The following is a 225,440-nucleotide window of genomic DNA, read 5'->3' as shown; positions in this document are numbered from 1 at the left end:
AAAATCGTCGCTGAATTCAACGAAGAAGACGCTCAGCGCATCAAAACCATCGAGCGCACCACCAACCACGACGTGAAAGCGGTCGAGTATTTCCTGAAGGAAAAAGTGGCGGCGGTGCCTGCGCTGCACGCGGTGTCCGAGTTCATCCACTTCGCCTGCACCTCCGAAGACATTAACAACCTGTCGCACGCGCTGATGCTGCAAAGCGCTCGTCAGGACGTGGTGCTGCCTTACTGGCGTAAAATCATCGATGCGCTGAAAGGGCTGGCGCTGGAATACCGCGATATCCCGCTGCTGTCGCGCACCCACGGCCAGCCGGCTACGCCGTCGACCGTCGGCAAAGAGTTCGCCAACGTGGCTTACCGCATGGAGCGCCAGTACCGCCAGCTGGAGCGCGTGGAGATCATGGGTAAAATCAACGGCGCGGTCGGCAACTACAACGCCCACATCGTCGCCTACCCGGAAGTGGACTGGCATCAGTTCAGCGAAGCGTTCGTGACCTCGCTCGGCATCACCTGGAACCCGTACACCACCCAGATCGAACCACACGACTACATCGCCGAGCTGTTCGACTGCGTAGCGCGTTTCAACACCATTCTGATCGACTTCGACCGCGACATCTGGGGCTACATCGCCCTGAACCACTTCAAGCAGAAGACCATCGCCGGGGAAATCGGCTCCTCCACCATGCCGCACAAGGTCAACCCGATCGACTTCGAAAACTCCGAAGGCAACCTGGGCCTGGCCAACGCCGTGCTGGGCCACCTGGCGGGCAAACTGCCGGTGTCCCGCTGGCAGCGCGACCTGACCGACTCCACCGTGCTGCGTAACCTGGGCGTGGGCCTAGGCTATGCGCTGATCGCCTATCAGGCCACCCTGAAGGGCATCAGCAAGCTGGAAGTGAACCAGGCGCACCTGCTGGACGAACTGGATCACAACTGGGAAGTGCTGGCCGAACCGATCCAGACCGTGATGCGCCGTTACGGCATCGAGAAGCCTTACGAGAAGCTGAAAGAGCTGACCCGCGGCAAGCGCGTGGATGCTGCCGGCATGCAGGCGTTCATCGACGGTCTGGCGCTGCCGGAAGAAGAGAAAACCCGTCTGAAGGCGATGACCCCGGCCAACTACATCGGCCGCGCCACCACCCTGGTCGACGAGCTGAAGTAAGCGCGTTAGACCCACAACGACAAGGCGGCCCGCGGGCCGCCTTGTTGCTTATTATTCGCCGCGCAACACCTGCAGCCGGGCTATCTGCCGCCCCTGCGCATCGAAGTTCTCGGCACTCAGCCAACGCGCCAGCGCCTGCCGCACCGTCGGCCAACGGTCAGCGGTGATGGCGAACCAGTCGGTATCCCGGCTGCGCCCCTTGACGATCACCGCAAAGCGGAAGTTGCCCTCGTAACGGAAACCAAAGCGCAGCGCGGCCTGGCGCGACGGCGCGTTGTGGCTGTCGCACTTCCATTCGCAGCGGCGGTAGCCCAGCGTATCAAAGGCGTAGCGCAGCAGCAGCGCGATGGCTTCGGTGGCGCTGGAGCGCTGTTTCATCAACGGCGACCAGCTGACGTGGCCGATCTCCAGCACGCCGTTGGCCTCGTCGATGCGCATCAGCGCCACCGTCCCCACCGGCGCGTCACTGGCGGCGTCGAACACCGTCAGATTGACCAGCCCCGGGTTGGCCTGCAGCGTCTCGAGATGCTGCAGCATCGCCGCCGGCGTATCGGGCCGTTCGATAGACAGATAGGTCCAGTCGCGGCCGTCCGGCGCCAGCTGGAAAGCATCGTACAGCGCGGCGTAATCCCGCTGCGGCTCGAGCGGCGCCAGTGAACAGAAACGCCCGCCGAGCGTTGCGCCGCCCGGGCGGCGAGCCGGCTGCCAATCCGGCATCGGTTCGCCAATCGGCTGACCATAACGATTCATTGCCATACGCGCCTCCTGCGGTTAACGGGTATAAACGATAAACGAGCTTCTTCTGCCGATTTTGTCGTACAGCGAACGCGCCGGCGCGTTGTACTCCTGAGTCATCCAATAGACCCGATCGCTGCCGCGCGCCTCCGCCAGCCGATACGCCTGTTCGAACAGTTTTTCCGACACTTTATGGCCGCGCGCCTGCGGCGACACATAAAGATCTTCGATATAACAATAGCCCACCGCGCTCCAGGTGGACGGATGGAATACCAGGTTCATCAGCCCCAGCAGCCGGCCGTCGGCATCCTCCGCCACCAGCCCGTACACCTGTTCATCCTGCCCCAACCGTTCGAAGGTGCGATCGGTCACCTGCGGCGCCACGTCGGCGCGGTAGAAGTCGAGATAGCCCTGCCACAACGCCAGCCATTGCGCTCTGTCGTCGCCATTGATTCTGCGGATAGTCACTTTAGGGTTTGATGGGTTCATAGCGCCTCACGGAGTAAGATATTATTTCCATTAGGGAAATAACCGAATGACGGCAGGATACACCGCGCGGCGACGGCGCAATACGGACCAATTAAAAACGCCGAGCAGACCAATTTTAGCCGTCGCTCTCCGCCGGCAGCGCGTTGAACACCTGCGCCAGCGTGGCGATAAAGCGCACGATCTCGTCCGGCGCATAGGCCGAGAAACCGAGCACCAGCGCCCCACGCTGCGGCGCGCCGGTGTAGAAATCCGTCAGGCCGTACAGCCGTATCCCCCTTTCGGCGGCGGCCGCCACCAGCCGCCGTTCCGTTGCCGCATCCGCCAACGGGCACACCAGCTGCAGCCCGCCCTGCGGCAACGCCGGGCGCGTCCAGGCCGCAAGGTGACGATGCACCGCGTCGTACAGCACGTCCAGCCGCGCCTTGTACAGCGTGCGCATATTGCGCAGATGCTCGGCGTATCCGCCCTCGTGCAGGAAGTGGAACAGCGTCATCTGCGCCAGCGCCGACGTGTAGCCGTCCTGAAACTGCCGGGCGGCGACCAATGGCCGCACCAGCTGCGGCGGCGCGATCATGAAACCGATGCGCAACCCCGGAAACAGCGTCTTGCTGAAGGTGCCGATGTACAGCGTGCGCCCGCTGCTGTCCAGCCCCTGCAACGCCGCCTTGGTTTGCCGGTCGTAGTTGAACTCGGCGTCGTAATCGTCTTCGATGATCCAGGCCCGCCGACGCTGGGCCCACTGCAACAGCGCCAGCCGCCGCTCGAGGCTCAGCGAATATCCCAGCGGGTAGTGATGAGACGGCGTGATGTAAACGCCCCGTCCGCTGCCCGAAGCCTGCATCAGTTGCCCGACGTCCAGCCCTTGCTCGTCGATGCCGATCGGCCGCGCCTGCAGCCCCGCCGACTGCACCAGCTTTTTTGCCCCCTGGTAGCCCGGCTCTTCGACGAAGACCGCATCGCCGGGATCGAACAGCACCTGCGTACACAGCGCCAGCGCCTGCTGAGAGCTGGTCACCACGATCACATGTTCCGCCGTCGCCTTGACGCCCCGCTCCCGCTGTAGATAATGCGCGATCTCCGCGCGCAGCTCCGGCAGCCCTTGCGGATCGGCATACCCCAACAATCGTTCGCCGTGCCGCCGCAGCGCCTGCTTTTCCTGCTGCAGCCATTGCTCGATGGGGAACGCCCGCAGGTCCGCCAGCGAAGGCGTCAGCGACGCCTGACGGCTGGTGTGCGGCGTATGGCTGACCGCCAGCAGCGCCCGGCCGCGATCGCTCAGCTCGCGCTCCGCCAGCCGCGCCTCTTGCCCCGTCGCCGCCGTCAGTAGTTCACGGCCGAGCAGCGTGTCACTGCGATAACGCACAAAGCTGCCGCGCCCCACCGTTCGACTGATGAATCCCTCAGCCTCCAGCCGCGCGTAGGTCTGTTCCACCGTGTCGCGCGCCACCGTCAGCCGGGCCGCCAACGCACGGCTCGGCGGCAGCTTCGTCCGCCAGGGCAGTTCTCCGGCGGCGATCAGTTGCAACAGGGCCTGGTGCAGCGCCGAACGCCGGGTCAGACCTTGCCGGCGCTGCTGCGCGAAGGCGGTCAGGATAGCTGCATCGTCCGCGTAGGATGGGTGAACACTCATGGGCAGTCTGTTTCTCCGAACTTAGGGCGATTGCACACTACTCTACTCCATTTCTCCCCTTGGCGGCGGCAGTTGCGCTGCCCGGCGAAATCCCCTTAAATAAGCCATCGCATTGCGGCTACAGGACTTCCGTCGGCTATGAGCAAGGAGACCAACCAGCGTCTGCTGGACAAACTGCAGCAGGATCTGGCCAGCGCGGGCGCGATGCCGCTGTATTTGCGCTTCAACGCCTCGGTGCGCCAGGCTATCGATCAAGGAGTGTTGAATGCGGGGGATTTTTTGCCCAGCGAGCGCCTGTTCACCGAACAACTCGGCATCTCGCGCATCACGGTGCGCAAAGCGCTGGCCTGCCTTGAGCAAGACGGCATCATCGGCCGTTCGCGCGGCTACGGCACCTTTATCCAGGCGCAACGGCCCGCGCCGAAGCTGCGCTATTCATTAGCGGACGTCAAAGGGTTCTCGCGCGAGGTGATGCAACAAGGGCGCCGGCCGGACACGCAATGGCTCAGCCGTGAACGGGTACCGGCCAGCGCCGAACTGGCGGAAAAGCTCCAGCTGGCGATCGGAACGCCGATCTATCAACTCAAACGTATCCACTTTCTCGATCGGCAGCCGATGTCGGTGGCGGTGTCCTACGTGGTGGCGGCGGCGATTGCCAACGTCGACGAGATTGGCATCTCGCTCTATGACTACTTCCGCCGAAATAACGTGGAGATGGGATCGCTGCGCAGCCAGGTCAGCGCGGCCATGGCCGATGACGACATCCGCCGGGCGCTGCAATTATCAGAACCGATGCCGCTGCTGATCGTGCGCCAGACGCTGTTCGACCACCGCAAGAAACCTATCGAATACAGCGAAAGCTTCTGCCGCAGCGACATGTACGAATTTACCAGCGAAAGCTGATCCGTTACGCCTCGCCCTGCCGACGGCGGCGAAAACGCACGAACGCCTGGGCATACGCCTCGACGTCCAGTGGATTCACCCGCTGCAACTGCGCCAGCAGCGCAGGATCCATCGCTTCGGCGCCGTGCAGCGCGCCGCAGACAGCGGTGGCCATCGCGCCGATGGTGTCGGTATCGCCCCCCAGGTTGGCGCACAGCACGGCGCAACGGGTAGGATCGGTTTGCGCCAGCTGCACCATCGCCAGCGCCGCCGGCACCGACTCGATGGTGCTCACCCCGGCGCCAATCAGTTGATATATCCGCTCGGATGCCTGTTCGGGATCGGCCGCCTCATCCACCACCTGAAACGCCAACTCGATGCGCGCCGCCAGCGAAGGGCTGAACGTCGTCACCTGACGGCGCTGGGCATACTCCGCCACGCCCGGCAACGCCAGACGAATCGAGGCCCAGTCCGCCCCCTCCACCGCACGCGAAACCGCCCAGGCGATCGCCACGGCACCGGCGACGGCGATGTCGGATTTGTGCGTCGGGCTGGAGGCCAGCCACACCTGCTGACAGAACCCCTCCAGCGGCGCAGACGGCAGCACGCAACCCAAAGGCGAAATGCGCATCGCCGCGCCGTTGGTGATGCCGTTGTTTTCCAACGCGGCGATCGGCGTGCCCGCTTTCTGCTCGCTCAACGCCAGTTTGGAACTGGGGCCGAGAATGTTCTTGTTGAAGGCGTCAAAACTGTCCACCCAGCGGATCACGTTGCGGGCGATCAGTTCTGGCACCACCTCGCCTTCCGCTTCCAGCAGCGCATCGGCCAGCGCCAACGCCATCGAGGTATCGTCGGTATATTGCCCGGCCTTGAAGTAACAGGCGGCTGAGTTCTCCGCCGGCCCATCGAGGAAGCCGTCTATCCAGCCGAAGTGGCGCTTAACCCGCTCGCGCGGCCACAGCTCGGAAGGCATGCCGAGCGCGTCGCCCAGCATCTGTCCGTAAAATACGCCCGCTATGCGTTCTGCCTGGGTTAATTGCTTCATCCATCGCTCCTGAGAAAATATGCCGATACCTCAATAATACCTTATTAGTACCTTTAAAGCTTATCAAGCGCTCCGGTTCACACTTTCCTTTCGCGGCAATGCCCGACGCGTTTAAGTTGCGTTTAACGTTGCCCCGCCGCTGTTTATCCGACGTTTATCAGAGCTTGTCGATAATGTCGGCGAACAAATTGATAACGCTTATTTTAATACATTGCTTCGGCTCTCTTGCGGGCCGGGCGGGTTATACCTACCATAACCTCAGCATTTTTTGCCAAAATGGTTCAGGTGGCCGCGTTATCCCCTGACACGCCGCAGAGCGTGTTCCCTTTTATCGCGTGGGTGACAGGACATTCACCCGCACAGTCACAGGAGTTCGCCATGCGAGTACTGGTTGTTGAAGATAATGGTTTGCTGCGCCACCACCTTTCCGTTCAGATGCGCGAGATGGGCCATCAGGTCGATGCGGCTGAAGACGCCAAGGAAGCCGATTATTTCCTGCAGGAGCATGCGCCGGATATCGCCATCGTCGATCTCGGCCTGCCGGGCGAAGACGGCCTGAGCCTGATCCGCCGTTGGCGCGCGCACCAGACCAAGCTGCCGATCCTGGTGCTGACCGCCCGCGAAAGCTGGCAGGACAAAGTGGCGGTGCTGGAAGCCGGCGCCGACGACTATGTCACCAAGCCGTTCCACCTGGAAGAAGTGATCGCCCGCATGCAGGCTTTGATGCGCCGCAACAGCGGCCTGGCATCGCAGGTGATCGTGCTGCCGCCGTTCCAGATCGATCTGTCGCGCCGCGAACTGAGCGTCAACGATCAACAGATCAAGTTGACCGCCTTTGAATACACCATCATCGAGACCCTGATCCGCAACGCCGGCAAGGTGGTGAGCAAGGATTCGTTGATGCTGCAGCTTTACCCGGACGCCGAACTGCGCGAAAGCCACACCATCGACGTGCTGATGGGCCGCTTGCGCAAGAAGGTGCAGGCGGAATACCCGCATGAAGTGATCACCACGGTACGTGGCCAGGGCTATCGTTTTGACGCGAAGTGAACATGATGTTCAACAAGAATAAAAAACCGTTTTCGCTGCGCGCCCGCTTCCTGATGGCGACCGCCGGGGTGATCCTGGCGCTGTCGCTCTCTTACGGTTTGGTGGCGGTCGTCGGCTACATCGTCAGCTTCGACAAGACCGCCTTCCGCCTGCTGCGCGGCGAAAGCAACCTGTTCTTCAGCCTGGCGCAGTGGAAAGACAACAAGCTCACCATCGCCATTCCTCCCGATATCGATCTCAATTTTCCCACGCTGGTGTTTATCTACGACGATAAAGGCAACCTGCTGTGGAGCCAGCGCAAGGTGCCGGAGCTGGAGAAGCTGATCAACAAGGAATGGCTGGAGGAGTCCGGCTTCTACGAAATTGACACCGATACCCGCATCAGTAGCGAAGTGCTGGGGGACAACCCCAAAGCGCAGGATCAGCTGAAGAATTATGACGATACCGATCAGAACGCGCTGACGCACTCGGTGGCGGTCAATACCTATGCCGCCACGGCGCGGCTGCCGGCGTTGACCATCGTGGTGGTCGACAGCATTCCGCAGGAGCTGCAGCGCTCAGACGTAGTGTGGGAGTGGTTCAGCTACGTGCTGCTGGCCAACCTGCTGCTGGTGGTGCCGCTGCTGTGGCTGGCGGCCTACTGGAGCCTGCGGCCGATCAAGGCGCTGGTCAATCAGGTGGGCGAGCTGGAGAACGGCGAACGCGATCAGTTGGATGAGAACCCGCCCAGCGAACTGCGCGGCCTGGTGCGCAATTTGAACATTCTGGTGCGCAACGAACGCCAGCGCTACACCAAATACCGCACCACCCTGTCGGATCTGACCCACAGCCTGAAAACGCCGCTGGCGGTGCTGCAAAGCACCCTGCGCTCGCTGCGCAGCGGCAAGCAGACCACTATCGAAGAAGCCGAGCCGATCATGCTGGATCAGATCGGGCGCATCTCTCAGCAGATCGGTTACTACCTGCATCGGGCCAGCATCAACTCCGGCCAGACGGTGCTGACGCGCGAGATCCACTCGGTGCCGGCGCTGCTCGACAGCCTGGTGGTGGCGCTGAACAAGGTTTATCAGCGCAAAGGGGTGGTGATCACGCTGGACATCTCGCCGGAAGTGACCTTTATGGGCGAGAAGAACGACTTTATGGAAGTGATGGGCAACGTGTTGGAAAACGCCTGCAAATACTGCCTCGAGTTCGTGGAAATCACCTCGCTGCACTCCGATAAAAACCTCATCCTCGTCATCGACGACGACGGCCCGGGCATCCCGGAAAGCAAGCGCCAGCTGATCTTCCAGCGCGGCCAGCGGGTGGATACCCTGCGTCCCGGTCAGGGCCTTGGCCTGTCGGTGGCGGCGGAGATCATCGAGCAATACGACGGCGAAATCGTCATCAGCGACAGCCCGCTCGGCGGCGCGCGCATGCAGGTCACCTTCGCCCGCCAGCACGATACCCACCACAACGAGTAAATTATGCCTCTGCGGCCCCGATCCACGGGGCCAAACTTCCGTTATAATCGCACTCAGGCTCACTCCTCTATCCTGGAATAGAACATGGATTATCAATTAGACCTGGACTGGAACGATTTTTTGCAACGTTATTGGCAAAAACGTCCGGTGATTCTGAAGCGCGGCTTCAAAAACTTTATCGATCCGATCTCCCCGGATGAGCTGGCCGGGCTGGCGATGGAAAACGAAGTGGACAGCCGCCTGGTCAGCCACCAGGACGGCCGTTGGCAGGTCGCGCACGGCCCCTTCGAGAGCTTCGATCACCTGAGCGAAAACAACTGGTCGCTGCTGGTGCAGGCGGTGGACCACTGGCATGAGCCTTCCGCAGCGCTGATGCGCCCGTTCCGCCAACTGCCGGACTGGCGGATGGATGACCTGATGATCTCCTTCTCGGTGCCGGGCGGCGGCGTCGGCCCGCACCTCGATCAGTACGACGTGTTCATCATTCAGGGCACTGGCCGCCGCCGCTGGCGAGTCGGGGAAAAAACGCCGCTGAAACAGCACTGCCCGCATCCGGATCTGCTGCAGGTAGAGCCGTTCGACGCCATCATCGACGAAGAGATGGAGCCGGGCGACATTCTCTACATTCCGCCGGGCTTCCCGCACGAAGGCTACGCGCTGGAAAACGCGCTCAACTACTCGGTGGGCTTCCGCGCGCCGAACGGCCGCGAGCTGGTGAGCGGCTTCGCCGATTACGTGCTGGCGCGCGAGCTGGGCAGCAAACGCTACGGCGATCCGGACGTTAAACTGCGCGAACACCCGGCGGAGATCCTGCCGCAGGAAGTGGACGCCTTACGGCAGATGATGCTGGATCTGGTGCAACAGCCGGAACACTTCCAGCACTGGTTCGGCGAGTTTATCTCCCAATCGCGCCACGAGCTGGATCTGGCGCCGCCGGAGCCGCCGTATCAGGCCGGGGAAATCTACGAACTGCTGCAACAGGGTGAAGCGCTGCAGCGCCTGGGCGGGTTGCGCGTGCTGCGCGTCGGCGATCGCTGCTTCGTCAACGGCGAACTGATCGACACCGACCAGCTGCAGGCCGCAGACGCCCTGTGCCAGCACTTCAGCGTCGACGCTGCCCTGCTCGGCGACGCGGTGGACGATCCGTCATTCCTGGCGCTGCTGACCGCGCTGGTCAACAGCGGCTATTGGTACTTTAACGACTGATTGCGAGTACGCGAACAAGCCACCCTATCGGGTGGCTTTTTTTATGCCTGCCGCGCCTGCGCGCGAAAACCGGCCAGCGCTTCATTCGCCATGCCCGCCTGCTCCGCCGCCGTGCAAATCTGCCGCCAGGTATTGGCGTCTATCGGTATGCCCTGCTCCAGCCGCGCCGCGCGGTTGGCCTCTTCCCATTCTCCCGGCACCGCGATCGGTTGTTCGCCGCTCGGCGGCGACGCCTTCACCCAGCCGATAAACGCTTCGGCCTCGGCCTGCATTTGCGGGGCGTCGAAGGCCTGAGGATCGAGGATCAGGGTCGTCATGCAGTTGAAGATGGCGTCGCTGTCGGCTTTCAGCGTGGCGTCGTGGGTGGTGCGGCCACCGGAGAGCGCGCCGCCGAGGATCTCGCACATCGCCGCCAGCGCATAGCCTTTGTGCAAGCCGAACGGCAACAGTGACCCGAACGGCGCTTCGTGCATCACCTTCGGTTCGGTGGTGGGTTGCCCGTGTTCGTCGATCAGATAGCCCGGCGCCACCGACAAGCCTTTGTTATAGGCCACCCGAGTCTTGCCGAAGGCGATGCCGCTGGTGGCGAAATCCAACAGCAGCGGCGTGCGGCCCGGCCGCGGGAAAATGGCGCAGAACGGGTTGGTGCCGAAGCGGCGATCGCTGCCGCCGAACGGCGCCACCATCGGATCACCTACCACGTTGACGAAGTGAATCGAGATAAAACCGGCGCGGGCGCACTGTTCCGCCCAATGGCCGATGCGGCCGATATGGTGCGCGTTGTGCAGCGCCACCGCCGCCAGGCCCAGTTTGCCGGCGCGCTCAATGCCCAGCGCCATCGCTTCGCTGGCCACCACCTGGCCGAAGCCGCGCGCACCGTCGAGCGTCAGCACCGCGCCGGCGTCGCGCACCACCTCGGCATGTTGATTAAGCTGCAATTGCCCTTGCGCCAACGATGCCATGTAACTGGGGATCATGCCGACGCCGTGCGAATCGTGCCCGGCCAGATTAGCCTGCACCAGGTGATCGGCCACCAGCTCGGCTTCGCGCGCCGTGCTGCCGGCCTGGCGCCAAATCGCCTGAACGAACTGCGTCAAATGCGAGCCGGCGATGCGGAATTCGGTGCTCATCATGCGGTCCTTATGCGTGGGGAATGGACTTCCACACTATGAGCAACGCCTTGTTGCGGCAAGCGATTATGATAATCGCAAGCGTCCCGTTTTACCGCGCCCGCTCGGCGGTCAGCGCCGCGATGCGCATGATCACCGCCACCGCTTGCTCCATGCCTTCCAGCGTCACGAATTCGTGCTTGCCGTGGTAGTTGTAGCCGCCGGTGAACAGGTTCGGGCACGGCAGGCCGCGGAACGACAGCTGCGCGCCGTCGGTGCCGCCGCGGATCGGTTTCATCACCGGTTCAATGTCGCAGTCGCGCATTGCCTGCTGCGCCAGCGCGATCGCGTGCGGATGCTCCGCCACCTGTTCGCGCATGTTGTAATAACTGTCTTCGATGCTGACTTCAATATAACAATCGCGCGGCAGGCCTTTGCCGACCTCGCGGGCGATGTCCACCATCTTGCGTTTGCGCGCCTCGAATCCCTCGCGCTCGAAGTCGCGCAGGATGTAGTGCATTTCGGCGCGTTCCACGCTGCCCTTGATGCTGCTGAGGTGGTAAAAGCCCTGGTAACCCTCGGTGGTCTCCGGCGTTTCGTCCGCCGGCAGCGCCTGATGAATGCGGGTAGCCAGCGACAGCGCGTTGACCATCACGCCCTTGGCGCTGCCGGGGTGCACGCTGTTGCCGAGGATTTTGATCGTCACCGAGGCGGCATTGAAGTTTTCGCACTCCAGCTCACCGACGCCGCCGCCGTCCACCGTGTAAGCCCATTCGGCATTGAAGGCCGCCACGTCGAACAGCTGTGCCCCCTTGCCCACCTCTTCATCCGGGGTGAAGGCCACGCGGATGTCGCCGTGCGGGATTTTGCGCGCGCGCAGGCGCGCCATGGCGGTGAGGATCTCGGCGATGCCGGCCTTGTCGTCGGCGCCCAGCAGCGTTTTGCCGTCGGTGGTGATCAGGGTCTGCCCCAACATCTGGTGCAGGATCGGGAACATCACCGGCGACAGCACTTCATCGCCAATGCCGAGCGCAATATCGCCGCCGCGATAGTTCTCGACGATCTGCGGATTGACGTGTTTGCCGCTGAAATCCGGCGAAGTATCCAGATGGGCGATAAAACCGACCGCCGGCACCGGCCAGGCGACGTTACCCGGCCAGGTGCCCATCACGCAGCCGTGCTCGCTGAGCGACACCCGCTCGAAGCCGAGCGCGATCATTTCCTGCTGCAACGCACGCGCCAGCTTCAACTGCCCGTCGGTACTCGGCACATGCTTTACGTTCGCTTTGGACTGGGTGTCAAAAGAGACGTAGTTGAAAAAGCGGTCAAGTAATTTATCCATGGTAGCGGCCCCTCAGAATATCGCGTTTCATTATGCTGAACCGATCAGGATCAAATATTGCGTCAGGTCATTTTTAACCAGAATTCGCCAATATCATTAATCTTTGTGATGATTTCAGAGGGAAATAACGCTGTCATCACAGGGTCATTTGTCGCTATCATGATGAAAAACGCGGCATCTGGGCCGGATCGGCTTTCAATTCCGGCATTCAGCGTCTATCATGCGCGCTCGAAAAATTTCCATTGGCGCAACTGGTTTGAGCTTCTTTTGAATCGCGGGCATGCCCGCAAGCTCCGGCAGTCTTTTCCAGTTGCGGTTCTATCTGCATTAGCCCACGGGATAGAGTAAGACGATAAATGACTGAGACATCCTCTCGAGCCCCCCTTGTTGAACTGCATGCCCTGAGCAAAGCGTTCGATGGCAAAACCATCATTGCCGATCTGGATCTGACGATTAATCACGGCGAATTCCTCACCATTCTTGGCCCCTCCGGCTGTGGCAAAACCACGGTGCTGCGCCTGATTGCCGGTCTGGAAGACGCCGATCGGGGCCGCATCGCGCTCGACGGCCAGGACATCACCGCCATTGCGGCCGAGCATCGCCACGTCAACACCGTGTTTCAGAGCTATGCCCTGTTTCCGCACATGTCGGTGTTCGACAACGTCGCTTTCGGCCTGCGCATGCAAAAGGTGCCGGCGGCCGAACTGACGCCGCGCGTCGAAGAGGCGCTGCGCATGGTGCAGTTGGATGCCTTCGCCAAGCGGCGGCCGGGCCAGCTCTCCGGTGGCCAACAGCAGCGTGTGGCCATCGCCCGCGCGGTGGTCAACAAGCCGAAAGTGCTGCTGCTGGACGAATCGCTGTCGGCGCTGGACTACAAGTTGCGCAAGCAGATGCAGAACGAACTGAAAGCGCTGCAGCGCAAGCTGGGCATCACCTTCGTGTTCGTCACCCACGATCAGGAAGAAGCGTTGACCATGTCGGATCGCATCGTGGTGATGCGCGAAGGCCGCATCGAGCAAGACGGCACGCCGCGTGAGATCTATGAAGAGCCGAAAAACCTGTTCGTCGCCAGCTTCATCGGCGAGATCAACATCTTCGACGCGGTGGTCCTGCAACGCCTCGATCCGCAGCGGGTGCGCGCCAATGTGGAAGGCCGCGAGTGCGACATCTATGCCGATCTGCCGGTAGAACCGGGCCAAAAGCTCAAGGTGCTGCTGCGCCCGGAGGATCTGCGGGTGGAAGAAGTGAACGACAGCGCGCAGCACGACGGGCTGATCGGTTACGTGCGTGAGCGCAACTACAAAGGCATGACGCTGGAATCGGTGGTCGAGCTGGAGAACGGCAAAACGGTGATGGTCAGCGAGTTCTTCAACGAAGACGATCCGGACGTCGATCACTCGCTCAATCAGAAGATGGCGGTGACCTGGGTCGAAAGCTGGGAGGTGGTGCTGGCCGATGAAGAAATCGCGTAAAGTCTTCCAGAATGTGGTGATCGTCGGCGTCGTCGCCTGGCTGTTGCTGTTCGTGTTCATGCCGAACCTGATGATCATCGGCGCCAGCTTCCTGACCCGTGATGACGCCAACCTGGTGCAGATGGTGTTCACGCTGGATAACTACCGGCGCTTGTTCGATCCGCTGTATGCCCAGGTGCTGCTGCACTCGCTGAACATGGCGCTGATCGCCACCCTGTGCTGCCTGGTGATCGGCTATCCGTTCGCCTTTATTCTGGCGCGCTTGCCGCAGAAGGTGCGGCCGCTGCTGCTGTTTCTGCTGATCGTGCCCTTCTGGACCAACTCGCTGATCCGCATCTACGGCCTGAAGCTGTTTCTCAGCACCCGCGGCTATCTCAACGACGCGCTGCTGTGGATCGGCGTTATCGACAAGCCGCTGCGCATCATGTACACCTCGGAAGCGGTGATCCTCGGCCTGGTATATATCCTGCTGCCGTTTATGGTGATGCCGCTCTACTCCAGCATCGAAAAGCTCGATAAATCCTGCCTGGAGGCGGCGCGCGATCTCGGCGCCAGCAAGCTCCAAACCTTTATCCGCATCATCGTGCCGCTGACCATGCCGGGCATTATCGCCGGCTGCCTGCTGGTGGTGCTGCCGGCGATGGGGCTGTTCTTCGTCGCCGATCTGATGGGCGGAGCCAAAAACCTGCTGATCGGCAACGTGATTAAAAGCCAGTTCCTCAATATCCGCGACTGGCCGTTCGGCGCGGCCACCAGCATCTGCCTGACGCTGGTGATGGGGCTGTTGCTGCTGGTCTATTACCGGGCCGCCCGCCTGCTGAACAAGAAAGAGGATCTGGCATGATCGGACGTCTGCTGCGCGGCGGCTTTATGACGCTGGTATACGCCTATCTGTATATCCCGATCGTCATCCTGATCGTCAACTCCTTCAACGCCTCGCGCTTCGGCATCAACTGGCAAGGGTTCACCACCAAGTGGTACAGCACGCTGCTCAACAACGACAGCCTGTTGCAGGCGGCGGGCCACTCGCTGACCATGGCGGTGCTCTCCGCCACCTTCGCCACGCTGATCGGCTCGCTGACCGCGGTGGCGCTGTACCGCTACCGCTTCCGCGGCAAACCGTTCGTCGGCGGCATGCTGTTTGTGGTGATGATGTCGCCGGACATCGTGATGGCCATCTCGCTGCTGGTGCTGTTCATGTTGCTGGGCATTTCGCTCGGCTTCTGGTCGCTGCTGTTCTCGCACATCACCTTCTGCCTGCCGTTCGTGGTCGTGACCGTCTACGCGCGCCTGAAAGGCTTCGACGTGAAGATGCTGGAAGCCGCGCGCGATCTCGGCGCAAGCGAGTTCACCATCCTGCGCAAAATCATTCTGCCGCTGGCGATGCCGGCGGTGGCGGCCGGTTGGCTGCTGAGCTTCACCCTGTCGATGGACGACGTGGTCGTCTCCTCCTTCGTCACCGGGCCGAGCTACGAGATTTTGCCGCTGAAGATCTATTCGATGGTGAAAGTCGGCGTCTCGCCTGAGGTTAACGCGCTGGCCACCATTTTGCTGCTGCTGTCGCTGACGCTGGTGATCGCCAGCCAGTGGGTGATGCGCGATCGCTCGCCCAAGGCCGAGTAATCCTTCCCGCCGGGCGCTGCGGCGCCCGTCTCTTTCATTGACCACAATGATATGAAAGCGGCCTTTGGTGATGGCCCTGACTCGGTTAACCCGCTGATTTGCCGCTGGGATAACCGCCTTTACCCACCCCGCCCCGGCCCCTATAATGGCCCCTTTCTGGGGTATGGCGCGGCCGAAAACGGCGGCTCATACGGGTTCGGCTCACTACTGCTGAAGGATACGCTGCATGAAAAAGTGGTCACATCTGCTCGCAGCCGGGATGATGGCGCTGAGTTTCTGCTCTGCAAACGCCTCTGACGGCAAAACGCTGTATTTCTATAACTGGACTGAATACGTCCCGCCGGGGCTGCTGGAGCAGTTCACCAAAGAAACCGGCATCAAGGTGATTTATTCCACCTATGAATCCAACGAAAGCATGTACGCCAAGCTGAAGACCTACAAGGACGGCGCGTACGATCTGGTGGTGCCTTCCACTTACTTCATCGCCAAGATGAGCAAGGAAGGCATGCTGCAAAAAATCGACAAGAGCAAGCTCAGCCACTTCAAGGATCTCGATCCTACCCTGCTGAACAAGCCGTTCGATCCCAACAACGACTACTCCATCCCTTACATCTGGGGCGCCACCGCCATCGGCGTTAACAGCGACGCGCAGGATCCGTCCACCGTCACCTCCTGGGCCGATCTGTGGCAGCCGCAGTACAAAGGCCGTCTGCTGCTGACCGACGATGCGCGCGAAGTGTTCCAGATGGCGCTGCTCAAGCTGGGCTATTCGGGCAACACCACCGATCCGAAAGAGATCGAAGCCGCCTACCGCGAACTGCAAAAATTGATGCCGAACGTGCTGGCCTTCAACTCCGACAACCCGGGCAACCCGTTTATGGAAGGGGAAGTCAACGTCGGCATGGTGTGGAACGGTTCGGCCTTCGTGGCGCGCCAGGCCGGCACGCCGCTGGAGATCGTCTGGCCGAAGGAAGGCGGGATCTTCTGGATGGACAGCCTGGCCATTCCGGCCAACGCGCGCAACGTCGAGGGGGCGCTGAAGCTGATCGACTTCCTGCTGCGGCCGGAAATCGCGGTGCAGGTGGCGGAAACCATCGGTTACCCGACGCCGAACCTGGCGGCGAAGAAGCTGCTGTCGCCGGAGATCGCCAACGATCCGTCTCTCTACCCGGATAAAACTGTGATTGAGCACGGCGAGTGGCAAAACGACGTCGGCGACGCCAGCACGCTGTACGAAAGCTACTTCCAAAAGCTGAAAGCCGGGCGCTAACACGCCCGCCATCCCATCAGGGCGCGCATTGCGCCCTGATGTCTTTAGGGCTTATCGGCCCGCGCCACCTTGCCCACCAGGAATTTGTGCACAAAACGCGGCACCACTTCGCTGGCCAGGCCGTAGTGTTTCTCGTCGAACTGGCTTTCCACCTGACTCGGCTCCAGGTTCAGCTCCATCGCGTAGGCGCCGCCCAGCCGCGCCTCATGCACGAACCCGGCCGCCGGATAGACATGGCCGGAGGTGCCGATGGCGACGAAGAAATCGGCCTTGCTCAGCGCCTGGTAGATGTCGTCCATGCCCAGCGGCATCTCGCCGAACCACACCACGTGCGGCCGCAACGGCGCCGGGAACTGGCAGCAGTGGCAACGCTCATCGACGCTGAGATCGCCGGGCCACTCGAACACCTGGCCCGACTGGGTGCAGCGCACCTTCAGCAATTCGCCGTGCATGTGCAGCACCCGCTTGCTGCCGGCGCGCTCATGCAGGTTATCGATGTTTTGCGTGACCAGCAGGAAGTTGTCCCCCAGCCACTCTTCCAGATCCGCCAGCGCGCGGTGCGCGGCGTTCGGGGCGATGTCCTCGGTCTGCAGCTGGCGGCGACGTTCATTGTAAAACGCCTGCACCAGCGCCGGATCGCGCTGAAAACCTTCCGGCGTGGCGACGTCCTCCACCCGGTGCTCTTCCCACAGCCCATCCGCGGCGCGGAAGGTGCGAATGCCCGACTCGGCCGAAATGCCGGCCCCGGTCAACACCACCACAAACGGCTTTTTCAGCTCGGCCGCCGCCATGGTGTCACGGTGAAAAATGCGTGAACGAAAGCGCTGATGCAGCACATGCTTACTCTTGCGAAACTGACACAGCCGATGGCGAGTGTGCATTAACTCTCTCCTTACTTTTCCCTGTTTACCCTTCTTACTGAACGTTGCGGCGTTGTTGGCTGTATACATTCACGCCTGGCCGCAACGCCCATTACGTTGGGCGAGTCAAATTGAGAAACGCTGCGCCGCGCACGCCGCCGGCGTCGCCATAGCGCGCCTTCTCGATGCGCGGCAGCCGAGCCACCCGCAGCAGGTGCGCCGGTAGCCGCTGCGGCAACGCCTGGTAAATGGCGTCGAAGTTCGACAGCCCGCCGCCGATCACCACCAGGTGCGGATCCAGCACCGTCAGCAGGTTACCCAGGCAGATCGCCAGCACGTCCATAAAGCGATCGACATGCGCCACGGCCTGCGGCTCACCCGCCTGATAATGCGCAATGATCTCGGTGGCAGGCAAGCGCCGGCCATAAAAATGGGCGTACATCCATTCGAAACCGCGGCCCGATATGTAATTTTCAATGCAACCCTGATGGCCGCACCCGCAGGCGACGCGAGGCACATCACGCCCCAGCACCTCGAGCGCGTCCACCGGCAGGCGCAAATGGCCGAACTCGCCGGCGATATAGTTGCGCCCGGGCACCGTCTTGCCCTCGACGATCAGGCCGCCGCCTACGCCGGTGCCGAGGATGATGCCCAGCACCGTCGGGTAGCGGCGGAACTCGTCGTCCCAGGCCTCCGACAGCGCAAAGCAGTTGGCGTCGTTATCGACCCGCACCTCGCGCCCGATCAGCGCCGCCAGATCGCGCGGCAGCGGCCGCCCCATCGCCGCCGGCACATTGGCGGTAAACAGCGTGCCGTCATCGTCGTTGGGCAGGCCCGGAATGCCGATGCCGACGCTGCCGCGCCGGCCGCAAAACGCATCCGCCTCAAGGGTCAGCTCGCACAGCGTAGCCAGCAGTTGCCGATAATCGTCGCGCGGCGTCGGCATCCGCTTTTGCCAAATGCGCTGCAGGCTGTCGTCGAACACCCCCAGCTCAATCTTGGTGCCGCCCATATCGAAACCGTAGTACATAACCCATCCCCAGGCTAAAAAAACGGGGCGGCATCGCTGCCTCCCCGTGGGTTTTATTGTCCGCTCAGCACCCGCGCCGGATCGATGCGGCTGGCGCGCCTCGCCGGATACCAACTGGCCAACAGACTCAGCACGATAGCGGTCGCCAGCACGATCAGCACGTCCAGCCAGTGCAGCTCGGAAGGCAGGAAGTCGATGAAGTAGATATCGCCCGACAGGAAGGAGTGGCCGACCAGTTTCTCGATGCCCCGGATGATGTTGGTCAGCTGCAGCGAGGCGATCACCCCGATCACCACGCCGCTCAGGCTGCCCAGCAGCCCGGCCAGCAGCCCATACCAGATGAAAATGGCGCGGATAAAGCCGTCTTTGGCGCCCAGGGTGCGCAGCACCGCGATGTCGGCGCTTTTGTCTTTCACCGCCATCACCAGCGTGGAAACGATGTTGAAGCAGGCCACGCCGATCACCAGCACCATCGCCAGGTACATGATGGCGCGGATCATCTGGATGTCGCGGTACATGTAGCCGTACTTGCCGATCCAGCTCTTGATATAGATGTAAGCGTTGGTCACTTCGCCGGCGTCGCGCACCAGCTTGTTGGCGGCGAACACGTCGTTCATCTTGAGAGCGATACCCGTGACGCTGTCACCCATGTCGAGATACTGCTGCGCATCGGCCAGCGGCACCAGCGCCAGGCTGTGATCGAGCTGGCCGCTGAGCTGCAAAATGCCGGTCACGTGCAGGCGAATACGCTTCGGCTGCAGCAGCTTCATCTCAGGGTCGCTGTTGGGGATCATCACCGTGACATAGGCGCCCTGCTTGACGCCCAGCGCGTCGGCCACGCCCTTGCCGAGGATCACCTGCTGCTCGCCGGGCTTGAAGTTGGCCCAGGCGTCGCCCTGCACATACTGCGGCAACGCGCTCAGTCGGCTCTCCTGCTGCGGATCCACACCTTTGACTTCCACCGCGCGCAGCTGAGCACCGTTTTCCATCAGGCCGGTAAAGTTGATGTACGGCGCGGCGGCCACAATGCCCGGCACCTTTTCCACCCGCTGCAGAATCGACGGCCAGCCGCTGAACGGCTGATTGACCGGCTCGAGCTCGCCGTGCGGCACCACCGCCAGAATGCGGTTCTTCAGCTCGCGCTCAAAGCCGTTCATCGCGCTCAGACCGACGATCAGCACCGCCACCCCCAGCGCGATGCCAATGGTGGAGATGACCGAGATCAGCGACACCATGCCGCCGCGTTTACGGCCGCGGCTGAAACGCAGGGCCGTCAGGAAGGACAGTGAGGCTCCCGCCATTACTCGGCCCCCATCAGGGTCAGCTGCGCCTGCAGGTGACCGTCGGCCATTTCCAACTGGCGGCTCAAGCGCTTGGCCAGCTGCAGATCGTGCGTTACCACCAGGAAAGCGGTGCCCTGACGCACGTTCAGCTCACCGAGCAGATCGAAGATGCTGTCCGCGGTGCGCTTGTCGAGGTTGCCGGTCGGTTCGTCCGCCAGCACCAGCGCCGGGTTATTAACCAGCGCGCGCGCGATCGCCACGCGCTGACGCTCGCCGCCGGAAAGCTCGGACGGACGGTGTTTGCTGCGCTTTTCCAGCCCGACCGCCGCCAGCATCTCCCGCGCTTTCTCCTGCGCCTGAGCCGGTTTGGCGCCACCGATCAAGAGCGGCATGGCGGCGTTTTCCAGCGCGGTGAAGTCCGGCAACAGGTGGTGGAACTGATAGATGAAGCCCAGCTGGCGGTTGCGCAGCTCAGCCTTGGCCGCCGAAGACATGGCGTTCAGCGATTCGCCCTTGAAAATCACCTCGCCGGAGGTCGGCGAGTCCAGCCCGCCCAGCAGGTGCAGCAGGGTGCTCTTGCCGGAACCCGAGCTGCCGACGATCGCCATCATCTCGCCCTGCTGCATGGCAAAGCTGACGTTGCGCAGCACGTCGGTGTGCAGGTTGCCTTCCTGATAGGTCTTGCACAGGTTGTCACACTGCAGCAAAAGATGGTTACTCATAACGTAAAGCCTCAGCGGGTTGTACGGCGGCAGCGCGCCATGAAGGATAGAGCGTGGACAACAGGGAAACCGCCATCGCCACCACGGCGATGATCGTCACCTGCAGCGGATCGACCGCCACCGGCAGCGAAGCGCCGTCGATCAATGCGCCGAGGATCGGCATCAGGTTATTCAGGTTGGTGGCCAGCAGCACGCCGAGCAGCGTGCCGAGCAGCGAACCGATGATACCGGCGCTGGCGCCCTGCACCATAAACACCGACATGATCTGGCGGCGAGTCAGCCCCTGGGTCTGCAGAATGGCGACCTCGCCCTGCTTTTCCATCACCAGCAGGCCGAGCGACGTAATGATGTTAAACGCCGCCACCGCCACGATCAGGCTGAGCAGCAGCCCCATCATGTTTTTCTCCATGCGCACCGCCTGGAACAGCTCGCCCTTGCGATCGCGCCAGTCTTTCCAGACCGTGCCCGCCGGTAGCGCCTGTTGGCTGAGGGTATCGACCGCCAGCGGCTGCTGCAGGAACAGGCGCCAGCCGGTGATGTTGCCGGCCGGGTAGCGCATCAGGCGCGAAGCGTCCTGTTGGTTGACCAGCAGTTGATAGCCGTCCACCTCGCTGTTGGCGTGGAAGGTGCCGATAAGGGTGAACAGGCGCTGGCTGGGAATGCGGCCCATCGGTGTGAACTGGCTGGCGCTCGGCACCATCACGCGCAGCGAATCGCCGCGCTTGACGCCGAGTTGCCCCGCCAGCTGTTCGCCGATGATGATGTTGTATTGGCCCGGCTGCAGCTGTTGCTGCTTGACGTTGACCAGATACGGGGTCAGCGGATCGGCTTCGTCGGGATTGACGCCGAGCATCACCCCGACCGCCACGCTGCGGGCGCTTTGCAGCACCACGTCACCGGTGGTCAGCGGTGCGACGCGCGTGACGCCCTGCAGCTTCTGCACCTCGGAGGCCGGCAGCTGCTGCGGGTTGACCGATCCTTGCGGACTGGTAACCAACGCCTGCGGCATCAGGCCGAGGATGTTGTTCTCCAGATCCTTTTCGAAACCGTTCATCACCGACAGCACGGTGACCAACGCCATCACCCCCAGCGTAATGCCGATGGTGGAAAGCCAGGAAACAAACCGCCCGAAGCGGTCTGAGGCTCGCCCGCGCATGTAGCGCAGGCCAATGAATAACGCGACAGGTTGATACATGAAATCCGTTTGATAGCCGTGGCTTAAGCAAAGTGATCATGGATAATAAAGGCTCTCCCTCGTTTAGGGAACACCCGAGGGCCTTTTATTGCGTGGCGGCGAAGAGGGAGACGGCGGCAGCTTCGCGCGTTATTTATCCTCAGCCGCAAAAAACAGACGACATTAACCGGTTAAATAACCGGCAGAAAATTGATGGGCAGCGCTTTTTGCTGTGTCAGTTTGCCGGCCGCTGGGCTACTATAAACAGCATAAAGGCGCTGGGTTATCCGTGCCGGAACGCCCTCTAACACATTGATTAAAGATACCTGAATGAGCACTTCCGATAGCCGTAACCGTTCCTCATCCCCCCGTTATTCTCTGCCCGATCGCGCGGGCGATCTGCGCCAGCTGGGGCAACTGACCGGCGCGGCCTGCGCCGTGGAGTGCGCCGAGATCGTCGAACGCCACCCTGGCCCGGTGATGCTGATCGCGCCGGACATGCAAAACGCCCTGCGGCTGCGCGACGAGATCCAGCAGTTCACCGATCAGATGGTGACCACGCTGTCCGACTGGGAAACCCTGCCGTACGACAGCTTCTCGCCGCATCAGGAAATCATCTCGGATCGTTTGTCGAGCCTGTATCACCTGCCGACCATGGCGCGCGGCGTGATTATTCTGCCGGTCAACACCCTGATGCAGCGCGTCTGCCCGCACGAGTTCCTGCACGGACACGCGCTGGTGATGAAGAAAGGCCAGCGCCTGTCGCGCGACAAGCTGCGCGCGCAGCTGGAACAGGCCGGTTACCGCAGCGTCGATCAGGTGATGGAGCACGGCGAATTCGCCACCCGCGGCGCGTTGCTCGACCTGTATCCAATGGGCAGCGATGAGCCTTACCGCATCGACTTCTTCGATGACGAAATCGACAGCCTGCGCATCTTCGACGTCGACACCCAGCGCACGCTGAGCGAAGTCGAGGCCATCAATCTGTTGCCGGCCCACGAGTTCCCTACCGACAAAAACGCCATCGAGCTGTTCCGCAGCCAGTGGCGCGAGCAGTTTGAGGTGCGTCGCGACGCCGAGCACATCTATCAGCAGGTCAGCAAAAGCGCCTGGCCCGCCGGCATCGAATACTGGCAGCCGCTGTTCTTCAGCCAGCCGCTGCCGTCGCTGTTCAGCTACCTGCCGGCCAATACGCTGATCGTCAACACCGGCGATCTGGAGGGCGCCGCCGAGCGCTTTTGGCAGGACGTCAACCAGCGTTTCGAAAGCCGCCGCGTCGATCCGATGCGCCCGCTGCTGGCGCCGGATACGCTGTGGCTGCGCGTTGACGCACTGTTCGGCGAGCTGAAAGCCTGGCCGCGCATCGCGCTGAAAACCGATGAGCTGCCGGCCAAAGCGGGCAATACCAATCTGGACTACCATGCCCTGCCCGATCTGGCGGTGCAGGCGCAGCATAAATCCCCGCTGGATAATCTGCGCCGCTTTATTGAAAGTTTTGACGGCAGCGTGATCTTCTCCGTCGAGAGCGAGGGGCGGCGTGAAACGCTGCAGGATCTGCTCGGCCGCATCAAGCTGGCGCCTGCCTTGATCCAACGACTAGATCAGGCGGAAACCGCGGGCCGTTACATGATGGTCGGCGCCGCCGAACACGGCTTCCTCGACGGCCTGCGCCGGCGGGCGCTGATCTGCGAAAGCGATCTGCTCGGCGAGCGCGTCAGCCGTCGCCGGCAGGACAACCGGCGCACCATCAATACCGATACCCTGATCCGCAACCTGGCGGAGCTGCATCCCGGCCAGCCGGTGGTGCACCTGGAGCACGGTGTGGGCCGCTATGTCGGCCTGACCACGCTGGAGGCCGGCGGCATCAAGGCCGAATACCTGATCCTCTCCTACGCCGGTGAGGACAAGCTGTACGTGCCGGTGTCATCGCTGCACCTGATCAGCCGCTACGCCGGCGGCGCGGACGAAAACGCTCCGCTGCACAAACTGGGCGGCGACGCCTGGACGCGCGCGCGGCAGAAAGCGGCCGAGCGGGTGCGCGACGTAGCGGCCGAGCTGCTGGATATCTACGCCCAGCGCGCCGCCAAGGCCGGTTTCGCCTTCAAACACAACCGCGAGCAGTACCAGCTGTTCTGCCAGAGCTTCCCGTTCGAAACCACGCCGGATCAGGAACAGGCGATCAACGCGGTGCTGAGCGACATGTGCCAGCCGCTGGCGATGGACCGCCTGGTCTGCGGCGACGTCGGCTTCGGCAAAACCGAAGTGGCGATGCGCGCCGCCTTCCTGGCGGTGGAAAACGGCAAGCAGGTGGCAGTATTGGTGCCGACGACGCTGCTGGCGCAGCAGCACTTCGACAACTTCCGCGATCGCTTCGCCACCTGGCCGATCCGCATCGAGATGATGTCGCGCTTCCGCAGCGCCAAAGAGCAGCAACAGGTACTGGACGACGCGGCCGAAGGCAAAGTGGACATCATCATCGGCACCCACAAACTGCTGCAAAGCGATCTGCGCTGGAAGGATTTGGGGCTGCTGATCGTCGATGAAGAGCACCGCTTTGGCGTGCGCCACAAGGAGCGCATCAAGGCGATGCGCGCCGATGTCGATATCCTGACGCTGACCGCCACGCCAATCCCGCGGACGCTGAACATGGCGATGAGCGGCATGCGCGATCTGTCTATCATTGCCACCCCACCGGCGCGCCGGCTGGCGGTGAAGACCTTCGTGCGCGAATACGACAGCCTGGTGGTGCGCGAGGCGATCCTGCGCGAAGTGCTGCGCGGCGGCCAGGTTTACTACCTTTACAACGACGTGGAAAACATCGAGAAAGCGGCGCAGCGTCTGGCTGAGCTGGTGCCGGAAGCGCGCATCGCCATCGGCCACGGCCAGATGCGCGAACGCGATCTGGAACGGGTGATGAACGATTTCCACCACCAGCGCTTCAACGTACTGGTGTGCACCACCATCATTGAAACCGGCATCGATATCCCCAGCGCCAACACCATCATCATCGAGCGGGCCGATCGCTTCGGCCTGGCGCAGCTGCATCAATTGCGCGGCCGCGTCGGGCGTTCGCACCACCAGGCTTACGCCTATCTGCTGACGCCAAACCCGAAAGCCATGGGCACCGACGCCCATAAACGGCTCGAGGCCATCGCCTCGCTGGAAGACCTCGGCGCCGGTTTTGCGCTGGCGACCCACGATCTGGAGATCCGCGGCGCCGGTGAGCTGCTGGGCGAAGACCAGAGCGGCCAGATGACCACCGTCGGCTTCTCGCTCTACATGGAACTGCTGGAAAGCGCCGTCGACGCGTTGAAAAACGGCCGCGAACCGTCGCTGGAAGATCTCACCAACAGCCAGACCGAGGTGGAGCTGCGCATGCCGGCGCTGCTGCCGGAAGATTTCATTCCCGACGTCAATACCCGCCTGTCGCTGTATAAGCGCATCGCCAGCGCGAAGAACGACGGTGAATTGGATGAGCTGAAGGTCGAACTGATCGACCGCTTCGGTCAACTGCCGGACGCGGCGCGTAACCTGTTGCAGTGCGCAGCGCTGCGGCTACATGCGCAGAAGCTGGGGATCAAACGCATCGAGAGCAACGAGCGCGGCGGCTTTATCGAGTTCGGCGACAATAACCGCGTCGACCCGGGTTATCTGATCGGCCTGTTGCAGGGCAATCCGCAGGTTTACCGCCTGGATGGCCCGAGCAAGCTGAAGTTCACGCTCGATCTGGCCGATCGCCAGAAACGCCTGACGTTCACCGAAGAGCTGCTGAACGCGTTCCGCGAACACACGCTGGCGGCCTGAGCCAACGCCCCCGCCGTGGCGGCGGGGGCGGCTTACTCGCGCGGAAAACCGGCCCCCAGCGGCGCCAGCTGCATCACGCGGCTGGTCACCACCCGGTTTTTGCCGCTGCGCTTCGCCTCATACAACGCTTCGTCGGTCATGGCGATCGCCTTGTCCAGCGTCATGCCGGGCAGATACAGCGACACGCCGATCGACAGCGTGATGTGCGCTTCGTCGTGCGCATTCAGCAAAAACGTCGAGCTTTCCACCGCGCTGCGAATGCGCTCCGCCACTCCGCCGATGATCTGCGGATCGTAGCTGGCGGTGATCACCATAAACTCCTCGCCACCGTAGCGCCCGACGAAGTCCTCGTTACGCACGCTGTTTTGCAGCAGCCGCCCCACGCTGGCCAGCAGCACGTCACCGGCCGGGTGACCGTAAGTGTCGTTGATGTTTTTGAAGTTATCCAAATCGAGGATCATCAGCCCGCACGGGCGACGTTCGGCGCGCTGCAGCATCAGGTGATAATCGACGCTGGCGCGGTTGTTGATATGGGTCACGCTGTCGGTCGTGGCGCGCGCGCGCATCGCGAAATAGGCGTAGATGTGGCGCTCTTTGAAATTCAGCGCATGATAGCAAATCGCCAGACAGAGCGCCGAAGCCGCCTGGTACAGCAACACATCCGGCCACAGCCCGCTCAGGTCCACCAACAGCCACACCACAACGATGCGATACAGCGCGATGACGCCGATCGTCAGGTAAAACACCCGATGGGATTTCTTCAGCCACACCCGCGACAGCAGCAGCGGCGCGACAATCGAGGCGATGAACAGGTTATCGACGGTGAAGCCACCGGTCAGTGCCATAGCGAACAGAAAGCTCACCAGCCCACTGACGCCGCCGCCGAAGAACGTCACCAAAATCATCGGGATCATCGCAAAGCTGTAGTGAACCTTATCGGTCAGCTCCAGGCGGTCCTGGCTTAAGTACAGCGCTGCCACGCCGGCCAGCAGGCCGAAAACGATGCGCTTCCACCGTGCGGATTGATAAGAAAACGGGGCATTCTTGCTGAGCAGGAAATAGCTTATCGACAGCGTGGCGTAGGTGATGCAGGCGTCGCTGTAAAGGGTGGAAATGGACGCAATGTAAGTCATAAATAGTCAGCGCGCTCCTCGGGATCGCCAGGGGTAATGTAAAGACGTTGAATAACGCATCCCTGTCGTCTCCGCTTCGGCGGCGGCCATTTTACACAGTCTATTAATAGAGTAGCAGTTCTATCTTATCGCCAAGCCGTCTATCTCACGATGCTCGCTTCAGGCTACTCTGTCCTTTGTATATCGGGGGAGAAACGCATGAATATCGACGATGAACTGCAGGCGCTCAGCGAACAGGAAGCGACGCTGGCCTTTACCCATTTTGACGCCACCACCGCCTGGGAGCTGGGCGCGGCGCTGAAAACCGCCGCCGAGCGACGCGGCCTGAGCATCGCCATCGAAATCCAACTGGCCGGGCAGACGCTGTTTTATTACGCCATGCCGGGCGCCACGCCGGACATCGCCGACTGGGTGCGGCGCAAGCGCAATCTGGTAAACCATTTTCACAAAAGTTCTTACGCCATCGGCCTGCGTCTGCAGCAGCGGCAAACGTCGCTGGAGGAGCGCTACGGGCTGAGCGTACGCGACTATTCGGTGCACGGCGGCGCCTTCCCGCTCACCCTGACCGGCCTCGGCTGCGTCGGCAGCATCAGCATTTCCGGCGCGCCGCAGAAGGAAGATCACCAGCTGTTGGTAAGCACTTTAGCCCACTTTCTCGGCTTATCCCTACCCGCTCTGCACTAACCGCCAAAACCTTGATTATTCCTTTCTTTTTCAGCCGCAGAATCTGCGGCTTACTTACCTGTTAACGGCATTTAGCGCCGGATAAAACGACGACACTCTGATTTCCTGTGCCAAATTGACGCAGGTCTGGTAATCCGCTGAACAAAAGGCGTATGGTATCTGTCACGTGACAAGACGGACCTCATCGGGCCCGCCATTCCTTTCACTTTTGAAGATTTGGTACGCACCGTAGATGAAAACCCATGAAATAAACAAAATTCGCCCCTTCAGCGCGCTGATAGACGCCTGCTGGCGGGAACCTTATAGCCTGGCGCGGTTGCTGAAAGACGCCATCGCCGGGGTGACGGTCGGCATTATCGCCATTCCGCTGGCGATGGCGCTGGCGATCGCCAGCGGCGTGCCGCCGCAGTATGGCCTGTATACCGCCGCCATCGCCGGCATCGTCATCGCCGTCAGCGGCGGTTCGCGCTACAGCGTCTCCGGCCCCACCGCCGCCTTCGTGGTGATCCTCTATCCGGTCTCGCAGCAGTTCGGCCTGGCCGGCCTGCTGGTCGCCACGTTGATCTCCGGGGTATTTCTGCTGCTGATGGGGCTGGCGCGCTTTGGCCGGCTGATCGAGTACATTCCGCTGCCGGTGACGCTCGGTTTTACCTCCGGTATCGCCATCACCATCGCCACCATGCAGATTAAGGACTTTTTCGGTCTGCAGCTGACGCACACGCCGGAAAACTACGTCGGCAAGCTGTACGCCCTGCTGCAGGCGCTGCCGACGTTGGATCTCGGCGATACCCTGATCGGCGCGGTGACGCTCTTGATCCTGATCTTCTGGCCCAAACTCGGCCTGCGCGTGCCCGGCCACCTGCCGGCGCTGCTGGCAGGCACTGCGCTGATGGGGCTGCTGACGCTGTTTGACCACCCGGTGGCGACCATCGGCTCTCGTTTCAGCTACCTGCTGGCCGACGGCAGCAGCGGCCAGGGCATCCCGCCTATCTTGCCGCAGCTGCTGCTGCCCTGGGATCTGCCGGGCGGCGGCGGGCAGCCGTTCAGCCTCAGTTGGCAAACCGTCTCCGCCCTGCTGCCGGCGGCGTTTTCGATGGCGATGCTCGGGGCGATCGAATCGCTGCTGTGCGCGGTGGTGCTCGACGGCATGACCGGCAAGAAGCATAACTCGAACAGCGAACTGATCGGCCAGGGCGCGGGCAACATCATCGCGCCGTTCTTCGGCGGCATCACCGCGACCGCCGCGATTGCCCGTTCGGCCGCCAACGTGCGCGCCGGCGCCACCTCGCCGGTATCCGCCATCATCCACGCGCTGCTGGTGCTGCTGGCGCTGCTGGTCCTGGCGCCGTGGCTCTCTTATCTGCCGCTGGCGGCGATGGCGGCGCTGCTGTTGATGGTCGCCTGGAACATGAGTGAGGCCCACAAGGTGGTTTACCTGCTGCGCCGGGCGCCGAAGGACGATATTTTGGTGCTGCTGCTGTGCATGTCGCTGACGGTGCTGTTCGACATGGTGATCGCCATTACCGTGGGCATCGTGCTGGCGTCGCTGCTGTTTATGCGCCGTATCGCCCGCATGACGCGGCTGAGCGAACTGAGCGCCGACGATGGCCGCCTGGTGCTGCGAGTGAACGGCCCGCTGTTCTTCGCCGCCGCCGAGCGCATCTTTACCGAACTGTTGGCGCGCAGCGAGGGCTATCGGACGATCGTGCTGCAATGGGATGCGGTGCCGGTGCTCGACGCCGGCGGCCTGAGCGCCCTGCGTCGCTTTATCGACGTGCTGCCGGCGGATAAAAAGCTGGTGATCACCGACGTGCCGTTCCAGCCGCTGAAAACCCTGGCGCGCGCGCGGGTGCAGCCGATCGAGGGCCGGCTGCAGTTCTACCCGACGCTGCCGGAAGCGCTGGCGGACACCGGCGCCTAAACGTAAAAAAGCCCGACGAGTCGGGCTTTTTTTTTGGCGATGAGCGCTTAGTTGCTGGTATCCAGCTCCGGGAAGCTCTTCACCAGGTCGTCGATGGCTTTCATCTGCGCCAGGAACGGCTCCAGCTTGTCCAGCGGCAGCGCGGACGGGCCGTCGCACTTGGCGTTGTTCGGATCCGGGTGCGCTTCGAGGAACAGCCCTGCCAGGCCAACCGCCATGCCGGCGCGCGCCAGCTCGGCCACCTGAGCGCGACGGCCGCCGGACGCGGCGCCGAACGGATCGCGGGTCTGCAGCGCGTGGGTCACGTCGAAGATTACCGGATGGCCGCCGGTCACGTTCTTCATCACGTTGATGCCCAGCATGTCGACCACCAGGTTGTCATAACCAAAGTTGCTGCCGCGATCGCACAGGATCACCTGGTCGTTGCCACCTTCTTTGAATTTGTCGACGATGTTGCCCATCTGTCCCGGGCTGACGAACTGTGGCTTCTTGACGTTGATTACCGCGCCGGTTTTCGCCATCGCTTCCACCAGATCGGTCTGACGCGCCAGGAAGGCCGGCAGTTGGATCACGTCAACCACTTCGGAAACCGGCTGCGCCTGCGCCGCTTCGTGAACGTCGGTGATGATTTTCACGCCGAAGGTTTTCTTCAGCTCTTCGAAGATCTTCATCCCTTCTTCCAGGCCCGGACCGCGGTACGAGTGGATGGAAGAACGGTTGGCTTTGTCGAAAGAGGCTTTGAAAACGTAAGGAATGCCCAGTTTTTGCGTCACGGTGACGTAGTGCTCGCAGATGCTCATCGCCAGATCGCGCGATTCCAGCACGTTCATACCGCCAAACAGCACAAACGGCAGGTCGTTTGCTACGTCGATGTCGCCAATGCTAACCACTTTCTGTTTCATGCTTTCGCCTTTGTTAAGGTTGTAACCGTCGCCTTGCAAACTGCACGGAGTCATTGAATTAATGCAGCGTCACCTGTTTCGGCTCAATCGAATGGATCTGTACTTTGATCACTTCGCTGACCGGGTCTTCAGGACACTGCTCGACAAAATAGTTGAGATCGGAAATCGCGATATGGTTGCACTCCAGCTGGGCGTAAATCAGCCCACGATCGCGGATCTCGTACGGATCTTCCGGATCGAAGCACAGCACCGTCTCGCTGGTGCGCAGCGCCATTTCCAGCTGCTTTTCTTCCATCAGGGCGGCCTTCAGCGTATCCAGCATCTTGCGCACCACCATGATGTTCTCGGATTCGTCGAGATCGTCGTCTTCCAGCTCGGCGCCCAGCCCCAGGTTGCCCTTGATCCACACTTCCAGCTGGTGTTCGCTCAGGGTTTCGCCGTTCAGCGGGTTGATCAGCCACAGCTCTTCATCCAGCCAATCGGCGCGCAGGATCAGCTGAGTGGGGAAAATCACCGGCAGCAGCGGCAAATCCAGCGCGTTGGCGATATGCAGGAAGATGGTGCCGAGCGAAACCGGCGTGCCCTGCCGCCCCTCCAGCACCTTATCCAGCCAGATGGCGTCCGACAGGCGATAGACGCCGCTGGCGCCGCCGAATCCCCAGGTTTTGTAGAACAGTTCGATGAGCGCATCCAGTTGCTGCTCCTGTGTGATGTCGGCCGGCACCGCCGCGCGCGCTTCGTCCACCAGCTGTTGCAGCTTGCGCTCCACGTCGGCGGCGGGGAAATCACGCCTTACCGACTGCGACACCAGGATCACCCCTTCGCTCAGCGGCGAGGTGTTAAATTCAAAATCAGCAATGCTACTCATAGGTATCCCATCAGAAACGGTATTTTCGTCGTGGCAAGTTTAATTATCAGATACAGACAGCCCAACGCCAGCACGAACGCCACGGTTCGCAGCCGCTGACTTTTGGTCTTCTTGCCCAATGCGACGTAGCCAAGCAGGATATAGATAATAACGCCAAACAGCTTCTCGGTCAGCCATGAGTCCATACCCAGCAGCGGATAAAACCCGAACGTCACCACCAGCGCGATGCCGCTGACGAACAGCAGCGTGTCGTTCAGGTGCGGCGCTATCTTGACCCAGCGGCGCCCCACGATCGGCGAGCGGCGCCACTGCCAGTAAAAACGCAGCACAAACAAGGTAATACTGATGGCGACCGTCAGCAAATGGAAATGTTTCAACGCGGTGTATGCAGTCATGATGCTCCCTTAGATGGCCCGGACGTCGTTATTATGAGGGGCGCTTATCCCGGCCATTGGCCGAGCGTCACACGATCGTTGTCGCCGTAATCACGGTGGGTGGCGACAGCGGAAAATCCGGCGGCCTGCAGCAGCGCGCGCACGCTCTCACCCTGCTGCCAGCCATGTTCCAACAGCAGCCAGCCCTGTGGCTGCAGATAGTGCGGCGCCTGGCGCACGATGGCGGCCAGATCGGCCAGCCCGTGCTCGGCGGCCACCAGCGCGCTGCCCGGCTCGAAGCGCACGTCGCCCTGCGACAAATGCGGATCGGCGGCGTCGATATAGGGCGGATTGCTGGCGATCAGCGCAAAGCGTTGCCCGGCCACGGGCGCAAACCAGCTGCCCTGTAAAAATCGAACGTTGTCGATCTTCAGCTTGTGCGCATTGTGCTGCGCCAGCGCGACCGCGTCCGGCTGCACATCGACGCCGATTGCCGAACAATCCGGGCGCTCGCTGGCCAGCGCCAGCGCGATGGCGCCGGTGCCGGTGCCGAGATCGAGGAAGTGGCAGGGTTGCGGCGGCAGGCGCGCCAGCGCCAGTTCCACCAGGCATTCGGTATCCGGGCGTGGGATCAGCGTCGCGGGCGAAACCGACAGCGGCAGCGACCAAAACTCGCGCTCGCCCACCAGATAGGCCACCGGTTCACCGCGTTCGCGGCGCGCCAGCAGCGTCTCCAGCTGCTGTTGCTGCGGCGGCGTCAGCGTGGTTTCGCCGAACGCCATCAGGAAGGTTCTGGCCTTGCCGGTCACGAAACCCAACAGGATTTCCGCGTCGCGCCGGGCGCTGTCGCTGTGGGTCAAACGCGCGGCGGCGGCTTTCAGCCAGTGTTGATAATCCATCACTCTTGCTCGGCGGACAGCGCAGCCAGCTGATCGGCCTGATACTCCTGCACGATCGGCTGGATCAGCATGTCCAGTTTGCCTTCCATCACTTCGTCCAGGCGGTAAAGCGTCAGGTTGATGCGGTGGTCGGTCACCCGCCCCTGCGGGAAGTTGTAGGTGCGGTTGCGATCGGAACGATCGCCGCTGCCAAGCAGGTTGCGGCGAGTGGACGCCTCGGCCTGCTGGCGCTTGGCCATCTCGGCGGCGCGAATGCGCGCGCCCAGCACCGACATCGCCTTGGCTTTGTTTTTGTGCTGTGAACGTTCGTCCTGACACTCCACCACGATGCCGGTCGGCAGGTGGGTAATGCGGATCGCCGAGTCGGTGGTGTTAACGTGCTGGCCGCCGGCGCCGGAAGAGCGGAAGGTGTCGATTTTCAGATCGCCCGGGTTGATGTCCGGCAGCTCGGCTTCCGGCACTTCCGGCATCACCGCCACGGTGCAGGCGGAGGTGTGGATGCGCCCCTGGGATTCGGTTTCCGGCACGCGCTGCACGCGATGGCCGCCGGATTCAAACTTCAGCTGGCCGTACACGCCGTCGCCGGAAACTTTGGCGATCACTTCTTTGAAGCCGCCGTGCTCGCCTTCGTTGGCGCTCATCACCTCGACGCGCCAGCGGCGGCTTTCGGCGTAACGGCTGTACATGCGGAACAGATCGCCGGCGAAGATCGCCGCCTCATCGCCGCCGGTGCCGGCGCGCACTTCGAGGAAGCAGCTGCGCTCATCGTCCGGATCTTTCGGCAGCAACAACACCTGCAGTTGCTGTTCCAGCTCTTCGCTGGTCGCCCGCGCCTGTTTCAGCTCTTCCTGCGCCATCTCGCGCATTTCCGGATCGTCCAGCATCATTTCCGCCGTCTCCAGATCCTCCTGCACCTGACGCCATTCCAGGAAGCAGCGGCTGACGTCGGTCAGCTGCGCGTATTCTCGCGACAGCGCGCGGAACCGGTCTTGCTCGGCGATGACGCCGGCATCACCGAGCAGCGCCTGCACTTCTTCATGGCGCTCTTGTAACGCTTCCAGTTTGGCAACAATAGAAGGCTTCATGCGTGGTAATAAACCCTGTTAATAGAGAAAACTAATGCTGATCCAGCCCGAGGCTGTCGCGTAATAACTGCAACCGCTCCACGTCGCCGTCGCCGGCGGCCTGCTGGAGGGATTTGGTAGGGGCATGAATAAGACGGTTGGTCAGTTTATGGGCCAGCTCGTGAATAACCTGCTCCACGTTGGCGCCCTGCGCGATGGCGGCCAGCGCTTTGGCCTCCATCTCTGCGCGAATTTGGTCGGCCTGCGAACGGTAGTCGCGGATGGTTTCCACCGCGCCCTGCGAGCGCAGCCAGGCCATAAAGTTGGTGCTTTCCTGCTGCACGATCGACTCCGCCTGCACCGCCGCCGCTTTGCGCTGCGCCAGGTTGCTTTGAATGATGGCGTGCAGATCGTCCACGCTGTACAAATAGGCGTTGGCCAGTTTGCCGACCTCCGGCTCGATATCGCGCGGTACGGCGATATCCACCAGCAGCATCGGCTGGTTGCGGCGCGCCTTCAGCGCGCGCTCCACCATCCCCTTGCCGATGATCGGCAGCGGGCTGGCGGTGGAACTGATGATAATGTCGGCGTCCGCCAGGCGTTCGTCGATCTCCGGCAGGGTGATCACTTCCGCACCCACCTCGTCCGCCAGCAGCTGCGCGCGCTCGCGGGTGCGGTTGGCGATGATCATGTGCCGCACTTTGTGTTCGCGCAGGTGGCGCGCCACCAGCTCGATGGTTTCACCGGCGCCCACCAGCAAGACGTTGAGATCGGCCAGCGATTCGAAGATCTGCCGCGCCAGCGTACAGGCGGCGAAAGCCACGGAGACCGCGCTGGCGCCGATTTCGGTTTCGGTGCGCACGCGCTTGGCGACGGAGAAGGATTTCTGGAACAGCCGCTCCAGCTCGCCGGACAGCGACTGGCCGCGTTGCGACTCGGCGAAGGCCTTTTTCACCTGGCCGAGGATCTGCGGTTCGCCCAGCACCAGAGAGTCCAACCCGCTGGCCACCCGCATCAGATGGCTGACCGCGTCGTTGCCCTGATGCCAGTACAGGCTTTTCTTCACCTCTTCCGGGCGCAGGTTGTGATACGCGCACAGCCAGGCGACCAGCTGCTCGTGCATGTGTTCCTGTTGCTCTACGCTGAGGTACAGCTCGGTGCGGTTGCAGGTGGACAACACGACGCCGCCCTGCACCAACGGTTGTTGGAGCAAGCTGGTTAGCGCCTCATCGATGGACTCTGGCGAGAAGGTCACCCTTTCACGCAGAGAAACCGGAGCGGTTTTGTGATTTATACCTAACGCCAGCAGGGTCATTGCTTCGAGTAATACTTATCTTGGTACGGGTTCTCGTTGAACGGCATTCTACTTGATGCGCGGGATCAATAAAAGTAACAACCGCATCTTCCGTTCAATCGCTGTCATAGATGACATCAATCGATGAAAATCAATAAATTCATAATGTTGTCAAAATAGTGAACGCTTTACCTTCGCTGCTCGCTGGTGACGCCACGCGAATCGCAGACAGAACGGCATGCCATAGCAAAATTATGAGCTAAAAACCCGCTATGCGGGCTTAAAAATACGTTCTACCAGGCGGTAGTCGAGCCCTCCGCAGAGCGGCCCGACGCACGTCGTGGATTACTCAATTCTCCTGACCATCCGCAGCCCAGTGATTTTATTGTACACGCGCTTCGAGAAGTTGATGGAAAAATCATCCACCGGTACCACAAAGCGCGCTAACAATACGGTACCTACCAGAGAAATGGCCGATACGGTCAACATGCTGGCAACCGACGTCGTAGCCAAATCACGAGTTAAATAGATTGTAAGCATGATCACCGGAATATGAATGACATAGATAGGGAAAGAAAGTTTCCCCAGATAAACCAACAGATTATTCTCCAAAGCCCGACTAATTAAATTACTGGTAAGTACACCATAAACAATCATTATACCAGAAATAAAATTGAAGAGTAGATATGAACGTCCTTTAACCAAATTGGTTAACCAACGATAACTTTCACTATCGTTATGAACCCCAGCCAAATACAACCCAATAATAACCAACATAATACCCAGCAGATTATTTTTGTAATTTATATTAAATGCTGAATAAATAAACCCGCAAAAGAAACAAACCATACTTAAAGCAATGAGAGTACTAAACGGTAAGATTGCCATTGATAAAACAAAAAAAACAGCAAGCGATAAAATTTTACTTCTTTTAAAAAGCACACAGGCGACATAGACAAATAATGAACCAATCAACTCAATTTTCATAGTCCATAACACAGGATTATATATGTGCCCACTCCAAACAGGTGGGCCTATAAAGGCACCCACCGCACCATACGAAAAGGCATCAATCAAAGATGGATACTTAATAAAGAATGGTTCAAGCCAGCCTGAAATCCCAGGAATGTGCTGATCACTAGCAGAAATAAAAAACAATACAACAAACATCAACAAACATGAAAAAGTGGCGGGTATAGCCAATCTGAAATACCGTGTAAATGATGTTATGAAGTAATATTCATCACTTCTTTTTTCAATCCCCCGGGATAAAACGATCCCACTCATGACAAAAAAGACAAAAACGGCAGATGTTCCAGAGTAGAGAAAACCAAAAATAGAGTGATGAAGAAACTTTTGGACAGGAAAGTCTTCAGGTATATCTTCCCCAATAAAGTTATGCAGATAGACAAAGTAAATCAATGACAAATGGGAAAGCACAACAGCCACACTGGCAAGGCCTCTGACAGAATCAAGACATTTAAGCTTTGTAGTTTTCTGAGTGGGTAAAGTATTCACAGAAAAATCTCTATTAATGCGCTAAAGATTGAAAATAGTAGCATTTTTTTAGTGTTTTGCAATAAGTTAACCAATACCCGCATCGAGTTCAAAAGATATTTTTTACAAAAACTATGCAATTACTGCCACTTAGCGTTTTAGAAAGACACCGCTACAAACCTTGGCAAATGTTGCCTTCATAACATTCTTCCTTTTTAATCATATCGCAGTAGGCTTCGTCGGAAACATTGAGAGTATGTTTTTCAGAATTCCCCTAACGTTCACGTTCTTCTCTTACCATCGCAAGGAAAAAGCCTTTTTAATGAACAACAACATCAAAGTTAAACAACAGGTCTGGCGTTATCCCACCAGCATTACGTATTCTTAGTAGACATTGACGCGTCGCCGCCGCCCCGTTAGCGTGAGCGCTGAATCCGGGTTTCGTCGCGCATGCCCGCAAGGACAAAAGGACAAGAGAAAGTTATGCCAATACGCAAAGTTAGTTTGCTCCGTCTGATCCCGCTGGCCAGCCTGGTGCTGGCCGCCTGTACCACCACCAAGCCGACCGGCCCGGCCACCAGCCCAACCTCACCGCAGTGGCGCGCCCATGAGCAGGCGGTGCAACAGCTCAGCACCTATCAGACCCGCGGCTCCTTCGCCTACTTGTCTGATCAGAAAAAAGTCTACGCCCGCTTCTTCTGGCAGCAGTTCTCGCCGGAGCGCTACCGCCTGCTGCTGACCAACCCGCTGGGCAGCACGGAAATGGATCTCAACGTGCAGAAAAACGTGGTGCAGCTGACCGACAACCAGGGCAAACGCTACGTCAGCGACAACCCGGAAGAGATGATCCGCAAGCTGACCGGCATGGCGATCCCGCTGAACAACCTGCGCCAGTGGATGCTCGGCCTGCCGGGCGAAGCCAGCGATTTTGCGCTGGATGACCAATATCGTCTGAGCAAACTGACCTACCAGCAAGGCGGCCAGACCTGGAAAGTGGATTACCAGGGCTACAGCAACGAAGTGCAGCCGACGCTGCCGAACCGCCTGGAGCTGCAGCAGGGCGACCAGCGCATCAAGCTGAAGATGGATAACTGGACGCTCAAATGATCCGCCAGTGGCCCTCCCCCGCGAAACTCAACCTGTTTCTGTACATCACCGGCCGTCGTGAAGACGGCTATCACCTACTGCAAACGCTGTTCCAGTTTTTGGACTACGGCGACACCCTGACCATCGACCCACGCCAGGACGACCGCATTCACCTGCTGACGCCGGTCGAGGGCGTGCCGGACGAGCAGAACCTGATCGTGCGCGCCGCCCGCATGCTGCAACGCTATTGCAATGAACGCGGCCTGCAGACCGCGCCGCGTGGCGCCGACATCAGCATCGACAAACGCCTGCCGATGGGCGGCGGTTTGGGCGGCGGTTCCTCCAACGCCGCCACCGTGCTGGTGGCGCTGAACGAATTGTGGCGCTGCGGTCTTGGCGACGACCAACTGGCAGAGCTGGGGCTCAGCCTCGGCGCCGACGTGCCGGTGTTCGTGCGCGGCCACGCCGCCTTCGCCGAAGGCATCGGCGAGCGCCTGCAGCCGGCCGAGCCGCAGGAAAAATGGTATCTGGTGGCGCATCCCGGCGTCGGCATCCCGACGCCGGTTATCTTCGGCGACGCCGAATTGAAAAGAAACACCCCGGTTCGCTCCTTAAGTGAGCTGTTGCAGGCGCCGTACGCAAATGATTGCGAACCGATCGCAAGAAAACGTTTTCGCGAGGTTGAACAGCTTCTTTCATGGCTGTTAGAATACGCCCCGTCACGCCTGACTGGCACAGGTGCTTGTGTGTTTGCTGAATTCGACACAGAAATCGCCGCCCGTCAGGTGTTAAATCAAGCCCCGGAGTGGTTGTGTGGTTTTGTAGCGCGCGGCGTTAACGTCTCCCCACTACATCGCATCCGTTCCGGGCGGTTTGAGTCGTAGCTCAACGTTTCGCTGCGCAGGGTCATGCACACCTGGCCCTGTTATCCCTGCGCTGCCTGCGGTCTCAATTTTAGTTTTACATACCCGTATGTATATTGCGCCGGCGTCGCCGACTGCCCCTTGGCGATGTCGCATGACAATATCTTCTCTGGACGCAAGCCTGAGGTTCTTCTCGTGCCTGATATGAAGCTTTTTGCTGGTAACGCCACCCCGGAACTAGCACAACGTATTGCCAACCGTTTGTACACCAGCCTTGGTGACGCCGCTGTAGGTCGTTTTAGCGACGGCGAAGTGAGCGTGCAAATCAACGAAAATGTACGCGGCGGTGATATTTTCATCATCCAGTCCACCTGTGCCCCGACCAACGACAACCTGATGGAACTGGTTGTGATGGTCGACGCCCTGCGTCGCGCCTCCGCAGGTCGTATTACCGCCGTTATCCCTTACTTCGGCTATGCCCGCCAGGATCGCCGCGTGCGTTCCGCGCGTGTGCCAATCACCGCCAAGGTTGTCGCCGATTTCCTCTCCAGCGTAGGGGTTGACCGCGTTCTGACGGTGGATCTGCATGCTGAGCAGATTCAAGGCTTCTTCGACGTACCGGTAGACAACGTGTTCGGCAGCCCGATCCTGCTGGAAGACATGCTGCAGCAAAATCTGGAAAACCCGATCGTGGTTTCTCCGGATATCGGCGGCGTGGTGCGTGCCCGCGCTATCGCCAAACTGCTGAACGACACCGACATGGCCATCATCGACAAACGTCGCCCGCGCGCGAACGTTTCTCAGGTGATGCACATCATCGGTGACGTGGCAGGCCGCGATTGCGTGCTGGTCGACGACATGATCGACACCGGCGGCACCTTGTGTAAAGCGGCTGAAGCGTTGAAAGAACGCGGTGCCAAGCGCGTATTCGCCTACGCGACGCACCCGATCTTCTCCGGCAACGCCGTGGACAACATCAAGAACTCGGTGATTGATGAAGTGATCGTCTGCGACACCATTCCGCTGTCGCCGGAAATCAAGGCACTGAAAAACGTTCGCACTCTGACCCTGTCCGGCATGCTGGCTGAAGCCATCCGCCGCATCAGCAACGAAGAGTCGATCTCTGCGATGTTCGAGCATTGATTCGTCGTCTTTCCGGTGCGGCGCCCACTGCGCCGGAAAGATAGCGAGCCCGACAGCAGAAAAAGAAAAACCCGTTGGTGCGCGAGCAACAACGGGTTTTCTACTTGTAGTCCGACATGACCTCAAACCTTAATGCACGGCAGATGTTCCCTTGCCCTGCTCTTGCTTCCCTTCTGCTTTTTTAATCAATGCGACGAACGATGTTGATCGTTGCGGCACCGTTTATCAAAGTGTTTTACCCACCAGTAACGATCCGCCACCTGCTCGCGGCCGCCGATACGCGCGCCCACCAGCCACAACAGCGCGCCGACGAAGATGCTCATGATGGCGCCGTGGGCGAAAAATTGCGGTAAATTGAACTGCGATACTTCAGCAAGAATGGAGTATCCGACGCCGCCGATCATCACGACCAGGCCCAGCCCCATAAAAAAGTTGCCCATTCTGTCCGCGTTTCTACGTTTCATATGCCACCTCCATGATTGCCATGTGCCAACCGGGATAACGCTGCAACTTGTTAACCCACTTTGATAAGTTAAGTATAGCCCTTGCTGCGGCAAGGGGATTGCGGAGGCGATCACAAATGGTAAAGAATTATTGACACTTCTTAACACACGGCTGAAAATTAGCGGACAAATTGAATTATTCAGCTAATGAATCATTCGTCTTTGTTACCTGCGACGACGGCGGAGATCGGATTTTGTCATTCGCCGCCCCGACAGGTAGACTAACTCCCTTTCCATTACCCTGATCATAGCGAATCACTCAGTGAGCAGTATTAAATTGATAGTCGGCCTGGCTAACCCGGGCGCGGAATACGCCCAGACGCGCCACAACGCCGGCGCCTGGTACGTCGATCTGCTGGCCCAGCGCCACAATCAGCAGCTGAAAGAAGAGAGCAAGTTCTTCGGTTATACCGCCCGTTTGAACCTGGCGGGCAACGACGTGCGCCTGCTGGTGCCGACCACCTTCATGAACCTGAGCGGCAAAGCGGTGCTGGCGATGGCCAACTTCTATCGCATCGAACCAAGCGAGATCCTGGTGGCGCACGACGAGCTGGATCTGCCGCCCGGCGTAGCCAAAATCAAGCTCGGCGGCGGCAACGGCGGCCACAACGGCCTGAAAGACATCCAAAACAAGTTCGGCAACAACCCGAACTTCTATCGCCTGCGCATCGGCATCGGCCATCCGGGCGACAAGAACAAGGTGGTGGGCTTCGTGCTCGGCAAGCCGCCGGCCGGCGAGCAGAAGATGATCGACGAAGCGATCGACGAATCGCTGCGCTGCACCGAGATGCTGATGAAGGACGGGCTGGAAAAAACCGTTCAGCGCCTGCACAGCTTCAAGGCGCAAGCCTGAACCTTGCCGCAGCGGGCGCCCTGCCCGCTGCCGGCTTTTAGCCACGCGGGTGGAAGGTCTCCTCGCCCACGCGGCGGTCATCGGCGGCGAATCCCTCTTCCGCCACGTAATACTGCGGATCGTCCAGCTCATGGCTGCAAAACGGCCCGGCGCGCTTGAGCAGGCGCACGCAGTCACCGCTCAGGTGGCGCAGCCGAATGCTTTTTCCCGCCGCCAGATAACGCGCCGTCAGCTTATCGATAGCCTCTACGCCGCTGGAATCCATCACCCGGGTGCCGGCAAAATCCAGCACCACGTTCTGCGGATCGCTTTGCGGCTCGAACAGCTCGGCGAAAGCCGCGGCAGAGCCGAAGAACAGCGGGCCATCCAGTTGATACACCGCCACGTCGCCCGTCACCTGCCGCTGGCGCACGCGGATGCGCGCCTGCTGCCAGGCGAACACCAGCGCCGAGATAATCACCCCGCTAATCACCGCCACCGCCAGATCGGTAAAGATGGTGATCAACGTGACGGCGACCATCACCAGCGCGTCTGCCTTCGGCATACGGCGCAAACGGCGCAGCGAACTCCATTCGAAGGTGTTGTAACACACCACCAGCATGACCCCGGCCAGCGCCGCCACCGGCAGCAGGCCGATATAGCGCGACAGGCTGACCACGAACAAAATCAGCAGGATGGCGCCCACCGTGCCGGAGAGGCGCCCGCGCCCACCCGAGGTAAAGTTGATGATCGACTGGCCGATCATCGCGCAGCCGGCGAAACAGCCGAACAGGCCGCACACCGCGTTACCGGCGCCCTGCGCGATGCTTTCGCGGTTACCGTTCCCCTTCTTGCCGCCCATTTCATCCAGCACCGTCATGGTCAACAGCGATTCGATCAAACCGACCAAGGCAATCACCACCGCATAGGGCAACACCACCCGCACCATCTCCAGGGTAAACGGCGCCGTCGGCAAACTGAAGTGCGGCAGCGCGCCGGAAATGTCCGCCAGATCGCCCACCCGCAGCGTGTGCAGGTTGAGGCCGATCGCCAATGCCGAGACCACCAGCAGCGCCGCCAGCGAAGACGGAATGGCTTTGGTCAGGCGCGGGAACAGCACCACCACCGCAATCGCCAGCGCTACCAGGCCGTACATCAGCGGCCCCTGCCCGGCGATCATCTTCAGCTGCGCCAGCATGATGACGATCGCCAGGCCGTTGACGAAGCCGTGGATCGCCGGCAGCGGCACCAGACGAATGAACTTGCCCAGCCGGAAGGCGCCGATCAGGATTTGGATCCCCCCGGCAAACAGCGTGGCCCACAGCACGTAACCCATGCCGTACTGCGCCGCCAGGCTCATCAGCACCACCACAATGGAACCTGCGGCGCCGGAAACCATGCCCGGCTTGCCGCCGAACAGCGCCGTGACCAGGCCGATAATAAACGCGGTATGCAAACCGACGATCGGCGAAAGACCGGCGACCAGCGAAAAGCCGACCGCCTCGGGGATCATCGAAACCGCCACCACAAAGCCCGCCAGGACTTCATTTTTAACGTCCGCGATCCTGACGTTACTCAGGTTAAACATGCATTATTCACTTATGACAGATGACATCATCTCCCCGCGTAGCGGGTATGGGGTACCGCAAGGCGCGGCAGACTGCAGGCGGGCACAGCTCAGGGTGGCGTAGGCAAGAAATACATCCGGCGCGTTTCCTGTCGGTTAATCGGAACGGCCAGTATGGGTAAATGTGATCCAAATCTCAATCAAAAACCGGTCGCCCGCACGGCACTCGCCCCGGCCAAGCAAGTCTGATCGAGATAAACGCCCATTACGTGTATAATGGCGGCATTATTTTGCCCTTTATGCAGCCGGTTAAACCTAACCAGCTGATAGTTAAGATATTTAAGGTGATTACAACATGGGATTCAAATGCGGTATCGTCGGCCTGCCTAACGTAGGCAAATCCACCCTGTTCAACGCGTTGACCAAAGCGGGCATTGAAGCAGCCAACTTCCCGTTCTGCACCATTGAACCGAACACCGGTGTGGTGCCGATGCCCGATCCGCGTCTGGATAAGCTGGCCGAGATCGTCAAGCCGCAACGCATTCTGCCGACCACTATGGAATTCGTCGACATCGCCGGCCTGGTGAAAGGCGCGTCCAAGGGTGAAGGCCTGGGCAACCAGTTCCTGACCAACATCCGTGAAACCGAAGCCATCGGCCACGTAGTGCGCTGCTTTGAAAACGACAACATCATCCACGTCAACAACAAGGTCGATCCGGCCGAAGACATCGACGTGATCAACACCGAGCTGGCGCTGTCCGACCTGGACACCTGCGAGCGCGCTATCCACCGCGTGCAGAAGAAAGCCAAAGGCGGTGACAAAGACGCCAAGGCCGAGCTGGCGGCGCTGGAGAAATGCCTGCCGCACCTGGAAAACGCCGGCATGCTGCGCGCACTGGATCTGACCGATGAAGACAAGGCGGCGATCAAATACCTGAGCTTCCTGACGCTGAAGCCGACCATGTACATCGCCAACGTCAACGAAGACGGCTTCGAGAACAACCCGTACCTGGACACCGTGCGTAAAATCGCCGACGCCGAAGGCTCCGTGGTGGTTGCCGTGTGCGCCGCCGTGGAATCCGACATCGCCGAGCTGGAAGACGAAGAGCGCGACGAGTTCATGGCCGAACTGGGCCTGGAAGAGCCGGGTCTGAACCGCGTGATCCGCGCCGGTTATGAACTGCTGAACCTGCAAACCTACTTCACCGCCGGCGTGAAAGAAGTGCGCGCCTGGACCATCCCGGTGGGTGCCACCGCCCCGCAGGCGGCCGGCAAGATCCACACCGACTTCGAGAAAGGCTTTATCCGCGCCCAAACCATCTCCTATGACGACTTCATCACCTACAAAGGTGAGCAAGGCGCCAAAGAAGCCGGCAAAATGCGCTCCGAAGGTAAAGACTACATCGTCAAAGACGGCGACGTAATGAACTTCTTGTTCAACGTCTAAGCCTCTCTCCGCAGCGCTTTTCTCCGCTGCCGGAAACGGAAAAATCCACGCTTCGGCGTGGATTTTTTTGTCCTGAGTATCCCCAGTCTCACCCTATTTCCCCCTCCCACGCCGAAGGCCGGTTCTCGCTGCGCCACTTCTCGCCCGCCGCCGTCCCCGGCGCCGGCGGTTTCAATCCGTCAATCGTCCACAGCGAGAACGGCGTTTCGTCGACGTGCAGTTCCCAGCGCTGCCCGCGGGCGGCGATGTAGGGGTGCAAGATGCGGGTGCAGGCCGCCAGGAATTGCTGCTGCTCTGCGTCGTTGTCCATGGCGCGCGCGATATGGTCGATGGTCACCCGCACGAAATCATCGGCCGGTTCGCCGCCGAGATAGGCCGAACCTGGCGGCAGCGCGTGGAAGAACACGTTGACGTAAAAGCGCGGCAAAAAGTCCTGGTACAGGGCGGTGACCTTCTGCGCAATCGCGCGTTTATCGGCGGCGCTGAAGGCCGGCTCAGGGTGGTAAATCTGCCACAGTGGCATCGCGTTGTCTCCTAGGGTTTCCGGCCGGCGTTCAGGCCATCAGCCGCTGTTAATGATAAACTCCAATAATAAGAGTAATAACTCCAATTATTGAAGTTATCAAGCCGAGGCGATAACATTCTCGGCAATCAGGCGGCAAGCGGAGGTAAAGCAACGTGAAAGCAAAAGGGTTTGAAGGCATGACGTGCTCGGTGGCGCACGTGCTGTCGGCATTGGGCGATCGCTGGGGCGCTATTCTCATGCGCGATCTGCTGCTGGGGCTCTCGCGCTATGACGATCTGCGCCACTCGACCGGCATCACCAACAATACGCTGGCCGACCGGCTCAAGGCCCTGGAAAGCCACGGCCTTATCGAAAAGCGGCAATACCAAACGCGCCCCGCTCGTTATGAGTATCTGCCGACGGAGAAAGGAAAAGATCTCGGGCTGCTGGTGATGGCGATGATTCAGATTGGCGACAAATGGAATCTGTCCGAGCTGGCCGGGCCGCCGCTGCGCGTGGTTGACCGCGTAACCGGCCACCCTGCCACCCTGCGCGCGGTGGATGCCGTGACCGGCGAATCGCTGCCGGCGCAAAACCTCGCGCTGGCGGCCGGGCCGGGCGCCGACGAAATGACGCAATGGCGGCTGGCCGTCGGCCAAGCCCGTTCGTTGTGATCTACAGCAGCGCAATCATCTTCAGCAATTCCACCCGATTGCGGATGCCGAACTTCTTGCCTGCATTGTTGAGGTGCGAATAAACGGTTTTCGGGTGCAAATTCAGCCGCCGCGCGGTCAGGCGGATATCTTCCGTACGGGCCGTTTCACACAGCACCGCCGCCTCACCGGGCGTGATCGCCGCCGCCCGATGCCTGTTCAGCGCGCGCCGTTCGCCCGCCTTTTCCCGGCGACTCAGCGCCGCGCAGGTCTCCCGCACCACCTGTAGCGCTTCCCGTTTGTGCAAAATCGCATCCGGCTGCGCCGCCGCGATAAACGCCAGGATCAGCGGCGAAGTCTTATCGACGAAGAACAGTATCCGGACGCCTTCATATTCAGCACGTGAGGCGTGAATAAATCGCAAATACGCTTCGAACCGATAAATTTCATGGGGAAAATCCATGATAATTAAATCAGGCGCAGGGCTTATATTTTTAATAATATTAATATTAGGCGAGGATAAGGTTATCACTCCTTCTCCCAATAATGTTTTCATCCCCAAACGGCACAGCGGTGAACCGTCGATATAAATCACTCTCACTTTAATTCTCCTTATCAGCGTAAAAGTATGCTTCCACACCTCAGGCGGCTTGTCGCTGCTCTTTTTTGGGGTAATTCGCCTGCAAAGCACACCGATATAAAACATCTTGATAACATGTTTTTCAAATAATCACGCAACAGCCAGCGCTTTGATTAATACGCAAAAAAGGCATGAATGTTTCAAATTATTTCATTCACAAAAACTGACAATTCAATAAAAATGCAACGCAATGATATAGATCTATTTTCTATTTTGTATGATATAAGCGAAAATGAAAGAAAATGTAACAACAGGAGCCATCGCCTTATTGCCTTATTCAAAATATCTATAGGGAAAATTCTTAGTTTGTTAGGATGAAAATCCATGTTTGCCGACGCGTTTAAAAAACAATTGCGCAACATGATTAATCAACAACCGCACGTCAGTAAATTATTACTGTCAGGAAAGCTTTTCTCTAAAGTAAATTAAAGGGCATTTCACATGAATGTTAAATTAGTCGCATTATCCATGCTGGCTCTCTCCGGCGCCTGTGCGGCCGCCTCGTCCAATACGGTGCAATTTAAAGGCGAAGTCAGCACGCAAACCTGTTCGGTGAATATTAACGGCAACCAATCCAACCCGGTTGTTCTGCTGCCGACCGTCGCCGCCAGCCAGCTCGCCACCAAAGGCGCCACCGCCGGCGACACCACCTTTACCGTTAACGTCACGGGCTGTGCGGCGGCAACCAGCGATACGGCGATCAAAACCGTGCTGGCGGGCAACAACCCGACAGTTAACGGCAACCTGGGCAACGCGGGCGATGCGGCCAAGGTTTCCATTCAACTGCTGGACAGCGACGCCACTACGCCGTTGTCATTCGCCAGCGGCTCTACCGTCACCACGTCGGCGATGACGCTGGCGAAAGACGCCACGTCCACCTCGCAGAACCTGGTGGCTCGCTACTACGCGGAAGATACCGGCGTAGCGGCCGGTTCGGTGATCGCCACCGCACAGTTCGCCATTACCTACAGATAAGCCGGCGTCAGGCGCCATACCTGTTGATGACAGCGCCGTTCCTTAGCGGACGGCGCTGAATGACTCGCTCCCTTTATCGGTTCACGTTTATGCAGCAGATAACCCGTTACGCCCGCCGTTGGGCCGCCCTATCGTTTTGCCTGATGAGTTTTGCCGCCAGCTACGCGTCGGCCAGCGTCACGCTGCTCGGCAATCGCGTGATCTACCCCGCCGAGGCGCGGGAAAAAACGCTGCAATTCACCAATGACGACGGCGCCCCGGCGCTGATGCAGATCTGGCTCGATATCAATAACCCCAAGTCCACGCCGGAAAACGCCGACGCGCCTTTTGTCGCCTCGCCGCAAATCTTCCGCATGAATCCGCACAGCGGGCAGATGGTGCGGCTGTCGTTCGTCGGCCAGCCGCTGCCGCGCGATCGCGAATCGCTGTTCTACCTCAACTTCCTGCAGGTGCCCGCCGTGCGTCAGACGGACAGCGACAAGAACAAACTGCTGCTGGTGGTCACCAATCGCCTGAAAGTGTTCTATCGCCCGGCCGGGCTGGCCGGCGACGCCAATCACGTCATCGATAAGCTCAGCCTGCGCCAGGTCGGCAACGCGCTGCGCGTCGACAACCCGACCGGCTACTACGCCAACGTCAGCCAGGCCGCGATCCTCAGCGGCGCAAAACGCACCGCGATCCCGCAGGCGGACCTGATCCCGCCGTTTTCGCAGGCCAGCTGGCCGGTGAACGGTGAGGTGCAGCAGATCGCGCTGCGCGTCATCAATGACTATGGGGTGGAAATCACACGCACCCTGAACGTCGCGCGCTGAAACCAGACAGGGAGGTTTTCATGTTCGATGCTCGCAAGGCGACGCCGCTTCCCGCACGCTGGTGTTGCGCGCTGCTGGCGCTGCCGCTGGGCTGCGCCGCCGCCGATGGCTACACCTTCGATCCCGCGCTGCTGCGCGGCAGCGTGCTGAGCAACAGTGCCCTGAGTCAATTCAACCAACAGGACGCCGTCGCCCCCGGCAGCTATCAGATCGATCTGTACCTCAACGGCCAGTTTCTCGAGCGCGATCAAATTCGTTTCGTGCGCGATGGCAAGCAGGTACTGCCCTGTTTCGATCGCGCGCAGCTGACGCGCTTCGGGCTGAAAAATCCGCCGGCGGCCGAAACGGCATGCCTGCTGCCCGGCCGGGATCTGAAGGACATCACGGTGAACGCCGATATCTCGCGGCTGCGCCTGGATCTGAGCATTCCGCAGGCGCTGTTGAACGGCCAGCCGCGCGGCAGCGTCAATCCCGCCAGCCTGGACGGCGGCGAATCGATGGTCTTCGTCAATTACAACCTCAACCAGTACCACGTCAGCTACCGACAGGGGCAAACCCGCGACCTCGACTCGACCTACGCCAACCTGAACGGCGGGTTCAACCTCGGGCTCTGGCGCTACCGCCAGCAATCCAGCTACCGCTACGATCGGGAGTTCGGCGGCCACCTGGACACCAGCCGCCGCTACGTGCAGCGCGCGATCTTGCCCTGGCGCAGCGAAATGCTGCTGGGCGAAGGCTTTACCGACGGGCACTTCTTTTCCGGCCTGGGCTTTCGCGGCATTCAGCTCAGCTCGGACGATCGCATGCTGCCGGATTCACAGCGCGGCTATGCGCCGGTGGTGCGCGGCGTGGCGAAAAGCAACGCGCGCGTGACGGTGCTGCAGGGTAAAAGCACGCTGTACGAAACCACCGTGGCGCCGGGGCCGTTCGCCATCAACGATCTGTACGCCACCAACTACGCCGGCGATCTGACCGTGGTGGTGACCGAGGCCGACGGCAGCGTCAGCACCTTCACCGTGCCGTTCGCCGCGGTGCCGGAATCCATCCGCCCCGGCCAGTCGCGCTACTCCGCCATCGTCGGCCGTTCCCGCTACGTCGGCGATAACGACCTGTTCAGCGAACTGACCTGGCAACACGGCCTGACCAACGCCCTGACCTTCAACGTCGGCAACCAGCTGGCGGACGGCTATCAGGCGATGATGCTGGGCGGCGTGTACAGCAGCGAACTGGGCGCCTTCGGCATGGACACCACCTATTCCCACGCCAGCCTGCCGGACGGCGGCGCCTCAGGCTGGATGCTGCATCTCTCTTACAGCCGAACCTTCAGCCCGACGGACACCACCTTATCCATCGCCGGCTACCGTTACTCCACCGAAGGCTTCCGCGATCTCAGCGACGTGCTCGGCGTGCGGCGCGCCGCCGTCACCGGCCAACGCTGGCAGTCCGATTCCTACCGCCAGCGTTCGCGTTTCGAGGTGGCCGTCAATCAGGGCATGGGCGCGTTCGGCAGCTTGACGATGTCCGGCTCGACCCAGGACTACCGCGATCAGCGCGGCCGCGACAATCAGCTCCAGCTGGGCTGGGGGAAAACCTTCGGCAACGGCGTGGCGCTTAACCTCTCCGTCACCCGCACCCGCAGTCTGGGCTACAGCAACGGCGACTATCGCGGCTACGGGCCGTTGGATAACGTCTACAGCGCGCCGCTGGCGCAGAACACGCAAACCGTCACTGCCCTGTCGCTCAGCTTCCCGCTCGGGCGTTCGTCATCCGCCCCCAGCGTCTCGCTGCTGGCCAACCACAGCCAGGGTCAGGGCGGCAACTATCAGGCTGCGCTGTCGGGCAGCGTCGGCGACGAACAGCCGGTCAGCTACGGTCTGAACTTCACCACCGACGACGATCGCCAACAAAGCATCTGGGGCGGCAACCTGCAAACCCGCCTGCCTTACGCCAACGTCACCGGCTCGTTCTCCACCGCGCGCCAGTATCGACAAGGCTCACTGTCGCTGCAGGGCGCGGTGGTGGCGCACCGCGGCGGCGTGACATTAGGGCCGTATGTCGGTGATACCTTCGCCCTGATAGAGGCGCCCGGCGCCAACGGCGCGCAGGTGATGGGCGGCCAAGGCGCGCGCGTCGATCGCTTCGGCTATGCGCTGGCACCGGCGCTGGTGCCCTATCACTACAACACCGTCGCGCTGAACCCCGAGGGCATGAATGATAAAGCGGAACTGGAGGACGGCCAGCAACGCGTCGCCCCGTACGCCGGCGCCACGGTGCGCCTGCGCTTCAACACCGTGCGCGGCCAGGCGCTGCTGATTACCGCACAGCGTCCCGACAACGCGCCGATCCCGATGGGCGCCAACGTGTTGGACAACGCGGGCAACAGCGTAGGCATGGTTGGCCAGGCCAATCAGGTGTATCTGCGCAGCGACCGGAATGCCGGCACGCTGACGCTGAACTGGGGCGACGCGCCCGGCCAGCAGTGCACGCTGCACTATCGCCTGCCCGCCGCGGAAGACAGCCCGATTCAGCGGCTCAGCGCTCCGTGCCGCTAACCCGTTTAACTTATCTCAGGAGAGACGATGAAACGCATTTCTTATCTGGTCGCCGCCCCGGCGCTGTTCGCCATGTCGCTGTTCGGCGCGCCCGCGGCGCTGGCGCAATGCACGCGCGTCGCCCCCTGGATCGACTCCGGCTGCGATCCTTGCGGGGTGGGCACGGCGCTGGGTCGGGTCAACCTGACCAGCACCTATCTGCAGCCCGTCGGCACGCCGCTGGGCACCAGCGTGTTCGATCTGACCTCCGGCACCCGCTATCCCGACCCAAACAAGGTGCTGTATGAATGCGATGCCGGCGATGTTGGGCAAATTTATGAAGTCTTCGCAACCAACGGCGACGATCGCGTCGGCGGCTATTACGATCTGGGCGCCAGGGACGGCAACCCCAACTATTACGCCACCTACTTCCCTTACGTCGGCATTCGTTTGACCCATCTGGATTCCGGCAAGGTTTTTACCCGTTACTGGCAGTCGGCGCCGATTACCCGCTACGCCACCGTCGGCAACAAAATCCAGATCCGGGTGAAAGACTTCAGCGCCATCCGCGCCGATCTGATCCGCATCAGCTCGCTGCCGGGCGCGGGCGCCAGCAACTACTGCGGCTACAGCGCCGGCAACCCGCTGGTGGGCATGGCGTCGACCACCGGCAATTCGAACTATACCTGCACGCAGCCGAACGGCTATGTCACCTTTCAGGGGCCCGGCATCGCCTCGGATCCTATCGGCAGCGACTCCGCCACCAACTACGCCACCTGGGGCACCGGGCGCTGGAACGCGATGGGCATGGGCACCGCACCGATCTCCTCCTTGACCTATACCGCCACCTGCGTGGCGCGCAACGTCACGCCGCTGGTGATCCTGCCGACCCTCTCCGTCAGCCAGTTGACCGCCGGGCAAACCTCGCAGGCGCAGTTCACCCTCAATATCGAATGCGACAACGCCGCCGTGTCCGGCGTCAGCAGCAACAATACCGCCCTCGGCCTGCAGGTGCCGTATGAAAGCTATGTCGCGGCGCAGCGGCTCGGGTTGGTCAGCGCCAACGGCGGCGTAAGTTACCTGCTCTCCAGCGGCTACGGCACCGACAGCAGCGTCGCCACCGGCGTGGGCATCGCGCTCGCCAACGCCGGCAACGGCGCGCCGATGAACTTCGTCGGCTGGGCGCGCTGCAGCGCCGGGCAATGCCCGCAGGGTAGCGACGCCGGCTGGTATCCGGTGCTCAACGGCGCCAGCGGCGGCGGCAGCACCGCAGCGGGGTTTACCCACTACACCACCCAGCTCACCGCCACGCTCGCCCGGCTGCCTGGCCAGACCGTCACCGCCGGCAAGGTGGATGCCAGGGCCTACGTCTGGGTTAAGGTGCAATGATGAGAAAGAAATACCTGATTATGGGATGCGCCCTGCTGCTGGCGCTGACCTCCATCGGCGCGCAGGCGGGCATCATCGCCTCCGCCACGCGGGTGATCTTTCACGAGGGCGAGACGGAAAAAACCCTGATGCTGCTCAACACCAACGGCTACCCGATCGTGGCGCAAACCTGGGTCGATAACGGTGACGTCAACGCCGCCCCCGAACTGTCTCGCGCGCCGTTTGTCGCCCTGCCCAGCGTATTCGCGCTGCAGCCTTCGGCGCTGAAAGGGCTGCGGATCCTGTTTGCCGGCGCGAACCTGCCCGCCGACAGAGAGTCGGTGTTCTGGCTTAACCTGTATGAGATCCCGCCCACCCGGCCGGCCACGCCGCCGCTGGTGTCGCGCGTAACGCTGGCGATGAACACCCAGATGAAAATCTTCTACCGGCCCAGGGCGCTGAAGGGAAAAGCCGAAAACGCGGCCGAGGCCGTCTCATTCACGCTGCAAAAATCGCCGGACGGTTATCTGCTGCGCTGTCAAAACCGATCGGCGTTTTATCTCTCGTTCGCGCGCATCGCCGTGCACGCCGACAGGCGCGATTACCCGGTGCGGCAAGAAAGCGACATGATGACCGCGCCATTCAGCTCGCGGGATTATCACCTCGACGGCGTTTCGGCATCCGCGCTCCCCTCTCGGGCCACCGTTCAGGCCACCCTCATCAACGACCAGGGCCAGCAGATCGTCAAGCCATACACAGCAAACCCATAACGATAAAAAGCAGCGCATTTTTTTAAGTACAGGAAATAGGGAAAATGAGTCTAAGCAGATTCCAGCTACAGTTTCATCTGGAGAAACAGGCCAACAACATCAGGCAGTCAGCGGCGTTTCACACCGCCATCGTCAAACACGGGGAATTATTGAGGGAGACCTACAAGAAGCATCCGCTGTTTTACAAAATCATTTTCAGGAACAGCCGGTTCATCATCTGCTCCACCATCCTGTCCATTTATTACCACCAGCCCGCCGCCGCGCTGAAAGACATCAAAGCCTTTTTCAAAGGGAAGAATATGATCAGCGAGAACTCCCTGGATTCCTTTCTGTTCTTTTTACGGGTCGGGCGCCGGCTGGAGGTCAAACCCTGCGAGCATGACAAACGCCAGTTGCGCTATAAGCCTACGCCGCACGCGCTGGCGGAAACCCAGGCGCTGATCGCCTCAATGGCGCGGCCTTATCAGGCGCTGGCGCCACAGATGCCCATCGCGGCGCTGCTGGCGGCGCCCGACTTTCTGCCCACCTTTTTCGCCGCCTACGGGCAACTGATGCTCAAGGAGATCTACCTGATCGACCTGGTGCCACAGTCCGGGCTGTTTATCAGCAAAGACGCCGGCCACATGGTGTTGTTGATGCTGTTTATCGAAAGCATCCGACAGGACTCCCCCTTTCTGCTGCTCTCCTCGGCGAAAATCGCCAAGTCGTGTTCCGTCTCTCGCGCTCACGTGAACCGCATTCTGCAGGCGGCGGAAAAATCCGGCCTGCTGGCCACCACCAATAATGTGGTGATCGAACTCAACAGTTCGTTTTTCATCATGGCGGAGCGTTATTTCAGTCTCTATTTCGCGATGGTCGAATTCGGGCTTGAACACGTTTGGCAAAACTGGCAAGAAGGCCAGACAGCAAAACCGTAAGTTGACGCCAAGACTAAATCGTCACATGCCCAGAGGTGAAATACTCACAAGACAGGCAATACGGTGTAAAAATCATCCTATAGAGAAATAGCGGTTCTACCCGATAAGAACCGCTATAAAGCCTCAATATGCTCTTATTCTCAAAGCATCGGCAGTTTCAATCCAAACCTTTTCGCGGCAGCAACGGCTTGCTCATAGCCAGCATCGGCATGGCGCATCACGCCGGAACCGCAGTCGTTGACCAACACCCGAGCAAGCCGCCGGTCAGCCTCCTCACTGCCATCGCACACGATCACCATTCCCGAATGCTGCGAATATCCCATCCCCACACCGCCACCATGATGCAAACTCACCCAGGTAGCGCCGCCCGCAGTATTGAGCAATGCATTCAGCAACGGCCAATCGGAAACGGCATCGGTTCCATCCTTCATGCTTTCGGTTTCACGATTGGGGCTGGCGACAGAGCCAGTATCCAGATGATCTCGGCCGATAACAACCGGTGCGCTAAGCTCCCCTCTACGCACCATCTCGTTGAAAGCCAGGCCTGCCAGATGACGCTCGCCCAACCCCAACCAACAGATACGCGCCGGCAATCCCTGGAAAGCAATGCGCTCACGCGCCATATCCAGCCAACGATGGATATGCTGGTTTTCAGGAAACAGCGCTTTAACCTTGGCGTCCGTTTTGTAGATATCTTCCGGATCGCCAGATAACGCCACCCAGCGAAACGGCCCTTTGCCCTCGCAAAACAGGGGGCGAATATAAGCCGGCACGAAGCCAGGAAAATCGAAAGCATTTTCCACGCCCATATCGCGTGCGACCTGGCGAATATTGTTACCGTAATCAACAGCCGGCACACCCATGTCAACGAAATCAAGCATTGCCTGCACATGAATGGCGCAGCTAGCAGCTGCGGCGTCAGCCAACCTGGCATGCTGCCCCGGATCGCGTTGCGCTGCTTTCCACTGCGCCACGCTCCATCCCACCGGCAAATAACCGTGGATCAGGTCGTGCGCAGACGTCTGATCGGTAACCAGATCGGGTCGGATACCGCCTGCATGCGCGCGTTTAACCAGTTCAGGCAACACCTCTGCGGCATTGCCCAGCAGGCCTATAGAAACCGCCTGTCCGGCCGCCGTGTGCTCCTTGATCAAGGCGATAGCTTCATCCAGATCTTTTGCCTGTTTATCGAGATAGCGCGTACGCAAACGAAAATCCAGGCTACTCTGCTGACACTCTATATTCAACGAAACCGCGCCGGCCAATGTCGCCGCTAACGGCTGCGCCCCGCCCATCCCCCCCAGCCCGGCGGTGAGGATCCAGCGTCCGGTCAGATCCCCGCCATAGTGCTGGCGGCCTGCTTCGGCAAATGTTTCAAACGTACCCTGCACAATGCCCTGACTGCCGATGTAGATCCAACTACCGGCAGTCATCTGCCCGTACATGAACAATCCCTTGCGATCAAGCTCGCTGAAATGTTCCCAATTGGCCCACTGTGGAACCAAATTAGAATTGGCGATTAACACTCGGGGAGCATCGGTATGGGTGCGGAATACACCAACCGGTTTTCCGGATTGAACCAACAGAGTTTCGTCTTCATTGAGCGCTTTAAGTGAGGCCAAAATCTGATCGTAACATTGCCAATTGCGCGCAGCGCGACCGATACCGCCATACACAACCAACCCTTGCGGGTTTTCGGCGACGTCGGGATCCAGATTATTTTGAATCATGCGATAGGCCGCCTCGGTCAGCCAATTTTTGCAGGTCAATTGATTGCCCCTGGGAGCACAAATAGTCCGGGTGGAATCGAAACGAGGATCGAGAGTATTCGTCATGGCTTGTCTCCTTCAACATGACAGACATCATGGTTCGCCAGCCTGGTCAGGCAGGCTACAGAAAGGCGTACCGCACATTAAAACGCCCGTTGAAAACGCCGCCGAGAGCTAAAAGGAACCGTACAATCAACGACGCATTTATTGACGAGCCCATTCGCATCACTCCCGCCATAGAGCGGCAATTGCGAGGGATCAAGGGAAGTGCCGGGCAGCAAAGCGCTGACATGAATATCGCGTTCAAGTCGGGCGCGCGTACTCATAGCCCAGAGGACATCACGCTCCGAATAAGGGTCAACATCCTCATCCACCAGTAACACATTTTTGAGTGACGGCACCTCACCGAGCAATCTCTTGGCTGCGTCGATAACGCGCAGGTCATCACTGCAAGCGCGTTTAACGACTTGCAATACGGTAAGCAAGTGACCGCCGCCGGAAGGCAGAGCCGCGACGCGACAAAACAGCCTCTCAAGCCCCTCTGTTTTTAGTCGGGCGAGCAGCGAACACTCTTGGCCTAAACCAAGCAGAATGGATTGCTCCACACCAGGACCCGACAGCGTCTGATATATCGCCCCGGCGCGGTGGCTTACCGCCTGAATCTGCAGTGTTGTGGCCATACCACATGGCGAGCGATAACCGAGATACTCAGGTAAGGAAAAACCGGCCACCTCCGCTGTCTCCGGTTCTTTTTCCGCCCCCAACATCCCTTCTATAACGATCTCGGCATGGGCGATATATCGCCCCGTATTGGCGTGACATGGCGCAATCTCCATCGCATTGCCGCGCAGGGCCCCCGCAACGCCTAACTCGTCGCTACCGTAAGAAAGACAAGGCCGAGTCAATGTCGAAGCCAGATAAATGGCCGGATCAAGCCCGATATTGACGGAAATCGGCAGTAGCTCTCCGCGCGCCAGATGTGTCGAAAGCATGTGTTGTAAGTGACCACGAGAGTCAATCGCCACCACCGCCGAATCCTCTTTGAAGGTAATTCGGTGGTAAGAACAATTCGCGGCTCCGGTTCGATTATCGTGCGCATAGATCAACCCCAACGTCACCGTCGGCCCAGGATCATCTTGCAGATAACGTAGAATCGGCAACAAAGCCAGGATTTCAGCAGGCTTACGCACGTTGTGAAAGTTGCGTTCCTCCCCGCCCAGTAATCTGGGCGCTATCGGCCTATTCGCCGCCTGCAACAACAACTGAGCATTTGATATGTCTGCGGAGTAACGTCCGAAGGGATCCAAAAACAGCCTGCAACGACGGCGATTACCAAACATCCCCATCAAAACGGGAAACTCGCCCCGCGTTGGTCGTCGATAAAGCCGTAACGGTTGCTCATCGGCAAACCAGGAACCGCCAGGCTGGCGATAGGCATCGAGAAAATCTTCAATCATCTCCACCTCGGGAGAAATCGATCTCTCCACCGGGGTAATCTCATCCCCTGCTTGCCGCAACAACGCCAAGGCAGAGCGCAAGTCATTAGGCAATAGCATTTGACTCCTCCCTCATCCCATCCGGGAAGTACAGCGAGAAGCCAAGACGATCCCCAACGCAGACAACAGCGCCGCCATGCCGGCCAACGCAATAGACAACGTGTAACTCTGATACAGGTCATACAGCCAACCGGCGGCGCTGCCCCCGCCAACGGCGGCGATCCCCACGGCGATATACAATGCCCCCAGAATGGCGCCCAGATTGGCGGTGCCGAACCATGTACTGGCCACTGCCGGGTACAGCGCAATACAGCCGCCGTTGGCCGCGCCGAACAACAGCGCGAAAATCGCCAGCGCGGTAAAGCTGTGCGCCACACTCCAAAAACCGCATAACAGGGCCAAACTCAACGTGACGATAACCAAAAAACGCCGCGCGCCCAGACGGTCGCCTATTCGTCCCAAAACCAGACGGCCGCCGATATTGCCCACGCCGATCAAACCGATGAGCAGATTGGCTTGTGTTACATGCAGCCCCTGTTGCTGCGCATAAGGATTGATATGAACCAACGCCAGGAACAGTCCGATAGAGCCGAAAAATATCGCGATAAAAAACCACCAAAATTGAGCTCGGCCAGCGGCCTCTCGCAGCGTGACGCTACCGCTGAAGCCTGGACGCTGCATTGAGGTCACCTCAACGGGACGAAGCCCATCGGGATATTCGCCCACGTCCTCTGGCCGGCCTCGTAAAATGAAGGCGGCAGCCAACCCCAACACGGCGATAGCGACGGCATACACTTGCAGAGTGCTTTGCCAGGACAAATGTCGCATCAGCCCACCGGCCACCATCGGCCCCACCAGCGTTCCCAAGCCGGTGCCAGCCAGCGCCAGGCCGGAAGCCGAGCTGCGATGAACGACGAACCAACGTTGGATGGTTGAAACAGCCGGCACGTAAACCAATCCGACGCCAACCCCTACCAACAGGCAAAACGTGAGCAAAAACGCCGTCAGTGACGACGCCAGCAGGCTACTGCCGAAGAATCCCAGCGAAAGCAGTAAAATACCAATGCCGGTTACCGTCCTTACCGAAGTACGATCGCTCCAGGCACCGGAAAATACCCCAACGGCATAGTAAATTAACGCCGTCAGCGAGAAGATTGAGGCGGTAGAAAAACGCCCTGCGTCAAAGTTCGTCTGTAATGCAGTAAAAAATGCCCCGAATGAGTAAGCAGCGCCAAAAATAACCGCCAGTAAAAGATGAACGGCACCGACCATGTACCAACCGCGGAATTTTCTTTCCTTGACCATCACAGCCTCCTTTTTATTTAATAATTAACGCCGACAACGACCGAATGCTCGCCGCTCACATCCACTTCAATAAGCGATTGCACCGAGATCCCCGTCGCCTCGAACACGCGCCTGGCTCCACCATAATTGCGTTTTTCCACCACACATAAGATGCCTGATACATCAGCCCCTGCTTTCCGCACTGCACAAACCAACCCCACCAATGTTCCGCCAGTGCTGATGAGATCGTCCACGATATAAACGTTATCGCCGGGCTCCACGCCGTTCAAAAAGAGGCTGCCGCCGGTATATTCGCAATCGAAATCAACCTTAACCTGTCCTTCAAGACCGGATGGGTACCAGCGGGCAATGCCGTATGACAGGCCTGAAAGCAGCGAAACGGCAGCCAATAAACCGCCTCCTTTGTCTTCCTCCCCCACCAGCTTGGTTCCCGGCGGAAATTGCGCCGCATCGCAGACTCGCCTGGCTGCTTCACGCAAGAGTTCAGCCGGGGTTGCCGGGATCTGTTCCGTCAGAGCATTCAACAAAAACCGCCGCCCCTGAATCTCCACCAAAGGCTGCCGATCAAAAGACGCCTTGAGGATGTCCTCTTGCCCACTCTCAGCCGGCGCCTGCACGCGAAGGCGATCGGCATAGGCGACAGCGTCAAAAAAGGTTTGGAGTCGCACAGGGTCCTTACGGCGCGCGGACCGAGAGACGCCAGAACAGACATCAATGGCCGTGGGGAAACAATGCTGAATCAGATGGCTGACATTGCCGGCATGCAGTCCACCCGCAACAATTACCGGCCGCGCAAATGTTTTGTTTTTCAACAAACTCCAATCGAATGGCTTTCCAGAACCGCCGCTCAGCCCCTCGACCTGTGTGTCCAATAGGTATGCACTAACCTGATAGTCGTTTATCCTGTCCAGAGCCAAAGTGCTTTCGAGATGGAAACTTTTAATGACCGGGACATCAAATGCCTGGCAATACTCATTCGTTTCGTCACCCTGAAGCTGAATCGCTGCCAGGCCGCAATAACATATAATGTTTTGCACCCATTCCCTGGGTTCATTGACAAACACGCCGACCACCTGAGTAAAAGGCGGCAATCGTTCAATGATCGAACGGGCTTCGTCGGGCGAAACCTGACGTGGACTTTGTGAAAAAATGAACCCCAATGCATTGGCCCCCGCGTTTAATGCCGCCAGAGCATCCTCAAGGTGCGTGATGCCGCAGACTTTCACTCTCGTTCTCATTCATCGTCTCCTTGAATCGTTTAAGAACCTGATACGCCCGCCCGTTATCCAATACTTGCCGCACGAGTTTCGCCGCCTCGCCAAAGGAGCGCGTCTTGCCGGCCAACACCAGCGCCGTCGCGGCGCTCACTATAGTCGCGTTGCGATAGGTCCCCCGCTCGCCGTTAAGCACTGCCAGGCAGATTTTCGCGTTACGCTCCGCAGCCCCCCCTCGCAGCGCCCGTAATTCACAGGCAGGGACCTCAAAATCATCCGGCTGCACGGAAAACCGACCTATACAGCCATCACTTACACACAGGACCTGGGTTTCTCCCAGGCAACTGACTTCATCCAAATCTCCGGCACCATGTACGATAAAAGCCGTCACCTTGCCCAACCTCACCAGCGCCTCAGCCATGGGATACAAAAGCGAAGCATGCGCAACGCCTATCAGTTGGTGCGTCACGTTAGTGGGATGAACCAACGGCCCACTCAGATTAAACAGGCTACGAACACCCAAAGCGCGCCGTACAGCAGTCAGCCGTTCAGGAAACGCATACCAAGACGAAGTAGAGAGAAACGCGAAGTTGCTCGTTGCCAACGATCGCCGCAGCCACGCTTCATCACCCTTGCGCGAAACATCAATGCCCAACGCCGACATCATGTCGCTGCTGCCGCTGACGCTGGTCACGCGACTATTGCCATGCTTGATCACTGGCACGCCAGCTGCGGCCACAACCAAGGCTGCCGTGGTGGAAATATTGAAGGTCCCGCTCCGGTCTCCTCCAGTACCACCGATATTCAACGTAAGCGGTAAACCGCTTACCAATGGCCGGCAACGTGCCGCTATTGCGTCAACCGCACCGGCGATCTCATCAGCGGACTCGCCCTTTTGTGCCATAGCGACGAGCAACGCGCCGATCTGCATATCATCCAATTGCTGTCCCAGCATGGCCTGGACCAGATCTCGGGTCTGTTCCCGGCTCAAGCTAAGCCGTTTTTCAACCAAGATTTGCAAGACGTTTCTGAATCGCTCTTCCAGCGGTTTTATCGACAGCGTTGCGTTCATGTTTCCTCCAATCCCACCCGCAAGAGATTCATAACCTCAGTCAAACTCTGAATACTGCCAAATACATAACCGATGTTCTCAAGCGCCGCCTCATGTCGCACTTGACGCGTCCCCGCGACGCACTCGCGCGGCACTATGACGCGATAATCTAATTGCATGGCGTCCTGAGCAGTCGCACGAACACAAACATCCGTGGCAACACCGGTCAGAACGACGGTATCTACTCCCATCCCACGCAGCAGAAGATCCAGGTCGGTGGCGAAGAACGCACTGTAACGGCGTTTGATTAATACCTGATCGCCAACCTGTGGAGATAAGTCTGCGATGATCTCAACGCCACGACTCCCTTCGAGGCAATGAAGTGTCTCGCCGTAGTCAAGCTCCCGGCCGAAGTCCACACGGTTGACGCGGTGACTTTCCTGGGTATAGATCACCGGGATGCCCGCACCGCGCGCAAAGCTCAACAAAACTTGAAGCGACGCGATAATCTCCCGCCCTCCTTCGCAAGGAACAGGACCATCTTCATCCAGAAAGTCGTATTGCATGTCGATCACCAAAACGGCAAATCGACGTGTCCGATTGGGGGGCTGAGTTGTTTTTTGACGTTGCATCTTTCTCTCCATGAATGACCGCACGGTGCCGATATTCGGTCTGGGTCAGGCGAAATACGTCGTGACGAGCTCTTGCAATGCGCGATGGCTTTCACGTACGGGTTTCAATTCATCCAAATGATCGAACCCCATGACATGCAACACACCGAATCCGCCAGACAGCGATTGCATTTCTTCTATGCGTTCACGTACCGTCTCCGGCGATCCAAGGAGCCAGCAATGCTTGGCGCAATACTCGACGGTGACTTCACTGTCGGGTACATCCGGGTGATGTTTGAACAAACCAAGCGCCTTGTTGCCGGCGTTCATCGGCAAGTAATCCTCACGAAAGTAACGTCCCATTTCGCCTTCGACAGCAAGCCGCCATGCTTGCGCATCTGTGTCGGCGATCAGAATAGGACGACTGACACGCCATGTATCCCTGGCCGGAGGAACCCTTCCATTCAATGCGGCGCCCTCTTCAACAACTTGCCAATGGGTATGGAGATACTGCGGCGTAAAACAAAAGCTGATAGGGATCCAGCCATTACGACCGGCAATCTTTAACGTCGAGGATGAAGGTGAAAGGCCGGTCACGCCTACTGGCGGATGGGGTGATTGATAGGGCTTGAGGTGATAACCGGAGGTTTTATCCCACTGATCCGCCGGCCGACGCGCTGTCCAATACTTACCTTTAAATTCGAATGGCCCATCGCTATTCCAAAATCGCATCATGATCGCTATCGATTCTGCCGTCATCTCCCGATGCACACCCGACTTATGATCTATGTCGAACATGTCGAGATCCAACGTGGTACCGCTGGCGCCAATTCCCACCATTAATCGCCCCTTCGATATATGATCCAGCCAACAAATGCGATGAGCCAACTCGGCTGGATGATGAAACGGCAGCATAAAGGCGCCCGGCGCCAATTTTATGCGCTCAGTCTGCAAAATGGCTTGAGCGATGAGCAAATCTGGAGAAGGGCACGGTTAAGCCGGCATCGTATAATGCTCGCCAATCCAAGCCTCATCAAAACCGATTTTGTCCAAAAACCTCAAGGTATCAAGATCGTGGTAATGCCCATCGTGCAACGAGCGATAACGCGGATGTGCCGGCATTAAAAATGCGCCAAGTTTCATGTTCGATTATCTCCTTGAAGCGTAAAATCCCGATTAGCACGTGATATACGGCAAATTGACATTCAACCCATCAATTTCATTCAAATTAAAAATGAATTAATGCTTAGACATTATTAAGTCGTAAAATTAAACACCTAAAAAAGTTAACCACGAAAAGTTAAGATGATTATTGAACATTACTTTCCCCTTAAGTATATAGTTGTATAGACAAGGCAATGGCAACACGAAATTGCTTAATTTGTGATCAATAACAAATTCATAACAATTAGCCATGAAGAAAAAAAGACATTACTGGTTCAAAAAAAGAGGCAACGTGAAGTGTGCAAAAGTGAGACAAAAAATGGCTAACCTTACTGTTAAATAAAGAAAAAATAAACATCCCCGCGTGAATGATTGTGAGAAAGATGAAACATTTCTCCCAACTTGGTTTATTAACATAAGGAAACAACCAAATACAATAATTAGAATGACACGCATTTGTAGTTATATTCCAAGTGAATAATTAAACATAAATGCATTTTTAAATATGATGGATTATATTTTCATTTACGCTTTACCCATTTTATTGAGAAAGGTATATTTACCAAACATCAATATAATAAATATCTCTGGAGAAATATCTTGCAAAATAAACTCACCATCCTCGCGGGCATAGCCACCATTATCGGCACCCTCTTCGCTGGTTATTCTGCCTTTTCATCTTCAACGGAAACACGCAGTCAGTTCGTTAATGGCAGCGCGAATACGACGATTGGTAGTAATAGCGGAAATATCACCATCACTAACACACCGGGTGAAAAGGCGCCTCAGCTAGTGCTGAAGCGGCCGATGCCTTTAATTGCTCAACCCAATATGGGTAACTTGTTGGAACCCACCAAACATATTTGCCAGCTCATCGCCGGCACACAGGTCGCATTGACAGGTAAAAGCGCTGCAATGGACATCGGCAATGCGGAATGGAAAGAAATCTCCATCATTACCGGCGAATGTGCCGGTCAGCGTGGCTGGATCACCTCAACGGCGCTCACCTACCAATAATCGAGTGATATTGCCCCCTTCATTCCGCTATCGGAGCCGACACTCACCGCGCCCGCAATACCCGATCGATCAATCCCCAGGCCGCCGCTTCGTCGGCGGTCATAAAGCGATCGCGATCCAACACCCGCTCCACTTCCTCTTCGTTCAGGCCGCAATGTTGGGCATACAGCCGGATCACCCGGTCTTTGGTGCGTTTCATTTCCTCTGCCTGGATCAGAATGTCGGACGCCTGCCCCTGAAAGCCGCCCAGCGGTTGGTGCACATGCAGGCTGGCGTTGGGCAGCGCCATGCGGTGCCCCGGTTCACCGGCCATCAGCAGGAACGACCCCATCGAGCGCGCGGTGCCCATGCACAGCGTATGCACCGGGGCGCGGATATACTGCATGGTGTCGTAAATCGCCAGCCCGCTGGTGATCGCCCCGCCCGGCGAGTTGATGTACAGGTGGACCGGTTTTTCCGGGTTTTCCGCTTCCAGAAACAGCAGCTGGGCGCACAGCATTTCGGCCACGTCGTCGTTGACTTCGCCGTTGAGGAACACGATCCGATCGCGCAGCAGGCGCGAGTAAATGTCAAAGGAACGTTCTCCCCGGCTGGTCTGCTCCACCACCATCGGGACGAGCATCATCTTCTCACGCATCGGTGAACTCCTGGGTTGGCAACAAAGAGAAAGGTGTTTAACGCGTCAGGCGGCGCGCATTACCGTCGTCGGGCCATCGTTGGCGGCGTCGAGCTGGTGGATAATCCGCAGCAGGCTGCCGCCGCCGGCGTCCGGCACGATCTGCAGGGTGACGACGCTTTCGATAAACGGCGGTTGGTCGTCGCGCAGGCGATAGCTCACCTCTTCGCCCGGCGTGGCGGCCAACGGTTCTGCCTGCGCCAGATCTCCCGTCGGCAGCCACTGCTCGCGCAATTCGGGCACGCTGAGCGCTCGCCACACTTTTTCCGGCGGCGCATCAAGCGAATATTCCAACACCAGCCGTTCATGCGGCGGCGGCTCGGCCTGTTTGTTCATTGATCCATGTCCTTCAGCAAGGTTTGCAGCGCGTCGATGCGCGCCGGCCAGTAAGCACGGTACTTCGCCAGCCACTGCGCGATCTGCGCCAGCCCCTCCGGGTCGACCTGGTAATTGACGAAGCGCCCCTGTTTCGCCTCGCGCACCAGTCCGGCATTGCGCAGCACCGCCAGGTGTTGCGACATCGCCGACTGGCTGATGGTCAGCCCTTCGCGCAGCGCGCTGGCGTTCATGCTGCCGGCGGCGAGTTTGTCGAAGATGCAGCGGCGGGTCGGATCGGCCAACGCCTTGAAGATGTCATTTTCGTTCATACAAACACATTAGTATTCACTTATGTATTATGCAACCGAGCAAGGCATTTTTTGCTGCAAAAGAAACTCCGCGCCGCAGCGCGGAGTGAATGGACGAGGCATGATCGCGCTTATGAACGGATCGGGATCACCAGCACGTCGATATTCAACTGGTTGATGGCGTTGCGGGTGGAAGAAAACAGATTGCTCCACAGATCGTGGTGATGGCCGAACACCAGCAGATCGATGTCTTTATCCACGATCGCCGTGCGCAGTTCGTCAACGAAGCCGCCGCGCCCGATAATCACTTCCGCGATCGGGTAATTGACGTTTTGCGTGGTGGGTTCCAGCTCTTTGCGGATCTTCTCTTCGAACGGCACGCCGTCGTCGCTGCGCTCAGAAAAGCCGATCGCCGCGTGGTAGGTGTCGTAATGAACGTCCACATAGATCAGCGAGAGTTTGGCCTTCAGCGCTTCCGCCAGCAGCGCCCCCTTTTCGACCAGCCGTTTGCCGTCATCGCTCAGATCGGTGGCGATGACAATATGGTGGTAACACATAGCGCCTCCTGTCATGGACTCGGTAGAGCCGAGGCTCCGATATCACGCCGGGGTCATATCGTTATGGTTAATTTTAGTTCAGAAATGGCGCTCGTGGCGGGAGGTGATGCGGTGGGAAAGCCCCGTTGCCGGGGCTGAAAGCAGAAATTACTTCTCGCGCTGCGCCTCAAACCAGACGTTGCACAACGACAGGATCAGCGTGTTGGCGTCTTTCACCAGCACGTTGTCGCCGGGCACCCCTTCGGTGCCTTGATCGGTGATGCCTTTGATGGCGGTATCGGCATGCTGAATGGCCACGCGCTCGACCGACGGCGTGCTGATGCCCAGCATCAGGAAATCGATGTAGGAACTGCTGCCGGCGTTGTCCTCGACAAACTCCTGCGCCTCTACGGTGCTGACGGTAGCCCCCTCGCTTTTCAGCGCCGTGCCGTTCCAGCTGAACGCATCCGCTTTATAGCTGATCTTGCCGCCGATCAGGCTCTGCGCCTGCTGCTGATCCCAGCAGCCGGTGGTTTGGGTCGGCACGATTTTGCTGACGCGCCAGTTGCCCAGCAGCTGTTTAGGGATCGGCCCGGTATCGCTCTCCGCCGCCCGAACCTGAGTCGCCGAGACGCAGGCCAACACCACCAGCGGCAGCAGCGCCTTGCTCCAAGTGTTCAATCGCATTGTCTTTTCCTTCGTTTCAGTACCCAGTCTGCCCTCGCGGGCCAGCGGCTATCATAATAAGCCCGCCGATTCGCCGTCAAAGCAATCCGCATCGCGCCGGGCGGCGGCTACTCATAGCCAATCGCTATTAGTCATAGTGAATCAGTATTTTGTTTTAGCTCAGCGATTACCTACAGTCACTGCCACTATTCTGCCCGCCTAAATTAGCAGGCAATGTTGACAAGGACCCTGGGAAAATGACATTTACGCTGAAAAACCTCACGCTGGCGCTGGCCGCCGCCGGCACGCTGTTGCTGACCGCCTGCGGCCCGACCGCACAGGACGATCACCACATCAAGGTCGGCATCAGCGCCGGCATCGATCAGTCGCTGTGGGCGGTGGTGCAGAAAGTGGCCAAGCAGAAATACGATCTGGACGTGGAGGTGGTGACCTTCAACGATTACGTGCTGCCGAACGAAGCGCTGAACAACGGCGATCTGGACGTCAACGCCTTCCAACACAAGCCGTATCTGGACAAACAGATGCAGGAGCGCGGCTACAAACTGGCGGCGGTAGGCAACACCTTCGTCTACCCGATCGCCGGCTATTCGAAGAAAATCACCGCGCTCAGCCAACTGCCGGACGGCGCGCAGGTGGCGGTGCCGAACGATCCGACCAACCTGGGCCGCTCGCTGCTGCTGTTGCAAAAACAGGGGCTGATTACGCTGAAAGACGGCGTCGGCCTGCTGCCGACCGCGCTGGACATCGTCAGCAACCCGAAAAAGCTGAAAATCGTCGAGATTGAAGCGCCGCAGCTGCCGCGCGCGCTGGACGACCAGCAGGTGACGCTGGCGATCATCAACACCAACTATTCCAGCCAGATCGGTCTGTCGCCGGCGAAGGACGGGCTGTTTGTCGAGGACAAAAACTCGCCTTACGTCAACATCTTCGCCAGCCGCATCGACAACAAAGACAGCGAGAAAGTGAAGGATCTGGTCAAGGCCTATCAGACCGATGAAGTGGCGGCCAGCGCCGCCGAAATCTACAAGGGCGACGCCGTCAAAGGCTGGTAACACCGCGCGTAGGGCCCGTGGCGCCTGGCCACGGGCGATGACAGCCTCAGCCGCGCTGGATGGAAACGCCGCCGTCCACCAGCATTGCGGTGCCGGTGACGAACGAGGAAGCGTCAGACGCCAAATACAGCGCCGCCTGCGCGATCTCCTCCGGCATCGCCAACCGCTTCAGCGCGTGCAGCTGGGCCACCTGCGCCAATGCTTCCGGGGTATTGCTCATCTGCCGCCCCATCGCCGTGTCGGTGCCCCCCGGCAGCAGCGCGTTCACCCGAATGCCGTGTCCGCCAAATTCCACCGCCAGCGCCTGCGTCAGGCCGATCAGCCCCGATTTGCTGGCCGCATAGGCCGCCGTACCGGGAAACGCCGCGGTGTGGCCGACGAACGTAGAGGTGAAGATCACCGAGCCCGCGCCGCGCGCCTGCATGGCGGGGATTTGATATTTGGCGCTGTAGTAAGCGCTGGACAGGTTGGTTTCCAGCACGTCGCGCCATTCTGACGCGCTGAGCGCCAGCGACGGCCCCAGCGGCCCCAACGTGCCGGCGTTGTTGAAGGCGATATCCAGCCCGCCGAATTCATCGATGGCCGTCGCGGTCAACCGTTCGGCGAAGGCTTCATCGCGCACGTCACCGGCTACCGCCAACGCCCGGCCGCCCTCGCGCCGAATGTCCCCCACCAGTTCAGCCAGTAGCCGCTCGCGCCGGGCGCCCAGCACCAGCGTCGCCCCCTGCCGGGCGAACAACAGCGCCGCCGCCCGCCCGATCCCCGAACTGGCGCCGCCAATCACCGCCACCTTACCGTTCAATGCGTTCATCTCTTATCCTCACACCGTAAAAGAGCCTCAGTGTGAGGCAAGATCCCGCGCCGCGCTGGCCGCAAGCGGACATGCAATTGGCGCCATGAAAAAGGCGCTGCAAGCAGCGCCCCGGCAACGCGGATCCGACGGCGAACTCACGGTTTGGCCGCGTATTTCTCCTGATTGGCCGGCGTCACCAACTCGAACGGGATCCAGTAATACGGCTCAAGCTTTTCGCCGTTGATCATGCGCTGCGCCACATCGACCGACGCCTTGCCCTGGCCGACCGCATCCTGGAACACCGTGACCTGCATCTTGCCGGAGGCCAGCGCCTTGAGGCCGTCGGGCGTGGCGTCGATGCCGCCGATCAGCACGTTCTTGTCCGCTTTGCCGGCCTGCTGCAGCGCCATGATCGCGCCGATCGCCATCTCGTCATTGTTGGCGGCGACGATGTCGATCGTTTCGCCGTTGGTCAGCCAGTTCATCATCAGGTCCATACCTTCACTGCGTGAATAGTTGGCGCTCTGTTTCTGCACCACCTTCATCTTCGGGTATTTGGCCACCACCTGCTCCACGTCTTTGGTGCGCTGCAGCGCGCCGGCGTCGGTCAGGTTGCCGATCATCACCGCCACATTGCCCTGATAGTTAGCCAGCCGCGCCAGTTCTTCCATCTGCAGCGTGCCGGACTCCCGCTCGTCGGAGCCGACGAACACCACCCCCTGCGGCAGCCTGGCGTCGCCCGGCGTGCGGTTCACGTATACCAGCGGCACGCCGGCGGCCTGCACCATTTTGGTCATCACCGGCGTGCTGGCCGAGTTGACCGGATCGACGATAATCGCGTCCACCCCGGCGCTGATAAAGCTCTGCACCTGATCGGTCTGGCGGCCGACGTCGCCGCGCGCGTCCTCAAACTGCACGGTAATGCCGCGCGCTTTGGCCTCCTTGTCGATCGCCTGGCGGATAATGGTGAGGAAGTTCTGGTCGAAATAGGCCATCGATACGCCGATGGTTTGCGCCCATGCCGGCGCGGAAGCGCACAGCGCCGCCGCCAGCCACAGCCCTTTCAGAAAGTTCATGATGTGTCCCCCCCGGGTAAAAAAACGCCGCCGGCCAACCTTGGCGCCGGCGGCAATTCACGGCAATCAGTGTTTTTTGCGGTTGCGACGCATGTCGATCGACACGGCGGCGACGATAATCACGCCTTTGATGATGTCCTGAATGTAAGAATCGACGCCGATAAAGGTGAAGCCGCTTTTGATAAGGCCGAGGATCACCGCGCCGATCAGCGTGCCGGTAATGCGCCCGACGCCGCCCATCAGGCTGCTGCCGCCGATCACCGCCGCGGCGATGGCGTCCAGCTCATAGGACATGCCCATGCTCGACTGGCCGCTGCTGACGCGCGCCGCCAGCACCACGCCCGCCAACCCCGCCAGGCCGCCGGCGATGGTGTAAACCGTCACCAGGTACTTATTGACGTTGATGCCGGAAACCCGCGCCGAGGTCATGTTGCCGCCGATGGCGTAGATGTATTTGCCGTAGCGGGTGTGCTTGAGTGCGATATGGAAGATCACCGCAATCACCAGGAAGATGATCACCGGCATCGCGCCCTGGCCGATTGACGTGAAGCCGTCCGACAGGAAGCTGACCGGGTTGCCCTTGGTGTAGTACTGCGCCAGGCCGCGCGCCGACACCATCATCCCCAGCGTAGCGATGAACGGTGGAATGCCGGTGCGGGTGATCAGGAAGCCGTTGATAAAGCCGCAGACGATGCCCACCCCGATCCCCGCGCCGATCGGGATCGCCGCCGGCAGATCGAGCAGCCCCGGATACATCGGCGAGATGCTGTCCGAGGTCTGCGCCAGGCTGGCCGCCACCACCGCAGTCAGCGCAATCAGCGAGCCTGAGGAGAGATCGATGCCGGTGGTGATGATCACCTGGGTGACGCCCACTGCGATGATGCCGATGATCGCCACCTGCAGCACGATCAGCAGCAGGCGGTTCGGGTTCAGCAGGAACGACTGATCGCGCATGTACCAGCCGAGGATTTCGAAGATCAGCGCGATGCCGATCATCACGATGAAGATGCCGGTATCCTTCGGCATTTTGCCGCTCAGCCCGGAGAACAGCGTTCCCTTGCCCGTTGAATCGGCGGAGAGCGGCTTCTCAATCTTTACGTTACTCATGATGTTCACCCTTCGTTATTCTGAGGCCAGCGCCAGGATCTTCTCCTGGTCCGCGTCGTCTTTGTCCAAAATGCCGGTGATGCGGCCGCCGTGCATCACCATCACCCGGTCGCTCATGCCGAGGATCTCCGGCAGCTCGGAGGAGACCAGAATGATGGCGACCCCGCGGTTGGCCAGCTCGCTGATCAGGCGGTAGATTTCCGCTTTCGCCCCCACGTCGATGCCGCGCGTCGGTTCGTCGAGGATCAGGATTTTCGGCTGCGCCAGCAGCCAGCGCGCGATCAGCACCTTCTGCTGGTTGCCGCCGCTGAGGTTATTGATGATCTGATCCATGGTCGGCGTTTTGATGTTGAGCTTTTTAATCTGATCCATGCAGTCTTTGGCCATCTGCACGTGGCTGACGAAACCGTTCTTGCCGATGTATTCCGACAGGTTGACGATGCTCATGTTCTCAACCACCGACAGCACCAGAAACAGGCCGGATTTCTTGCGGTCTTCGGTGAGGAACGCCAGCCCGCTCTCGATCGCCTTCGCCGGGGAATCCACTTTTACCGCCTGGCCTTCGATAAAGATCTCGCCGCCGTCCGCCGGGTGCATGCCGAACAGGCTCTCCATCACTTCGCTGCGCCCGGCGCCCACCAGCCCGGCAACGCCGAGGATCTCGCCGCGCTTGACGCTAAACGATACGTCATGGAACCAGCCGCTGCGGCGCAGCCCCGCCACCCGCAGCACTTCCTCGCCGATATTGTTGTTGAATTTGGGGAACATCTGCGTCAGTTCTCGCCCCACCATCATGGTGATCAGCGACTGTTTGGTCAGGTTTTCGGTTTTGTCGCAGGCGATGAAGGTGCCGTCGCGGAAAATGCTCACTTCATCGGTGATGGCGAAGATCTCGTCCATCTTGTGGCTGATATAGATGATGCCTTTGCCCTGCTCGCGCAGTTCGCGGATGATGGCGAACAGGTGCACCACTTCGCCTTCGGTCAGCGCCGAGGTCGGTTCGTCCATGATCAGCACGTCGGCGTTGTAGGATACCGCCTTGGCAATCTCCACCATCTGTTGGTTGGCGATGCTCAGCTCACCCACCAGCGTCTCCGGCTGCAGTTTGATGTTCAGCCGCGCCAGCAGTTCGCGGGTCTGTTCGTTCAGCTGTTCGTGGTTGACGAACCCCAGCCGCGCCGGCTCGCGCCCCAGCCAGATGTTTTCCGCCACCGTCATGTAGGGCACCAGGTTCAGCTCCTGGTGGATCATGGAAATGCCCGAATGCAGCGCCTGCAGCGTGTCGCTGAAGGTGACCGGCCGACCTTTGATTTTGATCGAGCCTTCGTCCGGGTGGTAGATGCCGATCAGGCATTTCATCAGCGTCGATTTACCCGCGCCGTTTTCCCCCATCAGCGCGTGCACGCTGCCGGGTTTGATTTTAATCGAGACCTTATCCAGCGCTTTGACGCCGGGGAACTGCTTGCTGATGCCTTCGGCCTCAAGAACATAAGGGTACATACCGCTTACCTCCGCACTGACCCACGTTTTCCGCCGCGCTCGCCCCACACCGGCGCCCGCGGCGGGCTTCACGGCTTATTTCTTGTTTTTATCGGCGAATTGCTGGTAATTGGCCTGGGTGATCAGCTGGTAAGGGATCAACACGTTGCTCTCCACTTTCTCGCCTTTCACCAGTTGAACGGCGGTTTGCACCGCGCCTTCGCCCTGGCCTTTGGCGTCCTGGAACACGCTCAACGCCAGATCGCCCTTCTTGATGAACTCCAGCGCGTCCGGCGTGCCGTCAACGCCGGCCACCAGCACGCCGGATTTCTTGGCCTGCTTCAGCGCCAAAATAGCGCCGATGGCCATTTCGTCGTTGTTGGAGGCGATGGCGTCTATCTGCTGGCCGGACAAAATCCAGTCGGTGGTAACGTCCACCGCCTCTTTGCGGAAGAACTTGGCGGTTTGCTTATCGACTATTTTGATGCCGGGATAGTTGGCCGCCACCTCTTCCACGCCGCGGGTGCGGTCGCGCGTGGCTTCACTCGACAGCTCGCCCATCAGGATCATCACGTTGCCCTTGCCGTTCATCAGCTTGGCCAGCGCTTCCATCTGCAGCTTGCCGGCCAGCTTGGAGTCGGAGCCGACGTAGGCCATGCCGGCCGGCAGCGCCACTTCCGGCTTGCGGTTGACGAACACCAGCGGGATCTTGGCCTTCTCGGCCAGCTTAATCATCGGCTTGACGCCCTGGGTATCCACCGGGTTGAGGATGATGGCGTCGACGCCCTGGCTGACGAAGTTTTCGATTTGTTGAATTTGCTGCGCGATGTCGCCCTTGGCGTCTTCGAACTGGCCGCTGACGTTGCCGTCGGCTTTCATTTTGTTTTGCATCGACTGGCGCAGAATAGTGAGGAAGTTGTCATCGAAGTAAGCCATGGAAACGCCGATCTTGATGTCTTTCGCCAACACGCTGGCCGGCAGCATGCACATCAGTACGGAGGCGGCGATCAGTTTCTTCAGCTTCATGTTCGTTACCCTTTAATCGTTAGAATGAAGTGGTCTGTTGATTGACAGCTAATGAAAGATATTTTTTACATTCAAACAACATTACGGTCGGTGTTATCCCTTTGATACGGCGAAATTACCGCGTTATCACCGTATTAAGGCCGTGAACAAAATGGTGATCGATATCTCAAAACAGATTAAAAACAATCAATTGAAATAAACCCCTGGCAGAGCAAGCCGCGTCTTCGCCGCTTTTTTAAATGTTTATTTCATAATTGAGATTATTGAAACTTTTTAACCCAAACAAGCGAAACATGCGTTTTGGAATGGCTTATTAACAAAAACATGACACGGATCTAACAAATGCAGTGAAAGCCATCGGGTAACGCGCCCCGCGCGTGCGCCACGCCGGGCGTCGGCAAAAACTGCGAGCGGGCGCGCAGTTTGCGGTTTCCGCGTTTCCCGACCATCCTTACTCGGCAATAATGGACATATCCCTATCTCAGGAGGACCTGACATGCAGCTCAGCAGTAAGGTGCGGATGAACCGCCTGTTCAATAACGGCAAGTGCCTGGATGTGGCGATCGATCACGGCATCGCCAACGAACCGGATTTCTTAATCGGTCTGGAAGATATCGAACGGGTGATGGGCAACCTGATCGCCGCGCGCCCCGACGCCATTCAGGTCAACTACGGCCAGGCGGAGCTGCTGCAGCGCGCGCCGCAGCGCGAAAAGCCGGCGCTGGTGATGCGCACCGACGTCGGCAACGCCTATAACGCAGCACGCCACCGTGAGATGTGGGCGGTGTTGCACAACCCGGAAGCGCCGATCCTCGCCGCGCTGCAAATGGACGCCGCCGCGGTGGTGGTCAATCTGTATATGATCCCGGATGAACCCGGCATTTTCCGTCAGTGCGTAGAGAACATCGGCCGCCTGCGCCACGCCTGCGATCGCTACGCCATGCCGCTGATGATCGAACCGCTGGTGATGGCCCCGGCCGGCCAGGGCGCCGCCTACGGGTCGCTCGGCGACGTGGAAAAGATCGTGCCGCTGGTGCGGCTGGCGCGCGAACTGGGTGCCGACATCATCAAGGCCGACCCGACCGAACGGGTGGAAGATTTCCACCGCGTGGTGGAAGCGGCGCGCTGCCCGACGCTGGTGCGCGGCGGCGGCAAGGGGGAGCTGGGCCCGGTGCTGGAGAAATCCGCGGCGTTGATGGCCCAGGGCGCGTCCGGCATGGTCTATGGCCGCAACGTGTATCAACACAGCAATCCGTCGCAGGTGGTGCGCGCCCTGATGGCGATCATCCATCAAGGCGCCAGCGGCCAACAGGCGCTGGAGATCTACCACCAGCAGTGACCCGCTTTTGTAACTAAAATAACCCCTTCGCGACCCGGCAGCATGCTATAACCTGCTGCCGGTAACTGCAGCTTGCCTCATTCCTCGCTAGAATACGCCGTGATATCGCCATTCGGAGAACCGCCATGCCAAAACAACGGGTGCCGCTCAAGCTGAGCACCTCCATCACGCTGATGGTGTCCGCCATCATCGCTTCGGTGCTGCTGGTGGTGTTCGCGCTGTTTTTCGTGCAGATGAGCCGCGAAGGGCAAGATCAGCTGCAGCAAAAAGCCATCGCTATCGCCAACACGCTGGCGCTCTCGAGCACCGTGATAGACGGCCTGCAGCGACGCGATCAAAGCGGCGCCGTGCAGCGCTTCGCCGAGCAGGTGCGCTATCAAAACGAGCTGCTGTTCGTGGTGGTGGTGGATATGCAGGGCATCCGCTATTCGCATCCCAAACCCTGGCTGATCGGCAAACATTTCATCGGCGAAGATCTGACGCCGGCGCTGCAGGGCAACGTCAACAGCGCCATCAACCGCGGCACGCTGGCCCCGGCGCTGCGGGTGTTCGTGCCGGTGTATGACGAGCAGCGGCGGCAAATCGGCGTGGTGGCGCTCGGCATCGCGCTGGACACCGTGCAGCGGGTGGTGGCGGAAAGCCGCTGGATCATCTATTGGACCATCGCCTTCGCCGCGCTGGTCGGCAGCCTGGGCACTTTTTTCCTGGTCTCCGCGCTCAAACGCATCATGCTGGGTTTCGAGCCTTACGAAATATCCAACCTGTTCGAGCAGCGCAACGCCATGCTGCAGTCGATTAAAGAAGGCGTGATCGCGGTCGATAATGATTCCCGCATCACCATCGTCAACGACGAGGCCAAGCGCCTGCTGCGCCAGAGCGGCCCGGTGGAAAACCTGCTGCTGGACGCCGCCAGCAAGCATTGGCCGGCACAGCTGCATCTGGCGGAAGTGCTGGCCAGCGGCAAGCCGCTGCGCGATCGACAGATCAGCTTCAACGGCAGCGAACTGCTGACCAATACCGTGCCGGTGATCGTCAACGGCCAGGTGACCGGCGCCATCGCCACCTTCCGCGACAAGACCGAGGTCAGCCGGCTGCTGCAGCGCCTGAGCGGCATGGCGCACTACGCCGATGCCCTGCGGGTGCAGTCGCACGAATTTATGAACAAGCTGCACGTGATACTCGGCATGCTGCACATGAAGGCTTATCAGCAGTTGGAAAACTACATCATCAATACCGCCAGCAACTACCAGGAAGAGATCGGCGCGCTGCTGCGCAAGATCCACTCGCCGGAAGTGGCGGGCTTCTTCATCGGCAAGATCAGCCGCGCCCACGAAGCCGGCATCGAACTGACCATCGAGGAAACCAGCCTGCTGCCGGAAACCGACGACGCGGAAACCACGCACGTGCTGATCAGCGTGCTCGGTAACCTGATCGAAAACGCCATCGACGCCATCGACGGCGTTGAAGGCCACGAGATCGGCCTGAGCTTCCATCACCACGACGATCAATTACACTGTATCGTCAGCGACGACGGCCCCGGCATCGATCCGGCGATCGCCGCGCACATCTTTGAACACGGATTTTCCACCAAGGGAACGGGACGCGGCATCGGCCTGGCGCTGATCCGCAGCCATCTGGAGAAACTGGGCGGCGGCATCGATGTCGAGTCCGAACCGGGCGAGCTGACCCAATTTTTCGTGCACCTTCCCTATCAGGCCAAGAGCGAAACCCATGATTAACGTACTGATTGTCGACGACGACCCGATGGTGGCGGAGCTGAACAAATATTACCTGAGCCAGATCGGCGGTTTTCACTGCCAGGCGACGGTCGCCACCCTGGGCCAGGCGCGCGCCCTGCTGGCCGACGCCAGCGTCAGCATCGATCTGGTGCTGCTGGATATCTACATGCAGCAGGAGAACGGGCTGGATCTGCTGCCCGGCCTGCGCGAGCTCGGCGAGAAGACCGATGTGATCATCATCTCTTCCGCCAGCGATGTAAACACAGTGCAAAAGGCGCTGCACTACGGCGTGGTGGATTACCTGATCAAGCCGTTCCAGTTCAGCCGCTTCAAAGAGGCGCTCAGCCACTATCGACAACAGTCGCAGCTGCTGGCGCAGCGCGAGTTTTCACAAGCCGACGTCGACAGCCTGCTGCGCCGCCAGCCCGGCGGCCAGGAGAGCAAAAAGCTGCCGAAGGGCCTGACCAGCATCACCCTGAGCACGGTCTGCGAGTGGATAGAACAGCAGCACGACAGCGAATTCTCCACCGACAACCTGGCCAACGCCATCGGCATTTCGCGGGTGTCCTGCCGCAAGTACCTCATCTATCTGGCGGAAAGCGGCATTCTCGGTACCCGCATTCTGTACGGCGCGACGGGCCGCCCAGTCTATCTGTATCAGCTGAAGCCGGATGCGATCGCCATGCTGAAAGAGCATTGCCGCCCGGCATAAACGACGCCGGGCGCTGCAAGCGCCCGGACGTTGAAAGCTAGAAGTTGTACATGTAACACCTCGCCTCGCGGTGAGGATCTTTCGAGTGTATCCGCAGGCAGCGCCGCTTTTTCTGCTGTTGCTCCAACTGACGCTGCTGCCGCTTGGCGGCTTCTGCGGCCTCGCGCTGCTGTTCGCGTGCAATCGCCTGCTCATTGGCCTGCGTCAGGCTGTCGACATTCCACACCTTGTGGCGCAGCGCGCTGCGTTTTTTCTGGTACTCCTCGGGGACTTTATTGTCCTTCGGCGGCGCCGCGTGGTATTCCAAATCCACCCGCGCCTGCGCAAAGCAGGCGCAACACAGGGCCACGCCGACCAACACTAGCCTTTTCATCGATAAACTCCTGACAAATCCCTGTTCTCATCTTTAGCAATTCAGCGGCCGGCCATTCAGCCAGGCGCGGCAATAAACGCCGACAAACGGTCGATGCGGCCCCGTCAGAGACGTCCGCCGCAGACGCAGCGACAGGCAACGGACGATATCGGCACCCTGCTCACAGGCCGATCGGGCGTTCTGATGCCCCTGCGCGGAAGGTCTCGCCGCTTCCTGCGTTTGCAACCGGATTTCCAACGCTTCCCGCTCCGCACGCAGCAGTGCCAGCTGCATGCGCTCCGCCTGAATCTGTTCAGCCAACCAAATATGCTGCAACAAGCCATCCAGCCGCGCCGGACACCCCGCCGCAGAGGGGCTTTCCGTCGAGGCGCCGGGCGAGGAATGGCGATCGATGAACGCCTGACTGCAAAATGAGGCCAGCAGCGCCAGCGCCGCAGCGATTAACGAAGGTAGTTTCAATACACAAGCTCCATGAATAAGCCGACTGGGGCGCGCCGCGAAAAACGACGCAGAGAACCGTTCAACAGCCGTTGAGTGAAGACACCTGAGGCTCCGCGGAATCGGGCGCATGTTGCCCTCCCGTCGCCGGCGCTTTCGCGTTTTCGGCATCGCATTCCGCCAGACGCGCCAAGGTTTCGGCCTCATTCTCCGTGGGCGGGGTCGGCTCAGCCATCTCTTGTCGCAGGCCATGCGCCAGCTCTTTCAATTTCTTCTGAAACAGCACGGGATAAATTCCCTCGCATTGCCGATCGTAACGGGCCGCATTTGCTTGCAGACTCAACAACGACATTATCAACATGGCGACAATACGCTTTGCCATTGAAAACTCCTGTAAGGATGTCTGGGTATGTTGATATATATTCAACAAGCAGAGATTCATCGTTTAAAGATAAATAACGCATCGGAAAAACAGAGTAGCGAATTAATAATAAACCGTTCCACAATATCTTTGAGATAACGTCTGCCGCCCCGCCGAATAAAGAGCGGCGGTTAGCGCCCCCCTATTTTCGACCAGTCCAGCGTACCGCCGATACCGACCCGGCCTTCATTCAGCACGGCAGCGGCGGATTCGCCGGCGATAATGCGCTGTTTCTGTTCTCGCGTTGCGGGCTGCGGTGTCCCCCAATTCCCCCAGTGAGTGGAGGAGGATGAGGATGAAACAGTGGGGTGAATGGCACTGCATCCGTTTAATACAAGACACAATGCCAGAAGAGAATTACGCCATGTCATACTATTTCCCTTAAAATAACGCTATTGGTAGTGACGGTAAATGAAAAACGAGTTTATTTAGTTTAATAACTTTCGCCGCATGCAATCGCCTGCGACAAAAAGAATACGCAAGTGTTAATCACCCGTTATTTTAATTAACCTGAATCAAACAAATATCGTTCAATAAGACAACGCTAATCGCAGAAATGGGCCAGCAGGCTCAGCGCACTTCCGAGTGCGCTGGGATCTTACTCTTCGCCGTCCGGCTGCCAGGCCAGCAGATCGCCAGGCTGGCAGTCAAGAATGCGGCAGATCTTGTCCAGCGTTTCCAGCCTGACTCCCTTGACCTTGCCGTTTTTCAACAGAGACAGGTTTTGCTCGGTGATCCCCACCTGCTCCGCCAGCTCCTTTGAACGCATCTTCCTTTTGGCCAACATGACATCAAGACTTACGATTATTGCCACTCTATTCTCACACGAAAGAAAGCTGTTCTTCATTCAGCCGCAACGCTTCCAGAAATACCCGGCTAAATACCAGGATTGCGCAGCCTACGATCAGCGAGCGCACCGACTCGCTATTGACGCCATAATAAAGGATAAACAGCATTTTTTCATCGGCGGTCAATACCATCACCTGCAGCAGACCGGCTAACGACGGGAACAACACATCGACGATCAGCAAGATGCCAATGATCTGCAACAGCACCATATTGTTGCGATGCCACACGTTGCCGCGGAAGAATTGATAAAATAGCCCGGCGCCGCACAGCAGCGCGCTGTAATAGGGCAAATAACCGAGCATGTCGATAACCAGCGTGGCGAACAGCGCCCAGCGTTGCTGCGGGATCGCGTAGGCGAGCAGCTCCGGGTAATATTCCCGGTAAGAGGCGACGATATCGCGATAGGCTACGCCCTGCAGCCAGTCCCGCACGATGATGAACATCTCAACGCCGGTGCTGACGATCAGCATCGCCATAATGAGCAAACACAGACAACGCACATACAGCGGCAGATGGATCCTTGGCGCAGCGCCCATAATTTTCTATCCCTTAATCAACAGCAATAAATTATCGTAAAACGATAATTTATTGCTGTCAATGATCAAGTGGACTGATGAGTCAGGCGGTGGTCGCCAACGCGCGGACAATAAAAAAGGCCGGGCTAACCCGACCTCGTTTGATCGCTCGACGCGCTTAGACCAGTTCGATCACCTCGAAGTTGGCTTCGCCGCTCAGATCGGCATCGTAATCAACGCCCTGCAGACCGAAGCCGAACAGGCGCAGGAATTCCGCCTTGTAGCCCTGGTAATCGGTCAGTTCGTTGATGTTGCTGTCGTTAAGCTGCTTCCAGATTTCACGGCAGGTTTCCTGCACTTCGTCACGCAGTTCCCAGTCATCCAGGCGCAGACGGTGTTTCTCGTCGGTATCCGGCGCCGCACCGCTGTACAGCTTGGTGGCGAACAGACGCTGGATCTGCTCGATGCAGCCTTCGTGAATGCCCTGCTCCTTCATGATCTTGAACACGATGGAGATATACAGCGGCATCACCGGAATGGCGGAAGAAGCCTGCGTCACCACCGACTTGAGCACCGCAACGTAAGCCGCGCCGCCTTTGGCCTGCAGCTTCTGGTTGATGGCGTGCGCCGCGCGATCCAGATCTTCTTTCGCCTTGCCCAGCGTACCGTGCCAATAGATTGGCCAGGTCAGATCGGTACCGATGTAGGAGTAAGCGACAGACTGCGCGTTATCCGCCAGCACGCCCGCTTCGTCCAGCGCGTCCATCCACAGCTGCCAGTCCTGGCCGCCCATCACCTTCACGGTGTCGGCGATTTCTTGCTCGTTGGCCGGCTCGACCACGGCCTCAACCAGCACGTCTTTGTTGGTGTCCAGCGCGACGGATTTGTACGGCTCGCCGATCGGCTTCAGTGCGGAACGCACCACTTCGCCGGTTTCCGGCATCTTACGCACCGGCGAAGCCAGCGAGTAAACCACCAGGTCAACCTGACCCAGGTCTTTCTTGATCAGATCGATAACGGTCTGACGGCACTCGTTGGAAAATGCGTCGCCGTTGATGCTTTTCGCGTACAGGCCTTCTTCTTTAGCTGCCTTGTCGAAACCGGCGGAGTTGTACCAACCGGCGGAACCGGTTTTGCCTTCGCTGCCAGGCTTCTCGAAAAATACGCCGATGGTGGCCGCACCGCTGCCGAAAGCGGCATTGATGCGCGAGGCCAGACCGTAACCGGTGGATGCACCAATGACCAGCACCTTTTTAGGCCCGTTTTTCAGTTCGCCGCGCGACTTAACGTAGGCGATTTGCTCACGGACGTTGGCTTCACAGCCTGCCGGGTGAGCGGTGGTGCAGATAAAACCACGAATTTTAGGTTTGATAATCATAGTAATTTTTTCTTGGTAGCTAAAAACCGAAGGACAATATACCTGATTTTCTCGATATACTTAAGAAAGTGCGAAAACAAGCGCAGTGAACAGACCAGTTTAGTCGAGGGATCAGGGTTGCCCAACTCCGCATCGTGATGCCTCCACGCGCCACGCTTCGCACCCTCAGCGCGTTCAAGCCTTCCCTCTTAAAATCAGCAAAAGTTGATCATGCTTCTGGCGTTGCGTTATGGTGTGGCTGTTTTTCGGTCGAAATCCAGGGAGGAACAAAGAAAAATGGATAATCCACTGTTACTAAAGGAACGTTTAAATACCTACTCGCAAACGATGGCTCGTCAACAAGGACGTATGCTTTTAGAACTCTCAGAGCGCGTTAATAGGGACTTTTTAAAAGATCGGACAGTCGGTAATGCCTTCAGACATGAGATGCACTGCTTTGTGAATGATAAATTGCAAAATGCCAACAAGTAGGTGAAGCGGCGAATGTTGCAATGAGAGAAATGAAGCAAGAATATCAATCGCTTTCTGAGCAAGAGCGCTTATTGCGAACTGACGCCGTGACACCTTATGCCGTAATGAGAAAGAAAGTCAGTCATGACGCCGTAGTGACCTACGTGTTAGCCGGCGTTGGCTTCCTCTCGGGAATAGCACAAATTTTACTCGGCGTGGGCTTGGATTGGACTGGCGTCGGAGCCATTCCAGGAACGTTACTTTTAATCAATGGCATCAATAATGTCTACGAAAACGGTTATACGCTGTTATTTGGCAAGAATACTATTGGTCCAGGCCGAATGATGTACCGTTCTGCGGCTTCAACGCTAGGCTATTCCCATTCAGCAGCAGACATGGCGTTAGGTGGCGTAGACTTACTGTTATCAGGCTATGGTTTACTAAAACTGTCGCTGAAACCAGAAGCCTGGCGATTATTTCGCTACATCAATACAGACTATATTCGCGGTTGGAGAAACATGGGAAGAACCAGCTTGATGCTTGAAGGTGGCGCAGATGTCTCAACCCTTAATTCCATTTATAAAGGCAGCCAGGAACAGTGATGGAACCAACTTTATATTATATTCTTTCTACTCTCGCTGCCGCGGCCTGTCTGGCCGTGAAATACGGCTTCAGACCGCCTCTGGGTTCCAAGGGTTATGTCGTTCTGGTTACGATATGTTTTTTAATCCTTTGCTGGCAATTTACCCTTTTTGCCAACGGCAACGCGATGTTTATTGCTGACTCTGAAACATGGACCAAAGAAAATTGGCCTCTACGCTACTGTGCGTTGGGGTTTGCTCTTGCACATGCCTTCGCCACTTTCGAATCCTCCAGAAGAAAGAAAAAAGACAAACTTTCCTGAAGTCGTCACCACCAAATGAAACGCCATTTGGTGGTGACAAGGTAGATCCATTACGCCTTGTTCTTTTCCAACTGCTCGATCAGCGTGTAACGCAGCGATGAGGCGTCGGCCGGTACGTTCTCCACCGGGGTGACGCGCACTTTCAGCCGATACTGATAGCCCGGTTCGAAGGTGAAACCCTCGATGCCGGTATAGAACAACTCCCACGGCTGCTGCGCGGAGCGGCGCACCTGCATGCACTTCATCGGGCCGACGCCCACGCAGTCCACCAGCGCGCTGTTGACCAACAACACTTCCGTTTGGCCTTCTTTCGCGTTTACGGGTTGATTCATCGAGGTTCCTTCCTGGCTGCAGCCGGCCAGCGCGGCCAACGCAACAAATAACAACGCTTTAATTTTCAATGTACTGTACCAATAGTCATCCAGGGGCGCCATGCTAACAAATTAACCGGCTCAAGAGAACGGATAGCGATACGGATCCACACGCCCAAAATATCATTCCTCGGTGCTCTATCAGTCTGGAAAATATCGCAAAATAAACCCCCTGTTCTTATCCGAACCGGTAATTACCCCCGCTATTTTTTCTGTTAAAAACAGCTGGCTTGCGCAAGCTTTACTGAATTTAACTGAATCGATAAAGAGGGAATTTTATGCAAGAGATCGATGCCAAACACTTTCACCTGATCGCCGGCGCCGGTAACTTTGCCGACAACCGCGGCAGCAATGGCCGCGTCAACAACAACGGCGGCAACAAGAACGGGGGCGGGTCATCCAATCAGGGATTCTACGGCAAGCACACCTCGCCGGATTGCGTTAACGGCGTGATCACCGGTTCTCTGGGCGGCCTTGGCGGCCTGGCGGTGGGCGCGCTCAACGGCGGCTGCTTCAAGGAAGGCAGCAAAGGCGGCGGCAACGTCGGCATGGGGAAAGGCGGCAACAAAAACAGCGGCAGCAACTGCAATAGCAATAAAGGCGGCAATACCTGTTCGCGCTAAGCGGTTTTAATTAATCAAAGCCCCGGCTGAGCCTCTCCGTTCGGTCGGTGCTTTCCGTATTTTTGGTGATAACCATGTTTAAACTGTTTCGTACCTTATGCCTGCTGCTCGGCTTCTGGATCGCCACCCTGCTGCTCAGCGGCGCGGGGGTCTCCTTTACCCACGGCTACGCCGCGCCTAAAAATCTGTCGCATTTCGTCGTCTCGCTGGTGGTGGTCGGCGCCATCCTGCTGTGGACCCATAAATTGCTGCGGTTCTTTTTTGCCGAGAAATTTGAGAAGAAACCGCGTTAAACCGTGTTCTTATTGGGAGCGCCGCCCGCAACGATAAAACCGGCATCGCGAATCGCCGCCTTAACCTGCCTGGCGTCCATCACGGCCGTTTTCACATAGCCAAAAAAGGCCACCCGTGCGCTGGGCAAACGGATTGGCGTCGCCAGTTGGGCCATAAGATCACGATTGCGCTGCGCCATCAGCTCGGCGCGCGCATGCCAAAACGCGGTGGCGTCGGCGCGTGTTTCAGTGGCGGAGTCGAACCGAGAGGCCAACTCGCTGAGCGCCTCCCACTCCGCCAACAGGGCGGCGATCACTTCAGGATTAGCCACCTGCTCCCAGTCAGAGGGTAAGGCCCCCTCACGCCACGCCTCGAGATAGCCGGGCAACATCATCTTTAATTGACTCAGTTGCTCGTTCACTGCGGGTTACCTTTTATAGCGCCTGATGCCGGGATATTTCCCATAATGACACTCTCGTTAAACCGTTGATGGGAGCAATGGTCGAAGCTTATCAGCGCCATAGATGACGTAATGACTTTTGGTGCGGCCAAATTAGCGATGTGTGCGGTTGGGGAGTGAGACGGGAGCTCGGGCTGATGGCTGTGACGCGAAAAGAGAAACGGGGATTGTTGCTGGCGTATTAGGTGAAATTTACTTATAAATCAATCACACAAAAAAAGACCGAATACGATTCCTATATTCGGTCTAGGGAAATGGCTCTTGGGAGAGAGCCGTGCGCTAAAAGTTGGCATTTAATGCAGGGCTTGTTCAGCCGTGCACTTTAAGAGTAGCCTACCGCGCCAGTTTTGCCAGCCGCCCGGCGGCCGCGTGATAGTTTCGTGACGAAATAACTATGCGGCAAATGCGCATCAATCTGCGCGCGCTGGGCAAGGCGTTGGCAAACAAGCGGTTAGTCAGCGCACAGCTTCTCGGCGCGTTCGATAAACGGCGCCATGCTCATTTTCTTCCCCGGTTCAGCGGGATCGTCCAGCAGGATCACGTCCAGCGGCTGTGCGCGCTGATGGCCCTTCTTCACCTGCTGCTCCGCCGCGTCGTTGAGCGGGTATTGCATCAGGGTGCTGTTATTCAGCACGAACAGCGCGCCGCCGCTGCGGCACTGCAGCGTCACCTCTTCCTTGGTGAACGCCCACTGTTTGCCGTACTCCAGTTTGGTGATGTTAACCAGTTTGTCTGCCGCCAGCGCGCCGGTCGCGGTTGCCAGCAGCGTAATGCCGAGTAATACCGATTTCATGTGATGGCCTTAAGGTTGCTATTCGCGTCGATTTTCCCGCAGCTTGCCGGCCTGCGGCAAGCTGAAATGTCAAACCGGCGCATAGGTTGCAAATAAACTGACCAGCAGCAGCACCGCCATCCCCAGCCCGACTTCGAGCCAGCAGGCCAGCACCACCCCGCGCTGCGCCAGCGCCGGTACGCGGCTCATCGCCGGCACGATGGCGTAGCGATTTGCCAGCGCCACCATCACCATCAGCGCCACCAGCGCGGTTTTGATCAGCAGCAGGCGCTGATAAGGCGAGCTGAGATTAAGCGGCCAACCGCCGAGTATGATCAGGCTGTTGACGATGCCGGTGACGATCACCGCCGCCACCGCCAGGTGCCCCCAGCGCGAGAAACGGATCAGCGTGGTGATGGCGTCGCTGCGCCACTGCGGCGGCTGCAGGTAGCGCAGGCAAACCAGCAGCGGCGCCAGACTGCCGAACCAGTAACCGGCGGCCAGCAGGTGCGCCGCATGGTTGGCGCGGTGCAGCGCGCCCAGCGCGCCTTCGTGCATCGCCGCGTGGCCGATGAACGCCAGGCTCACCAGCAGCAGCGCTGAGCACAGCGCCAACGCCTGCGCGCGCGGCCGTTTCGGCAGCAGCAGGCTCAGGATCGCCAGCAGCGACAGGCCCAGATGCCAGCGCCACACTTCGCCGAAGGTGGTGCCGAGCACCGCCCACCAAACCTCCAGCCGCCAGGTGTCTTGCCAACCGTCGCCCATCTGCCCGGCCTGAATGGCCAGCAGCGCCACGGCGGAAAGCCCGGCAATCCAGGTGCCGGCAAGCAGCAGCGGACGCACATCGCGGGAGAGGATCGGGGAAAGGCGCTGCGGTGCCAATAAGGCGGTGAACAGACTGATGCCAAACATCAGCATCACCGCCGCAAAGTGCACCAAGCGACACAGAACGAACAGGGTCGCCAAACTCACGATCAGTTTACGGTGAAGCTGTACTGGCCTTTGGTTTTATGCCCGTCGACCGACACCACATGCCAGCTGACGTTGTATTTGCCCGCGCTCAGCTCGCCTTCGATCGGCACGTTGACCTGGGTGTTGTTGTTCGGATCGAGCTGCAGCTTGCCGGTTTTCACCACGGCGTTATCCGGGCCGGTGATTTTCACGCCGCTGAAGTTCGGCTCGATGCCTTCGGAGAAGCTGAGAGTCAGCGCCTTCGGCGCCGGGCTGACGCTGGCGTCGGCCTTCGGCGTTTCCACTTTCAGGTGAGCGTGCGCCAAGGCTTGCTGTGAAGACAGGCCAACGAACAGGACGAAAACGGTGGAAAGCAGGCGACAGGAGTAACGAATTTTACCGATCACAGTGGTATCCCTTAACAATATAAAGAGGGTCATAAGGGTTAAGGCCACAGCCAAGGCGATGTATCAGCGGCCCCAACCCACCGCAAATGATTGCGCCACGGGTAAACAGAAAAACGGGTTGTATCGGCTAACCCGCTGTTTTGACTCTACCATCCCTGTAGCGTATCGCGGTAAATCATAACGAGCACGCCTCAGCAAGTCGAGCGCATCACTGGCATTTTGCGATCCGGCAGCACGTATCGCCGCATAACCGCGATAAACGCAGGGTAAAAAAAACCACGCGTCGGGTTTGCCCCGCGCGCGGTTTTTCAATGTTCAGTCAGGGATCAGGCCTGGCCGTTGCCGCCCTGGCCCATCGCGCCCATTTTCTTCAGGTCTTTGTCGATGAAGAACAGGCCTTTGCCGCTGGTGCCCACCAGTGCCAGCTTATCCAGCACGGATTTGAACAGTTTCTCTTCTTCGTGCTGCTCCGCCACGTACCATTGCAGGAAGTTGAAGGTGGAGTAATCGTGAGAGGACATTGCCGCGTGCGCCAGCTCGTTGATCTGACGGGTGATCAGCTTCTCGTGTTCGTAGGTCTGCTCGAACACGTCCGCCAGTGACTCAAACGCCACCGGCGGGGCCGCGATGGTGCCCAGCAGCGGCAGAGAGCCGGTGTCGCTCAGGTAGTCGAACAGACGTTGCATATGCTGCATCTCTTCCTGAGAGTGCTCTTTAAGAAATGCGGCGGCGCCTTCAAAGCCTTTGTCGCTACACCATGCGCTCATCTGCAGATACAGGTTGGCGGAGTAGAACTCCAGATTCAGTTGCTCATTCAGCTTATGAGTCATTTCTTGCGTCAGCATAATCATTCCTTTTATTTTGCAGGTCATGAATTTAATTTCCGCGCATTATGCCCTGTCGCCGTAAAAATAAAAACACCTTATTTACATTCAAATCATATTAATTACAAAAATCATAAATATCAATAAATTAAAATATCACCAATACATTGAGAATTAACATGAGAATTATTTAGATCTTTTATTTTAATCAAAAAGCGAATCATTCTTATTTAAAAGAATAAATAGATTGCATTACTCTTGGATAAATATCGCCCACCGCCGCGGCGCAACGGGCTTGCCAAGCGCCGCCGGGTGGATTACCTTCTGCGCAGATTCAATGCGGCAAAGTAAGGAGCATAAGGTGGGTTACAATCTGGCCGAGTTGTCCAAAGAAGAAATGGACAGGGTGAATGTGGATCTCGCCGCCTCAGGCGTGGCGTACAAAGAGCGTTACAACATGCCGGTGATCCCGGAAGTGGTGGAGCGCGAGCAGCCGGAGCCGCTACGCGACTATTTTCGCGAGCGCGTGGCGCACTACCGCGCGGAATCCCACAAGTTTTCGCGTCTGCCTTACGAACCGAAGGCCAAATAACAAAACCCGCCGTTACGGCGGGTTTTTCGTGTCACTTGCCGGCGAATCGGTCGGTGGCGATCATCAGCTGGTGCAAAATGCCCGGTTCATCAAACGAATGCCCCGCCCCTTCCACGATATGCAGCTCCGCCTCCGGCCAGGCCTTGGCCAGATCCCAGGCGTTTTGCACCTGGCAGGCCATGTCATAGCGGCCGTGGACGATCACCGCCGGGATATGGCGGATCAGCGGCACGTTGCGCAGCAGTTGGTCATCGCTCTCCAGGAACCCCAAATGCGTGAAGTAGTGGTTTTCAATGCGGGCGAACGCCAGCGCGAAATCATCCTCGCCGAACGAAGCGGATTCACGGCTTGGCAACAGCGTCACCGTTTCCCCTTCCCACACGCTCCACAGTTTGGCCGCTTCGAGCTGCACCTGCGGATCGGCTGAAGTCAGCCGCTGCCGATAGGCAGCAATCACGTCTTTGCGCTCGTCATCCGACAGAATGGACAGCACGCGCTCCCACTTGTCCGGGAAGAAGCGCGAAGCGCCGTCCTGGTAATACCAATGCAGCTCCTGCTTGCGCAGGGTAAAGATGCCGCGCAGCACCATTTCACTGACGCGCTCCGGGTGGGTCTGCGCATAGGCGAGCGCCAGCGTAGATCCCCAGGAGCCGCCGAACACCAGCCACTGCTCGACGCCGGCCATTTCGCGCAGCCGCTCGATATCGGCCACCAAATGCCAGGTGGTGTTGTTGTCCAGGCTGGCGTGCGGACGGGAGCGGCCACAGCCGCGCTGATCGAACAGCAATACCTTGTAGCGCTCGGGATCGAACAGCTGGCGATGATGCGCAGAGATGCCGCCGCCCGGCCCGCCATGAATGAAGACCGCCGGTTTACCGTTCGGGTTGCCGCTCAGCTCCCAGTAGATCCGGTGGCCATCCCCAGTGTCCAGCCAACCGCTGTCGTATGCCGCTAACGGCGGGTACAAACCTCGTAATTGTTCCATGGCGCTTTCCGTCTCTCTGTGAGTCATGCTTTCATCAAAGCGGAAGCCGCCCGGCAGGTCAACGGTAAAACCTGAAAACTCGAACGCGCGCCGGGAACTCGGCGCGCGTTTGCTCAAAATCGCAACGACCCGCCTGCAAAATGCCCACAGGCCCGATCAGTTCACGTCTTGTTACGCCTACACGCCTTTACGCATATGCGGCTCGCGCATCTCCTGTGCGGTTTTCGCCTCGATGCTCAGTTCCGCCGTCGGGCGCAGCAGCAGGCGTGCCAAGCCGATGGGTTCGCCGGTTTCCCGGCAGTAGCCGTATTCGCCGTTCTGCAACCGCGCCAGCGCCGCATCGATTTTCGGCAGCAGGCGGCTTTCGCGATCCAACTGGCGGAACAACAGGCGCAGCTCTTCTTCGCGCGCCGCCTTGTCGGCTTCATCACCCGTCGCTTCGCCGCTGTCGATCGCCTTCTTCAGCTCATCGATGTGCAACAGCAGTTTTTGCCGCTCATCCTGCAGCAGCTGGCGGAAAAAAGCCCGTTGAACCGAGTTCATGTAATCAGAATCCGGCATGGCCAGCAGTTGCTGCGCATCCGGTAATGTCATCACTGTCATTGCGTTCTCCGAACCCTAAAAGTGTAATACTATAACATAATAATTATTTTAAGCACCCGGTCATCCAAAAACAAAATTTCACGTGCAAACAGCCAGTTACATACTACTTGCACTTTGTCGCTTGCATCCTGTCGGCTTTAGGCGGTTAATGGCTGAGCAAGCCACCCAATCATAGGTAACGAGAGGCCATCATGAGTAAGGGAATGGATAGCAAAAAAAATGCGAAGAAGAAGCCGTTGAAAACCCCAGCCGAGAAACGTGCGGAGAAACGCGCTAAAAAAGCGCATCCGTCTGGTGAGTAAACGTCCTTCCATCCGTCATTAAACCCGCCAAGGCGGGTTTTTTATTGCCTCACTGGAGAGATGGCCAATGCCGTGCTTTACCCTCGCCGCAGCCCAATACCCCGCCGCTGCGGCCAATATCGCCTGCAACCTTGAACGTCACCTTGAATTTGTCGCGCAGGCAGCCGAACAGCAGGTGCAACTGCTGGTTTTTCCCGAACTGTCGCTAAGCGGCTATGAGCTGGCCGATGCCGCCGAACTGGCGCTGACGCTGGACGATCCGCGTCTGCAACCGCTCGCTGCGGCGGCGCAATCGCATCAGATGACGATCATCGTCGGCGCGCCCTTGCGCAGCGGCCAGGCGCTGCATATCGCCGCCTTGATCTTTCACCCCAACGGCGCGGTGGCCGCCTATACCAAGCAACATCTGCACGGCGCGGAACAACAACGGTTCTTGCCCGGTAATGGCGGCACGCTGCTGGAAATACATCGGCAACGCATCGCGCTGGCTATCTGCGCCGACACCTCGCAACCCGGCCACGCAAGCGCCGCCGCGCTGGCGGGTGCGCAGATTTATGCCGCCGGCGTGCTGGTATCTGAAGCCGGTTACGCGAAAGACAGCGCTGCGCTGGCAGGCTATGCCCGTCGTTATGGCATGGTCACGCTGATGGCCAACCATGCGGCGCCGACCGGAGGCTGGATCCCGGCAGGCCGCAGCGCCATCTGGGATGAAACGGGAGCGCTTTTGGTTGCCGCGCCGGATGACGCCCCTGGCCTTGTCATCGCCGACAGGACCCGCGACGGTTGGCACGGCCGCCTGTGCCGGTTAAGCTGAAGCCTGACGGCAACGCGGAGGAAAGCATGACGTTACGCGTAATAGATACCGAGACCTGCGGGCTGGACGGCGGCGTGGTGGAAGTGGCCTCCCTCGATCTGCTCGACGGCCAATTGACCAACCCGATGAGCGACCTGATCAGCCCGGACCGCCCCATCAGCCTCGACGCGATGGCGATTCATCACATCACCGAACAGATGGTGGAAGGCAAACCGCGCATTGCGGTGGCGATCGGCCGCTATCAGGGCAGCCCCTACTATGTGGCGCACAACGCCGCCTTTGATCGCGGGGTGTTGCCGGAGATGAACGGCGCCTGGATCTGCACCCTCAAGCTGGCGCGCACGCTGTATCCGGACATCAAGTACGGCAACCAGTATCTGCGCTACGCGCTGAATCTGGACGTGCAGCTGCCGGCAGACGCCACGCTGTACCCGCACCGCGCGCTGTATGACTGCTACGTCACCGCCGCACTGCTGCAACGCATCATCAAGGATTCGGGCTGGACGCCGGAGCAAATGGTGCAGATCACCGAACAGCCGGTGCTGCTGAAGAAGTTCAAGTTCGGCAAGTATCGCGGGCAGGAGATCGATCGCATCGCCCAGGAAGACCCCGGCTATCTGCGCTGGATGCTGAAATCCATCGACGATCTGAGCCCGGACATGAAACACACGCTGAAATACTATCTGATTGGCTAACACAGCGGGCGGCTCAGGCCGCCCGCCGCACGCCGTTATTCCGCCAGCGCCAGAATGAAGGCGTACTCCAACGCAATATCCTCATAGGCCTTGAAGCGGCCGGATTTGCCGCCGTGGCCGGCATCCATGTCGGTATACAGCAGCAGCTGCCGATCGTCGGTTTTCAGCTCGCGCAGCTTGGCCACCCACTTGGCCGGCTCCCAATATTGCACCTGCGAATCGTGCAGGCCGGTGGTCACCAGCAGATGCGGGTATGCCTGTGCCTTCACCTGATCGTACGGGCTGTACTGCTTGATGTAGTCGTAATAGGCCTGCTCGTTCGGGTTGCCCCACTCGTCGTATTCGCCGGTGGTCAGCGGGATGGACTCGTCCAGCATGGTGGTCACCACGTCGACGAACGGCACCTGCGCCACCACGCCGTGGAACAGCTGCGGCGCCTGGTTGATCACCGCCCCCATCAGCAGGCCGCCGGCGCTGCCGCCCATGGCGAACACCCGCTTGCCGTCGCCGTAGCCCTGGGCGACCAGCGTTTCGGTCACGTCGATAAAGTCGTTGAAGGTGTTTTGCTTGTTGAACAGCTTGCCGTCTTCATACCACAGCTGCCCCAGCTCACCGCCGCCGCGAATGTGCGCCAGCACGAACACGACACCGCGATCCAGCAGGCTCAGGCGGCTGGCGCTGAACGCCGGATCCATGCTGCTGCCGTAAGAGCCGTAGCCGTACACCATCAGCGGGTTGGCGCCGCGCTGGAAGCTGTCCTGGCGATACACCAGCGAGACCGGCACTTCGACGCCGTCGCGCGCCTTCACCCACACCCGCTCGCTGCGGTAGTTTTCCGGCGTGAAATTCTTCACTTCCTGCTGTTTGAGCATCGTCCGCTCGCCGCTGTCCATGTTCAGCTCGTACAGCGTGGTCGGGGTGGTCATCGACGAATAGCCGTAGCGCAGCAGCGCGGTTTCCGGATCCGGGTTATACGCCAGCCAGGTGGTGTAAGTCGGATCGTCGAAGGCGATGCGCTTCTCTTCGCCGCTTTGCCAGTGGATTTGGCGCAGCAACGTCAGGCCGGCATTGCGCTCTTCCACCACCAACCAATCACGGAACAGGCTGAAGCCCTCCAGCATCACGTCGGCGCGCGGGGCGATCAGCGTCTGCCACTGCGCTTCGTCCGCCTGCTCGCTTTGGTACAGGCCGAAGTTCTTGCCGTCCTTATTGGAGCGGATATAGAAATGCTGGTGATAGTGATCGATGGCGTACTCGTGATCCTTGCGGCGCGGCACGAACAGCTGCGGCTTGGCATCCGCCCGATCGGCGTCCAGCAGCAGGATCTCCGAGGTGGTGGTGCTGCTCAGGTGGATCAGAATAAAGCGCTCGGAGGTGGTCTTCTCCAGCCCGACGTAGAAAGTATCGTCCCGCTCTTCGTAAATCAGCTCGTCCTGCTGCGGATCGCTGCCGACTACGTGGCGATAGACCTGATACGGCAACAGCGTCTTGGCGTGCTTGCGCACGTAGTACACCGTCGAGGAATCGTTGGCCCACTCGAAGCTGCCGGAGGTGTTTTCCAGCACTTCGTCGGCCCAGCTGCCGTCGGCCAGGTTCTTGAAACGAATGTCATACTGGCGGCGCGACAGGAAATCCTCCGCCACCCCCAGACGCTGATTGTCGGGGCTGACGTCCAGCCCGCCCAGGGTGTAAAACTCGTGGTTCTCGGCGCGTTGGTTGCCGTCGATAAGCACATCCCACTGCTCGCTCTCGGCCTGCGGCTGGCGCACATAAATCGCGTATTCGTTGCCCGGCTCGTAGCGCGTCTGATAGCGATAGCCGTGGCGCACGTAAGGCACCGAATGTTCCTGCTGCGGGATGCGCGCCACCATCTCTTCGTACAGGGCTTCGCGCAGCGCCTGCTGCGGCTTCAACATCGCATCGGTGTAGGCGTTCTCCGCCTGCAGGTAGTCCAGCACCTGACGGTCTGCGCGCTCATCGTCGCGCAGCCAGTAGTAGTCATCCACGCGCGTATCGCCGTGGATAGTGATGGGATAAGGCCGTTTTTCCGCTTTCGGTGGGGTCATCATTGCTAAATCATCCGCTTACATAGATTGCGGCAAGAGTGACACGATTCCCCCCGGCTTGCCAAGCGGCGCTATGCCAGCTCGCGCTTTTTCTCGTTGACGTCGCTCTCGATGCCCTGCTTGACGTCCGCCGGGATCTTCAGCGCCTGCGCCAGCGCATCAAGATAGCCACGCTCCATAAAGTGATCGACGTCGATCACCAGACAACTCAGGTAATAAACCTCCAGCGCCTCGTCTTCGTTTTGCACGCTGCGGGCGATTAACGCCGGGTTGAGCGGCTGGTCGAGCGCTTCCTGCACCCAGCCCTGCGCCTCTTCCCCCACCTGCAGTTGCGCCAGGCTGTGATCGATGGCGCGCTGCTCGTCGGCATCGATATGGCCGTCGCTTTTGGCGGCGAACACCAGCGCCTGCACCAAACGCTTGGCGCGCAGATCCACCGGCGTGGTTTGCAAACCGAACTGCGGTTCGTCCTGATGGGTCTCTTTCACCCGCTGCTTGTACTTATTCCACAGCACCGCGCCCACCGCCGCGCTGCCGCCGATAATCAGCGCATTCTTGCCGAACTTACCCACCAGCTTGCGCGAAGATTTGTTGGCCAACAGCACGCCGACCAGGCCGCCCAGCGCCGTGGGCGCCAGCAGTTTGCCGATGCCTTCTGCCCCGCCCATCGCGCCGGCCTTCTGCCCGATCAACGTTTGAATCTGCTGCATCCAGTTACTTTTCATCATCTACCCCTTGCGTGAGAAAACGCGGCGCGCAGGCGCGGCCGAACCGACGGTAAACCGCCAGATTAGGGGATCTTTTGTCAATTTACGTCTGGGGGATGCAAACCTGTGTTTAGCGGGCCGGGCGGCCCGCCTGGATGGCTGCGACGTTACGCGTCTTCGTCGCCCGCTTCATCGTCCTGCTCGTACTCGGCCAGCTCGTCGCGCATCGCCTGGAGGGCATCGCGGGTCATCAGCGCCAGCGTGCGGTAGAAACCGGTGGTGGCGTGCGCTTCCACTTTGCCGAGGAAGCGGCCGCACCACGGCAGCAGGAACTCGTCGAACAGCGCGATCTGCGCCTGCGCTTCATCTTCCTGCGACTGATCTTCCAGCCAGGACGCCGCCAGCAGCAGCTGGCCGAAATGGTCGGCCGGCGCCTCCGCCAGCGGCATGCCGCGCTGCTGCAGGAAGGCGCGCACTTCAGCCTCGCTTGCGCCTTCGACATAGTCGGAGCGGAACGGCAGCACGCTGCATTCGCTGCCGACGAACATCGCATTGAAGTCGGTCGCCAGTTGGTTGACGTCACCGCCCTGCTGCAGGCGCTTCAGCAGGTCATCCTGCTCCAGCGGCCAGTGCTGCTGCAGCTTGCCCTCTTTAATCAGCGCGAACAGCGGCACCAACAGCGGATCCTGCGGCTGGCGGTAGAACAGCGTACCCAGCACGCGGCAAACAATCGAAAACTCATTCATGATAAAGCCTTATTCAATACGGAAAATTTTGCCGGGACGATGTCACAAATCGGCCAATTCCGCAATCGCCGGCTTGCCGCGCCGCTCGAGAAAATCCAGCAGCCGGCGCGGGCTGACGTTGAGAATGCGCTCCTGCGGGAAGCCCACCTCTTCGATAATGCGCTCGCAGTGCTCAAAGTTACCCAGCGAAAAGGCGACGTGCGAATCCGAGCCCAGCGCCAGCCAGCCGCCGGCGTCGCGCACCGCGGCGGCGATCGCCCGACAGTTGGCCTCGCTGCCCTTGCGGGAGTGGGTGAACGACGAGTTATTCAGCTCCAGCGCCACCTCGTATTTGGCCGCCGCCGCCGCGACGGCGGGAATGTCGATCGGATAACGCGGGTTGCCGGGGTGGCTGATGATATGCACGTCCCCCTGCGCCATCGCGGCGATCATCGCTTCAGTATTGGACGCTTTATCCTGCGGCGCAAACACCGGCTCATGGAAACCGGCGATGATCACGTCGGTGGCCGTCAGCATCGGGCCGGTGCAGTCGATATCGCCCTGCAGGTTTTTGATGTTGGCTTCGATACCGCGCAAAATGCCCACGCCGTTCACCCGGCGCGGCCAAACGTGCATGTTCATAAAGTGCCAGTAGTGCGGCGCATCGGCCATGTCCGGGCCGTGATCGGTGATGGCGAACAGCTGGATGCCCTTCTGCCGGGCTTCGGCGATGTAATCGTGCAGCGTGCTGTAAGCGTGCGTGCTGGCGACGGTGTGCATATGCAAATCAACGGGATACATTATTTCTCCTTCCAGAGGGCCTGCCCGCAGCGGTGCGGGCGGGCGCGATGACGGTGTCAGCTTATCAGTTACCGAACGGCGGCTGAAGGATCAGTACCCCCGTTGCCTGTCGACCACGCCGGCAGGGGTATGCCCCGCCTCCAGCGCGCGAATGTTGGCGGCGATCTGATCCATCGCCTGCTGCGGCAACGTGATGGCAGCAATATGCGGGGTAATGGTGACACGCGGATGACGCCAGAACGGGTGATCCTGCGGCAGCGGCTCGCGGGCGAACACGTCCAGCGTGGCGGCGGCCAGTTGCCCCTGTTCCAACGCCGCCAGCAGATCGGCTTCCACCAGGTGCGCGCCGCGCGCGATGTTGATGAGGTAGGCGCCCGCGCTCAACTGTGCGAACAGCTCGCGGTTGAGGATGCCAACGGTCTCCGGCGTATTGGGCAGCAGGTTGATCAGCAGTTTGACGCCGTCGAGGAAGGCCGCGCGCTGATCCTCCCCGGCGAAGCTTTGCACGCCGTCAATCTGTTTGGCGCTGCGGCTCCAGCAGCGCACGCTAAAGCCAAACTCGGTCAGCTTACGCGCCACGCTCTGCCCCAGCACGCCGGCGCCTAGGATGCCGATGGTGAAATCATCCAGCGAGTGCGGATCGAGCGGCTGCCACTCCTGCCGCTGCTGCAACGCCTGATACTCGTCGAAACGGCGGAAATAGCGCAGCACATAGCTCAGCGCATATTCCTGCATCTGCTGCGCCATGCCGGTATCCTCCAGCCGCAGCAGCGGCACGCCGGCGGGCAGCGTGCCGGGGTGTTTGCGCTCCTGATCGAGAATGGCGTCGACGCCGGCGCCGAGGGCGAACACCGCTTTCAGATCGCGGCGGTTGGCTAACATTTCGTGCGGCGGGCGCCATACCAGCGCGTAATCCGCCGGCCGTTCGTCGCCGCGCTGCCATTCGCGGATCTCGGCCTGCGGCAGGCGTTGCTTGATGCCGGTCAGCCATTCCTGGGCGTTAAATAAGGGATGGTAATAGATGATGTTCATACTGCGGGCTCCCGTTTGTTTTTATTGGTTTTCCTTCAGCCTTCCGCGATTCATCGCCGGATGCAAGCGTTAAAGCCCAAAATAAAAACAGCCCCGACCAGTGGGGCTGTTGTGCATGTGCACAAAATCAGGCGGCAGACGCGCCGTCGCGCCGGATAAGACGCCGCAACAGCGGAATTAAAATCAGCATCGCCACGCCGACGCCCGTCGCCCCCCAGCCCAGTGCGCTGAAGATTTCGCTGTAGCCGGGATTGGTTTGCAGCGGCGTGCTGCCGCTATTTTCCGGCATCAGGCCGGATACGTAGCCCGCCAACACCGAAGCGACGCCGGTCACCATCATCCAGCAGCCCATCATCACGCCCTGATAGCGCGGCGGCGCCAGCTTGCCGATCATCGCGTAACCGATCGGCGAGATCATCAATTCACCGACGCTTTGCAGCACATAGCTGATGACGATCCATTTAAACGCCACCAGCCCGTCGCCGCCCGCCATGCTGATGCCCAGCGGCAATACCAGCATGCCGAGCCCGATGCAAAACAGCGATCCGGAGAACTGCAGCGGAATGTCGATGTTGCAGCCGCGAGCGCGCAGGCGGTTGAACCACCAGGCCAGCAGCGGGCCGCCCACCACGATCACCAGCGTGTTGATGTTCTGGATCCACTGCGGCGCCACCTGAATGCCGTAAACGTTCAGATTGATGTTGTGCTCGGAGAACAGCATCAGCCCCATCGGCGCCAGCTGATACAGTGCCCAGAACACCAGCGACCCCAGCGCCAGGATCAGATAGGCCGCCATTCTGCGGCGCTCATCGCGCGGATGGTGGCGCAGCGTCACGACGCACAGCATCAGGAAGATCAGCGCGCCGAGCACGATCACGAAATGGCCGCTGAACTCGGCATGGGTCAGCATCACGCGGATAATCGGCACCAGCGCCACCAGCACCGCCAACCCGACCAGCATGCGCCAGCGGTATTGGCTGCGGCTGGCGTCGTGGAGCGGCGTATTGAGATCGGCCAGAATGCGCCAGCGACAGACGGCGACGATGATCGCCGCCGCGTTGCCCAGCGTGGCGAACAGGAACAGCGCGCGATAATTTTCCGTCAGTTGGAAATACCCGGCCACGGTAAAGCCAACGAAGAATCCGAGGTTCATGCCGGCGTAATTCCACAGGAACGCCGATTCGCGCCGATCATCGTCCGGTTTGAAACGCTGGGTGAGCATCATATTGATGCAGGTCACGTTGAGGCCGCTGCCGGTCAGGAACATCGCCAGCCCCCAGTACAACCCCCACACGCCCGCGACGGCAATCAGCGCGCAGCCGAACACCTGCAGCACCATACCGAGCACGAACAGGTTGCGGTTGCTGAGGAAACGGCCGCCGAGATAGCCGCCGAACATGTGCAGGCCATAGTTGAAGGCGCCGAACACGCCCATCATGGCATTGGCGCTGCTTTCGTTGAAACCCAATCGCTTGGTGGCGTACAGCACCAGCGTGGAATAGAGCACGGCGAAACCCAGCGTGGCGAAGATCTGGATGAAGAACAGCGCCCCCGCGCCGGGGGGAATGGCATGGCGCGCTTGCGGCGCCGGCATGGCATCTGAAGGAGTCAAAACGAACCTCTACTGCATTATTATGTAATGAGTCTGTCCCTGTCTGCGGTATCGCCGGCCTGTCACCCGGCAATCTGCGCGGCGACGTGATGTTCCTTGCCAAAAACGCCGCGCCGACATGATTCCATTTAGCGACACATCTGACTAATAATCCAGTATTAATGCATATAACAGCAAACAACCCAACCTCAATGGCGAGATATTGAGCTATCTGTACAGAAAAAAGTCAAACAATCGGCTTTCACGCATTTTGCTCGCTGCCGCCCTGTCCGCCGGCGGCCGAGAGTCAGGATATCGTTCGGTAAATCAGCAAATTGCTGCAAGTTTGGCTAAACAGTCATGAGAATGAAATAAGAGGGTTGACGCTGAGATCAGATTCTCCTACATTAGCGCCCGTCGACAGCGCAAGGCGTTATCGGCAACAAAACGGTGAGGTGTCTGAGTGGCTGAAGGAGCACGCCTGGAAAGTGTGTATACGCGAAAGTGTATCGAGGGTTCGAACCCCTCTCTCACCGCCAAATTCAAAGAGAAAGCCTGGATTCGCGTCCAGGCTTTTTTTTTGCATGGTGCACCGCCGAGAGGGGTGAGAAGCCTCGACAGGGTTCGACAAAACGCCCGCGTTTTGGACCGCCAACGGCGGCCCGTAGGGTGAGCGCAGCGAATCAAGCCCTCTCTCACCGCCAAATTCAAAGAGAAAGCCTGGATTCGCGTCCAGGCTTTTTTTTTGCATGGTGCATCGCCGAGAGGGGTGAGAAGCCTCGACAGGGTTCGACAAAACGCCCGCTCTTTGGACCGCCAACGGCGGCCCGCCGCGAACGCCTCCCGCCTTACGCTGCCGAGGTTCCCCTTTTTCTCGGTTCTCCTCGAACCGTCTCTCTGATTTTCTCGCCCTTTCATGACTTCTGACGTGTAGTTCGCCGCAGTTTTCAACAAAGTGAACACGGCTTGAGCGGACAAGCAAAAACACAGAAATTATTCTTGACCGGATCGGCCCCACTCCCTATAGTAGCGCCCCGTTGCAGCGATGATTTCGCAACAAAAAAATATGGTGAGGTGTCCGAGTGGCTGAAGGAGCACGCCTGGAAAGTGTGTATACGCGAAAGTGTATCGAGGGTTCGAATCCCTCCCTCACCGCCATATTCTAACGAGAAAGCCTGAGCGAAAGTTCAGGCTTTTTTGTTTGCATCGCGCATCAACCGGGAGGGTGAGAATCCTCGACAGGGTTCGACAAAACGCCCGCGTTTTGGACCGCCAACGGCGGCCCGCAGGGTGAGCGCAGCGAATCAATCCCTCCCTCACCGCCATATTCTACGAAGAAGCCTGAACTCGCGTTCAGGCTTTTTTGTTTGCATCGCGCACCGACCGGGAGGGTGAGAACCCTCGACAGGGTTCGACAAAACGCCCGCGTTTTGGACCGTCAACGTGGGCCGCAGGGTGAACGCAGCGAATCAATCCCTCCCTTACCGCCATACAAAAAAGCCCGAACGCAAATTCAGGCTTTTTTATTCCCACTGCCAAACCGCTCAGTGGTGCGTGCATCTCACCGCCGTCGGCTGCGCCAGTGCGCGGCGCCAGTCCCCCGGCGTTTGGCCGAACTGGCGTTTGAAGCTGCGGTTGAACGACTGCTGGGAGTCGAAGCCGAGCGAGATCGCCACGCTGACGATCGGTTCGCCGCTGTTGGCCAGGCGCTCCGCCGACACCTTCAGTTTTTGCATGCGGATATACTCCCCCAACGCATAGCCGGTCTGGCGCTTGAACATGCGCTGCAGATGCCATTTGGAGTAGCCCGCGCGGTCCGCTACGGTGTTGATATCCAGTTTTTCTTCCAGATTGTTGTCGATCCACGTCTTCAAATCGGTAATGAAACCCGTCGTGTTCATGCTGATGCTCCCATCATGTCGGCAGGGTCCCCCTCTGCCCAGTGCGCATACGTTGCAACAGTTTCGCTTTAAATGCAATTTTTATTATTGCATTTACCAGAAAGCCGCCTCTATACTCCACCCAATTAATGTAACCGATATTGATACATTAATGTGACACCAATATGTTTCAAAACCTAACGTTGCGCCATGACAAAGCGCGGCGCCCCTTCCGCCGAACGCCGGCATGAAGGGAAAAGCCCGGAAAACAGGGCTGGGTATGGGGCCAGACAGCGCTTACTTATCGGAATAAAAATAATGCCAAATCAACCAAACTCATCGTTCAACGCCGGCGGCCGCACGCGCGCCTTCGCTCTGGGCCAGCGGCTCTCCGGGGTGGCGCTGCTGGCCGCCCTGCTCGCCGGGTGTGACAACAGCGTCGCGCACAACGCCCCGCCACCGCCGCCGGTGGTCAGCGCCGCCAGCGTGGTGGTCAAACCGATCAGCCAGTGGGATGCGTTCAATGGCCGGGTCGAAGCAGTGCAAAGCGTACAGCTGCGCCCGCGGGTTTCCGGCTACATCGAGCGGGTCAACTACACCGAAGGCGACGAGGTGAAGAAAGGCCAGGTGCTGTTCATCATTGACGATCGCACCTACCGCGCCGCGCGCGAACAGGCGCAGGCGGAGCTGGTGCGGGCGCGCAATCAGGCAGCCCTCGCGCGCAGCGAATCTTCGCGAACCGAGAAACTGATCGGCACTCAGGCCATCTCGCAAGAGGTGTGGGAACAGCGCCGTTCGTCCGCCGCGCAGGCGCAAAGCAACGTGCTGGCGGCGCAGGCCCAGCTCGATATGGCGCAGCTTAATCTCGACTTTACCCGCGTCACCGCCCCGATCGACGGGCGCGCCAGCCGCGCGATGATCACCGCCGGCAACCTGGTCACCGCCGGCGACAGCGCCAGCGTGCTGACGACGCTGGTATCGCTCGATAAGGTTTACGTCTATTTCGACGTGGATGAGGCGACCTTCCTGCGCTATCAGCAGCAGGGCCGACACGACGCGCGCCTGCCGGTGAAGGTGGGCCTGGTGGGCGAAGACGGCACTCCGCATCAGGGGCTGGTGGACTTCACCGACAACCAGTTGAACGCCGGTACCGGCACCATCCGCATGCGCGCCCTTCTCGACAACCGCGATCGCCGCTTCACGCCGGGGCTGTTCGCCCGCGTGCAGATGCCCGGCAGCGCCGAGTTCAACGCCATGCTGATCGACGACAAAGCGGTGATGACCGATCAGAACCGCAAGTTCGTTTACATCGTCGATAAAGACGGCAAGGCGCAGCGCCGCGACATCGACGTGGGCCGGATGGCCGAAGGATTGCGCATTGTGCAAAAAGGCCTGGTGAACGGCGATCGGGTGATCGTCGACGGCATGCAGAAAGTGTTTATGCCGGGCATGCCGGTCGACGCGAAAAGCGTCGCCATGACCACCACCGCCTCCGCCCTTAACTAAGCTCCCAGCAGAGAATTCTGACCCATGGACTTTTCCCGTTTTTTCATCGACCGGCCGATCTTCGCCGCGGTGCTGTCGATACTGATTTTTGTCGCCGGGGTGATCGCCATTCCGCTGCTGCCGATCAGCGAGTACCCGGACGTGGTGCCACCCAGCGTGCAGGTGCGCGCCGAATACCCGGGCGCCAACCCGAAAGAGATCGCTGAAACGGTGGCGACGCCGCTGGAAGAAGCGATCAACGGCGTCGAAAACATGATGTACATGAAATCGGTCGCCGGCTCCGACGGCGTGCTGGTGACCACCGTCACCTTCCGCCCGGGCACCGATCCCGATCAGGCGCAGGTACAGGTGCAAAACCGCGTGGCGCAGGCCGAAGCGCGCCTGCCGGAAGATGTGCGCCGCCAGGGCATCACTACCCAGAAACAGTCTCCGGCGCTGACGCTGGTGGTGCATCTGGTATCGCCTTCCGGCAAGTACGACTCGCTGTACCTGCGCAACTACGCCACCCTGAAGGTCAAGGATGAACTGGCTCGCCTGCCGGGCGTCGGCCAGGTGCAGATCTTCGGCGCCGGCGAATACGCAATGCGCATCTGGCTCGATCCGAACAAGGTCGCCGCGCGCGGGCTGACCGCCTCCGACGTGGTGAGCGCCTTGCAGGAGCAGAACGTGCAGGTCTCCGCCGGCCAGCTCGGCGCGGAGCCGATGCCGACGCGCAGCGACTATCTGCTGTCGATCAACGCCCAGGGCCGCCTGCAAACCGAAGAAGAATTCGGCAACATCATTCTCAAGAGCGGCGATAACGGCGAGATCGTGCGGCTGCGCGACGTGGCGCGCATCGAAATGGGTTCCGGCAGCTACGCGCTGCGCGCCCAGCTCAATAACAAGGATGCGGTCGGCATCGGCATCTTCCAGTCGCCGGGCGCCAACGCCATAGAGCTGTCGGATGCGGTGCGCGGCAAGATGGCCGAGCTGGCGACCCGCTTCCCGGACGGCATGAGCTGGAAATCGCCGTACGATCCGACGGTGTTCGTGCGCGATTCGATCCGCGCGGTGGTGGATACCCTGCTGGAAGCGGTGATCCTGGTGGTGCTGGTGGTCATTCTGTTCCTGCAGACCTGGCGCGCCTCGATCATTCCGCTGTTGGCGGTACCGATCTCCGTGGTCGGCACCTTCGCCGCGCTGTATCTGCTCGGCTTCTCGCTCAACACCCTCAGCCTGTTCGGGCTGGTGCTGGCGATCGGCATCGTGGTGGATGACGCCATCGTGGTGGTGGAGAACGTCGAGCGCAACATCGAAGAGGGGCTGTCGCCGCTGGCGGCGGCCCACCAGGCGATGCGCGAGGTCTCCGGCCCGATCATCGCCATCGCCGTGGTGCTGTGCGCGGTGTTTGTGCCGATGGCGTTCCTCTCCGGCGTTACCGGCCAGTTCTACAAACAGTTCGCCGTCACCATCGCCATCTCGACGGTGATCTCCGCCATCAACTCGCTGACCCTGTCGCCGGCGTTGGCGGCGCGCTTGCTGAAGCCGCACGGCGCGCCGAAAGATCTGCCGTCGCGCCTGATCGACCGGCTGTTCGGCTGGCTGTTCCGGCCGTTCAACCGCTTCTTCGCCAGCGGCTCGCAGCGTTATCAGCACGGGGTATCCCGCGTGCTGGGCCGACGCGGCGCAGTGTTCGTCGTCTACCTGCTGCTGCTGGTCGCCGCCGGGGCGATGTTCAAGACCGTGCCCGGCGGCTTTATCCCGACGCAGGACAAGCTGTATCTGATTGGCGGCGTTAAGATGCCGGAAGGCGCCTCGCTGGAGCGCACCGATGCGGTGATCCGCAAGATGAGCGCCATCGGCCTGAGCGTGGACGGCGTCACCGATGCGGTGGCCTTCCCCGGCCTGAACGCGCTGCAGTTCACCAATACGCCGAATACCGGCACGGTATTCTTCGCGCTGGAGTCATTGAGCACCCGTACCCGCACCGCGGCGCAGATCAACGCCGAGATTAACGCGCGCATTTCGCAGATCCAGGAAGGTTTCGCCTTCTCGATCATGCCGCCGCCGATCCTCGGCATCGGCCAGGGTTCCGGCTATTCGCTGTACGTGCAGGATCGCGGCGGGCTGGGTTACGGCGCGCTGCAGACCGCGATCAACACGATGTCCGGCGCCATTATGCAAACGCCGGGCATGGGGTTCCCGATCTCCTCTTATCAGGCCAACGTGCCGCAGCTGGACGCCAAAATCGATCGCGACAAGGCCAAAGCTCAGGGGGTGCCGCTCAATGCGCTGTTCAGCACGCTGCAGACTTACCTCGGTTCGTCTTACATCAACGACTTTAACCGTTACGGCCGCACCTGGAAGGTGATGGCGCAGGCCGACGGCCAGTTCCGCGACAGCGTGGAAGACATCGCCAACCTGCGTACCCGCAACGACAAAGGCGAAATGGTGCCGATCGGCAGTATGGTCAGCATCGGCACGACCTACGGCCCGGATCCGGTGATCCGCTACAACGGTTTCCCGGCGGCGGACCTGATCGGCGACGCCGATCCGCGCGTCCTCTCCTCTACCCAGGCGATGAGCGCACTGACGCAAATGGCCGACAAGCTGTTGCCGAACGGCATGAACATCCAGTGGACCGATCTGAGCTACCAGCAATCGACCCAGGGCAACGCCGCGCTGGTGGTGTTCCCGGTCGCGGTGCTGCTGGCGTTCCTCGCGCTGGCGGCGCTGTATGAAAGCTGGACGCTGCCGCTGGCGGTGATCCTGATCGTGCCGATGACCATGCTGTCGGCGCTGTTCGGCGTATGGTTGACCGGCGGCGACAACAACGTGTTCGTGCAGGTCGGGTTGGTCGTTCTGATGGGGCTGGCCTGCAAGAACGCTATTCTGATCGTCGAGTTCGCCCGCGAGCTGGAAATGCAGGGCAAAGGCATCGTCGAGGCAGCGCTGGAAGCCTGTCGCCTGCGGTTGCGACCGATCGTGATGACCTCCATCGCCTTCATCGCCGGCACCATCCCGCTGATCCTCGGCCACGGCGCCGGCGCCGAAGTGCGCGGCGTCACCGGCATCACGGTGTTCTCCGGCATGCTGGGGGTCACGCTGTTCGGGCTGTTCCTGACGCCGGTGTTCTACGTCACCCTGCGTCGCCTGGTGGCACGCAAAACGCAGACGCAGACGGCGTAATCCTCGTCTTAACATGCAAAAAGGTCGGGCATTGCCCGACCTTTCTTTATGCATCAGAACTCGCGATTATTTATCGGCGGTTTCGGCCTCTTGCGCGGCGGCGTATTCCGCACAGGCGCGCTTGTCGCCCCGCTCCAGTTCGGCCAGCGAGTCAGCCACGGTGTGGCGCGCCAGCACCGCGAGCGAAGCCTGCTCGGCCTCGTTCACCACCGATTTGAAATACCAACAGGCGTTGGCGCTCACCAGGCAACGGGCCGGCACTTCAGGGCGTGAGGCCCAGATGCGCTTGTCGTCGATCACCGCCAGGTAGATATCCCGCAGGGTAATCTCTTCCGCCGGGCGGCCAAGGTGGATAGAGCCGTTTCGGCCCAGGGTGGAAACGATGATGCCGTCTTTGGTCAGCGGCACCATCAGTTTGCGGATAAAGCTCGGGTTAGCTTCCAGAGTGGCGGCGAGCGTGGCGCTCGTCGAACGCATGCCCTGCTTCTCAGCTACGGCGACGCTAAGGACCATTTGCAACGCTGTCGGAAAGCGAAAATCTAACATGTCGTTATCTCTGCGAGACGAAATACTCGGGTTTGGCCGGTGCGGCGATTAGCGCCGAACACACCGCTTAATCGCACAATAATATAACAAACGCGGGGGCTTTTTTGAAGTTTTGCCCAGTGATATCGCACGCAGACATTAGAACGATCGTCGAATTCGCGGGCAGACAAAAAGCAGAAACCCGCGTCAATGTTAACGCCGCTCGCTTAACCGAGTTAAACGATCAGAACTAACACTGCCCGCGGGTTTAATTCGAATGCGTCGATCAGGCTCTGTTCAGCACCAGCTGGCCGTTTTTGTCCAACGGGATTTGGGTGCCCGGATCGTGATCCATGCGGATCTTGCCCTGCTGATTGCCGATCTTGTAGGTCACGTCATAGCCCAGCATTTTCTGAGACTTGTCGTAGACCGTTTTGCAACGCTGCTGAACGCTGGTGGTGACGTCGTTATTCTGCATCGCCCCTTGCACCTGGTTACCGGCGTAGCCGCCGCCCAGAGCGCCCACCACGGTCGCCACGTCGCGTCCGCGACCGCCGCCGAACTGGTGGCCGATCACGCCGCCCGCCACTGCGCCCAGCACAGAACCGGCGATGCGGTTTTCATCCTGCACCGGTGCACGGTGCGTGACGGTGACGTTGCGGCATTCCTGACGCGGCGTTTTGATGGTTTCTTTAATCGGCGTTGCGGCGAGCACCTGCGCATATTGCGGACCGGCAGAAAAGACGTCCAGGCTGGCTACCGCGGCAATCCCCAGAGCGGCAGCGATGCCAATCCCAACACCGGCTAACATTGACTTGTTCACAGGAAACCTCCTGAAAGTGTTACCACGCATTTTTTCCGGGTCTGTTACCGGCATGGCACCGCGCTTATTATTTTGCGCATGGGCGGCTTGCGGTATCCCGGTTTACGGCGTGCGCGACGCGCCGTCTGTAAACGAGGTAAAGTCTGCACAATGATTTGAGGGCTCGCAATAAGACAAGGGGACCAAAAATGCGGGAAAACGGCCGTTTTGCCGTTGTTTAGGAGGAATCTTAAGAATTTTACCCATGTCGGCGACAGCTTATGCTGAAGAATCAAGCAACCGCCGCCGTTAGCCTCGCGCCGCCATAAAAAAACCCGCGCGGGCGAACCGGCGCGGGTTGATCGACAACGGCGGGATCAGTGCATCTTCAGGCGCGGGCGGATCACCCGGTTAATGCCGCCCACCAGCATCATCAGGCCGGTTTTGATGTAGCCGTGCAGCGCCACCTGGTGCATGCGGTACAGCGAGATATAGACGAAACGCGCAATGCGCCCTTCCACCATCATCGAGCCGCGCATCAGGTTGCCCATCAGGCTGCCGACGGTGCTGAAGCGCGACAGCGACACCAGCGAACCGTGGTCTTTGTACACGTAAGGCTTCAGCGTCTGGCCGTTCATCAGCGCCAGGATATTAGTGGCGCAGCGTGAGGCCATCTGGTGCGCCGACTGGGCGCGTGGCGGCACGAAACCGCCGCCCTCTTTCGGGCAAGAGGCGCAGTCGCCGATGGCGAAGATGTTCGGATCGCGCGTGGTCTGCAGCGTCGGCTCCACCACCAACTGGTTGATGCGGTTGGTTTCCAGGCCGCCGATGTCCTTCATAAAGTCCGGCGCTTTGATGCCCGCCGCCCACACCATCAGATCGGCGTCGATGAACTCGCCGCCCTTGGTATTCAGGCCTTTGGCGTCCGCGCTGGTCACCATGGTGTTGGTCAGCACGCGCACGCCCAACTTGATCAGCTCCTGGTGAGCCGCAGCGGAAATGCGCGGCGGCAGCGCCGGCAGAATGCGCTCGCCGGCTTCGACCAGCGTCACGTTGAGCGCGCTGTTGTCCAGGCCTTCAAAACCGTAGCTGTGCAGCTGTTTCACCGCGTTGTGCAGTTCGGCGGACAGTTCAACGCCGGTGGCGCCGCCGCCGACGATGGCGATGTTGACCCGCTCTTTTTGCCCCGGCTGCGCCGAGAACTTCAGGAACAGGTTAAGCATTTCGTTGTGGAAACGACGTGCCTGATGCGGGTTATCCAGGAAGATGCAGTGCTCTTTCACGCCCGGCGTACCGAAATCGTTTGAGGTGCTGCCCAGCGCCATCACCAGGATGTCGTACGGCAGTTCGCGCGCCGGCACCAGCTCGCCGCCCTGCTCGTCGCAGATCTGCGCCAGCTGCAGCGTTTGCGTCCCGCGGTTGATGTTGGTCAACGACCCCAGCTGGAAACTGAAATGGTGATTGCGCGCGTGCGCCAGGTAGCTGAGCGCATCCACGCCGTCATCGAGGGAGCCGGTCGCCACTTCGTGCAACAGCGGTTTCCACAAATGGCTGTGGTTGCGATCCACCAGCGTGATCTCGGCTTTGTTCTTACGGCCAAGTTTATGGCCCAGGCTGGTCGCCAGCTCCAGACCACCGGCGCCGCCGCCGACAATAACGATTTTCTTCTTTGGCGTTGTCAAAATAACCCCCTAAATGTGAACCATTTGTTATCCCAGGGTAAATAAATAATATCCTTAGAATACATAGGGTTCGCGTAAAATAAATCGGCTCTCTGCAGCCAGAATAGCATGTGAGGTTATTTGGTCATACCAAAATTGACGTACATCAATTTTTTTTGGTTAAAGGCTGGACGAGGGCATTTTTTGGGGATTGCGATTCAAATAGTTAGCGCTGAGTCACAGTTTTAAATTTTGCCGATTGCCACGCAAAATCTGGCTTTGGCGCACAAAAAAGCCGCACTTTCCGTCGGTGAAAAACGGGGAGCGCGGCTCGCGGCAGCGTTATGAAACTGTTAACCCAGCGCCTTGAACGCCTTGAGCCGCTGCAGATGCGGCGAGATGTTTTTGAACTTGTGCGTCTGCTGTTCATCCCACACGATCTCGTAGTAGTGATGCAGCAATTCGGCGCTGCGCCGGTTATCCAGCACCTCGTCGTGGCGCGACAGCACCACCAGACAGCGATCGCGGTTTTTCTCGCGGAAATCCTCCACGCACTTGGTGGCGATATCGCGATACTCTTCCGGCCGGTCTATCTTGCCGTGCATGTGCTCTTCCGGGTACAGGTTGGGATTGAACATCGCCTGGCGAATGCCGCACAGGAAGCCGATGCGCTCCGCCCAGAAGCCGCCGAGGCCGACCCCGCAGATCAACGGGTGCGCATCGCCGCCCTGCTGCACCGCCTTGTCCACCTCTTTCAACAGATGCTGCATGTCGTGACGCGGGTGCAGCGTGCTGTAGCTGATAAAGCGCACATCCGGATCGATAAACTGCAGCTGTAACACCTTTTCATGATTGCCGGGGCTGGTGGAATCGAAGCCGTGCAAATAGATAATCATGTGGATCCTCGCAACAAGCCAAGGGCCGCGGGCGCGGCCCTCATCATTTCCGCTCTGCGCCGCGATGCGGCGCCTGGATTCACCCTTGCGAACGCTGCTTGTGCTCCTCCCAGCGTTCGCTCAGCGCGCTGAGCGCCTTGTGCGCCTGCTGCCAGCGCTCGGAGTCGCGCAGTTCCTGACGGGTGAACTGACCGCGATGATATAACCGCTTCACCTTCTCTGCTTTGACCGGGGACAGGTTATCCAACACGCTGACCGCGCCTGCGCGGTGGTTGCACACCAGGATCATATCGCAACCGGCATCCAGCGCCGCCTGGCCGCGTTCGGCATAGCTGCCCATGATGGCGGCGCCTTCCATCGACAGATCGTCGGAGAAAATCACGCCGTCGAAGCCCAGTTCCTGACGCAGGATCTGCTGCAGCCAGTACGGCGAGCCGCTGGCCGGACGCGGGTCCGCTTCAGTATAGATGACGTGAGCCGGCATGACGGCGTCCAGCAATTGACGATTGATCAGCTCGCGGAAGATCGCCATGTCATGCTCGCGGATCTGCGCCAGCGGCCGCGGATCGCGCGGGGTTTCCTTGTGCGAATCGGCGCTGACGGCGCCGTGCCCCGGGAAGTGCTTACCGGTGGTTTTCATGCCGGCGCTGTGCATGCCGAGGATAAAGCGCTCCGCCATCACCAACGCCTGCTGCGGATCGCTGTGGAACGAACGCTCGCCAATCGCCGCGCTGGCATGGCCGATGTCCAGCACCGGCGCAAAGCTGATGTCGATATCCTGCGCGATCATCTCCGCCGCCATCAGCCAGCCGGCCTCCTGCGCCAGGCGACCGCCTTCTTGCGCATCGTTCAAGGCGGCGAACGATTGCGCCGCCGGCAAGCGGGTGAAGCCTTCGCGGAAACGCTGCACGCGTCCGCCCTCCTGATCCACGGCCACCACCAGCCGATCGTGCGAAGCGGCGCGGATCTGGCGCACCAGCTCACGCAGCTGCTCCGCATCGTGGAAATTGCGGGTAAACAGGATCAATCCGCCAACCAGCGGGTGTTTCAAAATCTCGCGTTCTTCTGCATCCAGCTCGTAGCCGGCGACATCTAGCATTACTGGGCCCACGGGCACCTCACTTCATATTGTTCGTTCAGAATTCGGATGATGATAAACAGAATTGCCGGCGCAGCGCCGCGCCCCAGCGCAAAAATTCAACGTCGCCGCTCTGCTGCCAGCGCACTTCAAACCACAGCAGCATCAGATAATCGACCCACGGCAGCCAACGGCGCACCTGCGCCTGCAGCCGGGCGACATCGTGATAGCCCTGACGCGCATAGTGCTGCAAAAAGCGCTGCTGCGGCTCAGCCGTCCAGCCGTTGCCGCGAAACAGCGCGGCGATATCCAACGCCACATCGCCGTCGGCGGCATACTCCCAGTCGATCAGCCGCAGCCCCTCGCCGGTCGCGAGCAAATTGCCCGGGTGGATGTCCATGTGCAGCGGCGCCAGGCGTAATGGCCGCGGCGGCGCGCAGCGTAAGAAATGACGCTGCCAACGCAGCCAGGCGGGGGTTAAACGCCGCGTATCCAGCTGCTGCCAGTAGCGGAGGAACTGCCGCCGCAGATCCAGCCGGTAACCGCTGAGCGGCCGCCGATGCAGCGTCGTCGCCATCGCCGCCAGCTCGCCGCGTTGATTCAGCATGTCAAACTCAGCTTCTGTGACAATGTCACCTTCGAGCCATTCGAGGACAAGCCACTGATTATTCTGCGCGAAAACCCGTGGCCCGAGCCCCGACGCGCAGCGACGCAAGACCTGTGCTTCCCGCCGTCTGCTCACGCCCAGCGCGCGTTTCTCCGCGCTGTTTTGCCGCGCCAGCAGCGTAATGCCCGATCCGTCGATGCGCCAGCTCTCGCCGGTCAGCCCCTGCACCGGGCTGAAATGACAACCGGCGGTATTCACCGCCGGCAGTCTGGTTTCCATCAATTGTCGCAGCGCGGCCTCAGCGTTTAACGGCGCCATTGCCCGACCAGACGATCTCGCCGGTTTGCACCAGCATCAGCTGCATATCCAACGCCGGCGACTTCACGTCGCCGCTGACGTCGCTGTACAACACGTACTGCGCGCCGACGATGCGCGCCAGGCCAATCGCCTTGCTGCGCGAGCCGAAGCTGTCATCCGCCGACAGGCCCAGCGTTTGTCTGGCGCTCGTCAGCTTCGCTTCCGGCACCACGCTGAAGGTGGGGTTAGATGCCAGCGCCTTATACAGCGCCGCGGTGGCTTTGCCCATCTGCAGCGAGCCGTTGGTGTTGTTCTTGACGCTGTCCAGCAGCAGCACGCTGCCGGCCGTGACGCCATCGGCCTTCAGCATCTGATTCACCAGCGGCTGAACGCTGCCCAGCCAGTCAAGCTGCTGGATTTTCGGCGGCTGCGGCACCGGCTCGGTGGTTGGCGGCTGCGGTTGCTCGACCGGCGGCGTCGGCTGTTCCGGTTCGACGGTGACCGGCGGCAACGGCTGATCCGGCTCAGGCGGGCGCGACAGACAGCCGCTCAGGGTGAATGCGGCCAGCGCCACTAAGACGTACTTTTTCATGCTTTTTCTCCAAACCTGGCAAGCGCTTACAGGTACAGATACAGACGCGCGCTTTTAGCTTCCAGATTACCGTTAATCGAGTAGATTTTGGCGTCCGAGTTAGGCGCCACGACGATCTCACGCGGTTTCTCGAAGGGGCGAATATCCAGCCCCTGCGCGTCGTACCAATAGAAACGATAATGCACGGTGACCGGCGTCGGTTGGCTGTTATTGAGCACCGAAGTCGCCATCACCCGCCCGGAAGCGTTCGAGACAGAGGGCGTATCGGCAAAAATGCCGGCGGTCAGCACCGAAGGATCCATCACCACCGTTTGCCCCCGGTTAACCGCGATGCCGGATGGCGAACTGCACCCCATCAGCAACGCGGCGGGCAGCGCCAACGCCATCAGACAACGCAGAGTTTTTTTACCGCGCATGATTTCCTCGCTTAACGTGACAGCAGCGGCCCCAGCGAGCGGCCACCGACCAGGTGCATATGAATATGATAGACCTCCTGACCGGCGTGGCGGTTGCAGTTGACGATCAGGCGGTAGCCGTCCTCGGCGATGCCTTCCTGTTCGGCGATTTTCGCCGCGGCGGTGATCATGCGGCCCAATGCGGCCTCATGCTCCACGGTCACGTCGTTGACGGTTGGGATCAGCACGTTGGGAACGATCAGCACATGGGTAGGCGCCTGGGGGGAGATGTCACGGAAAGCGGTGACCAGTTCATCCTGGTAAACCACATCAGCAGGGATTTCGCGGCGGATAATTTTACTGAAAATCGTTTCTTCGGCCATCTGGCGTTCCTTGTTTTACACAATTAGCTGTACGCAGTATGAGTGACAAATTCTACTGCTTTCAACCTGATTGCGCACTTTCCACGTCGAGTGCTGCAGATTCGCGCAGGCCGTCGCCCCGCTTGTGCATCTTTTCACTTTGGTTATTCACTATTGTTGCTTTACTTGCCCCGCACCGCCGCCAATAGTAACCCCATGATTAACAAAGGATAGAGGGCACTATGCCACTGAAGATTGCGGCGCTGTGCGCGCTGTTGCTGAGCGCTGCCGTGCAGGCGGCCACGACGGGCGGTATCGATCTGCAGGCTAACCGAGAGCCGATACACACAGAGAAAAATCCCGCCGCTATCGCGCTGATCCCGGCGAACTTTCACTTCGCGGTGCCCGGCAAGCTGACGGTGGCGGTAGCATTCGAGAACTCCCCGCCGCTGGCGCTGTTCGCCGAAGACAATAAAACGCTGATCGGCAGCGATCCGGACATCGCCCGCCTGGTGGCCGACAGCCTCGGGCTGGAGCTGAATCTGGTGCCCACCTCCTGGGAAGATTGGCCCTTGGGCATCAGCGCGGGCAAATACGATGCGGCGATCTTCAATATCGCCGTCACCAAACAGCGTAAAACCAAATTCGACTTCGCCACTTACCGGGTGGACACGCTGGGCTTTTACGTCAAATCCACCAGCCACATCACCGCGATCAATCGCCCGCAGGACGTGGCCGGGCTGCGGATCATCGTCGGATCCGGCACCAATCAGGAAAACATTCTGCTGGGATGGGATAAGCAGAATCGCGCCGCCGGGCTGCCGCCGGTACAGCCGATCTACGTGACCGACGACGCCGCCACCAACCTCAGCATTCAGTCCGGGCGCGCCGATGCGTTCTTCGGCCCCCACTCCACCGGCGCCTACAAGGCGGCGCTGACCGGCAAAACCAAAATGGTCGGCATCGGCCCCAACGTGGCCTACGTCGCGGTCACCACCAAAAAAGGCAACGGGTTGGTGAACGCCGTCAACGCCGCGATCAATGGCGCGATCGTCAGCGGCGAATACGCGCAGGTGCTGGAACGCTGGGGCGAAGGCGACGAAAAGGTCGAGCGTTCAACCATCAACCCGCCGGGCATCGGCGACTAACCGCCGATCAGCTGCGGGGCATGCCGACGCATCCACTCGGCCAACGAGTCCAGCGTCGGCCGCAGCGATTTGCCCAGCGCAGTGACCTGATACTCCACCCGCGGCGGCACTTCGGGATACACCTGCCGCGTCACCAGACCGCGTTGTTCGAACAGCCGCAGCTGGCGCGTCAGCTCTTTTTGCGCGATGGGCGCCACCGCCCGCTGCAGCTCGCTGAATCGCACCGGGCCATCGATTATGATCAGCCGGTACAGGATGGGTATCGCCCATTTGCCCGACACCAGATTGACGAAGTCCACCATCGGGCAGGGTTCGCCCGCCGTCGGCAGCGCCGACAAATTATTTTCCGCCGTTAAGGGCGCTTGCGTCGTCATTTCATCCCTCCTCGTCCTTTAGTATCCAAAAGGTGCCTACTATGCAAAAGGAACTATAGCGCAAATAATGCCGCAACAGACGCTAAAGAGGAATCGGTTATGTCACGACTGCAAGGCAAATACGCATTGATTACCGGCGGCACCAGCGGCATCGGGCTGGAAACCGCCCGCCAATTCATCGCCGAGGGCGCAACGGTGGCGATCACCGGCCGCAGCCAACGCGCCTTGGACGCGGCGGGCCAGGCATTGGCAGGCAACGCGCTGCTGCTGCTGAGCGACGCCGGCGACATCCCACAGCAGCGCGCGCTGGCGCAGCAGTTGGAGCAACGGTGGCCGCGGCTGGACGTGCTGTACGTTAACGCTGGCGACGTCACGCATCGCCCGCTGCAGGAGTGGGATGAGCAGAGCTACCAGCGGCTGATGGACATCAACCTGAAGGGGCCGTTCTTTCTGATCCAGGCGCTGCTGCCGCTGCTGGCCAACCCTTCTTCAGTGATCCTGTGCGGTTCGGTCAGCGCCCATATCGGCCTGCCGCAGAGCAGCGCCTACGCCGCCAGCAAAGCCGGTTTGTTGTCTTTGGCCAGAACGCTCTCCGGCGAGCTGCACGCGCGCGGCATTCGCGTCAACGGCCTCAGCCCCGGCCCGACCGAAACCCCGGCGCTGGGTAAGCTGGGGCTGGCGGAAGCGGATGAGCGGGCCTTGCGCGACGATATCCGCGCGCTGGTGCCGATCGGCCGCATGGGCAGCGCGTTGGAGCTGGCCAAAGCGGCGGTGTTTCTGGCGGCGGATGAGTCGGCCTTTATGGTCGGCGCGGAGCTGCAGATGGACGGCGGCGTGGGGAATCTTTAGCCGTCGCGCGACACAATAAGGCCGCTTGCGCGGCCTTTGTCAGTGTCACTCAACTCACCCCTTGAATCGGGTTGGTATTAAAGGTGTAGACCACGATCTTCCACTGGCCCTGCTGTTTCTCCAATACAAATACTTCACGGTTTAAATCGATCAAGGTGGCTCCGTCGCTTATTCGGGTTACCGTCGCGCCGCGATGATGGTGCGTGCGCACATAGGCCATATTCCCGTTCACACTGATGCTGTCATAAGCAAACTCGGTTTCAAATTTCTCGTTTTTAAATAAATTGTCATATTGTTGTCGGCGTTTTTCATTGCTGTCCGCCGTCGGTTTTTCGTTCCATTGCGAGTAACTTTCCGGGGCAAAAAGTGACAAAATTGTTTGCGTATCGCCGGCGTTAAGCGCTGCCTGGTAGCGGTTTATCAGGTTATACACCGCCTTCTGCTCGGCCGCGACGCCCGCCTCAGCGGAAACCCTGTAACTTTGCGATGCGGCCTCGCTGCTTGCGGCATAACTTTGGCCACACAAGCCCACGCCCGCCAATAACAATACGACAGTTAATTTTTTCATGTAAATATCCTCTCAGGCGTTATTTCATTATGGCAATACAGGATGCGATTTCAGATAAATAAAAACGCTGGAAATAAATTATCCAATGCCGCGTTAAATTGACAGCCGGCATATTTAAAAATACTCTTTTAATAATTTAAATAATGGAAGCCGTTAACATGAATGAACTGCACGCGCTGCGCGTATTCTGCCAGGTGGTGGAAATGGAGGGGTTCAGCCAGGCGGCAACCAAAATGGGGCTCTCCCCGGCCAGCGTCACATACAGCATCAATCAGCTTGAAAAACAGTTCGGGCAACGCCTGTTCAAGCGTTCAACCCGGCGCTTCTCGCTGACCAGCGCCGGGGAGCGTTGCTATCGCACCGCGCAAGAAATTCTGCAGCAGTTTGACCGGCTGAAAAACGACATGTCGTGCGATTTTGAACAACCACGAGGACCGCTGCGGGTCGAGATAGCCTCGATGCTCAGCAGCATGCATATCGCCCCGGCGCTCCCGGCTTTTTTGGCGCAATACCCAGAGTTGCAGCTCAGCGTGTCGGTCAGCGATCGCTTGGTCAATCCGGCGGAAGATCGCGCCGACGTGTTTATTCGCATCGGCGCCGGCAACATCCCCGAGATGGTCAGCCGCCCATTGCTGCAACCCCGTTATCTGTGCTGTGCGTCTCCCGATTATTTTGCGCGCCACGGCCGGCCGGAACACCCAGAGCAGTTGCAACGCCATCAGCGGCTGGGATTTATCCGTTCAGGCGCGGCGGCGGCGGACGACTGGCAGTTCATTCGTGGTGACGAGCGCTACCGTCTGGCGCCCAGCCCGCTGTTGAGCTTCAACCATTCACAATCGCTGTGTGAGGTGGCCAGGAACCATCTCGGCCTGGTTTACTTGCTGGACTGCACGCTGGAAAACTATCTGAAGGCGGGCGAACTGGAACCGATACTGCAGGAGTGGGCGCCCCCTGGGGCGCCGATCAATATTCTCTATCCGCGCCTGCGGGATCGCAGCCATAAAATTCGGGTTTTCGTCGACTTCATCAGCGAACTGTTCGCCGGTAAATCCGCCGGGCACTGATCGCGCAGCTCATCCCAACCCGGGGATATCGACGCCGAAAGTCTGCAGCAGCAACACCACGTTGAGCAGCACAATCACCACCGTGCCGACCACCGCCGCCAGGCTGGTCCAGCGACCGTTGGCGAACTCGCCCATGATGTCGCGGCGACGGGTGAACATTACCAGCGCAATCATCGGCGCCGGCAGCGCCAGACTCAACACCACCTGGCTGTAGACCAGCGCGTCGGTGGCGTTGACGCCCATCGCCACCACGATAAACGCCGGCACCATGGTGACCAGGCGGCGCACCCACACCGGGATGCGGAAACCGACGAAGCCCTGCATGATCATTTGCCCGGCCATGGTGCCCACCACCGAGCTGGAAATGCCGGAGGCGATCAGCGAAGCCAGGAAGATGCCGGCCGCCGCCGCGCCGAACAGCGGCGTCAGCGTATGGTAGGCGGTGCCAATTTCGGCCACGTCGCTGTTACCGGCGTGGAAGGCGCTCGAGGCCATGATCACCATCGCAATATTCACCAGCCCGGCCAGCGCCAGCGCGATCACCACTTCAATATTGGAAAAACGCAGCAGCTTGCGCCGCTCGCCGTTGTCGCTGGCCGGGCTGCGGTGCTGGGTCAGCCCCGAATGCAAGAAAATGGCGTGCGGCATCACGGTGGCGCCGATAATGCCGACGGCGATGGTCAGCGCTTGGGCATCCGGCAACTGCGGCGTCACCATACCGATGCCGGCCGCCTGCCAATCCACCGGCACGATGAACATTTCCACCAGGTAGCACAGCGCGATGATGCCCACCAGGCCGCCGATCATCAGCTCAACCGGACGAAAACCTTTTTTCTCCACCATCAGCAGCGCATAGGTGATCACCGCCGTCACCCCCATGCCCGCCAGCAGCGGCATGTGGAACAGCAGCGCCAGCGCGATCGCCCCGCCGAGAAACTCCGCCAGATCGGTGGCCATCGCCGCCACTTCGCTGAGTAGCCACATGCCGATCACCACCGGCCGTGAAAACTGATCGCGGCACATCTCCGCCAGATTGCGGTTGGTGACGATACCCAGCTTGGCCGACAGCGCCTGGAACAGCATGGCGATCAGGTTGGCCATCACCACCACCCACAGCAGGCTGTAACCGTATTTCGCCCCGGCCTGGATGTTGGTGGCGAAGTTGCCGGGATCCATATAGGCAATAGAGGCAATCACCGCTGGGCCGGCGAACAGCAACGGCGTAAAGGCGCCGCGCTTGCGTCCGGCAAGGGCGGCGCCAATCGCGATGTTGGTCCGTTCGGTCAACGATGGGGTGGTTGCCGCGTCACGCATGAAGTACCCTCAATCTTTTGCTGGTTATTTTTCCACCTATCATGCTGACAATGTAGCATCGGCTACACTTTATGCAACAGGCGAAATTCATTGGCTGTGTGTAAAGATGTTTCTAACTACCACAATGCGTGGCATCGAATTGATAATGTGTGCTATTTGGACTAACTTAGGGCAACCCTCCCCGCATTGCCGGGAGACGCCATTTTTATGCTTACAGGACGCCCCACGCTATGGTTACCCGCGCGCCAGATAACGCCGACCGCCACGCCCAGACCGACATGCCGGACGAGGCCGAGCACGCCCTGCGTTTTAGCCGCGCCCGCGAAGCGCAGTCCAATGCGCTGATCGAAGATTACGTTGAGCTGATCGCCGATTTGCTGCAAAGCACCCGCGAAGCCAGAACCACCGATATCGCGCGCCGCTTCGGCGTGTCTCATCCGACGGCGATCAAAAATATCGCGCGGCTGAAAAGCGCCGGGCTGGTGGAATCGCGCCCTTATCGCGGGGTATTTCTAACCGAGGAAGGCGAGCAGCTGGCGCAGAAGGTGCGCCGCCGTCACCGCATCGTGGTCGATCTGCTGATGTGCGTCGGGGTGCCGAGCGAAACCGCCGAGCTGGACAGCGAAGGGATTGAACACCATATCTCGGACGAAACGCTGGCGGTGTTCGAACATTACCTGCAAAAGCACGCCAAACCCTGACTCCCGGAGCGCCGATGAGCTACGCCGTGCGGCAAATCCATGATCTGCGCCTGGTGGTTTTCGCCGAAGCCGGGCCAATGTTGAAAGACGAGAACGACGTCAGCCTGTTTATCGCGCCCGCCTTTAAACACGATGCCGGGATGATTGCCCTTCCCATCAACCGCCTCGACGCCGCCTTCTTCCAGCTAAGAAGCGGCATTGCCGGCGCCGTATTGCAGAAATTCATCAACTACCGCCTGCGCGTGACGCTGCTGGGCGATATCACCCCCTGGCTGACGCAAAGCAACGCGCTGCAAGATTTTGTGCGCGAAGCCAATCGCGGCGAACAGGTCTGGTTCCTCTCATCTCTCACCGAACTCGAACAGCGCCTTGGCGCCTGACGACAGGCAACAAAAAAGGGAGGCTTTCGCCTCCCTTGATAACTCCCCTGCCTGAATCAGTGATTACGGATGTATTCGTCCATATCGGTTTTCAGGTTGTCGGACTTGGTGCCGAAGATGGCCTGCACGCCGGAGCCAGCGACGACTACACCGGCTGCGCCCAGTTTCTTCAGGCCCGCCTGGTCGACTTTGGACACGTCGGCCACGCTGACGCGCAGACGGGTGATGCAAGCATCCAGGTTAGTGATGTTTTCTTTACCACCGAAGGCCTGAACCAGCGCGGCGGACATTTCGGAACCGCCCTGCGCAGTCTGCTCGGCAGCGGTGTCTTCACGGCCCGGAGTTTTCAGATCCAACTTGGCGATCAGCACGCGGAAGATGGTGTAGTACACCAGACCGTAGACGATACCGACGATTGGGAACAGCCAGATTTTGCTGCTGTTGCCGCTCAGTACGATAAAGTCGATCAGGCCGTGCGAGAAGCTGGTGCCGTCACGCATGCCCAACAGGATGCAGATTGGGAACGCCAGGCCGGCCAGGATAGCGTGGATCACGTACAGGATCGGCGCAACGAACATGAAGGAGAACTCGATCGGCTCGGTGATACCGGTCAGGAACGAGGTCAGCGCGGCGGAGATCATGATGCCGCCGACTTTCGCGCGGTTTTCCGGCTTGGCCGAGTGCCAGATGGCGATGGCCGCAGCAGGCAGACCGTACATTTTGAACAGGAAGCCGCCGGACAGTTTGCCCGCGGTCGGGTCGCCCGCCATATAGCGAGGGATATCACCGTGGAATACCTGGCCCGCCGCGTTGGTGAACTCACCAATTTGCATTTGGAACGGGACGTTCCAGATGTGGTGCAGACCGAACGGCACCAGTGCACGCTCAACCACGCCGTAGATGCCGAAGGCCACGACCGGGTTCTGATAAGCCGCCCACTGCGAGAAGGTCTGGATAGCCGTACCGATCGGCGGCCAGATGAAGGACAGCACTACGCCCAGAACGATCGCCGCCAGACCGGAAATGATCGGCACGAAACGCTTACCGGCAAAGAAGCCCAGGTATTCCGGCAGTTGAATGCGGAAGAAGCGGTTAAACATATAGGCCGCGATGGCGCCGGAGATAATCCCCCCGAGCACACCGGTATCCGCCAGGTGTTTGGCCGCAATTTCTTCAGCCGGCAAGTGCAGCACCAGCGGCGCAACCACCGCCATGGTTTTCACCATGATGCCGTAAGCCACCACCGCCGCCAGCGCGGAAACGCCGTCGTTGTTGGTAAAGCCCAAGGCGACGCCGATGGCGAAAATCAGCGGCATGTTGGCGAAGACCGAACCGCCCGCTTCCGCCATCACGTGGGAGACTACCGCAGGTAGCCAGCTAAAGTTGGCGGAACCGACGCCCAGCAGGATACCTGCGATAGGCAACACGGACACCGGCAGCATTAGCGATTTACCTACTTTTTGCAGGTTTGCAAATGCGTTCTTGAACATAGTTGAGTGTGCTCCTGAGTAATAATGCTTTGCTACTTCTTGTCGCGATTGGTCGCGCTGCAAGGGGGGGAGAAAAACCCCTGCAATTCAGGGTGTCTGAGCACCCCTTGAATTTATTACGCAGAGTAAAATAAATAGTCTGCGCAATGTTTGATGACAATCACGTTTCGATGATCGAGCCGCGGCAACTTTGCATAAACCGGCGTTTTTTTGGCAAAACAGAGCAAAAAACGCGCACCAATCACCCTGAAACGGGAGCGAACCTTACCCGTTTCAGTGATTAATTACGAGCTTAAAAAAAATTACGCAGACAATGACCTACCGCTATAGCCTAGGTCAAAGATCACAGTTCGAGGTGAAATAAGCGTGAAAAGTTGGCGGTGGTCGCTTCGGCCAGTTGTTCCAGGCTGACGCCCTTCAATACCGCCATGTATTCAGCCACATCACGCACATAGGCGGGTTGGTTTTCTTTGCCGCGATGCGGCACCGGCGCCAGATAAGGCGAGTCGGTTTCCACCAGCATGCGATCCAGCGGCACGTAGCGTGCCACTTCGCGCAGCTGTTCGGCATTGCGGAAGGTGACGATGCCGGAGAAGGAGATGTAGAAGCCCAGATCCAGCAAGGCTTCGGCCGTGGCCAGATCTTCGGTGAAGCAGTGCAGCACGCCGCCGCAGTCTTGCGAGTTCTCTTCACGCAAGATCGCCAGCGTGTCCGCGCGCGCCTCGCGGGTGTGGACGATCACCGGCTTGTTCAGATCACGGCCAATGCGGATATGTTCGCGGAAAGAGTCCTGCTGCAGCTCAAGGTTGTCTTTCTGGTAGAAGTAATCGAGCCCGGTCTCTCCCAGCGCCACTACCCGCTCCGCCGCCGCCAGGCGACGCAGCTCGGCGTAATCATAGCCCTCTTCCAGATTAAGCGGATGCACCCCGCAGGAGAAAGCCACATCGTTGCGCTCGCCGATCAGTTCGGTCATGGAACGGTAACCCGGCAACGTGGTGGCGACCGCCAGCACATAGCCGACGTCGCGCGCCTTGGCCTTGGCCAGCGCGTCGTCCACATTCTGGTGCAGCGTTTGGTAATCCAGGCCGTCAAGGTGGCAATGAGAATCGACTAACAACATAATTTTTAACTCTTTTACTTTACAGCGAATGAGGTTGGGAATAGCCGGCGGCGCCAAGCATCTGTTCCCAGCGAAGTAACTGTTCGGTCAGCAGCAGCTCGCGGTTGACGCCCACCACGCTGAGCAGCTGGTGACGGCAGTTCAGCCACTGCTGCACAATCTGTTGCAGCGAGGCGCTGCTCAGCAGGCTGGCCAGCTGATGCACCAGCGGCTGCTGATCCTGATTCAATACATAGTGATGCGCGCCCTGTTGCCACTTCATTGCGTCCACCAATAACGCGCACAGCCAATGCAGGCGTTCGGCGACGTCTTCATGGTTTAGCACCGGCAACAGCGACAGCATATCGCGTTGCGGCAGCGCGGCGCTCAATGCGGCGCACAGGGCGCCGCGCTGTTGCCACTGCTGCGGTTGCAACAGCTGTTCGGCGGCCAGGGGCGCGCCGTCGTGCAGGCGCAGCGCCGTGACTCGGTCTGTCTGAGAGCCCGCCGCCTGCCGGCCCAACCACTGCAGGCTGAGCTGCTCATCCGGGCTGGCCAAATGCCAGTACAGGCAGCGGCTGCGCAGCGTCGCCATCAGCCGCGACGGCTCACGGCAACCCAACAGAAAATAGGTTTTCTCCGGCGGCTCCTCCAGCGTTTTCAACAGCGCGTTGGCCGCCGCCTCGGTCAGCTGTTCCGCCTGCGGCAGCCAAATCACCTTGGCGCCGCCCTGTTGCGCGTGGGCGTACAGCGTTTCAATCACCTGGCGGATCGGTTCGATGCCCAGGCTGCTCTTGCCCTTTTCCGGCGCCAACACGTGATAATCCGGGTGATTGCCCGCCAGCATCAACCGGCAGCTGTGGCACTCGCCGCAGCTTTTTTCGCCGTTGCGCTGTTGGCAGATCAACCAACGGCTCAGGCCGTAGGCCAACGCATCGTCACCATTGCCTGCCGCCGCATGCAGCAGCAGCGCATGATGGCCACGGCCGTCGGCGTACTGCCCAATCAGCTGGCGATAAGGGCCATTCAGCCACGGGTACCAGTTCATTATGCGCCTTCCTGCTGCCGCAGCCAGTGGCTGACGCAGCCGCGGATCGCCGCAGTCACCTGCTCCAGCGGCTGGGCGGCGTCGACAGTGACGATCGTTTCGTCCTGCGCCGCCAGTTCGAGATAGCGAGCGCGGGTGCGTTCGAAGAACGGCAGCGCCTCCTGCTCGATGCGATCCAGCTGACCGCGCGCCTGCGCGCGTTGCAGGCCGACCAGCGGAGGCAGATCGAGATAGACCGTCAGATCCGGGTGAAAATCCCCCAGCACGGTGTCGCGCAGCGAGGTCATCAGCTGCGGATCCACGCCACGGCCGCCGCCCTGATAGGCTTGTGAAGAGAGATCGTGGCGATCGCCCACCACCCAGGCGCCACGCGCCAGGGCGGGTTTGATCACGGTTTCCACCAACTGCACGCGCGCAGCGTACAGCATCAAGACTTCGGCCTTGATGGTCGGCAATTCGCCGTCTATGCCGCGCTTGAACAGGTCGCGCAGCTTCTCCGCCAACGGCGTGCCGCCGGGTTCACGGGTGAAGACGATGTCGTTGATGCCATGTTCACGCAGCACATTGACTACCGTGTCGCGCGCGGTGGTTTTGCCCGCGCCTTCCAGCCCTTCGATTACAACGAATTTACTTTTCATTCTTTTCCTTTAACGCCTGACGGTACACGCGCACCGCCTGGTTATGGCTCGCCAGATTGGTGGTGAAGGTATGCCCACCCTTGCCGTCGGCGACAAAATAGAGATAAGGCGTTTTGGCCGGATTGGCAGCCGCTTGCAGCGAGGCCTCACCCGGCATGGCGATCGGCGTTGGCGGCAGGCCGGCGATCACATAGGTGTTGTAAGGCGTCGGCGTCTCCAGATCCTTGCGCGTGATGTTGCCATTATAGCTCTCGCCCATGCCGTAGATCACCGTCGGATCGGTCTGCAGACGCATGCCGAGACGCAAACGGTTGACGAACACCGACGCCACCTTGCTGCGCTCTTCCGGCACGGCGGTCTCTTTCTCGACGATCGATGCCATGGTCAGCAGCTCTTCCGGCGTTTTGTACGGCAGACTGGTGTCGCGGCCGTCCCAGGCGGCCTGCAGCGCTTTGTTCATGCGGACGTGGGCGCGTTTGAGCAGCGCGATGTCGCTCATGCCGGCGGTATACTGGTAGGTATCCGGATACAGCCGCCCTTCCGGAGTTTCTCCTGCAGCAATGCCGAGCGCGGTGGCGATCTCCGCGTCACTTTTGCCCGCCAGGGTGTGTTTCAGGTATTTGGACTGCTGGAGCACCTGCTGCCAGTCACGCAGGCGTGAGCCTTCGATAAAGCGCGCGGTGAACTGCGCCTCTTTGCCGCTGGCCAACAGTTTCAGCATCTGGCGCACCGTCATGCCCGGCGTGAACCGGTAGGTTCCGGCCTTGAACTCCGCCAGCTCCGGTTCCAGTTTCAGCAGCCACTGGAACCAGTGGCCGCTGCGCACCAGTTTATCGCGCACCAGTAACCCTTCCAGCGCCACCCGGCCAGTGCCGGCAGGCAGTTTGAAGATAGTCTCTTGCTGGATAGCCAGCGGCGTATCGGCAAAGCGTTCGATCTTCTGGTAGCCCCAAAACAGCAGCGCCAATGCCAGAACAACAATAACAGACAGGACTTTCAGCTTTCTTTTCTTCATCAATCAGCCATGGTTAACAGTGTGGACGCAAAAAATCATACAGCTGGCGCGAATGATAACGCCATGATTGAGCAACGTTTACCGGCAGCAGCGGCATCAGCGCGTTGCTCACCAGGACTTCGTCGGCATCGGCCAGCGTCTCCAGCGGCTCGCTGACGCAGTGCAGACGGTATTCCGATCCCGCCAGCAGCGCGATCACCCGTCGCCGCATCAGGCCCGCGACGCCCGCCTGGCTCAGGTCAGGAGTAAACACCGCTTTTCCCTTACGCCAGAACAAATTAGCCGCACAGCATTCCACCAGCATACCGGCAGTGTCAAGCACCAGCGCCTCGTCGGCGGCCGTCTGGTCAAGATGCGCGCGGATCAGCACCTGCTCCAGGCGGTTCAAATGCTTCAACCCCGCCAGCAGCGGATTGCGCGCCAGCGCCACCGGGCTGAGCGCAAGCGTGATGCCCTGCTCGCGCCACTGCAAATAGTGCGCAGGGTAGCTGCTGCGGGCGACGATGCGCGTCGGGTTTTCGCACCCCGTCGGGCTGTAGCCTCGTCCACCGCTGCCGCGCGTCAGTATCGCTTTGACCACGCCGAGCGAAATTGATTCTGCCGCCTGCGCCATCTCGCGCTCGAAAGCCGGCCAATCGGTGGCGGGCAGCATCAGCCGTTGGGCCGCCTGCTGCAGCCGCTCCAGATGCCAGGGCAGCAGCTCGATTTTACCGTCGATAACCCGGGCGGTAGTAAAGCAGCCGTCGCCGAACTGCAGGCCACGATCGCTCGGCGCCAGCGCATCGTGGCGTTGTCCGTTAATCCAGTACATGCTTCCTCCTGTTGCCGGGTGATTTCATTACGCTCGCAGAATAGCAGGCGGCGAGGCAATACGCAGCCCTGCTGACGGCCGGACGCCAGGCGTAAAAAAGCCCGGTTAAAAAACCGGGCTTTTCATCAGCGAACAACCGCGCGAGTTACACTCGGCGGAAGATCAGCGAGCCATTGGTGCCGCCGAAGCCGAAAGAGTTACACAGGGTGTACTCCATATCGCTGACCTGGCGCGCTTCGTGAGGCACGAAGTCCAGATCGCAACCTTCATCCGGGTTATCCAGGTTGATGGTCGGCGGTACCGCCTGATCGCGCAGCACCAGCACGGTAAAGATGGACTCGATCGCGCCCGCCGCACCCAACAGGTGGCCGGTCATCGATTTGGTCGAACTCACCAGCACACGCTGGGCATCAGCGCCGAACACGGATTTCACCGCCTGCGCTTCCGCCTGGTCGCCCGCTGGCGTAGAGGTGCCGTGTGCGTTGATGTAACCGATTTGTGACGGGGTCACACCGGCGTCAAGCAGGGCATTTCCCATCGCCAACGCAGCGCCAGCGCCGTTTTCCGGTGGTGACGTCATGTGATAAGCATCGCTGCTCATCCCAAAGCCAACCACTTCGGCGTAGATTTTCGCGCCGCGTTTTTTCGCGTGTTCGTACTCTTCCAGCACCATCATGCCGGCGCCGTCGCCCAGCACGAAGCCGTCGCGGTCTTTATCCCACGGACGGCTCGCCGCCTGCGGGTTGTCATTACGGGTGGACAGGGCGCGCGCTGCGCCAAAGCCGCCGACGCCCAATGGGGTGCTGGCTTTCTCTGCCCCACCGGCCAGCATCACATCCGCATCATTGTAAGCAATGATACGCGCGGCATGGCCGATGTTGTGTACACCTGAAGTACAGGCGGTGGCGATGGAAATGCTTGGGCCACGCATGCCGTACATGATTGTCAGGTGACCTGCAATCATATTCACAATGGTGGAAGGCACGAAGAACGGACTGATTTTCCGTGGGCCACCGTTAACCAGTGAACTGTGGTTTTCTTCAATCAAACCCAGGCCGCCGATGCCGGAACCGATCGCGGCTCCAATGCGGCTGGCGTTAGCCTCGGTGATGTCCAGACCTGCATCCTGCATGGCTTGCATGCCGGCAGCGATACCGTACTGGATAAAGGCGTCCATCTTGCGCGCATCTTTGCGAGAGATGAAATCCTCAGAATTAAAATTCTTTACCAGGCCAGCAAACTTGGTCGCATAGGCAGTGGTATCGAAATGGTCGATCAGGCTGATGCCACTCTGACCGGCAAGAAGAGCGTTCCACGTGGACTCTACCGTATTGCCGACAGGAGACAACATGCCCAGTCCGGTCACAACTACTCGACGCTTAGACACGTTTGTCCTCCAGGGAGGGAAAAATATGACACTAGGGATAGAAAAAACTTAGGCGGTCGAACGACCGCCTAGATATGTTCTCTTACTGCTGGCTAGCGTTGATGAAATCAATAGCTGCCTGAACAGTAGTGATCTTCTCAGCTTCTTCGTCTGGAATCTCGGTGTCGAATTCTTCTTCCAGTGCCATTACCAGCTCAACGGTGTCAAGAGAATCAGCGCCCAGATCTTCAACGAAAGAAGCGTTGTTCAAAACTTCTTCCTGTTTAACACCCAGTTGCTCAACAATGATTTTCTTAACGCGTTCTTCGATAGTGCTCATACTCTTAAATTTCCTATCAAAACTCGCTTTCGCGATGGTTTTCGTAGTGTATAAAATGCTGAAAAAGATGCAACTAAATCCCGGCTGGTCAAACCACGATTTTACGCTATTTTGCGGTTTTTGCCTCAAATAACGCAAATGGTTTTCACATTTTTTAAATCATGTACATGCCGCCATTGACATGTAACGTTTCACCGGTGATATAGCCGGCCTCATCAGAGGCCAAAAATGCAACAGCGCTGGCGATTTCTTTAGCATCGCCCAGCCGGTTGGCTGGAACTGATGACAAAATGCCTGCGCGTTGATCATCTGTCAACGCCCGTGTCATGTCCGTCTCAATAAAGCCAGGTGCCACGACGTTGACCGTAATGCCACGAGAAGCAACTTCACGTGCCAAAGATTTGCTAAAACCAATCAGACCGGCTTTAGCCGCCGCGTAGTTCGCCTGCCCTGCGTTCCCCATGGTGCCGACAACGGAACCGATGGTGATGATACGGCCAAACCGCTTTTTCATCATAGCGCGCATTACCGCTTTTGACAGGCGGAATACGGAAGTCAGGTTAGTGTCGAGGATATCCTCCCACTCATCATCCTTCATACGCATCAGCAGGTTATCACGCGTAATGCCGGCATTATTCACTAAAATGTCGATTTCGCCAAATTCGGCGCGAATCGATGCCAGCACGCTGTCGATAGATTGCGCATCAACAACGTTCAACATAAACCCTTTGCCGTTTGCGCCCAGGTAGCCGCTGATCGCTTCAGCGCCGCTCTCGCTGGTCGCGGTGCCGATCACTTTGGCGCCGCGGGCCACAAACGTTTCTGCAATAGCTCGGCCAATACCGCGGCTCGCGCCGGTGACCAGAACGATTTTACCTTCGAAGCTCATCATTTTCCTCTTTATTGTTCAAGCGCCGCCGACAGGCTGGCGGTGTCGTTCACCGCCGCAGCCGTCAGGGTGTCAACAATACGTTTAGTGAGACCGGTCAGCACTTTGCCCGGCCCCACTTCCAGCAGCGACGTCACTCCCTGTGCTGCGATAAATTCTACGCTCTCGGTCCAACGCACCGGGCTGTACAGCTGACGCACCAGCGCACTGCGGATCGCTTCAGGATCGTTTTCGGTGCGTACGTCGACGTTGTTCACCACCGGCACCTGCGGCGCGTTAAAGGTGATGTCCTTCAGCGCCACGGCCAACTTGTCGGCGGCCGGTTTCATCAGCGCGCAGTGCGAAGGCACGCTCACCGGCAGCGGCAGTGCACGTTTGGCGCCCGCCGCTTTACAGGCGGCGCCTGCACGTTCAACCGCTTCTTTATTGCCGGCGATAACCACCTGGCCCGGCGAGTTGAAGTTGACCGGAGAAACCACCTGTCCCTGCGCGGACTCTTCGCACGCCTTGGCGATCGCGTCGTTGTCCAGGCCGATGATGGCGTACATAGCGCCGGTGCCTTCCGGCACCGCTTCCTGCATCAGCTTGCCGCGCAGCTCGACCAGGCGGATCGCCGCCTTGAAGTCCAGCACGCCGGCGCAGACCAGCGCCGAGTATTCGCCCAGGCTGTGGCCAGCCATCAATGCGGGCGCTTTACCGCCCTGCTGCTGCCACACGCGGAAAATCGCCACGGAAGCCGCCAGCAGAGCCGGTTGGGTCTGCCAGGTCTTGTTCAGCTCTTCCGCCGGGCCTTGCTGCACCAGCTGCCACAGATCGTAACCCAGCGCGGAAGAGGCCTCGCCGAAAGTCTCTTCGACGATCGAGAACTGTGCGGCCAATTCGGCCAGCATGCCAACGGCCTGTGACCCCTGGCCCGGGAAAACAAAAGCAAATTGCGTCATTTTTTATTCCTGTTCAAATCAGAAACGAACCAGCGCCGAGCCCCAGGTAAAGCCGCCGCCGAAGGCTTCCAGCAGCACCAGCTGGCCACGCTGAATTCGCCCGTCTCGCACGGCTTCGTCCAGTGCGGAAGGCACCGAGGCGGCAGAGGTGTTGCCGTGACGATCGAGCGTCACCACCACTTTGTCCATCCCCATGCCCAGTTTTTTCGCCGTTGCGCTGATGATGCGCAGGTTGGCCTGGTGCGGCACCAGCCAATCCAGCTCGCTGCGGTCCATGTTGTTGGCCTGCAACGTCTCATCGACGATGCGCGCCAGTTCGGTGACCGCAACCTTGAAGACTTCATTGCCCGCCATGGTGACATAGGCCGGCTTGTCTTGATTCTGACGATCCTTGTAAGGCAGCGTCAGCAGGCTGCCGTAGCTGCCGTCGGCATGCAGGTGGGTAGACAGAATGCCCTGCTCTTCAGAAGCCCCCAGCACCACCGCCCCTGCGCCATCACCAAACAGAATGATGGTGCCGCGATCTTCAGGATCCAGCGTGCGCGACAAGACGTCCGCGCCGATAACCAGCGCATGTTTGACCGCGCCGTTTTTCACGTACTGATCGGCCACGCTGAGCGCATAAGTAAAGCCGGCGCAGGCCGCAGCCAGATCGAACGCCGCGCAGTCTTTGATGCCCAACATTTGCTGCACCAGGCACGCCGCACTCGGGAACGCGTGAGTCGTCGTGGTGGTCGCCACGACGATAAGCCCGATGTCTTCTTTAGCCACACCTGCCATTTCCAGCGCTTTCTCAGCGGCCTGGAAGCTCATCGTCGCGACGGTTTCATCCGCAGCGGCGATGCGACGTTCGCGAATACCGGTACGCGTGACGATCCACTCGTCAGAGGTATCCACCATTTTTTCCAAATCAGCATTGGTGCGCACTTGTACGGGCAAATAACTCCCCGTACCGAGAATCTTTGTATACATGTACGATCAGTCACTCTTAGGTAATACAGCCTCAAGGCGCGCAGCAATCCTTTCCGGGACTTGCCGCTGCACCGCCTGCACAGCCTGTTCGATTGCGACTGCAAACGCGTGAGGGTTCGCAGCGCCGTGGCTCTTGACTACGGTGCTGCGCAATCCTAACAGACATGCGCCATTATACTGGTCGGGGTTCAGGTGGCCGAACCGCTTGACCACCCGTTTTTGCAACCAACGGCCCAACAATTTCAGCCACCAGGCTCGCTTGTTTCCATCGCCGGACGATTTCAGCAGCGATAAGAACACCCTGACCACCCCTTCCATGGTTTTCAGCGTGACGTTGCCCACGAAGCCGTCGCAGACCAACACATCGGTCTTGCCGGTGAGCAGTTCGTTTCCTTCCAGGTAACCAATATAGTTGATTGCCGGAGTATTTTTTAGCACAGCGGCCGCTTCGCGGATATTATCCAGGCCTTTGGTCTCTTCTTCGCCGATATTCAGCAGCGCCACCCGCGGTTGCGCAATGCCGATCACCTCTTCCGCCATCACCGCGCCCATCACGGCAAACTGCACCAGCATGGTGCTGTCGCACTCGACGTTGGCGCCCAGATCCAGCACCACGGTTTTGCTGCGCTGCTGGTTCGGGATCACCGTCATCAGCGCCGGGCGCTCAATGCCCTCCAACGGCTTGACCAACAGCTTCGCCAATCCCATCAGCGCGCCGGTATTGCCGGCGCTGACGCAGCCCTGCGCGTTGCCGCTGCTGAGCTGTTCGAGCGCAATGCGCATCGACGTGCCGCGGCTGGCGCGTATCGCTTGTGAGGGTTTGGCGTCGCCGGCGATCACAGACTCGGCGGGCACGACTTGCAGACGCTCCAGAAGAACCGGATCGGCGTGGGCAAGCAAAGGGGAGATGGCGTCGGGATTACCGACCAGCAAGAGATGAAGCTGTAAATTAGAGGCCAGTGCCTGCAACGAAGCAGGCACTGTGACGCAGGGACCGAAGTCCCCGCCCATTGCATCTAACGCCAGGGTTAGACGAGTCAAGGTATCGCTACTTAGCCGATAACCTTGCGACCGCGGTAGAAACCGTCGGCAGTGATGTGGTGACGACGGTGAGTTTCACCGGATACTTTGTCTACAGACAGAGTAGTCGTGGTCAGAGCATCGTGAGAACGACGCATGCCACGCTTGGAACGGGTTGGTTTATTCTGTTGTACGGCCATGGACCTTACTCCTCAATTACTTACGCTTTAAACTGGCTAATACGGCAAACGGATTCGGTTTCTCCGCCTCGGGAGGCAGTTGGCCAAATACCATGTCCGCTTCGGACACTTCACAGTGTTCAGATTCATGTACCGGAACGACAGGCAGTGAAAGAATAATTTCGTCTTCAATCATTGCCAACAGATCGACTTCGCCAAACTCGTCAACTTCGATCGGTTCGTACGCTTCCGGTAATGCCTCAGCCTGCTCATCATTGACGACCGGGCTAAAACAATATGTTGTGTGAACCTGATGTTCGAACGGGACTCCACAGCGTTGGCACATCAACGTTACCGTGACGTCCGCATGCCCTGTTATCACCGCGAGGCGTTGATTGTCGATATTAAACGACAACGACACCTCAACATCACTATCCACACTGACCACGGAGTCGGCAACACGAGTAACCTGCTCAGGCGCATAGACACCAGCATAGTCCAGGCGTTTCTGAGCGGTACGTACCGCATCAATGGTCAAGGGTAATTTTACCTTTTGCATAGGGCGCGCATATTAACTTTGTAACGACATAGAGTCAAAGAAAAAGGCCGTAAAACGGCTCCTTTCACCAATATTCGCTTCCACAGCGGCCGACAGTTTAAAATGCCGTACCCATTTACGCTACGGTTTGCGAAAAAAATTATGCAGAGATTGCTTTTAGCCTCCACCTCCCCCTATCGAAAAATGCTGCTGGAGAAACTGCAGCTGCCGTTCGACTGCGCCGCGCCGGAGGTGGATGAAACCCCGCTGCCGGGCGAAGGCGCGGAAGCGCTGGTGCTGCGCCTGGCGGCAGCGAAGGCTCAGGCGCTGGCCCTCGCCTACCCCGAGCATCTGATCATCGGTTCCGATCAGGTCTGCGTGATCGATGGCAGCATCACCGGCAAGCCCCATACCGAGGAAAACGCCCGCGCGCAGCTGCGCCAGGCAAGCGGCCAGGCCGTGACCTTCTATACCGGCCTGGCGCTATACAACGGCCGTAGCAAGCAGCTGCAGGCCCTGTGCGAGCCTTTCCACGTGCATTTTCGCGCGCTGAGCGAAGCGGAGATCGCCGCCTATGTGCGTCTGGAGCAACCGCTGAACTGCGCGGGCAGTTTCAAGAGCGAGGGGTTGGGGATCGCGTTGTTCGACAGACTGGAAGGCCGGGATCCGAACGCCCTGGTCGGCCTGCCGTTGATCGCGCTGTTGGAGATGTTGCGGGCTGAAGGCATCAACCCGCTGGTGTGACGCGGATTATTTGGCGGCCTGCCGGCGCAGCACTTGCAGGCAATGACGCAGTTCTTCGTCCATCGGCGCTTCGATACGCATCGTTTCGCCGGTGGCCGGATGCTCGAAGCGCAGCGCCGCAGCGTGCAGGAACAGACGCTTCAGGCCGGTACCCGCCAGTTGACGATCGAACTCGCGGTCGCCATAGCGATCGTCAAAGGCGATCGGATGCCCGGCATGCAGGGTGTGCACGCGGATCTGGTGGGTACGCCCGGTGATTGGGCTGGCCTTCACCAGGGTGGCGAATTCGTAACGCTCCTCCACCTTGAAGCGGGTTTCCGAAGGCTTGCCTTCGCTGTTGACGCGCACGATACGTTCGCCGCTTTGCAGAATGTTTTTCAGCAGCGGCGCCTGTACGGCCTTGCAGTGGGACTGCCACTGGCCGCGCACCAGCGCCAGATAATCCTTCTGCATGCCCTTCAGCCGCAGTTGCTCATGCAGCGAACGCAGCGCGGAACGCTTCTTGGCAACCAACAGCACGCCGGAGGTATCGCGATCGAGCCGATGCACCAGCTCCAGGAAACGGGCCTCAGGGCGCAGCGCCCGCAGCCCTTCAATCACGCCGAAGCTCAGGCCGCTGCCGCCGTGCACCGCGGTGCCGGAAGGCTTGTTGAGGATCAGCAGGTGGTCATCTTCATACAGAATGCAGTCGGCCAGCGCCGCCACCTTATCCAGCTTCGCCGACACCGGCGCCTCTTCGCGCTCGGCCACGCGCACCGGCGGCACGCGCACCACGTCGCCGGCCGCCAATTTGTATTCGACCTTGATGCGCCCTTTATTAACCCGCACCTCGCCTTTGCGCACGATGCGATAAATCATGCTCTTCGGCACGCCTTTCAGGCGAGCGAGCAGAAAGTTGTCGATTCTCTGACCGGCTTCGTCGTCGGAAATCGTGATGAATTGTACTGCTGGATTGTTCGTTTTCATGGTGCGGGATTCTAAATAGAGCGCGTGAATAGCGCCACATCTTTTTCTGTGCTTAACTGTCTCTCTGACGGCGGGCGAAACCCCAGCGGACAATAAGGCAGCAAGCCGATTTGAACGTTTGCGATTTCTTCCGCAGTTAAGGAAAAGTCACCTTGCTATAACGGCATCAGCAGTGGAATAATGCAGTCACTTTCCGCGTTGATTCTCGTTAAACAGGGAAAACGGTGGAATTATAAAATTTGTCTGATCGCGCAAAAACGCAGCAATGGCGTAAGACGTAATGCGAAATCAAACAATTAGCGGGCTGCGGGTTGCAGCTTGGCCGGCAAATGGAATCAGATCTGTCGACGTAAATCAGAGGCTATTCCCCTAGTAAAAGTGCTGTCTTTCACAAAGAAAAGCAGGCTTACCGAGATAATGCGCCCCTATGCAGGCGACAACCGTGAGGTTGACGGCTTTGCGAGAAGACACGGGGCTTTCGGTTTAACTCCGGCCATGAGGTTATTTTGCCCGCAGCTTTGTCGATAATGTAAAAATAACGAGTAAGTTAAGATGAAAAGAATGTTGATTAACGCAACTCAGCAGGAAGAGTTGCGTGTTGCCCTCGTAGATGGACAGCGGCTGTATGATTTGGATATCGAAAGTCCGGGTCATGAGCAGAAAAAAGCGAATATTTACAAAGGCAAAATCACCCGCATTGAACCAAGTCTTGAAGCAGCGTTCGTGGACTACGGCGCAGAACGACATGGTTTCCTCCCTCTTAAAGAAATCGCCCGCGAATACTTTCCTAGCAATTACTCTTCCCATGGCCGCCCGAACATCAAAGATGTCCTGCGCGAAGGCCAGGAAGTCATCGTTCAGGTAGACAAAGAAGAACGTGGCAACAAAGGCGCCGCCTTGACCACCTTCATCAGCCTGGCGGGCAGCTATCTGGTGCTGATGCCGAATAACCCGCGCGCCGGCGGTATTTCTCGCCGCATCGAGGGTGACGATCGCACCGAGCTGAAAGAAGCGCTCTCTTCGCTGCAACTGCCGGACGGCATGGGCCTGATCGTTCGCACCGCGGGCGTAGGCAAATCCGCCGATGCGCTGCAGTGGGATCTCTCCTTCCGCCTGAAGCACTGGGAAGCGATCAAAAAAGCCGCCGAAGGCCGCCCTGCGCCGTTCCTGATCCACCAGGAAAGCAACGTTATCGTGCGCGCCTTCCGCGATTACCTGCGCCCGGACATCGGCGAAATCCTGATCGACAACCCGAAAATTCTCGATCTGGCCAAAGAGCACATCGCCGCGCTGGGCCGCCCGGATTTCAGCAGCAAAATCAAACTGTACAGCGGTGAAATTCCTCTGTTCAGCCACTATCAGATCGAATCGCAGATCGAATCCGCCTTCCAGCGCGAAGTGCGCCTGCCGTCCGGCGGCTCGATCGTCATCGACAGCACCGAAGCGCTGACCGCCATCGACATCAACTCCGCACGCGCAACCCGCGGCGGCGACATCGAAGAGACGGCGTTCAACACCAACCTGGAAGCGGCGGACGAAATCGCTCGCCAGCTTCGCCTGCGCGATCTCGGCGGCCTGATCGTCATCGACTTCATCGACATGACGCCGGTACGCCACCAGCGCGAAGTGGAAAACCGCTTGCGCGACGCCGTGCGTCAAGACCGCGCGCGCATCCAAATCGGCCGCATCTCCCGCTTCGGCCTGCTGGAAATGTCGCGTCAGCGCCTCAGCCCGTCGCTGGGTGAATCCAGCCACCACGTGTGCCCACGCTGTAACGGCACCGGCACCATCCGCGACAACGAATCGCTGGCGCTGTCCATCCTGCGCCTGATCGAAGAAGAAGCGCTGAAGGAAAACACCAAAGAAGTTCACGCTATCGTACCGGTTCAGGTCGCTTCGTACCTGCTGAACGAAAAGCGTGAATCCGTCAGCGCGATCGAAAAACGTCAGGGTGGCGTGAAAGCCGTCATCGTGCCGAACGATGAAATGCAAACCCCGCACTACTCGGTGCTGCGCGTACGCAAGGGCGAGGAAACCTCTACCCTCAGCTACCTGCTGCCGAAACTGCACGAAGAAGATATGGAGCGTCCGCTGGAAGATGCGCCGATGGAACGCAAGCGTCCGGAGCAACCGGCCCTGGCTTCCTTCTCCCTGTCCGCCGATGTGCCGCCGCCGGCTGAAGAACCCGTCGCCGTTGCCAAACCTGTCGCTGCAGCCGCCAAGGCTAAAGCCGCAGCGCCGGCCGCCGCCAAGCCGGGCTTCCTGGGCCGCCTGTTCGGTGGTTTGAAGAGCCTGTTCGCCGGTGAAGAGCAACCTGCCGTCGAAGAAGCCAAACCGGCCGAAACGCCGAAGGCGGAAGGCAACGGTGAAAACCGTCGTCAGGATCGTCGCGGTCAGCGCCGTCAAGGCACCGGCCGTAAAGAGCGCGGTGAGCGTAGCGACCGTGGCGATCGTCCGGAACGCGGCGAACGTAAAGAGCGCGGTGAAGGCCGTGACAATCGCGAACGCGACAACCGTGAACCGCGTGAGAACCGTGAAGGCCGTGAATCGCGTGAATCCCGCGATGAACAGCGCCGTAACCGCCGCAACCAGCAGCAGAACGCGCCGGTAGCGGAGGAAACTGCCTCGGAAGAAAGCGCTAAAGCGCCGCGCGAAGATCAGCAGCAGCGCCGTGAACAGCGTGCTGAACGCCAGCGTCGTCGTCAGGAAGAGAAACGCCAGGCTCAGCAGGAAGTGAAAGCGCTGGAAAGCGTTGACGCGGTCGAGAGCACCGACGAAGAGCAGGAAGAACGCCAGCAGCAGAACATGCAGCGCCGTCAGCGCCGCCCTCTGACGCAGAAAGTGCGCATCCTGTCCGCGGAAGAAGAGCTGCAGCGCGCAGCGGAAGAGCTGTTGGCGCCGAAAGCGCCGGTAGCGAAAGCCGAAGATGCGCAGCCAACCGCCGACGACAGCGTGAAGCTGCTGCCGGAAACCGTTGCCGCTCAGGCGGAAGACGATGCCCAGGGCGAAAACCGCGGCAACGGCGAAGGCATGCCACGTCGTTCCCGTCGTTCACCGCGTCACCTGCGCGTCAGCGGCCAGCGTCGCCGTCGTTACCGCGACGAGCGTTACCCTCTGCAATCCCCAATGCCGTTGGTGGGCGCGTTCGCTTCCCCGGAAATGGCATCAGGCAAAGTCTGGGTAAGCTACCCGGTCGCTCAGGTTGAAGAAGCCGAAGTGCAAACCGAAGCCGTAGAGCAGGCGCCGGTTGTCGCCGCAGCGGTTGAACAGCACAGCGTTGCCGTGGAAGAAACTCAGGCCGCGGCCAGCGTCAACGAACCGGCACCAGAAGCCGCCGTTGAAACTGCCGCCGTCACCGTAACGGAAGAAGCGGCAGTCGTAGCGCCGGTTGTTGCCACCCCGGCCGAGGAAACCCCGGCGCCGGTGGAAACCGCCCCGGCAACGGTTGCGGTTGAAGAACCGAAAGCGGAAGAGACTGCCCCTGCAGTGGAAGCTCAGCCGGTAGCTGAAACCGTAGCGGCAGAGCCAGTGGTTGAAGCTAAGCCAGCGGAAGACGAGCCTGTGGTCGAAACTGCACCGGTAGAAGCCGCGCCGGCGGAAGAAGCGCCAGTGGTAGAAGCCGCACCTGCAGCGGCAGCCGCTCCGGTAGAAAAAGCGCCGGAACCAACGGCCGCCGAGCCTGCGCCTGCGGTTGCTCAACAGCCGGCGCCGGTGAAAGCCGTGCAGGACGCGCTGTACAAACACATCGCCACTGCGCCGATGACCAAAGCGCCTGCGCCGGCCTACGTGCCGGAAGAACGCAAGCACAGCGACTGGCAGCGCCCTTCCTTCAACTTTGAAGGCAAAGGTTCAGCCGGTGGTCACTCGGCAGTGAGCCAGGCCACCGCGCCGGCCACCAAGCCGCAGCCGGTTAACGAATAAGTTAATCTGCACACCTAAAAAAACCCGCCGACGGCGGGTTTTTTCTTGCCTGCAAAAAGCTCAGGCGATCTTTTTCAGTTTTTTGATGTCCAGAACATCCAACTTGCCGTCAAGTCGACTGACGAACTGCTGAAAATGCGCCGTCTCATTATGCTTATCCAGCGCTTCGCTGCTGGCCCAACGCTCAAAGAACACGAAGGTGCCCGGCTTTTCCAGATCGCGATGCAAATCATATTGCAGGTTGCCCAGCTCCTGGCGGCTCGGCTCGAGAATGTCGTGCACCGCTTCACTGACTGCGGCCTCAAATCCCGCTTTCGCTTGCAGGGTGGCGATAACGCGTACTTCCATTGTTTTCTCCCTTTCCACTTGATGAAAGTCGACGGTATTGGCGTCGGCATCGTTGAAATCATTGTCACTATGCGCCTGCTGCGCCGTTGATTTCAACTTGTCGCCAACAAACAGATGCATCTGCGGCACTTTCCGCTTATCCTTACACCCCGGCGTGAATAAACCCATTATTCGCTTTTCATTAGACGTATTTGACCGCCGGAGCCTAGCTAGATGACCGCACAACCTCAAGTTCTGAAAATCCGCCGCCCAGACGACTGGCATATCCACCTGCGTGACGATGAGATGCTGAAAACGGTGGTGCCCTATACCAGCCAGGTATTTGGCCGGGCGATCGTGATGCCGAACCTGGTTCCGCCCGTGACGACCGTGGCCGCCGCGCGCGCCTACCGCGATCGGATTCTGGCGGCGGTGCCGCAGGGTCACAACTTTACTCCGCTGATGACCTGTTACCTGACCAACTCTCTGGCGGCCAGTGAACTGGTCAGCGGTTTCGAACAAGGGGTGTTTACCGCCGCCAAGCTGTATCCGGCCAACGCCACCACCAACTCCAGCCACGGCGTCAGCGACGTGACCGGCATTTACCCGCTGTTCGAGCAAATGCAAAAAATCGGCATGCCGCTGCTGATCCACGGTGAAGTGACCGATCCTGCCGTCGATATTTTCGACCGCGAGGCGCGCTTTATCGAACAGGTGATGGAGCCTATCCGCCGTCACTTCCCGGAACTGAAAATCGTCTTCGAACACATCACCACCAAAGAAGCGGCGCAGTACGTGCAGGCAGGCAACCGTTTCCTCGGCGCCACCATCACCCCGCAGCACCTGATGTTCAACCGCAACCACATGCTGGTCGGCGGCATTCGCCCACACCTGTTCTGCCTGCCGATCCTCAAGCGCAACGTCCATCAGGAAGCGCTGCGTCAGGCGGTGGCCAGCGGCTCGGACCGTTTCTTCCTCGGCACCGACTCGGCGCCGCACCTCAAGCATCGCAAAGAGTCCAGCTGCGGCTGCGCCGGCTGCTTCAATGCGCCGAATGCGATCCCGGCTTACGCTGCCGTCTTCGAACAGCTCGGCGCGCTGGAGCACTTCGAGGCCTTCTGCTCGCTCAACGGCCCACGCTTCTATGGCCTGCCGCTCAACGAAGATTTCATCGAACTGCAGCGCGTGCCGACCACCCAGCCGGAAGAGATCGCCCTGGGCAATGAATCCGTGATCCCATTCCTGGCCGGCGAAACCCTGAACTGGTCGCTGAAAGGCTGATATTTTTGCTTCGCCCTCTTGCCCTCGCTTACGGTTAACTGTATAAATAAACAGTAAATCGCTTCGGGGGCAATTATGCGTGTTGAAGTCACTATAGATAAAACCCGGCCGCTGCCGTCGGGCGCCATTGAGGCGCTGACCGGCGAGCTGGGCAAACGGGTCAATCGCCAGTTTCCAGGCGCCGTCGTGCACGTCCGTTATGCCGGCGCCAACGGGCTCTCTGTGCTGGGGGGCGCCAAAACCGACCGGGATCTGATTGAGGAAATCCTTCAGGAAACCTGGGAAAGCGCGGACGAATGGTTCAGCGCAGAATAACACTGCAATGCTGTTTTTGCCGGGGGTCGCTCTCCGGCTTTTTTGTTTCTGGCGCCCTGCCCATTCATCGCTTACCCTTACTCTGGAACCAAATCCGCCTCAGCGCTGTATTTAACGCAAAGGAGTAAGCATGGCCCCGGACAAGGTGAAATCCGAAGACGCAATGACGTTTGGCGAATTGCTGGCGCTGATTGCCGATCAGAAAAGACGCTTGAACGTACTGGAAGTGGCCTTCTCTTACCTGGCCTTCAGCCTGGATGACAAAGCCAACCAACGGCTGATCCACAGCCTGAGGCTGGAATCGCAAAGCCAGAATCGCGACGCCGAAACGCAGAAACATTTCGCGCACTTGGCAGAAGAACTGGAAAAATGTCTGCACGGCTCCGCCCCACCCACCGGCGGCGCGGAATAACGCCACAGGCTTTACTCATCGCGCGTTCGCACCCGAATTTGTAGAATAATTGTTCAAATAAATATTTATTTTGCAATTTTAGGTGACAACCCCTCCACCGATGAAAGCGGATGCGTATACTGTAATTGCTCTCATGATGATGAGCCGCATTGATCCTCGTTAGTCACTCACGGTAGTTACTACTCAATAAGGGGTCTTTATGGACAGAAATGATGAAGTAATTCAGACGCACCCGCTTGTCGGTTGGGATATCAGTACTGTCGACGTTTACGACGCCATGATGATACGCCTTCATTACCTGTCTTCACTAGACCAAACGCCCGAAGAAGCCCAAGTAGACCGAACGCTTTGGCTGACCACAGATGTCGCCCGTCAATTAATCAATATCTTAGAGGCCGGCATCGCCAAGATTGAAGCTACGGATTACCAGGATCTTGATCGCAGAAAACATTGATTCATCGTCTCCTACCCCCTAAGGCGCCGCGACCTTTCCCGGCGCCTTTTCTTCGCCTTTCGCCGTTCAATCAGTGCATTGCGTCTGCCAACCTTTTATCATGGGGGCATAAGAAATCGCTATCAGAGAGGGTTGGCACGTGGAATATGATTTGATTGTGGTGGGCAGCGGTTCCGTCGGCGCGGCGGCAGGCTATTATGCCACGCGGGCCGGCTTGAAAGTGCTGATGATCGACAGCGCTATCCCTCCGCACCGAAACGGCAGCCATCACGGCGATACCCGCATTATCCGTCACGCATACGGCGAAGGCGAAAAGTACGTGCCGCTGGTGCTGCGCGCGCAGGCGCTGTGGAATGCGCTGATTCAACAATCCGGCGAGGAACTGTTCCAGTCGTGCGGCGTGCTCAACCTGGGGCCACAGCACTCCGAATTCATTCGCAATGCGCAGCTCAGCGCGCAAAAATTCCGCCTGAACGCGCAAACCCTCAGCGCCGAACAGATCAATCAGCGCTGGCCAGAATTCCGAGCACCGGAAGGTTATGTCGGCGTATTCGAGCCAGACGCGGGGTTCCTGCGTGCCGAGCTGGCGATAACCAGCCTGATCAAGCTGGCGAAAGAAGCCGGCTGCAGCCAGCTGTTCAACTGCCCGGTCAACGCGGTAGAACCCATCGATGGCGGCGTTGAGGTCATCACCGGCGAAGGGCGTTTCACGGCGCGAAAAGCGGTGATCACCGCCGGCACCTGGGTCAAAGCGCTGTTGCCGCAACTGCCGATCGCGCCACTGCGCAAAGTCTTCTCCTGGCATCAGGCAGATGGCCGCTACAGCGTGAACAATCGTTTCCCTGCCTTTACCGTCGAAGCGCAAGACGGCACGCACTATTACGGTTTTCCGGCGGATAACGACGGCCTGAAAGTGGGCAAACATGACGGCGGCCAGCCGATGGATGCCCCCGAGCAGCGCAAACCCTTCGGCAGCTACGCCAGCGACGGCACGGAAGTTTTCTCCTTCCTGCGGCAATTTTTGCCGGGTGTAGGCGTATGTTTACACGGTGAAGCCTGCAGCTATGATATGAGCCCCGACGAAGACTTTATTATCGATACCCTGCCGGATTGCGATCGCCTGATGGTCATCAGCGGATTGAGCGGCCACGGCTTCAAGTTCGCCAGCGCTCTGGGCGAGATCGCCGCGCTGTTCGCGCAGGACAAAGCGCCGCCGGTTGACGTCTCAAGCTTTGGTCTGAAACGATTTAGCTGAGCGAAGGATTTCGCTGTCCAAGTCCCCCTCAGGCACTGGACAGCGAAATTTGGCGGTTACAATTTGTTAACCTGCTAACTCTTTTAAATACCAAGTAAAAATCCTGATAACGGAAATTTCTTATATTCAGCAGTTGAATTTCCGAATTGAACACTTGCAGTGTAAGTCCTATTTTACAGAAGATATGCTCCATCGGCTTTCAACAAGGACGTCACCATGAAACTACTTGTCGTGGACGAATGCTGCTTCACCCGGGTCGGTATAGCCAGCTACTTTGCTGATAGTGGGATCACGACGATCAAGTGCTGCCACAGCATTGAATACGCTACATCGCTGTTGGCCAGCTTTCAGCCGAGCCACATTCTGGTGAACCTCAGCAACCAATGCCGCTATAACGAAGCGGACGCGCAACTGCAGGCCTTTATGGAAGCCAGCCAGTCCGCCTTGCTATTTATCTATCTCGACACACCTTACCCTTACAGCGAAGCGCCAATGCGCATCGCCGATAACGCTTTTCTGTTCAATAAAAGCATTCTGCCGCTCACCTTACGCACGCTGCGCGAGAATCCGCTGGCGCTGGCCGATGACGGCGAAGAGCGTTCCCTGTTCAGCCCGCAGGAGCTGACGGTAATGAAGTATTGGATGGCAGAGATGCCTAACTACCGCATTGCGAAAAAACTGCAGATCAGCTCCCATACGGTCTATGTGCACAAGCGTCACATCACGGAAAAGATCAACGCGCGCAACCGGCTGGAGTTCTACTCGCTGTATAACGTGCTGCGTTATTTCTACCCGCCCAGCGCACCAACGAATTCGACGCCGCTGGCGCTGCTGGCGGTGTAACATCAAGCCTGCGATAACGCAGGCTTTTTTATCGCCACTCTTCCAGCGCTCACGCGCGCCCCGCTATAAAAGGTGCCGAGAAAAGGACTATAATCAAAGGTCTCTTTCTTCAGGCGGCTGAAATGTTAAACCGAATACTGGCGGCTATCGTCAACAACGTGCGTGAGCACCTGGTGCTGTATCTTTGTCTGTGGCTGGTGCTGCTGGCGCTGGATGTCTATTTTTTCTTCGTGATGTAACCCATGCCGTCGTCATTTCCCCGATTGAGCTTCAGCCGCTTCGGCGATCCCGCCCAGGTGCTGGCGCTGCAGCAGACGAGCAGGCCGCCGCTGCGCCCCGGCCGGCTGCTGCTGCAGATGCGCTATGCCCCGATCAACCCTTCCGACCTGATCCCGATTCACGGCCAATACGCGCACCGCATCGCCCTGCCGCAGGTGCCTGGCTATGAAGGCGTAGGCGTCATCGTCGATCCGCAAAGCGGACGCTCGACCGGCCGACGCGCACTGGCGGTAGCGGGTGACGGCAGCTGGCAAACCTTCGTCACACTGCCTGAAGAACGGGTGGTCTGGGTACCGGACGACATCGACGACGCCAGTGCGGCGCAAATCTATATCAACCCGCTCACCTGCTGGGTGCTGCTGACGCAATGGCTGCCGCTCAACGCCGGCGACGTGCTGCTGCTCAACGGCGGCGGCTCCGCCGTTAGCCTGCTGCTGGCACAGATGACGGCGCTGCGCGGCATTCGTCTGGCGGTCGTGGCGCGCAACCCCGCTCATCGCCCGGCGCTGCTGGCCGCCGGCGCCTGGCGCGTTATCGAAGCGCCGCAGCTGGCGGAAATGACGAATTTTGGCGCCCGCGCGGCCATCGACTGCATCGGTGGAGAAGACGGCTTGCAGCTGGCGCGGGCGGTTCGCACCGGCGGCGACTTCGTGGCGCTGGGCCTTTTAGGTGGGCGTCAGGTGGACTGGCGGCGCGTGGTGGACGAGCTGAAGCTGCGCGCTTCGCTGTTTCACCTGCGCAAATGGAACGCACAGGCAGCACCGGCGCAGTGGCAGACGGCGTTTTATCAGCTCTTCCAGCTGCTGCGACGCGGGGAGCTGGCGCTGCGCCCACCCGCTGCGATTTATCCTCTTCACCAGTTCGCTGCGGCGCTGCGGCATGCCGCCCAGCCAGGCGTGAATGGCAAAATCTTCCTTACGCCGACGACATCGGAGACGATTGCGGTGGATGAACCCTTATTCAACGGGGTTCCCAATAAATAAAATCTAATGAAGGAAAAGGCGACTTTTCCGGTAGTGCTAACTTAATGAGTGGTGCGATGTCCTTTTATTAGCGCACCGGATATTATTATGCTATCAATCTCTAAATTTTGAGATAAGACACATCGTTACCCAAGAAATAACGACCGATAGTAAAATTAGCATGACAATTAGAGAGTCAAATGATGAACTCATTAAACCTAGTGGGTTTGAGATCTTCGCCACCTTTAAGTACGCATCCTCTGATAGCCCCCTGAAAACTACTTCAGTCAGTATTACAAAGTAGATCAGAGCCAATACGACATATGCAATTGCTCTCTTCATTGGTCATCCTTGCATTATTCACTGTTCAATATATGATCGCCCAATGGATTCTACATCAACGGAAGTGATAACACATGTCCTATCTCAAGTTAAAGATGCAAGCAAACCGAGCCATTGCTTTAAGTATTGAGATACAGTATTGGCGGTGTGAATTAAATCGCGTGGTGAGACGTACAGTATGTTAGTTTATCCGGTAGTACTAATACATCACTTTGAGTGCCACCCTTTATTAGTACACCGGAATTTATTATGCTATCAAAGAGGCTCTTACTTTTGCAATTCGTTGTTCAATGTCATCATAAACATCACCGGGTGCTACAATATTTTTTACTACTATTGGGTAGTTCTCCCCTTTAGTAATTACGTCCTCAAATGAAAACATAACGTTGTATTCACTTAGTTCCTTTTTAATTGCGTTCACAAACTCATCGGTTTTTTGTTTAGTACTGCTAGTGTGTATTGATAAATGAATAGTAGTCATAATCTTAATACCTTCTTGATGATATTTACCAGTACTGAAAGAATCCAAGCAATGATTAGAACAGTAAAGATACTTACGGCAAGGGAAACGTTGTCTGTCCCCCATTCGGTTACATTATCTACCCATCCAAGCCCTTCCGATGACATAAGGTGATATGAACGATCGGCAAGAGTTCCCACTATGTACCCTACTGGATGTACAAAGCGAATGATCAGTACTGCCACTACAACATAGATAATGATTTTAATTGCATTTTTCAAAACGAGATATCCCTCTTACGTCCACACGTCCGTATGCAAGCAGGCCATTTCTAGACCCTGGCACACGTGATTGCTTTGTGTTCATTAAACGGCTTCGGACTGTTTGAAAGTCTGACACACTGAAGAAAGTGATACATCCCCACGATTCACCTGAACCATTTGGCCGTAGTGGATGCAAACGAAAGCCACCACGTTGTACGCCATTAACGAACACATGATCACTCATAGTCTCTGAGTTGAACAATCCAAGCCATTCATTGTGATTTGTGCCGTTGATCAGATCGCCGCCAAAGTTCTTGATAGTGTTTCCAATGCTCGACGGTGGCCTATCAACAATGTAGTACTGTCCTACGGGAATAGCCCCATAATCGGGGATAGCTGTACAGTTGGGATTGTTGATGTAGCGTTCTCGCCCACTGAACACCTTGAAGGTTCCAAGGCCGTATACATGTAGAGTTGCCTTACCACTCATCAAGGCTAAGTCATCGTACTCCATTCGCATAATCTGCATTACATATCCTTATGATTAGTACAGTTTATGTACTGTAACATCTTTTCAAGAAGTGGTGTAACAGTTATCATGATTCTGTACTGACAGAAAGCCCCCTAACTGTTTCTTCTCCGTGGTTATGGGGGCTTTTCTTTGAGGATATAAAGGTGAAATGGACAAATAGAATTATTATCGGGCTAGTTATATCACTATTACTTGCAGTACTGATACTACTAATTACTATACTCTGTGGGTTTGATACGAAAATGATTACTGATTGGATTGTTGCTTTTTCAACCGCTGGAACTACTGCCATTGCCTATATGGCGTATCGTAAGGCTCCACATTGGTTCGAGTCAAAGCACAATGAAGCTCGCTATGACCAATCATCAAAGATAATGAGCCTGCTTGATGAGTCTCTGGATAAACTAATTACAGTGAGTTTTGATGTTATAGCAATTACAGATAGAGATAAATCCAATAAACAATGCTTCGAACTTGGTAGTTCTTTGATAAAGGTTAGAGAGTTTTTGAATGCCTGCCCTCGATATAATATCGTCCCTAAACAAGAATTAAAAGTGCTAGTTGATGATATGCTTAATCAAACATCAGATTATATCGGTTTTATCGTAGGAATTAAAAGCCTCACAGATCCATCAATTCAAGAAAAGCTTAACTCTATACGAGATAGACATCAAAAATTGTCAAGTACTGAATTGCGTACTCTATTCAAATTTGACTAATAGACACTAGGAAGTACTTTAGATGAAATTAGCAAATAGAATTATTATTGGACTTGTTATAGTACTGCTTATTCTGGTAGTACTATTATTGATCAGTACTCTCTACTACAGCACGGATAAGAAAATGGAACTAGGTTCATTAACAGATTGGATTAGTGCAGGTGCAAACATCTGTATGGCTGGGGCTGCTCTTTATGCCGGGGCTAAGGCTATTAACTTTTTTCAACAAAAAGCTTATGACCACGCACTTGAAATTATACAAGAAGTTAACAAAATACAAATATCGATAAACCATTTCAATGTTGAACTATTGATTAAAACATCTATTAAAGCAGGTACTTATACACCATCGAACTTGCCCCCTGATTATGAGAACAAAAATACTCCAAATGATTTCGACACACCAATTCATGAAATACAAGAATTTCACTCCAAGTTAAGTGTAATATCAGCTGATATAATGAATATTATAGTTTCATTGCGTAGTACAAAGCCATTTGGTTACGTAATGAATGATGATTACTTAGAGCCTTTATGCAAGGCATTATCTCAGTATTCAAATGACGCAATCGTCCATATCATTTTTTATAAAAATGATCATACCTACATATCTTCCGCACTAAACATTGACATGCCATTTATTAGCAGCGATAAACATGTATCACTGAATGAGTCATATGAAACTATAAAAAATATATCTTCAAAAATACGCACATCAAGTCTAGATGAAATTTTTAACTTCAATGTGAAGAGAAAATGATGAAAATAGAGATAGGTTCAATATCTGACTGGATAAGCTCTTTAAGTACTGCCGGTACTTTACTCGTTGCCTATATGGCATATCGTAAAGCCCCTCAATGGTTAAACCAAAGAATGCACGAAGATGCATTATCTATGGCAACTAATTTGATTTTTGATGACTACGCTAATCTTAATAGGAAAGTAATTCAAACTACAGCCATCATTGAACATATAAAAGTAATGAATGAAATTGTATCAGATAACTTTCGAGACTTTTTAACCGTAGAGGAATGTGAGAGATATCATTCTATCTTCAATGAAACTGATATAACGCCAACTAAAATAAATGACAAAATCAGCAACTTAAAAAAACTAGGCTGGTGCCTTAAAGAACCAGCAAGCAAAAACAATAATGAACTACTTAAGTCGTATAGAATGATACGCAAGAATTTTATGGTTCTATGTGTTTCACTTAAAAATCTAATTACTGAAGAAGACGAAAATAGTGCCAAAACTCATTATAATATATTTTTAAAAGGGATTGAGAAATTTGATGATAACACAATAAAATTTAAAACATTGTATGATGAGTTACAGAGCAAACACTCAAAGATACCTGATTATTTTATTGTTACCGAAAAATAGAGCCACCAACAGGTGGCTTATATCTTCATTAATTCTTTCAGTGCTTCAATACTAAGTACTTCATCACCTCTATGCACCATAGCATGACAGTTGGGACATAGGGGTATTAGATCCTCTTTAGGATCCAGTTCATAGCCCGCACCAAGAGTATGTATTGGTTTTATATGGTGTACGTGGATGAAGCCCTTTCCGTGTTCACCATAGACCTTCTCAAAATTGAAACCACAACCTTTGCACGTAGTACCATGACGATCAATGCAAACCTGTCGTGCTCTTGGATCACGTTCATAGGCATTCACGGTTATACGCTTCTTCGCACCTTCAATGTAGTTATCCTGTGTGTTCAAGTCATCAGGATATGGGTTAGCATCATAATATGCGTACCACGTTTGCCCTTCTTTCCGTAAGTATCTCCTCTTAAGCTCAGGAGTAAAACCTTCGATTACTGATACATTCGGGTTATCTTCTCTTTCCGAATGCACCATGTCAAAAGTATAAAGTTGATAACCCTGCTCTATTAGTTTTATATGGTCTAAAGCTTGAGTATAACCGGGTTGCCGCCTATCTTTTCCATTCGTCAGCACTGTTTCCCATTTCTCACGGAGTATTACTGACCTTTCCTGTTCATTCTCCACATCCCAAGCACCAAAAATGACTATCTTCTTGTCGTGATTAACGAATGACCAACTCCATGTCCAGTTATTACATGTTGCACCGTTACTGATTATGAATTGTTTTCTGTTCATTTAGTCTTCTCACATCTCAAATCAAAACTATCTAACCCATCTGGACTAGAGTACAAATTCCCATAGTAATAACCATCGTTTTCAGGATGGTTAACTATATTGATTTCAGAGTAGTACTTATGTTTTTCATCAGTTGCATACTTAAAAACTTCATAAGAAGTAGGTATTTGTTCAATACTCATGCGGGTATAGTATGACTCATCCGTTCGCCACGTACACCACGTATATAAGTACAGACGAAGTTAGATATGGTTGCCGCGTGAAGTACTGGAGAGATCATCACCAGTGCAAAAAGTATTCTTCTCATTCTCACTCTCTGACAAAAAAGAACATTAATCAACTTTTATATCGCTCGTGGTTGATTGTACTTTACATTTCGCTTTCAAAGTGTCTCGAACAAAATAATTTTCCGGTACTGGAGCTAACATACCATCTGGAGTGTCAGCTATATATGTCGCCATAATTCCATTACTCTGACATTTTTTCATTATGTACTTGTCATTGTATTGAGCTATGATTACCCGTCCATCCTTATCCTGATTATCCAGATAGCCCCAAACAGTGCAATGCTTTCCAGAATACGCGTGATCTGAGCGCCTGAAATCCCGAATGCGGTGGTAATTGTTAGACACTCCTTCGTGAAGTCGTCAACACAGGTCAGGCACTTTATCCTGCCAGGTGGCCAGTGCGTCCATGACGAAATACATCGGCCAGGTCAGGTTGGGCGCTGCCGAGCGGAGCAGCGGCAGACGTTCCATTGCCAGTCCTTTACGACGTCGTCTGCGTTTTACACCCAGCCCGCTGAGATGATAAATGTGGTACACACGCTTGTGATTAACCTGAAAGCCTTCACGTCGCAGTAACTTCCAGATGCGGCGGTAGCCAAAACACCTGCGCTCCAGTGCCAGCTCAATAATGCGCCCTGATAAATGCGCATCAGTCGCCGGACGCTGAGCTTCGTAGCGGCAGGTCGACAGAGACAAACCAGTAAGCCTGCAGGTGCGACGTTGCGACAGACCGGTCGCACCACACATAAACTCAACGGCTTCCCGCTTCTGGCCTGTCGTCAGTACTTCCGCCCCAGAGCCACCTGAAGTGCCTCCTTATCCAGCATTGCTTCGGCAAGCAACTTCTTGAGTCTTGCGTTCTCTTCCTCGAGCGACTTCCGACGTTTAACCTCAGGCTCATCCATACTTCTTACAGAAGGTGTAAAATTTGGCATCAGAAATAGCATGCTTGCGGCAGTGTTCACGGGCGGATACACCAGCTTCAAGCCAATCTGACACCTTTACGATAGATTTTTTTGGAATAAAATTAAATATTAGCATGCTAATTTGAAATTAAAAATACACAAAAAGTGCTGAAAACTGATTAATGTATTAACTATTAGCTGGGTAATCGATGAGAGTGGGAGGAGGGATATTGATTTATAAGAATTTTCATTAAATCCGAGACGGAATAACGCACCCCTAGGGGCTTTTAACTATTTTAAACACCCGAATGGAATTTTAATCTGTCTAAAGCAAGATTAATATACCACACCACAATAAAAAAGCAATACCTAATTCTTTACCAATCAATAGTCCGCCTTTATTATTGACCTCATCAACGAGAACTAAAAATTTATCGCTGATACTAAGTTAACTAAAATATATACGGGGGTAAACCATGAACAAACCAAGCAATAATGATTTGGATAGGTATCTTTCTAAAATAAAAGCAGTAAAGAAGCAAAAATTCAAAATAAGGTATAAATTTGGTGGTGATGAAGTTGAAGAGTTTATAAAGATTGATGCTTTATTGTATACTGATCCAACTACAGGCACAGAGTATAATGTAACTTACGTTGATCCTGACCAACTATGCTTTACTAACAAGGAAAATCCGAAAGAAGAACACGTTATCTATTCTAAGGATAAACTAGGTACTTGGCAGTGTGTTCCATAAATGAATAGAATGGAGGGGCATACCACATGCCCCTTGTTCTAAAGTGATACTTACACGACTGACGCGAAGCTATTGATTTTGTCTTTAACTCGATTGAATGAATCGTTCTAAACAACCACCGGAAATACAAGTGTTTATTCATTATTCCATTTAGCCGTTTATTGCGAAGTACTCGATGCATGGTAAGGGTTTTCCATTGCTTACCATTATTGAGCCAGCCTGACCTACCTCCAAACTCAGATACAACTGTTAGATAGAAGCGTTAAGCCACCGTTGGGTGGCTTATTCAAAACTCATTAACAACGCACGGCTCAACGTAGCCACAAGAAATTACCTCACTCCGGCGGCGCCGGAGGCTGACGCGGCGGGCGGCCGTCGCCCAGGATAACCGCAAGCCGATAACCGCCCTCGGTGGTTTCCAGCGCGATGCGCGCCACGATCGTCAGCGGCACTGACAGCAGCATGCCGACCGGGCCGAGCAGCCAGCCCCAAAAAATCAGCGACAGGAACACCACCAGCGTCGACAACCCCAGCCCGCGACCCATCACCCGCGGTTCGAGGATATTGCCGATCACCATGTTGATTGCGATAAAGCCGCCCGCCACCACCAGCGCATCACCCAATCCGTTGAACAGCAGCGCCTGAATCAGCGGCGGAATGGCGGCCAATACCGAGCCGATATTGGGAATATAGTTGAGCAGAAACGCCAGCAGCCCCCAGATAAAGGCGAAGCGTACGCCGACCGCCGCCAGGAAGATCCAGACGATCACCCCGGTGGCCAGGCTGATGATGGTTTTAATCACCAGATAACGCGTCACGCCGTCCAGCGCCCGCCGCATCGCGGCGAGGCCTTCATTCGGCTTATCCAGCGCCTGCTGCAGCTTGTAAGGCAGCAACTGCACTTCGAACAGCATAAACACCACGGTCATCAGCAGCAGGAAGACGTTGGTCATGGCGCCAGACAGGTGCCCCAACATGCGGGTGACCAGATTCATCGCCGCGCTGGGATCGACATACTGCAGCATCGCTTCGCTGGAAAGGCTGATATTGAAACGGTCGGCGTAATGCTGCAGCTCGCGCAGCTTCTCGATCATCATGCCGCGATACTGCGGCAGCGAACGGGCGAACTCGTTCAGCGAAGCCCCCAGCATGCCGATAAACAGCATCACGACCACGATCACCGCCGTCACCAGCAGCGTCACCCCGACGATACGCGGCACCCGTTTACGCTCCAGCATCGCCACCAGCGGATTCAGCACCATGGCGAGAAATACCGCCAGCAAAAACGGCACCACAATGTCGGCGGCGGCTTTCACCCCGGCCAAAATGATCACCAACATCGCCAGCAGGACGGCCAGACGCAGGCTGCTGTCGGTCACACGGGTTCGGCCCATGACGTTTCCTTGTTATTTCACTGGGTTAACCGGCGCCAGGGTGCCGGCTCTTGGCGCTAATGGTAGCAAAATCCGCCGCTGCACCGCAGGGGATTTAGCGCAACCGTTCGACAAAGTTAATCTTTCCGCCCTGCCCTGCGCCGCAATAAATAGGCATAACCTTTGCCAACAAATAATCTCGTCGGGCAACTCACGAGGGGTTTACGTAAAATGACAAAAGCTGACATTAATAGATAATAGCCCCATTTTTCAATGACTAGCATAAACCTCTCGTGAGCGAAATAATATTATCTCCAACGATTTATCTGATTAACTCCGAACATCTCGAACAAATTCACTGACTAATATTTCAAAGTAGTAACATAGTTAAATTTATTATTGATTTTATGTTTCCTAAAGTTTAATTATTGCAGCCAGCCAATCGGTAATCGAAGGAAACAGGATGCTCTGGAAAAATACCGCCGATCGTTTCGGCCATGTGTCAGTGTTGATCCACTGGCTGGTGGCGCTGACGGTGTACGGCATGTTCGCACTCGGCCTGTGGATGGTCACGCTGGGCTATTACGACGTCTGGTACCATCAGGCGCCGGAGCTCCACAAAAGCATCGGCACGCTGCTGTTCATCGTGATGGTGATCCGCGTGGTCTGGCGCTTTGTCTCACCGCCGCCCAAACCGCTGGCCAGCTATGGCCGCCTCACTCGCGTCAGCGCCATCCTCGCGCATCTGGCGCTGTACGCCGTGTTGTTCGGCATTCTGATCAGCGGCTATCTGATCTCCACCGCAGACGGCCAACCGATCAGCGTGTTCGGCTGGTTCAACGTGCCCGCCACCGTGACCGGCATGGCGGAACAGGCCGACACCGCCGGCGCCATACACCTTTACCTGGCCTGGGCCGTGGTAGTGCTCTCGGTACTGCACGGGCTGGCCGCGCTTAAACATCACTTTATCGATCGTGATGTCACTTTGAAACGGATGCTGGGTAGCAGCGCCGATTAACCTTTGGATTTATGGAGATTGCTATGTTGAAAAAGACCGTATTGGGCCTGACCGCAGGCGCCCTGCTGCTGAGCGCCGGTTCCGCACTGGCGGCAGACTACAAGATCGATAAACAAGGCCAACACGCCTTTATCGAATTCCGCATCCAGCACCTGGGCTACAGCTGGCTGTACGGCAGCTTTAAAGACTTCGACGGCGGCTTCACTTTCGACGAGAAAGATCCGTCCAAGGACAAGGTCAACGTGACCATCAATACCGCCAGCGTCGACACCAACCACGCCGAGCGCGACAAGCACCTGCGCAGCGCCGAGTTCCTCAACGTGGAGAAGAACAAGCAAGCCAAGTTTGAATCCACCGAAGTGAAGAAAAGCGGCGACGGTTACGCGGTGGTCGGCAACCTGACGCTGAACGGCGTCACCAAACCGGTTACGCTCGATGCCAAACTGATTGGCCAGGGCAACGATCCGTGGGGCGGCTACCGCGCTGGCTTTGAAGCCAACGGCAAGATCAAGCTGAAAGATTTTGGCATCACCACCGATCTGGGCCCGGCGTCGCAAGACGTTGAGCTGATCATCTCCGTAGAAGGCGTGCGCGAGAAATAAAAAAAAGCCCGGCTTGGCGGCCGGGCTTGTCGGTTCCTCAGGCTCAGCGGGCTGGGCCTTCTTCTTCCGGTGCCGGAATGTGCATCGTAGTCTGCAATAATCCTTTCGATTTATTGAAAATCTTGACGCCATTTTCGCGGCCGGCACGGCGCACGCGCTGCTCTTCGCGCGGCAGCTTCAGCTCTTCGCGGCAAATCTCACTGCAGCATCCTTCAAACTTGGCGGCGCAGCTCGGGCACTGAATGAACAGCAGATGGCAGCCGTCGTTCTTGCAGTTGGTATGGGTATCGCACGGCGCGCCGCACTGGTGGCAGTTGGCGATCACATCGTCGGAGATGCGCTCACCCATACGCTCATCGAACACGAAGTTTTTGCCGATAAACTTCAGCGGCAACCCCTGTTCTTTCGCTTTGCGGGTGTACTCGATAATCCCGCCTTCCACGTGGTAGATGTTTTTAAAGCCGTTGTGCAGCATATAGGCGCTGGCTTTTTCACAGCGAATGCCGCCGGTGCAGTACATGACGATATTCTTGTCTTTGCTGTCCTGCAGCATCTCCACCGCCATCGGCAGCTGATCGCGGAAGGTATCCGACGGCACCTCGATGGCGTTTTCGAAATGGCCGACTTCGTACTCATAGTGGTTGCGCATATCGACGAATACCGTATTCGGATCGTCGATCATCTGATTGACGCGATCGGCCTGCAGATACTCACCGACGTTGCTCGGATCGAAGCTCTCGTCATCGATGCCGTCAGCCACGATGCGCTCGCGCACCTTGAGGCGCAGCACCCAGAAGGATTTGCCGTCGTCTTCCAGCGCGATATTCAGGCGGACCTGATCCAACGCCGGGTGCGAGGCGAACAGCGCGGCTTTGAACGCGTCGAAGTTATGCTGCGGCACGCTGATCTGCGCGTTGATACCCTCTTTCGCCACGTAGATGCGGCCGAACACCTTCAGTTTTTCGAACTGAACGTACAGGCTGTCGCGAAACGCCTTGGGATCGTCGATGGAGAAGTATTTGTAAAAAGAAACTGTGGTGCGCGGCTCGGTTTCCGCCAGCATGCGCGCCTTCAGTTCCTCATTAGAAATTCGGTTATGTAACACTGGCATGGTGTACTTTCCTGTCTTTCGGGAGGTGACTGATTACCGCGCGCAGCCAGCCGGCCCGCGCGCGGCGCACATCATACCCGAAAAACCGCCGCCGCGCAGCCCTGGCGCTCGCGTGCGCATACCTGCATCGCGCACTCATCCCGGATGCCACCGTATTGACCTTCCTGATAAGGATATCGCCATGGGCTTTTGGCAGGAAATATTGTGGAAAAATTCGGCACTCGATGCATATTTAACGCCCAAAAGGGGATTTTAATGCGTTGTGTTTTCCCGGATCGTCAGAAAAATGCCACAATAGTCGCAAACAATCGGCAGAAACGAACCTAGCGACCGAGCCCACCCGGCCGTCAGACCATGCTATGACTCTGTCATTACACTTAAACAACCGTATTAAAACAGAGAACCCATGACTCAAGTTCCTACTTTCAATCGCTCCTTACTGCACCCGCGCTACTGGCTGACCTGGGTAGGCATCGGCTTGCTGTATCTGCTGGTGTTGCTGCCTTATCCCGTCATCTACTGGCTCGGCACCTCGATCGGGCGATTTTCCATGCGCTTTCTCAAGCGGCGCGTCGTTATCGCCCAACGTAACCTCGAACTCTGTTTTCCCGACATGCCGCAGGCTGAACGCGATGCGCTGGTGGTAAAGAATTTCGAATCGGTCGGCATGGGGTTGTTTGAAACCGGCATGGCGTGGTTCTGGCCGAACTGGCGCATCGAGCGCTGGTTCAAGGTCAGCGGCCTGGAGCACATTCAAAAAGCGCGCGACAACCATCAGGGCGTGTTGCTGATTGGCCTGCACTTTTTGACGCTGGAGCTGGGCGCGCGCATCTTCGGCATTCACAACCCGGGCATCGGCGTTTACCGCCCGCACGACAACAAGCTGATGGACTGGCTGCAAACCTGGGGCCGGATGCGTTCCAACAAATCGATGCTGGATCGTAAAGACGTCAAAGGCATGATCCGCGCCCTGAAACAGGGCGATATCATCTGGTATGCGCCGGATCACGACTACGGCCCGCGCAGCAGCGTTTTCGTGCCGCTGTTCGCGGTGGATAAAGCCGCCACCACCACCGGCAGCTACGTGCTGGTGCGGATGGGCAAACCGGCGATCATTCCGTTCACCCCGCGTCGCCTGCCGGACGGCAAAGGCTATGAGCTGATCATGCAGCCGGCGGTGGAAAACTTCCCGCTGGACAACGAACTCGACGCCGCCGCCTTTATGAATAAAGTGGTGGAAAAAGAGATCCTGATGGCGCCGGACCAATACATGTGGCTGCACCGCCGCTTCAAGACCCGCCCGGAAGGCGAGCCTTCGCTGTACTGATCACGCAAACCCGCCGGCGGCGGGTTTTTTATTGCGCGCCCCTTGAGAATCGCCGGCGAGGGTGGGATGGTAATGCTTTTGCCGCCACCCTTGGAGCCGCCATGTACATTGTCAGCCTGACCTACCATCGCCCGATCGCCGACGTCGACAGCCACCTTGACGGGCACATCGCCTGGCTTAAGAAATATTTTCAGGACGGCACCTTCGTCGCCTCCGGCCGCAAGAATCCCCGCACCGGCGGCGTGATCCTGGCCAAAGGCATTGAGCGTGCTCGGCTGGACGCCATCCTGGCCGAAGATCCGTTCAACGCCGTGGCCCACTACGAGGTCACCGACTTTAGCGCCACCACCACCGCCGCCGGTTTCGAGGCGCTGGCCGGACTATAAAACGCTGTAAATTCCGCGCGCCAAGCGCGGAATAAGGTTTAAACGCCATTTTTAAAACTTTATTTCATTTTTTGCCCTATCTGCGTCCCCTCGTTTGCCGTCGCCGCGCCTGCGGCGCATACTTACCACGCTAACTTTCACGTTTTGCCCCATCATCTCGCCACCGGCAAAACGCGTCACCTTTCGGCAGTGGACATTTATGGCTTCGGCAGCAGACCCCGTTAACTGGAAACGCAATCTTTTCGTCGCCTGGCTGGGATGTTTTCTCACCGGCGCCGCCTTCAGCCTGGTGATGCCGTTTCTGCCGCTGTACGTAGAGACGCTGGGCGTTACCGACCATCAGGCGCTCAACATGTGGTCCGGTCTGCTGTTCAGCATCACCTTCCTGTTTTCCGCTATCGCCGCGCCGTTCTGGGGCGCCCTGGCCGATCGACGCGGCCGCAAACTGATGCTGCTGCGTTCGGCGCTCGGTATGGCGATCGTCATGGCGCTGATGGGCATGGCGCAAACGGTCTGGCAGTTTCTCACGCTGCGTGCGGTGCTGGGGCTGCTCGGCGGGTTCATTCCCAACGCCAACGCGCTGATCGCCACCCAGGTGCCGCGCAACCGCAGCGGCTGGGCGCTCGGCACCCTGTCCACCGGCGGCGTCGGCGGTGCGCTGATCGGCCCGCTGCTCGGGGGGCTGCTGGCCGATTTATACGGCCTGCGCCCGGTGTTTTATATCACCGCCGCGGTGCTGTTCGTCTGCTTCGTGCTGACGCTGCTGTATGTCAAAGAACAATTCACCCCGGTGCAAAAGCGCGACATGCTGCACGCAAAACAGGTGTTCGCTTCGCTGAAAAACCCGAAGCTGGTGCTCAGCCTGTTCGTCACCACCATGATCATCCAGATCGCCACCGGCTCGATCGCGCCGATCCTGACGCTGTATGTGCGCGATTTGGCCGGCGCCACCCACAATCTGGCGTTTATCAGCGGGCTGATCGCCTCGGTGCCCGGTGTCGCGGCATTGATGAGCGCCCCGCGGCTGGGCAAGCTGGGCGATCGCATCGGCCCGGAACGCATACTGGTGTTCATGCTGATCGTTTCGGTGCTGCTGCTGATCCCGATGGCGTTCGTGCAAACGCCGTGGCAACTCGGGGTGCTGCGTTTTCTGCTGGGGGCGGCCGACGGCGCGTTGCTGCCGGCGGTACAGACGCTGTTGATTTATAACTGCACCAATCAGGTGGCCGGCCGTATTTTCAGCTATAACCAGTCGTTCCGCGACGTCGGCAACGTCAGCGGCCCGCTGCTCGGCGCCGCTGTCTCCGCCGGTTACGGTTTTCGCGCGGTCTTCGGCGTCACCGCGCTGGTGGTGCTGTTCAACGCCGGTTATTCCTGGTGGTGTCTGCGGCGGCGGCCGGGCTACATGCGGGAAGACACGCTGCAGGAAGAACAATAGCTGCATTTATCGCCAATTTCCGCCATTGGCCGGATCAACGCCGCGTTTCCCCTACTTTTAATAATGCTTCCTTCGGGCCTGCGAATTTTCGGCCCACTCGGAACATTATTACCTCAACATCTTGTTTATCAACAATTAATTAACTTTCAGCGCATAAAACCCGCTGTCAATCATATTCCCGCCACAACCAACAGAAAAACCAGAAAAGGAGATGCTTGTCGACTTTTCGTCTAAAAAATGGGATACAGGTACTAGACAAAACCAACGACCAGTTATCAAATGGTTAAATAATATCACGCCAGATGTGAACCATCGGCCAAGTGAAAAAAGGTCAGCACGCTTTCCACGGTTTATCAGCGTTGCAGCCACGGTTTTGTCGGGTAATCCGCATTGGGCGGATCGCCTTCATTAAATACACATACAACCACAGTACGGGCTGCAGCCATGCAGCGCCTTTTTATTGGGAAATCGTTATGCAATCCTCTGTCAATAAGTCAGAAAGCCGGACCTTCTTCGGCCATCCCTATCCGCTGGGTTCTCTGTTCTTCACCGAAATGTGGGAACGCTTTTCGTTCTACGGCATCCGTCCGCTGCTGATCCTGTTTATGGCCGCCACCGTGTACGACGGCGGCCTGGGTCTGGCGCGTGAGAACGCGTCGGCGATCGTCGGCATTTTCGCCGGCAGCATGTACCTGGCGGCACTGCCGGGCGGCTGGCTGGCGGACAATTGGCTCGGCCAACGCAAGGCCGTCTGGTACGGTTCGATTCTGATCGCCCTCGGCCACCTGTCGATCGCCCTGTCCGCGGTGATGGGCACCAACCTGTTCTTCATCGGCCTGATGTTCATCGTGCTCGGTTCCGGCCTGTTCAAGACCTGTATCTCGGTGATGGTCGGCACGCTGTACAAGAAAGGCGATGCGCGCCGCGACGGCGGTTTCTCGCTGTTCTACATGGGCATCAACATCGGTTCGTTCATCGCCCCGTTGATCTCCGGCTGGCTGATCAAATCACACGGCTGGCACTGGGGCTTCGGCATCGGCGGTATCGGGATGCTGGTGGCGCTGGTGATTTTCCGGGTGTTCGCCGTACCGGCGATGAAACGCTATGACCGCGAAGTGGGCCTGGATTCCACCTGGAACAGCCCGGTCGCGAAGAAAAAAGGCGTCGGCGCCTGGCTGCTGGCATTGGCGGTAGTCCTGGCTGCGGTCATCGTGCTGATCGCTCAGGGCACCATCGTCATCAACCCGGTTGAGGTAGCCAGCGTGCTGGTGTACGTCATCGCCGCGTCGGTCACCCTGTATTTCATCTACCTGTTCGCCTTTGCCGGCCTGAGCCGCAAAGAGCGTGCACGCCTGCTGGTGTGCTTCATCCTGCTGATCTCCGCCGCGTTCTTCTGGTCGGCGTTTGAACAGAAGCCAACCTCGTTCAACCTGTTCGCCAACGATTACACCAATCGCATGGTCGGCGGCTTCGAGATCCCGGCGGTGTGGTTCCAGTCGATCAACGCCCTGTTCATCATCCTGCTGGCGCCGGTGTTCAGCTGGGCCTGGCCTGCGCTGGCGCGCAATAACGTGCGTCCGAGCAGCATCACCAAGTTCGTGATCGGTATCCTGTGCGCCGCCGGCGGTTTCGGCCTGATGATGTTGGCCGCGCAGAATGTGCTCAGCAACGGCGGCGCCGGCGTATCGCCGATGTGGCTGGTGGGCAGTATCCTGATGCTGACGCTGGGTGAGCTGTGCCTGAGCCCGATCGGGCTGGCCACCATGACGCTGCTGGCGCCGGAGAGAATGCGCGGGCAAATGATGGGGCTGTGGTTCTGCGCCAGCGCGCTGGGCAACCTAGCCGCCGGCCTGATCGGCGGCCACGTCAAGGCCGACCAGCTGGATATGCTGCCGGATCTGTTCGCTCGCTGCTCAGTCGCGTTGCTGATCTGCGCCGCCGTGCTTATCGTGCTGATCGTGCCGATTCGCCGCATGCTGGAAAATACCCAGTCCAAGAGCGCGCAAAAACCGGCGACCAACGCCTGACGGATAGCCCGTTTTATCTCGCAAACCGGCGCTCGATGCGCCGGTTTTTTTATGCTTGCCAGGCCTGATGCTGCAATACCACTCGGTAGCCATCAGGATCTTCAAAGGTTTGCCCCGCCCGATCCCAATAGGGATTATAGGCGGCGACCGATAAGAATCCCGCCTCCCGCATCCGCTCACACGCGGCCCGCCATTCGTTCTCATCCGGCAGATAAAATACCAGCAGATGATCCTGCGTCGGCGCCTGCCCGACCCGTACCCCGCGATGCTGCGTGAACTCCAGATGGTAGGCATGCTGCGGATGCCCGATCATCATGCCGTCGAACCCCTGATGATCGACAAACTCGCCCAGCTTTTCGAACCCCAGCCCGCGGCAATACAGCGTAGCAATCTCTTGCAACCGATCGGTCGGGCGCGCGATGCGCAACACCGCTTTGGCTATCGACATGTCCTCCTCCTCCTCATGATAACGTCATACAGCGCCATGCCCGCCAGCATCGCCAGCAGGAACGGCCATACCCGGCTTATCTCCGCCCCGGCCAACACCCAGGCTGGACCGGGGCAAATACCCGCGATGCCCCAGCCGATGCCGAACAGCACGCTGCCCGCCAGCAAACGACGATCCAGACGCCCGGCGGCCGGGATCTGCAGCGTTTCCCCCAACAGGCTACGCTCTCGTCGCCTCGCCCACAGGAAGGCCGGCGCCGCCACCGCGATCGCACCAGCCATCACCAACGCCAGCGAGGGATCCCACGCGCCGGTAACATCGAGAAACGCCAATACTTTGGCCGGATTAGCCATGCCGGCGACGATCAGCCCCAGACCAAAAATGACGCCGCTCAGCAGCGCCAACAGCGTTTTAAGCATTCTCAACCTCCCACCAGGTGGCGCATCAACCACACGGTCATAAAGCCCAGCAGCATAAACACCGCCGTGGCGGCCAGCGAACGCGGCGCCAACCGTGCGACGCCGCACACGCCGTGCCCGCTGGTGCAACCGCTGCCCAATCGAGTGCCCAATCCCACCAACAGCCCTGCGGCCGCCAGCCCACCGTTGCCGACCGCGATCTCACCGGACGGCAAAGCCGCAGCGGCAGCATACAGCCAGGGAGAGAGCAGCAACCCGCCAATAAATGCGGCGCGCCAGCCCCGCTCCTGGCCACCGGCACTCAATACACCGCCGGTAATGCCGCTGATGCCGGCGATCCGGCCGTTGAACAGCAGCAGCAGCGCCACCGCGCCGCCGATAATGGCCCCGCCCGCCAGCGCGGAATAAGGCGTGAAGTGTTGCCAGTCAATGGTCATCGCGGTTCTCCGGTTGTGGGCAATAAAGCTGATACAGGGTATGGAGCAGCGCCAGCGCTTTGGCATCGGCCACCGCATAGTAAATCTGCTTGCCGGCGCGCCGGGTGGACACCAACCCTTCCTCCCGCAGCACGCCAAGCTGCTGGGACAGCGTCGGCTGGCGGATATCCAGCGCCTGCGCCAGCTCGCTTACCGCCATCTCGCCCTGACTGAGCCGGCACAGCAGCAGCAGCCGATCTTCGTTGCCCAGGGTGCGCAGCATCGCGCCGGCCTGCGCCGCCGCCTTACGCATCGCGTCAATATCCATTGCCCCTCCATCAATATATAAAATTATATAATATTATTTTATAAAGTATTCGCACACAAAGCCACAGGCTGGCGTGAAATAACGCCGCATGGCATGCTGTTTGGTCTTATCCTTTTGCCGCGCGGAGGGCGCCAGCGATGCTGTTTTTTCACGACGTTCTGCCGCCCGATCAGCCTGTCCGGCCGTTTGCCAGGGATTATCATCATGGCGACAGCGAGCCGGAGCACTACCATAACTGCGCGCAGCTGATCCACAGCCTGAGCGGCGTGGTGCAGGTCACTACCCGGCTCGGCAGTTGGGTGGTGCCGCCCGGCCGCGGCGTCTGGGTACCGGCGAAAGTGGTGCACAGTCTACGCATCACCGGCCAGGTAGCGGCCAGGACGTTGTTCATCGATCCGCTGGCGCGCGCCGATCTGCCGGCTCAGTGCCAGGTGGTGCAGGTGTCGCCGCTGCTGCGCGAGCTGATTATCAGCGCGATGGAGATTGCGCCCGGCTACCCCAGCGGCGGGCGCGACGAACGCATCATGGAATTGATTCTGGATGAATTACGGGTGCTGCCGAGCCTGCCGCTGCACCTGCCCGAACCGCGCGAGGCCTCGCTGCTCGCCCTGTGCCGCCATATTCAGGCCACGCTGGCGCAGCCCTGGACGCTGGAACAGGCGGCCGAACGCCTCAATGTCAGCGGACGCACCCTGTCGCGGCGCTTCCAGCGAGAAACCGGGCTGCGTTTTGGCGATTGGGTGCGACGCGCCCGTTTACTGGCGGCGCTGAACGCGCTGGCGATCGGACGTTCGGTGTTGGAAGTGGCGCTGGATCTCGGCTATGACAGCCCCAGCGCGTTCAGCGCCATGTTTCGCCGGGTGCTGGGGGTAGCGCCCAGCGACTATTTCAGCCGGGCCGCGCCGACGTTGACGCCAGATAGCGCCCGGCGACGTTGAACAACGCCTGCAGCGAAGCGCTGGCGGAGTCGACGTCGATGCCAACGCCGTAGCTCGCCTCGCCGTGCGGCAAAACGCAGCGAATGTAAGCCACCGCTCGGCTGTCGCTCTGATGCCCCAGCGTATGCTCGTGGTAATCTTCGATAGCCAACGGCAAACCGAAGCGTTGGCGCAGCGCATCCACCGCGCTGGAAAGCAGGCCGTTGCCGGCCCCCTGCAGCTGCAGAGGCTCCCCCTGCCAGGCGACTCGCGCGTTGAAACTGTACGCTTCCACGCCGTGACTTTCCGTTTGATAGCTCAACAGCTGCAAGCGCGGCTGCTCGACCAGCCCGTAAGTGTCGCGGAATAAGCGCCACAGCTGCGCGACGCTCATTTCCTTACCGCTGCCGTCGGTCGCCCGCTGGACCACCTGGCTGAAATCAATCTGCAAACCGCGCGGCAGCGCCAGCCCATGGTTCTGCTCCAACAGCCAGGCGGCGCCGCTTTTGCCGGACTGGCTGTTAACCCGGATCACCGCCTCATAGCTGCAGCCGACATCGGCGGGATCGAGCGGCAGGTAAGGCACCTGCCACCAGCCATCTTGCCGCTGCCGTTGCGCGGCGAAGCCTTTCTTGATCGCATCCTGATGCGATCCGGAGAAGGCGGTAAACACCAATTCGCCGGCATAAGGATGGCGAGGATGCACCGGCAGCTGATTGCACTGTTCCACCACCTCCACCACCTGCTTCAAGCGGCTGAAGTCCAGGCCCGGCGCCACGCCCTGGGTATAGAGATTCAACGCCAACGTGACCAGATCGACGTTGCCGGTACGCTCGCCGTTGCCGAACAGGCAGCCTTCGACCCGATCGGCGCCGGCCAGCAGCGCCAGCTCGGCGCAGGCGACGCCGGTGCCGCGATCGTTATGCGGGTGCACGCCGATCGTCACATCAGCGCGACGGCTGAAGTGGCGACAGAACCATTCGATCTGATCGGCATACACGTTGGGCGTACTCACTTCCACCGTCGCCGGCAGGTTGATGATCATCGGCCGCTGTGCCCCCGGTTGCCAAACATCCGCCACCGCTTCGCAGATCTCCAGCGCGAACGCCAATTCGGTAAAGCAGAAGGTTTCCGGCGAATACTCGAAACACCAGACGGTATCGGGCTGTGCTTCGCAATGCCGGCGAATGCGCCGCGCGCCGTTCACCGCCAGCGCCACGGTAGCCGCCTTATCCTGGCGGAACACGATGTCGCGAAACATCGGCGCCGTGGCGTTGTACAGATGCACGATAGCCCGCGGCGCTCCCTGCAGCGCCTCGAAGGTGCGGTCGATCAGATCGTCGCGCGACTGCGTCAGCACCTGAATGGTGACATCGTCCGGGATCAGCCGCTCGTCGATCAGGGCGCGCACAAAGTCGAAGTCCGTTTGCGACGCCGAAGGGAAAGCCACCTCAATCTCTTTGAAACCGCACTGCAACAGCAGCTGATAGAACTCGCGCTTGCGCGCGTTATCCATAGGCTCCGCCAGCGCCTGGTTGCCGTCGCGCAGATCGCTGGAGCACCAGCGCGGCGCCTGTCGCAGGGTACGCGAAGGCCACTGGCGATCCGGTAACGTCACCGGCGGGAACGGTCGGTATTTGCTTGAAGGGTCGATTAACATGGGCTTCTCCTGATGCCTGAGTGAACGATACCGTCATTATTTCCCGCCTCCGCGCCTGCTTCTCCCGCTTTGCGGACAACCGTCGTCGCAGAGCGGACAACAAAAAAATTTGCATCCTGCGCCAGTGAGACAACAATTAGTTTTGACGTTTTCCCCCACCGCGCCGGCAGCACGCCGGACGCTTTACTCTCATTGTCAACGGAGGCGAACATGAGCCTGTATGCAACCCTGGAAGAAGCCATCGAGGCCGCACGCGAAGAGTTTCTCGACACCGCCGAAGGCGGCGGCGGTGACGAACCGCCGGTGCCGCAGCAGTTCAATCTGCAAAAGTACGTGATGCAGGATGGCGACACGATGTGGCAGGCGGAGTTCTTCGAAGAAGAAGGCGAGGCGGTGGAATGCCTGACGCTGCGCAGCGGTGCGGCGGCGCAGGCGATCTTCGACGGTGACTACGACGAGGTGGAAATCACCGCCGAGTGGATAGACGAAAACACCCTGTACGAATGGGAGGAAGGCGACTTCCAGCTCGAGCCGCCGTTGGATACCGAAGAAGGCCAGGCCGCCGCCGATGAGTGGGATGAACGTTAACCCGCACGACGCTTTGAACGCCAAGGAGGCAGCATGAACATTCGCCAGGCCCGCCCCACCGACTACCCCGCCATTTTGCAGCTGCAGGCGGAAAACGTGCCGGAAGCGCTCGATGAGCGCCAAAAACGGCAGGGATTTATCGTATCGCGCATGAATGAGGCGCAGCTGACGGCGATCAACCGCGGCATCGGCATATGGGTGGCGGAACAGGAGGGCCAACTGGCGGGGTTCGTTTGCCTGATGCCCGCCGACGCGCAGCCGCGGCCGCCGGTGGTGGATGCGATGCTGGCGACGCTCGCCACGCACTCATTCGCCGGACGGCCGCTGCGTGAGCAGCGGGTATTTCTCTACGGCCCGGTCTGCCTCGGCATGGCCTGGCGCGGCAAAGGCGTATTAAAGCGCCTCTACGCCGCAGTCAAAGCGCACACCCGCCATGATTACGACGTGGGCGCACTGTTTATCGACGACGACAATCCGCATTCGTTGGCCGCTCACGTGCAAGGGCTGGGGATGACGGCGCTGGCGCCTTTCCATTGCGGGCAGAAAGGCTACCAGCTGGTGGTGTTCGCCACCCGCTGAGCAGGTTTATTCATAGGGGCCATGCTGCGCATCGAACGGCAGCATAAAGGTGTCCACCACCATCGACAGCGGCACATCTATCACCGTGACGTAACGCCAGGGCGTATCGCGCAAATCCCACTGCACGCCGGGATAGTACTGGTGGCCATGCCCCGCACCGGGCACGGTGCGGCTGATGATGCTGCCGCAACCGGTTAAGACCATCACGCTGGCCGCCACGCAGGCCAGCCGAAGGTAGGAAGAGAGCTTCACGACATTGACTCTGAGCAAAGGGTTGTTTCGCGAGTGAACAACGCATCGGCCGCAGTCTATCACAGTTCCCTTTTTTCACCGGTACCGGCGCGCGTAAGCAAAAGGTAAAAAAAACGGGGAACGCGCCATGCGCATTCCCCGTCTGAGCGTTACCGTTCAGCGATTAACGTCGGCCCGTTGGGTGTGCCAGCGGGTTGTGCGGCAACTGCTGATAGTGCTCACGCCAGGCGGCGCCTTCCGGCAGCAGCCAGACGCGCTGGTGCAGACGAGCCAGCGTGACCGGATCGCTCAGCAGTTCCAGACGCTTGCCCTTCACCAGCTTCTCCGGCCCCAGCTGCAACGCTTCGTTTACCCGCTCCTCGCGATTGCGATCGAGCGTCGCGCGCAGGTGGTGACGCGCCGTCGCCAGCGCCGTCGCCAACGCGTTGAAGGACGGGTTGACCACCGCGTGCATAAAGCCGTTGGTCAACGCGCGGTTGCGGTTGAGATGCAGGTACTCTTCCGTCGCCAGCAGCTCACGCGGCGGATTGTACTCTTCCGGGATCAGGAACAGCTTGGCGCGTTTGCTTTTCATGCCCAGCGTCGCGCGGCTCGACAGCACCGACACGAACGGCGACAGGATCAGCGAGAACACGATTGGCGACAGCCACCACAGGAAACGCAGATCCAGCCACGCCATGCCGCCGGCCCACACCAGGCCCAGCAACATCTGCGAGCCATGGCGGCGGAACGCTTCGCCCCACGGCGTGTCGTCGTCGTCACGCTGCGGCGAATTCCACACCACTTCCCAACCGAGGAAGGCGCTCACCACGAACACGGTATGGAACAGCATGCGCACCGGCGCCAACAGCACCGAGAACAGCATTTCCATCAGCATCGAAATGAACAAACGGAACGCGCCGCCATACTCTTTCGCCCCCTTGGCCCAGATCAGCACGATGCTGAGCAGCTTCGGCAGGAACAGCAGCACCAGCGTGGTGGAGAACAGCGCTATCGCCAGCTCGGGCCGCCACTGCGGCCAGACCGGGAACAGCTGCCGCGGCTGCAGGAAGTATTGCGGTTCCATCAGGGTATGCACCACCTGCAATGCGGTGGAGAGCGCCAGGAACATGAACCACAGCGGCGCCGACAGGTAGGACATCACGCCGGTGAGGAACACCGCGCGGTGCACCGGGTGCATGCCCTTCACCAGGAACAGGCGGAAGTTCATCAGGTTGCCGTGGCACCAGCGACGGTCGCGTTTCAGCTCGTCCAGCAGGTTCGGCGGCAGCTCTTCGTAACTGCCCGGCAGATCGTAAGCGATCCACACGCCCCAGCCGGCGCGGCGCATCAGCGCCGCTTCAACGAAGTCGTGCGACAAGATAGAACCGGCGAAGGAGCCCTCGCCCGGCAGCGGCGCCAGCGCACAGTGCTCGATAAACGGCTTCACGCGGATGATGGCGTTATGGCCCCAGTAGTGCGACTCGCCCAGCTGCCAGAAATGCAGACCGGCGGTAAACAGCGGCCCGTAAACGCGGGTAGCGAACTGCTGCACGCGCGCGTACAGGGTATCCATGCCGGACGCCTTCGGCGCGGACTGGATGATGCCGGCGTTCGGGTTGGCTTCCATCAGGCGAACCAGCCCGGTGAGGCATTCGCCGCTCATCACGCTGTCGGCATCCAGGATCACCATGTAGCTGTACTCACCGCCCCAGCGACGGCAGAAGTCGTCGATGTTGCCGCTCTTGCGTTTGACGCGGCGGCGGCGGCGGCGATAGAAGATGCGGCCGTGGCCGTCGACATCGCGGCACAGTTCCATCCACGCCTTTTGCTCGGCCACGCAGATGTCCGGATCGTAGCTGTCGCTCAGCACGTAGATATCGAAGTGTTCCAACTGACCGGTCGCGGCGACGGACTCATAGGTCGCGCGCAGGCCGGCGAACACGCGTTCGACGTCTTCGTTGCAGATCGGCATGATCAGCGCGGTGCGGTGCGCCGGGTTGATCGGCTCATCGCCCTTGATGGTGGAGGAAATGCTGTATTTGTCCTTGCCGATCAGCAGCTGCAGGAAGCCCATCAGCGCGGTCCAGAAACCGGCCGAGACCCAGCAGAACAGCACGGCGAACAGGATCAGAATGCCGGTTTGCAGCACATACGGCAGCAGCTGCAGCACCGACTGCATCAGATCTTGGTCCAGCATGGCGATAGGATCGATCAGCGCCCAGCCCTGGTAAGGCAAGATGGTTTTCATATACCAGGTGGCGATGCCGGTTTGCACCAGCATCAGCACCAGCAGCACATAGCGGCGCATGGAGCCGACGGTACGCCAGCGGTTCTCGGCCTCGGCCTCCTCTTTGGTGGCGTGCCGATTGTGCGGCGACCGCCCCAGCAGAGAATCCCAGAAGCGCGCCACCGGGTTGGTGCGCCAGGCTTCCGGGAACATGGTGGTGCGTTTGATCGGCGGCGTCGCCTTCAGAATGGCGCGCCCTTCGGCGTCGGTATCGAAGTCGTCATCGCTGACCGCATCCGGCCAGGCGCTTTCGATGCGCGGTTTGACCGAGGCCAGCGCCACGTCATCCGCCGACAGGCTATTGACGTTGGCGTCGGCGGCGCCCATCTGCCGATGTAGCGCCTCCAGAGCCTGAGCGTCATCCGCCGTTTTAGGGGTAAGCGCCTCCGACCGCTCGGCGGTCAGAGGCAGCGCCGCAAGATAATCCTGGGCGGGTTGAGTAGGCTTATTCATTGGCAGGTAGCTGATAGCTCCAGGTTTCCGACAGTGTCTTATCGCCATTGACCAGCGCCGCGCGCATTTCTACCGGCTTCTTGTCGTCTTTCACTTTCAGACGCACCGTCAGGCGCCAGCCTTTGGTCACTGGGTTATAGCGGACGTTGTTTTCTACCATTTCACCGTTGTCGCCGATGCTGATCTGAGAAGCGACCGGCGTATTGGCGTCCAGCGCTTTCAGCACCGGGCCGACGAAATCGACCAGGAAGGCGACGCTGCCGTCAGGCTCGCGGATCAGGTTGGACTGCTTCACGTCACCGGTCGAACGCATGGTCCGCGCCACATAGGCGATGTCTTGCGAATGCAGTTTGTCTTCATCGCGGGTGAAGTTCAGACGGTAGCTCAGCGTCAGCGGTTTTTTGGCTTCCGGCAAGGTATCCGGCGTCCAGAACGCGACGATGTTGTCGTTGGTTTCATCCGCCGTTGGGATCTCCACCAGCTCGACCTTGCCTTTGCCCCAGTCGCCTTTCGGTTCGATCCAGGCGCTCGGGCGCAGATCGTAACGATCGTCCAGATCTTCGTACTCTTTGAAGTTGCGACCGCGCTGCAGCAGACCGAAGCCTTTCGGATTCTCAACGGTATAGGTGCTGACGGACAGGTGTTTAGGATTGTTCAGCGGACGCCAGATCCACTCGCCGTTGCCGGCATGGATAGACAGACCGTTGGAATCGTGCAGCGCCGGGCGGTAGTTCAGCGTCGGCGACGGCTGGTTCGGGCCGAACAGGAACATGCTGGTCAGCGGCGCCAGGCCCAATTTGCCCACCTTATCGCGCAGGAACACTTTGGACTCGACGTCCACGGTGGTGTCACGGCCCGGGATCACCGTGAAACGGTAAGCGCCGGTGGCGCGCGGGGAATCCAGCAGCGCGTAGATCACCAGGTGTTTGTCGCCCTGCTTCGGACGCTCAACCCAGAATTCGCGGAAACGCGGGAACTCTTCGCCGGAAGGCAAAGCGGTATCGATAGCCAGGCCACGAGCGGAAAGCCCGTAAACCTGCCCTTTACCCACCACGCGGAAATAGCTCGCGCCCAGCAGGCTCATAATCTCATCGTTTTTGTCGGCGCTGTTGATCGGGTAGAGCACCTTGAAGCCGGCAAAGCCGAGGTTCTTCACTGATTCAGGATCGTGTTTGACCGAGCCGAAGTTGAAGTAATCCGGGCTGTACTTGATCTGTTTTACGCTGGTAGAGGTGACTTCGTTGATTTTCACCGGCGTATCGAAATACATCCCCTGATGATAAAACTCAAGCTTGAAAGGGGTTTTCAGCTTGCTCCAATAGGCTTTATCGTGATTGAACTGAATTTGCTGATAGTCTGCGAACTTCATCTCGCGGAACTGAGAAGGAAGGTTGCTCTTCGGGGCTTCGAAACCTTTCGCAGCCAGATCCTGCGCCTGCTTGGCCACATCATCAATAGAAAAGGCCCATGCCGGCGAACTGAACAGCGTGAACAATACGGTAGCACCTAACCAACGAACGCTCGCGGCGCGTGGTTGTCCGGATAATATATTAACTAGCACATCCCCCCCTATTCGTGTGCTCAAATCATTTAAATCCATATTAATGGATTACTCAGCTTTCCGACAACATGATAAATGGATGGTTCATGTTTACGGCTCATTGTTTAAGCAGCTGATGGAGCACCAGCGTAGCAAGCCGCGCAACAAGACGCTATGGAAAAATGCGAGGGGCTATAGTAGGGTTCCGGATAACAATTTAACGTTTGACGACTTATTAAGCGTGTTAATGAGCACCCGATTAAATCACCAGCGGTAATCTATGACTAAAGGCAGCAAACAGCGCGAGTTTTTCCTCGATTCGATCCGAGCCTATTTGATGCTGCTCGGCATTCCGTTTCACCTTTCCCTGATTTATTCCAGCCACGCCTGGGCGGTGAACAGCGCGTCGCCCTCCTTCTCACTCACGGTGCTGAACGACTTCATCCACGCCTTCCGCATGCAGGTGTTCTTCGTGATTTCCGGCTACTTCTCCTACATGCTCTACGAGCGTTACGAGCGCCATCAGTGGCTGAAGGTCAGGCTGGAGCGGGTGGCGATCCCGCTGTTGAGCTCCATCCCGCTAATTACGGTGCCGCAATTTTTCATGCTGAAATATTTCACCGATAAATTAAACGGCTGGGACGAGTTTTCTCTCTATCAGAAAATAAATGTAACAGTTTGGGAATTGGTGTCTCATCTGTGGTTCTTATTGACCCTGTCATTGTTAACCTTCGCCTGCTTTTATCTGTTCCGCAAAATCAAGCGTCAAACACGCGAGCCTATTCCAGCGTTAATCAACAGAATGCGTGGATTAGGAAACATCTCACTGTGTTTCTTTATTTATGCGGTATGCTATTCGGCCGCGCACCGTATTATTTTAATTTTCGCGCCACAGCTATTATCCAATGGCCTGTTCAATTTCGTGGTGATGGAGACGATGTTCTACCTGCCGTTCTTCATCCTCGGCGCCTATGCGTTTAAGTATGTGTGGCTTAAAGAGATTTTTCTGCGCCGTTCGCCGCTGGCGCTGCTCGGCTCGCTGCTGCTGTTTATCGCATATATGCTGAACCAGAAACTGTTGGCGCACAGCAGCTATATGTTCGAGCTGGAAGTGGTGATCAAAACCCTAATGGGGATCCTGATGACCAATGTGGTGTTCTCTTTCGGGCATAACCTGCTGAATTATCACTCGCCGCGCATCACCTATCTGGTCAACGCCTCGCTGTTTATATATCTGGTGCACCATCCGTTGACCCTGATATATGGCGCTTTCGTGACGCCTTATATCGGCAACAACCTGTTGGGGTTCTTGCTGGGCCTGCTGTTTGTGTTCTCGCTGGCCTTCGCTTTATATGAGCTGCACAAACGCATCCCGGTGCTGCGCTTCTTGTTCTCCGGCAAGCCGCAATAAACCTGGCCCCTGTAAACCTGAATGTTTGCAGGGGTTTTCTGTCATATTACCGCCGCGCAAAAAGCCTATACTGGTCGTTTGCACACAGAGCACACATTGTTCAGCTTGACGTCGTCCGTTAAGGCAAAGTGATACGGCGGCATAGATAACCTGGCCGTTATAACTGCAATGCATAAGTAGAAATCCGGATCCCTGCCTTACGGTAGTGATTGGGCTCAACCCCCGAAGGGCTGCGCGATCGCTTGATTGATTCGATGGCGTTACCTGTCTCTCCCTTCCGTCACGACAGAGAGGATTTTGAATGACCGATAAAAACACCCAGGCTCAGGAAGCCGTAGCGGAAAACGCCACCCTGCTGAAGATCCTCAGCAGGTTGCTGTCCGCGCTGGATGCTTCGATCAGCGGTAAAGAACGCAGCGTTTTGGTCGCTGAGCTCTCCAACTTCAATCTCGACGGCATTTCCGAAGCGGAACGCAAACTGGCCACCGAGCTGATCAAACGGTCGCTGGAATCGCTCGACCATTAACCCTACCGCGCCTGCAAACCATTAAGCCTGCCTGCGCGGGCTTAATGGTTTTTCCCGCCGTGCAAACCCGGCATTATTGCCAAAACCGAAATACAGCAGCCTGATAATGTTGGATAAAAGGCAGAACTTCACCTCTTCCCCTCACTTTCTTAGTTTAATCGCACCAAAGGGTAATAATTGATCGATTGTTTTCGCAATCAGCCTTGGCGTTTTACCCACTAAACACGTTATCATCGAAATACGCGCAGAGTCCCCTATCCCCCAGCCTCAGGAGAACGATATTTTGGATGCCAGCACCATTAACAGCTTGTTCGTCATCGGTGCCGTGCTGGTGGGGGCAAGCATTCTGCTCAGCTCATTTTCTTCCCGGCTCGGCATTCCGATCCTGGTGATCTTCCTGGCGATCGGCATGCTGGCCGGCGTTGACGGCCCCGGCGGCATCGTCTTCAGCAATTACCCGGTCGCTTATCTGGTCAGCAACCTCGCGTTGGCGGTGATCCTGCTCGACGGCGGCATGCGCACCCGGGTCAGCTCATTCCGCGTGGCGCTGTGGCCGGCACTGTCTCTCGCCACCGTCGGCGTGGTGATCACCGCCGGCCTGACCGGCATGGCCGCCGCCTGGCTGTTCAATCTCGATCTGTTGCAGGGGTTGCTGATCGGCGCCATCATCGGTTCTACCGACGCCGCCGCGGTATTTTCGCTGCTGGGCGGCAAAGGCCTGAACGAACGCGTCAGCGCCACGCTGGAGATCGAGTCCGGCAGCAACGATCCTATGGCGGTATTTCTCACCATCACGCTGATTGCTATGATCGCCGCCGGTGAAACCGCGCTGAGCTGGACCTTCCCGCTGCATCTGATGCAGCAGTTCGGCATGGGCATCGTCTTCGGTCTCGGCGGCGGCTGGCTGCTGCTGACGCTGATTAACCACATCAAGCTGGCGGACGGCCTCTACCCGCTGCTGGCGGTGAGCGGCGGCATTCTTATTTTCGCGCTGACCACGGCGCTGGACGGCAGCGGCATTCTGGCGGTGTACCTGTGCGGCCTGCTGCTGGGCAACCGTCCAATTCGCAACCGTCACGGCATCGTGCAAACCTTCGATGGCCTGGCATGGCTCAGCCAGATCGGCATGTTCCTGGTGCTCGGCCTGCTGCTCAACCCGCATGAGCTGCTGCCGATCGCCATCCCAGCCCTGCTGCTGTCGCTGTGGATGATCCTGTTCGCACGCCCGCTGTCGGTGTTTATCGGCCTGCTGCCGTTCCGCAGCTTTACCCTGCGCGAACGCGGCTTTATTTCCTGGGTTGGCCTGCGCGGCGCGGTACCGGTGATCCTGGCGGTGTTCCCGATGATGGCCGGGCTGCCCAACGCCCAGCTGTTCTTTAACGTGGCGTTTTTCGTGGTGCTGGTCTCCCTGCTGCTGCAAGGCACCACGCTGTCGTTCGCCGCCAAAAAGGCCAAGGTGATCGTGCCACCGGCGCTGACGCCGATCTCCCGCGTTGGGCTGGACGTGCACCCGGAAAACCAGTGGGAACAGTTTGTGTATCAACTTTCGGCGGAAAACTGGTGCGTCGGCGCCGCGCTGCGCGAGCTGAAAATGCCACCCAATACCCGCATCGCCGCCCTGTTCCGCGGCAAAGAGCTGCTGCACCCTAGCGGCAGTACCCGGCTGCGCGAGAACGATATCCTGTGCGTTATCGGCCATGAGCACGATCTGCCGATCCTCGGCAAACTGTTTAGCCAAGCGCCGGCCGTGACGCTCGACGAACGCTTCTTCGGCGACTTTATCCTGCAATCCGACGCCCGTTTAAGCGACATCTCGCAGGTTTATGGCCTCAATCTGCAAGATGATGTCGACGAGCAACAGACGCTGGGGCAGTTCGTCATTCAGCTGATCGGCGGTGAACCGGTGATCGGCGACCAGGTGGAATGGGACGGCCTGACCTGGACCATTGCCGAAATGGAGGGCAATCAGGTCAGCAAGATAGGCGTCAGGATCGTGACCGACTAACGCGGCCGCGCTATCAGATGAGGGAACTTCTGGCCTTAAGAACGTTCTTAATCACTATCATGATGCATGAAGTACGGCGTCGCTGAATTATATCCGTTTGATATAAAAAAAATTTAACAGCGGCGCCAACGGGGATTAGGGATGTGAACGGCAAGACTCGATTTCTTTCGGTGATGATGGTCATGGCGCTGGGCGTAGCGGCGCTCGATCTCAGCATCGCCGGTTTGGTCCATAGACTTTTAATTGGATAATTTCAACGTGACGCAGCGGGAACAAGAAAAAGACATTCTGGGGAAAATACTGGTGACGGTGTCCGCGCTTTGCCTGATTCTGGTGGCGGCGTTCCTCATCTGGGGATTCATGCTGGACTGATACCGAGGACGCTCAGAGATAAAAAAAACCGCCGCGGCGGTTTTTTTATGGGTCAGGCGATCAGATCTTGCAACCTTCGCAGTCCGCTTCGTCTTCGAGGAATTCAGGGACCTCTTTTACCTTCTGCGCCGCTTTTTCTTCGGCTTTCGCCAGTTCGGCATCGATATCAAAATCGAAAATATCATCACTCATCGCTTGGTCCTCATTCTGCTTCGCGTTCAAACGCTGAGTATAATCGACAAGCCGCTGGCCGGAAACCTTTCAGTTTGCCGCCGCCAGCTGCGATGGCTCATCCTGCGGCTTTTTTCCGTAGGCCATGTCGTACACGTCGTAGAAGTCGATTTCGCCCTTGTTGCCGATGATCACCCGCATCTTCTGTTTCAACGCGGCACCGATGGACGGCTCATCCAGCAGCTGTTGCACCGCATAAGGCGACAGCGCGCGGGTGAAGTACCACTCGCCGTTATAGCACACTCGCAGATCCAGCACCCCGATGTCTTCAAAGCGGTAGACCGGCCGGATCTCGATCAGCAGCATGGCGAACATGAACAGCACAAAGGCGGTGAAGCCGAGGAAGGCATACATCCCCATGTACGGCACCTGATACATCACGGCGATCACCGCGAAGTAACCGGCGAACATGGCAAGGCACAAATAGCGGTGAGTGCGGGCGAATTCGCTGTTGAAGCGCGGCTTGCCGTCGCGCCCTTCGCGCCGATTGATCTGTTCAATCTCTTTAACCAAGATGCTTTTAATCGCGTCCATCGTTACAACCTTATGCTGGAAACAGCATTGCCATCAAATCTCACCGCTAAAAGTAACACAAGTACAGTTTTGCCGGGTAGATCAGTTAACCAACTTAATGGCGGCAACTGTTATAGTTCGGCTTCAGCGCGGTTGAGCGGCTTTGCCTTGCGCAAACATGAACATGCGCTGGGCGACGTCGTCGGCCTGTTTGATTTTCTGCTTTTGCGGTTCGTTGCTGCGTTGAATGGCGCGGGCGTAGGCGATTTCATGGGCCTGATCGATCATCGCGATGATGCGATCACGTTCAGTCTTCTCCATATTGCCCAACATGGTGGTGATAATCGCCTGGTAAGCGTTGGACGCGGCGGTCAGCGCCTTCTCTCTCGCCTCGAGGGCGGCGACGCGTTGCAAGAGTTCCTGCAGTTGCTCGGAGTGGGACATATCGACCTCCTGTTGCCGGGCAGCAAGCCTGCCTGATTACAGTTTAGCAAAGGATCGAGAGAGAAAGAGGAAGGAAAGCCAGCGGTTACGGTAAAGCACACCCGAAAATCCCAACGAGGAGCCGATAGTGCAAATCAACCCGGGTGCGCTTTACGGTAAGCGCGATGAGATGAAGTGAAAGGAAGCTGGCGCGCTATGCAGGACTCGAACCCGCGTCTATCAATTTTCAAGCCAAAACAAGCCATTATAAAACCAATCACTCTGCCAACTGAGTTAATAGCGCGTTCCTTCGCTTCGGGGCGTTATTATCCATAACAATATTATGGACTCAAGCTTTTTTAGCATAATGCCCTGATTTTACGGATAAGTCTTAGGTTATCGCCAGCGTTATGGCCTTATGGCAGCTCAATAATCGGGTAATCGCCGGCGATAAGCGGCTTGCACAAAATCTTGTAGCCATCGCTGTCGAAATGGCTGGCCGCGCTCTGTAGCCGCTCCGCCTGCGCCAGATTGCCGACCGAGCCCAGATAAAACCAATTGTGGATCACATGGTACTGACGCAGCGTCTCGCCCTGCTCCTCCAGCGCCACGCGCCCGGCGAACGGCCAACAGGTGATGCGCAACTGCTCAAGCGCCGCGCTGAGCCGCAGCGCATGCTCCTGCGCCGACTCCACGCCACAACAGGCGCCCGCGCACTTGCGCAGGCTGTAGCGGAAACAGGCTCGCCCCGCCGGCAGCTTGTCGATCCCCAGCTTGCCGTAACATAAACGATGCTCGTCGGCGATGGCGCGCAGCTTTTCCAGCGCGGCGTGGCGATTGGCAAACAGCCCGTAGAGATGGGGCGTGACGGCGAAGTCGATCTCTTTGGCGTGAGCAATCGTCACCGCATCAGCCTGCAAGCGCAGCGCGCACAGCTGTTTCGAGCGCCGCAGACGTTTGTTGAACAGCGGCTGTTGTTGTTTGATCAACTGCGCCTCCAGCAGCAATGCGCCCAACTCACCGGCGGTCTCGATAAAGCTGATGCGTCGGGTTTGGCGCAGCATTTTAGCCTCGTCCTGCGCGCGGAAGTGCGCCATCACCCGGCTGCGTATATTGACGCTTTTACCGATGTAAAGCGGCAGGCTCTCGCTTTGACCGTGAAACACATACACGCCCGGCCCTTTAGGCAACGGCGCCAGGCAGGCGCGCAGGTGCTCCGGGTATTGATAAATGTCGAGTTCTGGCTCGAGGCGGTTTGGCATCATGGCGGTGGCATTATCCTGCTGATGAATGAATACTGGTTTTTTACCCAGTATAACGCCCAACGCAGCCGGTTGCACACCCGGCGGATAATAACTCACCGTGATCTTTAACGGGAAAGCCTTTACTATCCCCTTTCCAGCGGGAAAGCGCCTCACGTTTAGCGCCAGTTCAAGCTGGCGCTGCCATGATGGCAGACTGGAACCGCCGCTTTTATCGTTATGGAAAACCTGGGTATGTCATCACTGAAACTCCCCTCCCGCCGTCTGGCGTTGATCGCCGCCATCGTTTTCATCGCCGTCGCCGTCGCGCTGGCCATCTTTTGGCAACGCCCGCCGCAGCAGGATTACGTTACCGCGCCGGCCCGCCTGGGCGATATCGAAAACGCCGTGCTGGCCACCGGGCGGCTGGATGCCATCGAACGCGTCAACGTCGGCGCCCGCGTCTCCGGCGAAGTCAAATCGCTGAAGGTCAAGCTGGGCGATCGCGTCACCAAAGGGCAACCGATCGCCGACATCGACGATCTGCAACAGCGCAACGATCTGCGCAACGCCGAAGCGGCGCTGAACGTAGTCAAAGCCAATATGTTAGCCAAACAGGCCTTGCTGAAACAGGCGGAGTCGCGTTTCAAACGCCAGCGCCGCATGCTGAACGACGAAGCCAGTTCTCGGGAAGACTTCGAGACCGCCGAAGCCTCGCTCGCCACCACTCGCGCCGATCTGCAGGCGCTCAATGCGCAGTTGGTGCAATCGCAGATCGAAGTCGAGAAGAAAAAAATCGATCTGGGCTATACCCGCGTGGTTGCGCCGATGGACGGCATTGTTATCGCCGTGGTCACGCAGCAGGGACAAACGGTCAACTCCAGCCAAAGTGCGCCGACCATCGTCAAGCTGGCGCGGCTGGATATGATGACCATCAAGGCGCAGATCTCCGAAGCCGACATCACCCGCATTTCGCCGGGACAAAAGGCTTACTTCACTATTTTCTCCGATCCGGATAAACGCTACGACGCCACGCTGCGCACTATCGAGCTGGCACCGGAATCGGTGATGAAAGACGACTCGCTCGCCGGCACCAGCTCCGCTTCCGGCTCCGGCACCTCGAACGCCTCGGTCTATTACAACGCGCTGCTGGACGTGCCAAACCCGGAAAACCGCCTGCGCATCGCCATGACCGCGCAGGTGTCCTTGCTGCTCGGCGACGCGAAGAACACCCTGCTGGTGCCGATCCAGGCGGTGCATAAAATCGATGGCAAAGAGCAGCAGGTGCAGGTGCTGACCCAGGACCAGCGGTTGGAAACGCGCAAAGTGACCACCGGCATCACCAACAATGTCGACATTCAGATCCTCAGCGGCCTGAAAGCCGGTGAAACCGTGGTGCTGTCGCAGCCCGCCGCCAAATCGGCTGAGGATGGCATCTTCCTGTGAACGCGATCATCGAACTAAAAGGCATCAGCCGAACGTACACCAACGGCGGTCAAGCGTTAACGGTGTTGAAAGACATCGATCTGACCATCGCCGCCGGCGAGCTGGTGGCGATCATCGGCGCCTCCGGTTCCGGCAAATCGACGCTGATGAACATCATGGGCTGCCTCGACGTGCCGGATCGCGGCGATTACTACATCAGCGGCCAGAACGCCGCCCACCTGTCGCCGGACGAATTGGCCCGCCTGCGCCGCGAACATATCGGTTTTATCTTCCAGCGCTATCACCTGATGCCCGATCTCAGCGCGCTGGGCAACGTCGAAATACCGGCCATCTACGCCAACGCCCGGCGCGATCAGCGTCGGCAGCGGGCGGCGCAATTGCTGGCGCGGTTGGGGCTTGAGGGACGAGAAGATCACAAACCCGGCCAGCTTTCCGGCGGCCAACAGCAGCGCGTCAGCATCGCCCGCTCCCTGATCAACGGCGGTGAGATCATCCTGGCGGACGAACCGACCGGCGCGCTGGACACCCAATCCGGCCAGGAAGTGCTGGCGATCCTGAGCGAACTGAATCAGCGCGGCCATACCGTGGTGATCGTCACCCACGATATGAAAGTGGCGCAACATGCGCAGCGCGTCATCGAACTGCAAGACGGCAAGATCATCGCTGACAGCGGCCGCAAGTCGGCGTCCGGCCCATCGTTGCCGCCGCCGAACCGCAGCCGGCAAAGCGGCTGGCAACGCCTGATCGACCGCACCCGTGAATCGCTGCACATGGCGCTGAAAGCGATGAACGCTCATCGTCTGCGCACCGCGCTGACCATGACCGGCATCATCTTCGGCATCGCCGCCGTGGTCACGGTAGTGGCGCTGGGCGAAGGCGCCAAACAGCGCACGCTGGAAAACCTCAAAGATCTCGGCACTAACGTGGTAAGCATCTATCCGGGTCGCGATTTCTTCGACGACGCCATCGACAGCATCCGCACCCTGGTGCCGGCCGATGCCGACGCGCTGGCGCAGCAAAGCTTCGTCGACAGCGTCAGCCCGGAAGTAGACGCTTCCGACAGCATCCGTTTTCGCAGCAAATCCGCCACCGCCTCGATCACCGGCGTCGGGCGCGACTATTTCCGCGTTAACGGCGTCGAGCTGTTACAAGGCGTGACTTTCCGCGACGATCGTAATGCGCTGCAGGAAGTGATCATCGACGACAATGCGCGCCAGGCGCTGTTCGGCGATTTCGGCGTCGAGCCGCTCGGCCAGATCGTGTTTCTCGGCTCGGTGCCGGCCCGAGTGATCGGTGTGGCGAAAAGCAATCGCAACTACGCGCCCAATCGCATTACTGTTTGGATGCCCTACAGCACGGTGATGTATCGCATGGTAGGCAAACCGACGCTCAGCGGCATCACCGTTCGGCTAAAGGACAATGTCGCCAGCGAATCGGCCGTCACCGCTATCACACAGCTGTTGACCCAACGCCATGGCGTAAAAGATTTCCGTTTGTACAACTTCGATAAAATCCGAAAGTCCATCGAACGCACGTCAATGACTTTTAGCCTGCTGATCCTGATGGTGGCGTCCATCGCGCTGGTGATCGGCAGCCTGGGCGTGATGAACATCATGCTGGTCTCGGTGACCGAACGCACCCACGAAATCGGCGTGCGCATGGCGGTCGGCGCGCGGCGCAGCGACATCATGCAACAGTTCATGATAGAGGCGGTGCTGGTCTGTCTGATCGGCGGCGCTTTGGGCATCGCGCTGTCGTTCGCCGCCGGGTCGCTGTTCACCTCGCTGGCGGGCGGCATGTTCACCGCCATCTATTCCTGGCAAGCCGCCGCCACGGCATTTTTCTGTTCAACCTTAATCGGCATGATCTTCGGTTATCTCCCCGCCCGCAAAGCGGCAAGGATGGATCCGGTCGTTTCATTGGCCAGCGAGTAACCCATGAAAATTTTATCTCCCCTGGCGTTAAGCCTCGCCGCCCTGCTCACCGCCGGCTGCGGCAATGCCCTGAAAAGCGACTACCGGGCGCCGCAGGTCAACTATCCTGCGGGGTGGCAATACGCTGCCGACAACGCCGCGCCGACGCCGTTCGACTGGCGCGATTTCCACGATCCCGAGCTCGATCGTTGGCTGCAACAGGTGATGGCGAGCAATAACGATCTGGCCGCCGCCGCGTTGCGCGTTTACCGCGCGCGGCTCGAGGCGGAACGCGTCGGCATCAGCACCGCGCCCGGCGTCAGCGCCTCATTAGGCAGCAGCATTAATCGCCCGCTGTCCGAGTCCTCCGCGTGGAATAAAACCAGCAACGCGTCGCTCACCACCAGCTATGAGGTCGATCTGTGGGGCAAGCTGGCGCGCCAGCGCGACGCGGCCGAGTGGAGCAGCCAGGCTTCCGTGCAGGATCTGCAGGCGGCGCGCCTGAAGCTGTTGGCCGACGCCGCCACCAACTACTGGCGCATCGGTTTTCTCAATCAACAAATCAGCGTCAGCCAGGCGAGCATCGCCTATGCCAAAACGACGCTGCGGCTGGCCAACGCCCGTTATCAGGCCGGCAGCATCTCGGCGCTGGACGTAGTGAATGCGGAACAAAACTTGCTGACTCAGGAACGCAGCCTGGTGGCGTTACAACACGATCGTCAACAGGCGCTGAACGAACAGGCGGTGCTGCTGGGCGCGCCATCAGGCCAGGCCACCATCGCGCCCGCGCGCCTGCCGACGACGGCGATGCCGCAGATCAACACCGGCATTCCCGCCAGCGTCCTGAGCCGTCGCCCGGATCTCAGCGCTCAAGAGCTGCGGTTGCGCGCCGCCCTGGCCAACGTCGATGAAAAACGTCTGCAATACTATCCCGCGTTCAGCCTGACCGGTTCACTGGGCGCCAGCAGCAGCGCGCTGCTGGAATTCCTGCGCAACCCGACGGGCAGCCTCAGCGCCGGCCTGACGCTGCCGTTCCTGCAGTGGCGGCAAATGGGCGTGGAGATCAAGATCGCCCGCAACGACTATGAACAGCAAGTTCTGGCCTTCAAGCAGGCGCTGTACAAAGCGATGGGCGATGTGAACAACGCGCTGTCACTGCGCACGCAGCTGCTGGCGCAGGAGACGCAGTTGCGCGCCTCATTGGCGTTGGCGCGTAAATCGGAGCGGTTGAACGAGGTGCGTTACCGACAGGGCGCCGTCACCATTACCGACTGGCTGAACGCTCAGGAACAACGCCGTCAGGCGGAACTGGCGGTGGATGAGAACCGCTTCGCGCAGTACCAGAATCTGGCGAAAATCTATCTCGAATTCGGCGGTTCATCGGCGCCGTAATCTCACCGGCCTGGCCACCTGGCCAGGCGTTTTTTTAGCGGCGAACACATCAATTTTTCCTGTTTTATCTCCCGTATTCTCTATACTGGAAACACCATCAATCAGCCGAAAAATCGCCAGATCGCACAATTATCAGACCATTCTCGCACCAAATCGGTGCAAACACTTAAGTTAAACTGCTGGATTTGATCGCCGCAAGATATAACGTTAAGCTATAGATGCAAAATAATTAGTCACCTAAATGACATAACATCGGCATGAGCGACGCTATTTTGTGATCCACATCTCAACTTAAATGTGGATAATGAATCGTCTTGAACCGCGATTCGATTAGCCGATTTGATAACTCGAAAACAACAGTGAACGGAGATTACGCTTTCACGAACAACGAATAATTCATTAAGGGATGATTATATGAAGTTAAGAAAAAAACGACATAAACCGATGCACATTAACGACATCACCATCATCGATGACAGCAAACTCAAGAAGGCCATTACCGCCGCGGCCCTCGGCAACGCAATGGAGTGGTTCGACTTCGGCGTATACGGCTTTGTCGCCTATGCGCTTGGCCAGGTCTTCTTCCCCGGCGCCTCTCCCGGCGTGCAAATGATCGCCGCACTGGCGACCTTCTCCGTCCCCTTCCTGGTGCGTCCGCTCGGCGGTCTGTTCTTCGGCGCCATGGGCGACAAGTTCGGCCGTCAAAAAGTGCTCTCGGTCACCATTATCATCATGGCGGTCAGCACCTTCTGTATCGGCCTGATCCCGTCCTATGCGTCGATCGGCATCTGGGCGCCGATCTTGCTGCTGCTGGCCAAACTGGCGCAAGGCTTCTCCGTCGGCGGTGAATATTCCGGTGCGGCGATCTTCGTCGCCGAATACTCACCGGACCGCAAACGCGGCTTTATGGGCAGCTGGCTGGACTTCGGCTCCATCGCCGGCTTTGTGATGGGCGCAGGCGTAGTGGTGCTGATCTCCAGTATCGTCGGCGAAGCCAACTTCCTCGACTGGGGCTGGCGTATCCCGTTCTTCATCGCCGCGCCGCTGGGCCTGATCGGTCTCTACTTGCGCCATGCGCTGGAAGAAACCCCGGCGTTCCAGCAGCACGTGGACAAGATGGAGAAAGAGGATCGCAACGCCATCGAGAATCCGCCAAAGACCTCGTTCAAAGAGATCGCGGCCAAACACTGGAAAAGTTTGCTGGTGTGCGTCGGTATCGTGATTTCCACCAACGTGACCTATTACATGCTGCTGACTTACATGCCGAGCTACCTGTCGCATAACCTGCACTACTCGGAAGATCACGGCGTTCTGATCATCATCGCCATCATGATCGGCATGCTGTTCGTGCAGCCGGTGATCGGCCTGACCAGTGACCGCATCGGCCGTAAGCCGTTTATCATCGGCGGCAGCATCGGCCTGTTGGCGTTGGCGATCCCGTGCTTCATTCTGATCAACAGCAACGTCATCGGCCTGATTTTCGTCGGCCTGCTGGTGCTGGCGGTGCTGCTCAACTCCTTCACCGGGGTGATGGCCTCCATCCTGCCGGCGATGTTCCCGACGCACATCCGCTACAGCGCGCTGGCGATTTCGTTCAACATTTCGGTACTGATCGCCGGTGCGACGCCGACCGTTGCCGCCTGGCTGGTGGAAGCGACCGGCAACCTGTACATGCCGGCCTACTACCTGATGGTTGTTGCGGTGATCGGTCTTATCACCGGTCTGTACATGAAAGAAACCGCCAACAAGCCGCTACGCGGCGCGACGCCGGCCGCCTCTGACCGCTCCGAGGCAAAAGAGCTGCTGCAGGAAACCTACGACAACATCGAACAGAAAGTCGAGGACATCAACGCGCAGATCGCCGAACTGGAAAAGAAAAAACAGATCCTGATCGACCAGCACCCCAAACTGGACTGATTCGCACTGACAAGCAAAAACCACCCGCCCGGGTGGTTTTTTTTGCCTGGCGTGCACAGAGTGGTAACTTGACCCGGCGGATGCCGAAGGAGAGATGAATGAATCAGTTTCAGGAGATGGCGACCTATATCGCCGTGGTCGAGGCCGCCAACATCAGCGCCGCCGCCCGCCGCTTGGGCACCACCAAGTCGGTGGTCAGCAAACGCATCCAGCAGTTGGAGACGCGCCTTGGGACTGTGCTGTTCGAACGCGGGAAAACGCTTGGGCTGACCGACGCCGGCCATCTGTTCTATCAGCGCGCCGTTCTCATATTAAGCGAAGTGAGCGATGCCGAAGAGTCGGTGCGAACACTGCACGGCCAACTGCAGGGCCCACTGCGGTTAACCGCGCCGATGGCGTTCAGCATCCGCTATCTGGCGCCGCTGTTATCCGCCTTTATGGAACAATACCCGAACCTCAATCTGGACGTGGAGTACAGCGATCGCCTGGCCAATCTGAATCAGGAAAATTTCGACGTCGCCATCCGTATCGGCGCCTTGGCGGATTCCGACCTGATCGCGCAGCGCATCTGCGCCAACCGTCACTTGATTTGCGCCAGCCCAGCCTATCTTGCGCGTCAAGGCACGCCGACGCACCCGCAACACCTGCAACAGCATCAGGGGTTGCTGTATATTCACCGCGAGCCGACCGGCATGCTGCAACTCCCCATCGAAGGCGAGATCCGATCGTTTCGTATCGGCAAACGCCTGCGCACCGATAATGCTTTTCACCTGCTGGCGGCGGCGAAAGCTGGTTTGGGCCTCGCCATCCTGCCCGCATTTATCGCCGCCGACGCGATACGCGCAGGGGAACTGCGCATTGTGCTGGCCGCCTATTCACCCGACGGCGGCGACATTTCCGCCGTCTATCGCCGTTCAAAACGCGCATCCCCCAAGATCAAGGCGCTGGTGGACTTTCTGAGCGAGCACATTGGCCCTACGCCCAGCTGGGAAACCGCGCTGTCCCCTTTCCTGACGTCAACCTGAAAGGTTCGCAGAACGCGAACGGCAGGTTCGAATTTCGCCCGCTTGTCGCTTTTATCTCCGGGTTTTAGTCTGCAGAACACACCTTCCGCCCGCTCTGGAGACTACGCCATGAAAGACCTGTCACGCCGTCAGCTGATATCCCAAACGCTGGCCGTTTCAGCCGCCGCCACGCTCAGCGCTTGCGCATCGAGTTCCGCGTCGGCGGCGCAAACACAACCGGCCCAACGCGCCAGCGAGCCATCCACCTTCGACGTGATCATCGTCGGCGGCGGTTCCGCCGGCGCGGTGATGGCGGCTCGCCTCAGCGAAAACCCAACGCGCCGGGTCCTGCTGATAGAGGCCGGACACAGTTACGCGCCCTACGATTATCCGCGCCTCATCGCGAACAGCGACGTGCTCGGCGCCAATGGCGACCCGGAATTCGAATGGGGATACCGGACAGAACCCGGCTATGTCAGCCACGCGATCGGCGCCATCCGCGGTAAAGTCCTGGGCGGCAGTTCAGGCGTCAACGGTGCCGTGGCGATCCGCGCCCGCCCGGAAGATTTCAACCGCTGGGATCTGCCGGGATGGGGCTATCAGGACCTGCTGCCCGCCTTCAAAAAACTGGAGACTCGTCATGGCCTGCACGACCGCGCAATCCATGGCGATAGCGGCCCCTTTCCCGTCGTGCAACTCACATTGGATGACATCACGCCAATGCAACGCGCTTTCGTCGCCGCCACGCGCGCCAACGGCTATGACGCCATCGACGACTTTGACGGCCCTTCAGCCAATGGCGTCGGCCCCTACCCGATGAATATCATCAACGGCGTGCGCGTTAACACCGGCATGGCCTATCTGGATGAGAAAACCCGCGCCAGAGACAATCTCACCCTGCGTGCCGATACGCTGGTCGACCGCGTGATATTTGACGGGCAGCACGCGATCGGCGTGCGCCTGGCCAGCGGCGAAGAGATCCTTGCCGCTGAAGTGATTCTGAGCGCGGGAACCTACGGCAGCGCCGCCGTTTTGATGCGATCCGGCATCGCGCCTGCGCAACAGTCGAAGCGTCTGGGGATCCCCGTCGTCGCCGATTTGCCCGTCGGTGAAAACCTGGTCGATCACCCCTTTTATTACAATGCCTACGCAGCCCGCCCCGACGTCATCGGCAGCCAATCGCCGGTTATCGGCGCCAAGCTGTGGACCCGCAGCAGCCGGGCGGAACCGGAGGAGCTCGATCTGCACATTACCGCGACGCATCTGTTCCCACATGACCAAAGCCCCACCGGCGTCGGTTTTGTCCTGGCGGTGGCGCTGACTCGGCCGCAATCCACCGGACGCATCTGGCTGGAAAGCCGCGATCCGATGGCAGCCCCTCACATTGACCTTAACTTCCTGGCGCAAGAGAGTGACCGTGTTCGCTTGCTGGAGGGGGTTAAACTGGCGCGAAAAATAGGGCAAACCGCTCCGCTGTCTACGCTTATCCACAGCGAGCTTGCGCCTGCCGCAGACAGCGACGAGGCCATTCTGGCCTCGATGGCGGCGACGTTGGATACCTATCATCACCCGACCTCCTCCGCGCCAATGGGGAATGCCGGCGACCCGAAGGCGGTCGTTGACCTTCAGGGCCGCGTGCACGGCGTGCACGGGCTTCGGGTTGTCGACGCATCCATTTTCCCCGACGTGCCCTCCGTCGCCACTAATGTGACGACGATCGCCACCGCCGAGCATATCGCCCGCCACTATGCCTGATCGTTTGGCGGCAAGATAGGCTGTTGAAACCCGGCCGGTCACCCTGATGGCCGGCCTTCGCCATTCCACAGCGGCACAATCGAAATAACGGCGGCACATTTTATCCTGCCGGAAAACGGTGTTACCCTTGTGGCACCGTCACCTCTGCAAAACATTCTCATGGGCAAAATGGATCTTCCCGTCATCATCGGCATCCTGGTTATGCTAACCCTGTGGCTCGGCGTGCTCTTCAACATCGGCGATCTCAGCCTCACCATTTCGCGTCTGTTTCACTGGTTCGAAAGCCAGCGTGGATAACCTGGATTCGCGATAACGCAGTCGGCGAGCAAACATCGGCTATGATTGATAGACGTTACGTCATTTTCCGAGACTGTCGCTCGCGATAAAGAGGACCGCATCATGACCGACTATGTGTTCTACAATCAGATCCTGACCCGACTGGCCGCCAATCATCCCGGCACGCTGGATGAGAAAACTTACGAATTGTGGAAGCAGGACGCCACCAGCCCGCACGCCTTCGCGGATCCCTTCGCCTATCTCAAAACCAAGGGGCTGATACAGGCCTACGTGATGAGCGACATCGACGAGAACAACTATGATATCGATCCGCACCAAACGCGGATCACCGCCGCCGGTCTCGACTTCATCCGCAGCGGCGGGTTCAAATAAGACGCAAAAAACCGCCCAACGGCGGTTTTTTTACCCTAAAAAGCGTCCGGACCGTTTCAGGCGGGGAAAGGCCGATAAAAAATACGCAGCACTTCACTGTCGCCCTGGCGTAGAAAACCGCCTTCCGGCTGCCAGCGCAGATCGCGCGCCAGATTGAGATTCTCCCAGCCGACCGCGCCTCCCACGCCGATGCAAAGATTTTTATTGCCTGCGGCAAATCCCGCGCCGGTGCCGATCATGGCATGCAGCAATCGGGGCGAGGCCGCGTCGCGCATGGAGAATATCCCGATAAAACATCCCTGCGGCGCGCGCAGCATATCCGCCATGGTGCGGATCTCGGTATCGTCAGGGCTGACAAAATGTCTGTACTGCTTATCGAACACCGTCAGCCACAGTTGCTTGTATTTCGCCTTACTGAGCGCGCCGGAACGGTGGGCGCACAGCACCACCGCATCCCAACACATCTCCCCGCTGAGCGAAAGATACTCTTCCGTATTCTCCTGCGGCTTATCGGCATAATGCCGCGCAAATTCAGCGGCATTCAGATGCGGCGGCACGGCCTGTTTGGCGACGTCACTCTTGTAGCGCTTGAAATTCAACCAATGCATGGGAAGTCTCCTCTTCACCCGATAGATTAATAAATCCGCAGCCGTGAATAAGACGAGCCATCAAATCCAGCGCGTCGTCGGCAACGGCGGTGTCGTCGTCGTTCAGCCCCTGTTCCACCGCCCGCTCAATGGCGCTCATCACCGACGTCGCGCTGGTTTCTTCCCCTTGCGCTACCACGTCCAATACGGCTCTGCCGATCGCCAGACAAAGCTCATGATCAAACTCAACCTCTTTATACGGCTGCATACTCACCCCGATAAATTTTTACCCAAGAATACTAGACCACAATGACGCATCGCGCCTGCGGCCGTATCGCGGCGATCGGTGCAGCCGACAGAGAAATGCATCAGGCCCCGGATGGAAGAACCGGGGCCTGATAAATGGCAGTTTATTGCTGCGGCTGTTCGGTAGGGCGAATGATAAAGCAAGTGGCGGTTGCCGAAGCCAGCAGCTTCCCTTCCGCCGTTTTGAGCGTACCTTCCGCGAAAGCGACGTTTTTCGACGCATAGACCAGACGCCCCTCGGCGATCAGATCAATCTCCTTCGGCACCGGGCGCAACATTTTCACCTGCAGATCGACGGTGCCATAACCCGTCCCTGCGCCCAGCGTACTGTGCACCGCGCAACCGGTCACCGAGTCCAAAACCGTGGCGGCGAAGCCGCCATGAACGCCGCCCAGCGGGTTAAGGTGGCGTTCGTCGGCCCGCGCCACGATGCGGATATATCCCTCTTCAACCGCGGCCGGTTTCATGGGCACCGTTTCAGCGATCGAAGCCGGTGGAATTTTGCCGGCCATCGCTGCCTGTAATAACGCCAGCCCCGTCATTTTTGTCGGATCCATAACTCTCTCCTCTGGTGGTAAATCCGTCATATAGGAGAGGTCTGACCTCTTCACTTGCTTTTTCGTGCTGATGTCTTCAGCCGCCTGCTCTTCAGATTCTCTGAACGTGACCGTCATCACTCTTTAGAGTTAATAACCACAATTTTTTAGTGCCTTTAGATTTAAAACAACTTTCTGCTGTAAACGCCGCCGGAAACTGAACGTAGTTAAGTTCAACATTATTAAGGCGTATCTATCATGGATTTCTTTCTGCAATTAGCGGTTATATTGGCATGCCTGCTGTATGGGGCGCGTAAAGGCGGCATTGCGCTGGGGTTGCTGGGCGGTATCGGTTTGATGATCCTGGTGTTCGGTTTTCACCTGCAGCCCGGCAAACCGCCGGTAGACGTGATGCTGGTGATCATCGCGGTGGTGGCGGCCTCCGCCACCCTGCAGGCCTCAGGCGGGTTGGACGTCATGCTCCAGATCGCCGAGCGGATGCTGCGGCGAAACCCGCGTTATGTCTCGATCATCGCCCCCTTCGTCACCTGCATTCTCACTATCCTTTGCGGTACCGGGCACGTGGTGTATACCATTTTGCCGATCATCTATGACGTGGCGATCAAAAATAACATCCGCCCGGAACGGCCGATGGCGGCCAGCTCGATCGGCGCGCAGATGGGCATTATCGCCAGCCCGGTCTCGGTGGCTGTCGTTTCACTGGTGGCGATGCTCAGCAGCTACACCTTCAATGGCCGCCATCTGGAATTCCTCGATCTGCTGTCGATCACCATTCCTTCCACCCTGTGCGGCATTCTGGCGATCGGTATCTTCAGTTGGTTCCGCGGCAAAGACCTGGACAAAGATCCCGAGTTTCAGAAATTCATCTCGGTGCCGGAGAACCATCGCTACGTCTATGGCGACGCCGCCACCCTGCTGGACCGGGTATTGCCACGCAGCAACTGGATCGCCATGTGGATTTTCCTCGCCACGATCGCCCTGGTGGCGGTGCTGGGGGCTTTTTCCGACCTGCGGCCCAGCTTCGGTGGCAAGCCACTTTCCATGGTTCTGGTGATCCAGATGTGCATGCTGATGGCCGGGGCGCTGATCGTCATCATTACCCGCACCAACCCGGCGTCTATCTCTAAAAACGAGGTGTTCCGTTCCGGCATGATTGCCATCGTGGCGGTGTATGGCGTCGCCTGGATGGCGGAAACCATGTTCGGCGCGCACCTGACGCAGATAGAAGCCACGCTGGGCGTGCTGGTGAAAGAGTACCCCTGGGCCTATGCGCTGATCCTGCTGCTGGTGTCGAAATTCGTCAATTCGCAGGCCGCCGCGCTGGCGGCGCTGGTGCCGGTGGCGCTGGCGATCGGCGTCAACCCGGCCTATATCGTCGCTTCGGCGCCGGCCTGCTACGGTTATTATATTTTACCGACCTACCCCAGCGATTTGGCGGCAATTCAGTTCGACCGCTCCGGCACCACCCGCATCGGCCGCTTCGTGATCAATCACAGCTTCATTCTACCGGGCCTGATCGGCGTCAGCGTCTCCTGCGTCTTCGGCTGGATCCTCGCCGCGGCGTTCGGTTTCTTATGATCTGTAGTGTGGAGCCCTGCGGGGCTCCCTGCAGGCAGGGTGGCGGCATGACAAGAAAGGAAAAAAATGCAGGCGTAATGCGAATTTCAGACACAAAAAAACCGCCTCTCGGCGGTCTACGACATTACTACTTATTGCTTTGATTATTCGGTATTTTCGTTCCCTGGTACCCGGGGCGGGACTTGAACCCGCACAGCCATAAGCCGAGGGATTTTAAATCCCTTGTGTCTACCGATTTCACCACCCGGGCTCGGGAAAGTTGGAGGCGCGTTCCGGAGTCGAACCGGACTGGACGGATTTGCAATCCGCTACATAACCGCTTTGTTAACGCGCCTTTATTCTGTTTGCCTTTTCAGGCCAAAGCCGGTGATCCACCCACTTCGTTTTGTTCTTTTGAACCGCGATGTTGAAATCGCTTATCTTAATCATCTGATTCTTAAGTAATTTATTTCGTTACCGCCGAATCGATGGACTGCATTATGGACTAAACCCCCCACCTTGGCAACCCCCCGAAATAGCAAAAAGTTCTCTAACGCTTTCAACTGCTTATTTTGTGGGCGCACTGTTCACAATGCCAACGGAAAGGCAAGCGGAATGTTGATTTTATATGCATCGGCTCGGGGATTCACGGGCAAAACGGTTCTTTTTCTCGACAGGAATGGCCCTCCCCGGCTTTTTGCTTGCTTATGGCGAAGGGCTATCGTGCAAAACCTCATCAGTCGGGGCATCACGCAATCTCCGACGCCACCATAAAAACCCGGCGAACATTCCCGGTAAGACCGCGATCGCGCCAAAAATACGCTGATCGGCATTCAGCAAACCGGGGGCAATGGCGGACACCACCGCACACAACAGCAGAAACCACCGCAATTGGCGAATGCCTGAATGGGCGATACCGGCAATAGCCCCCGCCAAACATGCCGGCAAAAAACCGAGCGCATAAGAAAAAATGCCGATAAACCCCGCCATGCCCAGCAAGTCGCCGGCATCGAGAAGACTTATTCCCACCCACTCACCGCTGCCGAACGCCATCAGCAGAAACATGAGCACGCCCCCCAACGGCGGGGCGACCAGGCCGAAGAACAGCGCACATCCCGCCGCCGTTCTTATCAGATGCTTTAAAGCACCAGATTCCATACTACCTCCTGTACCCCGTTCCGTATGATACTGGCAATAGATATTTAACCTATGGATTGCAGTGCAAAAGTGCTCCCCCTATCCGACGGGCAACCGTAATTCATGGGCTCTCCTGCGAGATTTTTTCTTAGACGCAGGCCGCTGGGCATAAGTTAGCGGGATTAATTGGGAAAGCCAGGCGCTATCGCCCCCTCCTTTACCGAAAACGTATCCGACACAAAAATATTGCCGATGATAAACTCTTCCGTACTCGGTTTTGAGGCCATCAGGTTTCCTTATTCTTATTTGTTATCCATATCCACAGCCAACCAGGCACTTTAGCCCACCGCCAACAGATACCATAGCCCCCCTGCCATCATAGCGATATGCATCCCAAGCGTCTTACCTTTCCAGATCCGGGTTCTGCTCAACGGCACATACGCGTAACCGGGTAGCATTCATCTTATCGCCCTCGTTCTCCAGCAAGTTCGCCAGTTCCATCTGTGCCACCGGATCCCCTTGCCACGCCGCATGCCGGCGCAGGTCTTTGATGATCGCTTGACCAACTTCGGATGCACCATCGTATCCGGATGTCGCCGCCACCAACGTGCCAAGCTTGTTGTAACCGGCGGGAATATTCTGCTTCAGCAGCCATGCCACGATCACGCGCGCGGACTCAAAATCCTCGTCCGCCATCATCGCGTCGAACAACCCGGCAGCAGCGCGCCAGTTACCCCCCCCCCGAGCTGCTTGAACATATGCCGCAACCGCTTCTGGCCGACCAGCCATCATATCCCGACGCGGCAAGGTGCTTTGCGAGGGCACAGCGGCCAAAGCGCCTTTGAGCCGGCCGCAGAGAAATGCGGCCGAGTCTGCATGACCTGAGCTCAAGGCCAGCCAACGCTCATGCCTGGCAAACGCTGCTTCGAGGATACGTGGCACTTGTTCGAGACCGATCTGTTCGCTCGCCCAGGTCACTCGCCTCTCACGGTTCTGCTGGCGTACGGAGATCTCTTGGTCGATCGACTGCTCCACCTCACTCTGCCGTGTCGAGTTCTCTCGCGGGCCGATGTACACGCAGCTTTCGAACTGCGCCACCTGCAACTTCCAACAACGCGCTGGCACCCTCACCGAGAAACGGTCCCAGATCGTCTCCAGCACGTAATCCTCATGACCTTTGCGCTGAACCACCGCAACCCGTGCAGCCTGATCGCTCACCCCCTTGCGGAGAACTTCGCCGTCTGGCAACTGCCACTGGTAAGGCACCTCGACCATGCGTGTATCCAGCTGCAGATAAGGTTCGTCGGCAGCTATAGCGCCCCCCGCACCCGACAGCAGCAACATGTATCCCCAGCCTCTGCAACACATATAGTGCTGCCAGCCCCTATAATTCTTTTTCACAAAAGCTCCCTCATTGAGAAATGTTATCAACTGTAATAAAGCACCAATCCAGGGTCTCTATTAGTGGACGCCGAGCCACTTGAATTTTTCACCTAAGGCTTTTCGTTGGACCGTGGCTCCAGTTCAGTTGTCTCGCATGTTTCAGAACACACTGCTATCACTCATTTGCAAACGACATTCCGGATTTTGCAAAACTTGCCATACGGATCCGAGGATAGGGGCGTCAATTGCACTCTATCGACGAGCCGCAGCGCAGCTGATCAGGAATGTTGTTACTGTCGGTACCGTCGACCAGATTCGCAGGCACATCCCAAATAGTGAATTCGTTGCCCCCCACACCGCTAGAGTAGATCCAGAGCTTGTCGCCTTTCCATGAGAACGCCATGGCGCTGACGCTGTGGTTCTCGGACACTCGCAAATTGAGTACCGCTTGTCCTTTTTTCATGTCAATCACCGTCACCACCGCCTTGTCGCCGCTTCCACCGCCGATCGCCAGCAGACGACCATGCGCGCTGCGGGCTACGCTGGATGTGTAGTAGGCAGCAGGTGTCGCCACGTCGAAGCGAAGCTGGCCGGTAGCCGGATCGATGACACGGAATACCTGGCTGTCTTCTGCACCAGATGAGGGGGCCAGCGCCCAACCGCCCATGTGGCTGCCGAAAAATAGTTTGGCGGTTGAGGTCTTAATGCTGCCGCTGACGCGGGCCGTATCCGGGTCTATGCCATAGCCGTCGCGATCGGTGGCCCAGAACAAGCCGTCGCCGAAATGGACGGCCGGGCTGTAACTCCATGGCCGAGTCTGTTCTAACACGTCGCTGACGACACGTCGCAGCTTCGCATTCCACTGGTGCTGATTCCAGCGGCCTTGCGGCGTCAGCGTATACATCTGGTCGTCCAGACGCAGGGCAACACCGCCGGCACGTATCGTCCAATTGTTGATCCGCCAGGCCTACATGCCCGGCGCAGGTGCGTAGGAAACCGCCTTCTCCTCAGGCCGCCAGGCCAGCAGGCGGGGCGAGCCGTCCTCGTCCCTGGCCAGCCCCCAGACCTGGCCATCCAGACTGATTTTCAGGCCGCTCGTGCCGTTCAAACCGTCGACAGCCTGCCTCTGCACGCCATCGCCGTGTGGTACATAGAGGTACGCGGAAGCGCCCGAGGCCAGCAGGCTGCCGTCCGGCAGTGCAAGCAGGTGCCAGGGCTTGCATGCGCGAGGCGACGCCGTCCACATAACGCTTCAACACAGGGTCTAGGTGTTCGACGGTGCGGGTGTTCTGCTCGATATGTGGATCTGGGAAACAGGTTACTCCGGTCATGCAGCTCATTAGCGAAAACTTGCGCGTGTTCTTGGTGGCGGTGCCACCGTACCAGACCAGCGTCAATGGCGGCGTATCCACCAGCAACGAAAGATCCATGACAGTGCCGTAATCGATCTGTTGCGCTCGCGATTTACCTTGTAGACGATGGAAGGACCAGCGCGCGATGGATTGCGCCACGAAAGGCACAGTCTTGAGCGTATCTTTGGCATAATAAGCCTGCTGCGATGAGATCGCCTCGAGAAAGGCGGTATGTTCTTCACGCGCAATCACACCGGCCTTAAGCGCTTGCTCCAGCACAGGTGTCGCCTGCTTGACGGCCGCAGTGGCCAAGGCTTCGCGCAGCGCTGCAAGATAACGAGCGCCGACGCGCACCCAGTAGAACTCCATATCCAACAAGGCTGCGGTGTCATCGCGCAGCTGGAAACCACGCAGCCCAGGCTCGGTGGCGAAGCCCTGCTCCATACGGTCTTTTACCGCTATAAAAGGGTGCGGAATCAGGTAGTAGTGGCCCAGAATGTAGTCGGCGCCAGGCTTCGGCTGCATTAATATCCGGGCATCGCTGGTATCAGCAGTGGCATTAGCTGCTGCCAGCGTAAACACCAGGCCGACCACGCAGGTGACCCATGCGCATAAACCGCGAGCCTCAGCGCAGCGCAGGCATATCTATTCCCGATAGGCATAGGAGATTTTTTCTTCGCTTATTGGACTCTGAATTGAATCATCGAGATGCTTCCCGGCAAGAGATAAGGTCGTCTTGTTGCCGTCATCTCCCCGGTTTTTGCCCTTCAGTAACAGGCCACCTGTTTCTTTCTGCGGCGCTATCTTCTTGTTGTCCTTTCCGACGCAGTTCATTTCCAATAATGTATGTCCTTTTACTTACTCGGGTAACACGCGTCCATTTCCCAACTACTTCTGAAATGCCAGAACACGTATTCTATATAATCAAACTCATAACTCCATCAGCCATTTCTGAGGCGCCAGAAAAATTTCGTCTCAATCTGCAAAAATCGCCCCCCATCACCCCATATAGAAGTAAAATTCAACCGAACGCCTCTACCAAAAGTACCAGGCCACGTTACTGAGTCAGTCATCCCGGCATGACTTCACCGTTGTCAAAGTATCGCGTCGCTCGATTGTTTCTATCAGAAACATCAGGGCCAATCGGCGCTTTTGGTTTCGCTGTTTCTTAGGAATGAGGTGGTAGATACAACTCACAAGCGCAGGCACACCGGGTGCGAGCTTTCTTGTGGCTAGTTTCGGGGAGGGGGAGAGATGCCAAACAACTATCGCTTTTAGACCTTTCCCAAACGCAGAGGAAATGCCACCTTTTGTAACCGTTAGAGAAAGCGTCCAAGGGCAGACCGGTGGTATCGCTGATGGATAAGCCTTGCAACCCATTGCCTGGACTGGCAAGCAAAGGAAAAAAATCCATGTTTAACAACTGGATTGAAATTCAAGTACAAAAGGTGACATATCGCCTGCTGCCCACCAAAAAAACCGTGCGCTTCAGGCCTTCAACAGGGATGAGTTAAAAAATGTTGGTTGGTGCTGGATTCGTACAGGCTTATCCAGAAGATAAAAAAGGGGCCGAAGCCCCTTTCCCTTGCCAGCCGAATCATGGTGATTCAACAGGCTAATATTTGGAGCGGGAAACGAGTCTCCCACCTATGTTCCAACTTATTGATTCTAAATGACTTTTTTGCCACCCTGTTGAATCAATGGACTGCATTATGGACTAAATCCCCCACCTTGGCAACCCCCGTTGAAAAATTGCGCCAGCAACATGCCGCAAGAGCCATGTCTGGCGGGCCTTACCACAAGTGGGCGCTGGGTGCCAAGACAACGAAGGGTGAACGCTAGTTTTAGCCAGCTGGCGGACCATACAGACCAACAAGTACGGATGTTCATTCTACATGGTGCCCGCCAGACACCAGCCCCCTCACTGGCACTTATGGGTACCCACTACAGAACAGGGGTCTGACGCTCAGTGGAACGAAAACTCACGTTAAGCCATGGGAAAGTTCTAATATGACATCTTTCCCAATTCAGCCTCTTTTTCTTCAGGGTTTAATTAAGAAATTTTCGGGCGGTTCGATAAAGTGATCATCGTATTTATTCCAATATTCATCATAAGTTTGCTCTTTGCCATCGAAATTGAGTTGGTACATTCTAAATGAGACAAAAATATCTTTCGGTTGCCACTGTTCTTTAAAAGTATATTTGTAGCTCATCCCTATTTTTTGCATCACTTTACCACTGCCAGGGTTGTTAACATCGTGCGTTGCAGTAATATAATCCCAACCTTGCGATTTTAAAAAACTCACCACTTTTTCTGCTGCCTCAGTGACCAGACCGTCACCCCAAAATTCTTTGCGCAATCCATAACCAAGGTCATGATTAGGATCGCCGCAAACAGTAATATATCCGATAGGTATATCATCACTTTTCAGACAAATAGCGAAGTAATAACCAAATTTGTTTTCATATCTTGGTTGAATGCGTGAATGGAAAAAATCAAGAGCTTCTCCCTCATTTTTTATTGGAAGCCAAGGCAAATACTTATTTACCTCAATATCACTCATTATTTCACACAAGGCTGCAATATCTGATTTGGAGGTTTTAAACTCGCGAATGATTAATCTTTCAGTTATCAAAACATTTACCTTAATAGTTTGTTGTATTGCTATTTCGTTGTAATGTTGCTACCCAAAATTTTGTAAACAGTGGAGCGGGAAATACTGAGCTGACGAGCAATTTCTGTTGCTCCAGTGCCTTTCTGGTGAAGTGCCAGCACAGAGGCTCTGTCCACTGAGCGTCTGCGGCCAAACTTGATACCTTTCAGCTTAGCTGCCTGTCTGCCTTCATTTGTGCGCTCAAGTATCCTCCTGTGTTCTGCTTGCGCCACTGCCGACAAGCACGCAGCCGCCCGGCCTCGTCCCATTCGAGCTGCCGGGTGAGCTGCATGCTTGCCATGCTGGCATCCTGGTTCCACAGACGTCTGGTTTCGCGGTGCAGCGCATCGCGCTCGAAGTCCACGAGGCTGTCGTCCTCCCACAGGAGGCCGTGCAGGTGGCCCGAGCCATAGCGCAGGTAGCCGACTTCGCCCAGCCCCTGCAACTGGCTGGCAATGCGGTTGCCCAGCGCATCGAGCCGGTGGTGGATGCGGTGCTCGAATTCAATCTCTGCATCGGCCCGCGCAGCAGTGCCGCAGGCTGGCGGGGCTTTGAACAGGCGCTGCACTTCGCACGTCACCCGGCCCGCGCCGTCCCGCTCGATCAGCGCCTGACTGAGCATTGTGCAAAACTTCAATCACAACTCTCTGCAATAACCACTGCCGTTAAAGCACTTGTCCAAACGGACTTTCCTGCCGATACGGTTTATGTTCCTCCGCAGGGTGGTTTCATACATTGGATCGAATTTCCGGGCCATACCGACATGGTCGCACTGGAAAAATTGGCGAGCGAACGGGGTTGTCACGTTGTTGGCAGCAACATCTTTTACCCGGATGGGCGTACAACAGCAGAACTTCGCGTATGCCTCGGAACGGCACTATCGCCTGGAGTAATTGAAAGTTTGAAAACTCTTTCCTCCTGTGCTCACCAGGCTGGTAATACAAAAAACGCAGGCCTGGCAATCATCACCCCTCCTACCAAGAAATCTTATTAGCGTAACAGAGCGATATTCTCGTCAATTCGACGCTGGATATATCTTAGGGTGTCTTCGGTGATGACACCCTCATAGCCGCTCCTGGCGATGCTCGCAAACTGACTGGCCACATCACACATTCTGTCGATCATGTCGCCCGCAACGTGTGCGGAAACCTCCGCTTCCCCTGCAAGGCCAAGCAATGCCGCCCGGCCTATCTCAAGCGCTTCGCCCATCACATCCATTTGGTGGTAACCACCGGGTCCTTCGCAGAAGGTCACGTCGTAGGCGGGCGCCAACTTCCATTCGCCGGACGGCAGCATGACGTAGGCAAAGTTCTTGGGATGATCATCTCGATTATTGAACACGACATTGAAAACGGCCCGTTCGAATGCCCGCCCCATTTCGCGCACATCGTTGGTGCACATGCGAGTGGCGCGTAAGAAATTCACATAATCCAAAACCCCCGGGCTTCTGTAGTTGGCGCCGGTAAACGCGGCGAGGCTTTGCATGGGAACGCGCAGTTCGCTCTGTCGGTCAAACCGTCTGGAAGCGAATGCCGCCATTCCATTGGGCAAATCAAAATACAACGTGTCCGGTGTCTGAATGCCGCACTGGCGCAAACACTCGGCATAGACCATCTCAACGGCACACACCTCAGGGTGTTCTTCCCTGGCGGGAAACTTGATCAGCCAGGCTTCCGAGCCAGGCATGGCAGCTGTAGAAAAACCGCCCGTATTGCGATCACGATAGACCAAGGCTTTAGGTCTGGCCCCCTGCGGAGAACCGCCCACCTGCAACAGGTGTTCCAGGAATGCGCCCCCCTCACCGTTGAGGACATCCTGCACTTCGGCTGCGAGCAGATCGAGAGAGATATGTCCCTGCTGCTCCTGGAGCTCAGGCGCCACGGGTTCAAACGACATGGCTCCCATCGCGTTGCCCCCAATGTAAGCAAGACGTTCCAGCGGCCCGATTCGCGCTGCATTGAGACCACGGCGCTTGAACAAACGATCCATCAGCAGCATGCCCCAGCCATCAGGCAGCGAGTCATAGATGGGGCCTGGCAGTCCCAACTGGTGGGGCGGAAAGTCTCTGCGCAACTTTGGCCCATTCAAAGGGAGGGTGTACGACGACAGCTCCAAGCCTCTATTCTTCGCTTCATCGCTGTATTCAAAGACAACCAACGGGCGTCCCGTGATGGCCTTTGTAGAAACCATTGACCCCCACAGCCAGTGCTCCCCCCAGCCATCGTAGTAGACGTCTACTCGTTCAATCATTTTTCGATTTCCTCTTGGAACGCTGACGTTTAGCGCTATTCTCATAGCGAATGATGTCCTCCAGGCTGTCCAGTTTCGGCAGGAACAATCCTTCAAGTTCCTTGCTTCGCCCAAGAACCATGGCCACGCGAACCACGCTCTCCAGGCTCACATTACGCCCGGCCTCCAGGTTGGACACGGTATTGGCGCCGACGCCGGCGCGCGCGGCCACATCGGTTTGAGTCATCTGCAACGCCAGCCGCTCCGTGCGAAGACGCTCGCACAGCAGTTTGACGATTTCACTGGGTTTGCTAAAGCTTAAATCCAACATATTGTGTCTTCTTACCCTGTAAGCTCCATAATTCACAACATTATAGAGTTAACCGCTATAGCACTCAAGAGGCATAAATCTCGGTTGTTGCTTCTTAAGAGAGGATTTACCACTCTATCACCATCAAAGCTGAATTAGACCCAGGCACCTGATCACGTGCCGAATTCAACAGGCGGCCGGCATCTCGCCAGCCCACATCACCCAGACTATCCGGAGAGCAGACAACCCGGATTGTTGGCTGCCACACACTGGCTCTTTGATGACACTGGGCAGTACCCCTATTTCATCGGTATTGCCATCGTGAAGCTATGCCATCCACACCCCTTGCTGGACAAGGGACAACCGGTTCTCGCCAGGGGGCCGCTATGACGACCTGGCGCCAGCGCTTTCAACGCGCGCCAATGCGCGTCCAAGAACCCAGAGAGACAGATGCCTGGAGCAGGCATGTTCGAACGCTGGACGCGGCGGGGATCCCCGAACCTGGCAATACAGGATCATGCCCGCACGCTACGTTAAATGACGAACAGGCGCTCTACGACGTCGCCCCATCGTTTGTCGACATACTGCCCTGGGTCGAATACCTGCCTCAGTCGCAGAGCCTGCTGCTTGAGGACGGCGTCTCCGTAGCGGCATTCTTCGAGCTCGTCCCGGTGGGCACCGAGGGGCGCGAACTGCACTGGCTCGCACAGGTGCGCGACAGTCTCGAAAACGCGCTGCAGGACAGTTTCGACGAGCTCGACGAAAACCCCTGGGTGGTGCAACTTTATGCGCAGGATGAGACCGACTGGGACAGCTATCTGGAGACGCTGCACGGCTACATCCAGCCACGTGCGCGAGACACGGCCTTTAGCAATTTCTACGAACGCTTCTTCGCCCACCATTTGCGCGCGATCGCCGCCCCGGGTGGGCTGTTTGAGGACACCACGGTCACGCGCCTGCCCTGGCGTGGGCAGCAGCGACGCGTGCGAATGGTGGTCTATCGCCGCACCTCCGCAACCCCGGAGCGGCGCGGGCAATCCCCCGAGCATGCCCTGACAGTCATCTGCGATCGGCTGCTGGGCGGGCTGACCAACGCCGGTGTGCGTGCGCGGCGCCTGGCCGCGGCCGACGTGCACGACTGGCTGCTGCGTTGGTTCAACCCCAACCCCACGACGCTTGGTACAACGGCGGCCGACCGGGAACGCTTCTACGCCCTGACTGCGTACCCAGAAGAATCTGAACCCGGTGAAATTGAGCTGGCCAGTGGCACCGACTTCTCTCAACGCCTGTTCTTCGGCCAGCCGCATTCCGACATCGAGAACGGTGTCTGGCATTTCGATGGCATGCCGCACCGGGTCATGCCAGTGGACCGGCTGCGCATGCCACCTGGCATCGGACACCTGACCGGCGAAACGCGCAAGGGCGGCGACGCCATCAATGCCCTGTTCGACCAAATGCCCGAGGACACGGTGATGTGCCTGACGATCATCGCCACGCCGCAGGACGTGCTCGAGGCCCACCTCAACCACCTGAGCAAGAAAGCAGTCGGTGAGACGCTGGCATCCGAGCAGACCCGGCAAGACGTTCACGAAGCCCGCAGCATCATCGGCAGTTCGCACAAGCTCTATCGTGGAGCACTGGCGTTCTACCTGCGCGGGCGCGACCTGAGCGAACTCGACGCACGCGGTCTGCAGCTGGCAAACGTCATGCTCAACGCCGGCCTGCAACCGGTGCGCGAAGAAGACGAAGTCGCGCCGCTGAACAGCTACTTGCGCTGGCTTCCCTGCATGTTCGACCCGGCCAAGGACAAGCGCCAGTGGTACACGCAACTGATGTTCGCCCAGCACACCGCCAACCTGGCACCCGTCTGGGGCCGCAGCCAGGGCACCGGCCATCCGGGTATCACGATGTTCAACCGCGGTGGCGGCACCATCACTTTCGATCCGCTGAACCGGCTCGACCGGCAGATGAACGCTCACCTGTTCCTGTTCGGCCCTACCGGCTCGGGCAAGAGTGCAACACTCAACAACATCCTCAACCAGGTCACGGCCGTTTGCCACGCCCGCTCCATTGCGCCCCAGTCTTCGGATCACGATACTTGGCTCCGACCTGTGTCCCCTTAGCGGATGAAGTAGAACGGCGTCGCCCGAACAACTGCTCCGCAGTGATGCCGTATTCGGCGATTTGTGCGCGCATGGCGCCAATGATGCCATCCAGCTCAGCAAGTCGCGCTTCTTCCGCCTGCTGCGCCAGAGCTTCAGCCTGTGCTTTAAGTTCGAGATAGGTTGCCATATTTATGAGGGGTTTTGCCTTTGGGAAATAGACCTAGCCAAGCTGGAAGCGGTAGATTGCAGGCTATACGGTCATATTTTCTAGAGTCCGCTTCCACTTCTTTGAATATTAGCTGTTTTTCATTCTACGACATCCAGAACATCCTACTTTCCCCATTTACAATTCCTATCACGAAAGTTGCCACGAACCTACATTGCAACATCTAGGCAGGTTTGAGCGAGCTCTGCTGAAAACCGTAGAAGTTCCCCGCCCCCTACACTGACAGGAAAATCCCCCCAGACCGGTCATCTTATCAAGGGCGACATCGCCTAGAGCTTGGGCCCAATCCCCGTCCGATCCTGTCGACCGTACTGATACAGAAGCCGGATAGATCGCCTGTGAGACGTTCGAGCCCGGTCAATCGAATGGCAAAACCGACACGTTAAATAAAATATCGTGATGAGGGAATGAGGGAAGATCTGATATTGTGGTTTTCAGCACACTCTTTAAGTGCGCCCCCATCGCAAGGTTAGATGTGCCGCAGCCAGCCATTAATAGGTCGGTGTGTTGCATGAAACTTCCCCTGAATCCATTTTATTTATGATAAACTCCGCATTATTAATTGCGGATGATTACCACTCATTATTTCCGTAAAAAAATCTTCAGTTAACTATCATTAAATTCAATAACAACCACAGTCTATGTAGGCAATAAGACACCAGCACTCATAAAACTTACAAACGACACACAAAAGGCAAAAAACACCAACTTCAGGCTAACATTTTGAAGTGCATCCTCTAGGCAGAGATAATCTTTATGCATGAGCATATATTGGTTTTTAACCAAATAAAAAACAAGATTCACCAAATGAATTATTAAATGAATGCCACCCGAGTTTTTTAATAGAAACTAGCCCATGCAGAGAAAAAAACTTTGCTGTATAGTGATGGTTTGGCAGAGACAGCATCATCATATCAGCAGACTTATATCTGGTTATGATGACGAACGCGGACAACGAGGTGACGAAAATTATGTCAACAGTGATCGAAATACTTCAATATACGTTAAAACTTGGAACAGGTGTAGCATTTCACGATGTCATGAAAAATCAGAGTGTGCCATTACACCGAAAAAGCGGCGTGAACATATTACGATTTGGCAACTCTCTCCACGACCCCGAGCGATATTACTTGGTGCGTTCATTTATGAATATTTCAAAAATGGAAGAGCAACTCGCGCATTTTTATGCAGATCCTCGCTGGCGCGAAGGCCCTCGCAGTGCAATCATCAATATGATCAGCGACAGCCATCGAGTGCTCATACCGGGCGAGCCGTTTGCGGAGTGACTTCTCTGAACTAACGAGAATGACGGTTTTCTTTCGTTTGTAGAAATGCTTGCTCTGCACCACAGAAAACTACACGGTTAACGATATGCGTGACGTGATACAGGGAGTCATGGGACAGCACTTCAACAATACGATGCGGCCTGGCATACCCATCCAATGACTCTCGGGCAACGGCATAGCAGACAGAGTAGTGAAGACCATGGAGCGAAATTACGTGGACTTCATGCCCATGTCCGATGCCTACACGGCCATTGGCAATCTGGCCATCGTCTTCGAGCATTACAGCGAACACTATACGCACAGTGCATTGAGGTATTGCTCGCCGTAAGAACTCCGCCGAAAGGTCATGGCAGCCAGCTAAATTGAACGAGGATTCCTGCCTTCATATATGAGAATCACTCAAATACAAAGCGGGAGTGACCATAGATACCGTTTTCCTAACAACCACGGACCTCCTACTCCTAATAGTCATCCGGTTGTCGACATCGAGAGCCTGATCGTCGTGTGAGTACAGCCCCCATCCGGAATGGCCTTCGCGCCACTTTGGCTTCAATGCTTCTTCTTCCTTTCGCATGTAATCGGTAATTTCCTCCATATCATCATTCCCTGTTTCCGCCTCGCCTCCGCCCAACGTAAGAAAGAAAAAGAAGACCAAGATGATGAGGGCTGGGATAAGGGCAAAATAGAGTAGCGCCAGAGCGAGTGCGCAACGTATCGCCCACTTCAGAGTGAGAGCCAACCCAGATGGTATGCCCGCCGTTACCAGACGTTGGACAATCGCTGCCTCCAGGCGCACAAGAGGCTTCACCCACCGGCCAAGCTTATGGCCAGCGCGCTCAGCAAGCGTCATTTTTTTCACGTCGGTCATGGTGGCAATCTCCTTGCGCCCTCGCCGTTAAGTGAGCAACACCACGTTCAGGCCTTGAACACGTTGGAACATGGAATCCCCGGTCAAAAAAACATGCCGAGGCCCCAGTTGAAGACAACATGCCGCCTGTAACGCATCGGGTGTGCGCAGCCCGTGCCGCACACGAATAGCGGCCGCCAGTTCGACCACATCGCGATTCAACTCCAGCCAGACAAGATCTGGCCAGGCAAAGAAAGTGTCGTACAGGTTCAGGATCGCCGCATCGTTTGCTTTCATTGGACCTACACGACACTCCAGCCAAGAAAGCCGGTTCACTGCAGAGCCAACATCGGGATGAGCACGGTACACCGTCGCCAGTTCAGCCCGAACCCGGCTCGCGAAAGGCTCCTTGCCCTCGAGCAGATAGATCAGCGCGTTGGCATCGAAAAATGCGATCACCAGTTGCGCTCCTCTGCCGAAGCAGCGTCAATTTCAGCCTTGTCCCGCGTACCTGTACCCTTTTGGGACAGCAGCCATTGCATGGCCGTCAAACCCGAGATCGGCGAGCGCCCGCTGGTAAGGCGCTGGTACTCCTCCTCCGACAGCACTACAGCGGCTGGCCGGTTGCGTTTCAGGATATGGATCGGCCCGTGCTGCAAACCTTCCTCGATAGCAGCAAGGCCTCGCCGCTTGAGCTCGGCAACGGTAAGGGTGTTGTTCATAGCGCCCTCCTTCATTCAGTACAAAAATACGCCACAATAGTACTGCTTTCAGTACTTAAATCAAGCCTACCCGGCAGATGCCAAGAAGTGACCTGCATGGAGCGCAGATAATTTCTGACGCAAGAGCGAGTTATGAACGTTCAGCCGAAATCAGCATCTGAGTTACGGTCAACACTGCGGCGCTCATAGCACCGCGAGGGTTCGCAGAACCTCGCCAGCCAGCCAAAGCCGCGCTCCACCACCCGGCGCCTAACAGCACAACCCCTTTCCTGGCCTCGGGCAGCTTCACGGTCTGCAGGCTCATCACTATCCAGGGCGCATCTACCGTGTGACCATGGTGTTGCCGTTGCTCATACAGGGTACCTACCTTGCTCGTTGGCAAGCAGACAGCCCAGGGTATTGCAACATGCGCCTCTCAGCACCAGGCCGCCTTGGCCTTGCTGGTAGACCGCCTCCCATGTCAGCAAGTCATTGGGCTGCGGCCACTAAGACGCGCCTGCAGATTCAGAGTCGATAGAGGTCGTCTGCCCAGCCACCAGCACGTCACCCGTTTCGGCGTCAAGCACTAGGGAGCGGAGAGTCTCTAGCCCCCCACCGCCCAGATAGGTGCTTTGCCGCAATGTCTGTAGATCGCCGGACAGCCGTGCGACAAATCCATCAAAAGAACCGCCCCCGATCGGCTGCGCGCCGCCTATCGTGCCGGGGAAGCCGCTGCCTGCCCAGCCGCAAGAACATCACCTGTAGCAGCATCAATGGCAAGAGCGTAGATCTGGTCGCTACCATTCCCGCCCAAGTAGCTGCTCTGCCGCAGTATTTTGAGGTCGCCGGACATACGCGCCACAAAGGCATCGTCGCCTCCTCCATGAATGGACTGTGCACCGCCTTGAACGCCAGGGAAGTTGGCGGAGCCGGAAGCCCCGCCCACCAGCACGTCGCCCGTAGCGGCATCGATAGCAACGGCATAGACCCGGTCCAGCTCAATTCCGCCCAGATAGCTGCTCTGTTGCAACACTTTCAGATCACCTGACATGCGCGCAACGAAACCGTCATCGCCCCCGCCTCCTCTGGCCTGCGCGCCACCCGCCGATGCAGGGAAATTGGTGGAGTTTGTGAATCCTCCCACCACAACATCGCCCGTGTCTGCATCAATGGCAAGGGCCTGAATATAGTCATAGCCATCTCCTCCCAGATAGCTGGCTTGCCGCAGAGTCGTCAGATCGCCCGACAGGCGTGCCACAAAAGCATCTCTATAGCCGCCAAAGGCGGGCTGGGCACCACCTTCAACACCCGGGAAGCTAGCAGACTGAGTCTCTCCCCCCACCAGCACGTCACCTGAGGCTGCATCGATGGCAATGGCATGGACGGCATCAGTGCCTGTACCGCCCAGGTACGTACTCTGCAGCAGCGGATCGATCACCAGCGGCCGCGTGCGGTCGTACATGCCTAGCTCAAAGCCGTCGCCGTCGCCCGCCTCGTTGAGCACGTATTTCACCGGCACGTCAAGGTGCTTGCCTCCCACCATCTGGAAGGCCACCGGTGCTGTGTAGGCGATGTCGCCATGGCCGGTAGTGGCGATCAACTCGCCGGCTTCGCCCAGACGCAGCGATTCGGCACCAGCGAGCCTGACCTGGATACGATCCACATCCGCATGAGGCTTCACATGGAAGAGTTTTTCTACGTTGCTGCCACGGGCTGCCAGTTCCACCTCGATGCCCGGCCACGCCTGGCCCAGCATCACGTTGCGGTAGGTGGCGGCCTGGTAGCTCTTGGGGCCGGTGAAGCGGCTGACCTGCGTGGCAGCCTGCTCGCCACCGTAGGGGTTCAGCGCCCGAGCGTCCACCAGGGTTTCGCTCAGGCTCCAGCCGGGCATGCTGTAGACGATGCGGCCAGTGCGAGTAACGTACACCGGGCCTGCGAAGGTGCGGCCCATGAAGGCCACGCGCTTATCGAACTGGCCATTGTTGGCCTCGAAGGGGGTGGCAAGGCCCTGCAGGGCCTGCTGCACCTGTGCGGTGCCAGGCTTGGGCACTGCGCCGGCCCACAGGCCTGGCAGCAGGGCCAAGGCAAGGCCTGTGAGCATGCACTGCGAGGAACGAAAGTTCATTGTGTTTCCTTGTGTCCATAGTCTGGGCAGGAAGGGCCATGCAACACCCCGCCCGATCGCAGGGAGCGCTGCTGCGGCATGGCGTCGAAGGTGGCGGGGCGCGAAAGGCTATGCAGATGCACGCTGGCGCAGTCGGCCCAGGCCCAGGCCACCCGCCAACAGGCTCATCAGCGCCAGGCCGAAGGGACCCAGCGCGGGCACGGGGGTGGCATTCGCCGGGCCGGTGCCACCACCATTACCGTTGCCACCACCGTTGCCATTACCTGGCGCCAGCACGATGTTGGCCGCCACATCGGCAGCAGGCTCCCACTGCGCATTGCCGCCCTGGCTGGCCACCACTGTGCAAGTGCCGGCACTGACCATGGTGACCACGCTGCCCGCAACCGTGCACACGCCCGGCGTGCTGCTGGTATAGCTCACCGGCAGGCCCGAGCTGGCCGTGGCTGCCGGGTCGATGGCGAAAGTGCCACCCGCCACGAAGTCGCGGCCGGTCTGCAGCGGAAAGGTGACGGCCTGCGGCGAGACAGCCTTGAGGTCGCCCGTCAGGCGCGCAATGAAACCATCGCCTTCTGCCATCAACCCCATCCCTCCAGCGTAGGCTGGCTGGGCTCCGCCCGCCGTGCCCGGAAAGTCGTTGGAACTTGTACGGCCCGCCAGCACCACATCACCCGTGGCAGCGTCTATGGCCATGGCATTGATACGATCGGCCCCGCTTCCCCCCAGGGCAGAGCTTTGGTGCAGTGTCTTGAGGTCGCCCGACAGGCGCGCCAGAAAGGCATCTTCCGAATTCAGGCCCCCGCCGGCTCCACCCGCCATGCCGGGAAAATTGGAGGCATTCGTCTCACCAGCCACCAGCAGGTCGCCCGTGGCGGCATCCAGGAAGATTTGGTTGATGCGGCTGCTGGCGCGCTCACCCCCCCATGGGGTATTCATCTCACTGCCGCCCAGGTAGGTGGCTTGGCGCAGCGACTTGAGGTCGCCCGACAGGCGGGCCACGAAGCCATCCACGTTGCCCGCCAGCGCGGCCTGCACACCGCCTGCCGTGCCGGGAAAGTCGGTGGCGCCAGTGTAGCCCGCTGCCAGCACATCGCCCGTGGCGGCATCCAGCGTGATGGCCTGGACCAGTTCGACCCCGGCACTGACGCTACCGCTGTCGCTGCCGCCCAGGTAGGTGCTTTGGCGCAGCGTCTTTAGGTCGCCCGACAGCCGGCTCAGATAGCCGTCGTAATCGTTAGCAGGGGCTGGCTGCGCCCCCCCGCTGGCGCCGGCAAGCCCCGCACCGGACACCCGTCCGCCTGCCACCACGTCGCCGGACCGGGGGTCGATAACCAGTGCCCGCACCATGCCGCCCATATAGGTGCCCTGGCGCAGTGTCTTGAGGTCGCCCGACAGGCGGACCAGATAGCCGTCGCCGCCAGAAGCATTCGGCCGTTCCGGCAGGGCGCCGCCAGCGGTGCCTGGAACAGGGTCAGTGTCGAACATGCCGCTCACCACGATGTCGCCGTTGGCTGGGTCGATTGCGAGTACAGAGACTGCGTCAGAAACACCCCATCCGCTACCCAGGTAGGTGCTCTGCCGCAGGGTTTTGAGGTCGCCCGACAATTGGGACAGCACGCGCGCGGACGCGCCGTCACCCCCCTCGGGCAAGGCGCCGCCAGCCGTGCCGGGGTAGCCGGTGGCACCGCCGGTGACGCCTCCTACCACGACATTGCCCGTGGCCTCGTCAATGGCCAGCGCATAAAAACCCGCATAAGCCAAGTAGTTCCCGGCACCCGAACCATGATTATTCAGGTAGGTACTTTGCAGCAGGGTCTTGAGGTCGCCCGACAGCCGTGCCACAAAGCCGCTGTAGGCGCCGCCCATGGTCTGCGCCTGCGCCCCGCCGGCCGTCCCAGGAAAGTCACCTGAGCTCGTATAGCCAGCCACCAGCACATCGCCCGTCCTGGCGTCGATGGCCATGGCATTGATAACGTCCTCCCCCTCGCCCCCACCCAGGTATGTACTCTGCAGCAGCGGATCGATCACCAGCGGCCGCGTGCGGTCGTACATGCCCAGCGCAAAGCCGTAGCCATCGCCTGCCTCGTTGAGCACGTACTTCACCGGTACGTCGAGGCGCTTGCCACCGACCTGCTGGAAGGCCACCGGTGCTGTGTAGGCGATGTCGCCATGGCCGGTAGTGGCGATCAACTCGCCGGCTTCGCCCAGGCGCAATGATTCGGCGCCAGCGAGCCTGACCTGGATGCGATCCACATCGGCATGGGGCTTCACATGGAAGAGTTTTTCTACGTTGCTGCCGCGCGCGGCCAACTCCACCTCGATGCCCGGCCATGCCTGGCCCAACATCACGTTGCGGTAGGTGGCGGCCTGGTAGCTCTTGGGGCCGGTGAAGCGGCTGACCTGCGTGGCAGCCTGCTCGCCGCCGTAGGGGTTCAGCGCCCTGGCATCCACCAGGGTTTCGGTGAGGATCCAGGCTTGCCGGCCTTCTTTTGTTTCCGTAGCAGGCAAGCTGTAGACAATCTGCCCCTCACGGGTGACGAATACCGGCCCCGCGAAGGTGCGGCCCACGAAGGCCACGCGCTCGTCGAACTGGCCATTGTTGGCCTCGAAGGGGATGGCAAGACCCTGCAGGGCATGTTGGACCTGGGCGGTATCAGGTTTTGCCTTCGGCTGCTGATCGGCGGCATGGGCGCCGGATAACAGGCTGAGTGCAATGACAAAAAGGCTTGCCGGCGCATACCTGAAAGGCATGCGCAGAGAACGAATGTTCATAGGTAGGTCCTTTGTTCTGGAACTGGGCAAAAGGGCCCGCCAACGGCTCCGTCCAGTCCCTGGGGCCGTTGTTGGCGATTGGTGCATTGAGTGCGAACGAGTGATGCTCGCCCGTAGGGCGGCGGTCACGGCGGCCAGTGCAAGAGCCGGTTGCGAGGGTGTGCAGTCAAAGGCGAAGCGCCTAGCACATCACAAAAGATGTATATACAAATTATATCTATAAAAAACAAAAAAGTAGCCCGCTCAAATGCCTCAAATGCAAACATTTATGAATGACCAATTGTCGCCAAGCAGCCTCACCCACCCAGGCAAAGTATGTAACTCTGCGCAAGTGACTTCGTCTTGAACAGGGTTGCCAATACCTCAACTGCAAGATAGCGAGGACTGGTTCAGTATTAAATACGGTTTATTTTACGTGGTTGCAATTCCATTGCGCTCCGCGAGCTTCACAAGAGCCACCATGTTTCGGAGATTGAGTTTTCCCATCAGTCGAACTTTGTATGTGCTAATCGTCTTATGGCTGAGCATTAGAATTTCAGCAATTTCCTGATTATTCATACCTTTTGCCAGCAAGCCCAGGATAGTCATCTCACGATCAGTTAGGCTGGACAGTTCCGCTGCGGATTCATTTTCTACCTGGATGCGCCTGGCACCCACGCCTTGTTCGGCAAGGAATTCCACAACTACGCGCGGGAAATAGGTGTATCCGGACAGAATGGCTTTTACAGCATCCACCAACCCATCCTGCTTTTCATCTTTACAGATAAAACCAGATGCTCCGGCGAGCAGGCAACGCGCTCCGTAGTTCCGGACGTCACTAGAAGTGAGGACAAGAATACTCGCGGGCAATTTTGCATTTCGAAGCCGCCCCATGACAGAGAACCCGTCCAATTTGGGAATTCCCAAATCCAAAATAATCAAGTCCGGTTTCAGGTTACGAACTACCTGAACGCAATCTGCGCCGGTGTGGCATTCAGCGGCGACCTCATAACCCTCTCGCTCAAGTACTGCACGTATAGCCATCCTCATCAAAGGATGATCATCAACAATCACCACACGATGTGTCATTATTCCTCCCTCGGCTCAAACTCTGATGCTTTTATGTCTTCTCTTCAGCCAGTTCATTCTATCGGGGGGAACTTCAACGACGCCCCCCGATATCCACATCTCAAATACCAACCGAGCCGTGACGGCTTTCACCTAACTTTTGTTGGACTTCACTGCCCGGTTAGTCAGGCCAAAGCACTTATGCCGTCAGTTCTTCCAACACCTTTCCGGCTTCACTGAGCAACTTCTCGACTCCATACTCATGAACAGCCTCAATGGGACATTTCCCTCCCAGTTCATCCACCGGCGTGTTCAATACATGATAGACACGCCATGGATCGGCGCTACGAGCTTTCGACAGCACCAGCGATGTCAGTTCTCGGCACAACGGATCCAACTGCCAATCGGGGATCCTCTGCCCACGATTACCCATCGCAAGGGTCAGCAGCCGCCCAGCCTTGATGTCGCGATTGACCTGGTCTCGGGACTTGCCCGCAAGCTTGGCGAACGCAACGACTGGCAGATTGTGCGATGCCTCATACAACTCGAGCTTCTCGGCGTGCTCCCGCTGAAATTGGGAAAGCACTGGCTCTGCTGGCACCGGAGGCGCTTCCTGAACAGGCACGGCCGGCAGCCTGATAGATGCGGCAGCCGGAACAGGATTGATTAGTACCCCCCCTAGCCCACCAGGAGCCACCGATTGCATGCTGGACGATGGCTCTACAGCCATTGAGTTCGTCACCAGCGGCATCGAGTCAAACTGGACTGTAAGGTTCAAGTGCATGCTAGCCGCTTCAGAAAGCCCCTGCTCCCACATGTCGAGGCGATCTGCCCAATCTTGCATCATGCGGCGACGCTGCTCTACGTACTCGGCATGGTTGTAGGAAGAGCTGACCTTATCGGGGTCAGTGTGGGAAAGCTGGGCATCCACCCACACTTTGGGATAGCCGATCTCATTAAGGGCCGTTGATAAAGTCGCGCGGATTCCATGCCCAGTGAGCAACCGGGCATATCCCATACGCCGCAGCGCCGAATTCAGCGTGTTCTCGCTGATCCGCTCGGAAAGTTCACTCCGGTGAGCCAGCAAGTGCTTCTGTGCAGGACGACGCTGCTCAAGCAGATAGCGCACGATTTCTTGCGCCTGCATGGAAAGCGGGACAATGTAGGGAGGGATATCCGTGGGAAGCTTGCGATCCTTGCGCATCTCCACCTGCAACTGTTTGACGACTTCCGGCGGGATAATCCAGAGTCCGTTGTCGAGGTCGAACTGCTCAGGCGTAGCCAGACGAAGCTCCCCTGTCCGCACGCCCGTCAGGATCAGTAGCCGAATCCCGAGCTGGGTCTGCAATTTGCCCTTGTACTGGCGGAGACTCTGTAGCAATTCTGGCAATTCACCCATGCGAAGGAATGGGTTGTGAACGACAGGAGGCTTCGGTACGGCGACAACATCCAGGTCAGACGCTGGACTCAGTTCGAGGCCAGGAACCTTTACCAGCGCATAGCGGAACATCTGATACAGCCAGGTTCTGCATTTCTCGGCTGTTGTCAACGCACCACGCCGCTCAATCTTAGCGAGCACCTCAAGGAGGTCGACACGCTTGATCTCGTAGACCGATTGTGGACCAAGAGTTGGCAGCAGGTCCCGATGGAAGATTCGTTGAATCTGCGCTTGAGTGCTTTGGCGCCCAGCCTTCAGACTCAGCTTGCGGAACTCAAACCACTGCTCGAATACCTTCAGGAAGGTGTGCTCTTCAGCCAGGAGGGCTAGGTGTCGCTCTTGGTTGCGATGCTTCCGGGGATTGATGCTGCGGGCAACCAATTCGCGCGCTTCGTCGCGCCGGCTGCGGGCTTCTTTGAGAGAGACTTCGGGATATGTCCCAAGCGAGAGTCGCTTCTGAGCGTTATTCCAGCTGTAGCGAAAGTGCCAACTTTTGCCACCGTCGGCCGATACGGCTAACGACAGACCACAAGTATCGCCTAGGGTGTACGCCTTGCCGGTGCTCTTTGCTTGCCGGACGGCTGTATCTGAGAGTGCCATGTTCAACTCCTCTGTACCTGAATTCAGGAACAGATGGTCAACACATCACCCGCTACCAACCAGCAACAATGCGCTCCAGCACTCGTCCGTATTGATGGACTAAAAAATGGACTAAAAAGTGCTGGCTGGTGCTGGATTCCAGTGGAATTCGCTGGAATGAAAAAAGGAGCTTTCGCTCCTTTAATCAATGACTTACAGAACTCAGTGGAACTCTGCAGATCAAAATTTGGAGCGGGAAACGAGGCTCGAACTCGCGACCTCAACCTTGGCAAGGTTGCGCTCTACCAACTGAGCTATTCCCGCATTACCAGAACTGACTGATTTCTTTGCTATCTTTTGCAATTCATCGTTGTCGTCTGATGCGATGCATTCTACTTACCTGACGTGATGAGTCAATAAAATTGTTGGCCCACCACGATCGTTTGCCGCTTTTTGCAGCGTATCGATCACGGTTCCAGCAAATCGTTACGCGCCGCGTTCAAATATTGGAACATCGACCAGAAAGTCAGCACCGCCGCAATATACAGCAAGCCGATCGCCACATATTCCACAGAGCGATCCGGGCGCCACAGCAAGCCCACCAGCGACATCATCTGCGCCATGGTCTTCACTTTGCCGATCCAGGACACCGCCACGCTGCTGCGTTTGCCAATTTCCGCCATCCACTCGCGCAGCGACGAAATGATGATTTCGCGGGCGATCATGGTGGCCGCCGGCAGCGTGATCCACCAGCTGTGGTAGTGCTCCGCCACCAGCACCAGCGCTACCGCCACCATCACTTTGTCCGCGACCGGATCCAAAAACGCCCCGAAGCGCGTCGTTTGTTTCCAGCGGCGCGCCAGGAAACCGTCAAACCAGTCGGTGACAGCGGCAAACACAAAGATAACGGCGCAAACCATCGGAGCCCAGCTGAACGGCAGGTAAAACGCCAGCACAAAGAATGGGATCAGAACTACGCGAAACAGGGTAAGCCAAGTCGGTATATTCAATTGCATAATGCTACGGTAACTATCTGGCTAAAGTGGAAATTAAGAGTATGTTGCTACATTGCCCTCAGTGTTTCAATGCATTGTAGATCTTTTCTGCCAATGCTTGTGAAATACCCGGCACTTTTGCAATTTCCTCCACGCTGGCGTTCAACAAAGGTTGCAGTCCGCCCATATACTTCAACAGCACCTGGCGCCGTTTCGGCCCTACGCCCTCAATCAGTTCCAGTGCGCTGGTATTTCTGACTTTCTCCCTTCTCTGCCGGTGACCGGTAATCGCATGATTATGTGAATCATCGCGGATGTGTTGGATCACATGCAGCGCCGGCGAATCCGGCGGCAACGAAATCCCTTCGCCTTCCGGCACGAAGAACAACGTTTCTAACCCGGCCTTGCGATCGGCGCCTTTGGCGATGCCGATCAGCAACGGTTTATTCTTGTCCCAGGTGACGTTCAGCGAGTTGAACACGTCGATCGCCATGCCGAGCTGCCCTTTGCCGCCGTCGATGAAAATGACATCCGGGATTTTTTTCTCTTCCAGCGCTTTGCCGTAACGGCGTTTCAGCACCTGCGTCATCGCCGCGTAGTCATCGCCGGGGGTGATGCCGCTAATATTGTAGCGCCGATACTCCGAACGCACCGGGCCGTTTCCGTCGAACACCACGCACGAAGCTACGGTCTGTTCGCCCATGGTATGGCTGATATCGAAGCACTCCATACGATTGATTTCCGCCAGATTCAGCACCTTGGCCAATTCCGCCAGCCGCTGATGGATCGTCGACTGTTGCGAAAGCTTGGTGGTCAACGCCGTTGCCGCGTTGGTGCGGGCCAGCTTCAGATAACGGGCGCGGTCGCCGCGCGGCTTGCTTTGAATTTGGATCTTGCGCCCCGCCAACTCGGAGAGCGATTCTGCGAGCAGGTCCTTTTCCGGCAAGCTGAAATCCAACAGGATCTCGCCGGGCAACGTGCGCGCCTGGCTGCCCTGCAGGTAAAACTGGCCGACGAAAGTCTGCACCACTTCGCTCATATCCGTACCGCCCGGCACCTTAGGGAAATAGCTGCGGCTGCCCAACACCTTGCCCTGACGGATGAACAGCACGTGCAGGCATGCCATACCGGCGTCGAACGCCACGCCGATGACATCCAGATCGTCACTGTCGCCCGAGACGAACTGCCGCTCGGTAACGCGGCGCACGGCCTGAATTTGATCGCGTATGCGCGCCGCCTCTTCGAAATTGAGCAGCTTGCTGGCTTCTTCCATGCGGGCAATCAGCTGGTGCAACACCTGTTGATCTTTGCCCGAAAGAAACAGCCGCACATAGTCCACCTGTTGCCGGTACTCTTCTTCACTCACCAGGCCGGCGACGCAAGGGCCCAGACAGCGGCCGATCTGATACTGCAGACACGGGCGCGAGCGGTTGCGATACACGCTGTTTTCGCACTGGCGGATCGGGAACAGCTTCTGCAGCAGCGCCAGCGTTTCGCGCACGGCGTAAGAGTTGGGAAAAGGACCGAAATATTCGCCCTTGGCGTGTTTGGCGCCGCGATGCACCGCTAAACGGGGATGGGTATCGGCGCTGAGAAAAATCAGCGGATAAGATTTATCGTCTCGCAAAAGAACATTATATCGCGGTTGGTACAATTTAATGTAGTTATGTTCCAACAACAGCGCTTCTGTTTCGGTATGGGTAACCGTTACGTCTATTTGCGCGATATTTTTAACCAGCGTTTCGGTTTTACGGCTGCTGACCTGCTGCCGAAAATAGCTGGCGAGACGTTTTTTCAGGTCTTTGGCTTTACCGACGTAGATCACCGTGCCAGTGGCGTCATACATACGATAGACGCCAGGTTGGCTGGTGACGGTACTCAGGAAAGCTTTGGCATCAAAACGGTCATTCACTGCTTAACAACGTCTCCGCATTGAACAATCCATGTCGGATGGCCAGGTGGGTCAGTTCGACGTCGCCGCTGATATTCAATTTGCTGAACATACGGTAACGGTAACTGTTCACCGTTTTCGGGCTGAGACTCAGTTGCTCCGAGATCTCATTCACTTTTTTGCCTTTGGTGATCATCAACATGATCTGCAGCTCGCGCTCAGACAGGCAGCTGAACGGCGTTTCGGCCTGCGGCTCCAGCTGGCTCAGAGCCATTTGCTGGGCGATGTCAGACGCGATGTAGCGCTGCCCCGCATGCACGGAACGCAAGGCGTTAATCACTTCCTGCGGCGCGGCGCCCTTGCTCAGGTAGCCGGCGGCACCCGCCTGCATCACCTTCGCGGGCAAGGGATTTTCGGTATGGATAGTCAGCATGATGACTTTGACGTCGGGTGCATAACGCACAATCTTGCGCGTGGCTTCCAGCCCGCCAATGCCCGGCATATTCATGTCCATCAGCACGATATCGACAGCGTTGCCACGGCACCATTTTACGGCGTCTTCACCGCACTGGGCCTCACCGACAACTTTTATACCTTTGATATCTTCAAGAATGCGTCGTATCCCTGCGCGCACCAGTTCGTGGTCATCAACAAGAAGAACGCTAATCAAGGAAAATTCTCCAAAAAAAGGGAGTAACGCAATCAGCCTCTGTTTTCGCCAGAGATATTACTTGTTTTTCAGACAAGAATGAACACAGATTAATACATACTTCCGAATAACTTTGCGGAGCATAGCTGATTTTTCAATTTTAGCCGTCTATGCCGCCGATAAATCGTCACGTCGGAAAAGATCGAGCGACGAAAATAATTTCGTCGCGCTGCGTCAGACACAGGATAGCGCGACAATCATGCCGCGAGGGAGAAATCTGTGTAAGCAATCACGACATGAATAATATTAACACGGCTGTTGGCTGTTTGTAATCATTTGATATTTAAAGCCGCGGCCAACGCGAGCCTGACAGCCGGCGTACAAAACTATTATTACCGACCAACGCCGGCAAAATCAGTGCCACCCGCCCCTAATAATTATAATAACCCCGATTGTTCAACAATAACGAGCCGGGCAAATACTTGTTAACCGCCTCGAAATAACTGGCCGACAATGGATGACCCGGACGTGCAATGAGCAAACTTCACCCACCAGCGCCGCCAGAGCAAGCCCGGTGCAGATGGCTGACGCATGCTATGCTATACTCCGCGCCCAGTTAAATTCGCCGCCGTGCGTGGGCAACTTGCCTATAGTCCGCGCGCGGTGCGCTAAAGCAGCTTGTATCAGGCTACGGCCTCAAAAATCAGGAGAGAAAATGAGCAACGTTGATTTCACTACGTCTGCAAACCCGGAGATCTTGGCGACCGAGGTTGCCTGCCTCAAAGCCACGCTGACGCTGATCCTGAAGTCGATCGGCCAGGCCGATGCCGGGAAAGTCATCATCAACATGGAACGTTTCATCGCCCAGATTGAAGATCCGACTCAGGCGGAAATCTTCAAGAACAGCATTCAGCAAATCAAGCACGCTTACCGCCAGTAAACGTTGCCGCTCAGACCCGCGATTCATGCGGGTCTGTTTTTCCCCGCACTACGCAATACGCCATTGATTCTGCTCAGGCTTTCGGGCAGTGTGTTGGCTTTCCCCCGACACCCGAGACCGTTATGGGCATCTTTGTCAAAGCGCTGATAGGCGCGCTGGTCGTGGTTCTGATCGGCCTGCTGGCCAAAACGCGCAACTATTATATCGCCGGTTTAGTCCCGCTCTTCCCCACTTTCGCTTTGATTGCGCATTATGTTGTCGGCAGCGAACGTTCAATAGCGGCGCTGAAAACGACGCTGATTTTCGGCATGTGGGCGGTGTTGCCCTATCTGGTGTATTTGATTTCGCTGTATTTCCTGATTAACAGTCTGCGGCTGTCGTTAGCGCTGGGGGCGGCGGTACTGTGCTGGATTGCGGCGGCGTGGCTATTAATTACGCTGTGGGGATGGTGGCAAGGACGTTAACGCCCTTGCCTGGGCGGTTACGGCCGCCCTGCCTGCAAAACGAAGCCTCTCTGCCGATCGCCGGCGATACGCAGATAGCGGCTTTCACCGGCGCGCAGCGTCATCGGCACGCTGCCGCTGGTATCTCGCCAAATACACAGAGAGTTCTCTATCATATCTTGCCCGATGCTCACCGAAGTATTGCCCGGCGGCACGCGAAACTCCGCTTTTTCTTTCGCGCCCAGCGAAGCGGCGAACTCCCCATTCACATAAACGCCGGTGCGGCAGCTACCCGCCAGCATTCCACTGTCGCGCACCACCACCACCGTGGCGTATGGCGTATCCGGGATATTCTGATAAAGCATCAGACGGCTTGGGGGCGGTAATTCAGCCTGTTGCGGTGGTACGGCTTGGGTCGCACATCCCGTCAACAGTGCAGAGGCGAACAACAACGCGGCGTAATGCTTCATCCTTGGCTCCTGAAAAAAATAATGCTTATCGTAACAAGAGAATAGCTGCTGTCAGTAGCCTTCATGTCGCAAAGACGAAAAAATCGGATAACTTCCCACTTATCGCCCTGCGCGTCTTTCCGGATAAGAAGATTCTGTATTAAAGACCTTGAAATAAAGGCGATTTTTACAAATTTAAAACTTTACCATGCCGCGTTGGATATCTGCCGCAAACGCGTCACTGACGTAGCTGAAGCCATCCGGCGTGACGTAAACCCGGGTATGACCGGTCTCTGACAGCACTGCCACCATATATCCCAGACTGAGCATTTCATGCGAAGGAACATTCATCGGCGTTAGAAATCCGCGTCCGCGGCACCACTGATAAAAGCGAGTTCGCCCATATCCCAACACGGTGCCAACATCGGAAAGGTGCTTAAAATTATCATAATCCCCTGATGGTGAAGGCAAACCGCCATGGCTTTCAGGCGTTTTCTTTATCCCAGACAAAATAAACTCCTTTTTTGAACCTGTCGCTAACGGTTATCCCTCATCTGAGCTGAATTTAAAAAATCCAAATTTAAAATGCAAATGAATTCCCTGTAACTAAAAAGTATTTAATGGAAGAATTCCGAAAATAAAGGCACAATAAAAAAACAGAAATAAAAAAATAGAGCATTAATACCGTGCATTAAAACTTGGCCATGGGTAAATATCTTAATTCAAAATTCCATTTAAACAGGATAAGAAAATACTTAGCTTGCATACTGTTCTTCCCTCTCATAACGCTGAGATAATGACCAAGCCATGCAGCAAAAAGAGAAAAGATATAAAATCGCTCTGCCCACACACTCTCATCGTCAGATCTGCCCCTTGTAAGCCTCTCCCCTATCGCCGACGGCGCATTTCAGGGTGCCGTTGCCTCAATCACACCTAAACAATAACCATTATCATTTCCAATTGTGTCGTCAGTTGATTACACTTTTTCGCATCGCTGGTTGGGAAGATTCCTAGTCAGTGATCACCAGGATAGAGGAAGAGTTAGGGACACCATGAAGAATTACCGTTGTTTGATTGTTTTGCCGTTATTGATGATGACTGCCTGTACCCAATGGGAAAGACCCGGCGCAGTTGAGAGCACCCGAAATGCCGAATATGCCGAATGCCGCAGTCGGGGCTACGATCGCTTCCCGCCAGACGTCGTGCGGGACGTAGAGTTCAGCTACGAAAACAAATACATCCCTTGCGAGAAGAATAAGAAAGATTGTCCATCGGGATATCGCTATGACAAAGAGCCGTCGATCAAAACGGTACAGACCGATCGCAATCAGTCAGCCCGAAACGCCACCATCGAGGCTTGTATGTACGGCAAGGGCTGGCGAGAGAAAACCTACTATTGGCCGCAGTGGTGATGCAGCGAAATCGATTTGGACTGAAACGCCACTGCCGCGATGCCCCATCAATTATCGTCGTCGCTGCAATGCCTTCCCAGAGCAACCAGCGTTTCCGTCCGCACCGGCGTTAAAGGGACGCGTGGCGGCGGCAAAGGCCACCCCAGCAGGTGCCGCGCCGCCGTCGCGCAAACCTTGCCCTGACAGGCTCCCATACCACAGCGGCTGCTCAGCTTGGCCGTGTTCCAGTCAGGTTGATGGCATACCTGTTCCAGCGTGACGTCTTCGCAGCGGCACAGCAGCGTCTGCGGTTTGGCCAGATAACTCATGCGTTCATCAAGCGCAAAAGCGGCCGCTGTCGACGTGGCGAAACACCGCCATCGCCGCCGCTGCGCCGTCAGGGATTCGGCTTTTGCCTTTTGCCCGGTGGCGGCATAACCGGCGATGGCGCCGGTGGTGAGCGCCAGTTCACTGCCGCCGATACCGGTACACTCCCCGGCGGCATAAATTTGCGCCTGGCTGGTTTGCTGCCAATAATCCACCGCGACGGCGTCGTGTGCGATCCGGCATCCCAGCAGCATCGCCAGTTCAATATTCGCCACCAAACCGAAGCCGCAGGCCAGCCTGTCGCAGGCCACCGTACTTTCCCGCCCGCCGTTGCCGACGCGCACTGACGTCAAACGCTCTTGCCCCAATGCCGCCAATACTCGGCTATCGGCACGGTAATGAGGCTGAATCAGAGAAAACGACTGACGCAGCTTGGACGGCCAACGCCACAGGCCGCCGGCGAACGCCGCCAATCGCCGCAGCGCCGCCTGTTCCGCGACCAGCACGACCTCGCCACCGGCCTGTTTCACACTTTTCGCCACCGCCAACAGCAACGGACCGCTGCCGGCTATCACCACCCGCTCACCGCGGATCGCCAGCCCCTGCTTGATTTGCGCCTGTAGACCACCGGCGCCGCTCACTCCCGGCAACGTCCAGCCAGGAAACGGCAGCAGCAGCTCACGGGCGCCATTGCATAGAATCAGCTTTTGATAGCGAATCACGCCGCAGCCTTCGGCGTCTTCATACGCCAATCGGTTAGCGCCACACTGCGCCACCAGCTTGCAGCCGGAGTGCAGCACAATATTTTCCCGCGCCGCCATCGCCTGCCGATATCGTCTCGCCGCTTCAGGCAAAGCCACCTGCGGCCCATCACGCCAGATTTGCCCACCGGGGTGCGGATTATCATCGATCACCCGTATCTGCCCCTCGTTTTCCGCCGCCGCCAGCGCTGCCGCCATGCCGGCCGGCCCGGCGCCGACGATCAGCACCTCGCAATCGAAGTCACTCATCATCGCTCCTCTCAATCCGCATGCCGGATTGGCACAACGTCTGGCACGCCAGGCGGCGCAGACCGTTAATGGTTACCCGGCACTCCTGACAAACGCCCATGCCGCAAAATGGTGCGCGCGGCTGGCGTGAAATCGACAACCGGCAATGATCCCCGCCGCACAAACTGAGCGCCGCGGCAACGCTGATGCCAACCGGCACCCGGTAGGGTTTGCCATCGATGCTCAACGCGAGCGTGTTTTGCCTCTCTTTCATACGGGCAGCTCCTCGGCAGCAAACGCCCGCGCCGCCAAATACGGGGAATCATCAATCTCCGGCGCCTGCCGGCCGATCTGCGCAGCAAGCAGCGCGGCGCTGCCGAGGGCGGTCGTGACGCCCAGCCCCTCGTGCCCCAACGCCAACCACAACCAGGTATGCCGCGGATGTGCGCCCAACAGCGGCAATCCATCGGCAGAGGCGGCGCGCAGCCCGGTCCAACAGCGAATGATGTTCAGCTGCGCCAGTGTGGGCAAGAAATGCTGCGCGCGCATGAGCATCGCCGCCAGCAGCGGCATATCCAATGACGAATCGACGGAATCGAACTGGCGGGAAGAACCGATCAGCCATTGCCCGGTGGGCCGCGCCTGCACATTGAACGCCACGGAAGCGCCGTCGCTGGCATGCGCGCTGGCGCCATACCCCAGCTCCACCAACTGATGCCGCACCCGCGGCGGATAACGATCGGTGATCGCCAGGTGGCCCTTCTTGGCACGCAGCAACGGCTGCGATAACAAATCATTGGCCCGCAGGCCGCAGGCCAAGACGACCACCGGCGCCGCCAGCTCTCTGCCGTCCGCCAACCGCACAGCCGCCTCGTCCAGCGCGATCGCTTCACCCTGCACCACATCGATCGCCACGCCAGCGTCGGCCAACAGCCAACGCGCCGCCTGCGGCGCATACAAAATGCCGTCGCCCGGCACCCGCAGCCCACCAGCGAGCCCCTGCCGCAGCATCGGCTCCATGGCGGCAACCTGCTCCGCCGTCAGCAGTTCCGCCGCCACGCCCTGCTCCGCCAGCCGCGCCCGCTTTTGTTCGGCGATGGCCATTTCATTCGCTTGCTCCGCCAACCACAGCGTTCCGCAGCCGCGCCAGGCGCAGGCTTGCGGCATCCGGCCCGTCACTTCACGCCATAACCGCAGCGAATAAGCGCTCAACGCCAGCTCGGCCGGGTTGTCGTCCATGCATACCAGGTGCCCCATGCCGGCGGCGGTGGCGCCAGCGCGACAGTCGTCCACCACCGAGACGCGGTACCCCTCCCTCGCCAACCGCCAGGCGCAGGCGGCGCCGATGATGCCGGCACCCACCACGATGGCATCAACTCCCCGTCCGCTGCCCATCAGCGTATGCCCCAGACAAAAGGATCGCGTTCGTCGAGCAACAGTTGGCTATCGGCGCATACATAAGCCTGCCCACGAATAAAGGGGGTGATGCGCTCGCCGTTCCAGCGGTAATAAGCCTGGAATTCGCTGCCGATAACGCTGGCCTGGCGCCAGTGCATATCGGGCGCCAGTTTGCCGTCCGCCGCCAGACACGCCAGCTTGGCGCTGGTGCCGGTGCCGCACGGCGATCGATCGTAGGCTTTGCCGGGGCACAGCACGAAGCTGCGGCTGTCGGCCTGCGGATCGTCACCGAACAGCTCGATATGGTCGATCGCCCCGCCGTCTTCGCTACGAATGCCCGCCTGTTCAAGCGCCTGCCGGACCGCCCAGGTGAACGCGGTCAGCGCCTCCAGATTGTGTTTATCGATGGTCAACGGCGACTCGCCGATGAGAAAAAACCAGTTTCCCCCCCAGGCAATGTCCCCCGTCACCGGGCCGTAACCGGCCACCTCAACTCGCACCTGGTGGCGATAACGATAAGCCGCCACGTTCTCTACGGTAACGCTGCCGTCATCATGCAGCGTGGCGTTCACCGGGCCGACCGGGGTCTCGATCAGATGACGCCCGGCGCGGATGCGCCCGAGATGCGCCAACGAAGCAATCAGCCCGATAGTGCCGTGGCCGCACATGCCCAGATAGCCGGTGTTGTTGAAAAAGATCACCCCGGCGGTAGCCTGCGGCGAACAAGGCCGACACAGCAACGCCCCCACCAACACGTCATTGCCGCGGGGTTCGAGCATCACCGCGCAGCGCCAATCGTCATAATGTTGCGCGAAATGCGCCCGCCGTTCCGCCATGCTGCCTTCGCCAAGGTCGGGGAAGCCTTCGACGATCAGCCGGGTCGGCTCCCCGCCGGTATGAGAATCAATCGCCCGCAAAGCGGTGATATGCGCAGAAAGTGCCATCGGCGTCTCCAGGGTTAATGAGATGTTACCAATGACGTTAGCCTGAACGAATGCGCGCATGACGGCTTGATGCGTTTCGGCGTGGCGAATGAAGAAATCAGCACAATGACGACAGGCTAGCCTGGCCCATCACGGGCATACGTTTAACGCAACCATAACAATAACTTATTTATCATGACGTTACTTTCATGCTAAACCACCGCGTAGCGAGAAATGCCGCAGTTTTCAAGCAACCGGCGCGCGCCGTCCGGCAAAAGTATGCGGCGATCCGCATATTTGGTAGCCAGCCGGAAATAGCGCTTGATTCGTTACAAAAAAGTTAATATTGATGCGAAAGCGCCAACCTGGCCGCCTGTTTTTCCGGCTAACGACCGAAAAGGGACTGCTATGCGATCCATTTCAGACCATCAACATCAGATTTCTCTCTCGCCGCCTGCCCTGGTGGAGCTGCCGGATCAGGAGGACGTTTTCGCCGTCGAACATTTGTCGCGCCTGTGCGACGGGCTGGCACAGCAGCGTCCGAACAACCTGCGCGATCTGCTCAATACGCTGGCGCTGATCGCGCCGTTGCTGAACGCGATTCCCAATGTGGTGTTCTTTATCAAAGACGCCCAGGCGCGCTACCTGTTGGCCAACCTGACGCTGGCCAGGCGCTGCGGTTTCAAGACCGTCGCGCCGCTGCTGGGCAAGACGTCCGCCGACGTTTTCCCCGCGCAGCTCGGATCAGGCTACACCGAGCAAGATCTGCGGGTATTGCGCCACGGCGTGCTGATCCAGGATCAGCTGGAAATGCACCTGTACAACGGCCGTGAAACCGGCTGGTGCCTGACGCAAAAGCTGGCGCTGTACGACGCGCAGGGAAAAATCATCGGAATGGCGGGCATTTCACACGATCTGCAAGAGGCCAAAGCCAATCATCCGGCTTACCAACGGCTGGCCGCGATCGACGTATACATCCGCCGCCACTACGCCCGGCCGATCGCGCTCGAGGAGCTGACGGCGTTGACCGGGTTGTCGGTGGCGCAGATAGAACGCTACTGCAAACGTATCTTCCACCTCACTCCGCGCCAGATGATCCACAAAGTGCGGCTGGAAAAGGCCACGGAACTGCTGGCGGGCGATCTGCCGATCACCGACATCGCGCTGCAGTGCGGCTATACCGATCACAGCGCCTTCAGCCGTCAGTTCAAAGCGATGACCGGTTCCACACCGCGCGATTTCCGCCTGACGCTTTCCGCTTAATTCGCTGATTTACCGCATTAAAAGCATTCTTTATGGCGCACCGGCGCCCGATTTCTGCATGCCCGCTTTCCGGCGCCATTGTGCCAATTTCGTCGCAGCAATCGGCGAAAAGCGTCAAGCCTCCCTGTGCAATACCGGTCAATCTGTCGGTGAGCCTCACCAAAGATTCACTTTTTATTAACACTTTCGGACGACAGGACAAACACGATGAGCCATAAAACCCTAAGCTGGAGCGGCGTATTCCCGGCGGTGACGACCCAGTTCCGCAACGATTTTTCTCTGGACCTCGACGCCACGCATACGGTGATCAAAAACCTGGTGCGTGACGGCGTCTCCGGCCTGGTCGTCTGCGGCACCGTCGGTGAAAACACCTCGATGACGGTACAGGAAAAGCTGGCGGTGATCGAAGTGGCAAGGGACGCCGCCGACGGCCAAGTGCCGGTGATCGCCGGCATCGCCGAATTCACCACCGCCTTCGCGCAAAACATGGCGCGTGAAGCGCAAAAGGCCGGCGTCGACGGCATTATGGTGATGCCGGCGCTGGTCTACTCCGCCAAGCCGCACGAAACCGCCGCGCACTTTCGCAGCGTCGCCGGCGCTACCGATCTGCCGATCATGGTCTACAACAACCCTCCCATTTACAAAAATGACGTCACGCCCGACATCCTGACCTCACTGGTCGACTGCGAGAACATCGTGTGTTTCAAAGACTCGTCGGGCGACACCCGCCGCTTTATCGATCTGCGCAACGAAGTCGGCGATCGCTTCGTACTGTTCGCCGGATTGGATGATGTGGTGCTGGAGAGCATCGCCGTCGGCGCGCAAGGCTGGATCTCTGGCATGTCCAACGCTTTCCCGCGCGAAGGGGAAACCCTGTTCCGTCTGGCGAAGGAAAAACGCTATGAGGAAGCGCTGGCGCTGTACAGCTGGTTCATGCCGCTGCTGCATCTCGATGCCCGCCCCGATCTGGTGCAATGCATCAAGCTGTGCGAACAGCGGGTCGGCCGCGGCAGCGCCATCACTCGCCCGCCGCGTCTGGCGCTGCAGGGTGAAACGCTCTCCGAAATCAACGCCGTGATCGATAAAGCGCTGGCCACTCGTCCCGCGCTGCCGAACGTCGGCCTGTAACGCCTTCACCGCCCGGCCACGCCGGGCGTCGCACTTTCTCTACCGGGGGGACCCATGCCCAACGCTCGCGATGCCGCCATCAGCGGCCAACAATTTATCGGCGGCCAGCGCCGTGCTACGGGAGAAGCGGCGCTGCTCAGCCTGCGCGCCGACGACGGTCAGCCGACCGGCTACCGCTTCCACCAGGCTACGGCGGCAGAAACCGCCGCCGCCGCCGAAGCCGCCGCGGCGGCCTTTGATCCCTATTCGCAATGCAGCGCCGAACAACGCGCGAGTTTTCTCGACGCCATCGCCGAGGAGCTGGACGCGTTGGATGAGACCTTCTTCGCCTTCGCCATGCAGGAAACCGCCCTGCCGCCGGCGCGGTTAAGCGGCGAACGCGCCAGAACCAGCGGCCAGATGCGGCTGTTCGCCACGCTGCTGCGACGCGGCGACGTCGAGGGCGTACGCATCGACTGCGCGTTGCCGCTGCGTTCTCCTCTGCCGCGTCCCGATCTGCGTCAATATCGCACGGCGCTCGGTCCGGTGGCGGTGTTCGGCGCCAGCAACTTTCCGCTGGCGTTTTCCACCGCGGGCGGTGATACCGCCGCCGCGCTCGCCGCCGGCTGCCCGGTCGTGTTCAAGGCACACAGCGGCCATATGATCACCGCCGAGCTGACCGCTCAGGCGATCGAGCGCGCAAGGGAACGTATGGGCATGCCCGCCGGCGTCTTCAACATGATCTTCGGCAACCGTGTGGGAGCCGAGCTGGTGCAGCATCCGGCGATTCAGGCCGTGGGGTTTACCGGCTCACTGCAAGGCGGCCGGGCGCTGTTCGATCTGGCCGCGCAGCGTCCCCAGCCGATCCCGGTCTTCGCCGAGATGTCGAGCATTAACCCGGTCGTGATCCTGCCGCAGGCGTTGGCTCGGCGCGGGCAGCACATCGCGCAGGAACTGGTCTCCTCCTTCACGCTCGGCTGTGGCCAGTTTTGCACCAAGCCCGGCGTGATCGTCGCGCTGCGCGGCGTCGCCTTCGAACGGTTGGCCGCGACGATGAGCGCATTGGTCGACGCCGCCCCCCCACAGCCGATGCTGAATGCCGGCACGCTCGAACACTACCGGCGCGGGCTGGCCGCGCTCGATGCCCATCCGCACATACGGCATCTGGCGGGGGAGCGCGAGATTCTGCCCCACCGGGCAGCGGCGCAGCTTTATCAGGCGGAGGAAACATTGCTGCTGCAGGCCGATCCGCTGCTGCAAACAGAGGTCTTCGGCCCGGCCAGCGTGCTGGTGGCGGTAGATAACGAAGCGCAGCTGCATGCGGCGCTGGCGGCGTTGCAAGGCCAGCTGACCGTCACGCTGCTGGCGGAAGACGGCGATCTCGATATGGCCGCCGGGCTGACGGCATTGCTGACGCGCAAAGCCGGCCGGGTGCTGTTCAACGGGTATCCAACCGGGGTAGAGGTGTGCGACGCCATGGTACACGGGGGCCCTTATCCGGCGACCAGCGACGCACGCGGCACCTCGGTAGGCACGCTGGCCATCGAGCGTTTCCTGCGGCCGGTCTGCCTGCAAAACACCCCGGCGGCGCTGCTGCCGCCGCCGCTGCAGGACGCCAACCCGCTCAACCTGCTGCGGCTGGTGAACGGCGTTTACACCCGAGATCCCATAGTTTCACCTGCCCAACATTAGCCCGGCCGCATCTGCCTGCCACTCAATAACAAAAGGGTAATACCATGACAACCCAAGGCAAATTCAAGAAGCAGCTTACGCTCACCGATCTGACGTTCATCGGTCTGGGCGCCATATTCGGCTCAGGCTGGCTGTTCGCCGCCAGCCATGTCTCCTCCATCGCCGGCCCCGCCGGCATCTATTCCTGGCTGATCGGCGGCCTGGCGGTGCTGCTGCTGGGCATCGTCTACTGCGAGCTGGGCGCCGCCCTGCCGCGCGCCGGCGGCATCATTCGCTATCCGGTGTTCTCGCACGGCGAATTGATGGGCTATCTGCTGGGGTTTATCACGCTGATCGCCTTCTCCAGCCTGATCGCTATCGAGGTCGTCGCCGCCCGTCAGTACGCCGCCGCCTGGTTCCCGCTCCTCAGCCAGCCGGGTTCCGGCGATCCGACAGCGCTCGGCTGGCTGGTGCAGTTGGCGCTGCTGTGCTTTTTCTTCGCGCTCAACTACTACAGCGTCAAAACCTTCGCCAAATCCAATAATCTCATCAGCGTGCTGAAGTTTCTGGTACCGCTGTTGGTGATCGTGGTGCTGTTCAGCTTTTTCAAACCGGAAAACCTGCACAGCCAGGGCTTTGCCCCCTTCGGCTCCGCCGGGGTTGAAGCCGCCATTTCCGCCGGCGGCATCATCTTCGCCTACCTCGGCCTGACGCCGATCATTTCGGTCGCCAGCGAGGTGCAAAAACCGCAGCGCACCATTCCCATCGCGCTGATCCTGTCGGTAGTGCTGTCCACCATCATCTATGTGCTGCTGCAGATAGCGTTTCTCGGCAGTATCCCCAGCGAGATGCTGAGCGGTGGCTGGGCCGGCATCAGCCAACAGTTTTCCCTGCCTTTCCGCGATATCGCCATCACGCTCGGCATGGGATGGCTGGCGTTTCTGGTGGTCAGCGACGCGATCGTTTCGCCCAGCGGCACCGGCAACATCTACATGAACGCTACGCCTCGCGTGATCTACGGGTGGGCGCGCGCTGGCACCTTCTTCAAACTGTTCACCCGGGTGGATAGTGAATCCGGTATCCCGCGCCCGGCGTTGTGGCTCACCTTCGCCCTCTCGGTCTTCTGGACGCTGCCGTTCCCATCGTGGGAAAAGCTGATCGGCGTGGTGTCCGCCGCGCTGGTGCTGAGTTACGCCATCGCCCCGGTCACCGCCGCCGGGCTGCGGCGCAATGCGCCCGATATGCCGCGTCCGTTCCGGGTGCTCGGTTTCTGCGTGCTCGGCCCGCTGTCATTTATCATTTCGGCGCTAATCGTCTTCTGGTCCGGCTGGGACACCGTCTCCTGGCTGCTCGGCTTGCAGATACTGATGTTCTTCATCTACATCCTGTTCAAGAATCAGGTGCCGACCCACGCCGTTAGCCTCAGGCAGCAAATTTGGTCCTCGCTGTGGCTAATCGTCTTCTATGCGCTGACGATCGCGCTTTCCTACCTCAGCAGTTTCGGCGGCATCGGCGCTATTGCTCATCCGTGGGACACCCTCACCATGGCGGTGATTGCGCTGGCGATTTACTACTGGGGCGCCTATACCTGTTTACCCCAGGCCAATTTTATCGGCGATGAAGAAGAATGACCCAGGGAGGACATCGAAATGACAACCATGCACGTTTTGTCGCTGGAACACGCTTATCAACTGGCGCTACGCGCACTGCGCTGCAACGGCTTCAATCAGGCGCATGCCGAGACAGTGGCGCAAAATGTCATTCAGGGCGAGCGCGACGGCTGTGCTTCGCACGGGTTGTACCGGCTGTTGGGCTGCGTCCGCTCATTACGGGCGGGCAAAGTCTCTGCCGATGCGAAACCCAGGCTCTTCGACCAGGCGCCGGCCATCTTGCGCGCCGATGCCGGCGGCGCCTTTTCCCTGCTCGCCTACCGCACCGCTCTGCCGGCCTTTATCGATAAGGTGCGCGCCAACGGCATCGCCGCCCTGGCGATCAACCGCTGCGTGCATTTCTCCGCGCTGTGGGCCGACATCGAACCGCTGACCGAACAGGGTTTAGTGGCCTTAGCCTGCACGCCCAGCCACGCCTGGGTGACGCCGGCCGGCGGCTCACGCCCGCTATTCGGCACCAACCCCATCGCCTTCGGCTGGCCGCGCCCGGCTCGGCCGCCGTTTTTGTTCGACATGGCCACCAGCGCGGCGGCGCGCGGCGAAATCGAATTGCATCGCCGCGCCGGCACCCCGCTGCCGGAAGGCTGGGGCATTGATAAGGCAGGCAACCCCTCCACCGACGCCGCCAGCGTGTTGGAGGGCGCGATGCTGACTTTCGGCGGCCATAAAGGCTCGGCGCTGGCGGCCATGGTTGAATTGTTGGCTGGGCCGCTGATCGGCGACATGACCAGCAAAGAGTCGCTGGCCTATGACGACGGCACGGGTTCATCGCCCTACGGCGGTGAACTGATCATCGCGTTGGATCCCGAGCGTTTTCTCGGCGCGGATAAGGAGCGGTATTTCGCCAGCGCGGAGGCGATGTTTGCCGACATGCAAGCGCAAGGCGCACGCATTCCCGGCGAGCGGCGCTATCGGCAACGACGCCACAGCGAACAATACGGCGTGGAAATCCCTAGGACGCTGTACGACGAGATAGCGGCGCTGTGCGATTAGCGCCGAATTGATGCCCCCGCGCCGCCAATCCGGCGCGGGGCGAAGTTTAGCCTGCCTGAGCCAAGTCGCTGTGCAGGCGCTTGCGCCATACGGGTTTGCTGTCCCATTGGGCGAAATGTTTCGCCTCTTTACCAGGTTGCACTTTGTGCCACATGCCCTCTTGCCACCGGATCGGTTCCTTTCCGCGCAACGTTGGGCGGGTCTGTTTAATCGTTCGTTGCAAGACGCTCGCTTCTTCCGCAGTAATGTTCGGCGCCTGTCTGGCGGCGTCCAGCGCGCGGCTTCCCAGCGGCGCCATCACCTGATACAACACTTTGACCTGCTGCAGCGTCGCTTGCTGATTCGTGCTCATGCCTTTGCCGGACCAGTCGTCGAAATTTTCACCGGGATCGTCACCCTGCGCGCGATATTCGTTACCCGGACCCTCGACGATATTCCAGCCTTGCCAGGTCACCAGGGTATGTAACCCATCGCGATCCTGCAGATTTTCATTCTTGATCTGTTTGAGC

228 protein-coding genes, 6 tRNA genes, 1 other RNA gene and 4 pseudogenes (2 of these 239 running past the window's edge) are annotated in these 225,440 nt (G+C 58.3%); 97 read left to right on the top strand and 142 right to left on the bottom strand.

The window, feature by feature from the left end; genetic code table 11:
* Positions 1 to 1,167, top strand: the 3' portion of a protein-coding gene (purB, locus tag EDY99_RS07215; RefSeq protein WP_033652066.1) for an adenylosuccinate lyase. 204 nt of this gene lie to the left of the window's left edge; the window shows 1,167 of its 1,371 coding nt (coding positions 205–1,371); its start codon lies off the left edge, out of view; the stop codon is at positions 1,165 to 1,167.
* 51 nt (positions 1,168 to 1,218) lie between these two features.
* Here purB and EDY99_RS07210 read toward each other — a convergent pair whose 3' ends face one another.
* From EDY99_RS07210 to EDY99_RS07200, 3 genes are all read right to left on the bottom strand, one after another.
* Positions 1,219 to 1,923, bottom strand: coding sequence for a GNAT family N-acetyltransferase (locus EDY99_RS07210; RefSeq protein WP_046899339.1), 705 nt, complete (start codon positions 1,921 to 1,923; stop codon positions 1,219 to 1,221).
* Positions 1,924 to 1,938: 15 nt separating this feature from the next.
* On the bottom strand, positions 1,939 to 2,391 hold the full coding sequence (locus EDY99_RS07205; protein WP_123061626.1) for a GNAT family N-acetyltransferase: 453 nt from the start codon (positions 2,389 to 2,391) through the stop codon (positions 1,939 to 1,941).
* Between the two features lie 115 nt (positions 2,392 to 2,506).
* A complete protein-coding gene (locus EDY99_RS07200; protein WP_123061625.1) occupies positions 2,507 to 4,021 on the bottom strand; it encodes a PLP-dependent aminotransferase family protein in 1,515 nt (504 codons plus the stop codon).
* Between the two features lie 138 nt (positions 4,022 to 4,159).
* Between EDY99_RS07200 and EDY99_RS07195 the strand changes: the two genes are divergently transcribed.
* Entirely contained in the window at positions 4,160 to 4,924 is a 765-nt protein-coding gene (locus EDY99_RS07195; RefSeq protein ID WP_060659639.1) for a GntR family transcriptional regulator, read from the top strand.
* Between the two features lie 4 nt (positions 4,925 to 4,928).
* On the opposite strand, the gene EDY99_RS07190 is transcribed toward EDY99_RS07195, so the two are convergent.
* Complete coding sequence (locus EDY99_RS07190; protein ID WP_060659640.1) at positions 4,929 to 5,948, bottom strand: ADP-ribosylglycohydrolase family protein; 1,020 nt, start codon at positions 5,946 to 5,948, stop codon at positions 4,929 to 4,931.
* Between the two features lie 378 nt (positions 5,949 to 6,326).
* Between EDY99_RS07190 and phoP the strand changes: the two genes are divergently transcribed.
* The 3 genes from phoP (at position 6,327) to EDY99_RS07175 (ending at position 9,667) form a co-directional block, all read left to right on the top strand.
* Entirely contained in the window at positions 6,327 to 6,998 is a 672-nt protein-coding gene (phoP, locus tag EDY99_RS07185; protein WP_004941169.1) for a two-component system response regulator PhoP, read from the top strand.
* 5 nt (positions 6,999 to 7,003) lie between these two features.
* Positions 7,004 to 8,461: a two-component system sensor histidine kinase PhoQ gene (gene phoQ / locus EDY99_RS07180; RefSeq protein WP_033644257.1), complete on the top strand. Its 1,458-nt coding sequence runs from the start codon at positions 7,004 to 7,006 to the stop codon at positions 8,459 to 8,461.
* Between the two features lie 84 nt (positions 8,462 to 8,545).
* Positions 8,546 to 9,667, top strand: a complete 1,122-nt coding sequence (locus tag EDY99_RS07175; protein WP_004941161.1) for a cupin domain-containing protein — start codon at positions 8,546 to 8,548, stop codon at positions 9,665 to 9,667.
* A 41-nt stretch (positions 9,668 to 9,708) separates the two neighbouring features.
* Here the strand turns inward: EDY99_RS07175 and EDY99_RS07170 are convergent, their stop codons facing one another.
* Complete coding sequence (locus EDY99_RS07170; protein ID WP_033644256.1) at positions 9,709 to 10,797, bottom strand: malate/lactate/ureidoglycolate dehydrogenase; 1,089 nt, start codon at positions 10,795 to 10,797, stop codon at positions 9,709 to 9,711.
* A gap of 91 nt (positions 10,798 to 10,888) precedes the next feature.
* Positions 10,889 to 12,118, bottom strand: coding sequence for a peptidase T (gene pepT / locus EDY99_RS07165; RefSeq protein ID WP_123061624.1), 1,230 nt, complete (start codon positions 12,116 to 12,118; stop codon positions 10,889 to 10,891).
* A gap of 57 nt (positions 12,119 to 12,175) precedes the next feature.
* On the opposite strand from pepT, the gene EDY99_RS24550 reads away from it, so the two are divergent.
* The 5 genes from EDY99_RS24550 (at position 12,176) to potD (ending at position 16,483) form a co-directional block, all read left to right on the top strand.
* The gene (locus EDY99_RS24550; RefSeq protein ID WP_127897190.1) at positions 12,176 to 12,466 is read left to right on the top strand and encodes a hypothetical protein; all 291 of its coding nucleotides are present in this window, start codon (positions 12,176 to 12,178) and stop codon (positions 12,464 to 12,466) included.
* Positions 12,467 to 12,474: 8 nt separating this feature from the next.
* A complete protein-coding gene (gene potA, locus EDY99_RS07160; RefSeq protein WP_033642772.1) occupies positions 12,475 to 13,590 on the top strand; it encodes a spermidine/putrescine ABC transporter ATP-binding protein PotA in 1,116 nt (371 codons plus the stop codon).
* Entirely contained in the window at positions 13,574 to 14,434 is an 861-nt protein-coding gene (gene potB / locus EDY99_RS07155; RefSeq protein WP_033642771.1) for a spermidine/putrescine ABC transporter permease PotB, read from the top strand. Before potA ends, potB begins: the two co-directional genes overlap by 17 nt.
* Positions 14,431 to 15,213: a spermidine/putrescine ABC transporter permease PotC gene (potC, locus tag EDY99_RS07150; RefSeq protein ID WP_033642769.1), complete on the top strand. Its 783-nt coding sequence runs from the start codon at positions 14,431 to 14,433 to the stop codon at positions 15,211 to 15,213. Before potB ends, potC begins: the two co-directional genes overlap by 4 nt.
* Before the next feature lie 226 nt (positions 15,214 to 15,439).
* Positions 15,440 to 16,483 (top strand): spermidine/putrescine ABC transporter substrate-binding protein PotD, encoded by a 1,044-nt coding sequence (potD, locus tag EDY99_RS07145; protein WP_033642768.1) that lies wholly within the window; start codon positions 15,440 to 15,442, stop codon positions 16,481 to 16,483.
* Between the two features lie 44 nt (positions 16,484 to 16,527).
* On the opposite strand, the gene cobB is transcribed toward potD, so the two are convergent.
* The 5 genes from cobB to lolC form a co-directional block, all read right to left on the bottom strand.
* A complete protein-coding gene (gene cobB, locus EDY99_RS07140) occupies positions 16,528 to 17,364 on the bottom strand; it encodes a Sir2 family NAD+-dependent deacetylase (RefSeq protein ID WP_046899329.1) in 837 nt (278 codons plus the stop codon).
* Positions 17,365 to 17,455: 91 nt separating this feature from the next.
* Complete coding sequence (nagK, locus tag EDY99_RS07135; RefSeq protein WP_123061623.1) at positions 17,456 to 18,373, bottom strand: N-acetylglucosamine kinase; 918 nt, start codon at positions 18,371 to 18,373, stop codon at positions 17,456 to 17,458.
* Between the two features lie 53 nt (positions 18,374 to 18,426).
* The gene (gene lolE, locus EDY99_RS07130) at positions 18,427 to 19,674 is read right to left on the bottom strand and encodes a lipoprotein-releasing ABC transporter permease subunit LolE (RefSeq protein ID WP_033642765.1); all 1,248 of its coding nucleotides are present in this window, start codon (positions 19,672 to 19,674) and stop codon (positions 18,427 to 18,429) included.
* Positions 19,674 to 20,378: a lipoprotein-releasing ABC transporter ATP-binding protein LolD gene (lolD, locus tag EDY99_RS07125; RefSeq protein ID WP_004941120.1), complete on the bottom strand. Its 705-nt coding sequence runs from the start codon at positions 20,376 to 20,378 to the stop codon at positions 19,674 to 19,676. Before lolD ends, lolE begins: the two co-directional genes overlap by 1 nt.
* Complete coding sequence (lolC, locus tag EDY99_RS07120) at positions 20,371 to 21,573, bottom strand: lipoprotein-releasing ABC transporter permease subunit LolC (protein WP_038877815.1); 1,203 nt, start codon at positions 21,571 to 21,573, stop codon at positions 20,371 to 20,373. Before lolC ends, lolD begins: the two co-directional genes overlap by 8 nt.
* Positions 21,574 to 21,611: 38 nt before the next feature.
* Between lolC and EDY99_RS07115 the strand changes: the two genes are divergently transcribed.
* Both EDY99_RS07115 and mfd read left to right on the top strand, forming a co-directional pair.
* Positions 21,612 to 21,860 carry a hypothetical protein gene (locus EDY99_RS07115; protein WP_123061622.1) on the top strand — a complete coding sequence of 83 codons (249 nt, stop codon included), beginning with the start codon at positions 21,612 to 21,614 and terminating at the stop codon, positions 21,858 to 21,860.
* A gap of 22 nt (positions 21,861 to 21,882) precedes the next feature.
* Positions 21,883 to 25,356, top strand: a complete 3,474-nt coding sequence (gene mfd, locus EDY99_RS07110; protein ID WP_094143686.1) for a transcription-repair coupling factor — start codon at positions 21,883 to 21,885, stop codon at positions 25,354 to 25,356.
* Positions 25,357 to 25,388: 32 nt separating this feature from the next.
* On the opposite strand, the gene EDY99_RS07105 is transcribed toward mfd, so the two are convergent.
* Positions 25,389 to 26,489, bottom strand: coding sequence for a GGDEF domain-containing protein (locus EDY99_RS07105; RefSeq protein WP_123061621.1), 1,101 nt, complete (start codon positions 26,487 to 26,489; stop codon positions 25,389 to 25,391).
* A gap of 198 nt (positions 26,490 to 26,687) precedes the next feature.
* On the opposite strand from EDY99_RS07105, the gene EDY99_RS07100 reads away from it, so the two are divergent.
* Together EDY99_RS07100 and dauA are read left to right on the top strand one after the other, a co-directional pair.
* Positions 26,688 to 27,173, top strand: a complete 486-nt coding sequence (locus EDY99_RS07100; protein ID WP_025302499.1) for a heme-degrading domain-containing protein — start codon at positions 26,688 to 26,690, stop codon at positions 27,171 to 27,173.
* Positions 27,174 to 27,405: 232 nt separating this feature from the next.
* A complete protein-coding gene (gene dauA, locus EDY99_RS07095; protein ID WP_123061620.1) occupies positions 27,406 to 29,094 on the top strand; it encodes a C4-dicarboxylic acid transporter DauA in 1,689 nt (562 codons plus the stop codon).
* Between the two features lie 47 nt (positions 29,095 to 29,141).
* Here dauA and kdsA read toward each other — a convergent pair whose 3' ends face one another.
* The 7 genes from kdsA to EDY99_RS07060 all read right to left on the bottom strand — a co-directional run bounded on the left by kdsA (position 29,142) and on the right by EDY99_RS07060 (position 36,013).
* Positions 29,142 to 29,996 (bottom strand): 3-deoxy-8-phosphooctulonate synthase, encoded by an 855-nt coding sequence (gene kdsA, locus EDY99_RS07090; protein WP_004941087.1) that lies wholly within the window; start codon positions 29,994 to 29,996, stop codon positions 29,142 to 29,144.
* Positions 29,997 to 30,054: 58 nt separating this feature from the next.
* Positions 30,055 to 30,864: an invasion regulator SirB1 gene (gene sirB1, locus EDY99_RS07085; protein WP_033642759.1), complete on the bottom strand. Its 810-nt coding sequence runs from the start codon at positions 30,862 to 30,864 to the stop codon at positions 30,055 to 30,057.
* Positions 30,861 to 31,259 (bottom strand): SirB2 family protein, encoded by a 399-nt coding sequence (locus EDY99_RS07080; RefSeq protein ID WP_033642758.1) that lies wholly within the window; start codon positions 31,257 to 31,259, stop codon positions 30,861 to 30,863. The genes sirB1 and EDY99_RS07080 overlap by 4 nt, the downstream gene beginning before the upstream one ends.
* Positions 31,260 to 31,303: 44 nt before the next feature.
* Positions 31,304 to 32,137: a peptide chain release factor N(5)-glutamine methyltransferase gene (gene prmC / locus EDY99_RS07075; RefSeq protein WP_046686893.1), complete on the bottom strand. Its 834-nt coding sequence runs from the start codon at positions 32,135 to 32,137 to the stop codon at positions 31,304 to 31,306.
* Positions 32,137 to 33,222, bottom strand: coding sequence for a peptide chain release factor 1 (gene prfA / locus EDY99_RS07070; protein WP_049274251.1), 1,086 nt, complete (start codon positions 33,220 to 33,222; stop codon positions 32,137 to 32,139). The genes prmC and prfA overlap by 1 nt, the downstream gene beginning before the upstream one ends.
* Before the next feature lie 31 nt (positions 33,223 to 33,253).
* A complete protein-coding gene (gene hemA / locus EDY99_RS07065) occupies positions 33,254 to 34,516 on the bottom strand; it encodes a glutamyl-tRNA reductase (protein WP_019454778.1) in 1,263 nt (420 codons plus the stop codon).
* Between the two features lie 324 nt (positions 34,517 to 34,840).
* A complete protein-coding gene (locus EDY99_RS07060; RefSeq protein ID WP_158524172.1) occupies positions 34,841 to 36,013 on the bottom strand; it encodes an acyltransferase in 1,173 nt (390 codons plus the stop codon).
* Between the two features lie 462 nt (positions 36,014 to 36,475).
* On the opposite strand from EDY99_RS07060, the gene lolB reads away from it, so the two are divergent.
* The 3 genes from lolB to prs all read left to right on the top strand — a co-directional run bounded on the left by lolB (position 36,476) and on the right by prs (position 39,084).
* Positions 36,476 to 37,099, top strand: a complete 624-nt coding sequence (gene lolB / locus EDY99_RS07055; protein ID WP_025302493.1) for a lipoprotein insertase outer membrane protein LolB — start codon at positions 36,476 to 36,478, stop codon at positions 37,097 to 37,099.
* The gene (gene ispE, locus EDY99_RS07050) at positions 37,096 to 37,962 is read left to right on the top strand and encodes a 4-(cytidine 5'-diphospho)-2-C-methyl-D-erythritol kinase (RefSeq protein WP_046686892.1); all 867 of its coding nucleotides are present in this window, start codon (positions 37,096 to 37,098) and stop codon (positions 37,960 to 37,962) included. The genes lolB and ispE overlap by 4 nt, the downstream gene beginning before the upstream one ends.
* A gap of 174 nt (positions 37,963 to 38,136) precedes the next feature.
* Positions 38,137 to 39,084 (top strand): ribose-phosphate diphosphokinase, encoded by a 948-nt coding sequence (gene prs, locus EDY99_RS07045; protein ID WP_004941061.1) that lies wholly within the window; start codon positions 38,137 to 38,139, stop codon positions 39,082 to 39,084.
* 185 nt (positions 39,085 to 39,269) lie between these two features.
* On the opposite strand, the gene ychH is transcribed toward prs, so the two are convergent.
* On the bottom strand, positions 39,270 to 39,548 hold the full coding sequence (ychH, locus tag EDY99_RS07040) for a stress-induced protein YchH (RefSeq protein WP_033642754.1): 279 nt from the start codon (positions 39,546 to 39,548) through the stop codon (positions 39,270 to 39,272).
* Positions 39,549 to 39,849: 301 nt separating this feature from the next.
* Here ychH and pth point away from each other — a divergent pair, with 301 nt between their 5' ends.
* Entirely contained in the window at positions 39,850 to 40,440 is a 591-nt protein-coding gene (gene pth, locus EDY99_RS07035) for an aminoacyl-tRNA hydrolase (RefSeq protein WP_033652046.1), read from the top strand.
* A gap of 37 nt (positions 40,441 to 40,477) precedes the next feature.
* Here the strand turns inward: pth and EDY99_RS07030 are convergent, their stop codons facing one another.
* Positions 40,478 to 42,007: a SulP family inorganic anion transporter gene (locus EDY99_RS07030; protein WP_069100073.1), complete on the bottom strand. Its 1,530-nt coding sequence runs from the start codon at positions 42,005 to 42,007 to the stop codon at positions 40,478 to 40,480.
* Between the two features lie 334 nt (positions 42,008 to 42,341).
* Here EDY99_RS07030 and ychF point away from each other — a divergent pair, with 334 nt between their 5' ends.
* Positions 42,342 to 43,433, top strand: coding sequence for a redox-regulated ATPase YchF (ychF, locus tag EDY99_RS07025; RefSeq protein ID WP_025302489.1), 1,092 nt, complete (start codon positions 42,342 to 42,344; stop codon positions 43,431 to 43,433).
* Between the two features lie 88 nt (positions 43,434 to 43,521).
* Here the strand turns inward: ychF and EDY99_RS07020 are convergent, their stop codons facing one another.
* On the bottom strand, positions 43,522 to 43,956 hold the full coding sequence (locus EDY99_RS07020) for a tautomerase family protein (RefSeq protein WP_033652038.1): 435 nt from the start codon (positions 43,954 to 43,956) through the stop codon (positions 43,522 to 43,524).
* Positions 43,957 to 44,111: 155 nt separating this feature from the next.
* Here EDY99_RS07020 and EDY99_RS07015 point away from each other — a divergent pair, with 155 nt between their 5' ends.
* The gene (locus EDY99_RS07015; protein ID WP_069100075.1) at positions 44,112 to 44,612 is read left to right on the top strand and encodes a helix-turn-helix domain-containing protein; all 501 of its coding nucleotides are present in this window, start codon (positions 44,112 to 44,114) and stop codon (positions 44,610 to 44,612) included.
* A gap of 1 nt (position 44,613) precedes the next feature.
* Here the strand turns inward: EDY99_RS07015 and EDY99_RS07010 are convergent, their stop codons facing one another.
* Entirely contained in the window at positions 44,614 to 45,297 is a 684-nt protein-coding gene (locus tag EDY99_RS07010) for a helix-turn-helix transcriptional regulator (protein WP_226773005.1), read from the bottom strand.
* Positions 45,298 to 45,672: 375 nt separating this feature from the next.
* Here EDY99_RS07010 and EDY99_RS07005 point away from each other — a divergent pair, with 375 nt between their 5' ends.
* The 6 genes from EDY99_RS07005 to EDY99_RS06980 all read left to right on the top strand — a co-directional run bounded on the left by EDY99_RS07005 (position 45,673) and on the right by EDY99_RS06980 (position 52,604).
* On the top strand, positions 45,673 to 46,206 hold the full coding sequence (locus tag EDY99_RS07005) for a fimbrial protein (RefSeq protein WP_042784243.1): 534 nt from the start codon (positions 45,673 to 45,675) through the stop codon (positions 46,204 to 46,206).
* A gap of 89 nt (positions 46,207 to 46,295) precedes the next feature.
* Positions 46,296 to 47,018: a molecular chaperone gene (locus EDY99_RS07000; protein ID WP_123061619.1), complete on the top strand. Its 723-nt coding sequence runs from the start codon at positions 46,296 to 46,298 to the stop codon at positions 47,016 to 47,018.
* Between the two features lie 20 nt (positions 47,019 to 47,038).
* Positions 47,039 to 49,570, top strand: a complete 2,532-nt coding sequence (locus EDY99_RS06995; RefSeq protein WP_123061618.1) for a fimbria/pilus outer membrane usher protein — start codon at positions 47,039 to 47,041, stop codon at positions 49,568 to 49,570.
* Between the two features lie 27 nt (positions 49,571 to 49,597).
* Positions 49,598 to 50,938 (top strand): fimbrial protein, encoded by a 1,341-nt coding sequence (locus EDY99_RS06990; RefSeq protein WP_089194614.1) that lies wholly within the window; start codon positions 49,598 to 49,600, stop codon positions 50,936 to 50,938.
* Entirely contained in the window at positions 50,935 to 51,687 is a 753-nt protein-coding gene (locus EDY99_RS06985; RefSeq protein WP_241157692.1) for a molecular chaperone, read from the top strand. Before EDY99_RS06990 ends, EDY99_RS06985 begins: the two co-directional genes overlap by 4 nt.
* A 44-nt stretch (positions 51,688 to 51,731) precedes the next feature.
* Positions 51,732 to 52,604: a hypothetical protein gene (locus EDY99_RS06980; protein WP_046686886.1), complete on the top strand. Its 873-nt coding sequence runs from the start codon at positions 51,732 to 51,734 to the stop codon at positions 52,602 to 52,604.
* 140 nt (positions 52,605 to 52,744) lie between these two features.
* On the opposite strand, the gene hutU is transcribed toward EDY99_RS06980, so the two are convergent.
* The 8 genes from hutU to EDY99_RS24725 all read right to left on the bottom strand — a co-directional run bounded on the left by hutU (position 52,745) and on the right by EDY99_RS24725 (position 61,193).
* Complete coding sequence (hutU, locus tag EDY99_RS06975; RefSeq protein ID WP_123061616.1) at positions 52,745 to 54,439, bottom strand: urocanate hydratase; 1,695 nt, start codon at positions 54,437 to 54,439, stop codon at positions 52,745 to 52,747.
* 77 nt (positions 54,440 to 54,516) lie between these two features.
* Positions 54,517 to 55,929, bottom strand: coding sequence for a UbiD family decarboxylase (locus EDY99_RS06970; protein WP_123061615.1), 1,413 nt, complete (start codon positions 55,927 to 55,929; stop codon positions 54,517 to 54,519).
* A gap of 12 nt (positions 55,930 to 55,941) precedes the next feature.
* On the bottom strand, positions 55,942 to 57,174 hold the full coding sequence (locus EDY99_RS06965) for an MFS transporter (protein WP_046686884.1): 1,233 nt from the start codon (positions 57,172 to 57,174) through the stop codon (positions 55,942 to 55,944).
* Between the two features lie 17 nt (positions 57,175 to 57,191).
* Complete coding sequence (locus EDY99_RS06960; RefSeq protein WP_116286418.1) at positions 57,192 to 58,412, bottom strand: hypothetical protein; 1,221 nt, start codon at positions 58,410 to 58,412, stop codon at positions 57,192 to 57,194.
* A complete protein-coding gene (gene trpD, locus EDY99_RS06955; protein WP_123061614.1) occupies positions 58,372 to 59,460 on the bottom strand; it encodes an anthranilate phosphoribosyltransferase in 1,089 nt (362 codons plus the stop codon). The genes EDY99_RS06960 and trpD overlap by 41 nt, the downstream gene beginning before the upstream one ends.
* Positions 59,457 to 60,071: a cysteine hydrolase family protein gene (locus EDY99_RS06950; protein ID WP_123061613.1), complete on the bottom strand. Its 615-nt coding sequence runs from the start codon at positions 60,069 to 60,071 to the stop codon at positions 59,457 to 59,459. Before EDY99_RS06950 ends, trpD begins: the two co-directional genes overlap by 4 nt.
* Positions 60,072 to 60,116: 45 nt before the next feature.
* The gene (locus tag EDY99_RS06945) at positions 60,117 to 61,025 is read right to left on the bottom strand and encodes an LLM class flavin-dependent oxidoreductase (RefSeq protein ID WP_255417611.1); all 909 of its coding nucleotides are present in this window, start codon (positions 61,023 to 61,025) and stop codon (positions 60,117 to 60,119) included.
* A gap of 18 nt (positions 61,026 to 61,043) precedes the next feature.
* Complete coding sequence (locus tag EDY99_RS24725) at positions 61,044 to 61,193, bottom strand: LLM class flavin-dependent oxidoreductase (RefSeq protein ID WP_206424501.1); 150 nt, start codon at positions 61,191 to 61,193, stop codon at positions 61,044 to 61,046.
* A 621-nt stretch (positions 61,194 to 61,814) separates the two neighbouring features.
* On the opposite strand from EDY99_RS24725, the gene EDY99_RS06940 reads away from it, so the two are divergent.
* Positions 61,815 to 62,231: a hypothetical protein gene (locus EDY99_RS06940; protein ID WP_046686881.1), complete on the top strand. Its 417-nt coding sequence runs from the start codon at positions 61,815 to 61,817 to the stop codon at positions 62,229 to 62,231.
* A gap of 43 nt (positions 62,232 to 62,274) precedes the next feature.
* On the opposite strand, the gene EDY99_RS06935 is transcribed toward EDY99_RS06940, so the two are convergent.
* The 5 genes from EDY99_RS06935 to EDY99_RS06915 all read right to left on the bottom strand — a co-directional run bounded on the left by EDY99_RS06935 (position 62,275) and on the right by EDY99_RS06915 (position 64,756).
* Complete coding sequence (locus EDY99_RS06935) at positions 62,275 to 62,868, bottom strand: ATP-dependent Clp protease proteolytic subunit (RefSeq protein ID WP_033642740.1); 594 nt, start codon at positions 62,866 to 62,868, stop codon at positions 62,275 to 62,277.
* 45 nt (positions 62,869 to 62,913) lie between these two features.
* Positions 62,914 to 63,243, bottom strand: coding sequence for an SRPBCC domain-containing protein (locus EDY99_RS06930; protein ID WP_123061612.1), 330 nt, complete (start codon positions 63,241 to 63,243; stop codon positions 62,914 to 62,916).
* Positions 63,240 to 63,554 carry a helix-turn-helix transcriptional regulator gene (locus EDY99_RS06925; RefSeq protein WP_033642736.1) on the bottom strand — a complete coding sequence of 105 codons (315 nt, stop codon included), beginning with the start codon at positions 63,552 to 63,554 and terminating at the stop codon, positions 63,240 to 63,242. The genes EDY99_RS06930 and EDY99_RS06925 overlap by 4 nt, the downstream gene beginning before the upstream one ends.
* A 110-nt stretch (positions 63,555 to 63,664) precedes the next feature.
* Positions 63,665 to 64,090 carry a universal stress protein gene (locus tag EDY99_RS06920; protein ID WP_033642735.1) on the bottom strand — a complete coding sequence of 142 codons (426 nt, stop codon included), beginning with the start codon at positions 64,088 to 64,090 and terminating at the stop codon, positions 63,665 to 63,667.
* Positions 64,091 to 64,237: 147 nt separating this feature from the next.
* Positions 64,238 to 64,756, bottom strand: a complete 519-nt coding sequence (locus EDY99_RS06915) for a hypothetical protein (protein ID WP_123061611.1) — start codon at positions 64,754 to 64,756, stop codon at positions 64,238 to 64,240.
* A gap of 236 nt (positions 64,757 to 64,992) precedes the next feature.
* Here EDY99_RS06915 and metQ point away from each other — a divergent pair, with 236 nt between their 5' ends.
* A complete protein-coding gene (gene metQ, locus EDY99_RS06910; RefSeq protein WP_015377546.1) occupies positions 64,993 to 65,808 on the top strand; it encodes a methionine ABC transporter substrate-binding lipoprotein MetQ in 816 nt (271 codons plus the stop codon).
* 46 nt (positions 65,809 to 65,854) lie between these two features.
* On the opposite strand, the gene EDY99_RS06905 is transcribed toward metQ, so the two are convergent.
* From EDY99_RS06905 to EDY99_RS06885, 5 genes are all read right to left on the bottom strand, one after another.
* Positions 65,855 to 66,619 (bottom strand): SDR family oxidoreductase, encoded by a 765-nt coding sequence (locus EDY99_RS06905; RefSeq protein ID WP_123061610.1) that lies wholly within the window; start codon positions 66,617 to 66,619, stop codon positions 65,855 to 65,857.
* Positions 66,620 to 66,756: 137 nt separating this feature from the next.
* The gene (locus EDY99_RS06900) at positions 66,757 to 67,677 is read right to left on the bottom strand and encodes a sugar ABC transporter substrate-binding protein (protein ID WP_033642732.1); all 921 of its coding nucleotides are present in this window, start codon (positions 67,675 to 67,677) and stop codon (positions 66,757 to 66,759) included.
* A 66-nt stretch (positions 67,678 to 67,743) separates the two neighbouring features.
* Positions 67,744 to 68,784 (bottom strand): ABC transporter permease, encoded by a 1,041-nt coding sequence (locus EDY99_RS06895; protein ID WP_025160279.1) that lies wholly within the window; start codon positions 68,782 to 68,784, stop codon positions 67,744 to 67,746.
* Between the two features lie 15 nt (positions 68,785 to 68,799).
* Positions 68,800 to 70,284, bottom strand: coding sequence for a sugar ABC transporter ATP-binding protein (locus tag EDY99_RS06890; protein WP_049202519.1), 1,485 nt, complete (start codon positions 70,282 to 70,284; stop codon positions 68,800 to 68,802).
* Between the two features lie 75 nt (positions 70,285 to 70,359).
* The gene (locus tag EDY99_RS06885; RefSeq protein WP_033642730.1) at positions 70,360 to 71,289 is read right to left on the bottom strand and encodes a sugar ABC transporter substrate-binding protein; all 930 of its coding nucleotides are present in this window, start codon (positions 71,287 to 71,289) and stop codon (positions 70,360 to 70,362) included.
* 496 nt (positions 71,290 to 71,785) lie between these two features.
* On the opposite strand from EDY99_RS06885, the gene EDY99_RS06880 reads away from it, so the two are divergent.
* From EDY99_RS06880 to dcuR, 3 genes are all read left to right on the top strand, one after another.
* Positions 71,786 to 72,628: a class I fructose-bisphosphate aldolase gene (locus EDY99_RS06880; protein WP_033642729.1), complete on the top strand. Its 843-nt coding sequence runs from the start codon at positions 71,786 to 71,788 to the stop codon at positions 72,626 to 72,628.
* 125 nt (positions 72,629 to 72,753) lie between these two features.
* Positions 72,754 to 74,367, top strand: coding sequence for a sensor histidine kinase (locus EDY99_RS06875; RefSeq protein ID WP_123061609.1), 1,614 nt, complete (start codon positions 72,754 to 72,756; stop codon positions 74,365 to 74,367).
* Complete coding sequence (dcuR, locus tag EDY99_RS06870; protein WP_033642727.1) at positions 74,360 to 75,079, top strand: two-component system response regulator DcuR; 720 nt, start codon at positions 74,360 to 74,362, stop codon at positions 75,077 to 75,079. The genes EDY99_RS06875 and dcuR overlap by 8 nt, the downstream gene beginning before the upstream one ends.
* A gap of 37 nt (positions 75,080 to 75,116) precedes the next feature.
* Here the strand turns inward: dcuR and EDY99_RS06865 are convergent, their stop codons facing one another.
* The 6 genes from EDY99_RS06865 to fabV all read right to left on the bottom strand — a co-directional run bounded on the left by EDY99_RS06865 (position 75,117) and on the right by fabV (position 79,053).
* Positions 75,117 to 75,452 carry a hypothetical protein gene (locus EDY99_RS06865; protein ID WP_123061608.1) on the bottom strand — a complete coding sequence of 112 codons (336 nt, stop codon included), beginning with the start codon at positions 75,450 to 75,452 and terminating at the stop codon, positions 75,117 to 75,119.
* A 33-nt stretch (positions 75,453 to 75,485) separates the two neighbouring features.
* A complete protein-coding gene (locus EDY99_RS06860) occupies positions 75,486 to 75,911 on the bottom strand; it encodes a hypothetical protein (RefSeq protein WP_123061607.1) in 426 nt (141 codons plus the stop codon).
* Positions 75,912 to 75,972: 61 nt separating this feature from the next.
* Positions 75,973 to 76,272 (bottom strand): hypothetical protein, encoded by a 300-nt coding sequence (locus EDY99_RS06855; protein ID WP_123061606.1) that lies wholly within the window; start codon positions 76,270 to 76,272, stop codon positions 75,973 to 75,975.
* A gap of 637 nt (positions 76,273 to 76,909) precedes the next feature.
* Positions 76,910 to 77,125, bottom strand: a complete 216-nt coding sequence (locus EDY99_RS06845) for a helix-turn-helix transcriptional regulator (protein WP_025302459.1) — start codon at positions 77,123 to 77,125, stop codon at positions 76,910 to 76,912.
* Between the two features lie 7 nt (positions 77,126 to 77,132).
* Positions 77,133 to 77,696 carry a DUF2975 domain-containing protein gene (locus EDY99_RS06840; RefSeq protein WP_033642723.1) on the bottom strand — a complete coding sequence of 188 codons (564 nt, stop codon included), beginning with the start codon at positions 77,694 to 77,696 and terminating at the stop codon, positions 77,133 to 77,135.
* Between the two features lie 157 nt (positions 77,697 to 77,853).
* Positions 77,854 to 79,053, bottom strand: coding sequence for an enoyl-ACP reductase FabV (gene fabV / locus EDY99_RS06835; protein ID WP_033652019.1), 1,200 nt, complete (start codon positions 79,051 to 79,053; stop codon positions 77,854 to 77,856).
* Between the two features lie 276 nt (positions 79,054 to 79,329).
* Between fabV and EDY99_RS24545 the strand changes: the two genes are divergently transcribed.
* From EDY99_RS24545 to EDY99_RS06825, 3 genes are read left to right on the top strand one after another with little or no spacing between them, the layout of a single operon-like run.
* Positions 79,330 to 79,524 (top strand): hypothetical protein, encoded by a 195-nt coding sequence (locus EDY99_RS24545; RefSeq protein WP_144236179.1) that lies wholly within the window; start codon positions 79,330 to 79,332, stop codon positions 79,522 to 79,524.
* A 29-nt stretch (positions 79,525 to 79,553) separates the two neighbouring features.
* Entirely contained in the window at positions 79,554 to 80,105 is a 552-nt protein-coding gene (locus EDY99_RS06830) for a DUF4225 domain-containing protein (RefSeq protein WP_164489272.1), read from the top strand.
* A complete protein-coding gene (locus EDY99_RS06825; RefSeq protein WP_016928136.1) occupies positions 80,105 to 80,407 on the top strand; it encodes a hypothetical protein in 303 nt (100 codons plus the stop codon). The genes EDY99_RS06830 and EDY99_RS06825 overlap by 1 nt, the downstream gene beginning before the upstream one ends.
* 50 nt (positions 80,408 to 80,457) lie before the next feature.
* Here EDY99_RS06825 and EDY99_RS06820 read toward each other — a convergent pair whose 3' ends face one another.
* Complete coding sequence (locus EDY99_RS06820) at positions 80,458 to 80,808, bottom strand: DUF4377 domain-containing protein (protein WP_033652016.1); 351 nt, start codon at positions 80,806 to 80,808, stop codon at positions 80,458 to 80,460.
* A gap of 248 nt (positions 80,809 to 81,056) precedes the next feature.
* Here EDY99_RS06820 and EDY99_RS06815 point away from each other — a divergent pair, with 248 nt between their 5' ends.
* Complete coding sequence (locus EDY99_RS06815; protein ID WP_033642719.1) at positions 81,057 to 81,401, top strand: hypothetical protein; 345 nt, start codon at positions 81,057 to 81,059, stop codon at positions 81,399 to 81,401.
* A gap of 74 nt (positions 81,402 to 81,475) precedes the next feature.
* Positions 81,476 to 81,694, top strand: coding sequence for a hypothetical protein (locus EDY99_RS06810; protein ID WP_004940942.1), 219 nt, complete (start codon positions 81,476 to 81,478; stop codon positions 81,692 to 81,694).
* On the opposite strand, the gene EDY99_RS06805 is transcribed toward EDY99_RS06810, so the two are convergent.
* The 5 genes from EDY99_RS06805 to ftnA all read right to left on the bottom strand — a co-directional run bounded on the left by EDY99_RS06805 (position 81,691) and on the right by ftnA (position 85,109).
* A complete protein-coding gene (locus tag EDY99_RS06805; RefSeq protein WP_060659651.1) occupies positions 81,691 to 82,095 on the bottom strand; it encodes a hypothetical protein in 405 nt (134 codons plus the stop codon). The genes EDY99_RS06810 and EDY99_RS06805 overlap by 4 nt on opposite strands.
* A 490-nt stretch (positions 82,096 to 82,585) precedes the next feature.
* Positions 82,586 to 82,927: a YebY family protein gene (locus EDY99_RS06800; RefSeq protein WP_016928154.1), complete on the bottom strand. Its 342-nt coding sequence runs from the start codon at positions 82,925 to 82,927 to the stop codon at positions 82,586 to 82,588.
* Positions 82,928 to 82,996: 69 nt separating this feature from the next.
* A complete protein-coding gene (copD, locus tag EDY99_RS06795; RefSeq protein WP_033642717.1) occupies positions 82,997 to 83,878 on the bottom strand; it encodes a copper homeostasis membrane protein CopD in 882 nt (293 codons plus the stop codon).
* Positions 83,879 to 83,880: 2 nt separating this feature from the next.
* The gene (yobA, locus tag EDY99_RS06790) at positions 83,881 to 84,297 is read right to left on the bottom strand and encodes a CopC domain-containing protein YobA (protein WP_123061605.1); all 417 of its coding nucleotides are present in this window, start codon (positions 84,295 to 84,297) and stop codon (positions 83,881 to 83,883) included.
* Between the two features lie 293 nt (positions 84,298 to 84,590).
* Entirely contained in the window at positions 84,591 to 85,109 is a 519-nt protein-coding gene (gene ftnA / locus EDY99_RS06785; RefSeq protein ID WP_123061604.1) for a non-heme ferritin, read from the bottom strand.
* Positions 85,110 to 85,449: 340 nt separating this feature from the next.
* On the opposite strand from ftnA, the gene EDY99_RS06780 reads away from it, so the two are divergent.
* A complete protein-coding gene (locus EDY99_RS06780; protein ID WP_033642715.1) occupies positions 85,450 to 85,680 on the top strand; it encodes a DNA polymerase III subunit theta in 231 nt (76 codons plus the stop codon).
* Positions 85,681 to 85,711: 31 nt separating this feature from the next.
* Here the strand turns inward: EDY99_RS06780 and pip are convergent, their stop codons facing one another.
* Both pip and dksA read right to left on the bottom strand, forming a co-directional pair.
* Positions 85,712 to 86,665: a prolyl aminopeptidase gene (pip, locus tag EDY99_RS06775; protein WP_033644252.1), complete on the bottom strand. Its 954-nt coding sequence runs from the start codon at positions 86,663 to 86,665 to the stop codon at positions 85,712 to 85,714.
* 177 nt (positions 86,666 to 86,842) lie between these two features.
* Positions 86,843 to 87,268: an RNA polymerase-binding protein DksA gene (dksA, locus tag EDY99_RS06770; RefSeq protein ID WP_033642714.1), complete on the bottom strand. Its 426-nt coding sequence runs from the start codon at positions 87,266 to 87,268 to the stop codon at positions 86,843 to 86,845.
* A gap of 369 nt (positions 87,269 to 87,637) precedes the next feature.
* Between dksA and EDY99_RS06765 the strand changes: the two genes are divergently transcribed.
* Positions 87,638 to 88,384 (top strand): carbon-nitrogen hydrolase family protein, encoded by a 747-nt coding sequence (locus EDY99_RS06765; RefSeq protein WP_033642713.1) that lies wholly within the window; start codon positions 87,638 to 87,640, stop codon positions 88,382 to 88,384.
* A 26-nt stretch (positions 88,385 to 88,410) separates the two neighbouring features.
* Positions 88,411 to 89,079 carry an exodeoxyribonuclease X gene (exoX, locus tag EDY99_RS06760; RefSeq protein ID WP_033644251.1) on the top strand — a complete coding sequence of 223 codons (669 nt, stop codon included), beginning with the start codon at positions 88,411 to 88,413 and terminating at the stop codon, positions 89,077 to 89,079.
* Between the two features lie 35 nt (positions 89,080 to 89,114).
* On the opposite strand, the gene EDY99_RS06755 is transcribed toward exoX, so the two are convergent.
* The 6 genes from EDY99_RS06755 to EDY99_RS06730 form a co-directional block, all read right to left on the bottom strand.
* A complete protein-coding gene (locus tag EDY99_RS06755) occupies positions 89,115 to 91,148 on the bottom strand; it encodes a S9 family peptidase (protein WP_123061603.1) in 2,034 nt (677 codons plus the stop codon).
* Between the two features lie 68 nt (positions 91,149 to 91,216).
* Positions 91,217 to 91,870, bottom strand: coding sequence for a tellurite resistance TerB family protein (locus tag EDY99_RS06750; protein WP_033642711.1), 654 nt, complete (start codon positions 91,868 to 91,870; stop codon positions 91,217 to 91,219).
* 149 nt (positions 91,871 to 92,019) lie between these two features.
* The gene (locus EDY99_RS06745) at positions 92,020 to 92,598 is read right to left on the bottom strand and encodes a molecular chaperone (protein ID WP_122017094.1); all 579 of its coding nucleotides are present in this window, start codon (positions 92,596 to 92,598) and stop codon (positions 92,020 to 92,022) included.
* A gap of 42 nt (positions 92,599 to 92,640) precedes the next feature.
* Positions 92,641 to 93,378, bottom strand: coding sequence for a phosphatase (locus EDY99_RS06740; RefSeq protein WP_033642709.1), 738 nt, complete (start codon positions 93,376 to 93,378; stop codon positions 92,641 to 92,643).
* Between the two features lie 90 nt (positions 93,379 to 93,468).
* Entirely contained in the window at positions 93,469 to 94,410 is a 942-nt protein-coding gene (gene ghrA, locus EDY99_RS06735; protein WP_072627810.1) for a glyoxylate/hydroxypyruvate reductase GhrA, read from the bottom strand.
* A 127-nt stretch (positions 94,411 to 94,537) separates the two neighbouring features.
* A complete protein-coding gene (locus tag EDY99_RS06730) occupies positions 94,538 to 96,004 on the bottom strand; it encodes a peptide MFS transporter (protein ID WP_046686867.1) in 1,467 nt (488 codons plus the stop codon).
* Between the two features lie 446 nt (positions 96,005 to 96,450).
* Here EDY99_RS06730 and EDY99_RS06725 point away from each other — a divergent pair.
* The 3 genes from EDY99_RS06725 to EDY99_RS06715 all read left to right on the top strand — a co-directional run bounded on the left by EDY99_RS06725 (position 96,451) and on the right by EDY99_RS06715 (position 97,326).
* Positions 96,451 to 96,540 (top strand) — tRNA-Ser (locus EDY99_RS06725).
* Between the two features lie 529 nt (positions 96,541 to 97,069).
* A tRNA-Ser gene (locus EDY99_RS06720) sits at positions 97,070 to 97,159 on the top strand.
* Between the two features lie 47 nt (positions 97,160 to 97,206).
* Positions 97,207 to 97,326, top strand: a non-coding RNA gene (locus EDY99_RS06715) — RtT sRNA.
* 219 nt (positions 97,327 to 97,545) lie between these two features.
* Here the strand turns inward: EDY99_RS06715 and EDY99_RS06710 are convergent.
* The gene (locus EDY99_RS06710) at positions 97,546 to 97,902 is read right to left on the bottom strand and encodes a helix-turn-helix domain-containing protein (protein ID WP_033642706.1); all 357 of its coding nucleotides are present in this window, start codon (positions 97,900 to 97,902) and stop codon (positions 97,546 to 97,548) included.
* Between the two features lie 297 nt (positions 97,903 to 98,199).
* On the opposite strand from EDY99_RS06710, the gene sdeA reads away from it, so the two are divergent.
* Both sdeA and sdeB read left to right on the top strand, forming a co-directional pair.
* Entirely contained in the window at positions 98,200 to 99,387 is a 1,188-nt protein-coding gene (gene sdeA / locus EDY99_RS06705; protein ID WP_033642705.1) for a multidrug efflux RND transporter periplasmic adaptor subunit SdeA, read from the top strand.
* Between the two features lie 24 nt (positions 99,388 to 99,411).
* Entirely contained in the window at positions 99,412 to 102,555 is a 3,144-nt protein-coding gene (gene sdeB / locus EDY99_RS06700; RefSeq protein ID WP_123061602.1) for a multidrug efflux RND transporter permease subunit SdeB, read from the top strand.
* A gap of 66 nt (positions 102,556 to 102,621) precedes the next feature.
* Here the strand turns inward: sdeB and EDY99_RS06695 are convergent, their stop codons facing one another.
* The 9 genes from EDY99_RS06695 to hinT all read right to left on the bottom strand — a co-directional run bounded on the left by EDY99_RS06695 (position 102,622) and on the right by hinT (position 109,791).
* On the bottom strand, positions 102,622 to 103,101 hold the full coding sequence (locus EDY99_RS06695) for an Rrf2 family transcriptional regulator (RefSeq protein ID WP_033642703.1): 480 nt from the start codon (positions 103,099 to 103,101) through the stop codon (positions 102,622 to 102,624).
* 265 nt (positions 103,102 to 103,366) lie between these two features.
* Positions 103,367 to 103,903: a glycine zipper 2TM domain-containing protein gene (locus EDY99_RS06690; protein WP_004928798.1), complete on the bottom strand. Its 537-nt coding sequence runs from the start codon at positions 103,901 to 103,903 to the stop codon at positions 103,367 to 103,369.
* Positions 103,904 to 104,259: 356 nt separating this feature from the next.
* Positions 104,260 to 105,564, bottom strand: coding sequence for an NAD(P)/FAD-dependent oxidoreductase (locus EDY99_RS06685; RefSeq protein ID WP_123061601.1), 1,305 nt, complete (start codon positions 105,562 to 105,564; stop codon positions 104,260 to 104,262).
* A gap of 332 nt (positions 105,565 to 105,896) precedes the next feature.
* A complete protein-coding gene (gene ycfP / locus EDY99_RS06680; protein WP_015377468.1) occupies positions 105,897 to 106,439 on the bottom strand; it encodes an alpha/beta hydrolase YcfP in 543 nt (180 codons plus the stop codon).
* 79 nt (positions 106,440 to 106,518) lie between these two features.
* Positions 106,519 to 107,538 (bottom strand): beta-N-acetylhexosaminidase, encoded by a 1,020-nt coding sequence (gene nagZ / locus EDY99_RS06675; protein ID WP_123061600.1) that lies wholly within the window; start codon positions 107,536 to 107,538, stop codon positions 106,519 to 106,521.
* A 37-nt stretch (positions 107,539 to 107,575) separates the two neighbouring features.
* On the bottom strand, positions 107,576 to 108,442 hold the full coding sequence (thiK, locus tag EDY99_RS06670; RefSeq protein WP_122004073.1) for a thiamine kinase: 867 nt from the start codon (positions 108,440 to 108,442) through the stop codon (positions 107,576 to 107,578).
* A complete protein-coding gene (gene lpoB, locus EDY99_RS06665; RefSeq protein ID WP_123061599.1) occupies positions 108,423 to 109,013 on the bottom strand; it encodes a penicillin-binding protein activator LpoB in 591 nt (196 codons plus the stop codon). The genes thiK and lpoB overlap by 20 nt, the downstream gene beginning before the upstream one ends.
* A 26-nt stretch (positions 109,014 to 109,039) precedes the next feature.
* Positions 109,040 to 109,429: a YcfL family protein gene (locus EDY99_RS06660; RefSeq protein ID WP_025302428.1), complete on the bottom strand. Its 390-nt coding sequence runs from the start codon at positions 109,427 to 109,429 to the stop codon at positions 109,040 to 109,042.
* Positions 109,430 to 109,440: 11 nt separating this feature from the next.
* Positions 109,441 to 109,791, bottom strand: a complete 351-nt coding sequence (gene hinT, locus EDY99_RS06655; protein ID WP_004928776.1) for a purine nucleoside phosphoramidase — start codon at positions 109,789 to 109,791, stop codon at positions 109,441 to 109,443.
* Between the two features lie 221 nt (positions 109,792 to 110,012).
* Here hinT and EDY99_RS06650 point away from each other — a divergent pair, with 221 nt between their 5' ends.
* Positions 110,013 to 110,918 (top strand): transporter substrate-binding domain-containing protein, encoded by a 906-nt coding sequence (locus tag EDY99_RS06650; protein ID WP_033642700.1) that lies wholly within the window; start codon positions 110,013 to 110,015, stop codon positions 110,916 to 110,918.
* Here the strand turns inward: EDY99_RS06650 and EDY99_RS06645 are convergent.
* Entirely contained in the window at positions 110,915 to 111,292 is a 378-nt protein-coding gene (locus EDY99_RS06645; RefSeq protein WP_080273385.1) for a helix-turn-helix domain-containing protein, read from the bottom strand. The two genes, EDY99_RS06650 and EDY99_RS06645, sit on opposite strands and share 4 nt — an antisense overlap.
* Before the next feature lie 99 nt (positions 111,293 to 111,391).
* Here EDY99_RS06645 and EDY99_RS06640 point away from each other — a divergent pair, with 99 nt between their 5' ends.
* Complete coding sequence (locus EDY99_RS06640; RefSeq protein WP_060659656.1) at positions 111,392 to 112,141, top strand: SDR family oxidoreductase; 750 nt, start codon at positions 111,392 to 111,394, stop codon at positions 112,139 to 112,141.
* A 49-nt stretch (positions 112,142 to 112,190) separates the two neighbouring features.
* Here the strand turns inward: EDY99_RS06640 and EDY99_RS06635 are convergent, their stop codons facing one another.
* Positions 112,191 to 112,709, bottom strand: coding sequence for a DUF4440 domain-containing protein (locus tag EDY99_RS06635; protein ID WP_069100828.1), 519 nt, complete (start codon positions 112,707 to 112,709; stop codon positions 112,191 to 112,193).
* Positions 112,710 to 112,867: 158 nt separating this feature from the next.
* On the opposite strand from EDY99_RS06635, the gene EDY99_RS06630 reads away from it, so the two are divergent.
* Complete coding sequence (locus EDY99_RS06630; protein ID WP_089196925.1) at positions 112,868 to 113,773, top strand: LysR family transcriptional regulator; 906 nt, start codon at positions 112,868 to 112,870, stop codon at positions 113,771 to 113,773.
* A gap of 9 nt (positions 113,774 to 113,782) precedes the next feature.
* Here EDY99_RS06630 and EDY99_RS06625 read toward each other — a convergent pair whose 3' ends face one another.
* Positions 113,783 to 115,087: an Nramp family divalent metal transporter gene (locus tag EDY99_RS06625; protein WP_019455828.1), complete on the bottom strand. Its 1,305-nt coding sequence runs from the start codon at positions 115,085 to 115,087 to the stop codon at positions 113,783 to 113,785.
* A gap of 230 nt (positions 115,088 to 115,317) precedes the next feature.
* Here EDY99_RS06625 and mntR point away from each other — a divergent pair, with 230 nt between their 5' ends.
* Together mntR and EDY99_RS06615 are read left to right on the top strand one after the other, a co-directional pair.
* Entirely contained in the window at positions 115,318 to 115,788 is a 471-nt protein-coding gene (gene mntR, locus EDY99_RS06620) for a manganese-binding transcriptional regulator MntR (RefSeq protein ID WP_038875534.1), read from the top strand.
* Positions 115,789 to 115,802: 14 nt separating this feature from the next.
* Positions 115,803 to 116,168, top strand: a complete 366-nt coding sequence (locus tag EDY99_RS06615) for a DUF4180 domain-containing protein (protein WP_122004071.1) — start codon at positions 115,803 to 115,805, stop codon at positions 116,166 to 116,168.
* A gap of 56 nt (positions 116,169 to 116,224) precedes the next feature.
* On the opposite strand, the gene ptsG is transcribed toward EDY99_RS06615, so the two are convergent.
* From ptsG to yceD, 14 genes are all read right to left on the bottom strand, one after another.
* Entirely contained in the window at positions 116,225 to 117,658 is a 1,434-nt protein-coding gene (ptsG, locus tag EDY99_RS06610) for a PTS glucose transporter subunit IIBC (RefSeq protein ID WP_016928184.1), read from the bottom strand.
* Between the two features lie 343 nt (positions 117,659 to 118,001).
* Positions 118,002 to 118,778, bottom strand: a complete 777-nt coding sequence (locus EDY99_RS06605) for a metal-dependent hydrolase (RefSeq protein WP_123061598.1) — start codon at positions 118,776 to 118,778, stop codon at positions 118,002 to 118,004.
* A 19-nt stretch (positions 118,779 to 118,797) separates the two neighbouring features.
* Positions 118,798 to 119,805 (bottom strand): DNA polymerase III subunit delta', encoded by a 1,008-nt coding sequence (holB, locus tag EDY99_RS06600; RefSeq protein ID WP_033650744.1) that lies wholly within the window; start codon positions 119,803 to 119,805, stop codon positions 118,798 to 118,800.
* On the bottom strand, positions 119,805 to 120,443 hold the full coding sequence (tmk, locus tag EDY99_RS06595; RefSeq protein ID WP_069100839.1) for a dTMP kinase: 639 nt from the start codon (positions 120,441 to 120,443) through the stop codon (positions 119,805 to 119,807). Before tmk ends, holB begins: the two co-directional genes overlap by 1 nt.
* Positions 120,433 to 121,458 carry an endolytic transglycosylase MltG gene (gene mltG / locus EDY99_RS06590; protein ID WP_033642687.1) on the bottom strand — a complete coding sequence of 342 codons (1,026 nt, stop codon included), beginning with the start codon at positions 121,456 to 121,458 and terminating at the stop codon, positions 120,433 to 120,435. Before mltG ends, tmk begins: the two co-directional genes overlap by 11 nt.
* A gap of 13 nt (positions 121,459 to 121,471) precedes the next feature.
* The gene (pabC, locus tag EDY99_RS06585) at positions 121,472 to 122,269 is read right to left on the bottom strand and encodes an aminodeoxychorismate lyase (protein WP_033642686.1); all 798 of its coding nucleotides are present in this window, start codon (positions 122,267 to 122,269) and stop codon (positions 121,472 to 121,474) included.
* Positions 122,270 to 122,414: 145 nt separating this feature from the next.
* Positions 122,415 to 123,656 (bottom strand): beta-ketoacyl-ACP synthase II, encoded by a 1,242-nt coding sequence (fabF, locus tag EDY99_RS06580; RefSeq protein ID WP_123061597.1) that lies wholly within the window; start codon positions 123,654 to 123,656, stop codon positions 122,415 to 122,417.
* An 82-nt stretch (positions 123,657 to 123,738) separates the two neighbouring features.
* Positions 123,739 to 123,975, bottom strand: a complete 237-nt coding sequence (gene acpP / locus EDY99_RS06575) for an acyl carrier protein (RefSeq protein WP_004719003.1) — start codon at positions 123,973 to 123,975, stop codon at positions 123,739 to 123,741.
* A gap of 154 nt (positions 123,976 to 124,129) precedes the next feature.
* Entirely contained in the window at positions 124,130 to 124,864 is a 735-nt protein-coding gene (gene fabG / locus EDY99_RS06570) for a 3-oxoacyl-ACP reductase FabG (RefSeq protein WP_004928729.1), read from the bottom strand.
* A gap of 11 nt (positions 124,865 to 124,875) precedes the next feature.
* The gene (gene fabD, locus EDY99_RS06565; protein WP_123061596.1) at positions 124,876 to 125,805 is read right to left on the bottom strand and encodes an ACP S-malonyltransferase; all 930 of its coding nucleotides are present in this window, start codon (positions 125,803 to 125,805) and stop codon (positions 124,876 to 124,878) included.
* A gap of 18 nt (positions 125,806 to 125,823) precedes the next feature.
* Positions 125,824 to 126,777, bottom strand: a complete 954-nt coding sequence (locus tag EDY99_RS06560) for a beta-ketoacyl-ACP synthase III (protein WP_033642683.1) — start codon at positions 126,775 to 126,777, stop codon at positions 125,824 to 125,826.
* Positions 126,778 to 126,783: 6 nt separating this feature from the next.
* Positions 126,784 to 127,818 (bottom strand): phosphate acyltransferase PlsX, encoded by a 1,035-nt coding sequence (plsX, locus tag EDY99_RS06555; RefSeq protein ID WP_071841648.1) that lies wholly within the window; start codon positions 127,816 to 127,818, stop codon positions 126,784 to 126,786.
* Positions 127,819 to 127,829: 11 nt separating this feature from the next.
* The gene (gene rpmF, locus EDY99_RS06550; protein ID WP_004927778.1) at positions 127,830 to 127,997 is read right to left on the bottom strand and encodes a 50S ribosomal protein L32; all 168 of its coding nucleotides are present in this window, start codon (positions 127,995 to 127,997) and stop codon (positions 127,830 to 127,832) included.
* 16 nt (positions 127,998 to 128,013) lie between these two features.
* Entirely contained in the window at positions 128,014 to 128,535 is a 522-nt protein-coding gene (gene yceD / locus EDY99_RS06545) for a 23S rRNA accumulation protein YceD (RefSeq protein ID WP_004927780.1), read from the bottom strand.
* Between the two features lie 141 nt (positions 128,536 to 128,676).
* Here yceD and EDY99_RS06540 point away from each other — a divergent pair, with 141 nt between their 5' ends.
* Positions 128,677 to 129,258, top strand: coding sequence for a nucleoside triphosphate pyrophosphatase (locus tag EDY99_RS06540; protein ID WP_033650741.1), 582 nt, complete (start codon positions 128,677 to 128,679; stop codon positions 129,256 to 129,258).
* A gap of 6 nt (positions 129,259 to 129,264) precedes the next feature.
* On the opposite strand, the gene rluC is transcribed toward EDY99_RS06540, so the two are convergent.
* A complete protein-coding gene (gene rluC, locus EDY99_RS06535; RefSeq protein ID WP_004927787.1) occupies positions 129,265 to 130,224 on the bottom strand; it encodes a 23S rRNA pseudouridine(955/2504/2580) synthase RluC in 960 nt (319 codons plus the stop codon).
* Positions 130,225 to 130,776: 552 nt separating this feature from the next.
* Between rluC and rne the strand changes: the two genes are divergently transcribed.
* The gene (gene rne, locus EDY99_RS06525; RefSeq protein WP_089194554.1) at positions 130,777 to 134,145 is read left to right on the top strand and encodes a ribonuclease E; all 3,369 of its coding nucleotides are present in this window, start codon (positions 130,777 to 130,779) and stop codon (positions 134,143 to 134,145) included.
* A 60-nt stretch (positions 134,146 to 134,205) separates the two neighbouring features.
* Here the strand turns inward: rne and EDY99_RS06520 are convergent, their stop codons facing one another.
* On the bottom strand, positions 134,206 to 134,493 hold the full coding sequence (locus tag EDY99_RS06520; RefSeq protein ID WP_025302406.1) for a putative quinol monooxygenase: 288 nt from the start codon (positions 134,491 to 134,493) through the stop codon (positions 134,206 to 134,208).
* A 213-nt stretch (positions 134,494 to 134,706) separates the two neighbouring features.
* Here EDY99_RS06520 and pyrC point away from each other — a divergent pair, with 213 nt between their 5' ends.
* From pyrC to EDY99_RS06480, 8 genes are all read left to right on the top strand, one after another.
* A complete protein-coding gene (pyrC, locus tag EDY99_RS06515) occupies positions 134,707 to 135,753 on the top strand; it encodes a dihydroorotase (RefSeq protein ID WP_047026294.1) in 1,047 nt (348 codons plus the stop codon).
* 75 nt (positions 135,754 to 135,828) lie between these two features.
* Positions 135,829 to 136,068 carry a DNA damage-inducible protein I gene (dinI, locus tag EDY99_RS06510; protein WP_033650738.1) on the top strand — a complete coding sequence of 80 codons (240 nt, stop codon included), beginning with the start codon at positions 135,829 to 135,831 and terminating at the stop codon, positions 136,066 to 136,068.
* Positions 136,069 to 136,198: 130 nt separating this feature from the next.
* Positions 136,199 to 136,480 (top strand): hypothetical protein, encoded by a 282-nt coding sequence (locus tag EDY99_RS06505; RefSeq protein ID WP_046686854.1) that lies wholly within the window; start codon positions 136,199 to 136,201, stop codon positions 136,478 to 136,480.
* 199 nt (positions 136,481 to 136,679) lie between these two features.
* Complete coding sequence (bssS, locus tag EDY99_RS06500; protein ID WP_004927812.1) at positions 136,680 to 136,934, top strand: biofilm formation regulator BssS; 255 nt, start codon at positions 136,680 to 136,682, stop codon at positions 136,932 to 136,934.
* Between the two features lie 139 nt (positions 136,935 to 137,073).
* The gene (gene solA / locus EDY99_RS06495; RefSeq protein WP_047026296.1) at positions 137,074 to 138,189 is read left to right on the top strand and encodes an N-methyl-L-tryptophan oxidase; all 1,116 of its coding nucleotides are present in this window, start codon (positions 137,074 to 137,076) and stop codon (positions 138,187 to 138,189) included.
* A gap of 216 nt (positions 138,190 to 138,405) precedes the next feature.
* Complete coding sequence (locus EDY99_RS06490) at positions 138,406 to 139,032, top strand: LuxR C-terminal-related transcriptional regulator (RefSeq protein ID WP_123061595.1); 627 nt, start codon at positions 138,406 to 138,408, stop codon at positions 139,030 to 139,032.
* Between the two features lie 122 nt (positions 139,033 to 139,154).
* Positions 139,155 to 139,271, top strand: coding sequence for a DUF2770 family protein (locus tag EDY99_RS06485; protein WP_004927822.1), 117 nt, complete (start codon positions 139,155 to 139,157; stop codon positions 139,269 to 139,271).
* Positions 139,272 to 139,274: 3 nt separating this feature from the next.
* Positions 139,275 to 140,294, top strand: a complete 1,020-nt coding sequence (locus EDY99_RS06480; RefSeq protein ID WP_123061594.1) for a zinc-dependent alcohol dehydrogenase family protein — start codon at positions 139,275 to 139,277, stop codon at positions 140,292 to 140,294.
* A 568-nt stretch (positions 140,295 to 140,862) separates the two neighbouring features.
* On the opposite strand, the gene EDY99_RS24540 is transcribed toward EDY99_RS06480, so the two are convergent.
* Genes EDY99_RS24540 through EDY99_RS06470 form a run of 3 tightly spaced genes read right to left on the bottom strand, consistent with a single transcriptional unit; the run spans position 140,863 to position 141,867 of the window.
* Positions 140,863 to 141,096, bottom strand: coding sequence for a hypothetical protein (locus EDY99_RS24540; RefSeq protein WP_164489271.1), 234 nt, complete (start codon positions 141,094 to 141,096; stop codon positions 140,863 to 140,865).
* The gene (locus tag EDY99_RS24535; RefSeq protein WP_164489270.1) at positions 141,093 to 141,356 is read right to left on the bottom strand and encodes a hypothetical protein; all 264 of its coding nucleotides are present in this window, start codon (positions 141,354 to 141,356) and stop codon (positions 141,093 to 141,095) included. The genes EDY99_RS24540 and EDY99_RS24535 overlap by 4 nt, the downstream gene beginning before the upstream one ends.
* Complete coding sequence (locus tag EDY99_RS06470) at positions 141,340 to 141,867, bottom strand: DUF2778 domain-containing protein (RefSeq protein WP_123061592.1); 528 nt, start codon at positions 141,865 to 141,867, stop codon at positions 141,340 to 141,342. Before EDY99_RS06470 ends, EDY99_RS24535 begins: the two co-directional genes overlap by 17 nt.
* A gap of 146 nt (positions 141,868 to 142,013) precedes the next feature.
* Between EDY99_RS06470 and EDY99_RS24530 the strand changes: the two genes are divergently transcribed.
* From EDY99_RS24530 to EDY99_RS06465, 3 genes are read left to right on the top strand one after another with little or no spacing between them, the layout of a single operon-like run.
* On the top strand, positions 142,014 to 142,589 hold the full coding sequence (locus EDY99_RS24530) for a hypothetical protein (protein WP_164489269.1): 576 nt from the start codon (positions 142,014 to 142,016) through the stop codon (positions 142,587 to 142,589).
* Between the two features lie 22 nt (positions 142,590 to 142,611).
* Positions 142,612 to 143,349: a hypothetical protein gene (locus EDY99_RS24525; protein WP_164489268.1), complete on the top strand. Its 738-nt coding sequence runs from the start codon at positions 142,612 to 142,614 to the stop codon at positions 143,347 to 143,349.
* On the top strand, positions 143,346 to 143,975 hold the full coding sequence (locus EDY99_RS06465; protein WP_164489267.1) for a hypothetical protein: 630 nt from the start codon (positions 143,346 to 143,348) through the stop codon (positions 143,973 to 143,975). Before EDY99_RS24525 ends, EDY99_RS06465 begins: the two co-directional genes overlap by 4 nt.
* 17 nt (positions 143,976 to 143,992) lie before the next feature.
* Here the strand turns inward: EDY99_RS06465 and EDY99_RS06460 are convergent, their stop codons facing one another.
* Entirely contained in the window at positions 143,993 to 144,721 is a 729-nt protein-coding gene (locus EDY99_RS06460) for an HNH endonuclease (RefSeq protein WP_123061590.1), read from the bottom strand.
* A 556-nt stretch (positions 144,722 to 145,277) separates the two neighbouring features.
* A pseudogene (locus EDY99_RS06455) lies at positions 145,278 to 146,049 on the bottom strand (IS3 family transposase); the annotation flags it as partial.
* Between the two features lie 340 nt (positions 146,050 to 146,389).
* Between EDY99_RS06455 and EDY99_RS24520 the strand changes: the two are divergent.
* A complete protein-coding gene (locus EDY99_RS24520; protein WP_164489266.1) occupies positions 146,390 to 146,668 on the top strand; it encodes a hypothetical protein in 279 nt (92 codons plus the stop codon).
* 335 nt (positions 146,669 to 147,003) lie between these two features.
* Here EDY99_RS24520 and EDY99_RS06450 read toward each other — a convergent pair whose 3' ends face one another.
* On the bottom strand, positions 147,004 to 148,062 hold the full coding sequence (locus EDY99_RS06450) for an AI-2E family transporter (protein WP_123061589.1): 1,059 nt from the start codon (positions 148,060 to 148,062) through the stop codon (positions 147,004 to 147,006).
* Positions 148,063 to 148,504: 442 nt separating this feature from the next.
* On the opposite strand from EDY99_RS06450, the gene EDY99_RS06445 reads away from it, so the two are divergent.
* Both EDY99_RS06445 and EDY99_RS06440 read left to right on the top strand, forming a co-directional pair.
* On the top strand, positions 148,505 to 149,059 hold the full coding sequence (locus EDY99_RS06445; protein WP_123061588.1) for a cytochrome b: 555 nt from the start codon (positions 148,505 to 148,507) through the stop codon (positions 149,057 to 149,059).
* Positions 149,060 to 149,082: 23 nt separating this feature from the next.
* On the top strand, positions 149,083 to 149,661 hold the full coding sequence (locus EDY99_RS06440) for a YceI family protein (protein WP_016928208.1): 579 nt from the start codon (positions 149,083 to 149,085) through the stop codon (positions 149,659 to 149,661).
* Between the two features lie 43 nt (positions 149,662 to 149,704).
* Here EDY99_RS06440 and EDY99_RS06435 read toward each other — a convergent pair whose 3' ends face one another.
* Positions 149,705 to 150,772: a rhodanese-related sulfurtransferase gene (locus tag EDY99_RS06435; RefSeq protein WP_123061587.1), complete on the bottom strand. Its 1,068-nt coding sequence runs from the start codon at positions 150,770 to 150,772 to the stop codon at positions 149,705 to 149,707.
* A gap of 406 nt (positions 150,773 to 151,178) precedes the next feature.
* Here EDY99_RS06435 and EDY99_RS06430 point away from each other — a divergent pair, with 406 nt between their 5' ends.
* From EDY99_RS06430 to EDY99_RS06415, 4 genes are all read left to right on the top strand, one after another.
* On the top strand, positions 151,179 to 152,099 hold the full coding sequence (locus tag EDY99_RS06430; RefSeq protein WP_025159951.1) for a Kdo(2)-lipid IV(A) acyltransferase: 921 nt from the start codon (positions 151,179 to 151,181) through the stop codon (positions 152,097 to 152,099).
* 101 nt (positions 152,100 to 152,200) lie between these two features.
* Positions 152,201 to 152,485: a YciI family protein gene (locus tag EDY99_RS06425; protein ID WP_033642669.1), complete on the top strand. Its 285-nt coding sequence runs from the start codon at positions 152,201 to 152,203 to the stop codon at positions 152,483 to 152,485.
* A gap of 199 nt (positions 152,486 to 152,684) precedes the next feature.
* A complete protein-coding gene (gene mdtG / locus EDY99_RS06420; protein WP_123061586.1) occupies positions 152,685 to 153,923 on the top strand; it encodes a multidrug efflux MFS transporter MdtG in 1,239 nt (412 codons plus the stop codon).
* 473 nt (positions 153,924 to 154,396) lie between these two features.
* A complete protein-coding gene (locus EDY99_RS06415; RefSeq protein WP_046686847.1) occupies positions 154,397 to 155,950 on the top strand; it encodes a peptide MFS transporter in 1,554 nt (517 codons plus the stop codon).
* Between the two features lie 49 nt (positions 155,951 to 155,999).
* Here the strand turns inward: EDY99_RS06415 and EDY99_RS06410 are convergent, their stop codons facing one another.
* From EDY99_RS06410 to EDY99_RS06395, 4 genes are read right to left on the bottom strand one after another with little or no spacing between them, the layout of a single operon-like run.
* Complete coding sequence (locus tag EDY99_RS06410) at positions 156,000 to 156,398, bottom strand: VOC family protein (RefSeq protein ID WP_046686846.1); 399 nt, start codon at positions 156,396 to 156,398, stop codon at positions 156,000 to 156,002.
* Positions 156,389 to 156,817 carry a YeeE/YedE family protein gene (locus EDY99_RS06405; RefSeq protein ID WP_046686845.1) on the bottom strand — a complete coding sequence of 143 codons (429 nt, stop codon included), beginning with the start codon at positions 156,815 to 156,817 and terminating at the stop codon, positions 156,389 to 156,391. The genes EDY99_RS06410 and EDY99_RS06405 overlap by 10 nt, the downstream gene beginning before the upstream one ends.
* A gap of 2 nt (positions 156,818 to 156,819) precedes the next feature.
* Positions 156,820 to 157,254, bottom strand: coding sequence for a YeeE/YedE family protein (locus EDY99_RS06400; protein WP_046686844.1), 435 nt, complete (start codon positions 157,252 to 157,254; stop codon positions 156,820 to 156,822).
* The gene (locus EDY99_RS06395) at positions 157,244 to 157,561 is read right to left on the bottom strand and encodes a helix-turn-helix transcriptional regulator (protein ID WP_033638023.1); all 318 of its coding nucleotides are present in this window, start codon (positions 157,559 to 157,561) and stop codon (positions 157,244 to 157,246) included. The genes EDY99_RS06400 and EDY99_RS06395 overlap by 11 nt, the downstream gene beginning before the upstream one ends.
* Before the next feature lie 137 nt (positions 157,562 to 157,698).
* Here EDY99_RS06395 and EDY99_RS06390 point away from each other — a divergent pair, with 137 nt between their 5' ends.
* The gene (locus tag EDY99_RS06390; protein WP_046686842.1) at positions 157,699 to 158,499 is read left to right on the top strand and encodes a helix-turn-helix transcriptional regulator; all 801 of its coding nucleotides are present in this window, start codon (positions 157,699 to 157,701) and stop codon (positions 158,497 to 158,499) included.
* On the opposite strand, the gene leuA is transcribed toward EDY99_RS06390, so the two are convergent.
* Positions 158,450 to 160,138: a 2-isopropylmalate synthase gene (leuA, locus tag EDY99_RS06385; protein WP_046686841.1), complete on the bottom strand. Its 1,689-nt coding sequence runs from the start codon at positions 160,136 to 160,138 to the stop codon at positions 158,450 to 158,452. The two genes, EDY99_RS06390 and leuA, sit on opposite strands and share 50 nt — an antisense overlap.
* Before the next feature lie 210 nt (positions 160,139 to 160,348).
* Between leuA and EDY99_RS06380 the strand changes: the two genes are divergently transcribed.
* Both EDY99_RS06380 and EDY99_RS06375 read left to right on the top strand, forming a co-directional pair.
* Complete coding sequence (locus EDY99_RS06380; protein WP_015377419.1) at positions 160,349 to 160,726, top strand: MysB family protein; 378 nt, start codon at positions 160,349 to 160,351, stop codon at positions 160,724 to 160,726.
* Positions 160,727 to 160,759: 33 nt separating this feature from the next.
* Positions 160,760 to 161,305 carry a GNAT family N-acetyltransferase gene (locus tag EDY99_RS06375; RefSeq protein WP_033642659.1) on the top strand — a complete coding sequence of 182 codons (546 nt, stop codon included), beginning with the start codon at positions 160,760 to 160,762 and terminating at the stop codon, positions 161,303 to 161,305.
* 6 nt (positions 161,306 to 161,311) lie between these two features.
* Here EDY99_RS06375 and EDY99_RS06370 read toward each other — a convergent pair whose 3' ends face one another.
* The 3 genes from EDY99_RS06370 to mdoG form a co-directional block, all read right to left on the bottom strand.
* Positions 161,312 to 161,509 carry a YceK/YidQ family lipoprotein gene (locus tag EDY99_RS06370; RefSeq protein WP_046688460.1) on the bottom strand — a complete coding sequence of 66 codons (198 nt, stop codon included), beginning with the start codon at positions 161,507 to 161,509 and terminating at the stop codon, positions 161,312 to 161,314.
* A 211-nt stretch (positions 161,510 to 161,720) separates the two neighbouring features.
* Positions 161,721 to 164,279 carry a glucans biosynthesis glucosyltransferase MdoH gene (gene mdoH / locus EDY99_RS06365; protein WP_033650723.1) on the bottom strand — a complete coding sequence of 853 codons (2,559 nt, stop codon included), beginning with the start codon at positions 164,277 to 164,279 and terminating at the stop codon, positions 161,721 to 161,723.
* The gene (gene mdoG / locus EDY99_RS06360) at positions 164,272 to 165,840 is read right to left on the bottom strand and encodes a glucans biosynthesis protein MdoG (RefSeq protein ID WP_169539530.1); all 1,569 of its coding nucleotides are present in this window, start codon (positions 165,838 to 165,840) and stop codon (positions 164,272 to 164,274) included. The genes mdoH and mdoG overlap by 8 nt, the downstream gene beginning before the upstream one ends.
* A gap of 259 nt (positions 165,841 to 166,099) precedes the next feature.
* Here mdoG and mdoC point away from each other — a divergent pair, with 259 nt between their 5' ends.
* The 4 genes from mdoC to EDY99_RS24895 all read left to right on the top strand — a co-directional run bounded on the left by mdoC (position 166,100) and on the right by EDY99_RS24895 (position 170,133).
* The gene (gene mdoC, locus EDY99_RS06355) at positions 166,100 to 167,230 is read left to right on the top strand and encodes a glucans biosynthesis protein MdoC (RefSeq protein WP_042784177.1); all 1,131 of its coding nucleotides are present in this window, start codon (positions 166,100 to 166,102) and stop codon (positions 167,228 to 167,230) included.
* Between the two features lie 301 nt (positions 167,231 to 167,531).
* Positions 167,532 to 167,756, top strand: a complete 225-nt coding sequence (locus EDY99_RS06350) for a hypothetical protein (protein ID WP_033642653.1) — start codon at positions 167,532 to 167,534, stop codon at positions 167,754 to 167,756.
* A gap of 283 nt (positions 167,757 to 168,039) precedes the next feature.
* On the top strand, positions 168,040 to 169,761 hold the full coding sequence (locus EDY99_RS06345; protein ID WP_004927894.1) for a potassium/proton antiporter: 1,722 nt from the start codon (positions 168,040 to 168,042) through the stop codon (positions 169,759 to 169,761).
* A gap of 243 nt (positions 169,762 to 170,004) precedes the next feature.
* Complete coding sequence (locus tag EDY99_RS24895; RefSeq protein ID WP_033642652.1) at positions 170,005 to 170,133, top strand: hypothetical protein; 129 nt, start codon at positions 170,005 to 170,007, stop codon at positions 170,131 to 170,133.
* Between the two features lie 60 nt (positions 170,134 to 170,193).
* Here EDY99_RS24895 and EDY99_RS24890 read toward each other — a convergent pair whose 3' ends face one another.
* The 5 genes from EDY99_RS24890 to cho form a co-directional block, all read right to left on the bottom strand.
* Positions 170,194 to 170,325, bottom strand: a complete 132-nt coding sequence (locus EDY99_RS24890) for a hypothetical protein (RefSeq protein WP_015377413.1) — start codon at positions 170,323 to 170,325, stop codon at positions 170,194 to 170,196.
* A 69-nt stretch (positions 170,326 to 170,394) separates the two neighbouring features.
* Positions 170,395 to 170,898, bottom strand: coding sequence for a YlaC family protein (locus tag EDY99_RS06340; protein WP_047026308.1), 504 nt, complete (start codon positions 170,896 to 170,898; stop codon positions 170,395 to 170,397).
* A 123-nt stretch (positions 170,899 to 171,021) separates the two neighbouring features.
* Positions 171,022 to 171,321, bottom strand: coding sequence for a sigma-S stabilization anti-adapter protein IraP (locus EDY99_RS06335; protein WP_033642650.1), 300 nt, complete (start codon positions 171,319 to 171,321; stop codon positions 171,022 to 171,024).
* A 186-nt stretch (positions 171,322 to 171,507) separates the two neighbouring features.
* Positions 171,508 to 171,604, bottom strand: a tRNA-OTHER gene (locus EDY99_RS06330).
* A gap of 112 nt (positions 171,605 to 171,716) precedes the next feature.
* The gene (cho, locus tag EDY99_RS06325; protein WP_033644249.1) at positions 171,717 to 172,565 is read right to left on the bottom strand and encodes an excinuclease Cho; all 849 of its coding nucleotides are present in this window, start codon (positions 172,563 to 172,565) and stop codon (positions 171,717 to 171,719) included.
* Between the two features lie 216 nt (positions 172,566 to 172,781).
* Here cho and EDY99_RS06320 point away from each other — a divergent pair, with 216 nt between their 5' ends.
* The 8 genes from EDY99_RS06320 to EDY99_RS06290 all read left to right on the top strand — a co-directional run bounded on the left by EDY99_RS06320 (position 172,782) and on the right by EDY99_RS06290 (position 182,637).
* Positions 172,782 to 173,987 carry an efflux RND transporter periplasmic adaptor subunit gene (locus EDY99_RS06320; RefSeq protein WP_080280844.1) on the top strand — a complete coding sequence of 402 codons (1,206 nt, stop codon included), beginning with the start codon at positions 172,782 to 172,784 and terminating at the stop codon, positions 173,985 to 173,987.
* The gene (locus EDY99_RS06315; protein ID WP_033642649.1) at positions 173,984 to 175,921 is read left to right on the top strand and encodes a MacB family efflux pump subunit; all 1,938 of its coding nucleotides are present in this window, start codon (positions 173,984 to 173,986) and stop codon (positions 175,919 to 175,921) included. Before EDY99_RS06320 ends, EDY99_RS06315 begins: the two co-directional genes overlap by 4 nt.
* Positions 175,922 to 175,924: 3 nt before the next feature.
* A complete protein-coding gene (locus EDY99_RS06310; RefSeq protein ID WP_060659676.1) occupies positions 175,925 to 177,292 on the top strand; it encodes a TolC family protein in 1,368 nt (455 codons plus the stop codon).
* Between the two features lie 414 nt (positions 177,293 to 177,706).
* Entirely contained in the window at positions 177,707 to 179,209 is a 1,503-nt protein-coding gene (proP, locus tag EDY99_RS06305) for a glycine betaine/L-proline transporter ProP (protein ID WP_025302375.1), read from the top strand.
* 98 nt (positions 179,210 to 179,307) lie between these two features.
* Positions 179,308 to 180,234 (top strand): LysR family transcriptional regulator, encoded by a 927-nt coding sequence (locus tag EDY99_RS06300; protein WP_033642647.1) that lies wholly within the window; start codon positions 179,308 to 179,310, stop codon positions 180,232 to 180,234.
* A 108-nt stretch (positions 180,235 to 180,342) separates the two neighbouring features.
* Complete coding sequence (locus EDY99_RS06295) at positions 180,343 to 181,968, top strand: GMC family oxidoreductase (protein ID WP_123061585.1); 1,626 nt, start codon at positions 180,343 to 180,345, stop codon at positions 181,966 to 181,968.
* Between the two features lie 129 nt (positions 181,969 to 182,097).
* On the top strand, positions 182,098 to 182,265 hold the full coding sequence (locus tag EDY99_RS24515) for a hypothetical protein (RefSeq protein WP_164489247.1): 168 nt from the start codon (positions 182,098 to 182,100) through the stop codon (positions 182,263 to 182,265).
* 102 nt (positions 182,266 to 182,367) lie between these two features.
* Entirely contained in the window at positions 182,368 to 182,637 is a 270-nt protein-coding gene (locus EDY99_RS06290) for a hypothetical protein (RefSeq protein WP_033642645.1), read from the top strand.
* Between the two features lie 56 nt (positions 182,638 to 182,693).
* On the opposite strand, the gene EDY99_RS06285 is transcribed toward EDY99_RS06290, so the two are convergent.
* From EDY99_RS06285 to EDY99_RS06275, 3 genes are all read right to left on the bottom strand, one after another.
* Positions 182,694 to 183,245, bottom strand: coding sequence for a hypothetical protein (locus EDY99_RS06285; RefSeq protein ID WP_060659680.1), 552 nt, complete (start codon positions 183,243 to 183,245; stop codon positions 182,694 to 182,696).
* Positions 183,211 to 183,492, bottom strand: coding sequence for a hypothetical protein (locus EDY99_RS06280; protein WP_033642643.1), 282 nt, complete (start codon positions 183,490 to 183,492; stop codon positions 183,211 to 183,213). The genes EDY99_RS06285 and EDY99_RS06280 overlap by 35 nt, the downstream gene beginning before the upstream one ends.
* A 142-nt stretch (positions 183,493 to 183,634) precedes the next feature.
* Entirely contained in the window at positions 183,635 to 184,087 is a 453-nt protein-coding gene (locus tag EDY99_RS06275) for a PaaI family thioesterase (RefSeq protein WP_033650714.1), read from the bottom strand.
* 237 nt (positions 184,088 to 184,324) lie between these two features.
* Here EDY99_RS06275 and EDY99_RS06270 point away from each other — a divergent pair, with 237 nt between their 5' ends.
* Positions 184,325 to 185,665 (top strand): anaerobic C4-dicarboxylate transporter, encoded by a 1,341-nt coding sequence (locus tag EDY99_RS06270; RefSeq protein ID WP_033642641.1) that lies wholly within the window; start codon positions 184,325 to 184,327, stop codon positions 185,663 to 185,665.
* 164 nt (positions 185,666 to 185,829) lie between these two features.
* On the opposite strand, the gene EDY99_RS06265 is transcribed toward EDY99_RS06270, so the two are convergent.
* From EDY99_RS06265 to EDY99_RS06220, 8 genes and pseudogenes are all read right to left on the bottom strand, one after another.
* Positions 185,830 to 185,915: transfer RNA gene (locus tag EDY99_RS06265), tRNA-Leu, on the bottom strand.
* A gap of 10 nt (positions 185,916 to 185,925) precedes the next feature.
* A tRNA-Cys gene (locus EDY99_RS06260) sits at positions 185,926 to 185,999 on the bottom strand.
* 350 nt (positions 186,000 to 186,349) lie between these two features.
* Positions 186,350 to 186,802, bottom strand: coding sequence for a hypothetical protein (locus EDY99_RS06255; RefSeq protein ID WP_047026313.1), 453 nt, complete (start codon positions 186,800 to 186,802; stop codon positions 186,350 to 186,352).
* A 381-nt stretch (positions 186,803 to 187,183) separates the two neighbouring features.
* Positions 187,184 to 188,125, bottom strand: coding sequence for a hypothetical protein (locus EDY99_RS06250; protein WP_123061584.1), 942 nt, complete (start codon positions 188,123 to 188,125; stop codon positions 187,184 to 187,186).
* A gap of 280 nt (positions 188,126 to 188,405) precedes the next feature.
* On the bottom strand, positions 188,406 to 189,068 hold the full coding sequence (locus EDY99_RS06245; protein WP_089194542.1) for a YncE family protein: 663 nt from the start codon (positions 189,066 to 189,068) through the stop codon (positions 188,406 to 188,408).
* Positions 189,069 to 189,171: 103 nt separating this feature from the next.
* Positions 189,172 to 190,110, bottom strand: coding sequence for a hypothetical protein (locus EDY99_RS06240; protein ID WP_164489265.1), 939 nt, complete (start codon positions 190,108 to 190,110; stop codon positions 189,172 to 189,174).
* A 1,448-nt stretch (positions 190,111 to 191,558) separates the two neighbouring features.
* Positions 191,559 to 192,152 (bottom strand): GNAT family N-acetyltransferase, encoded by a 594-nt coding sequence (locus EDY99_RS06225; protein WP_206424500.1) that lies wholly within the window; start codon positions 192,150 to 192,152, stop codon positions 191,559 to 191,561.
* Between the two features lie 29 nt (positions 192,153 to 192,181).
* Positions 192,182 to 192,412 (bottom strand): annotated as a pseudogene (locus EDY99_RS06220) (helix-turn-helix domain-containing protein); the annotation flags it as partial.
* A 95-nt stretch (positions 192,413 to 192,507) separates the two neighbouring features.
* Between EDY99_RS06220 and EDY99_RS24925 the strand changes: the two are divergent.
* Positions 192,508 to 193,164 (top strand): aminotransferase class I/II-fold pyridoxal phosphate-dependent enzyme, encoded by a 657-nt coding sequence (locus EDY99_RS24925; protein ID WP_089194537.1) that lies wholly within the window; start codon positions 192,508 to 192,510, stop codon positions 193,162 to 193,164.
* Here the strand turns inward: EDY99_RS24925 and EDY99_RS06210 are convergent.
* Both EDY99_RS06210 and EDY99_RS06205 read right to left on the bottom strand, forming a co-directional pair.
* Entirely contained in the window at positions 193,161 to 194,420 is a 1,260-nt protein-coding gene (locus EDY99_RS06210) for a type II toxin-antitoxin system HipA family toxin (protein ID WP_123061579.1), read from the bottom strand. The two genes, EDY99_RS24925 and EDY99_RS06210, sit on opposite strands and share 4 nt — an antisense overlap.
* Positions 194,413 to 194,730, bottom strand: a complete 318-nt coding sequence (locus tag EDY99_RS06205) for a helix-turn-helix domain-containing protein (protein ID WP_089194535.1) — start codon at positions 194,728 to 194,730, stop codon at positions 194,413 to 194,415. Before EDY99_RS06205 ends, EDY99_RS06210 begins: the two co-directional genes overlap by 8 nt.
* Before the next feature lie 401 nt (positions 194,731 to 195,131).
* Here EDY99_RS06205 and EDY99_RS06200 point away from each other — a divergent pair.
* Positions 195,132 to 196,775: pseudogene (locus EDY99_RS06200) on the top strand (conjugative transfer ATPase); the annotation flags it as partial.
* Here the strand turns inward: EDY99_RS06200 and EDY99_RS24945 are convergent.
* Positions 196,753 to 197,001 (bottom strand): H-NS histone family protein, encoded by a 249-nt coding sequence (locus tag EDY99_RS24945; protein WP_089194534.1) that lies wholly within the window; start codon positions 196,999 to 197,001, stop codon positions 196,753 to 196,755. The pseudogene EDY99_RS06200 and the gene EDY99_RS24945 overlap by 23 nt on opposite strands.
* A 1,010-nt stretch (positions 197,002 to 198,011) precedes the next feature.
* On the opposite strand from EDY99_RS24945, the gene EDY99_RS06190 reads away from it, so the two are divergent.
* Positions 198,012 to 198,326 (top strand): NIPSNAP family protein, encoded by a 315-nt coding sequence (locus EDY99_RS06190; protein ID WP_123062162.1) that lies wholly within the window; start codon positions 198,012 to 198,014, stop codon positions 198,324 to 198,326.
* 169 nt (positions 198,327 to 198,495) lie between these two features.
* Positions 198,496 to 198,654, top strand: a pseudogene (locus EDY99_RS24775) (IS3 family transposase); the annotation flags it as partial.
* A 54-nt stretch (positions 198,655 to 198,708) separates the two neighbouring features.
* Here the strand turns inward: EDY99_RS24775 and EDY99_RS06185 are convergent.
* From EDY99_RS06185 to uvrY, 11 genes are all read right to left on the bottom strand, one after another.
* The gene (locus tag EDY99_RS06185; RefSeq protein ID WP_123061578.1) at positions 198,709 to 199,194 is read right to left on the bottom strand and encodes a DUF3742 family protein; all 486 of its coding nucleotides are present in this window, start codon (positions 199,192 to 199,194) and stop codon (positions 198,709 to 198,711) included.
* Positions 199,195 to 199,221: 27 nt separating this feature from the next.
* A complete protein-coding gene (locus tag EDY99_RS06180; protein ID WP_164489264.1) occupies positions 199,222 to 199,632 on the bottom strand; it encodes a type II toxin-antitoxin system VapC family toxin in 411 nt (136 codons plus the stop codon).
* Entirely contained in the window at positions 199,629 to 199,895 is a 267-nt protein-coding gene (locus EDY99_RS06175) for a type II toxin-antitoxin system Phd/YefM family antitoxin (RefSeq protein ID WP_164489263.1), read from the bottom strand. Before EDY99_RS06175 ends, EDY99_RS06180 begins: the two co-directional genes overlap by 4 nt.
* A 691-nt stretch (positions 199,896 to 200,586) precedes the next feature.
* The gene (locus tag EDY99_RS06170) at positions 200,587 to 201,999 is read right to left on the bottom strand and encodes a hypothetical protein (protein WP_123061575.1); all 1,413 of its coding nucleotides are present in this window, start codon (positions 201,997 to 201,999) and stop codon (positions 200,587 to 200,589) included.
* Positions 202,000 to 202,107: 108 nt separating this feature from the next.
* The gene (locus EDY99_RS06165; protein WP_123061574.1) at positions 202,108 to 204,768 is read right to left on the bottom strand and encodes a hypothetical protein; all 2,661 of its coding nucleotides are present in this window, start codon (positions 204,766 to 204,768) and stop codon (positions 202,108 to 202,110) included.
* A gap of 411 nt (positions 204,769 to 205,179) precedes the next feature.
* Positions 205,180 to 205,836, bottom strand: coding sequence for a response regulator transcription factor (locus tag EDY99_RS06160; RefSeq protein WP_089194528.1), 657 nt, complete (start codon positions 205,834 to 205,836; stop codon positions 205,180 to 205,182).
* A 178-nt stretch (positions 205,837 to 206,014) separates the two neighbouring features.
* Complete coding sequence (locus EDY99_RS06155) at positions 206,015 to 207,853, bottom strand: integrase arm-type DNA-binding domain-containing protein (RefSeq protein WP_089194527.1); 1,839 nt, start codon at positions 207,851 to 207,853, stop codon at positions 206,015 to 206,017.
* 227 nt (positions 207,854 to 208,080) lie between these two features.
* Positions 208,081 to 208,156, bottom strand: a tRNA-Gly gene (locus EDY99_RS06150).
* Between the two features lie 143 nt (positions 208,157 to 208,299).
* The gene (gene pgsA, locus EDY99_RS06145) at positions 208,300 to 208,848 is read right to left on the bottom strand and encodes a CDP-diacylglycerol--glycerol-3-phosphate 3-phosphatidyltransferase (RefSeq protein ID WP_033642639.1); all 549 of its coding nucleotides are present in this window, start codon (positions 208,846 to 208,848) and stop codon (positions 208,300 to 208,302) included.
* A gap of 58 nt (positions 208,849 to 208,906) precedes the next feature.
* Positions 208,907 to 210,739, bottom strand: coding sequence for an excinuclease ABC subunit UvrC (gene uvrC, locus EDY99_RS06140; RefSeq protein ID WP_089194526.1), 1,833 nt, complete (start codon positions 210,737 to 210,739; stop codon positions 208,907 to 208,909).
* Positions 210,732 to 211,388, bottom strand: a complete 657-nt coding sequence (uvrY, locus tag EDY99_RS06135) for a UvrY/SirA/GacA family response regulator transcription factor (protein ID WP_004927947.1) — start codon at positions 211,386 to 211,388, stop codon at positions 210,732 to 210,734. Before uvrY ends, uvrC begins: the two co-directional genes overlap by 8 nt.
* A gap of 694 nt (positions 211,389 to 212,082) precedes the next feature.
* Between uvrY and EDY99_RS06130 the strand changes: the two genes are divergently transcribed.
* Both EDY99_RS06130 and EDY99_RS06125 read left to right on the top strand, forming a co-directional pair.
* Entirely contained in the window at positions 212,083 to 212,307 is a 225-nt protein-coding gene (locus EDY99_RS06130; protein WP_004927950.1) for a DUF2594 family protein, read from the top strand.
* A 122-nt stretch (positions 212,308 to 212,429) separates the two neighbouring features.
* A complete protein-coding gene (locus tag EDY99_RS06125; RefSeq protein WP_033642637.1) occupies positions 212,430 to 212,771 on the top strand; it encodes a GlpM family protein in 342 nt (113 codons plus the stop codon).
* A 17-nt stretch (positions 212,772 to 212,788) separates the two neighbouring features.
* Here the strand turns inward: EDY99_RS06125 and EDY99_RS06120 are convergent, their stop codons facing one another.
* Positions 212,789 to 213,220 carry a hypothetical protein gene (locus EDY99_RS06120; protein WP_033642636.1) on the bottom strand — a complete coding sequence of 144 codons (432 nt, stop codon included), beginning with the start codon at positions 213,218 to 213,220 and terminating at the stop codon, positions 212,789 to 212,791.
* Between the two features lie 174 nt (positions 213,221 to 213,394).
* Entirely contained in the window at positions 213,395 to 213,709 is a 315-nt protein-coding gene (locus tag EDY99_RS24510) for a hypothetical protein (protein ID WP_033642635.1), read from the bottom strand.
* A 542-nt stretch (positions 213,710 to 214,251) separates the two neighbouring features.
* Between EDY99_RS24510 and EDY99_RS06115 the strand changes: the two genes are divergently transcribed.
* Complete coding sequence (locus EDY99_RS06115) at positions 214,252 to 214,611, top strand: hypothetical protein (protein ID WP_033642634.1); 360 nt, start codon at positions 214,252 to 214,254, stop codon at positions 214,609 to 214,611.
* 47 nt (positions 214,612 to 214,658) lie between these two features.
* Here EDY99_RS06115 and EDY99_RS06110 read toward each other — a convergent pair whose 3' ends face one another.
* Genes EDY99_RS06110 through EDY99_RS06095 form a run of 4 tightly spaced genes read right to left on the bottom strand, consistent with a single transcriptional unit; the run spans position 214,659 to position 218,248 of the window.
* A complete protein-coding gene (locus EDY99_RS06110; RefSeq protein ID WP_123061573.1) occupies positions 214,659 to 215,927 on the bottom strand; it encodes an FAD-dependent oxidoreductase in 1,269 nt (422 codons plus the stop codon).
* Complete coding sequence (locus EDY99_RS06105; RefSeq protein ID WP_033642632.1) at positions 215,920 to 216,180, bottom strand: (2Fe-2S)-binding protein; 261 nt, start codon at positions 216,178 to 216,180, stop codon at positions 215,920 to 215,922. The genes EDY99_RS06110 and EDY99_RS06105 overlap by 8 nt, the downstream gene beginning before the upstream one ends.
* The gene (locus EDY99_RS06100; protein WP_123061572.1) at positions 216,177 to 217,301 is read right to left on the bottom strand and encodes an FAD-binding oxidoreductase; all 1,125 of its coding nucleotides are present in this window, start codon (positions 217,299 to 217,301) and stop codon (positions 216,177 to 216,179) included. Before EDY99_RS06100 ends, EDY99_RS06105 begins: the two co-directional genes overlap by 4 nt.
* A complete protein-coding gene (locus EDY99_RS06095) occupies positions 217,301 to 218,248 on the bottom strand; it encodes a 4-hydroxyproline epimerase (RefSeq protein WP_123061571.1) in 948 nt (315 codons plus the stop codon). The genes EDY99_RS06100 and EDY99_RS06095 overlap by 1 nt, the downstream gene beginning before the upstream one ends.
* Before the next feature lie 387 nt (positions 218,249 to 218,635).
* Between EDY99_RS06095 and EDY99_RS06090 the strand changes: the two genes are divergently transcribed.
* From EDY99_RS06090 to EDY99_RS06070, 5 genes are all read left to right on the top strand, one after another.
* The gene (locus EDY99_RS06090; RefSeq protein ID WP_060659683.1) at positions 218,636 to 219,490 is read left to right on the top strand and encodes an AraC family transcriptional regulator; all 855 of its coding nucleotides are present in this window, start codon (positions 218,636 to 218,638) and stop codon (positions 219,488 to 219,490) included.
* Positions 219,491 to 219,697: 207 nt separating this feature from the next.
* Positions 219,698 to 220,618: a dihydrodipicolinate synthase family protein gene (locus tag EDY99_RS06085; RefSeq protein ID WP_046686807.1), complete on the top strand. Its 921-nt coding sequence runs from the start codon at positions 219,698 to 219,700 to the stop codon at positions 220,616 to 220,618.
* Between the two features lie 54 nt (positions 220,619 to 220,672).
* Positions 220,673 to 222,289 carry an aldehyde dehydrogenase (NADP(+)) gene (locus tag EDY99_RS06080; protein ID WP_046686806.1) on the top strand — a complete coding sequence of 539 codons (1,617 nt, stop codon included), beginning with the start codon at positions 220,673 to 220,675 and terminating at the stop codon, positions 222,287 to 222,289.
* A 44-nt stretch (positions 222,290 to 222,333) separates the two neighbouring features.
* Positions 222,334 to 223,899: an APC family permease gene (locus EDY99_RS06075; protein WP_123061570.1), complete on the top strand. Its 1,566-nt coding sequence runs from the start codon at positions 222,334 to 222,336 to the stop codon at positions 223,897 to 223,899.
* 18 nt (positions 223,900 to 223,917) lie between these two features.
* Complete coding sequence (locus tag EDY99_RS06070) at positions 223,918 to 224,931, top strand: Ldh family oxidoreductase (protein ID WP_033642625.1); 1,014 nt, start codon at positions 223,918 to 223,920, stop codon at positions 224,929 to 224,931.
* 46 nt (positions 224,932 to 224,977) lie between these two features.
* Here the strand turns inward: EDY99_RS06070 and EDY99_RS06065 are convergent, their stop codons facing one another.
* Positions 224,978 to 225,440: the 3' portion of a hypothetical protein gene (locus EDY99_RS06065; protein ID WP_047572003.1), read on the bottom strand. It continues 218 nt past the right edge of the window; only the last 463 of its 681 coding nucleotides appear in the window; its start codon lies beyond the right edge, outside the window; the stop codon is at positions 224,978 to 224,980.

Origin of the sequence: Serratia sp. LS-1 (genome assembly GCF_003719595.1) — a bacterium.
Lineage (GTDB): Bacteria > Pseudomonadota > Gammaproteobacteria > Enterobacterales > Enterobacteriaceae > Serratia > Serratia ureilytica.
The sequence above is the reverse complement of the archived record's forward strand: the minus strand, read 5'-3'. Positions and strand labels throughout refer to the sequence as shown.

Bases quoted from the DNA above. Each gene is read 5' to 3' on its own strand.
- EDY99_RS07210 (WP_046899339.1), bottom strand. From the start codon at position 1,923: ATGGCAATGAATCGTTATGGTCAGCCGATTGGCGAACCGATGCCGGAT.
- EDY99_RS07205 (WP_123061626.1), bottom strand. From the start codon at position 2,391: ATGAACCCATCAAACCCTAAAGTGACTATCCGCAGAATCAATGGCGAC.
- EDY99_RS07200 (WP_123061625.1), bottom strand. From the start codon at position 4,021: ATGAGTGTTCACCCATCCTACGCGGACGATGCAGCTATCCTGACCGCC.
- EDY99_RS07195 (WP_060659639.1), top strand. From the start codon at position 4,160: ATGAGCAAGGAGACCAACCAGCGTCTGCTGGACAAACTGCAGCAGGAT.
- EDY99_RS07190 (WP_060659640.1), bottom strand. From the start codon at position 5,948: ATGAAGCAATTAACCCAGGCAGAACGCATAGCGGGCGTATTTTACGGA.
- phoP (WP_004941169.1), top strand. From the start codon at position 6,327: ATGCGAGTACTGGTTGTTGAAGATAATGGTTTGCTGCGCCACCACCTT.
- phoQ (WP_033644257.1), top strand. From the start codon at position 7,004: ATGTTCAACAAGAATAAAAAACCGTTTTCGCTGCGCGCCCGCTTCCTG.
- EDY99_RS07175 (WP_004941161.1), top strand. From the start codon at position 8,546: ATGGATTATCAATTAGACCTGGACTGGAACGATTTTTTGCAACGTTAT.
- EDY99_RS07170 (WP_033644256.1), bottom strand. From the start codon at position 10,797: ATGAGCACCGAATTCCGCATCGCCGGCTCGCATTTGACGCAGTTCGTT.
- pepT (WP_123061624.1), bottom strand. From the start codon at position 12,118: ATGGATAAATTACTTGACCGCTTTTTCAACTACGTCTCTTTTGACACC.
- potA (WP_033642772.1), top strand. From the start codon at position 12,475: ATGACTGAGACATCCTCTCGAGCCCCCCTTGTTGAACTGCATGCCCTG.
- potB (WP_033642771.1), top strand. From the start codon at position 13,574: ATGAAGAAATCGCGTAAAGTCTTCCAGAATGTGGTGATCGTCGGCGTC.
- potC (WP_033642769.1), top strand. From the start codon at position 14,431: ATGATCGGACGTCTGCTGCGCGGCGGCTTTATGACGCTGGTATACGCC.
- potD (WP_033642768.1), top strand. From the start codon at position 15,440: ATGAAAAAGTGGTCACATCTGCTCGCAGCCGGGATGATGGCGCTGAGT.
- cobB (WP_046899329.1), bottom strand. From the start codon at position 17,364: ATGCACACTCGCCATCGGCTGTGTCAGTTTCGCAAGAGTAAGCATGTG.
- nagK (WP_123061623.1), bottom strand. From the start codon at position 18,373: ATGTACTACGGTTTCGATATGGGCGGCACCAAGATTGAGCTGGGGGTG.
- lolE (WP_033642765.1), bottom strand. From the start codon at position 19,674: ATGGCGGGAGCCTCACTGTCCTTCCTGACGGCCCTGCGTTTCAGCCGC.
- lolD (WP_004941120.1), bottom strand. From the start codon at position 20,378: ATGAGTAACCATCTTTTGCTGCAGTGTGACAACCTGTGCAAGACCTAT.
- lolC (WP_038877815.1), bottom strand. From the start codon at position 21,573: ATGTATCAACCTGTCGCGTTATTCATTGGCCTGCGCTACATGCGCGGG.
- EDY99_RS07115 (WP_123061622.1), top strand. From the start codon at position 21,612: ATGGATAATAAAGGCTCTCCCTCGTTTAGGGAACACCCGAGGGCCTTT.
- mfd (WP_094143686.1), top strand. From the start codon at position 21,883: ATGAGCACTTCCGATAGCCGTAACCGTTCCTCATCCCCCCGTTATTCT.
- EDY99_RS07105 (WP_123061621.1), bottom strand. From the start codon at position 26,489: ATGACTTACATTGCGTCCATTTCCACCCTTTACAGCGACGCCTGCATC.
- EDY99_RS07100 (WP_025302499.1), top strand. From the start codon at position 26,688: ATGAATATCGACGATGAACTGCAGGCGCTCAGCGAACAGGAAGCGACG.
- dauA (WP_123061620.1), top strand. From the start codon at position 27,406: ATGAAAACCCATGAAATAAACAAAATTCGCCCCTTCAGCGCGCTGATA.
- kdsA (WP_004941087.1), bottom strand. From the start codon at position 29,996: ATGAAACAGAAAGTGGTTAGCATTGGCGACATCGACGTAGCAAACGAC.
- sirB1 (WP_033642759.1), bottom strand. From the start codon at position 30,864: ATGAGTAGCATTGCTGATTTTGAATTTAACACCTCGCCGCTGAGCGAA.
- EDY99_RS07080 (WP_033642758.1), bottom strand. From the start codon at position 31,259: ATGACTGCATACACCGCGTTGAAACATTTCCATTTGCTGACGGTCGCC.
- prmC (WP_046686893.1), bottom strand. From the start codon at position 32,137: ATGGATTATCAACACTGGCTGAAAGCCGCCGCCGCGCGTTTGACCCAC.
- prfA (WP_049274251.1), bottom strand. From the start codon at position 33,222: ATGAAGCCTTCTATTGTTGCCAAACTGGAAGCGTTACAAGAGCGCCAT.
- hemA (WP_019454778.1), bottom strand. From the start codon at position 34,516: ATGACCCTGCTGGCGTTAGGTATAAATCACAAAACCGCTCCGGTTTCT.
- lolB (WP_025302493.1), top strand. From the start codon at position 36,476: ATGCCAATACGCAAAGTTAGTTTGCTCCGTCTGATCCCGCTGGCCAGC.
- ispE (WP_046686892.1), top strand. From the start codon at position 37,096: ATGATCCGCCAGTGGCCCTCCCCCGCGAAACTCAACCTGTTTCTGTAC.
- ychH (WP_033642754.1), bottom strand. From the start codon at position 39,548: ATGAAACGTAGAAACGCGGACAGAATGGGCAACTTTTTTATGGGGCTG.
- EDY99_RS07030 (WP_069100073.1), bottom strand. From the start codon at position 42,007: ATGTTTAACCTGAGTAACGTCAGGATCGCGGACGTTAAAAATGAAGTC.
- ychF (WP_025302489.1), top strand. From the start codon at position 42,342: ATGGGATTCAAATGCGGTATCGTCGGCCTGCCTAACGTAGGCAAATCC.
- EDY99_RS07020 (WP_033652038.1), bottom strand. From the start codon at position 43,956: ATGCCACTGTGGCAGATTTACCACCCTGAGCCGGCCTTCAGCGCCGCC.
- EDY99_RS07010 (WP_226773005.1), bottom strand. From the start codon at position 45,297: ATGTTTTATATCGGTGTGCTTTGCAGGCGAATTACCCCAAAAAAGAGC.
- EDY99_RS07005 (WP_042784243.1), top strand. From the start codon at position 45,673: ATGAATGTTAAATTAGTCGCATTATCCATGCTGGCTCTCTCCGGCGCC.
- EDY99_RS07000 (WP_123061619.1), top strand. From the start codon at position 46,296: ATGCAGCAGATAACCCGTTACGCCCGCCGTTGGGCCGCCCTATCGTTT.
- EDY99_RS06995 (WP_123061618.1), top strand. From the start codon at position 47,039: ATGTTCGATGCTCGCAAGGCGACGCCGCTTCCCGCACGCTGGTGTTGC.
- EDY99_RS06990 (WP_089194614.1), top strand. From the start codon at position 49,598: ATGAAACGCATTTCTTATCTGGTCGCCGCCCCGGCGCTGTTCGCCATG.
- EDY99_RS06985 (WP_241157692.1), top strand. From the start codon at position 50,935: ATGATGAGAAAGAAATACCTGATTATGGGATGCGCCCTGCTGCTGGCG.
- EDY99_RS06980 (WP_046686886.1), top strand. From the start codon at position 51,732: ATGAGTCTAAGCAGATTCCAGCTACAGTTTCATCTGGAGAAACAGGCC.
- hutU (WP_123061616.1), bottom strand. From the start codon at position 54,439: ATGACGAATACTCTCGATCCTCGTTTCGATTCCACCCGGACTATTTGT.
- EDY99_RS06970 (WP_123061615.1), bottom strand. From the start codon at position 55,929: ATGCTATTGCCTAATGACTTGCGCTCTGCCTTGGCGTTGTTGCGGCAA.
- EDY99_RS06965 (WP_046686884.1), bottom strand. From the start codon at position 57,174: ATGGTCAAGGAAAGAAAATTCCGCGGTTGGTACATGGTCGGTGCCGTT.
- EDY99_RS06960 (WP_116286418.1), bottom strand. From the start codon at position 58,412: ATGAGAACGAGAGTGAAAGTCTGCGGCATCACGCACCTTGAGGATGCT.
- trpD (WP_123061614.1), bottom strand. From the start codon at position 59,460: ATGAACGCAACGCTGTCGATAAAACCGCTGGAAGAGCGATTCAGAAAC.
- EDY99_RS06950 (WP_123061613.1), bottom strand. From the start codon at position 60,071: ATGCAACGTCAAAAAACAACTCAGCCCCCCAATCGGACACGTCGATTT.
- EDY99_RS24725 (WP_206424501.1), bottom strand. From the start codon at position 61,193: ATGAAACTTGGCGCATTTTTAATGCCGGCACATCCGCGTTATCGCTCG.
- EDY99_RS06935 (WP_033642740.1), bottom strand. From the start codon at position 62,868: ATGCGTGAGAAGATGATGCTCGTCCCGATGGTGGTGGAGCAGACCAGC.
- EDY99_RS06930 (WP_123061612.1), bottom strand. From the start codon at position 63,243: ATGAACAAACAGGCCGAGCCGCCGCCGCATGAACGGCTGGTGTTGGAA.
- EDY99_RS06925 (WP_033642736.1), bottom strand. From the start codon at position 63,554: ATGAACGAAAATGACATCTTCAAGGCGTTGGCCGATCCGACCCGCCGC.
- EDY99_RS06920 (WP_033642735.1), bottom strand. From the start codon at position 64,090: ATGTGTTACCACCATATTGTCATCGCCACCGATCTGAGCGATGACGGC.
- EDY99_RS06915 (WP_123061611.1), bottom strand. From the start codon at position 64,756: ATGCGATTGAACACTTGGAGCAAGGCGCTGCTGCCGCTGGTGGTGTTG.
- metQ (WP_015377546.1), top strand. From the start codon at position 64,993: ATGACATTTACGCTGAAAAACCTCACGCTGGCGCTGGCCGCCGCCGGC.
- EDY99_RS06905 (WP_123061610.1), bottom strand. From the start codon at position 66,619: ATGAACGCATTGAACGGTAAGGTGGCGGTGATTGGCGGCGCCAGTTCG.
- EDY99_RS06900 (WP_033642732.1), bottom strand. From the start codon at position 67,677: ATGAACTTTCTGAAAGGGCTGTGGCTGGCGGCGGCGCTGTGCGCTTCC.
- EDY99_RS06895 (WP_025160279.1), bottom strand. From the start codon at position 68,784: ATGAGTAACGTAAAGATTGAGAAGCCGCTCTCCGCCGATTCAACGGGC.
- EDY99_RS06890 (WP_049202519.1), bottom strand. From the start codon at position 70,284: ATGTACCCTTATGTTCTTGAGGCCGAAGGCATCAGCAAGCAGTTCCCC.
- EDY99_RS06885 (WP_033642730.1), bottom strand. From the start codon at position 71,289: ATGAAGCTGAAGAAACTGATCGCCGCCTCCGTACTGATGTGCATGCTG.
- EDY99_RS06880 (WP_033642729.1), top strand. From the start codon at position 71,786: ATGCAGCTCAGCAGTAAGGTGCGGATGAACCGCCTGTTCAATAACGGC.
- EDY99_RS06875 (WP_123061609.1), top strand. From the start codon at position 72,754: ATGCCAAAACAACGGGTGCCGCTCAAGCTGAGCACCTCCATCACGCTG.
- dcuR (WP_033642727.1), top strand. From the start codon at position 74,360: ATGATTAACGTACTGATTGTCGACGACGACCCGATGGTGGCGGAGCTG.
- EDY99_RS06865 (WP_123061608.1), bottom strand. From the start codon at position 75,452: ATGAAAAGGCTAGTGTTGGTCGGCGTGGCCCTGTGTTGCGCCTGCTTT.
- EDY99_RS06855 (WP_123061606.1), bottom strand. From the start codon at position 76,272: ATGGCAAAGCGTATTGTCGCCATGTTGATAATGTCGTTGTTGAGTCTG.
- EDY99_RS06840 (WP_033642723.1), bottom strand. From the start codon at position 77,696: ATGGGCGCTGCGCCAAGGATCCATCTGCCGCTGTATGTGCGTTGTCTG.
- fabV (WP_033652019.1), bottom strand. From the start codon at position 79,053: ATGATTATCAAACCTAAAATTCGTGGTTTTATCTGCACCACCGCTCAC.
- EDY99_RS24545 (WP_144236179.1), top strand. From the start codon at position 79,330: ATGGATAATCCACTGTTACTAAAGGAACGTTTAAATACCTACTCGCAA.
- EDY99_RS06830 (WP_164489272.1), top strand. From the start codon at position 79,554: ATGAAGCAAGAATATCAATCGCTTTCTGAGCAAGAGCGCTTATTGCGA.
- EDY99_RS06825 (WP_016928136.1), top strand. From the start codon at position 80,105: ATGGAACCAACTTTATATTATATTCTTTCTACTCTCGCTGCCGCGGCC.
- EDY99_RS06815 (WP_033642719.1), top strand. From the start codon at position 81,057: ATGCAAGAGATCGATGCCAAACACTTTCACCTGATCGCCGGCGCCGGT.
- EDY99_RS06810 (WP_004940942.1), top strand. From the start codon at position 81,476: ATGTTTAAACTGTTTCGTACCTTATGCCTGCTGCTCGGCTTCTGGATC.
- EDY99_RS06800 (WP_016928154.1), bottom strand. From the start codon at position 82,927: ATGAAATCGGTATTACTCGGCATTACGCTGCTGGCAACCGCGACCGGC.
- yobA (WP_123061605.1), bottom strand. From the start codon at position 84,297: ATGACCCTCTTTATATTGTTAAGGGATACCACTGTGATCGGTAAAATT.
- ftnA (WP_123061604.1), bottom strand. From the start codon at position 85,109: ATGCTGACGCAAGAAATGACTCATAAGCTGAATGAGCAACTGAATCTG.
- pip (WP_033644252.1), bottom strand. From the start codon at position 86,665: ATGGAACAATTACGAGGTTTGTACCCGCCGTTAGCGGCATACGACAGC.
- dksA (WP_033642714.1), bottom strand. From the start codon at position 87,268: ATGACAGTGATGACATTACCGGATGCGCAGCAACTGCTGGCCATGCCG.
- EDY99_RS06765 (WP_033642713.1), top strand. From the start codon at position 87,638: ATGCCGTGCTTTACCCTCGCCGCAGCCCAATACCCCGCCGCTGCGGCC.
- exoX (WP_033644251.1), top strand. From the start codon at position 88,411: ATGACGTTACGCGTAATAGATACCGAGACCTGCGGGCTGGACGGCGGC.
- EDY99_RS06755 (WP_123061603.1), bottom strand. From the start codon at position 91,148: ATGATGACCCCACCGAAAGCGGAAAAACGGCCTTATCCCATCACTATC.
- EDY99_RS06750 (WP_033642711.1), bottom strand. From the start codon at position 91,870: ATGAAAAGTAACTGGATGCAGCAGATTCAAACGTTGATCGGGCAGAAG.
- EDY99_RS06745 (WP_122017094.1), bottom strand. From the start codon at position 92,598: ATGAATGAGTTTTCGATTGTTTGCCGCGTGCTGGGTACGCTGTTCTAC.
- EDY99_RS06740 (WP_033642709.1), bottom strand. From the start codon at position 93,378: ATGTATCCCGTTGATTTGCATATGCACACCGTCGCCAGCACGCACGCT.
- ghrA (WP_072627810.1), bottom strand. From the start codon at position 94,410: ATGAACATCATCTATTACCATCCCTTATTTAACGCCCAGGAATGGCTG.
- EDY99_RS06730 (WP_046686867.1), bottom strand. From the start codon at position 96,004: ATGCCGGCGCCGCAAGCGCGCCATGCCATTCCCCCCGGCGCGGGGGCG.
- EDY99_RS06710 (WP_033642706.1), bottom strand. From the start codon at position 97,902: ATGAACACGACGGGTTTCATTACCGATTTGAAGACGTGGATCGACAAC.
- sdeA (WP_033642705.1), top strand. From the start codon at position 98,200: ATGCCAAATCAACCAAACTCATCGTTCAACGCCGGCGGCCGCACGCGC.
- sdeB (WP_123061602.1), top strand. From the start codon at position 99,412: ATGGACTTTTCCCGTTTTTTCATCGACCGGCCGATCTTCGCCGCGGTG.
- EDY99_RS06695 (WP_033642703.1), bottom strand. From the start codon at position 103,101: ATGTTAGATTTTCGCTTTCCGACAGCGTTGCAAATGGTCCTTAGCGTC.
- ycfP (WP_015377468.1), bottom strand. From the start codon at position 106,439: ATGATTATCTATTTGCACGGCTTCGATTCCACCAGCCCCGGCAATCAT.
- nagZ (WP_123061600.1), bottom strand. From the start codon at position 107,538: ATGCTAGATGTCGCCGGCTACGAGCTGGATGCAGAAGAACGCGAGATT.
- thiK (WP_122004073.1), bottom strand. From the start codon at position 108,442: ATGGCGCCGTTAAACGCTGAGGCCGCGCTGCGACAATTGATGGAAACC.
- lpoB (WP_123061599.1), bottom strand. From the start codon at position 109,013: ATGAAAAAGTACGTCTTAGTGGCGCTGGCCGCATTCACCCTGAGCGGC.
- EDY99_RS06660 (WP_025302428.1), bottom strand. From the start codon at position 109,429: ATGCGCGGTAAAAAAACTCTGCGTTGTCTGATGGCGTTGGCGCTGCCC.
- hinT (WP_004928776.1), bottom strand. From the start codon at position 109,791: ATGGCCGAAGAAACGATTTTCAGTAAAATTATCCGCCGCGAAATCCCT.
- EDY99_RS06650 (WP_033642700.1), top strand. From the start codon at position 110,013: ATGCCACTGAAGATTGCGGCGCTGTGCGCGCTGTTGCTGAGCGCTGCC.
- EDY99_RS06645 (WP_080273385.1), bottom strand. From the start codon at position 111,292: ATGACGACGCAAGCGCCCTTAACGGCGGAAAATAATTTGTCGGCGCTG.
- EDY99_RS06640 (WP_060659656.1), top strand. From the start codon at position 111,392: ATGTCACGACTGCAAGGCAAATACGCATTGATTACCGGCGGCACCAGC.
- EDY99_RS06635 (WP_069100828.1), bottom strand. From the start codon at position 112,709: ATGAAAAAATTAACTGTCGTATTGTTATTGGCGGGCGTGGGCTTGTGT.
- EDY99_RS06630 (WP_089196925.1), top strand. From the start codon at position 112,868: ATGAATGAACTGCACGCGCTGCGCGTATTCTGCCAGGTGGTGGAAATG.
- EDY99_RS06625 (WP_019455828.1), bottom strand. From the start codon at position 115,087: ATGCGTGACGCGGCAACCACCCCATCGTTGACCGAACGGACCAACATC.
- mntR (WP_038875534.1), top strand. From the start codon at position 115,318: ATGGTTACCCGCGCGCCAGATAACGCCGACCGCCACGCCCAGACCGAC.
- EDY99_RS06615 (WP_122004071.1), top strand. From the start codon at position 115,803: ATGAGCTACGCCGTGCGGCAAATCCATGATCTGCGCCTGGTGGTTTTC.
- ptsG (WP_016928184.1), bottom strand. From the start codon at position 117,658: ATGTTCAAGAACGCATTTGCAAACCTGCAAAAAGTAGGTAAATCGCTA.
- EDY99_RS06605 (WP_123061598.1), bottom strand. From the start codon at position 118,778: ATGTTGTTAGTCGATTCTCATTGCCACCTTGACGGCCTGGATTACCAA.
- holB (WP_033650744.1), bottom strand. From the start codon at position 119,805: ATGAACTGGTACCCGTGGCTGAATGGCCCTTATCGCCAGCTGATTGGG.
- tmk (WP_069100839.1), bottom strand. From the start codon at position 120,443: ATGAAAAGTAAATTCGTTGTAATCGAAGGGCTGGAAGGCGCGGGCAAA.
- mltG (WP_033642687.1), bottom strand. From the start codon at position 121,458: ATGAAGAAAAGAAAGCTGAAAGTCCTGTCTGTTATTGTTGTTCTGGCA.
- pabC (WP_033642686.1), bottom strand. From the start codon at position 122,269: ATGTACTGGATTAACGGACAACGCCACGATGCGCTGGCGCCGAGCGAT.
- acpP (WP_004719003.1), bottom strand. From the start codon at position 123,975: ATGAGCACTATCGAAGAACGCGTTAAGAAAATCATTGTTGAGCAACTG.
- fabG (WP_004928729.1), bottom strand. From the start codon at position 124,864: ATGAGCTTCGAAGGTAAAATCGTTCTGGTCACCGGCGCGAGCCGCGGT.
- fabD (WP_123061596.1), bottom strand. From the start codon at position 125,805: ATGACGCAATTTGCTTTTGTTTTCCCGGGCCAGGGGTCACAGGCCGTT.
- EDY99_RS06560 (WP_033642683.1), bottom strand. From the start codon at position 126,777: ATGTATACAAAGATTCTCGGTACGGGGAGTTATTTGCCCGTACAAGTG.
- rpmF (WP_004927778.1), bottom strand. From the start codon at position 127,997: ATGGCCGTACAACAGAATAAACCAACCCGTTCCAAGCGTGGCATGCGT.
- yceD (WP_004927780.1), bottom strand. From the start codon at position 128,535: ATGCAAAAGGTAAAATTACCCTTGACCATTGATGCGGTACGTACCGCT.
- EDY99_RS06540 (WP_033650741.1), top strand. From the start codon at position 128,677: ATGCAGAGATTGCTTTTAGCCTCCACCTCCCCCTATCGAAAAATGCTG.
- rluC (WP_004927787.1), bottom strand. From the start codon at position 130,224: ATGAAAACGAACAATCCAGCAGTACAATTCATCACGATTTCCGACGAC.
- rne (WP_089194554.1), top strand. From the start codon at position 130,777: ATGAAAAGAATGTTGATTAACGCAACTCAGCAGGAAGAGTTGCGTGTT.
- EDY99_RS06520 (WP_025302406.1), bottom strand. From the start codon at position 134,493: ATGGAAGTACGCGTTATCGCCACCCTGCAAGCGAAAGCGGGATTTGAG.
- pyrC (WP_047026294.1), top strand. From the start codon at position 134,707: ATGACCGCACAACCTCAAGTTCTGAAAATCCGCCGCCCAGACGACTGG.
- dinI (WP_033650738.1), top strand. From the start codon at position 135,829: ATGCGTGTTGAAGTCACTATAGATAAAACCCGGCCGCTGCCGTCGGGC.
- EDY99_RS06505 (WP_046686854.1), top strand. From the start codon at position 136,199: ATGGCCCCGGACAAGGTGAAATCCGAAGACGCAATGACGTTTGGCGAA.
- bssS (WP_004927812.1), top strand. From the start codon at position 136,680: ATGGACAGAAATGATGAAGTAATTCAGACGCACCCGCTTGTCGGTTGG.
- EDY99_RS06490 (WP_123061595.1), top strand. From the start codon at position 138,406: ATGAAACTACTTGTCGTGGACGAATGCTGCTTCACCCGGGTCGGTATA.
- EDY99_RS06485 (WP_004927822.1), top strand. From the start codon at position 139,155: ATGTTAAACCGAATACTGGCGGCTATCGTCAACAACGTGCGTGAGCAC.
- EDY99_RS06480 (WP_123061594.1), top strand. From the start codon at position 139,275: ATGCCGTCGTCATTTCCCCGATTGAGCTTCAGCCGCTTCGGCGATCCC.
- EDY99_RS24540 (WP_164489271.1), bottom strand. From the start codon at position 141,096: ATGACTACTATTCATTTATCAATACACACTAGCAGTACTAAACAAAAA.
- EDY99_RS06470 (WP_123061592.1), bottom strand. From the start codon at position 141,867: ATGCAGATTATGCGAATGGAGTACGATGACTTAGCCTTGATGAGTGGT.
- EDY99_RS24525 (WP_164489268.1), top strand. From the start codon at position 142,612: ATGAAATTAGCAAATAGAATTATTATTGGACTTGTTATAGTACTGCTT.
- EDY99_RS06465 (WP_164489267.1), top strand. From the start codon at position 143,346: ATGATGAAAATAGAGATAGGTTCAATATCTGACTGGATAAGCTCTTTA.
- EDY99_RS06460 (WP_123061590.1), bottom strand. From the start codon at position 144,721: ATGAACAGAAAACAATTCATAATCAGTAACGGTGCAACATGTAATAAC.
- EDY99_RS24520 (WP_164489266.1), top strand. From the start codon at position 146,390: ATGAACAAACCAAGCAATAATGATTTGGATAGGTATCTTTCTAAAATA.
- EDY99_RS06450 (WP_123061589.1), bottom strand. From the start codon at position 148,062: ATGGGCCGAACCCGTGTGACCGACAGCAGCCTGCGTCTGGCCGTCCTG.
- EDY99_RS06445 (WP_123061588.1), top strand. From the start codon at position 148,505: ATGCTCTGGAAAAATACCGCCGATCGTTTCGGCCATGTGTCAGTGTTG.
- EDY99_RS06440 (WP_016928208.1), top strand. From the start codon at position 149,083: ATGTTGAAAAAGACCGTATTGGGCCTGACCGCAGGCGCCCTGCTGCTG.
- EDY99_RS06435 (WP_123061587.1), bottom strand. From the start codon at position 150,772: ATGCCAGTGTTACATAACCGAATTTCTAATGAGGAACTGAAGGCGCGC.
- EDY99_RS06430 (WP_025159951.1), top strand. From the start codon at position 151,179: ATGACTCAAGTTCCTACTTTCAATCGCTCCTTACTGCACCCGCGCTAC.
- EDY99_RS06425 (WP_033642669.1), top strand. From the start codon at position 152,201: ATGTACATTGTCAGCCTGACCTACCATCGCCCGATCGCCGACGTCGAC.
- mdtG (WP_123061586.1), top strand. From the start codon at position 152,685: ATGGCTTCGGCAGCAGACCCCGTTAACTGGAAACGCAATCTTTTCGTC.
- EDY99_RS06415 (WP_046686847.1), top strand. From the start codon at position 154,397: ATGCAATCCTCTGTCAATAAGTCAGAAAGCCGGACCTTCTTCGGCCAT.
- EDY99_RS06410 (WP_046686846.1), bottom strand. From the start codon at position 156,398: ATGTCGATAGCCAAAGCGGTGTTGCGCATCGCGCGCCCGACCGATCGG.
- EDY99_RS06405 (WP_046686845.1), bottom strand. From the start codon at position 156,817: ATGCTTAAAACGCTGTTGGCGCTGCTGAGCGGCGTCATTTTTGGTCTG.
- EDY99_RS06400 (WP_046686844.1), bottom strand. From the start codon at position 157,254: ATGACCATTGACTGGCAACACTTCACGCCTTATTCCGCGCTGGCGGGC.
- EDY99_RS06395 (WP_033638023.1), bottom strand. From the start codon at position 157,561: ATGGATATTGACGCGATGCGTAAGGCGGCGGCGCAGGCCGGCGCGATG.
- EDY99_RS06390 (WP_046686842.1), top strand. From the start codon at position 157,699: ATGCTGTTTTTTCACGACGTTCTGCCGCCCGATCAGCCTGTCCGGCCG.
- leuA (WP_046686841.1), bottom strand. From the start codon at position 160,138: ATGTTAATCGACCCTTCAAGCAAATACCGACCGTTCCCGCCGGTGACG.
- EDY99_RS06380 (WP_015377419.1), top strand. From the start codon at position 160,349: ATGAGCCTGTATGCAACCCTGGAAGAAGCCATCGAGGCCGCACGCGAA.
- EDY99_RS06375 (WP_033642659.1), top strand. From the start codon at position 160,760: ATGAACATTCGCCAGGCCCGCCCCACCGACTACCCCGCCATTTTGCAG.
- EDY99_RS06370 (WP_046688460.1), bottom strand. From the start codon at position 161,509: ATGGTCTTAACCGGTTGCGGCAGCATCATCAGCCGCACCGTGCCCGGT.
- mdoH (WP_033650723.1), bottom strand. From the start codon at position 164,279: ATGAATAAGCCTACTCAACCCGCCCAGGATTATCTTGCGGCGCTGCCT.
- mdoC (WP_042784177.1), top strand. From the start codon at position 166,100: ATGACTAAAGGCAGCAAACAGCGCGAGTTTTTCCTCGATTCGATCCGA.
- EDY99_RS06350 (WP_033642653.1), top strand. From the start codon at position 167,532: ATGACCGATAAAAACACCCAGGCTCAGGAAGCCGTAGCGGAAAACGCC.
- EDY99_RS24890 (WP_015377413.1), bottom strand. From the start codon at position 170,325: ATGAGTGATGATATTTTCGATTTTGATATCGATGCCGAACTGGCGAAA.
- EDY99_RS06340 (WP_047026308.1), bottom strand. From the start codon at position 170,898: ATGGACGCGATTAAAAGCATCTTGGTTAAAGAGATTGAACAGATCAAT.
- EDY99_RS06335 (WP_033642650.1), bottom strand. From the start codon at position 171,321: ATGTCCCACTCCGAGCAACTGCAGGAACTCTTGCAACGCGTCGCCGCC.
- cho (WP_033644249.1), bottom strand. From the start codon at position 172,565: ATGATGCCAAACCGCCTCGAGCCAGAACTCGACATTTATCAATACCCG.
- EDY99_RS06320 (WP_080280844.1), top strand. From the start codon at position 172,782: ATGGAAAACCTGGGTATGTCATCACTGAAACTCCCCTCCCGCCGTCTG.
- EDY99_RS06310 (WP_060659676.1), top strand. From the start codon at position 175,925: ATGAAAATTTTATCTCCCCTGGCGTTAAGCCTCGCCGCCCTGCTCACC.
- proP (WP_025302375.1), top strand. From the start codon at position 177,707: ATGAAGTTAAGAAAAAAACGACATAAACCGATGCACATTAACGACATC.
- EDY99_RS06300 (WP_033642647.1), top strand. From the start codon at position 179,308: ATGAATCAGTTTCAGGAGATGGCGACCTATATCGCCGTGGTCGAGGCC.
- EDY99_RS06295 (WP_123061585.1), top strand. From the start codon at position 180,343: ATGAAAGACCTGTCACGCCGTCAGCTGATATCCCAAACGCTGGCCGTT.
- EDY99_RS06290 (WP_033642645.1), top strand. From the start codon at position 182,368: ATGACCGACTATGTGTTCTACAATCAGATCCTGACCCGACTGGCCGCC.
- EDY99_RS06285 (WP_060659680.1), bottom strand. From the start codon at position 183,245: ATGCATTGGTTGAATTTCAAGCGCTACAAGAGTGACGTCGCCAAACAG.
- EDY99_RS06280 (WP_033642643.1), bottom strand. From the start codon at position 183,492: ATGCAGCCGTATAAAGAGGTTGAGTTTGATCATGAGCTTTGTCTGGCG.
- EDY99_RS06275 (WP_033650714.1), bottom strand. From the start codon at position 184,087: ATGGATCCGACAAAAATGACGGGGCTGGCGTTATTACAGGCAGCGATG.
- EDY99_RS06270 (WP_033642641.1), top strand. From the start codon at position 184,325: ATGGATTTCTTTCTGCAATTAGCGGTTATATTGGCATGCCTGCTGTAT.
- EDY99_RS06255 (WP_047026313.1), bottom strand. From the start codon at position 186,802: ATGGAATCTGGTGCTTTAAAGCATCTGATAAGAACGGCGGCGGGATGT.
- EDY99_RS06250 (WP_123061584.1), bottom strand. From the start codon at position 188,125: ATGTTGCTGCTGTCGGGTGCGGGGGGCGCTATAGCTGCCGACGAACCT.
- EDY99_RS06245 (WP_089194542.1), bottom strand. From the start codon at position 189,068: ATGTATACGCTGACGCCGCAAGGCCGCTGGAATCAGCACCAGTGGAAT.
- EDY99_RS06210 (WP_123061579.1), bottom strand. From the start codon at position 194,420: ATGATTGAACGAGTAGACGTCTACTACGATGGCTGGGGGGAGCACTGG.
- EDY99_RS06205 (WP_089194535.1), bottom strand. From the start codon at position 194,730: ATGTTGGATTTAAGCTTTAGCAAACCCAGTGAAATCGTCAAACTGCTG.
- EDY99_RS24945 (WP_089194534.1), bottom strand. From the start codon at position 197,001: ATGGCAACCTATCTCGAACTTAAAGCACAGGCTGAAGCTCTGGCGCAG.
- EDY99_RS06190 (WP_123062162.1), top strand. From the start codon at position 198,012: ATGTCAACAGTGATCGAAATACTTCAATATACGTTAAAACTTGGAACA.
- EDY99_RS06185 (WP_123061578.1), bottom strand. From the start codon at position 199,194: ATGACCGACGTGAAAAAAATGACGCTTGCTGAGCGCGCTGGCCATAAG.
- EDY99_RS06175 (WP_164489263.1), bottom strand. From the start codon at position 199,895: ATGAACAACACCCTTACCGTTGCCGAGCTCAAGCGGCGAGGCCTTGCT.
- EDY99_RS06170 (WP_123061575.1), bottom strand. From the start codon at position 201,999: ATGAACTTTCGTTCCTCGCAGTGCATGCTCACAGGCCTTGCCTTGGCC.
- EDY99_RS06165 (WP_123061574.1), bottom strand. From the start codon at position 204,768: ATGAACATTCGTTCTCTGCGCATGCCTTTCAGGTATGCGCCGGCAAGC.
- EDY99_RS06160 (WP_089194528.1), bottom strand. From the start codon at position 205,836: ATGACACATCGTGTGGTGATTGTTGATGATCATCCTTTGATGAGGATG.
- EDY99_RS06155 (WP_089194527.1), bottom strand. From the start codon at position 207,853: ATGGCACTCTCAGATACAGCCGTCCGGCAAGCAAAGAGCACCGGCAAG.
- pgsA (WP_033642639.1), bottom strand. From the start codon at position 208,848: ATGCAATTGAATATACCGACTTGGCTTACCCTGTTTCGCGTAGTTCTG.
- EDY99_RS06130 (WP_004927950.1), top strand. From the start codon at position 212,083: ATGAGCAACGTTGATTTCACTACGTCTGCAAACCCGGAGATCTTGGCG.
- EDY99_RS06125 (WP_033642637.1), top strand. From the start codon at position 212,430: ATGGGCATCTTTGTCAAAGCGCTGATAGGCGCGCTGGTCGTGGTTCTG.
- EDY99_RS06120 (WP_033642636.1), bottom strand. From the start codon at position 213,220: ATGAAGCATTACGCCGCGTTGTTGTTCGCCTCTGCACTGTTGACGGGA.
- EDY99_RS06115 (WP_033642634.1), top strand. From the start codon at position 214,252: ATGAAGAATTACCGTTGTTTGATTGTTTTGCCGTTATTGATGATGACT.
- EDY99_RS06110 (WP_123061573.1), bottom strand. From the start codon at position 215,927: ATGAGTGACTTCGATTGCGAGGTGCTGATCGTCGGCGCCGGGCCGGCC.
- EDY99_RS06105 (WP_033642632.1), bottom strand. From the start codon at position 216,180: ATGAAAGAGAGGCAAAACACGCTCGCGTTGAGCATCGATGGCAAACCC.
- EDY99_RS06100 (WP_123061572.1), bottom strand. From the start codon at position 217,301: ATGGGCAGCGGACGGGGAGTTGATGCCATCGTGGTGGGTGCCGGCATC.
- EDY99_RS06095 (WP_123061571.1), bottom strand. From the start codon at position 218,248: ATGGCACTTTCTGCGCATATCACCGCTTTGCGGGCGATTGATTCTCAT.
- EDY99_RS06090 (WP_060659683.1), top strand. From the start codon at position 218,636: ATGCGATCCATTTCAGACCATCAACATCAGATTTCTCTCTCGCCGCCT.
- EDY99_RS06085 (WP_046686807.1), top strand. From the start codon at position 219,698: ATGAGCCATAAAACCCTAAGCTGGAGCGGCGTATTCCCGGCGGTGACG.
- EDY99_RS06080 (WP_046686806.1), top strand. From the start codon at position 220,673: ATGCCCAACGCTCGCGATGCCGCCATCAGCGGCCAACAATTTATCGGC.
- EDY99_RS06075 (WP_123061570.1), top strand. From the start codon at position 222,334: ATGACAACCCAAGGCAAATTCAAGAAGCAGCTTACGCTCACCGATCTG.
- EDY99_RS06070 (WP_033642625.1), top strand. From the start codon at position 223,918: ATGACAACCATGCACGTTTTGTCGCTGGAACACGCTTATCAACTGGCG.